The sequence below is a fragment of the Nocardioides rubriscoriae genome, assembly GCF_008087085.1.
GTDB classification, from domain to species: Bacteria; Actinomycetota; Actinomycetes; order Propionibacteriales; family Nocardioidaceae; genus Nocardioides; species Nocardioides rubriscoriae.
The window spans coordinates 111,715-337,624 of record NZ_VIYJ01000003.1 but is presented as its reverse complement, the minus strand read 5'-3'; the positions used below and the strand labels follow the sequence as shown (position 1 = coordinate 337,624).

Sequence of the window (225,910 nt, the reverse complement as noted above, 5' to 3'; positions counted from 1 at the left end):
GCGGCGATCGCGCCGGTCGCGCTCGGCTACCTCGTGGTGCTCGGCCGGCACGGTGACGGTCACTTCACCAGCGAGGGCGTCGGTCACGCGCTGCTGCTGACCACCACCGGGATCGTCACCGCGATCCCGCTGATCTGCTTCGGCGCCGCCGCCACCCGGGTCTCGATGGTCTCGCTCGGGCTGCTGCAGTACATCGCGCCGACGATGCAGTTCGCGCTCGGGCTGCTGGTGTTCTCCGAGACCATGACCGCCGGCCGGTGGCTCGGCTTCGTCCTGGTCTGGGGCGCCCTGGCCGTCTTCACCTACGAGGCCCTCCACCACCGGCGCCGCCAGCTGGTGCTGGCCGCGACGGCGAGCTCCGCCGGCTGAACGTCAGCTGCTGCGGACCGCCACGACGTCGGCGAAGTCCTCAAGGGCCGTGCGGACCGGACCCTGCGGCAGCACGTCGAGAAGGGCCTTGGCCTCCTGGGCCCGGGCCACGACATAGGCGCGGGCCTGGTCGAGGGCGGGGTGCTCGCGCAGCAGGCCGAGCGCCTCGGCGTGCAGCGCGTCGTCGCTGAGGTCGGCACGCAGGAGCTCGAGCAGACGGGCGTCGGCCGGGTCGGTGGAGGCCAGCGCCATCAGCACCGGGAGCGTGGGCACGCCCTCGCGCAGGTCGGTGCCGGGGGTCTTCCCGGACTCCTCGGAGTCGGAGACGATGTCGAGGATGTCGTCGGACAGCTGGAAGGCCGACCCGACGATCTCGCCGTATGCCGTCAGGGCCTCCTCGACCTCGGGGCTGGTGCCGCTGAAGCGGGCGCCGTAGCGCGCGGAGGTGGCGATCAGGGAGCCGGTCTTGCCGGCGACGACGTCGAGGTAGTGCTGGAGCGGGTCGCCGGTCGGCTCGACACCCTCGAGGATCTGGCCCTCCACCAGGCGGGTGAACGTGGCGGCCTGGATGCTGACCGCGTCGGCGCCGAGCCGGGCGGTGAGCTCGGAGGACTTCGCGAACAGCCAGTCGCCGGTGAGGATCGCGACGTGGTTGTCCCACCGGGAGTTGGCCGAGTCGGCACCGCGACGCAGCGCGGCCTCGTCCATCACGTCGTCGTGGTAGAGCGAGCCCACGTGGGTGATCTCGACGACGCAGGCAGCGGTGAGGACACCCTCGCAGCCGGGGTCGGCCCCGGCCTCGGCGGCCAGCAGCACGAGCAGCGGGCGGAAGCGCTTGCCCCCCGCCGAGAGCAGGTGTCGCGCCGCCTCGGTGACGTACGGGGACGGGCTGACGGCGTGGTCGAAGAGCGCTCTCTCGACCTCGGCCATCCGCCGGCTCAACCGTTCGGCGAGCTCCTCGTCGTCGATCGGCAGAGCCAGGTCGCTGGTCACCTGATGAAGTCTCCCACCTGCGCCGCGAGGTCGAGCACCGGGCCGGGAACAACGCCCAGCACCAGGGTCGCGACCGCGCAGAACGCGACGGTCACGCTGGTCAGCGGGGACGGCGTGGCGACGGTGGCGAGCACCTGGTCGGGCTCGGGCTCGGTGAAGAACATCAGGCGGATGTAGCGGATGTAGAAGTAGATCGCGATGATGCTCGACGCGATCGCGACCAGCACGACCGGCCAGGCACCTGCCGACATGGCGACGGTGAAGACGGCCCACTTGCCGATGAAGCCGGAGGTCAGCGGGATGCCGGCCATCGAGAGCAGGAAGTAGGCGAACACGCCGGCCACGACCGGCGAGCGCCGGCCCAGGCCCGTCCATCGGGCGAACGACGGCGCCTCGCCGTTGGCGTCGCGCACCATCGTCACGATGGCGAACGCACCGACGATCGCGAAGCCGTAGGTCGTGAGGTAGAAGAGCACCGCCTGCAACGAGGTCACCTGGCCGTCGGCCAGCTCGGAGGCCGCCTGGACGCCGAGGACCCCGGTGAGCAGGAAGCCGGTGTGGGCGACCGAGGAGTAGGCCAGCATCCGCTTGACGTCGCCCTGGACGCAGGCGACCACCGCACCGACGAGCATCGTGAGGATGGCGACGGCCCACATCATCGGCTGCCAGTCCCACCGGTCGGCACCGAACGCCACGTAGTAGAGACGCAGGATGGCACCGAAGGCGGCGATCTTGGTGGCGGCGGACATGAACGCCGTCACGGCGGTGGGCGCGCCCTGGTAGACGTCGGGGGTCCAGGCCTGGAACGGGGCGGCGCCGACCTTGAACAGCAGGCCGACCGACAGCATCCCGATGCCGAGAAGGAGCAGGGAGCGGTTGTCGGAGCCGTTGAGCACAGCGGTGTGGATGGCCTCGAAGCCCATGGAGCCCGCGTAGCCGTAGACCAGCGCGACGCCGTAGAGGAAGAAGCCGGAGGAGAACGCGCCGAGCAGGAAGTACTTCAGCGCGGCCTCCTGGCTGAGCAGGCGCCGGCGCCGGGCCAGCCCGCACAGCAGGTAGAGCGGCAGCGAGAGCACCTCGAGGGCCACGAACATCGTGAGCAGGTCGCCCGACGCGGGGAAGAGCATCATCCCGCCGACGGCGAACAGGACCAGCGGGTAGACCTCGGTGTGGGCCAGGCCCGCGTTGGCGGCCTCGCGCTCGCCCTCGCTGCCCGGCATCGCGGCGGCCTGGCCTGCGAAGACGGGGAGACCGGCGTCGAGCTTGCGCTCGGCGAAGAGCGCCACGCCGGCGAGGGCGAAGACGAGGATGAGGCCCCAGAGGTAGACGGCCGGCCCGTCGACGACCACGGACCCCTCGGCGCCGACGAGGCCACGGCCCGCGCCGTCACCGACCTCGTCGAGGTTGAGACCGACGAGCACGGTGGCGACGAACGCGCCGACCACGCCGGCCGCCGCGAGCGAGACCTGGACGACGTGACGTCGCGGCCGCGCGACGAACGCCTCGACGACCACGCCGAGGATCGCGGCACCGAAGATGATGAAGAGCGGGGAGAGCTCGGCGTACTCGATGGTGGGCTTGATGAAGTCCATGGTCGTCAGCTCACTCGCCGCTCTCGGTCTGGGGTGCGGGCACCGTGGGCGGGTCGTCCTGCACGCCCACCTGGACCTGCAGCAGGCGCTCCGCGTAGGGGTTGGCCAGGTCGAGCAGGGGCTGCGGGAAGAACCCGAAGAACACCAGCGCAACCATCAGCGGGGCCACGGCGAGGACCTCGCGGTGGGTGGCGTCGGGGATGACCTCGGTGCGCGCGGCGACCTGGGTGGCGGTGTCGCCGGCGCCCTGTCCGTCGTGCCCGTCGTGCCCGTCGTCGAACACGTGGGCGTCGAGGGTGCCGTGGGCGGGACCGGTGAAGATCCGCTGGTACATCCACAGGATGTAGACCGCCGCCAGGACGATGCCGGTGACGGCGAACGCGCCGACCCACCAGCCGTAGTCGAACGCGGCGAGCAGCACCAGGAACTCGGACACGAACGGGCTCAGCCCGGGCAGGCCGAGCGTCGCCAGGCCGGCGACGAGCATGAGCCCGGCGAGCACCGGCACCTTCTTCTCCAGCCCGCCCATCTCGCTGATGAGGGTCGTTCCGCGACGGCGGATGAGGTAGCCGGCCACCAGGAAGAGCGCAGCCGTGCCGATGCCGTGGTTGACCATGTAGAGGATCGCGCCCGAGGCGCCCTGCGTGCTGAACACGAAGATGCCGAGGGTGATGAAGCCGAAGTGGCTCAGCGAGGTCAGACCGATCAGCCGCAGCACGTCGTCCTGGCCGATGGCGACCAGGGCGCCGTAGATGATCGAGACGACCGCGAGGGTGACGACGACCGGGGTGGCCCACTGCGAGGCCTCGGGGAAGATCCCGAGGCAGAAGCGCAGCATGCCGAAGGTGCCGATCTTGTCGAGCACGCACACGAGCATCACCGAGACCCCGGGTGTGGCCTTCTCGGTCGTGTCGGCCAGCCACGTGTGCAACGGGAACAGGGGCGCCTTGACCGCGAACGCCACGAAGAACCCGAGGAACAGCCAGCGGCCGGCTCCGGTCGAGATGTCGAGCTGCTCGAGGTCGGTGAGCAGGTAGGAGGGCTTGCCGGCCTGCGCGGAGACGACGTAGAGGCCGATCACCGACGCGAGCAGCACCAGACCGCCGCCGAGCTGGAACATCAGGAACTTGACCGCGGCCGCGCCGCGCCCCTCCTTGCCGAAGCCGCCGACCAGGAAGTACGCCGGGATCAGCGTGGCCTCGAAGACGACGTAGAAGAGGAACACGTCGGTGGCGCAGAAGACGGCCAGCGAGAGGGCCTCGAGCGCGAGCATCCAGGCGTAGTAGGAGCGCGGGTTGTCGTCTCCCTCGTCCCACCCGGCGAGCATCACGACGGGGGTGATCACGACGGTGAGCAGCACCATGAGGATGCCGAGCCCGTCGACGCCCAGGGCGTAGTGGACGCCGAAGGACTCGATCCAGCTGACCTGCTCGGTGAGCTGGAGGGCCCGGTCGCCGGTGTCGAACATGACCGCGGCGGCGACACCGAGGCCGAGGGTGCCGGCCGAGACACCGAGCGCGATCGAGCGCGCCGACGTGGCCGGCAGGAACGCAACGAGGAGGGCGCCGACGAACGGCACGAGGATGAGGGTGGTCAGCATCTAGAGTTGCACCGCCAGCATGGCTGCGGCGACGAGGACGACGCCGATGAGTACGGACAGGGCGTAGGAGCGGACGTAGCCGGTCTGCACCTTGCGCAGGACGTCGCCGAGGGCTCCCACGGTGGCCCCGCCGCCCATGAACAGGCCGTCGGCACCCGAACGGTCGAAGACCAGGAGTCCGCTGACCAGGCGCCGACCGGGGCCGACCACGAGACCCTCGTTGATCTCGTTGCCGTAGAGCTCGGCGCGGGCGGCCCGGGTGACGAACGAGACCTCGGTGGGGGCGACCTCGGGGACCCGCTGGCGCTGGAAGAGCGCGACGGCGGTCGCGACGCCCGCTGCGACCACGAGGAGCACCAGGAGCGTGATGGCGAGGGCGGGGATCGGCAGGTCGTGCTCGGGCTCCTCGCCGACCACCGGCGTCAGCCAGTCGATGATCCAGTTGCCGAGCAGCAGGCCGCCCCCGAGCACCGAGAGCGCGGCGAGCACGATCAACGGGATCGTCATCACCTGGGGCGACTCGTGCGGGTGGACGCCCTTGCGCCAACGCTTCTGGGAGAAGAAGGTCATCAGCATCAGGCGGGTCATGTAGAAGCCGGTGACGCCGGCGCCGAGCATCGCGGCCACGCCCACCACCCAGTTGTCGGCGATGGCCGCCTCGATGATCTTGTCCTTGGACCAGAACCCGGAGAAGCCCGGGAAGCCGATGATCGCGAGGTAGCCCATCGCGAAGGTGAGGAACGTGACCGGCATGGCCTTCTGGAGCAGGCCGTAGTGGCGCATGTCGACGTCGTCGTCCATGCCGTGCATCACCGAGCCGGCTCCGAGGAACATGTTGGCCTTGAAGAACCCGTGGGTCAGCAGGTGGAAGATCGCGAACGCGTAGCCGGCGGGGCCGAGGCCGGCGCCCAGCATCATGTAGCCGATCTGGCTCATCGTCGACCCGGCCAGGGCCTTCTTGATGTCGTCCTTGGCGCACCCGATCGCGGCACCCCACAGGATGCTGACGACCGCGACCACGACGACCGCGGTCTGCGCGTCGGGGGCGCGGTCGAAGACGAAGTTGGAGCGGACGATGAGGTAGACGCCTGCCGTCACCATGGTGGCGGCGTGGATGAGGGCCGAGACCGGGGTCGGGCCCTCCATGGCGTCGAGCAGCCAGGCCTGGAGCGGGACCTGGGCGGACTTGCCGCAGGCTCCGACCAGCAGCAGGATCCCGAGGACCGTCATCGCGGTCTCGGACGCCCCACCGGCGCGCTGGCTGATCTCGGTGAAGCTCGTGGAGCCGAACAGGGTGAAGGCCAGGAAGATGGCCGTGACCATGCCCATGTCACCGACGCGGTTGATGACGAAGGCCTTCTTGGCGGCCTGCGCGGCGGAGTGCTTGTGCTGCCAGAAGCCGATCAGCAGGTAGGAGGCCAGGCCGACGCCCTCCCAGCCGAGGAACAGCCCGAGATAGTTCTCGGACAGGATCAGCATCAGCATCGCTGCGACGAAGAGGTTGAGGTAACCGAAGAACCGACGGCGCCGGGGGTCGTGCTCCATGTAGCCGATGGAGTAGACGTGGATCAGCGAGCCGACGCCGGTGATCAGCAGCAGGAACAGTGCCGCGAGCGGGTCGTAGAGCAGGTCCATGTCGACGCGCAGGCCACCGACGTGGATCCAGTCGTAGAGGTGCTTGACGACCTGGCGGTCCTCCTCGTCGCGCCCCTGCAGGTCGACGAACATCAGCAGGCTGATCACGAAGGACCCGACGGGCATGGCGGTGCCGAGCCAGTGTCCCCACCGGTCGGTGAGACGGCCGCCGAGCAGCAGGACCGCGGCGCCGAGCAGCGGCAGCGCGATCACCAACCACACGAGGCCGAGCACGCCGTCGGCACCGCTGGGCGCGACGACTGGGATCTCGGTCCCGGTCTCCAAGACGAACATGTAGGTCGGACCTTTCAGAACTTCAGCAGGCTCGCGTCGTCGACCGAGGCCGAGCGACGGGACCGGAAGATGGTCATGATGATGGCGAGCCCGACGACGACCTCGGCGGCCGCGACGACCATCACGAAGAACGCCGCCACCTGCCCCTCGAGGTTGCCGTGCTGCTTGGCGAAGGCCACGAGCGCGAGGTTGGAGGCGTTGAGCATCAGCTCGACGCACATGAACACCACGATGGCGTTGCGGCGCACGAGCACCCCCACGGCACCGATGGTGAACAGGATCGACGACAGCACGACGTACTCGGTCACGAGGTCGCTCCCTCGTCGTGCTTGCCGTGCTCGGCGGGGACGTCCTCGGTGGTCGACGCCGCGGCACCGGAGGTGCCGGTGACGCCGGGGCGGGCCGCGGTGTCGACGCCGAGCTGACGCTTGAGGTCCTCGATGTCATGGGCCATGGCGGGGGCCGACCGCACGGTGCCGCGGGCGGCGAGCACGCGCGAGACCGAGGACTCCGCAGCGGTGCCGTCGGGCAGCAGGGCGGGAGTGTCGACCGCGTTGTGGCGGGCGTAGACGCCCGGCGCCGGCAGCGGGCCGAGGTGGGCACCCTTGTCGGCGAAGTCGCGGACCCGCTTGGCGGCCAGGTCGGCCTGGGTCTGCTTGGGCGTCAGGCGCTCGCGGTGGGCCAGCACCATCGCGCCGACCGCTGCGGTGATCAGCAGGGCGCTGGTGACCTCGAAGGCGAAGACGAAGCGGGAGAACACCAGGTTGGCGAGCGCCGGGATGTTGCCGCCCTCGTTGGCGTCGTCGAGCCCGGTCGCGGTGCCGAGCGTGAGCTGGGACAGGCTGATCACCAGGATCAGGCCCAGCAGCAGCCCCCCGACGGTGGCGAGCACGCGCTGGCCCTTGATCGTCTCGACCACCGAGTCGGCCGAGTCGACGCCGACGAGCATCAGCACGAACAGGAACAGCATCAGGATCGCGCCGGTGTAGACGATGATCTGCACCGCGAAGAGGAACGGCGCGTCGAGGTCGGCGTAGAGGATCGCCAGGCTGATCATCACCACGGCGAGCAGCAGCGCCGCGTGGACGGCCTTGCGCACGAAGAGGATGCCGAGCGCGGCGAGCACCATGAGCGGGGCGAGGGTCCAGAACGCGATCACTTGGCACCTCCGGTGGAGAGTCCGCCGCGGTAGTAGTCGCCCTCGTCGAAGCCCTCGCGCATCGGGTGCGGGGGCTGCTCCATGCCCGGCAGCAGCGGGGCGAGGAGGTCGGACTTCTCGTAGATGAGGTCGGCGCGGTTGTCGTCGGCCAGCTCGTACTCGTTGGTCATCGTCAGCGCCCGGGTCGGGCAGGCCTCGATGCACAGCCCGCACAGGATGCAGCGCAGGTAGTTGATCTGGTAGACGCGGCCGTAGCGTTCACCGGGGCTGAAACGCTCGCCGCCGGCGTCGTCGTTGGAGGCTCCCTCGACGTAGATCGCGTCGGCCGGGCACGCCCAGGCACACAGCTCGCAGCCGATGCACTTCTCGAGCCCGTCGGGCCACCGGTTGAGCTGGTGGCGGCCGTGGAACCGAGGGGCGGTCGGCAGCTTCTCGAAGGGGTACTGCTCGGTCACCACCTTGCGGAACATCGTGCGGAAGGTGACGCCGAACCCGGCGACGGGGTCGATGAACTGCTCCTTGAACGACTTGTTGTCGCCCTTGTCGTCGGCCATCAGGCCTCCTCCCCCGCCACCGTGGTCATCCGGGCGGGACTGTCGAACACGAGCGGAGCAGCGGCCCCTCGGACCGCACCTCCGGCGGGCATGGGCGGGGTCGGGAACGCCCCGGGCTGCGGCTGGGCCGCGACGTAGTCGGCGACGGTCTCCTTGTCGCCGCCGCCGATGAAGAACAGGCCGATCAGCAGGACCACCACGACGCCGATCACGACCGGCACGTTGTCGCCGCTGAACCAGCCCTCGGTGCGGCCCACGCGCAGCGTGGCGACCGCGAGGGTCCAGACCAGCGCGATCGGGATGAGGAACTTCCACCCCAGGGCCATGAACTGGTCGTAACGCAGCCGCGGCAGCGAGCCGCGCAGCCAGATGAAGCCGAAGATGAAGAACAGCACCTTGCCGAAGAACCACAGCACCGGCCAGTAGCCCTCGTTGGCCCCGGCCCAGAACTCGTCGATCCAGAACGGCGCCCGCCACCCGCCGAGGAACAGCGTCGTCGCCAGGGCGGAGACGGTGACCATGTTGACGTACTCGGCCAGGAAGAACAGGGCGAACTTGATCGAGGAGTACTCGGTGTGGAACCCGCCGACGAGCTCACCCTCGGCCTCGGGGAGGTCGAACGGGGCGCGGTTGGTCTCACCGACCATCGACACGACGTAGATCAGGAACGACGGGATCAGGACCAGCCCGAACCAGAGGTCCTTCTGGGCGGCGACGATCTCGGAGGTCGACATCGACCCGGCGTAGAGGAACACCGAGACGAGCGAGAGGCCCATCGCGACCTCGTAGGAGATCATCTGGGCGCTGGAGCGCAGGCCGCCGAGCAAGGAGTAGGTCGAGCCGCTCGACCAGCCGCCGAGCACGATGCCGTAGATCCCGATGGAGGCGATGGCCATCACGAACAGCACGGCCATCGGCATGTCGGTGAGCTGCAGGGGCGTCCGCTCGCCGAACAAGCTCACCTCGGGTCCGAACGGGATCACGCTGAAGGTCACGAAGGCCGGGATCACGGCGAGGACAGGCGCGAGGACGAAGACCACCTTGTCGGCGGCCTTGGGCATGATGTCCTCCTTGAACATCAGCTTGGCGCCGTCGGCCAGCGACTGCAGCAGGCCGAAGGGCCCGTTGACGTTGGGGCCGATGCGGTGCTGCATCCGGGCCACGACCCGGCGCTCCCACCAGATGTTGAAGAGCGTGAGCAGCACCAGGGTCACGAAGATCAGCAGGACCTTGAGCCCGACGACCCACCACGGGTCCTGGCCGAAGGCCTGCAGGCCCTCGTCGACGACCATGGCGGCCGGGGCGGGGACGGCTGTCGAGAGCAGCGTGATCATCAGTTGCCTCCGGTGACGGTGACGCGGGAGCCGGGTGAGGCGAGGTCGGCCAGCAGGCCGCGACCGGTCGAGGACGCCGGCAGCCAGACGACGCCGTCGACGAGGTCGTCGGCGACCTCGCAGGGCAGCGTGACCGACCCGCGGTCACCGGTGACCGTGACGGTCGGGCCGCAGGCGTCGTGGACGGCCCGGCTGACGCGCGCGACGGCGGGCCGTGCGGTGGCGGCCAGGTGCTTGTCGCCGGCGAGCATGGTGCCGTTGTCGAGCATCTGCTTCCAGGTGGCCAGCCGCAGGCCCTGGGAGTCGGCGTCAGCGCCTGCCGCGGTCGGGGCGACCGGCGTCATGGTGGCGCGGGCGCCGTCCCACGGGCCGAGGTCCTCCATCTGCGACCACACGTCCTCGACGGTGCGGAACCCCAGCGGGGTGCCCATCTCCTCGGCGATCCCGGCGAGGACGCGCAGGTCGGGCAGCGAGGCCGGGTTGGCCAGGACGCGGTCGAAGGTGCGGACCCGCCCCTCCCAGTTGACGAACGAGCCGGCCTTGTCGGTGACCGGGGCGACGGGGAAGACCACGTCGGCGGCCCGGGTGACGTCGCTGGCGCGCAGGTCGAGGGCCACCACGAACGAGGCGGCCGCGATCGCCGCGGTCGTGGCGGCGGGGTCGGTCGTGTCGTGCGGGTCGACGCCGCCGATCACGAGCCCGCCGAGGTCGCCTGCGAGCAGGGCGGCGACGATCGCGTCACCGTCGCGCCCCGGCGTCTCGGGCAGGCTGTCGACGCCCCAGGAGGTGGCGGCGTCGACGCGTGCGGCTGCGTCGGAGACCGGTCGACCACCGGGCAGCAGCCCCGGCAGGCAACCGGTCTCGAGGGCGCCGCGGTCGCCGGCGCGCCGCGGGACCCAGGCCAGCCGGGCACCGCTCTTGGCGACCAGCTCGGCCACGGCGCTCAGTGCGCCGGGCACGGTCGCGAGGCGCTCGCCGACGAGCACGACGGCGCGCGCGTCGAGCCCGTGATCGGCGTGGCCCAGGAGCGAGGACAGCGCGGCCGGCTCGTCGCCGGGCGCCGTCGGGACCAGGGTGCCGTGCATCTTGCGCAGGCCTCGGGTGGTGAACGGCGCGATCGCGAGCACCCGGGTGCCGTGGTGGAGCGCCGCCTTGCGCAGCCGCAGGAAGATCGCCCCGGCCTCGTCCTCGGGCTCGAAGCCCACCAGCACCACGGTGGAGGCGGTCTCGAGGTCGGTGTAGGTCACCGACCCGCCCTCGGGGCCCGTCGCGACGACGTGGGCCGCGAGGAACTCGGCCTCCTCGGCGGAGTGGGGCCGGGCCCGGAAGTCGATGTCGTTGGTGCCGAGCGCGACGCGGGCGAACTTGCTGTAGGCGAAGGCGTCCTCCCCGGTCAGCCGGCCGCCGGTCAGCACCCCGACCGAGCCGGCAGCGCGCAGACCGCGGGCCGCGACGGCGAACGCCTCGGGCCACGACGCCGGGCGCAGGGACCCGTCCTCGTCACGGACCTGCGGGTAGGTCAGCCGGTCGGGCTCGACGGCGTAGGTGAAGGCGAAGCGGTCCTTGTCGGTGATCCACTCCTCGTTGACCTCCGGGTCGTTGCCGGCCAGCCGGCGCATGACCTTGCCGCGCCGGTGGTCGACGCGGATGGCCGACCCGCACGCGTCGTGCTCGGCGATCGACGGGCTCGACACGAGGTCGAAGGGGCGCGAGCGGAAGCGGTAGGACTCCGACGTGAGGGCTCCGACGGGGCAGATCTGGATCGTGTTGCCCGAGAAGTAGGACAGGAACGGCGCGTTGTCGGCGATGCCGATCTGCTGCTGGGCGCCGCGCTCGACCAGCGCGATGAACGGGTCGCCGGGGATCTGCTCGGCGAACCGCGTGCAGCGCTGGCACACGATGCAGCGCTCGCGGTCGAGCAGGACCTGGGGCGAGAGGTTGATCGGCTTGGGGAAGGTGCGCTTGACCCCACCGGCACCGGACCCGACGAAACGGGACTCGCCGCGGCCGTTGCTCATCGCCTGGTTCTGCAGGGGGCACTCGCCGCCCTTGTCGCAGACGGGGCAGTCGAGCGGGTGGTTGATGAGCAGGAACTCCATGATGCCCTGCTGCGCCTTGTCGGCGACCTCGCTGGTGGCCTGGGTGTTGACGACCATCCCCGGCGCGACCGGCAGGGTGCACGCGGCCTGCGGCTTGGGGAAGCCGCGACCGTTGCCGGCGTCGGGGACGTCGACCAGGCACTGCCGGCACGCCCCGACGGGGGCGAGCAGCGGGTGGTCGCAGAACCGCGGGATCTGGACGCCGACCTGCTCGGCGGCCCGGATCACCAGGGTGTCGGGAGCGACGTCGACCTGGATGCCGTCGATGGTGACGCTGACCAGGTCGGTCTTGTCGGGGGTCGTCGTCATGACGTGGATGCTCCGGTGAGGGCGCCGGCCCAGGCCGTCGACGCCGAGGCGTCGAAGGGGCAGCCGCCGTGGGTGAGGTGGGCGACGTACTCGTCGCGGAAGTACTGCAGCGAGCTGACGATCGGGCTGGTCGCCCCGTCGGCGAGCGCGCAGAACGAGCGGCCCAGGATGTTGTCGCACTGGTCGAGCAGCAGGTCGAGGTCGGCCTCGTTGCCCTGGCCGCGCTCGAGCGCGCCGAGGGTCTGCACCAACCACCAGGTGCCCTCTCGGCACGGCGTGCACTTGCCGCAGGACTCGTGCTTGTAGAACTCGGTCCAGCGCAGCACCGCGCGCACGACGCAGGTCGTCTGGTCGAAGACCTGCAGGGCGCGGGTGCCGAGCATCGACCCGGCACCGGCGACGCCCTCGAAGTCGAGGGGGATGTCGAGGTGCTCGGCGGTGAGCAACGGGGTGCTGGAGCCACCCGGCGTCCAGAACTTCAGCTCGTGGCCGTGCCGTACGCCGCCGGCGAGGTCGAGCAGCTCGCGCAGGGTGATGCCGAGCGGGGCCTCGTACTGCCCGGGCGTGGTGACGTGGCCCGAGAGCGAGAAGATGCCGTAGCCCTTGGACTTCTCGGTGCCCATCGAGGCGAACCAGCCGGCGCCGTTGGCCACGATGCTGGGCACCGACGCGATCGACTCGACGTTGTTGATGACGGTCGGGCAGGCGTAGAGGCCGGCCACGGCGGGGAACGGCGGGCGCAGGCGCGGTTGGCCGCGGCGGCCCTCGAGACCCTCGAGCAGGGCGGTCTCCTCGCCGCAGATGTAGGCGCCGGCACCGGCGTGCACGACGACGTCGAGGTCGTAGCCGGAGCCATGGATGTTCTTGCCGAGGTGGCCCGCGGCGTAGGCCTCGGCGACCGCGGCCTGCACGCGCCGGATGACGTGGAGGATCTCGCCGCGCACGTAGATGAAGGCGTGGTTGGCGCGGATGGCGAACGAGCTGATGATGACGCCCTCGACCAGCAGGTGGGGCGAGGCCATCATGAGCGGGGTGTCCTTGCAGGTGCCCGGCTCGGACTCGTCGGCGTTGACCACGAGGTACTTGGGCTTGGGGTTGTCCTGCGGGATGAAGGACCACTTCATGCCGGTCGGGAAGCCCGCGCCGCCGCGACCGCGCAGGCCGGAGTCCTTGACCGCGGCGACGATGTCGTCGGGGGCCATGCCCAGCGCCTTGTCGAGCGCCTGGTAGCCGCCACGGGCCGTGTAGGTCTCGAGCGTCCAGGAACGCTCGGCGTCCCAGTCCTGGGTCAGGACGGGGGTGAGGGTGTCGATGGAACCAGTCACGTCAGTCACGTCAGTCCGCCTCCTTCTTGTCCGCCGCGGTCTTGCTGGTGGGGCTGTCCTGCTCGACGGCGGCGGCCTCGGCGACGCCGTCGTCGGTCTCGGCCGCGGCCCGGGGCGCGTCCGCGGGCTCGGAGGGTACGGCGGGAGCCGCGTCGACCGCACGGGGGCTGCGCTCGCCCTCGGGCGCCGTCCAGCCGCGCTCGCGCGCGATGCCCAGGCCCACGAGCGACGCGGGTCCGGCCGCGGGGCCCTCGTCGGCGAGGCCGTCGTTGAAGCCGGCGAGCACCCGCTCGGCCTCGCGCCAGGTGCACAGGCGGGGACCACGGGTGGAGTGGACCTCGACGCCGGCACGCAGGTCGTCGACCAGCTGGACAGCCGACTGCGGGGTCTGGTTGTCCATGAACTCCCAGTTGACCATCACCACGGGGGCGTAGTCGCAGGCCGCGTTGCACTCGAGGTGCTCGAGGGTGACCTGCGCCTGGTCGCCGGGGCGCTTCTCGGACGTCTCGTCGTTGCCGACGTCGAGGTGGTCCTTGAGGCGGGCGAAGATCTCGTCGCCGCCCATGACCGCGCAGAGCGTGTTGGTGCAGACCCCGACGTGGTAGTCACCGACCGGCTTGCGCTTGTACATCGTGTAGAAGGTCGCGACGCCGCTGACGTCGGCCGGGGAGATCTCGAGGATCTCGGCGCAGGTCTCGATGCCCTCGGGGGTGATCCGCCCCTCGGCGGACTGCACGAGGTGGAGCATCGGCAGCAGGCCGGAGCGCTTCTCGGGGTAGCGCGCCGCGATCTCGAGAAGCTCGGCGCGTGTCTCGGTGGACAGTGTCATCGGTCGACACCTCCCATCACGGGGTCGATCGAGGCGATGGCGACGATGACGTCGGCGACCTGGCCGCCCTCGCTCATCACGCTGGTGGCCTGCAGGTTGGTGAACGAGGGGTCGCGGAAGTGCGTGCGGAACGGACGCGTGCCGCCGTCGGAGACGACGTGGGCGCCGAGCTCGCCGCGGGGCGACTCGATCGGAACGTAGGCCTGGCCCGGCGGGACCCGGAAACCCTCGGTGACGAGCTTGAAGTGGTGGATGAGGGCTTCCATCGACTCGCCCATGATGTGGCGGATGTGGTCGAGGCTGTTGCCCATGCCGTCGCTGCCGATCGCGAGCTGGCTGGGCCAGGCGATCTTCTTGTCGGCGACCATGACGGGTGCGCCCTCGAGCGCGGCCAGCCGCTCGGCGGCCTGCTCGACGATCTTCAGGGACTCCCACATCTCGTTGAGCCGCACCCGGAAGCGCCCGTAAGCGTCGCAGGTGTCCCAGGTCTGGACGTCGAAGTCGTAGGTCTCGTAGCCGCAGTAGGGCTCGCTCTTGCGCAGGTCCCACGGGTAGCCGGTCGCCCGCAGCGGCGGGCCGGTCAGGCCGAGCGCCAGGCAGCCGTCGAGCTCGAGGTGGCCGACGCCCTCGAGGCGGGCCTTGAAGATCGGGTTGGCGTTGCACAGGGCGGCGTACTCGGGCAGGCGCTTCTTCATCAGCGCCACGAAGCCGCGGATCTCGTCGAGGGCCCCGACGGGGAGGTCCTGGGCGACGCCGCCGGGGCGGATGAAGGCGTGGTTCATGCGCAGGCCGGTGATCAGCTCGAACAGGTCGAGCACGAGCTCACGCTCGCGGAAGCCGATCGTCATCACGGTGAGAGCACCGATCTCCATACCGCCGGTGGCGATGCAGACCAGGTGGGAGGAGATCCGGTTGAGCTCCATGAGCAGGACCCGCATGACCGAGGCCTTCTCGGGGATCTGGTCCTCGATGTCGAGCAGGCGCTCGACCCCCAGGCAGTAGGTCGCCTCGTTGAAGAACGGCGAGAGGTAGTCCATGCGGGTGACGAAGGTGGTGCCCTGCACCCAGGAGCGGAACTCCATGTTCTTCTCGATGCCGGTGTGCAGGTAGCCGATGCCGCAACGGGCCTCGGTGACCGTCTCGCCCTCGATCTCCAGGATCAGGCGCAGCACGCCGTGGGTCGAGGGGTGCTGGGGCCCCATGTTGACCACGACCCGCTCCTCGACGCCCTCGACGCCGGAGAGGCCCTCGACGATCTCGTCCCAGTCGCGGCCGGTGACGGTGAAGACCTTGCCCTCGGTCGTCTCGTTGGTGCCGGCGTAGACGTCGTTGTTGTCGGTGGTGGCCATCAGTTGTAGCTCCTCCGCTGGTCGGGCGGCGGGATGGTGCCGCCCTTGTACTCGACGGGGATGCCGCCGAGGGGGTAGTCCTTGCGCTGCGGGTGGCCCGGCCAGTCGTCGGGCATGAGGATGCGGGTCAGGGCGGGGTGGCCGTCGAAGACGATCCCGAACATGTCCCAGGTCTCGCGCTCGTGCCAGTCGGCGGTGGGGTAGACCGCGACGACCGACGGCAGGTGCGGGTCGGCGTCGGGGACGCCGACCTCGAGGCGGATGCGCCGGTTGTGGGTCATCGAGAGCAGGTGGTAGACCGCGTGGAGCTCGGCGCCGGCGTCATCGGGGTAGTGGACGCCGCTGACGCCCGTGAGGAGCTCGAAGCGCAGCCGCGGGTCGTCGCGCAGGTGTCGGGCGGTCGCCAGGAGGTCCTCGCGTCGCACGTGGAAGGTGATCTCGCCGCGGTGCACCACGACCCGGCCCAGGGACGTCACGGTCTCGAGGGCGTCGGCGACCTCGTCGAACCAGCCGCCGAAGGGCCGCTGCGCCGCCCCGGGGTAGACGATCGGGGCGACCAGGCCGCCGTAGCCGCTGGTGTCGCCGCTGCCGCGCACGCCGAACATGCCGGTGCGGGCGCCGACGGCGCGCACCTCCTCGTCGGTGGTCGCCGGGGTCTTGCCGTCAGCCTGGTCGGGGCCGGTGGTCTTGTCCTCGTCGCTCATCTCAGCGCAGCAGACCCTTCATCTCGGAGGTCGGCAGGGCCGTGAGCGCGGAGGTCTCGAGCTCGGCGATCTGGGCGGTGCGGTTGGCACCGAGCTTCATGGCCTGGACCTGGTCGTGCAGCTTGAGGATCGCGTCGATGAGCATCTCGGGCCGCGGCGGGCAGCCGGGGAGGTACATGTCGACGGGGACGACGTGGTCGACGCCCTGGACGATCGCGTAGTTGTTGAACATGCCGCCGCTGCTGGCGCACACGCCCATCGCCAGGACCCACTTGGGCTCGGGCATCTGGTCGTAGATCTGGCGCAGCACCGGGGCCATCTTCTGGCTCACCCGGCCGGCCACGATCATCAGGTCGGCCTGGCGCGGGCTGGCCCGGAAGACCTCCATGCCGAAGCGCGCCAGGTCGTACTTGGGGCCGCCGGTGGTCATCATCTCGATGGCGCAGCAGGCCAGGCCGAACGTCGCGGGCCAGAAGCTGGCCTTGCGCATGTAGCCGGCCAGCCCCTCGACGCTGGTGAGCAGCACCCCGCTCGGCAGCTTCTCTTCGATACCCATGTGCCTGTGGTCCCTCCTGCTCAGTCCCAGTCGAGTCCGCCGCGGCGCCAGACATAGGCGTACGCGACGAAGACGGTGGCGATGAAGATGACCATCTCGACCAACCCGAAGACGGCCATCGCGTCGAAGTTCACGGCCCAGGGGTAGAGGAAGATGATCTCGATGTCGAAGACGATGAAGAGCATCGCGATGATGTAGTACTTCACCGGGAAGCGGCCGCCGCCGACCGGCTGCGGCGTGGGTTCGATGCCGCACTCGTAGGAGTCGAGCTTGGCGCGGTTGTAGCGCTTGGGCCCGACCACGAACGCACTGGTCGCGATCGAGCCGACGGCGAAGATCGCGGCCAGGGCCGCCAGGACGAGGACGGGGGTGTAGAGGTCCATCCGCAAGATCCCTTCGAGGTCGGCGTACCGGGATGACGTGTGATTCTTGTGACTTTGTGAACTGAATCACGAGGTGCGCTCGGCGTCATACTGCCACTCCGAGCGTTGCACGTCACACCGGGGTCTGGAGCGGCGAAACCCGGCTCCACCGGGCCGCTTTACGTGACGACGCCATGTCCTAATTGGCCCGCGGTCACTGTGCCGCGCCGTCACCGCGACGTCATCCGCCCGTCGCAGCATCCGGGGCCCTCCCGTGGTTAAGGTGCGCCTGCGACGTACCTGCCCGTCCCACGATCGGAGGCCCGGTGGCGACCCTCACCGCTGACAAGAAAGTGCTGCATGCCGACCTGAGCGGCGACAGCGTGCGAGCCGCCCAGGGCGCGATGGTGGCCTACACGGGGGCGATCAGCTTCAAGCACGCCGGGATGGGCGGCGGCGGGGGCTTCCGCGCCGCCGTGCGCCAGCGGGTTGCCGGCGAGAGCATCACCTTGATGGAGTGCCAGGGCCAGGGCCGTGTCTACCTCGCCAAGGACGCCCTCGACGTCACCGTCGTGGTGCTCGACAACGACAAGCTGACCGTGGAGTCCGAGCACATCCTGGCCGTGACCGACGGGCTCAAGCTCGACGTGCAGTTCGCCGGGCTGCGCGGCATGACCTCCGGGCAGGGCCTCGCCACGACCAGTGTCACCGGCTCGGGCCAGTGCGCGATCATGTCCGACGGTCCGCTGATCCCGCTGGCCGTGGCGCCCGGCATGCCTCTGGTCGTCGACCCCGACGCCTACGTCGCCAGCACGGGCCAGATGCAGATGTCGCTGGTCTCCGGCGTGACCTGGCGCAGCCTCGTGGGCGAGGGCGGCGGCGAGCCGTTCAGCCTGCGCTTCGAGGGCCAGGGCACCGTCTACATCCAGCCCGCGGAGAGGTGAGCCAGCCGTGAACGGAGCAGCGTTCGAGCAAGTCAACAAGAAAGTCGTGCGCACCGACGTCTCCCCCGGCGGCGAGGTGATCGCCCGCCGCGGCGCGATGCTCGGCTACTCCGGTGGCGTCACCTTCCGCCCGATCAGCGGCCCGGGGGGCGTCGGCGGGATGGTCGGCCGGGCCATGCAGGGCGAGAGCGTCGCGATGATGGTCGCCGAGGGACAAGGCAACGCCTACTACGGCTTCCGCGGCCTCTACGTCACGCTCGTGCAGCTGCACAACGAGACGCTCACCGTCGAGGCCGACCGGCTGCTCGCCCACCACGCCCACCTGTCGACCTCGGTCGAGATGATCGGCTCGGGCGGTGTCCGCCAGGCCGTGCGCGGCGCGATGTCGGGCCAGGGCCTGTTCACGACCAAGGTCAGCGGCACGGGCTCGGTCGCGCTGCTGTCGCACGGCGGGACGTTCGAGATCCCGGTCGACGGCAGCGGCATGGTCGGCGTCGACCCCCAGGCCTACGTCGGCCACGTGGGAGCACTGCAGATCGACTTCAAGATCAGCGCCGGCGTCCGTGACGTCGTCGGTCGCGGCTCCGGCGAGGCGACCCAGCTGCACTGCACCGGCCACGGCCGGGTCTACATCCAGGCCTCGGAGGAGAAGTTCTGATGATCACCATCCCTGTCGACGGCCCCGGCGGCTCGACCGTCTACGACGCCCGGACGCTGCCGTCCAACGACAACGTCAACAGCTACTCGTTCTGCATCGACCTCGACGGCGAGTGGTTCACGGCCGCCGGCGCCATGATCGCCTACTACGGCAACGTCGACTTCTCCGGCGTGGCGGCGTTCGCGTCGCGGGCGGCCTGGGTCGCCTCCCGCTTCTCCTCCCCGCTCTACACCCAGGACTGGGTCGTGGCCTCGGGGCAGGGCAAGCTCGTCATCGGCGACCGCGGCAACGACATCAACTCCTACGACCTCGAGGTCGGCAACCTGACCATCAAGGCCAAGAACCTGTTGGCCTTCGAGACCGGCCTCGAGCTCAAGCAGTCGATCGTGCCGGGCTTCCTGACCCTGATCGGCACGGGCAAGTTCCTGGCCTCGTCGGTCGGCCCGGTCATCTTCGTCGAGCCGCCCTTCCGTGCCGACCCCGACGCCCTGCTCGGCTGGGCCGACTGCCCCTCGCCGTCGGTGCACTACGACCACAACTGGATGGCGCAGTCGTTCATGGCCGGCATCCAGGGCATGTTCGGACGCGAGTCGGGCGAGGAGCGTCAGTACGACTTCACCGGCGCCGGCACGATCCTGATGCAGTCGTCGGAGCTGCTGCGCGCCGACTCGGCGCTGCTGCGCCTGATCGAGTCGCAGACCAACCTGCTCGACGCCAACTCCGCCGGGACCCTGGGCCACAAGCTGATCGCGCGGTCGCAGCAGCAGTGACACACCGAAGCACCTGACGCCTCGAGGCTGCAGCCCGGTCGCGCTTCCGGCTGCGGTGGTCTCGACGCGCCTGTCGCTCGACCTGCGCGCGTGACGCCGAGCGCTCGTTCCTCGCGCTCGGCTACGCGCTTGCCCGGTGGAGGGCGACGATGCCGCCGGACAGGTTGCGCCACTCCGGTGAGGTCCAGCCGGCCTCGGCGATGAGCGCGGCCAGGGCGGCCTGGTCGGGCCAGGCCCGGATCGACTCGGCGAGGTAGACGTAGGCGTCGGGCGCCGACGACACCGCCCGCGCGACCGGCGGCAGGGCCTTCATGAGGTACTCGACGTAGACGGTGCGAAACGGCGCCCACGTGGGGTGGCTGAACTCGCACACGACCAGCCGGCCACCCGGCTTGGTGACGCGGCGCATCTCGACCAGGCCGGCGAGCGGGTCGACGATGTTGCGCAGGCCGAAGGAGATCGTGACGGCGTCGAAGGTCGCGTCGGCGAACGGCAGCCGGGTGCCGTCGCCGGCGGTGAACGGCAGGTGCGGGCGGGCCTTCTTGCCCACCTGGAGCATGCCGAACGAGAAGTCGCACGGCACGACGCGGGCGCCGCGCTCGGCGAACGGCTCGCTGGAGGTGCCGGTGCCGGCGGCGAGGTCGAGGACGCGCTCGCCGTACTGCGGGTCGACGGCGTCGATCACCTCGCGACGCCAGCGACGGTCCTGGCCGAGCGAGAGGACGTCGTTGGTCAGGTCGTAGCGCTTGGCCACGCCGTCGAACATGCGTTGGACGTCGGACGGGAGCTTGTCGAGATCGGCGCGGGCCACGTCAAGAGCGTAGGAGCAGCCCTGTCGTCGCAACCAAACGGCCCTGCCTCGCGTCTCCCAGGTGTACGACGAAGCACCATCCCTCCAGGCACATCCGCCCCTCTAGCAACAGGAACCGCCATGACCGCCGCCCGCCGCCTCCTCCTCGTCCTCGTCGTGGGAGCGCTCGCCGCGCTCGCCGGCCTCGGTGTCGCCTGGTCCCAGCAGGCCGACGACCAGCCGAGCGCCACGGGCACGTCACGCGAGACCGCGCCGTCCGCGGGGAGCCCGACCGCCGACCCGACCACGCCGGAGCCCACGATGGCGGACAGCCCGACGGCCGACCCGACCACGGCGTCCCCCGACCCCACGCCGACGCCGAGGCCGGCGCCCACGCCGTCGCCCGCCCCCACCGTCGCGCCCGAGCCGGAGCTCGTCCCCGGTCCGGCGCTGCTGTCGCCCGGTGACGCCGGCGACGAGGTGCGCGAGCTGCAGGCGCGGCTGCGCCAGATCGACTGGTTCAACCAGGACGTCACCGGCACCTACGGCGACGTGACCCGGGAGGCGGTCGAGGGGTTCCAGGCCAAGCGCGAGATCCCCGTGACCGGGGAGGTCGACCAGCGCACGATGGACCGGCTGCTGTCGATGACCAGCGAGCCGACCGCGGCCGAGCTCACCAACCAGCTGGCCAGCGGCAACGTGCCCGGCCCGCTCGACGCCCGGTGCCAGACCGGTCGGGCGCTGTGCGTCGACAAGACCTCACGCACGCTGCGCTGGGTCGTCGACGGCGACGTCCGGCTGACCGTCGACGTGCGCTTCGGCTCTGAGGAGCACCCCACCCGCGAGGGCGCGTTCTCGGTCTTCTCCAAGAGCCGCGACCACGTGTCGTCGCTCTACGACACCTCGATGCCGTTCGCGATGTTCTTCTCCGGCGGCCAGGCGGTGCACTACTCCCCCGACTTCGCCGCCCACGGCTACGACGGCGCGTCGCACGGCTGCGTCAACGTCCGCGACTACGACGCCGTGGCCGGCCTCTTCGACCAGGTGGCGGTCGGCGACAAGGTCATCGTCTACCGGTCCTGATCACCGGGTCGTCGGTCGACCGGGTGGCCAGTGCCCTCAGGCGTCGGCGAGGCCGTGCAGCAGCTCGACGGTCGCGTCGACGGTGAGGCCCTGCGTGGTGGCCTCGTAGGTGCGCTCGCCGGCGCCGAGCTGGCAGCGCACCGCCTGCGGCTGCTGCGCGGGGTCGATCGGCTGGCCGGCGGGCACCTGCGAGTTGTCGCCGTAGTTGACCGAGCAGACGGCGTCGTCGACCTTGACCAGCTCGGAGGAGGCGCGGGCCAGCCCGATCACCGCGGGGTCGATCGGCGGGGTGTCGGGGGTGAACAGGCCCGGGGCCCGGTCGAGGACGGTGAGCTGGGCCACCGCGGAGGCGTCGGTGGCGGCGTACAGCCGGAAGGCGCCGGGGACGCCGAACACCTTCTGCAGGCCCTCGGCGATCGAGTCCTCCTGCTTCATCAGGTCCGCGGCGGCCGGGAAGCTCTGGGCCAGCTGGGGCGGCAGAGTTCCGAGGTCGGCGGCCACCAGCATGCCGGGCAGCTCGTCGGGGAGGTCGATCGGGCCCGCGGGCGTGGCGCCGGCACCACCGGTCGACGACTCGCTCGACGAGCCGGACGACGACTGCGGGTCGTCGCCCAGCTTGGGCACCAGCACAGTGAAGACGACCACGCCTCCCAGCAGCACGACGCCCAACAGGGCGCTGACGACGGTGGTCCGGGGGTTGTCACGCATGGGTTCGATCATCGCAGCCGCCCGGGAACGGGCGGGGTCCGGGCCGCTCGGTAGGCTCGTGACGTGACCCAGGGTGCTCCCGCCGACCGGCCCGCCGTGCCCCTGGTGGTGCGCACGACCGCGCTCGACGTGACCCGGCTCGCCGCCCTGGTCGACCTGCTCCCGTCCACCGCGCCCGTCGCGTGGCTGCGCCGCGGCGAGGGCCTCGTCGGGTGGGGCCGTGCCGCCGAGGTCCGTACGACGGGCGACACCCGCTTCGCCGACGCCGACGCCTGGTGGTCGCAGACCGCAGGCCGGGCCGTCGTGCGCGACGACGTGGGCGAGCCCGGCAGCGGCCTGGTCTGCTTCGGGACGATGGCCTTCGCCGACGAGCCCGGCGACTCCAGCCTGGTGGTGCCCGAGGTGGTCGTCGGCCGCCGCGGCGACGTCGCCTGGATGACCACGATCTCCGCCGGCGGGCTCGCACCAGCCGCGCTCCCGCCCGAGCCGGCCGACCCGCCCGAGCCCCCGGTCGGGCTGACCTTCTCCGACGGCCACCGCAACGGCGACGAGTGGATGTCGGTGGTCGCCGACGCCGTCGCGCGCATCAACGCCGGCGAGCTCGAGAAGGTGGTCCTGGCGCGCGACCTGGTCGCCACCGCCGACGCCGACATCGACGTCCGCTGGCCCCTGCGCCGCCTCGCCGAGACCTACCCGACGTGCTGGACCTTCCACGTCGACGGCTTCTTCGGCGCCACCCCCGAGCTGTTGGTGCGCCGCGAGCGCGGGCTGGTGACCTCGCGCGTGCTCGCCGGCACGATCCGGCGTACCGGTGACGACGCGCGCGACCTGATGCTTGCCGCGACCCTGGCCCGCTCGTCGAAGGACCTCGAGGAGCACGAGTACGCCGTCCGCTCAGTCGCGGTCGCCTTCGCGCCCCACTGCTCGTCGATGAACGTGCCCGAGGCGCCGTTCGTCCTGCACCTGCCCAACGTGATGCACCTGGCCACCGACGTCACCGGGGTCGTGCACGACGCCGGCACCGTCTCGTCGCTGGCCCTGGCCTCCGCCCTGCACCCCTCGGCCGCGGTCGGGGGCCACCCCACCGACGTCGCCGTCGCGCTGATCGACGAGATCGAGGGCATGCCCCGGGGCCGGTACGCCGGCCCGGTGGGTTGGATGGACGCCACCGGCGACGGTGAGTGGGGTCTCGGACTGCGCTCGGGCGTGGTGTCGGGCCCGACCGTGCGGCTGTTCGCCGGGTGCGGGATCGTCGGCGACTCCGACCCCGAGTCCGAGCTGGCCGAGGCCGGCGCCAAGTTCGTGCCCGTGCGCGACGCGCTGGGTGGCTGAGGCGTCGTCAGCTCGTCGTGACCGGGCGCGGGGCGCAACCACCCACGCGACGGGTGCGGCCGACGGCCGCCACGACGCACGTCAGTCGGTGCTGGCGAGGATCAGACGGACCGCTTCGCGCGGCGCGTCCCACTGGGGGAAGTGACCGCACCGCTCGAACCAGTGCAGCACCGCATCGGGGAACATCTCCGCTGCGCGAGCGGCCTGCTTCGGCACGGTCACCAGGTCACGGCGTCCCCAGCCGATCGTGACCCGGCCGGGCACCGTGCCGGCCGGCGCGCCCTCCTGCTTGGGCCCCTTGGTCAGGGCGTCCAGGGCGGCCCCGGTCGACGGGGAGTCGGCCAACCCACGCACGTCGGGCAGGACCGTGTCGCGCGACAGCGCCCAGGGCCGCGCCGACAGCTGGGCGAGGAGCAGGGTCCGTCCCACCGGGCTGCCGAGCAGGGTCGGCAGCGCGCCTCGCAGGGCACGCACCAGGGCGATCGACGGGCGCAGGGTGGCGGAGAAGACACGGAGCTCGCGGTCGCTCCAGAACCCGCCCGGGTCCAAGGCCACGGTGTCGCCACCGATGCCGCGCCGCGCGAGCTCGAGCACCACCCGGCCGCCCATCGACTGGCCGACCGTCGAGACGCCGTCCAGGCCCTGCTCGCGGATGAAGGCCGCGACAGCGTCGGTCAGGGTCGCGACCGAGACCTCGCCGGCCAGCGGCGGCGTCTCGCCGAACCCCGGCAGGTCGACGGCGATGACCTCTCGGCTCTCGGCCAGCTGGTCGAGGATCGGCGACCAGGACCGCCACCCGGCACCCAGCCCGTGCACCAGCAACAGCGGACTGCCGCTTCCTCGCCTCACGTGGTTCAACGTCACACCCGAGACGCTAGCCTGCCACCGAAACGGCACCCCTGGCTCCGGGTCGAAGGCCCGCCCCGGCCGACCTACAGGTCCAGGTCGGCGCCGTCGGCGAGCCGGACGAAGGTGCGGCCGTCACCGAGGGCGAGGTTGTTCATGTGCGTCTCGACCATCGCCAGGCCGACCTCGCTGTGGACGCGGTCGTGGATCGCGAGGGTGCGGGGCGCGGCGACCTCGCGGACGAAGTCGACGGCCTCGCCGACCTTGAGCCAGGGCGCCGAGACCGGCGCGAGCAGCAGGTCGACCGGCTCGCCGGGCCCGGTGAGGGAGTCGCCGGGGTGGTAGACCTTGGTGCCGGCCAGGTCGAGCAGGTAGCCGGAGTTGTGGATGCGCGGGTAGTCGGGGTGGATGACGGCGTGCTTGTCACCGACCACGCGCACGGGCAGCCCGACGTCGAGGGTGTCGCCCGGCGTGACCACGTGCAGCCGGTCGACGAGGTCGGGCGCCTCCTCGCGGATGACGTCGGCCACGTCGCCGATGGTGTGGATCTGGGCGGAAGTGGCGCGCAGGTGGTCGGCGTCGTAGTGGTCGGCGTGCTGGTGGGTGATCAGCACGACGTCGGCGCCCTCGACGGCCTCGCGCCCGGTGAACGAGCCGGGGTCGAGGACGACCCTGATGCCGGCGTGGTCGACGCGCACGCACGCGTGCCCGAACTTGGTGATCCTCATGCCGCCCAACCTACGGACGTGTGTCGGCGGCCGCGAGTCACCGGCCGCTGACGCTGTCGCTGCCTATCATCGCGCCGTGACCGCTCCCCGCCTGGCGACGCCGGCCGAGGCCGAGCGGCTGGTCGACCTCCACGAGGCCTGCTGGCGCGAGGCCTACGCCGACCTGCTGAGCCCGGCGACCATCGACCGGGTGTTCGCCGACCGTCCCGCCGCCGTGGCGCGCCGGCGAACGCACCTGGCGGATGGAGCCGCCCCGACGTGGGTGGTCGAGCGCGACGGCGAGCGGGTCGGCTTCGCCACCGCGGGCCCGCCCCGCCACGACGAGCCCCCTACCGACCTCGAGCTGCGCGCGATCTACGCCCGCGCCTCGGTCTGGGGCACCGGGGTCGGCCACGACCTGCTGACGGCGGCGGTCGGCGCGCGGGCGGCGTACCTGTGGGTGCTGGCCGGCAACGAGCGGGCGATCGGCTTCTACCGCCGCCACGGCTTCGGGCTCGACGGCGCCGAGGAGGAGCACCCGGAGGGGCGGCACCTGCGGATGGTGCGAGGCTGAGCCGGTGCTCGCCCTCACCGGATCCACCGGGGCCCTCGGTGGCCTCGTCGCCCCCGCCCTCGCCAACCTGCGCCCGCGCCTGATCGTGCGCGACCCCACCCGGGCGCCGCGGCTCGGGCTGGAGGTGAGGACGGCGACGTACGCCGACGGCGCGGCCGCCACCGCAGCGCTCGAGGGCGTCGAGGTGCTGCTCATGGTGTCGGCGGCCGAGTCCGACCGGCGGCGCGAGGAGCACCGTACGTTCATCGCCGCGGCCGTGCGCGCCGGCGTGCGTCACGTCGTCTACACGTCGTTCGTGGGGGCCGCGCCCGACGCGACCTTCGCCCTGGCCCGCGACCACCACGACGCCGAGGCGGCCCTGCGCGAGGCCCACGAGAGCAGCGGGACCGCCTTCACGCTGCTGCGCGACAACTTCTACCTCGACGTGCTGCCGTCCTTCGCCGGGCCCGACGGCGCGCTGCGCGGGCCTGCGGGCGACGGGGCCGTGGCCGCGGTCGCCCGGGCCGACGTGGCCGACGTCCTGGTCGCGGTGCTGCGCGAGCCCGCGGCGCACGCGGGGGCGACGTACACCCTCACGGGGCCGGAGGCCCTCACCCTCGACGACGTCGCCGAGCGCGCGGGCGCGGTGCTCGGCCTGCGGCTGCGCTACGAGCCCGAGACCGTCGAGGAGGCCTGGGCCTCACGCCGCGCGGCCTACCCCGACGCCCCCGACTGGCAGCTCGACGCCTGGGTGAGCACCTATACCGCGATCGCCGACGGCTCCTGCGCCGCCGTCTGCGACGACGTACGCCGCCTCACCGGCCACGCCCCCCGCACCCTCGAACAAGCCCTCCGCCCCCGATAGTCGTGGACCTTCTGCACCGATGTGGCTTCAGTCCGGTTCGCGTGCAGAACGTCCACGACTATCGCGGGGTCAGGCGGTGAGGTGGTGGACGTAGCACCAGCGCCAGTCCTCGCCGGGCTCGGCGGACTGCATCACGGCGTGGCCGGTGTCGTGGAAGTGGGCGGTGGCGTGGCGGTCGGGGGAGGAGTCGCAGCAGCCGACGTGGCCGCACTCCACGCACTGGCGCAGCGCCACCCAGCGGTGGCCGATCGCGACGCAGCTGGGGCACGTGCCGTCGGTGTGGGTCTCGACCACCGGGGACGCCTCGAGGTGCTCGCACTCCTCGCCGGGGCGGCGTACGGAGGAGGTGCGCAGCTCGGCGCGGTCCTGGGTGGCGCTGTCGAGCAGCGACTCCTCGACGTCGAGCATCGCGAGGACCTCGGCGACCACGACCGACGGCGTGGTGCCCTGCGACCGGATCTCGAGCACGCGCTCGCGCTCGGCCTCGATCATCGCGAGCCGGATCCGGCTGTAGACCTCGCTGGGGGTCTCCTCGTCGGCGGTGGTGCCCAGGCGCTCCCAGGCGGCGAAGTTGCGCTGCTCGATGCGCTGCTTGATCAGCGCACCGACGCCGTGGACGTCGTCGACGTCGGTCTCCTTGAGGTAGCGGAAGCCGGCCTTGGACGCCTGCTGCAGCAGGGTCGCACGGGCCAGGGCGTCGTCCATCGGGTCGGGCGAGGGCACCTCGAGGCGGCGCGCCAGCATCGGCAGCGTGAGCCCCTGGATGATCAGGGTGCCGGCCACGACGGTGAAGGCGATCAGCAGCAGCACCTCGCGGTACTCGGTCTCCTCGGGGATGACGAAGGCGGCCGCGAGCGTCACGACCCCGCGCATGCCGGCCCAGCCGAGCAGGAACGTGTAGGCCAGCGGCGGTCGCCGCCGGATCTCGGGGTCGACGCCCGGCCGCACCAGCAGGAACCGGGCCGGGAAGACCCACACCAGCCGCAGCACGATCACCGCGACCAGGGTGAGGCCGCACACGAGCGCGATCCGGGCGCCCGACAGCATGCGCGTGTCGACGTCGGAGAACAGCGTCTCGGCCTGCAGCCCGATCAGCAGGAACACGGCGTTCTCGAGGACGAACGCGATGGTGCGCCAGTTCATCCGCTCCGCGATCCGGCTCTGCGCCGACTGCAGGACCGGCGCCCGGTGCCCGAGCAGGAGCCCGGCCACGACGACGGCGATGACGCCCGAGGCGTGGATCTCCTCGGCGACGACGTACGCCGCGAACGGGACGACCAGCGAGATGGCGGTGTCGATCAACGGGTCGTCGAGACGCTTGCGCACGTGCGCGACCACGACGTAGAGGAGCAGCCCGACCGCGACGCCCCCGCCGGCGGCGACGACGAAGTCGAGGGCCACGCTGGTCACCGTCACCTCGTCGTGGCTGGAGGCGGCCAGCCCACCAGCGGCGATCGCGGTGCGCAGCGCCACCAGCGCCGTCGCGTCGTTGAGCAGCGACTCGCCCTCGAGGATCGTGGTGATGCGGCGCGGCAGCCCGATCCGGCGTCCGACCGCGGTGGCGGCGACGGCGTCCGGCGGCGCGACGACGGCGCCGATGGCGAAGGCGGCCGCCCACTCGATGTCGGGGATCAGCGCGTGCACGACGACCGCGACCCCGGCGGCGGTGAAGATGACCAGCCCGACCGAGAGCAGCAGGATCGAGCGCCGGTTGGCGTTGAAGTCGACCAGCGACGTCTGGATGGCGGTCGCGTAGAGCAGCGGCGGCAGCAGCCCGAGCAGCACCACCTCGGCCTCGAGCCGTACGTCGGGCACACCGGGCACGTACGACGCCGCGACGCCCACCACGATCAGGACCAACGGCGCCGGCAGGTCGGCACGCTCGGCCAGCGCGGTGACCACGAGCACGCTGACGGCCAGCACGACGAGCAGCAGGGCGATCTCCACGCGGCACAGTCTCGCGCACGCCGCCAGGGCACGCGGTCACGACGGTCAGGGACGGTCAGGGACGGTCAGGGACGGTCAGGGACGGTCAGGGACGCAGGGCGCGGATCTGTTCGTCGAGCGCGCGGCGGTTGTCGCGGCGTACCGACACCTCGACCACCTCGATGCCGCCGTTGGGGCTGCGCAGCACCTGCTCGAGCTGCCCGAGGCTGTCGACCAGGGTGTGGGGTGTGCGCGTGGCCGCGCAGAGCGACCCGAGGTCGACGCCGTGCGGGGTGGCGAAGAGCGCCTCGAAGCGGTCGGCGTGGGCCGGGGCGCCCTGCTCGAGCATCGTGAAGATCGACCCGCCGTCGTCGTTGACGACCACGATCACCAGGTCGGGCCGCGGCTCGTGGGGCCCGAGCACCAGCCCGTTGCTGTCGTGCAGGAACGTCACGTCGCCCATCAGCGCCAGCGACGGCCCGTGGCGGCGGCCGAGCGCGGCGCCGATCGCGGTCGAGACGGTGCCGTCGATGCCGGCCAGGCCGCGGTTGGCGACGACCTTGCGCCGCTCCCCCACCCCGGTCGGCCGGGCCATCAGGTCGAGGTCGCGCACCGGGCTCGAGGCCCCGACGACCAGCTGCATGCCCGGCTCGAGCGCGCGGTGCACCGCCCCCGCCACCTCGTACGGCGTCAGGTCGGCCTCGCGGGCGAGCAGCTGGTCGAGCTGGCGCGAGACCGAGCGGTCGGCCGTGCGCCACGACTCCAGCCACGCCGGGTCGTCGGTCGGTGCGGTGTAGGCCGGCGCGCTGGAGGTGACGGCGTAGGGGCGGTCGCCCCACACGCCGGGCGCGGGCACCGAGTGCACCTCGACGTCGGCGCGTCCCAGGAGCCGGGTGACCGGTCGCGACAGGGTCGGGCGGCCCAGCACGACCACCCGCTCGACCTGCGCGCCGAGGCCGGTGTCGAGCAGCAAGCGGTAGCAGCGCAGCGCGTGGTCACCGGTGCGCGCCCCCGAGGACGGCTCGGCCAGCAGCGGCCAGCCCGCGGTCTCGGCGAGCCGGCGGGCGGCGGGCCCGGCGTCGTCGCCGGCGACCACCACGGTGCGCGGGCCCAGCGGCAGCTCCACGCCCGGATAGTCGTGGACCTTCTGCACCGACGACCCGCCGTGCGGAACGTCCACGACTATCGGGGTCCAGGCGTCGTCGGGCAGCAGCGGCTCGTCGAGCTGGAGGTTGAGGTGGACGGGGCCCGTGGCGGCCAGGTCGAGGGGCCGGGGCGCGTCGAGGTCGACGGTCGGCACGAGCCGGCCGAAGACGCCGACCTGGTCGGTGGTCTGGTTGGCGTCGGTGCCGCGCAGCCGCGCGGGCCGGTCGGCGGTGACGACGACCATCGGCACCCCGGCGTGCGCGGCCTCGAGCACCGCCGGGTGCAGGTTGACCACGGCGGTGCCCGAGGTGCACACGACGGCGGCGCGCGCGTGGCTGCGGGTCAGCCCGAGGGCGAGGAAACCGGCCGAGCGCTCGTCGATGCGGGTGTGCAGCCGCACGAGCCCGGCCCGCGCGGCGTCGTGGACCGCGAACGAGACGGGGGCGTTGCGGCTGCCGGGCGCCACGACGACCTCGGTGACGCCGGCGTCGAGCAGCTGCTGGACGACGTCACGGGCCAGCTGTGTGGCACTCATCGGGTGACCTCCTCGTAGCGGGACTCCCACCAGGCCACCCGGTCGGCGGCGGCGGCCAGCCGGTCGAGCGCGGCCGGGTCGAGGCGCGGCACCCCGACCGGGAGCACGCCGTCGACCGGCAGCAGGGGGGCCAGCGCGACGTCGTCGGTGAGCAGCTGCACGGTGGCCAGGCCGCACGCGAACGGCAGCTCGGGCAGGGCGGCGGCCAGGGCGAGGCCGGCGGCGATGCCGACCGAGGTCTCCAGGGCCGACGACACGACCACGGGCAGGCCGATGTCCTCGGCGATGCGCAGGCAGGCGCGCACCCCGCCGAGCGGCTGCACCTTCAGCACGGCGACGTCGGCGGCCTGGAGGTCGCGCACGCGGTAGGGGTCGGCAGCGCGGCGGATGGACTCGTCAGCGGCGACGCGGACGTCGACGCGGCGGCGTACGAGCGCGAGGTCCTCGACGCTCGCGACGGGCTGCTCGACGTACTCCAGACCACCGGCCGCGCGGTCGAGGGCGCGCACCGCGGTCACGGCGTCGTCGACCGACCAGCCGCCGTTGGCGTCGACGCGTACGGCGCCGCCGGGGCCGAGCGCGTCACGGACGGCCTCGACGCGGGCGACGTCGTCGGCGAGGGTCTGGCCGGGCTCGGCGACCTTGACCTTGGCGGTGCGGCAGCCGCCGGCGCGCACGATCGAGTGGGCCTGCTCGGGGCCGACGGCGGGCACGGTGACGTTGACCGGGATCGACGTGCGCAGCGCGGCCGGCCAGTCGCCGGCGGCGGCCTCACGGGCGCACGCCAGCCAGGGCGCGGCCTCCGCGGCGTCGTACTCGACGAAGGGGCTCCACTCACCCCAGCCCGCAGCCCCCTCGACGAGCACGACCTCGCGGGTGGTGATGCCGCGAAAGCGAGTGCGCATCGGGATCGACAGCACCCGCATCGGGCTCGTCATCGTGCGAGCTCCTGCAGGCGCAGGCGGTCGGGCTTGCCGTTGGCCAGCAGCGGGATCTCGTCGAGGACGACGACCTGGCGCGGCGCCCACGAGCGCGGGTGCGCGGCCGCGACCCACTCGCGGGCCTCGGCCTCGCCGACCAGCCCGACCACGAACGCCACCAACCGGTTGCCCCACTCGTCGTCGGGCACGCCGACCACCTCGGCGGCCTCGACCAGCGGGTGCGTGCGAAGCCGCGCGGCCACGGCCGGACCGGGCACGTTGACGCCGCCGCTGACCACCACGTCGTCGACGCGGCCGAGCACCTGCAGGCGCCCGTCGTCGTCGAACCGGCCGGCGTCGGAGGTGACGAACCAGCCGTCGACCAGGCTCTGCGCCGTCAGCGCGGGGTCGCCCTCGTAGCCGACGAACAGGGTCGGCCCGCCGATGCGGATCCGGCCGTCGTCGTCGATCTTGACCGCCACGCCGTCGAGGGGCAGCCCGTCGTAGACGCAGCCGCCGGCCGTCTCGGCCGAGCCGTACGTCGCCACGACCCGCACGCCGGCCTCGGTCGCACGCGCCCGCAGCGCGGGGTCGACCGGTCCACCGCCGAGCAGCACCGTGTGGGCGCGGCGCAGCGCCGCGAGGTCGTCGCCGCGGTCGGGGTCGTCGAGCACCCGCAGCAGCTGGGTGGCGACCAGGCTCGTGAACCACCCGTCGCCCGAGGGCCAGCCGTCGCCGGTCCAGGGCTCGTGCCCCGCGACCAGCGAGCGCGCCACGACCTGCACGCCCGCGACGTACGACGGGGGCAGCTTGAGCACCCACAGCCCCGACCCGCCCAGGCGGCGTTCGGTCGCGGCGACCGACGCCAGGACGGCCCGGCGCGGCAGCATGACCCGCTTGGGCGTGCCCGACGAGCCGGACGTCTCGACCACCAGCGGCTCCGGCTCCCCCGGAGCCTCGAGCCACGCGCGCAGGTCCACGCCCCGAGGCTACGGCCCGCCCGCGTCGAGCCGCTCCGCCCCTGCTTGAATCCGTGCGTGGCAACAGCGTCTGAGTGGGTCCAGGGAGCACGGCCGCGCACCCTTCCGGCGGCGGTCGCCCCGGTGCTCGCCGGCACCGGCGTCGCGGCGTACGACGACGGCGCGGTCGGGTGGAAGGCGCTGCTCGCGCTCGTGGTGAGCCTGGCGCTGCAGGTCGCGGTCAACTACGCCAACGACTACTCCGACGGCATCCGCGGCACCGACGACGTCCGGGTCGGACCCATGCGGCTGGTCGCGTCGAGGGCCGCGACGCCCGGCGCGGTCAAGCGCGCGGCGTTCCTGGCCTTCGGGGTCGCCGGCGTCGCCGGGCTCGCGCTCGCCGCCACCACCGCGTGGTGGCTGGTCGCCGTGGGCGCGGTCTGCGTGGTCGCCGCCTGGTACTACACCGGCGGCTCGACGCCCTACGGCTACCTCGGCCTCGGCGAGGTCATGGTCTTCGTGTTCTTCGGCCTGGTCGCCTGCGTCGGCACGACCTTCGTGCAGACGCAGGCGTGGTCGTCGGCGGCCCTCGCGGCCGGGGTCGGCATCGGCGCGCTGGCCTGCGCGATCCTCGTGGTCAACAACCTGCGCGACATCCCCACCGACCGCGAGGTCGGCAAGATGACCCTCGCCGTACGCCTCGGCGACCGGCGCACCCGCGCCCTGTACGCCGCCCTGGTCGCCGTCGCCGCCGTCGCGGTCGTCGTCGTGGCCGCCCTCGCCACGTGGTGGGTGCTGGTCGGCCTGGGCTTCCTGGCGCTCGCCGTACGCGGGTTGCGGATCGTGCTCGGCGGCGCGACCGGGCCGGGCCTGATCCCGGTGCTGCAGACCACCGGCGTGGCCGAGCTCGCCTGGGCCGTGCTGGTCAGCGCCGCGCTCGTGCTGGCCTGACCGCGTACGGTCAGGACATGAAGTTCCTCGTGCTGCTCGTGATCATCGGCGCGCTGGTCGCGGCCTACCAGTTCCGGGTGCAGATCCTGGCCAAGGTGCTCGGGCAGCCCGAGAGCCGGATCCGCCACCAGCTCGAGCGTCGCAAGAACCGCTAGCGCTGCTGGTCGTCAGCGGCTCTGGAGGCCTCGGCCTCGGCGGCGTCCGCGGCGGCGTCCTCGCGGGCCCGACGCTCCTCGATCGCGGCCGTGGCGCGGCTCGCGCGCGCCTCGACGTGGCGGGCGAGCCGCTCGCGGGGGACGGCGAGCACGAAGTAGGAGCCGATGCCGCTGATCACCAGGGCGATCAGGAACGTCAGTCCGAGGGCGGCCTTGTCGGTGATCAGCAGCCAGGCGCCGGTCACCGCGCCCCAGGTGAGCAGGAACAGCCCGAGCCTGAGCAAGGTGTAGATGACGAAGTCCTTCACCCCACCACCCTATCCGGCGACCCACGCGACCAGGGTGGCTCTACCCTGGGGGTGTGCTTCGGTTCCTGTTCGTGCTCGCCCTCTTCGCGGTGGCGATCTACCTCCTCGTACGCGTGTTCCAGGAGCGCGGCGTGCTGCCCGAGCGCCCGACCCGTCCCCACCGTCCGGCCCCCCGCAAGGCGGTGGCCCCCGACGACGACGAGGATTTCCTGCGCGACCTCGACCGCAAGCGCCTCAACCCCGAGGACCCCGGCCCGACCGACTGAGCACCGTGCCGTACGACGACCGCCACCCCACGTCGGTCGAGGAGGTTGCGCCAGCAACCGTCACGAGACCGACCAGCCGCAGGGACAGGTCGACCCGACCACGTCGGCCGCGGTCAGGCGGTCTCGTGACGCTCCCTAGCGGAAGCTCCTCGACCACCGTGAGCGGGCGCAGTACGACGCCGGTCGGGACGGACTACAGGTCGGCGGGGCCTGGTGACGCGTCGCTCGAGACGACCACCGAGTGCAGCTCGCCGCCGGCGTAGGAGTGCTGGGAGCTGGTGGAGAAGTAGTTGATGCCGATGAAGTTGAACCACAGGGTCGCCAGGCCCACGCAGGCCAGGATGGCGGCGTTGCGGCCCTTCCAGCCGGCCGTGGCGCGGGCGTGGAGGTAGGCGGCGTAGACGACCCAGGTGATGAACGCCCAGACCTCCTTGGGGTCCCAGTTCCAGTAGCGCGACCAGGCCTCGTGGGCCCAGATCGGGCCGGTGATGAGCACCGCGAAGGTCCACACCGGGAACGCGAAGGAGTGCACGCGGTAGGCGGTGCGGTCGAGGACGGCGAGCGAGGGGATCCGCGAGCCGGGAGGGGCACCGGCGTCGCCGCCGCGGCGCTGCTTGACCAGGTAGACGATCGACAGGATGCCCCCGATGGTGAAGCCGCCGGTGGCGATGACGGCCGACACGACGTGGATGACGAGCCAGTAGGAGTTGAGGGCCTCGGTGAGCGGCGCGACCGGGGCGTGCAGCCAGATGACGCCGACCATCATCGTCGTGACGACGAACGCGACGACCAGCGGCGCCATCCACTCCAGGGAGTACTTGCGCACCAGCACCAGGTAGATGAGGGCGACGATGAAGGTGCCCGAGATCGTGAACTCGTACATGTTGCCCCAGGGCACCCGGTTGGGGTCGGCGGCCATGCCGCGCCCCAGGAGCGCTACGAAGTGCACCGCGGCCGCGAGGGCGGTGAGCAGCAGGCCGAGCCGCCCGAGGAACTCCGAGCGTCGCTCCTTGGCGCCGGCGTCGACGTCGACGCCGCTGCCGTCACCGCCGGTGCGGACGGCGAGCGCCACCCCGCCACGGGCACCCTCGGTCGCGCGCGCGGTCTCGGCGACCACGACCTGTCGGTGCGTGGCCCACTCGGCGATCAGCACGATGAGGGCGAGGAAGTAGACGATGCCGGCTGCTCCGACCGCCTGGTTGCTCAGCGCCTCCCACGCGGTGTTGCTCATCGGGGCTCCTTCTGCAGTTCGGACACGATCTCGTCGAGCACGTCACTCAGGTCGGCACCGCCCGAGCGGTCGAGCAGCGCCACCTCCACCATGGTGTCACCCTCGCCGTCACCCTCATCACCCTCCCGGCGCCGGGCCCGGACCCACACGCGCCGCGGGCGCAGGAACAGCGACCCGCACAGCCCGATGAGCGCCAGCACGACGCCCGCGAGGGCGACCCGCTTGCCGGGCGACTGGCTGATCTGCACGCGCACCCAGGGCTGGACGCCGTCGAAGGTGACCGACCCGAGCCCGTCGGGCAGCTGCGCGGTCTCGCCCTCGCTGAGGTCGAGACGCAGCGGCTTGCCGTCGGGCTTGAGCACCTGCGTGGCCTTCGTGGTGTCGAGCAGGTAGACCGATTGCGGCACGCCGTCGTCGAGCCCGAGGTCGCCGGTGTAGACGCTCATCGAGATCAACGGGTTGCCGAGGGCGGGGAACAAGGTGGCGGGGGTGCGGACGGCGGTGCCGTTGTCGGCGAGGTAGAACGTCGGGTAGAGCAGGCCCTCGAGCCCGACCTGGGTCTTCGTGCCGTCGGCCGACAGACCCCCGGCGGCCTTGACCACGCCGAACGACAGGAACGACGGGTCCTGCGGCAGGAACACGGTCGGGCCGTCGTAGATCACGGTGCCCTGGCCGTCGCGCACGGTGATGCGCGGCGCGTAGCCGTGACCGATGAGGAAGACGTCGGTGTTGCCGATGCTCAGCGGGTGGTTGACCCGCAGGTCGTAGGTCTTCTCCTCGCCGTCGGTGCCCTCGCGGTAGGTCATGGCGGCCTTGAACTCGCGCGCCGTGCCCGCACCGGAGCCCTTGGTGAGCCAGGTGATGTCGAAGTCGTCGACGGTGAAGGAGAACGGGTCGAGGTCGTCGGCGCCGAACCCGCTGCCGGGGTCGAAGTCGTCGTAGGAGGCGGCGGTGTTGGAGAACGGCGGCCCGTCGACCATCACGATCACGCCGCCCTGGTAGCCGAAGACCGAGCCGTAGGCGAAGCCGACGAGCACCACGATCACCGACAGGTGGAACAGCAGGTTGCCGACCTCGCGCAGGTAGCCCTTCTCGGCGCTGACGGCGTCGTCCTGGTCGAGCCGCAGGCGGTAGCGGCGCCTGCCGAGCACGAGGCGGGCGCGGTCGAGGACCTCCTCGACCGAGGCGTCCGTGGCGTACGACGTGTGGTCGGGCAGCCGCGACAGGTTGCGCGGGGCGACCGGCGGCTCGGCCCGGATGGCGCGGACGTAGTGGAACGTGCGCGGGATGATGCAGCCCACCAGCGAGACCATCAGCAGCAGGTAGATCGCCGAGAACCACGCCGAGTCGTAGACCGAGAACAGCCCGAGCCGCTCGTAGACCGGGGTCAGCCCCGGGTGGTCGGCCTTCCACTGCGAGACCTTGAGGGCGTCGACGCCCTCCTGAGGGATGATCGAGCCCGGCACGGCGGCCAGGGCGAGCAGCAGCAGCAGCACCAGCGCGGTGCGCATCGAGGTCAGCTGGCGCCACGACCAGCGCGCGAGCTCGCGCGGGCCGAGCTCGCCGGCGCGACGGCGGTCGGCCGCGGGGGCCTCGGGGCGGTCCTGGACGTCGGTCACGCGCGCACCTTCCTCGTCGTGCGCCTGGTCATACCGGCACCTCGAAGCCGCCGACGAGACGGACCTGGACCCACTGGACCGCCTGGTCCCAGAAGCCGGTGACCAGCAGCAGCCCGACCACCACGAGCATCGCGCCACCGACCCGCATCACCGTCTGCTGGTGGCGTCGCACCCACTTCAGGGCGCCGAGCGAGCGGGCGTAGAAGACGCCGGCCAGGATGAACGGGACGCCGAGGCCCAGGGCGTAGGCCGCCGACAGCACGGCGCCGCGCGCCGCGGTGGCGTCGGTGTAGGTGAGGCCGACGATCACGCCGTACGTCGGGCCGATGCAGGGCGTCCAACCGAGGGCGAACAGCGCCCCGATGAGCGGGGCCGCCCCGAGGCCGACGGCAGGGATGGTGTGGATGCGCCACTCGCGCTGCAGCCAGGGCACGACGCCGGCGAAGACCAGGCCCAGCGCGATCAGCACGAAACCCATCACGAAGGTGATCTGGTCGCCGTACTGGCGCAGCCACAGGCCGACGCCGCCGATGGTGGTGCCGATGAGCACGAACACCGCGGCGAAGCCGAGCACGAAGAGCAGGGACCCGAGCAGCATCCGGCCGCGGCGGCGGCCGGCCTCGCCGGCGGCGAGGTCGGCGCCGGACAGGCCGGTGGCGTAGGAGAGGTAGCCGGGCAGCAGCGGGATGACGCACGGGCTGAAGAACGAGACGAGCCCGGCGATCGCCGCCACCGGGAGGGCGAGCGCGAGCGAGCCGCCCGCCGCCTGCTGACCGAACCAGTCACCCATCGGTCGGGCCCTCCCCCGCGGCCTGGGTGACGAGGTCCTCGAGCGTGACCCCCGAGGTCAGAGCACCGCTCACGACCGCGGCGACCCGGCCCTGCTTGTCGAGCACGTACGTCGACGGCGGGCTGGTCGGCGCGTACTTGCCGAGGGCCAGCACCTGGCCCTCGTCGACGACCGAGGGGTAGTCGATGCCGAACTCGCGCTCGAAGGCGGCGGCGGCGCCGAGGTTCTGGTCCTTGAAGAGCAGACCGACGAACGCCGCGTCGACCTCCTTCGAGGCCGCCTCGAGCACCGGCGCCTCGTCGCGGCACGGGTTGCACCACGACGCCCACACGTTGAGCACCACGACCCGGCCGCGCAGGTCGGTGAGGTCGATCGGCTCCTCGTCGAGCGAGGTACCCGTGAGCTCGACCGGCGCGCCGCGGTCGGCCGGGTCGATCTCGAGGATGCTGCCGTCGCCGGTGACGAAGTTGGCGCCCTCGGTGCCCTTGAGCCCGCTGCACCCGCTGAGCAGGAGGGGGACCACCAGCGCGAGCACGGCGGCAGGGACGAGACGGCGCCGGCTCATGAGGGCTTCTTCTCCTGCGGGGCACCGCCGGCGGAGAACGGGGCGTTCTTGTCGCCGACGGGGATCAGGTCGCCCGCGGGCTCGCTGTAGGAGATCTGGGTGATCCTGTCGCCGACGAAGTGCAACGACGTGATCGAGCACAGGGTGCACTGGCGGTTGCGCGGGTCGTGCAGGAAGGAGCGCTTCTCGACGTGCAGCCGGGTGGTCCAGATCGGCAGCTGGTGGGAGACCACGACGGCCTCGTGGCCCTCGGCCTGCTCGCGGGCGTCAGCGACGGCGGCGGTCATGCGTCGCACGATGTCGACGTACGGCTCCCCCCAGGAGGGCTTGAGGGGGTTCCAGAGGTAGCGCCACTGCGACGGGTGCTTGAGCGGGTTGCGCCCGCCGCCGAAGCTCTGGCCCTCGAACCTGCTCCACGACTCGATGACCCGGTCGTCGAGACGGGGCTCGAGCCCCAGGGCCAGGGCGAGGGGGGCCGCGGTCTCCTGCGCGCGCTCCAGCGGCGAGGAGACGAGGTGGACGACGTCGCGGTGCTGCAGGCTGGCGGCGGCCTTCTCGGCCATCTGGCGACCGAGGTCGGACAGGTGGAAGCCGTCGCGGCGGCCGTAGAGGACGCCCTCGGGGTTGTGGACCTCGCCGTGGCGCAGCAGGTGGACGACGGTGTCGGGGGTGCTCATGCGCCCGCCCCCTGGGACCGGGCGGCGGCCGCAGCGGCCGCGGGCAGGGCGTCGAGCACGGTCTGCACCGCGCGGTCGTCGTGGGCCGAGGACACGAACCACGCCTCGAACGCCGACGGCGGCAGGTAGACGCCCGCGTCGAGCATGGCGTGGAAGAACGCGGCGTACGCGCGCTGGTCGGTGCGCGAGGCCTCGGCGAAGTCACGCACCGGGCCGTCGCAGAGGAACACCGAGAACATGGTGCCCGCCGACTGGATGGTGTGGGCCACCCCGGCGGCGCCGAGCGCAGCGGTGGTGGCGTCCTTGAGGGTCGCGCCGACGGCGTCGAGGTGGGCGTAGACCTCGTCGGTGGCCAGGCGCAGGGTCGCGAGGCCGGCGGTGGTGGCGACGGGGTTACCGGAGAGGGTGCCGGCCTGGTAGACGGGGCCCTCGGGCGCCAGCATCGACATGACGTCGGCACGGCCGCCGAACGCCGCGGCCGGGAAGCCGCCGCCCATCACCTTGCCGAAGGTCATCAGGTCGGGCACCCAGCCCTCGGCGGCGCCGTCGATGCCCCAGTAGCCCTGCCGGCTGGCCCGGAAGCCGGTCATCACCTCGTCGCTGACGAACAGCGCGCCGTGGGCCCGGCAGGTCTCGGCGAGGAACCGGTTGAAGCCCGGCTCGGGCGGCACGACGCCCATGTTGCCGGCGGCCGCCTCGGTGAACAGGCACGCGATCCGGTCACCGTGCTCGGCGAAGGCCGCGGCCACCGCCGCGCGGTCGTTGTAGGGCAGCACGATGGTCAGCGCGGTCGACGACTCCGGCACGCCGGGGGTTCCGGGCACCGCGAAGGTCGCCAGCCCCGAGCCGGCCGAGGCCAGCAGGGCGTCGACGTGGCCGTGGTAGCACCCGGCGAACTTGACCACGACCTCGCGACCGGTGAAGCCGCGCGCCAGCCGCAGGGCCGACATCGTCGCCTCGGTGCCGGAGGAGACGAAGCGGACCCGCTCGACCGGGGTGCGCGCCACGATCTCCTCGCCGAGGGCGACCTCGGGCTCGGTGGGGGCGCCGTACGACGTGCCGCGGGCGACCGCGGCCTGCACGGCCGCCTGCACCTCGGGGTGGGCGTGGCCGACCAGCATCGGGCCCCAGGAGCAGACCAGGTCGACCAGCTCGTTGCCGTCGGCATCGGTCAGCCAGGCACCGGCCGCCGAGCGGATGAAGCGGGGCGTGCCGCCCACGGCGTTGAACGCGCGGACCGGCGAGGAGACCCCGCCGGGGATCACCGACCGGGCTCGCTCGAACAGGGCCTGCGAGGCGGGCTGGTCGGTGGGGCCGTCGGTCACTCCTTCATTGTCACCGAGGAGTGGTGGTGCTCTGGACCAGGGTCACCGCGAAGGGTGGTCGCCCACGGGCCGGACCGGGTCGGACGACCGCCCCTGAGCGCGATACGGTCCGACGACCCCCGTATGACGTGGCCATAGTCACAGGTTCGTGTGACGACCGTAACTTGCACGTGTGATCATTCGTTGGGTTCGCACAAGGCGCCGTGGGGTAGGGAGCGCGTTGTCCGAGCACCACTTCAGGGAGATGACATTGTCCGCCTCGCGATTCGGCCGGATCCAGAGGGCCGCGGCACTCGTGCCGCTGGCCCTGCTGTCGGCAGCATGGACCGCCAGCCTGACCACCGCGGTGACGCCGGCGGCCGACGTCTCGGCCGCCACCACCGACCCCGGCGGTCTGCTGCCTGACGGCTCCAGCGTCCCGGCGCAGGCGATCGAGGCCCCGGCCTCGGTGTCGGGCACCGACGACATCACCGGCACCGTCGGCGGGCCCCAGGGCGACGCCCAGCAGATCGTGGCGACCTCCTCGACCAACGGCATCCCCTCCGCGGCCCTGGCCGCCTACCAGCGCGCCGAGACCGTGATCAACGCCGCCGACCCCTCGTGCCGGCTCTCGTGGCAGCTGGTCGCGGCGATCGGACGCGTGGAGTCCAACCACGGCCGCTTCGGCGGCAGCGCCCTCGACGCTGACGGCCTGGCCCGACCCGGCATCCTCGGCCCGCCGCTCAACGGCCGGAACAACACCCAGCTGATCCGCGACACCGACGCCGGCCAGTACGACGACGACACCGTCTTCGACCGCGCCGCGGGCCCCATGCAGTTCATCCCCTCGACCTGGTCGGTCGTGGGCGTCGACGCCGACAACGACGGCGTCCGCAACCCGCAGGACATCGACGACGCCTCGCTCGCCACGGCCGTCTACCTCTGCTCCGGAGACGACGACCTGTCGACGCTCTCGGGCCAGCGCGCCAGCGTCTACCGCTACAACCACTCCGACACCTACGTCGACCTGGTCCTGTCGATCATGGACGCCTACCTCGACGGCGACTTCATGCAGGTCCCCGACGGCACCACCGCTGCCGGCTTCCTGAGCCCCGACCCGAGCTACACCCCGCCCCCGGCCCGGGGCGACGGCCCCCGCAACGGCGGCGGCGACACCACCGCCGCCCCGGTCGAGCCCCAGCAGCCCGCCGACGAGCCCACCGACGAGCCGACCAGCGAGCCGACCAAGCCCCCCACCGACGGCGGCACCCCGACGCTCCCGCTCCCCTCGCTGCCCCCGGTCACCGTCCCGCCGCTGCCCGAGACCAGCGTCGCGCCCGTCGACGACGTGCTGACGCTGGCCCAGGCCATCGTGCAGTGCACCCTCGACGGCTACGTCGACAACCTGCTGCGCAACGACGACCCGTTCGACCAGTGCGTGGAGGACTACACCACCAAGCCCTGAGCCTCACGAGGTCGACCCGTCGCGTCTACGCGACGGGTCGATCTCGTTTTGTGGGACAACCACGTCGACCCGTCGCGTCTACGCGACGGGTCGACGTCGTCCTGTGGAGAAAGGGGTCGGTCTAGAGCCAGCCGGCGACCTCGGCGGCCCAGTAGGTCAGCACGAGGTCGGCCCCGGCGCGCCGGATCGAGATGAGGGTCTCCCAGATGGCGGCCTCGCGGTCGATCCAGCCGTGGGCGGCGGCGGCCTCGACCATGGAGTACTCGCCGGAGATGTTGTAGGCCGCCACCGGCACGTCGACGGCGTCGCGCACGCGGCGCAGCACGTCGAGGTAGGCCAGGGCGGGCTTGACCATGACGATGTCGGCGCCCTCGGCGACGTCGAGGAGGGCCTCGCGCACGCCTTCGCGGCCGTTGGCGGGGTCCTGCTGGTAGGTGCGGCGGTCCCCCTGCAGCGACGAGTCGACGGCCTCGCGGAAGGGGCCGAAGAAGGCGGAGGCGTACTTCGCGGAGTAGGCCAGGACCGCGACGTCGGTGTGGCCGGCGCCGTCGAGCGCGGCGCGCACGACCGCCACCTGGCCGTCCATCATGCCGCTGGGACCGACCAGGTCGACCCCGGCGGCGGCCTGGGCACGCGCCATCTCGGCGTAGATCTCGAGGGTCGCGTCGTTGTCGACGCGGCCGTCGGCGGTCAGCACCCCGCAGTGGCCGTGGTCGGTGAACTCGTCGAGGCACAGGTCGGCCATCACCGGCAGCGCGTCGCCGACCTCGGCCACGACGTCGGCGATGACCCGGTTGAGGATGCCGTCGGGGTCGACGGCGCCGGAGCCGATGGCGTCCTTGTGCTCGGGGATCCCGAACAGCATGATCCCGGCGAGCCCGAGCTCCGCCGCCTCGGCCGCGGCCCGGCGTACGGAGTCACGGGTGTGCTGGACGACGCCCGGCATCGACGAGATCGGGTGCGGCTCGCTCAGCCCCTCGCGCACGAACACCGGCAGGATCAGCTGGCGCGCCTCGAGCGAGGTCTCGGCGACGCTGCGGCGCAGCGCCGGCGTCGTGCGCAGACGCCGGGGACGGACGACGGGCGGAACCACGGACTCGCTGCTCACACGGACCTCCTGGACGGAACTGGCACCTCTGCGACGATCCTTCGTCGCAGAGGTGGGAGATTCACCGCTTCAGCGGTGAATCTCCCACCTGGCTCAGGCCTTGGCCCGCGACGACCGGCGCGCCGCCGGCTTGCGGTCCGACGGCTTGGTGACGGGCTCACCGGACTCGACCAGCGACGCCCGGCGGGAGGCGCCGAAGTCGGCCAGGGCCTCGACGAGCACGTCGACGTCGGGCTTGGGCGCCAGGACGTCGACGCGCAGGCCGTGCTCCTCGGCGGTCTTGGCCGTCGCGGGCCCGATCACGGCGATGATGGTCGAGGGGTGCGGCTTGCCGGCGATGCCGACGAGGTTGCGCACCGTCGAGGACGAGGTGAAGACCACCGCGTCGAACTTGCCCGACTTGATCGCGTCGCGCACCGGCGCCGGCGGCGGGGTGGCCCGCACCGTGCGGTAGGCGGTGACGTCGTCGCACTCCCAGCCGAGGTCGACCAGACCGGCGACCAGGGTCTCGGTGGCGATGTCGGCGCGGGGCAGGAAGACCCGGTTGATCGGGTCGAGGACCTCGTCGTACTCGGGCCAGTCGGCGAGCAGGCCGGCGGCCGACTGCTCACCCGAGGGCACCAGGTCGGCCCGCAGGCCCCAGGCGGCGATGGCGGCGGCGGTCTTGTCGCCGACCGCGGCGATCTTGAGGCCCGAGAAGGCGCGGGCGTCGAGGCCGTACTCCTCGAACTTCTCGCGCACGGCGCGCACGGCGTTGACCGAGGTGAAGGCGATCCACTCGTAGCGGCCCTCGACGAGGCCGCGCACGGCCTTGTCCATCTGCAGCGGGTTGCGCGGCGGCTCGACCGAGATCGTCGGGACCTCCTCGGGCACGGCACCGAAGCCGCGCAGGCCCAGGGACAGCGAGGCGGCCTGGTCCTTGGTGCGCGGCACCAGCACGCGCCAGCCGAACAGCGGCTTGGTCTCGAACCACGACAGCGTCGAGCGCAGGTCGACGACCTCGCCGACGACGACGACCGCGGGCGGCGCCATCCGGGCGGCCCGGGCGTCGGCGGCGACGTGCTCGAGGGTCGAGGTGAGCGTCTGCTGCTCGGTCGTCGTGCCGACCCGGGTCATCGCGACCGGGGTCTGCGCGGAGCGGCCGGCGGCGACCAGGGCCTTGGCGATCTCGCCGATCTGACCCACCGCGGACAGCAGCACCAGCGTGCGGCCGTCGGCGTACTGGCTCCAGTCGACGCGCGAGGCGGCGTTGTCGCCGCAGGTGACGACCGCGACCTCGCGGTGGTCCTTGGTGGTCAGCGGGATGCCGGCGTACGCCGGGACCGCACCCACCGAGGAGACCCCGGGGACGATCTCGAACCCGACACCGGCCTTGGCGCAGGCCTGCGCCTCCTCGGGACCCGAGGCGTACAGGAACGGGTCGCCGGCCAGGAGCCGGACCACCCGCAGCCCTCGCTTGGCCTGCTTGAGGACGATCTTGGCGCGGTTGGCGTGGGTCAGCGGCTGGCCGTCCTCGCCGAAGCCCCCGTCGACGAGCTCGGGGCCGGGCGCCGCGGCCGTGGCCTCGTAGGTCGCCTCGTCGTCGCCGGGCTCGGCCTCGACCGGGGTCGGCAGCCCGAGGACGGTGCGGACCAGGGCCGCGTGCTCGGGCACCTCGGTGACCACGACGTCGGCCTGGCGCAGCAGGTCGACGGCGCGGACCGTCAGCAGGTCGGGATCGCCGGGTCCGCTACCGACGAACGACACCCAGGCACGGGCGATCCGGTCGGCGGCGGTGCCGGCGGTGGCAGTGGCGGTCTTGGCTCGAGTCATGGGTTCTGCACCTCTGGGGGCTCGTTCGTGGCTGGGTCCGCAGCTGATGGGTTCAGCTGTCCTGCACCGTCGGCGAGCATGTCGCTCGCCAACCGGGTCCCGACGCCCACGGCGTCGGCCGGGGCACCCGATGCGGACATCCGCACCGAGAGGGCCCCGTCGAGCGAGAGCGCCACGGCTCTCACCCACAACTCATCTCCGTCGTCGCCCTCGACGACGTCGGCCAGCGCCCCGATCGGGGCGGAGCACCCGCCCTCGAGGGTGGCCAGCACGGCGCGCTCGGCCTCGACCGCCGCACGCGAGGCGGCGTGGTCGAGGCGGGCCAGCTCGGCGGCCAGGGGGTCGTCGGAGCGGCACTCGACCGCCAGGGCACCCTGCCCCGGCGCCGGCAGCATCTGCAGGGGGTCGAGCACCTCGGTGATGTCGTCGAGGCGGTCGATGCGGGCCAGGCCGGCGCGCGCGAGCACGACCCCGTCGAGCTCACCGTCGCGGACCTTGCGGATGCGGGTGTCGACGTTGCCGCGCACGCCCACGATCTCGAGGCCCAGGCCCAGGGCGTGCAGCTGCGCGACGCGCCGCGGCGAGCCGGTGCCGACCCTGCTGCCGACCGGGAGCTCGCCGAGGGTCAGCCCGTCGCGGGCGACCACGACGTCGCGGGGGTCCTCGCGGACCGGGATCGCGGCCAGCGTGATGCCGTCGGCCGGTGCCGTCGGCAGGTCCTTCAGGGAGTGGACCGCGACGTCGACCCGCGCGTCGAACAGGGCCTCGCGCAGGGCCCCGACGAAGATGCCGGTGGCCGAGCCGGGCAGGTCGGTGACGGGGGTGCCGTCGGCCTGGCTGCGGTCGCCGTCGGTGGTGATCTCGACCAGCTCGACCTCGCGGCCCAGGTGGGTGCGGATGAGGTCGGCGACGTGGCCGGCCTGGGTGGTGGCGAGCAGGCTGCGACGGGTGCCGACCCGGACGACGCCGCTCATGCCTCGACCTGCGGGACGTTGTTGGGTCGCGTGACGGCGTCGACGGCCTCGGGGTCGAGCGCGAACAGCTCGGCGAGCGCGCGCTCGTAGGACACGGCGCCCTCGGCGTTGACGAGCTCCTTGACCCGGACGGTGGGCTCGTGGAGCAGCTTGTCGGCGACCCGGCGCACCGTGTGGCGGATCTCGGCGCGCGCCGCGTCGTCGAGCAGCGGCAGCCGGGCCTCGAGGCGCGACATCTCGGCGTCGACGACCGACGTCGCCATCGAGCGCAGGGCGATCACGGTCGGGGTGACGCTGGCCTGACGACGGGCGGTGAGGAAGGCGGCGACCTCTTCACCCACGATGCGGCGTACGTCGGCGACCTCGCCGGCCACGTCGCTGACCGCCAGGCTCTCGGAGAGCTCACGCAGGCCGATCAGGGTCACCCCGGGCAGCTCGGCGACGCTGGGCTCGACGTCGTGGGGCAGCGCGACGTCGATGACCGACATCGGGCGGGCGGGGTCGGCGAGGGATCCGCGGGCGGCGGCCAGCATCTCGCTGGTGATGAGCACGCCGGTCGCGCCGGTGCAGGTGATGACGACGTCGGCCTTCGCCAGCTCGCCGGGCAGGTCGGCCAGGGCGACGGCGTGCGCGGAGTACTCGTCGGCCAGGCGCCGGGCCCGGTCGGGGGTGCGGTTGACCACGCTGACGTGGCCCGCGCCGAGCCGGCTCACGGTGGCCGTGGCCAGTCCCGCCATCGCGCCGGCGCCCACCACCACGACGTAGCTGCCGGCCACGGCGCCGATGGCGATCGCGGAGCGCTCGAGCGCGGCACCGATGAGGGTCGGAGCGACCCGGTCGATGCCGGTCTCGGCGTGGGCGCGCTTGCCGACACGCAGCGCCTGCTGGAACAACGAGTTGAGCGCCGGGCCGATGCTGCCGACCTCCTGGCCCAGGCGGAGCGCCTCGCGCGCCTGACCGAGGATCTGGCCCTCGCCGACGGCCATCGAGTCGAGCCCGGAGGCGACCTGGAACAGGTGGGCGACCGCGCCGTCGTCGTAGTGGACGTAGAGGTGGGGAACCATCGCCTCGGCGGCGTCGCCGGCCTGGGCCAGCAGCAGCCGCGAGAGCACCTCGACGCTGCCGTGGAACCGCTCGATGTCGGCGTAGACCTCGACCCGGTTGCAGGTGGAGACGACCGCGACCTCGTTGACGTGGTCGCACGCGGCGGCGTCGGTGAGGAGCTTGTGGACCCCCTCGGAGTCGAGCGCGACGCGCTCGAGCACCGACACGGGGGCGCTGTTGTGGGAGATGCCGACGACGAGGACGCTCATGTCACGTTGGCCTTCCGCTGCTCGTGGTAGGCCAGGATCTGCAGCTCGATGGACAGGTCGACCTTGCGTACGTCGACGCCCTCGGGCACCACGATCACTGACGGTGCGAAGTTGAGGATGCTGGTGATGCCGCAGCCGACCATGCGGTCGGCGACGTCCTGGGCGGCGCCGGCCGGGGTCGCGATGACCCCGATCGCGACGCCGTGGGTCTCGACGATCTCCTCGAGGTCACCGAACGCACGGACGTCGACCCCGGCGACGACCTCGCCGTGCCGGGTCTCGTCGGCGTCGAGCAGGGCCACCACCCGGAAGCCCCGGCTGCGGAACCCGGAGTAGTTGGCCAGGGCGTGCCCGAGGTTGCCGATGCCGACGATGACCACGGGCCAGTCCTGGGTCACGCCGATCTCGCGGGCGATCTGGTAGCGCAGGTAGTCGACGTCGTAGCCGACGCCGCGGGTGCCGTAGCTGCCGAGGTAGGAGAGGTCCTTGCGGAGCTTGGCGGAGTTGACGCCCGCCGAGAGCGCGAGCTCCTCGCTGGAGCAGGTCCGGATGCCGTCGTCGGCCAGCGCGTTGAGCGCCCGCAGGTAGACGGGCAGGCGGGCGACGGTCGCCTCCGGGATGTCCCGGGCGCTCTCGCTCGAACTGCGTGCAGTCACTGCTCTGCTTCCTAGCCGCGCCCCAGAGGAGGGCCCGGCTCGATCACAGTAGGAGTTTGTGAACGCGAGAACAAATTGAGCGGGAGTGGCCTAGCACACCCTCGACCGGGTGCGTGGAAGGGGGGTGGTGCACCGGCTCGCGGTCAGGTATCGAGGGCCTTGCGCAGCCGCGTCTCGTCGACCCGCCAGAAGTCGTGCTGGCGACCGTCGACGAACGTCACCGGCACCTCGTCGTTGAAGCGACGCAGCAGCTCCGGGTCGTCGTCGACCAGGACCACGACGTAGTCCTCCCCCCGCTCGGCGCACACCCGCGCCACGGTCTCCTCAGCCACCTCGCACAGGTGGCAGCCCGCGCGCGAGTAGAGCGTGACCCGCGGCCCGCTGCGCTCGCGCGGTCGCCGTCGCAGCCTCACGCGGGACTCACTCGAGGAGCCCGAGCGCGCGCCGGCGCTCGAGGCCGCGCAGCCGGCCCTTCTGCACCTTGCCGGTGATGCTGAGGGGCAGCCGGTCGACGACCTCGATCCGGCTGGGCACCTTGAAGCGCGCCAGGCCGCGCTCGCACGCCTCGCGTACGGCGGCCGCGATCGTCGCGGGGTCGGCGCCGGGGGCCGTCACGTAGGCCACGACCGCCTCGCCGGTGATGTCGTCGGCGACCCCGATGACCGCGACGTCGGCGACGCCCTCGACCTCGGCGACGACGCGCTCGACCTCGACCGGGTAGACGTTGAACCCCGACACGATGACGAGCTCCTTGACCCGGTCGACGAGGAAGACGTCGCCCTGGTCGTCGACGTAGCCGACGTCGCCGGTCGACCACCACCCGTCGACACCGGGCCCGTCGGCGCCGTCGGGCCAGTAGCCGCTGAAGAGGTTGTCGCCGCGCACCTGGATCTCGCCGGGGTCGCCCGACTCCTGGTCCACCGCCGCGCCCCCCTCGTCGACCAGGCGCAGCGAGATGCCGTCGAGCGGAGCTCCCACCGAGCCGGGCGGGGCCGCCGCCGAGCGCAGGGTGCTGGTGACGACCGGCGCGGCCTCGGTCAGCCCGTAGCCCTGGTGCACCGGGATGCCGGTGCGCGAGACGAACTCCTCGACGACCTCGGCCGAGACCGGCGCCGAGCCCGACAGCACCAGCCGGACCGGTCCGAGACGCCCGGCGAGGTCGACGTCGCGCCAGTGGGCGAAGACCGGTGGCGCCAGGGGCAGGACGCTGCACGCCTCGTCGTCGATGAGGTCGAGGGTGCCCTGGGGGTCGAAGCGGTCGGCCAGGACGAGCTTGGCGCGGCTGCGCAGCACGGTGCCGAGCACGGCGTTGAGGCCGTAGACGTGGAAGAGCGGCAGCACGCCGAGGACCACGTCGTCGCCGTGGATCAGCGGCGGGTCGACCGCGGCGACCTGCGCGATGTTGGCGGCCAGGGCCCGGTGGCTGAGCATCGCGGCGCGCGGCAGCCCGGACGTGCCGCTGGTGTAGAGCAGCGCGGCGATCCGCTCGGGGTCGCGCAGCGCCGGGACGGGGCGGGCGCTGTCGGCGCGCAGGTGGTCGTAGGAGCGCTCCCCGGGCAGCAGGGTGGTGCCGACCACCACGACGCGGGGGCGCACCATCCGGTCGAGCACCTCGCCCGGCACGTCCTGCTCCAGGGTCGACCCGCGGCCGGCGAGCGTGTCGTCGACCAGGGCTGCTGCCGCACGCACCGTGGTGACGGAGTCACCGTCGGCGACGACCATCCGGGCCCCGCAGTCGGCGACGACCCGGGCCAGCTCGCGGGCACTGGCCCCCGGGTTGAGCGGGACGGCGACCGCCTGCGCCCGCAGGATCGCCAGGTAGGTGGTGACGAACTCCAGCCGGTTGCCGATCACGAGGATGATCCGGTAGCCCGCGACGATGCCGGCGGCGGTCAGCCCGGTGGCCACGCGTCCCACCTGGTCGTCGAGCTCGGCCCACGTCAGGCTGCGTCCCCCGGACTCGACGAGCGCCAGCTTGTCGGGGTGCTCGGCGGCCGCCTCGGCCAGCAGAGCAGCCGGCCCCGCGACGGCGTCGGCGGTCGGGGTGGGAGCAGGCATGCGGGGCAGTCTAGGCATGATCAGACGACCGCAGGATGATCCGATCCGGTCGTGCGGAGCGGCGGCACCACCCGATCGGTCGCCGGATCAATACAGTGGGGCGATGCCTCCCTCGGACAAGCCGCGCCGGCCGCTCAACCTGCGCCAGCGCTCGACGCTCGCGGGCGAGGCCGCAGCGGCCGCGGCCGAGGTCGAGGTGGCCCTCGACCACCCCGTCGACCCGACCTCGGCGGCGTTCTTCGACGTCGACAACACCGTCATGCAGGGCGCGAGCATCTTCCACCTCGCGCGCGGCCTGCACCGCCGCAAGTTCTTCACCACGCGCGACATCCTCGGAGCCGCGTGGAAGCAGGCGTACTTCCGCGTCGTCGGCGTCGAGGACCCCGACCACATCGCCGAGACCCGCAACTCCGCGCTCAGCTTCATCGCGGGCCACACCGTCACCGAGCTCGAGTCGCTCGGCGAGGAGATCTTCGACGAGGCGATGGCGCACCGGATCTGGCCCGGCACCCGCGCCCTGGCCCAGCTCCACCTCGACCAGGGGCAGCGCGTCTGGCTGGTCACCGCCGCCCCCATCGAGATCGCCCAGATCATCGCCCGCCGCCTGGGGCTCACCGGCGCGATGGGCACCGTCTCCGAGCACGTCGACGGCGTCTACACCGGCCGCCTGGTCGGCGACCTGCTCCACGGCCCGGCCAAGGCCGAGGCGATCAAGGCCCTGGCAGCGCGCGAGGGCCTGGACCTGTCGCGGTGCTCGGCCTACTCCGACTCGGTCAACGACCTGCCGATGCTGAGCCTGGTCGGCGACCCGGTGGCCATCAACCCCGACGCCCGGCTGCGCGCCCACGCCCGGGAGCAGGGATGGCGGGTCCGCGACTACCGCACCGGGCGCAAGGCGGCCCGCGCCGGCCTGCTCGTCGGTGGCGTCGCCGGGGCTGTCACCGGCACCGTGGCGGCCGGGGTCGCGCTGCGCGGCAGGCGCCGCTGACCGCGCGCCCCTGCGGCCGGTCCAGACCGGCACGTGAGCCACGTCACGTGCTGCGCCGGGGGACGCCGGGGGGATCGGTCGTTTCCTGTACACCCTGCTAGGACCTGCTCTACCCTCGCCAGGAGGGCTCTGGGGAGAGCCTCACTGCGGGAGGGCGCATCCATGCCTCAGCCGAGGCCCAACGACACGCGCGGGCTCGATGCCCTGCGCCTGGCTGTCGTGCGCCTTCTGGTCCCCGCGCCCTCGTTCGCCGGCGGCTTCCTCGCGACCGAGGCGATCGGTCTGGGCGGCGCCCTCGAGACCACGTTCGACAACGCTCTGGACAGCTCGGTCGACGGCGGTGTGGGGATCGGCGGACTGGGCGGCACCGGCTCCGGCGGCGGCTTCGGCGACGCCGAGCTGGCCACCTCCTCGGAGGAGTCCGAGGCCGACCGCACCCGCCTGATCGCCCTGGTCGAGCTCGCCCGAGGCGGCGACGCCGACGCGTTCGGCCTGCTCTACGACCACTACCAGAGCTCGGTCTACCGCTTCTTGTTCTACCGGACCCGCTCCCAGGCCCTCGCCGAGGACCTCACGTCCGAGACGTTCTTCCGCGCGCTGCGCAACATGACCAGCTTCCGCTGGCAGGGCAAGGACTTCGGCGCGTGGCTGATGACCATCGCCCGCAACCTCGCCACCGACCACTTCAAGGCCGGTCGCACCCGCCTCGAGATGACCACCGAGGACATGGGGGCCCACGACGACACGACCGAGGGCCCCGAGTCCCTGGTCCTCGCCGGGCTCACCAACGAGATGCTGCTGGAGGCTCTGACCCAGCTGCCCGACGAGCAGCGCGACTGCCTCGTCATGCGGTTCCTGCAGGGCATGAGCATCGCCGAGACCGCTGCGGTCCTCGGGCGCAGCGACGGGGCGGTCAAGCAGCTGCAGCTGCGTGGGGTGCGCAACCTCGCCAAGCTGATGCCCGAGGGGATCAGGGACTGACGACGATGCCTCCCCACGACGTGACCACCACCACCTCGCCGACCTCCGGATCAACCGGGGTCACGACCGTAACCTCGCGTGATCGGTCGTCGTTGTGGTCTGTGACAGGCCTCCACGGCACCCGTGACACCGCAGGACGTACCCGATGAACCCCGTCTTCCCGGCGCGCAAGCGCGCCGAGCAGTTCAGCTCGATGCTCGAGGACTCCTCGACCACCGGGCTGCGCGACGTGGGCTCCAACGCCGACCTGCTCCCCCTGGTCGGCATCGTCACCGCCCTGCGCACCGCGCCGGCCCCCGAGCCGCGACCCGAGTTCGTCACCGACCTGCGGACCCGGCTGATGCTCGCCGCCGAGACCGCCCTGGCCCCCGACACCGCCGCCCAGGTCGAGGCCCGACGCCAGCCCGCGCCGCGACGTACGGGTCGCGAGCGTCGTCTCGCGGTCGCGATCGGCGGCTTCGCGATCGTCAGCGCCTCGGCGTCGATGTCGGTCGCAGCGCAGACCGCCCTGCCCGGCGACACCCTCTACCCGCTCAAGCGGGCCATCGAGAACGCCCACGAGGGCGTGCTGCGTGACGCCGACGACAAGGGCGCCACGATGCTCGACAACGCCTCCGGACGTCTCGACGAGGTCGACGAGCTCAGCCGCAGCGGCGGCCCCGACGCCACCGTCATCTCCCAGACCCTCCAGGACTTCACCGAACAGGCCGTCGAGGCCTCCGACGTGCTGCTCGGCGACTACGCCGAGACCGGTCGCCTGTCGTCGATCGAGGAGCTCCGCTCGTTCACGACCTCGAGCCTCGAGGCCCTGCAGCGCCTCGAGACCCTCGTCCCGCTCGACGCCCGCAGCTCGCTGGTCGAGGCCACCCGCGCCCTCGACATGATCGACGCTCAGGCCGTCAGCGCCTGCCCCGCGTGCAGCGACCTGCCCGCCCTGGCCCAGCAGGTCACCGCCGCCGCCGACCTCGGCCCGCTCTACCAGCACCTGCTCGACACCGCCGCCGCGCTCGAGGCGCCCGCGGCCCCCAGGCCCCCGACGCCGGCCCCGAAGCCCCCGACCCGGACCGGTGGTCAGCCCGCCCCCTCGGTGGCCACGCCGAGCCCGCAGCCCGCGGGCGACGACCCGGCCCCGACGCCCGACCTGACCGCCGGTGGCGACCAGGGTGCCCCCAGTTCGCTGGAGACCCTCGTCACCGGTGTCAACAGCGTCGACCTCGGCAACCTGCTGACCGGCACGGTCGACGACGTCACCCAGGGCGTCGACGACCTGCTCGGCGGCAGGACCGGCAAGTAGCCGTACCCCCGGCGCGCTGGTCACGGCGCGGAGTGCACCGGCGGCGTCGCCGCAGGCCCGGGGCCTACTTGAAGACCGACGTCCGCTGCATCAGCAGGGAGTAGAGGGTCTGCTGGATCGTCTCGCGCACCTGGTCGGTGACGTCGAAGACGAGCATGGGGTCCTCGGCGGCACCGGGCTCGTACTCGTCGGTGCGGATCGGCTCACCGAACTCCAGCAGCCACTTCGACGGCAGGGGCACCAAGCCGAGCGGGCCGAGCAACGGGAACAGCGGCGTGATCGGGATGTAGGGGATGCCGATCAGGCGGGCCAGGGCGGGGATGTTGCCGACCAGGGGGTAGATCTCCTCGGCGCCGACGACGGCGAGCGGGACGATCGGGACGCCGGTGCGCAGCGCGGCCGAGACGAAGCCGCCGCGGCCGAAGCGCTGCAGCTTGTAGCGCTGGGAGTAGGGCTTGCCGATGCCCTTGAACCCCTCGGGCCACACCCCGACGAGCTCACCGCCGCGCAGCATCCGCTCGGCGTCCTCGTTGCAGGCCAAGGTGGCGCCGCCCTTGCGGGCGAGCTGTGAGATCACGGGCATCTTGAACACGAGGTCGGCCCCGAGCGCGCGCAGGTGGCGGCCGGTCTGGTCGTGGATGGTGACCATGGTCATCAGGCCGTCGACGGGGATGGTGCCGGAGTGGTTGGACACCACGAGGGCGCCGCCCTCGGTCGGGATGTTGTCGATCCCGCGGACCTCGATGCGGAACCACTGCTGGGCGATCGGTCGCAGGGCGGCCATGAAGAAGCGCTGGGTGATCTCGGCGTCGAAGCCGTACTCGTCGACGACGTAGTCGCCGGTGACCCGGCGGCGCAGGAAGGCCAGGAAGTGGGCCAGTCGGGGCTCCCACTGCTCGCCGAACACCTCCATCGCGGCCTGCTGGAAGGCCGACAGCCAGGCCGAGGTGGGGATGTTGCGCAGCGGGTGGCGCTCGCGGGTGGTCGCTGCGGACACGACGGGCGCGGTGGACACGACGTCGTGGCCGCCGGTCGCCGGCGCGGCCTCGACGGGGCCGGTCGCGCCGTCCGCGCCGGCAGCGGTGGCCGCGGCGGGCTCGGTGGTCGACGTGGGGGGCTTGCGGGGCGTCGTACGGGCCTTGGGCGCGAGGCCGCGGGCGGCGGACGACGGCTGCTTGCCGGTGCCGCGGCCGGGCTTGCCACGGGTACCGATCGGGATGATCTCGGCGTCACCCACGGGACTCACCTCGCCTGGTCGTCGTGCTCGGACCCGGGGACGGTGCCACGCTCAGCGCGGGGCCGGCGGCCGGGCGGTCGGGGCCCGCGGCGGTGACGGCGGGCGTGCTGGGCAGGCGGTCGGCGACCCCGGCCAGGACACGGTCGGTGCGGCCGCCCGTGGGGGGCAGGCCGGAGGCGAAGTCGGCGAACGCCTCGGCGGTGGTGAAGCGCGGCTCGAAGCCGAGCACCTGGCGCATCTGCGTGGTGTCGACGCCGCGTCCGTAGGTGAGGAAGGACTTCTGCTCGGGCGAGAAGTCGGCGACGCGGGCCGAGCGCAGGGCCGAGCCGAGGCTGCCGACGGCGAACCCGGGCAGCCTGACCGCCGGACGCTGCAGGCGGCGTACGGCCTGGCTGAGCATCAGGATGCCGTCGCCGGCGACGTTGAAGGTGCCGGGCACCTCGTGGGCGACGGCGTGCTGGATCAGCGAGCGCAGGTCGTCCTCGTGGAGGAACTGCAGGCGCGCGTCGAAGCCCAGCACGGTGGGGATCACCGGCAGGCGGAAGTAGGACATCAGCGGGCTCACCACGTGGGGCCCGATGACGTTGGCGCAGCGCAGCATCGTCACCCGGACGTCGCTGCGGCGCCGGGCGAACCCGCGCACGTAGCTCTCGATCTCGGCGACGTCCTTGGCGTAGCCCGTGCGGGGCGCGCCGCGGGGGTTCATGTCCTCGGTGAACATTGCGGGGTCGCGGCTGCTAGCGCCATAGACCGTGGTCGTCGACTTCACGACCAGGTCGGTCACGCTCGGCGCCTTCTGGCACGCCGCGAGCAGCTGCATCGTCCCGATGACGTTGAGCTCCTTCATCGTCGTCCGGCCGCCGGAGCTGCCGGGGGTGGCGATGACGCTCATGTGGACGACGGTGTCGACGTCCTCCTTGGCGATGACCTTGGCGATGACCGGGTTGCGGATGTCGGCCCGCACGAAGGAGACGTCGCCGATGTCGCCGCGCGGCGGGGTCACGTCGACCCCGATCACGCGGCGTACGGAGGGGTCCTCTGCGATGGCCCGGGCGCACCGACGACCGAGGTCACGGGAGACCCCGGTGACGAGCACGACCTTGTCGCCGCCGGCCATGGTGAGGAGCCTGCGCTACTTCCCGAGCTTGCGACGCTGCACGCGCGTCTTCTTCAGGAGCTTGCGGTGCTTCTTCTTGGCCATGCGCTTGCGACGCTTCTTGATGACGGAACCCACGGAACCCAACTCTCACAGACAGTCGCCGTCCGGAGGTGTCCGGAGGCTCGGGCCAGCCTAACGGCCGGGCCCGAGCCACCGACAATCGGTCCGCAGGACGCCGGCGCCCGGCCGGGTTGCCGGCGGCGGTAGGGGGTCTCGAGACGGTCGCGGGCGACCTCCTCGACCCGCGTGGGGTGGGGTCGAGAAGAGAGCCGACCAGCAGGACGGCGCCCGGGCCACAGACCCAGGCCGACCACAGGGCGCACGGAGCCGCAGGTCGGCCCGACGTCTCGGCGGCCGCCACCCAGACCGGCGGCAGCAGTGCCAGGCGAGGGCGGCCAGCGAGACGCAGGCCCACCGGAGGCGACCAGACCGATCAGCCCGCGTTGTAGAAGCTCTTGCGGAGGTACTCGTTGACGTCTTCCTCGGCGACCCGGAAGGAACGACCCACGCGCACGGCCGGCAGCTCACCGCCGTGCACGAGTCGGTAGACGGTCATCTTGGAGACGCGCATGAGTGCGGCGACCTCGGCGATGGTGAGGAACTTCGGGTCGGACAAGCCTCCGGAAGAGCTCGACATGGGACACCAGCTTTCTTGCGTCCGCCACCGGCTTCCCCACCGGTGTCACACGGGCGCGACGTTGAGGACAATAGGGCCTGGTGTGACGCGTGGGGAAGGATTTGTCGGGTGAAACTTCTGAGCCCCCGGCGAGCCTGTCCCGCACCGGGGTTCCCCGCGTGCTACGCCGGGCGGCGGTCGCGCCCAGCGGTCGCGCCCAGCGGGGGCGACCGGCGGGGCTGCGCGGGGGCGTTTGCGACACTGAGCGGCATGACCGGGACCCTGAGCGAGCGGCGCCCGCCGGGGCGTCTCGCGGCGGGGTTGCCGACGTCGTTCTCCGCGCTGCCGCTGTGGGCCCGGGCCGCGCTGGTCTTCGTCGCGCTGCGGGTCGTGACCTGGCTGCTGATGGCCCAGGCAGCCGACCACGCGGGCTACTACCCCGGCGTCCAGGGGCCGGCCGAGGGCCACGTCGACCTCGCCCTGAACTGGGACGCCGTCTGGTACCAGCGCATCTTCGACCACGGCTACCCCGACCAGCTGCCCGTCGGCGACGACGGCCGGGTGCAGCAGAACGAGTGGGCCTTCTACCCCGTCTACCCGTACGCCGTGCGGCTCATGGCCGCGCTGCTCGGCTCCGACTTCGCCACCGTCGCGCCGGCGCTGGCCCTGTTGGCCGGCCTCGGGGCCGCGGTCGTGATGGCGCGGCTGCTGGTCGAGACGCTCCCGGCCGCCCCCGCCCGCCCCCGGCGTACGGAGGCCCTCGCCCTGGCGGCGGTGGGGGTGTGGGCGGCCTGCCCGGTGACCCCGGTGCTGCAGATGGCCTACACCGAGTCGTTCAGCGTGCTGCTGCTCGTCACGTTCCTGCTGCTGCTGGTGCGCGAGCGCTGGTGGGCCGCGGGCGCGTGCGCGGTCGTGCTGGGGCTGACCCGCCCGATCGCGCTGCCCCTGGTCGTCGTGGTCCTGGTGGCGCTGTGGATGCGGTGGCAGGCCCGCGAGGAGCGCCCGCTCCCGACCGGCGAGCGCGTGGCGATGACCGCGGCGCTGGGGCTGACCGGCCTGTCGGGCCTGCTGTGGACCGCGATCGCCGCCGTCGGCGCCGGGCGTCGTGACGCCTACCCCGCGACGATGACCGCCTGGCGCGGTGAGGACAGGATCGCGTTCCTGGAGCCGTGGAAGCGCACGATCACCTACGCCTGGGAGACCCACGACAAGGTGTTCGTGCTGCCGGCGCTCGGCATCGCGGTGCCGCTCGTGCTGTCGCTGCTCCTGCTGGTCCCCCGCATCGGCGGCGGGCTCGACCTGCGCCTGCGGGTGTGGTCGGCGGCGTACTCGGTCTACCTGCTGGCCGTCGTCGACGGCCACACCAGCATCTTCCGCTACCTCGTCGCGCTGTTCCCGCTGGCCGTGCTGCTCGTCGGGGCGCACCGCCCCGAGCCGCGGGCGTGGCAGCTGCGCACGACGGTGTGGGTCGTGGTCGGGATCGTCGGCCAGGTCGGCTGGATCTGGTGGTTGGTGGTCTTCTCGCCGTTGCCGGGCGGCTACGGCGACTACCCGCCCTGACCCGAGGGGCCGCGGGAGGGGTGGGAGACAGTGTCGGTACGCCGTCGTAGGGTCGCCGACATGACCGACCCCGACCCGTCGCAGGCCGCCAGCACCGACCTCGCCCACCTCGCCGAGGCCTTCTGGGACCACCACCTCGAGTCCAACCCGACCGAGGCGCACCTGCTCGGCAGCTACCGCTACGCGGCGTTCTTCGAGGACGCCTCGCGCGAGGCCGAGGACCGCCGTATCGAGGCGATGCGCACCTTCGCCGCCGACGCCTGGGCCATCGACCCCGGCGGCCTGAGCGAGCAGGAGAAGATCACCCGCCTCGTGCTCGAGAGCACCGCCACCAGCACCGCCGACCGACTGCAGACCCGGCTGGCCGAGCTGCACGCCGACCCCATCTTCGGCCCCCAGGTCGAGCTGCCGATCGTCGTGCCGATGCTGAGCCTGCCCGACGCCGAGGTGGCCGAGGCCATGGTCGACAAGCTCCACGGGGCGGCCCGCTGGCTGCGCGAGCAGGGTGACCGGTTGCGCGAGGGCCTGGCGGCCGGGCGGGTCTCCCCCGCGTTCGCCGTCGACGGCGCGGTCACCCAGCTGGAGGAGCAGCTCGCGACGCCGCTGGCCGACGACGCCGTGCTGGCGGCGCTGCCGACCCCGCCCGCCGGCGTCGACGAGGCGGCCTGGCGCGCGCGCTGCGAGCAGGCCGTCGCGACCGCCCTGCGGCCCGCCATGGCCGACTACCGCGATGCCTTGGTCGCGACCCGTGGGGCGGCCCGCCCCGACGACAAGCCCGGCCTGTGCTGGCTCGACGACGGCGAGCGGTCCTACGCCGCCCTGCTGCGCTACTCCACGACGACCTCGATGACCGCGCAACAGATCCACGACCTCGGGCTCGCGACGGTGGCCAAGCTGGCCGACGAGTACCGCGCGCTCGGCCCCGAGGTCGTCGGCACCGACGACCTCGCCCGGATCTTCGAGGCCATGCGCACCGACCCGCGTCTGCACTTCGAGCGCAGCGAGCAGCTCGTCGAAGCCTCCGAGGTCGCGATGGCGCGCGCCTGGGCGGCGATGCCCGACTGGTTCGAGGTCCTGCCCCAGGCCCCCTGCGGGGTCAAGGCGACCGCGTCCGGCGCCAAGGCCTACTACTTCCCGCCCGCCGCCGACGGCTCGCGCGGCGGCACCTTCTTCATCAACACCGGCGACCCGGCCTCGTGGGGCACCTTCGAGCTCGAGTCGATGGCCTTCCACGAGGGCATCCCCGGCCACCACCTGCAGCTGACGATCGCCGCCGAGCTGCAGGGCGTCCCCGAGTTCCGCAAGCACCTCCACAACAACGCCTACGCCGAGGGCTGGGGCCTCTACACCGAGCGCCTGGCCGACGAGATGGGGCTCTACAGCTCGGCCGTCGACCGGATGGGCATGTACGCCGCCGACTCCATGCGCGCCTGCCGGCTGGTCGTCGACACCGGGCTGCACGCACTGGGCTGGAGCCGCGAGCAGGCGGTGCGCTACATGGTCGACAACTCCCCGCTCGCCGACTCGATGGTGCGTCCCGAGATCGACCGCTACATCACCAACCCCGGCCAGGCCACCGGCTACATGGTCGGCCGGGTCGAGATCGAGCGCATCCGCGCGGCGGCCGAGGCGCGGCAGGGCTCGGCGTTCGACATCCAGAAGTTCCACTCCGCGGTGCTCGACCAGGGCTCGCTGCCGCTCGAGGTGCTCGACGAGGTGGTCGCCGCCCGGCTGCCGTGACCCGCGTCGTGTGAGAGGATCCGCGCGTGCAGATGACGCGCTCGACCCAGTGGTGGTCCGCCTGACCGGCGGACCTCCCTTCTGACGCACCCTCCAGAAACGGCCGCCCTCGGGCGGCCGTTCTGCACGTGCGCGGGCGACGACTCCCGAGGGCTCCACCCCTCGACACCCCAGGAGTCCTGATGACCACCCGCACCCTGTCCCTGCTCACGCCCTCCGGCCGGCTGACGCTCGGCAGCTACTTGGGCGCGCTGCGCCCGATGCGCGAGCGCCAGGGCGACGCCTTCTACGGCATCGCCGACCTGCACGCCCTCACCACCGACCACGACCCCCGGTTGCTGCAGGCCCACGCGGCGGAGATGGCGGCCCTGTTCCTCGCGGTCGGGCTCGACGGGGCCACGCTGTTCCGCCAGAGCCACGTGCCGGCCCACGCCCAGCTGGCCTACCTGCTGGAGTGCGTGGCGACGACCGGCGAGCTCGGCCGGATGGTCCAGTTCAAGCAGAAGTCGCGCGCCGGGGAGTCCACCCGCGTCTCGTTGATGACCTACCCGGCGCTGATGGCCGCCGACATCCTGCTCTACCGCCCGCAGGCCGTACCGGTCGGCGAGGACCAGCAGCAGCACGTCGAGCTCACCCGCGACCTGGCGCTGCGCTTCAACCGGCGCTACGGCGAGGTCTTCGTGGTGCCCGAGGTGGTGACGGCCGGCGACGGCACCGGGCGGGTGATGGACCTGCTCCACCCGATCCGCAAGATGTCGAAGTCGGCCGACGCCGCGGGCTCGATCCTGCTGCTCGACCCGCCCGACGTCGTACGACGCAAGGTGGCGCGCGCGGTGACCGACAGCGACGTGGGCCACGACGCGGTGCGCCGCGACCGCGCGGCCAAGCCCGGGGTGACCAACCTGCTCGACGTGCTGGTGGCCTGCGGCGGCTCGGCCGACGGCGTGACGACGTACGGCGCGCTCAAGCGGGCGGTGACCGACGCGGTCGTGGCCGAGCTCGAGCCCGTCCGGCAGCGGTACGCCGAGCTGGCCCGGGACCCGGGCCACGTGACGGAGGTCTTCGCCCGCGGTGCGCAGCGGGCCCGGGCGGTCACCGAACCGGTCCTGGCCGCGGCCACCGCCGCGATCGGGCTGTGACGACGGCCGCCCGCTGCCGCGCGGGCACCGCGCCGCGAGGTGGCTACCCTGGCGGCTGTGCCGGACCCCGCCCCCCGACGGACCTCCAAGGCCGAGCAGACCCGGTCGGTGATCACCGCTGCGGCGCTGCGACTGTTCCGCCGTGACGGCTACGACGGCACGACGATGCGCGCGATCGCCCAGGAGGCCGGTGTCTCGGTCGGCAACGCCTACTACTACTTCTCGTCCAAGGAGCACCTGGTCCAGGCGTTCTACGACGGCATCCAGGTCGAGCACGCCGCGGCGGCGGCCGGCGTCCTGGCCCGCGAGAAGGACTTCGAGCCGCGCCTGCGCGGCGTCCTCGAGGCGTGGCTCGACGTGGCGGCGCCCCACCACGGGTTCGCCGGGCAGTTCTTCCGCAACGCCGCCGACCCCCAGAGCCCGCTGTCGCCCTTCAGCGACGAGTCGGCGCCGGCACGCGCCGCCAGCACCGACCTCTACCGTCGCGTCGTCGACGGCGCCGACGTCAAGATCGCCCCGACCCTGCGCGCCGAGCTGCCCGACCTGCTGTGGCTGCTGCAGATGGGGGTCGTGCTGTTCTGGGTGCACGACCGCTCCCCCGGCCAGGCCCGGACCCGCACCCTGGTCGCGCAGTCGACCCCGGTGGTCGACCGGCTCCTGCGACTGGCCCGGCTGCCGGTGGTGCGGGGCGTGGTCGACGACCTGGTCGGGGTCATCGCCACGATCAGGACGCCATGAACCCCGCGACCGCGCGACCGAGCTCAGCGCCCGCGTCCTCCTGGAGGAAGTGACCGGCCCCCGCGATGGTCGGGTGGTCGATGCCGGCTGTGCCCGGCACGAGCTGGCGCAGGATCGGCGCCATGGCGCCGGTGATCGGGTCGCCGTCGCTGAAGGCCACCAGGAACGGCTTGTCCCAGGCCTGCAGCACCGTCCAGGCCGCGCGGTTGGCCTCGGTCGCCGGGTCGTCGGGGCGCGTCGGCACCAGCGTCGGCATCGCACGCGGCCCGGCCTTGGCCTCCTCGGTCGGGAACGGGGCGTCGTACGCCGCACGGTCGGCGTCGGTGAGCCCGCGCAGGCACCCGGACTCCACGAAGCGACCGATGTCGAGGATCGGGGCCGACTCGACCGCGCGCCGGAACTCCCACCAGATCTCGGGCATGTCGAAGTCGCCGGTGGGCAGCCCGGTGTTGGCCGCGACGACACGGGCGAACCGGTCGGGGTGCTCGGCGACCAGGCGCAGCCCGATCAGCCCGCCCCAGTCCTGACCGACCAGGGTCACCTCGCGCAGGTCGAGGTGCTCGAGGGCGAGCTCGCGCACCCACTCGACGTGGCGCGCGTAGGTGTGGTCGCCCATCGCGAGGGGCTTGTCGGAGCGGCCGAACCCGATCAGGTCGGGCACGACGCAGCGCACGCCGGCGGCGGTCAGCTCGGCGACGACGTGGCGGTAGAGGTAGGACCAGGTCGGCTCGCCGTGCAGCAGCAGCGCGACCGGGGCCTCGAGGTCGGCCGGGGTGCCCGTGTCGACGTAGGCCATCCGCAGCGACCCGCCGTCGGGGTCGGTCACCTCGACGTAGGCCGGCTCGGGCCAGTCGACGTCGGCGAAGCGGTCCTCGGGGGTGCGGTAGACGTCCATGGGCCGAGTCTGGCACCCGGTGCCCGATCTAGGACCCGCGCCGGCCATGCGGACGACGAACGCCCCCGGTCGGCCGACCGGGGGCGTTCGTGCTGGTGCTCGTACTGGAGTTCGTGCTGGGGAGAAGGTGCAGCAGGTGCGTTGCTCAGGCCGCCGGCGGCAGGCAGATCGACTGGGCGGTGCCCTGTCCGTTGAGGGACAGGTCGACGTTGACGCACACCGAGGGGGACGCCGAGGCCGGCACAGCGGTGAGCACCAGAGCAGCGCCGCTGAGGCCGAGGAGGATGCCGAGTCGCTTCATGTGGTTGTTCTCCTTCGTCAGGTCGAAGCGGGGCCCAATCCCCGCCTCGACCTGCCCAACGACGGTCGGTGACCCGGGTCACGCCCTGACGGTAAGAAAACTGAGGAGTTGTCTTGGCGCCCCTCACGTCGTCGCGCGGGCGGTCTCCTCGGCCAGGTCGCGCAGGGTGTGGAGCTGCTTGCGCATCATCACCAGGTCGCCCCAGGCCAGGGCGTCGACGGCCGGGCGCGGCCACGTGGTGACCATCCGGCACACCAGGCGCGAGACGTCGGCGCCGGCCGGCTCCGCGGCATAGGTCACCGCCGTGGTGCCGAGCAGCCGGCGCCCGCGCTCACCGGTGACGGCGGTCCAGTGGTGGCCCTCCTCGAAGCCGGTGAGGCGGAAGACCACCGCCATCGTCTGGCCGAGCTCGAGCCGCTCGGCACCGGGGGTGAGCTCGCGGGGGCTCTGCCGCCCGAGGTTGTCGATCCAGTCGTAGGAGTAGGGGGCGACCGCGACCTGGCACAGCCAGCGCCACAGCACCGGGGCCGGCGCCGCGACCGCAACGGCGCGGGTCATCGCCCGCCCCGTCGCGGCGTCGTCGGCCGGGTAGCGCCGCGCGACCTCGGCGGGGGTCGCGCCCCAGTCCCACGGCAGGCTCACTTCTTCTGCCTGCGGCTGCCGGCGTGCCAGTCCTCCTGCGGCCCGACCTCGCCCGCGTCGACGTCGACGCCGAGGGCGCGCAGCTGGGGCAGCTCGCGCAGGCTGCGCTTGAGCTCGGCGAAGCCCGGGAACGTCGCCAGGCCGACGACGTGGTCCCACAGCCGGCCGGCGTCGTCGTCGGAGGGCAGGCGGCTGATGACCGGCCCGAAGAACGCGGCCCCCTCGGGCGGCGCGATGTGGAGGATGGGGGTGCCGACGTCCTTGCCGGTCAGGGCGAGCGCCTCGTCGGTCTCGGCCTGCACCTGGGCGTCGCGCGCGATGTCGTCGAGGTGGGCCACGAGGTCGCCGGGCAGCCCGCAGTCGTCGAGCGCCGCCCGCACCAGGTCGTCGACCGCGCCGGGTCGGGTGGCGTCGTAGGAGCCGGGGGCGCTGTCGAAGACCCGCGCGCCGATCGCCGGGTAGAGCCGGGCGACCGCCTCGGGCCCGTGGTCGTCACGCACGTGGGCGAGCACGCGGAGCATCCGCAGCCCCGCGGTGTGGCCGGCCTCGTAGCCGGGCGGGAAGTGGGCGTCGTAGTCGAGGTGGGCGTTGAGCAGTCGCAACGAGATGAAGCGCCACTCGACGTCGTAGTTGCGCTGGGCCTGCACCGTGCGCACCCACTGGCTGGTCAGCCACGCGAAGGGGCAGACCGGGTCGAACCAGAACCGGACGTCGGGCGTGGGCACCTCAGGCCTCCTCGGCCAGCTCGCGCGAGCGGTTGCGGGCGGCCTCCATGGCGGCCAGGAACGCCGCGCGCACCTTGTGGATCTCGAGCTCGCGCAGCGCCGAGGCGGTGGTGCCGCCCGGCGAGGTGACCTGCTCGCGCAGGACCGTCGGGTGGGTGCCGGTCTCGCGGAGCATCTTGGCCGAGCCCACGAGGGTCTGGATGACCAGCTCGCTGGCGGTCGACCGCGGCAGCCCGAGGTGGACGCCGGCCTCGATCATCGACTCGACGACGAAGAAGATGTAGGCCGGGCCCGAGCCGGAGATCGCGGTGACGGCGTCCTGTTGGCGCTCGGGGATCCGGACGACCCGGCCGACCGAGGCGAGCAGCGACTCGGCCTCGGCGAGGTGGTCGTCGGAGCAGTGCGACCCGGGCGAGATCGCCGCCATGCCCTCGTCGACCAGCGCCGGGGTGTTGGGCATGACCCGCACCACCGCCACGCCCTCGGGCACCCGGGACTCGATGAACGCGGTCGTGATGCCGGCGGCGAGCGAGACGACGAGCTGGCCCGGACGCAGCACCCCGGAGATCTCGTCGAGCAGGTCGCCCATGTCCTGCGGCTTGACGACCAGCGCCAGGGTGTCGGCCTTGGCGGCCGCGTCGACGTTGGAGACCACCGCGACGCCGTACCGCTCCTCGAGCTCGCGGGCGCGCTCGACGCGCTTCTCGCCGACCAGCAGCCGGTCGACCCGGCGGCCGGCCCGGACGAGGCCGGACAACAGGGTCTCGCCCATCACGCCGGCGCCGATGATGGCGGTCTGCGGGTCGGCGGCTGCGGTGCTCATGCGAGCAACCTACTTCTTCGAGATCAGCGACCTGAGGAAGAACGTCAGGTTCTGCGGGCGCTCGGCGAGGCGACGCATGAGGTAGCCGTACCACTCCTGGCCGTAGGGCACGTAGACGCGCACCGTCTCGCCGGCCGCGGCCAGGCGACGCTGCTCGTCGGGGCGGATGCCATAGAGCATCTGGTACTCGTAGGTGCCCGGTGAGCGCCCGTAGCGGCTGGCCAGCGACGCGGCGATGGACACCATCCGTGGGTCGTGGGTGGCGATCATGGGGTAGCCCGCGCCGCCGAGGAGCACCTTGAGGCAGCGCACGTAGGACTTGTCGACGTCGATCTTGTCCTGGAAGGCCACGTCGTCGGGCTCGTGGTAGGCGCCCTTGCACAGCCGCACCCGCGAGCCCTCGTGGGCCAGCGCCCGACAGTCGGCCTCGGTGCGGTGCAGGTAGGCCTGCAGCACCGCACCTGTCTCGGGGAAGTCCTTGCGCAGGTCGCGCAGCACCGCGAGCGTGCGGTCGGTCGTGGTGTGGTCCTCCATGTCGAGGGTCACCGTGGTGCCGGCGTTGCGGGCGGCCCGGCAGATGGTGCGGGCGTTCTCGAGCGCCGTCTTGTCGCCGACGTCGGGCAGCGCCTGGCCGATGGCCGACAGCTTGACCGACACCTCCGCGTGGCGCGAGAGACCCCGGTCAGACAGGCTCTTGAGCAGCTCGACGTAGGCCGCCACGGTGGCGTCGGCCTGCTCGGTGTCGAGGGTGTCCTCGCCGAGGAAGTCGAGGGTGACGGCCAGGCCGTCGGCGACCAGGCGGCCGGTCGCGTCGACCGCGGCGCTGGTGGTCTCACCGGGGACGTAGCCGGTCACGACGCCCGAGGTGACGGGCATGGTGGTGACGAGCTTCTTGACGCCGCCGCTGCGCGCGAGCAGCAGGATCGGCTGGCGGAGCAGGGACATGGCACCAGGTTACGGCGGCAGCGGTGCGAGCGGGGGCCGCGGGGCGTACGCCGCCAGGAGTACGACGCGTGCGCGACCACCGACGAGGTCACTCCCCCAGCACGACGCGGGCGACCCCCCGCGGCGGCGAGGCTCACCGACATGACCCAGACCCGCACTCCCCGCCTGGCCAGGATCCTGCAGGCCATCCACGCACACCCACGGCGCGCCCTGGTGGCCGTCTTCCTCCTCGTCGTCGTGGCGGGCGCCCTCGGCGGTCCTGTCGCCGGCGCGCTCGACACCGACGGCGGCTTCGCCCCGGCCGACGCCGCCTCGGCCCGCGCGGTCGGACGCATCGAGGCCGCGACCGGCCTCGAGGCCTCCCCCGGACTGGCCGTCCTGGTCGACGGCACCGACCCCGCCACCGTCCGGGCCGTCACCGACCGGCTCGGCGACGTCCCGGGGGTCGCCGAGGCCACCCCGGCCGGGACCGCCCGCGACGGCGGCTCCTCGCTGGTGCTCGGCACCATCGAGGCCTCGGCCGCCAGCGACGACGTCGCCTCCGCGGCGATCGACGCCTTCGCCGACGACCCGGCCGTCACCGTCGGCGGGGGCGCGGTCGCCGGCCTGCAGATCGGTGACCAGGTCGGCGAGGACCTGGGGCGCGCGGAGCTGATGGCCTTCCCGGTGCTGCTGCTGCTGTCGCTGCTGATCTTCGGAGGTCGCGCCGCCGTGCTGCCCCTGGCCGTCGGCGTCACCACCGTGCTGGGCACCTTCCTCGCCCTGGCCGGTATCAACCAGGTCCACGGGCTCAGCGTCTTCGCCCTCAACCTGGTGATCGGCCTGGGGCTGGGCCTGGCGATCGACTACACCCTGTTCCTGCTGACCCGCTACCGCGAGGAGCTCGACCGGCAGGGACCGACGTACGGCGCTGTCCTCACGACCATGGCCACGGCCGGCCGCACGATCGTCTTCTCCGCCGCCACGGTGGCCGTCGCCCTGGTCACCTTGACCGTCTTCCCGCTGGGCTTCCTGCAGTCGATGGGCATCGCCGGCGCGGTCGTCGCCGTGGTCGCCGCCGTCGCCTCCCTGGTCATCACCCCCGCCCTCCTGGGCCTGTGGGGTGCCAAGCTCGCCCGTCGCCGCAGCAAGGCCGCCGAAGGACGCTGGTACCGCCTCTCGCACGCCGTCATGCGCCGCCCCGGTGCGGTGGCCGCCGTCACCGCGGTCGTGATGGTGGCCCTCGCCGCCCCCGCCCTGCGCGCGGAGTGGACGCCGGTCGACTCCTCGGTCGTGCCGGAGAACCTCAGCGCCCGCGTCGTCTCCGACACCCTGACCGCGCAGTACGACGGCGCCGGCAGCACCCCGGTCACCGTCGCGGTCGAGACCGACGACGCCGCGGCGGCCACCGACCTGGCGCAGCGAGCAGCGGCCCTGCCCGGGGTCGTCGCGAGCACCCCGGCCCGCCGGCTGGACGCGCGCACCTGGCAGATCGACCTCACGGTCTCCGGCGACGCTGCCGGGGACGACGCCCAGCGGGTGGTCGGCGAGGTGGAAGGGCTCGCCGACGACCTCGGCACCGACGCCCTGGTCGCCGGACCCGCGGCGGAGTTCCTCGACCAGCAGGACGCGATCGGCTCGCGCCTGCCGCTGGCCGTGGGCCTACTGGTGCTGCTCACGCTGCTGGTGCTCTGGCTGATGACCGGGTCGGTGGTGCTGCCCCTCAAGGCGGTGGTCATGAACACTCTCACCGTCGGGGTCTCGCTCGGGGCGCTGACGTGGGTCTACCAGGACGGGCGGCTGACGGGCCTGCTCGGCTACACGCCCAACGGCGGGATCGAGCCGACCGACTTCCTGGTCGCCGCCGCGCTGGTCTTCGCCCTCTCGACCGACTACGGGGTCTTCCTGCTGGGCCGCATCAAGGAGGCCCGGGAGTCCGGGCTCGACGAGCGCGAGGCCGTCGCCACCGGCCTGGGCCGTACCGGCAGCGTCGTGACGGCCGCGGCGCTCCTGCTGGCCGTCGCGATCGGCGCCTTCAGTACCAGCGAGATCTCCTTCATCCAGCAGATCGGCGTCGCGACCGCGGTCGGCGTCCTGGTCGACGCGTTCGTCGTCCGCTCGCTGCTCGTGCCCGCGCTGATGGGCCTGCTGGGCAAGTGGAACTGGTGGGCGCCGATGCCGCTGCGCCGGCTGCACGACCGGATCGGGTTCCGCGAGGAGCCGGTCGTCCTGGAGGAGCGTCCTCCCACGCTCGCGAATACTCCCTGAGGACGACGCCGGGCGGGCCGTGACGCGGCTACCGTCGTCCCATGAGCCTGCCCGCGCTGCCGCCACGCGTCCTCGACGTCGTGGCGGCAGTGCTGTGCGGGGTGGCGATGCTCGTGGAGCTCGACCGCAGCACGCAGTCCGAGGTCGCCGTCGCCGCCGTCACTTCCATCGTGCTCGCCTGTCTGCCGGTGCTCGTGCGGCGCGAACGGCCGGTGATCGCCCTGACCGCGGCAATGGTCACGATCGTCGCGATCACCAGCACCTCGCAGATCTACCAGACCATCCCGATCCCCGCCGTCCTGTGCGCCTACGCCCTGGCCAGCCGGCTCGGTCGTCGGGCGGCACTGTGGGCCGCGGCCGCGACGTTCCCCGCTGTCATCGCGATCCTGCTGACCTACAGCCCCCACAGCATCACCGACTGGGACACCGCCAAGAACCTCTCCCTCGTGGCGCTCCCGCTCGCCCTCGGGGTCGCCGCCCACGACCGACGGGCCTGCACCGCGGCGCTCGTCGAGCGGGCCGAGTCGGCCGAGCGGACCCGCGAGGAGGAGGCGTTGCGCCGCGTCGGCGAGGAGCGCCTGCGCATCGCCCGCGACGTCCACGACGTCGTGGCCCACGCGATGGTCGCGATCAACGTGCAGGCCGGGGTCGGCGCCCACCTGCTCGACCGCGACCCCGAGCAGGCCCGCGCGACCCTGCGCGACATCAAGAAGGTCAGCGGCGACGCGCTCGACGACCTGCGCTCGATGCTCGGGCTTCTGCGCCCGGACGGCGAGCCCGACGACCCCCGCGGCCCCGACGCCCCCGCACCTGTGCAGCCCACGCAGGGCCTGGCCGAGATCGGCGACCTGCGCGCGGGGCTGGGCTCGGCCGGCATCGACCTCGACGTCGAGATCGACCCGGGGATCGGGCACCTCCCGGCCACCGTCGGCGCGACCGGCTACCGGATCGTGCAGGAGGCCCTCACCAACGTGATGCGCCACGCGGGGCCCACGTCAGCCCGGGTGCGGGTCACCCGTCGCGACGACGGCGTGCACGACGTGGTCGTGATCGAGGTCGAGGACGACGGCGGCACCGCCCCGACCCCACTGGGCGCCACCGGCGCCGGCCACGGCCTGCGCGGGATGCGCGAGCGCGCGGCCGCGGTCGGCGGCACCCTCGAGGCGGGTCCACGGGCCGACGGCGGGTGGCGCGTCATCGCGTCGCTGCCGGTCTCGCTGCCCGTGGGGGCCCGGTGACGATCCGCGTGCTCCTGGTCGACGACCAGCGCCTGGTGCGCGCCGGGTTCGGCGCCCTGCTGGGGTCCGAGCCCGACATCGAGGTGGTCGGGGAGGCCGTCGACGGGCTGGAGGCGATGGCGATGGCAGCCGACCTGCGCCCCGACGTCGTGCTGATGGACATCCGGATGCCGCGCGTCGACGGTCTCGAGGCCACCGCGCGGATCACCGCCGACCCCGCGCTGGCGGGCACCAAGGTCGTGGTGCTGACGACCTTCGAGCTCGACGAGTACGTCTTCGGCGCCCTGCGCGCGGGCGCGGCGGGGTTCCTGCTCAAGGACGTCGAGCCCGAGGCCCTGATCGACGCCGTCCGCGTCGTCCACGAGGGGCAGGCGCTGCTCGCGCCGCAGGTGACCAAGCGGCTGATCGAGGCCTACGTCGCCGCGACCCCCGTCCCGTCCTCGCCGGCCACGGTGGTGACGACCCCCGACCAGGCCCGGCTCGCCGACCTCACCCCGCGCGAGCGCGAGGTGCTCGCCCTGGTCGGGCGCGGCCTGTCCAACCACGAGATCGCCGCCGAGCTGGTCCTGTCGCCCTTGACCGCCAAGACCCACGTGTCGCGACTGTTCCTCAAGCTCGGTGCCCGCGACCGTGCGCAGCTGGTGGTGACGGCGTACGAGACGGGCGTCGTCGGTTCCTGAGCCGTCGGGAGCAGCGATCCGCGACGACGTCGTCGGCGCGCGCAACGTGACCGGGTGCTCGGTGCGTCTGCTCTGGTGAAGGTGGTCCACGGACCACGTACTGCTCGACCCACTCGGGAGGCTCCACCATGCACCGTCCTCACCACCGCCCCTGGTCCACCGCGGGACTCGTCGGCCTGATCGGGGTGCTGGTGCTCGCGCTCGCCCCCGTGGCCACCGCGCAGGTCACGCACGTCGACGACAAGAAGAGGGACGGGGTGCGGATCCTCGGCCAGGGCACCACAGGTCCGAGCAGCGCCGGCGACATCCGCAGGGTGCGGGTGGACCACCGCCCCCGCACGATCACGGTCAAGGTCGTCCCCTACCGCACCGAGCGGGACAACGGCGTCGCGGCGATCTACGACGTCTGGGTGGACACCACGGGGGCCGGCTTCCCCGAGTACGACATCCGGTGGAACCTGGAGACCGATCGCGTCTACGTCTACCGCGCCGGCCGGTTCACGGTCGTCGAACAGCTGTGCTCGCAGCCCTTGGGGCGGTTCGACTTCCGCACCGCGCGGCTCCGGGTGCCTCGCTCCTGCCTGGGGCGTCCGGCGCGGCTGCGCGTGAGCGTCCAGGCCAGCGACAACGACGCCACCGTGCGCTCGGACTGGGCGCCGGGCTTCCACCGCTACGGCCGGTGGACGCGGCGCGGCTGAGGCTCGCGGCGCCGGCGCCTGCGGCTGGCTCCGGTGGGTGCCGGGTCAGTGCGACGCGACCTTGAGCAGCGCCACCAGCACCCCGAGGGCGGCTCCGATCGCAGCACTCGCCACACGACCCCAGCCGCTCAGGCCGCTGCGGACCCCTGCCAGGTAGCTGTAGGTCGCGAGCCGGACCACGGTCGCCAGCAACGCCGTCCGTGCGGCCGCGGCGAGCGACGCCCCGGCGAGGTCGGTGACCACCAGCAGCAGGACGGGCAGGGCGGAGGCACCGATCGTGCTCGCGTGCAGGTGCGCCAGCCAGTAGGCGGTCACGATCCCGAGGATCACGACGCACAGGTCGCGGGTCGAGCCGACGTGCCCTGCGCTGTAGGCGATCGCGGCTGCACACACGACGGTGCCCGTCAGCAGCCCCTCGCCCCCGCTGACCAGGCCCAGGGGATCGGTACGCCGAGAGGGTGCGCCGACCTCGTCGGGCGACGCGCTGGGGCAGCGTGTGTCGCCGGCTCGGCGCCGGGCCTCATCCGCTGCGGATGAGGGCGTGCTCAGGGAGTGCCGACGGCGAAGTGCTCGCGCGCGAAGAGCAGCGACTCCCGCAGGTCGGCCTCGCGCTCGTCGCGGTTGGCGCACTTGCGGGTGTTGATCTCGACCACGATGTCGCCGGCGAACCCGGTGCGCGCGAGGTGCTGCAGGAAGGCCTGTGCGCCCATGGAGCCGCGTCCGGGCACGAGGTGCTCGTCCTTGGCCGAGCCGCTGCCGTCGGTGAGGTGGATGTGGCGCAGCCGGTCGCCGAGGCGCTCGGCCATGGCGATCACGTCGGAGTGGGCGATGGCGGCGTGACTGAGGTCGATGGTGGTGTTGGCGTAGGGCTCGGCCGACGGGTCCCACCCGGGGAGGTACATCTCGGCGCCGCGCTTCTTGGTGGCCCGCCAGGGATACATGTTCTCGACGGCGAAGCGGATGCCGGTGGAGTTCTCGAGCGCGGCGATGCCGTTGACGAAGTCGCGGGCGTAGTCCTTCTGCCAGCGGAACGGCGGGTGCACGACGACGACCTCGGCGCCGACCTCGGCCGCCATCTCGGCCGAGCGCTCGAGCTTGCCCCACGGCTCGGTGCCCCAGACCCGCTGGGTGAACAGCAGGCACGGCGCGTGGATCGCGCAGATCGGGATGCCGTGGTGCTCGACGAGCTGGCGCACGGCCGCGGTCTGCTGGCTGAGCGCGTCGATGCCGACCATCACCTCGACGGCGTCGTAGCCGATGGCGGCGGCGTAGGTGAAGGCGTGCGCCGTCGACTCGGGGTAGACCGAGGACGTCGACAGACCGATCCGGGTCATCGGGGGTGACCCGGGTGGCCGGTCGGCACGTTGGAGACACTGAACCGGTCGATGCGCTCGAGGATGACGCCCTCGCGCAGCGCCCACGGGCAGATCTCGAGCGCGGAGAGGTCGAAGATGTCCATGCAGGCCTCGGCGACCAGTGCGCCGGGCACGATCTGGTGGGTCCGGCTCGGGGAGACCCCGGGCAGCGCGGCCAGCTCGTCGGCGTCCATCGCGACGAGCTTGGGGATCCAGCTGCGCAGCGACTCGAGCGGGAGGCTGCGCGGCACCAGCGAGCCCTCGGTCGACGAGGCCGCACCGCAGATGCGGGCCAGCGAGCGGAAGGTCTTCGACGTGGCGGCGGCGCGGTGGGGGGTGCCGGCCCGCAGCAGGTTGCCGGCGTCGCGGGCGATCTCGGCGCGGATCCGCTTGCGGATCGCCTTGAGCCCGGCCTCGTCGGGCTGCTCGGCGAAGTGGGTGCGGGCCAGCCGAGCCGCGCCGAGCGGCAGGGACCAGGCGACGTCGGGGCGCTCGTCGCCGCCGCCCGCGATCTCGAGCGAGCCGCCCCCGATGTCGAAGACCGCCAGGCGTCCGGCCGACCAGCCGAACCAGCGGCGTACGGCGAGGAAGGTCAGTCGCGCCTCGTCCTCGCCGGACAGCACCCCGATCTCGACGCCGGTGCGCTCGCGCACGTGGGCCAGCACGTCGTCGCTGTTGACGCTGTCGCGCACGGCGGAGGTGGCGAAGGACAGCATGTCCTCGCAGCCCTTGTCCTCGGCGACGACCAGGGCCTCGGCGGTGAACGCCGTCAGCGCGTCGATGCCGGTCGGTGAGACCGCGCCGTCGGCGTCGAGGTGCTCGGCCAGCCGCAGCGGCTGCTTGTAGGAGAAGGCCGGCAACGGGGCGGCACCGTCGTGGGCGTCGACCACGAGGAGGTGGCCGGTGTTGGAACCGATGTCCAGGACGCCCAGCCGCATGGGCCCACGGTACTCGCGTCCCGGGCTGCGGCGTGGGTGCACCGCCCACCCGTAGGGTTGCGCCGTGCCTGAGGTCGACCCGGTGTTCCCCCGCGCGTTCGTGGAGTTCGTCAACCCCGCCGACGAGACCGAGGTGATGCGCTGCGACCTGACCTGGCTGACCAGCAGCTTCCGGTGCATCTTCGGCCAGGGCTGCCAGGGCATCTACGACTCCTCGCCCGACACCGGCTGCTGCACCCTCGGCGCCCACTTCGCCGACGCCGAGGACGAGAAGCGGGTCGCCGGCTACGTCGGGATGCTCGACGAGACGGTGTGGCAGTTCCACCCCGGACGCACGGTCAAGAAGAAGGACTGGGTCGAGACCGACGCCGACGGCGACCGCAAGACCCGGACCCACGAGGTCGACGGGCAGGCCGCCTGCGTCTTCCACAACCGCACCGACTTCCACCTGGGTGCGGGCTGCGCCCTGCACGCACTGGCGTTCACGCTCGAGAAGAACCCGCTCGAGACCAAGCCCGACGTCTGCTGGCAGCTGCCGCTGCGGCGTACGTTCCGCGAGGTCGAGCGCACCGACGGCACCACCTACACCGAGGTGTCGATCGGCGAGTACGAGCGCGGCGGCTGGGGTCCCGGCGGCCACGACCTCGACTGGTACTGCTCGGGCAACACCGAGGCGCACGTCGCCCCCGACCCGGTCTACGTCACCCACGAGCCCGAGCTGGTCGCGCTGATGGGGCGCGCGGCGTACGCCGAGCTGGTGCGTCACTGCGACGCGCACGTCCGCTCGCGCTCGGCGCTGGCGCTGCATCCGGCTGACCCGCGCTGACACACCCCCACAGGCGTGGCCGTGGCAACGCCTGATCGGACCTCTTGACGTCAAGACACCGACCCCCCGGCGTACCGGGCCGAACCGGCACTACTCACAATTGCCGGTATGCGCCTCGACCACCTCTCGTACGCTGCCGGACCCGATGGCCTGGAGGCCACGGCCCAGCGCATCGGTCACCTGCTCGGGCGCCACTTCGTCGACGGTGGCGTCCACCCGCGATTCGGCACCCGCAACCGGATCCTGCCGCTGGCCGACAACACCTACCTCGAGGTGGTCGAGGCCCTCGACCACCCCGCCTCCGACAAGGCCCCGTTCGGGCAGGCCGTCAAGGCCCGCTCGGCCGCCGGCGGTGGCTGGCTGGGGTGGGTCGTCGCGGTCGACGACATCAGCGTCGTCGAGCAGCGGCTCGGCCGCGCGGCGGTCGCCGGCAGCCGGCACCGTCCCGACGGCACCGAGCTGAAGTGGAAGCAGATCGGCGTCCACGGCCTGCTCTCCGACCCGCAGCTGCCCTTCTTCATCCAGTGGGACAGCCCGGCCGAGCTGCACCCGTCGGCGGGCTCCGACGCGACGTTCTCCCTGGCCTGCCTGGAGATCGCCGGCGACCCCCAGCGCGTCTCTGAGTGGCTCGGCGAGTCCGTCGAGGCGCCGCTGGAGGACGTCAAGGTCGAGTGGGTCGCCCCCCACGGCACCCCCGGCATCCTCGCCGCCCAGGTCATGACGCCCGGCGGTCTGGTCCGGATCTGACCGACCGGTGAGCAAGCCCCTGACCGGGGCGGTTCCCAGCCCCAACATCTGGAAGCACACCGCGACCTACGAGGTCGAGAACCGTGCCGTCGACCCCGACGGGCGGCTGTGGTCGACGCTCGAGTCGCTCGCCGGTCCTGACGGCTGGTCGGGGCGCACCCTGCTCGACCTGGGCTGCGGCACCGGCTTCCACCTGCCGCTCTTCGCCGAGCGTGCGGCGTCCGTCGTGGGCGTCGAGCCGCACCCCGACCTGCTCGCGCTCGCGCGACGTCGTACGGCGGGGCTGGGCAACGTCACGCTGCTGCCGGGCACCGCGCAGGACGTGCCCCTGCCCGACGCGTCGGTCGACGTCGTCCACGTGCGTTGGGCCTACTTCTTCGGGCCCGGCTGCGAGCCCGGCCTGGCCGAGCTCGACCGGGTGGTCCGGCGCGGCGGCACCGCCCTGGTCGTCGACAACGACGGCTCGCGATCGACGTTCGGCGCGTGGTTCCGGCGCGGCTACCCGCACCTGCCCCCACCGGCCGAGATCGAGCGCTTCTGGGCGACCCGCGGCTGGACGCGCACCTCGGTCGACATGGGGTGGCGCTTCGAGACACGCGTCGACCTCGAGGCGGTGGTGCGCATCGAGTTCAAGCCGTCGGTCGCCGAGGAGATCATCCGCCACCACGACGGGCTCGAGGTCGACTACGCGGTCAACGTGTGGTCGCGGACCTTCTGAGGGGGTGTGCACTCGCGCCAGACCGCGCCTCGGCACGACCGCACGACACGCGGCAGAGCCAGGCGGAGCCCGCTGGTCGGCCGAGTCGGGTGGATCGCTGGGAGGCAGGTGCGGGCGGTGAGTGAGCCACCCTTTCCATGCCAAGACGGGTGCGGAAGGTGGCTCACACACCGCTCGAGGGCCAGGTGGCACGGCTCGACACCGCGGCGGTGAGCCAGCCACCTTTCCGGGGGCTGTTGTCGCCGCAAAGGTGGCTGACGCACCGCTGCCGCCCACCGCACTCGAGGCGACAGAGTCGGGCGGAGCCCGGTGGGCGGCAAAGTCGGGCGGTTGACTAGGACGTGAAGTTCACCGGGTACGCAATGAGGTCTTGGGGACCAAGGCAGATGCTGCCGTTCGTGGATTCGCGGCACGGCTGATGCGTCAGGACGAGTAGCGAATCGTCGCGGCCCCAGTTGAATGTCAGCCCGGTTGGCTGCCCGGTGCGGACGTTGGACGTGGTGCCGGTTCCAGGCCTGACCTCTAGGTCCATGGGACAGGGTCCCTCGGAGGTAACGACGACTGGTGCTCCTTTCGTCATCGCGATGGGGCTAGCTGGACCAGCGAGCGAGACCTGAACCGAGGTGTCGCCTTGTGTGAGCCGGACAAAGCACTCCTCCGGTACTTCGCTGGGCTGCGCGGGGGCGGACGGGGTGTCATCGACAGAGTCCGAACAGCCCGCGCCGAGCAGAACGATGCAGGCCAAGAGCGCAAGCGAAGACGTCATCGTGCCTGATGGCGTCCTCGAAGCGTGGTCCGTACCATGCGTCGATTGGAACACGGCTGTCTAGGGTGCGCCCGACTCTCGCCATGTCCAGGCGGTTCGGCCCGTGGGAGCGACCCCCCAGCGAGGCCCGCTCCGCCGACGTCAGCTGCTGCCGCGCACCGTTAGCGTCGGGGTGAGCAGCAGCCCCTCACCGACGTACGACGGCGTGGCCAGCAGGTCCTCGAGCGAGCGCACCACGGCGATGGCGACCTCCTCGAGCGGCTGGCGCACCGACGTCAGGCCGGGGTGGACGACCTGGGCGACCTGGGAGTCGTCGAAGCCGACGACGGCGATGTCGCGCCCGGGGTGCAGCCCGCGCTCGGCCAAGGTGTGGAGCACACCCATGGCCAGGGTGTCGGAGGCGCAGACGAACGCCGACGGGTTCGCCTCGTCGAGCAGCACGGCGCTGGCCTCGCGCCCGCTCCACACGGTGTCCTCGACCCGCGAGGCCAGGCCGGTGGTCGAGTGGCCGCGCTCGCGCAGCGCGCGCGACCAGCCGGCGCGGCGGTCCTCGCCGATGAAGGAGTCCTTGCGCCAGCCGATCCAGGCGATCCGGGTGTGGCCGCGGTCGAGCAGGTGGGTCGTGGCCTGCTCCGTGCCGGCGGCACCGTCGACGTCGACCCACGGGTGCTTGGCGTCGTCGTCGCCCCAGGGACGACCGAAGGCGACGAAGGGGGCGCGGCGCTCGCGCAGCCAGGTGGCCTGCGGGTTGCCGAGGTAGGTGTCGGTGACGACGAACGCGTCGACCGCGGTCGAGCGCAACAGGTCGTCGTAGCCCTCGAGGGGGTCGGGACCCTCGCCGGAGAACAGCAGCACGTGGTAGCCGGCCTCGCGCGAGGTCCAGACCAGGGAGTGCACGAACCGGTCCATCGCGGCGTTGGCGGTGCCCTCCTGGACCGGACTCATCCGCAGGCCGATCAGGTGCGAGGCGCGGGTGCGCAGGTTGCGGGCGGCGCGGTTGGGCACGTAGCCGAGCTCGACGATCGCCGCCTGCACGCGGGCGAGGGTGTCGCCGCGCAGCAGGTCGGGGTTGTTGACGGCGTTGGAGACCGTCTGGCGCGACACCCCGGCGCGCTCGGCGACGTCGGCGAGGGTCGGCGCGACGGCGGGGTGGCGCGAGGGGGTGCGGGTGGTGCGTTCCACGTGTGACAGGCCCCTTCTGGATCGATCCAAACCCGATCGTATCGGTACGCCGCGGGCGGCGGCCTCCTTCGTGGGGGTGTCTGCGTCGTCACTGTCGGTGCCCGCGTCTAGCGTGCGGTCCATGGCGAAGACGACCGCACGACCCCCGCGCCCGCAGTACCGCTGCGCCGAGTGCGGCTGGGAGACCGGCAAGTGGGTGGGCCGCTGCGGTGAGTGCCAGGCCTGGGGCTCGGTGGCCGAGGGCAGCGCGCCGACGCTGCGCACCAGCGCCGGGCCCGTGACGACCGCCGCGGTGCCGATCGGGCAGGTCGCGGTCAACGAGGCCGCCTTCCGCGGCACCGGGGTCGCTGAGCTCGACCGCGTGCTCGGCGGCGGGCTGGTGCCCGGCGCGGCGATCCTGCTCGCGGGCGAGCCCGGGGTCGGCAAGAGCACGTTGCTGCTCGAGGTGGCCGCGCAGACGGCCCGGTCGGGGCGCCGGGTGCTCTACGTGACCGGCGAGGAGTCGGCCAGCCAGGTGCGGCTGCGCGCCGACCGCACCGGCGGGGTCCACGACGAGCTCTACCTCGCCGCCGAGACCGACCTCGGCGCCATCCTCACCCACATCGAGCAGGTGCGGCCCGACCTGCTGGTCGTCGACTCGGTGCAGACCATCGGCGTGGCCGGCGTCGAGGGCGTTCCGGGCGGGGTCACCCAGGTCAAGGAGGTCTCGGCCGCGCTGGTGCGCGTCGCCAAGACCCGCGACCTGGCCACGGTCCTGGTCGGCCACGTCACCAAGGACGGCGGCATCGCCGGCCCGCGGGTCCTGGAGCACCTCGTCGACGTCGTCCTCTACTTCGAGGGCGACCGCAACAGCCGCTTCCGCATGGTGCGCGCGGTCAAGAACCGCTTCGGTCCCGTCGACGAGGTCGGCTGCTTCGACCTGGCCGCCGACGGCATCACGGCCGTGGCCGACCCGACCGGCCTGTTCGTCGAGCACCTGCACGGTCGCGTCGCCGGCACCTGCGTCGCGGTGACGATGGAGGGCCGGCGTCCGCTGCTGGCCGAGGTGCAGGCCCTGGTGACGCCCTCCCCGCTCGAGCGTCCGCGCCGCACGGTCTCGGGGCTCGACAGCTCGCGCATCGCGATGGTGCTGGCCGTCCTGCAGCAGCACTGCGGCATCCGGCTGCACGCCCACGACGTCTTCGCCTCGACCGTCGGTGGCGCCCGGCTCTCCGAGCCGGCCAGCGACCTGGCCGTCGCGGTCGCCATCGCGTCGGCCACCTTCGTCACCCCGCCCCCGGTCGGGGTCGTGGCGATGGGCGAGATCGGGCTGGCCGGCGAGCTGCGGCGGGTGCGCGACCTCCCGCAGCGCCTGGCCGAGGCCGCCCGGCTCGGCTTCAAGATGGCGGTGGTGCCGGCCGCCGCGGCCGGCCGCGACGAGCCGACCGGCCCCCGGTCGACCCGCAGCGACCGCGTGGTCGACGGGTTGCGGGTCGTCGAGGTGCGCGACGTCCGCTCCGCGCTGCACCTGCTCCATCTCGACTCACGCACCAAGCACGCCTTGGAGGTGGTGGACGACAGATAAGGTTCCGACCATGAGCGACGGCCGCACCGAGGAGCAGGAGCAGCTGCGCGCGACCCTCGCCCAGACCGCCCCCGGCACGGCCCTGCGCGACGGCCTCGAGCGCATCCTGCGCGGCCGCACCGGTGCCCTGATCGTCATCGGCCACGACAAGACCGTCGAGTCCATCTCGACCGGGGGCTTCGCCCTCGACGTGCCCTTCACCGCCACTGGCCTGCGCGAGCTGGCCAAGATGGACGGCGGCATCATCGTCGACAAGGACCTCACCCGGATCATCCGGGCCGCGGTCCACCTGATGCCCGACCACACGATCCCGTCGGAGGAGACCGGCACCCGGCACCGCACGGCCGACCGGGTCGCCAAGCAGACCGGCTTCCCGGTGATCTCGGTGTCGCAGTCGATGCAGATCATCGCTGCCTACGTCGGCGCGACCCGCCACGTGCTCGAGGACTCCGGCAAGATCCTGTCGCGCGCCAACCAGGCCCTGGCCACCCTCGAGCGCTACAAGATGCGCCTCGACGAGGTCTCCAGCACCCTGTCGGCCCTCGAGATCGAGGACCTCGTCACCGTCCGCGACGTCGCCGTCGTCGCCCAGCGCCTCGAGATGGTCACCCGGATCGCCCGCGAGATCGAGGACTACGTGCTCGAGCTCGGCAGCGACGGGCGACTGCTGTCGCTGCAGCTCGAGGAGCTCATCACCGGCGTCGACGCCGAGCGCGAGCTCGTCATCCGCGACTACGTCCCCGGCGGGCGCCGCACCAAGAGCCCCGAGGTGCTCCTCGGTCGCCTCGAGGCTCTCTCGGCCACCGAGCTCGTCGACCCGGCCTCGGCCGCCCGTGTGCTCGGCCTCGGCACCGCCGAGCACCTCGACGGTGCGGTCGCGCCGCGCGGCTACCGCCTGCTGGCCAAGGTGCCGCGGCTGCCTGCACCGGTCGTCGACCGCCTCGTCGAGCACTTCGGCACCCTGCAGAAGCTGCTCTCGGCCGGCATCGACGACCTCCAGATCGTCGACGGCGTCGGCGAGCTGCGTGCTCGCAGCGTGCGCGAGGGGCTCTCCCGCCTGGCCGAGTCGACGATCCTCGAGCGCTACGTCTGAGGACGGACGCACGACGACGGACTGCGTGCCGCCCTCGAGGGTGGTCGAGCGTCCGGGTCGCCGACCGAGGAACGAGGTCGCGAACCGGCCTCGAGACCTGGTGAGGTCAACGGATCCGGGCCGCGGTCCAGGTGTGTCCTAGCCCGTCGCCCTGTCTTTCTTCTTGTCCTTCTTGCCGCCCGTCGCCTCCGGCACCGGCGGACCCACCGGCCCCGCGGGCTCGACGTCGGCCGGGTCGGTGAGCGTGAACGGCACCACCGCCGAGGGCTCGCCCCCGATGGCGGCCGCCTGGACGGCGTAGTCGCCGGGGGCGGCGTAGCCCATCGACACCGGGCAGTCGCGGCTCGACCGGCGGCCACTCCAGGCGAGCCGGTAGGTGGTGGTGAGGTCGCGGCGTACGACGACCACGTCGTCGGGCACCTGGCGCGGGCAGTGGCTGCTCGACCAGACGTCGTCGCCGTCGGCGGTGATCTTGTAGGCCAGGCTGGAGCTGTTGACGGTCCACGTGCAGGCCTCGGCCTCGCGGGTGCGCAGCTCGAGGGTGACCAGCACCGGCCGGCCGGCCACAGCCGGGCCCATCACCGGCGTCATGGCGACGTCGGCGTCGTCGCAGGGGCCGTCGGGCTCGGCCGGTGGGGGCGGGGGCGGGGGCGTGTAGGTCGGCACCAGCGGCGCCTGACCGCTCTTCGCACCCTCCTTGCGGCCCTTCTTGCCCCGGGGGCCGCTCGGGCGAGGACCGACGACGACCTCGTCGCCCGGGGCGGCCTGCGGAATGCCGGCGACCTGCTGGGCGGTGTCGGTGCGGGGGGCGGCGTCGTCGCCATTGACCAGGTCGACGGTGGCCACGACCAGGAGCACGGCGGTGAGCCCCACCATCGCCCGACGCCGTCGGTAGACCCCGCGCGGCAGTGGCGCGCGCGCGGGAGGCCGCGGGGGCCGGCGGGTCGACATGGCACCAGACGCTAACCAGCCACCCGCCGCTGACGGCGGTGCCACACCGCAGGGACAATCATCAGGTGCCTGAGTCGTCGCTCCACGAGCCCGTCCTGACCTGGTACGCCGAGCACCAGCGCGACCTGCCGTGGCGTCGACCCGAGGCGTCGGCCTGGTCGGTGCTCGTCTCGGAGCTGATGCTGCAGCAGACGCCCGTCGCCCGGGTCCTGCCCGTCCACGAGGCGTGGCTCGAGCGCTGGCCCACCCCCGCCGACCTGGCCGCGGAGCCGACCGGCGAGGCGGTGCGCGCCTGGGGACGCCTCGGCTACCCCCGCCGGGCCCTGCGGCTGCACGGCGCGGCCGTGGCGATCGTGGAGCGCCACGGCGGCGTGGTCCCCGACGCCTACGACGAGCTGATCGCGCTGCCCGGCGTCGGCGACTACACCGCGGCCGCGGTGGCGAGCTTCGCCTACGGCCGCCGCCACGTCGTGCTCGACACCAACGTGCGGCGGGTGCTGGCCCGCGCGGCCTCGGGGGTCGAGTTCCCCGGCACCTCGGTGACCCGCGCCGAGCGCGAGCTCGCGACCTCGCTGCTGCCCGACGACGAGGCGACCGCCGCGACCTGGGCGGTCGCGGTCATGGAGCTCGGGGCCCTGGTCTGCACCGCCACGACCCCTCGCTGCGCCGACTGCCCGCTCGCGGAGCAGTGCGCCTGGCGGGCGGCCGGGCGCCCGGCGTACGACGGCCCGCCGCGGCGCGCCCAGGCCTGGGCCGGCACCGACCGGCAGTGCCGCGGCCGGTTGCTCGCCGTGCTGCGCGACAGCGACGGACCCGTGCACCGCTCCGCGCTCGAGGCCGCCTGGGCCGACGAGCCGCAGCGCGTGCGCTGCCTGGCCGGCCTCGTCGACGACGCCCTGGTCGCGCAGGTCGGTCCCGACACCTACGCCCTGCCCTGACCTGGCCGGTTTTTGGTCTGTCGCCGACGATGTCGAGAACCGCGTGGCAGCTCCGTCCCAGGGATGAGGCGGCCAGGATGGGCCGCACCTGACGAGGAGGAGATCGACCATGGCCAAGTACCTGCTGCTCAAGCACTACCGCGGCGCACCCGCGGGCCGCAACGACGTCCCGATGGACCGGTGGACGCCCCAGGAGGTGTCCGACCACATGAGGTACATGCAGGAGTTCGCCGACCGGCTCGTGGAGACCGGTGAGTTCGTGGATGCCCAGGCGCTGGCGCCCGAGGGGCTCTGGGTGCAGTACGGCGGGCAGGGCAGGCCGCCGGTCACCGACGGCCCGTTCGCCGAGACCAAGGACCTCATCGCGGGCTGGATGGCGATCGACGTCGACACCCCCGAGCGGGCCTACGCGCTGGCCGCCGAGCTCTCGGCCGCCCCGGGCGCGAGGGGCGAGCCGATCCACGAGTGGCTCGAGGTGCGGCCGTTCATGTCCGAGCCGCCGACCATCGAGGAGTGAGGACCAGCCAGTGAGGACCGGTCGGTGAGCTCACCGGTGGACGAGGCCCTGCTGCGCACCCTGACCCCCCGGGTGCTCGGTGTCCTCGTCCGCCGCGGAGCGGAGTTCGCAGCCGCCGAGGACGCCGTCCAGGACGCCCTGGTCGAGGCGCTGCGGACCTGGCCGACCGAGCCACCCCGCGACCCCCAGGCGTGGCTGGTCACCGTCGCCTGGCGCCGGTTCGTCGACGCGACCCGGTCCGAGGCCGCGCGGCGCCGTCGCGAGGAGCGCGTCAAGGACGAGCCGGCCCCCGGACCCGTGCCGGGGACCGACGACACCCTCCAGCTCTACTTCCGCTGCGCCCACCCGTCGCTGACACCGTCGTCGGCGGTGGCGCTGACCCTGCGCGCCGTCGGCGGACTGACGACGCGTCAGGTCGCGGCCGCCTACCTGGTGCCCGAGGCGACGATGGCGCAGCGCATCAGCCGGGCCAAGCGCACCGTCTCGGCCGTGCCGCTCGACCAGCCGTGCGACGTCGCGACGGTCCTGCGGGTGCTCTACCTGGTCTTCAACGAGGGCTACTCCGGCGACGTCGACCTGGCCGCGGAGGCGATCCGGCTGACCCGCCAGCTCGCGGCGGTCGTCGACCACCCGGAGGTCGCCGGCCTGCTGGCCCTGATGCTGCTCCACCACGCCCGGCGCGCCGCGCGGACCACGCCCGACGGTGCGCTGGTGCCGCTGGCCGAGCAGGACCGCAGCCGCTGGGACACCACCGCGATCACCGAGGGGGTCGCCGTCCTGCAGGCGGCGCTGGCACGCGACCGGCTCGGTGAGTACCAGGCGCAGGCCGCGATCGCCGCGCTCCACGCCGACGCCCCGAGCACCGCCGCGACCGACTGGGTCCAGGTCGTCGAGTGGTACGACGAGCTGGTGCGGCTCACCGACAGCCCGGTCGTCCGGCTCAACCGGGCCGTCGCGGTCGGCGAGGCCGACGGCCCGCGTGCCGGCCTGGCGGCCCTCGCCGCGCTGGACCCCGCGCTCCCCCGCCACGCCGCGGTGGCGGCGTACCTCCACGAGCGCGACGGCGACCTCGCCACCGCCGCCCGCCTGTACGCCGAAGCGGCGACTCGCGCGCCGCACCTGGCCGAGCGCGACCACCTGACCCGCCAGGCCGCCCGCCTCAACACCGCCCGAGAAGCACGCTGACCCGCCTCCCGGAGGAGGCGGGTCAGCGCGAGGACCTCAGGTGGTCAGAGGGCGCCGCCGGCAGCGCCACCCTCGACCTCGCCGGGCGGGGCCTTCTTGATGTCGACCGGGCCGTCCTCGGCAGGCTTGCCGAGGTCGACACCGCCGACGTCGGCGGTCTCGAACGGAGGCAGGTCGGGCAGCTCGCCCATCTTCTGGCCCTTGAAGGTGAAGGTCGCGGCCGGACCCTCGCCGTCGACGTCGACCAGCACGATCTGACCGGGGCCGACCTCGCCGAAGAGCATCTTCTCGGCCATCGAGTCCTCGATCTCGCGCTGGACCGTGCGGCGCAGCGGACGCGCACCGAGGACGGGGTCGAAGCCCCGCTCGGCCAGCAGGTCCTTGGCCGCCTGGGTCAGCTCGATGCGCATGTCGCGGTCGCGCATGCGCAGCTCGACCGAGGCGATCATGTTGTCGACCATGTGGACGATCTGCTCCTTGGTCAACGGCGGGAAGACGACGATCTCGTCGACCCGGTTGAGGAACTCGGGCCGGAAGTGCTGCTTGAGCTCGTCTTGGACCTTGCCCTTCATCCGCTCGTAGGAGCCCGCCGCGTCACCGCTCTGGTTGAAGCCCAGGTGGATCGACTTGTTGATGTCGCGGGTGCCCAGGTTGGTCGTCATGATGATGACGGTGTTCTTGAAGTCGACGACCCGGCCCTGCGAGTCGGTCAGGCGACCTTCCTCGAGGATCTGCAGCAGCGAGTTGAAGATGTCGGGGTGGGCCTTCTCGACCTCGTCGAAGAGCACCACCGAGAACGGCTTGCGGCGCACCTTCTCGGTGAGCTGGCCGCCCTCCTCGTAGCCGACGTAGCCGGGAGGCGAGCCGAAGAGCCGCGAGACGGTGTGCTTCTCGCTGAACTCCGACATGTCGAGCTGGATGAGGGAGTCCTCGTCGCCGAACAGGAAGTCCGCCAGCGTCTTGGACAGCCACGTCTTGCCGACGCCCGAGGGCCCGGCGAAGATGAACGACCCGCCAGGGCGCTTGGGGTCCTTGAGGCCCGCACGCGTGCGCCGGATGGCGCGGGAGATGGCCTTGACGGCCTCGTCCTGGCCGATGACGCGCTTGTGCAGCTCCTCCTCCATGTTGAGCAGCCGGGTCGACTCCTCCTCGGAGAGCTTGACGATCGGGATGCCGGTGGCGACGGCGAGGACCTCGGCGATGAGCTCCTCGTCGACCTCGGCGACCTCGTCCATGTCACCGGCGCGCCACTGCTTCTCGCGCTCGGACTTGCGCAGCATGAGCTGCTTCTCCTCGTCACGCAGACGCGCGGCGGCCTCGAAGTCCTGGCCGTCGATGGCGCCCTCCTTGCGGGAGCGCACCTCGGCGATCTTGTCGTCGTACTCGCGCAGGTCGGCGGGTGCCGTCATCCGGCGGATGCGCAGCCGCGAGCCGGCCTCGTCGATGAGGTCGATGGCCTTGTCGGGCAGGAACCGGTCGGAGATGTAGCGGTCGGCCAGCGTCGCGGCGCTGACCAGCGCCTCGTCGGTGATCGTGACGCGGTGGTGCGCCTCGTAGCGGTCGCGCAGGCCCTTGAGCATCTCGATCGTGTGGGCGATCGACGGCTCGGCGACCTGGATCGGCTGGAAGCGGCGCTCGAGCGCGGCGTCCTTCTCGAGGTACTTGCGGTACTCGTCGAGGGTCGTCGCACCGATCGTCTGCAGCTCACCACGCGCCAGCATCGGCTTGAGGATCGAGGCCGCGTCGATCGCGCCCTCGGCCGCACCGGCACCGACGAGGGTGTGGATCTCGTCGATGAACAGCACGATGTCGCCGCGGGTGCGGATCTCCTTGAGCACCTTCTTCAGGCGCTCCTCGAAGTCACCGCGGTAGCGGCTGCCGGCCACGAGCGCGCCGAGGTCGAGGGTGTAGATCTGCTTGTCCTTGAGCGTCTCGGGCACGTTGCCCTTGACGATGTCCTGGGCCAGGCCCTCGACGATCGTGGTCTTGCCGACGCCGGGCTCGCCGATGAGGACGGGGTTGTTCTTCGTACGGCGCGACAGGATCTGCATGACCCGCTCGATCTCGGTCTCGCGACCGATCACGGGGTCGAGCTTGCCCTCGCGGGCGTCCTGGGTCAGGTTGCGGCCGAACTGGTCGAGCACCAGCGAGGACGACGGCGCGTCGCCGCTGCCCGACTGGGCGGCGGCCTGGGCGGTCGACTCCTTGCCCTGGAAGCCCGAGAGCAGCTGGATGACCTGCTGGCGGACCCGGTTGAGGTCGGCGCCGAGCTTCTGCAGCACCTGGGCCGCGACGCCCTCGCCCTCGCGGATCAGGCCGAGCAGGATGTGCTCGGTGCCGATGTAGGAGTGGCCGAGCTGCAGCGCCTCGCGCAGGGAGAGCTCGAGCACCTTCTTGGCGCGCGGGGTGAAGGGGATGTGGCCCGACGGCGCCTGCTGGCCCTGGCCGATGATCTCCTCGACCTGGGCGCGCACCGCCTCGAGCGAGATGTCGAGGCTCTCGAGCGCCTTGGCGGCGACGCCCTCCCCCTCGTGGATCAGCCCGAGCAGGATGTGCTCGGTGCCGATGTAGTTGTGGGAGAGCATGCGGGCCTCTTCCTGGGCCAGCACGACCACCCGGCGAGCTCGGTCAGTGAACCGCTCGAACATGCGCAACTCCTCATAAGTCCCGGTGGGGTCCCCGTCCGCTCCTGGGTGGAGAGAGGGGTACGGGATGTCCAACCCCAGCATCAGCCTACGCGTTCCGCGTATCACCCCAACGGCGTCCGCTATGAGCGAACACGCGGGTCGGCCCACGCTCGACGGCCGGGGACGTCACAGGCGCGCCACGGCCGTCGCCGGGTCCACCACCACGAGACCCGGCACGGCCTCGAAGTCGAGATCGGTCGTCACGATCTCGGTGAACCCATGGGCCAGGGCGGTGGCTGCGTGCACGGCGTCACGACCGCGGATCTGGCACGTGTCGACCAGCAGCATCGATCGGTGGAGGACGTCGACGTCGAAGCCGTGCAGGACCGCTGTGGCGCTCAGCGCCCGGCCGCTGGCCAAGGCCGCGGCACGGGTGCCGACGCGCATCCGGTGGAAGACGACCTCCTGGACCGCCTCGACACTCAGGTGCAGCGTGCAGCGTCCCTCCCCCGAGGCCCGCAGCAGTGACTGGCACGCCGGCTTGGCCGGGTGCGGCCCCCCGAGTGCGAGAAGGACGACGCTGGCGTCGAGGAACAGCGCCGTCACCGCAGGAGGCGATCCTGGTGGGCTGCGAGGTCGTCGTCCCACCTCTGCTTGTAGTCGAGCGGGCCCTCGCCCGGTGCCGCGTCGTCGCCGTCGGCGAGTGCGAGCAGGTCCTCGACCGCACCGCGTCGCAGCTGCACGCAATCGTCGAAGCGCAGGTCGATCGCCTCACGAATGACGGCAGCGACGCTGCGGCCCGACCGCGTCGCCTCGGCGGCAACCCGGTCATAGCGCTCCTGGTCGAGAAGCAGCTGCAGGCGCCGCTCCATCGTGGACATGCTCATACAGTAGCATGTGTAGCAGTGGTGTACCCGACGATTTGAGGTACCTGCCGGCGCAGGGATCAGCACATCAGCCCGCGCTCGTGGGCGAAGACCACCACCTGGACCCGATCACGCAGGGCGAGCTTGCGCAGCACCTCCGCGACGTGACTCTTGACCGTCTCGACCGAGACGACCAGGTCGCCCGCGATCTCGGCGTTGGAGCGGCCCCGCCCCAGGTGCAGCAGCACCTCGGTCTCGCGCGCCGTCAACCCGTACGCCGCCAGGTCGGTCCGCGAGGCCGGGGTGGGCACTCGCGCGAAGTCCTCGACGAGCCGCCGGGTGACGTTGGGGCCCAGGAGCATCGCACCCTCCGCCACCAGGCGGACCGCCTCGACCAGCCGCGCCGCGGTGACGTCCTTGAGCAGGAAGCCGCTGGCCCCGGCCCGCACGGCGTCGAAGACGTAGGCGTCGAGGTCGAAGGTGGTCAGGATGAGCACCCGAGTCGAGTGCGCGGCGACGACCTGCCGGGTCGCCTCGATGCCGTCGGTGCCGGGCATCCGGACGTCGACGAGGGCGACGTCGGGACGCTCACGCTCCACGAGGGCCACCAGGGCGGCACCGTCGGCCGCGGTGCCGACGACGTCGAGGTCGTCCTGGGCGTCTAGGAGGGCCGCGAACCCGTCGCGGATCACCTCCTGGTCGTCGGCCACGACGACCCGCAGCGACGTCATGGCGCCTCGGCGGGGATCGAGGCCTCGACCCTCAGCCGGCCCTCGCCCGACGAGACCGAGAGCGTGCCGCCGAGGGCCTCGACCCGCTCCCGCATGCCGGCCAGTCCGTTGCCGTCGACGACGAGCCCGTCGGCGGCCAGGGCGTCGTCCACCAGCTCGTTGTCGACGCGGACCAGCACACCACCGCCGACGGCTGTCACGTCGAGCCGGATCGTGGCTCCAGGGGCATGCCGCCGGGCGTTCGTCAGGGCCTCCTGCACAACGCGGTAAGCGACGTACCCGGGGGCGGCAGCGACACCGCTCAGGTCGGTCGGGACACACACGACGTCGTCGCCGCCGCGCCGCGCCGCCTCGACCAGGGCCGCGATGTCGGTGGCCCCCGGTTGCGGCGCCAGCTCCGCGCCGACGGTCGAGCGGCCCAGGATGCCGAGGACCCCCCGCAGCTCGTCGAGGGCACGCCGGGAGTCGTCGGCGATCTCGGACAGCAGCGCGGCCGCGCCGGGCGACAGGTCCGTCACGGTGTAGGGCGCGGTCTCGGCGCGCACCGCGATGAGCGAGACGTGGTGGGCCACGACGTCGTGCAGGTCGCGGGCCAGCCGCGCCCGTTCGCCGACGACCGCGGACTCGCGCTCGACGGCCTCGGCGCGCCCGGCGAGGGCGGACGCCGACTGTGAGGCGAGGTAGGACGCCCGCATCCACGCGCCGAGGCCCACGGCTGCCGCTGCGACGAGGGCGTAGAGCAGCAGCTGGAAGGCCAGGTTGGGCAGGCTCGCTGCTCCCCGCTCGACCTCGAAGCCGTAGCCGGTCACGATCGTGGTCCGCCCGGCCGCGTAGGTGGCCACCGGCACCATGGCCGCGCCTGCCAGTACGACGGCGGCGCGTCGGCTGCGCCAGGTAGCGGTCACCGCGCAGGCCAGCAGCGACACGAACAGCACGAGCGGCCAGGTCTTGGCGCTGTCACCGAGCGTGATGAGGAACGGCATGGCCGCGACCGTGCCCCCGACCGCAGGACGCCAGAGCGCGAGCGCCGGCGCGACTGCCCAGAGGTACATCGACACCGACGCGGCGAGGTCGGACCAGCCCGTGCCGCTGAGGGAGGTGAGACCGTCGTCCCAGGGCACCCACTGGCTGTTGAAGCCCATCACGAGCAGCAGCGCGGAAGCGGCGACCGAGAACACGAGGTAGCGCCACGGCACCGGCGGGGCCAGCCAGGTGAAGAGGGGGCGGGGCGGGGCCACAGCGGTCATGCGCCCAGCATCAGTCACCGCGACTGCGCCCCTCCACCCTCGCGCGAGGGAACTCGACGCGTCAGTGCGCGGCGTCGTAGGCCTCGCGGATCTCGGCCGGGATGCGGCCACGCTCGGGGACCTCGTGACCCTCGGAGCGTGCCCACTCGCGGATCTCGGCGGCGCTGGTGCCGCCGTTGGAGGAGCTGGCCGCCGAGGATCGGCGCGTGCCGCCCGAGCGGCGGGCCGAGGCCGGGACCTTGCGGGCATAACCGATATATCCGGCCAGGGAATCGCGCAGCGCCTGGGCGTTCTTGGTGTTGAGATCGATTTCGTACGACGTGCCGTCGAGACCGAAGGTGACGGTCTCGTTGGCCTCGGAACCATCGATGTCGTCGACGAGAATGATGTTGACCTTCTGTGCCATGGCTTTGATCCTTCTACCTGTGCATGGGGGATATCGAGAATTACCACTATGGCACAGGTGAATGTGATCTATCGATTGCGTCTGAACACCAGTTCCAGGCCTTTGAGCGTCAACCACGGATCGGCGTGCGTGAAACAGTCGCACTCGTCGATCACGAGCGGCGCAAGATATCCGGTCGCGATCACCGACACCTCGTCGGGCGCACTTCCCAATTCGTCGATCATGCGCTCGACCAGGCCCTCGACCTGCGCGGCGACCCCGAAGACCATGCCCGACTGCAGCGCCTCCACGGTGTTCTTGGCGATCACCGAGCGCGGCCGGACCAGCTCGACTTGGCGCAGCTGCGCGCCGCGCTGACCCAGCGCCTCGAGCGCTATCTCGATACCGGGACTGATCGAGCCACCGACATACTGCCCGTCGGCATTGACGACGTCGAAAGTCGTGGCGGTGCCACCGAAGTCGACCACGATGGCAGGACCGCCATAGACGGTCGCGGCCGCGAGGGAATTCACGATGCGGTCGGTGCCGACCTCGCGGGGGTTGTCCATGAGCACCGGGATTCCGGTGCGGACCCCGGGTTCGACGACCAGGTGCGGGACCTGCGAGAAATGCCGCACCAGCATGTCGCGACCGGCCTGGGTCACCGCAGGAACCGTCGAGCACACGACGATGCCGTCGATATCGTCGAGGTGACGCCCCAGGAGTCCGCGCAGCAGCACCGCCCACTCGTCGGCGGTGCGGTGCAGGTCGGTCGACACGCGCCAGTCGTGCGAGACCTCGCCGTCGTCGATCAGGCCCAGGACGGTGTGGGCGTTGCCGACGTCGACCGCGAGGAGCGGCACGGTCAGTCCTGGCCCTGCAGGTCGTCGTGCGGGTGGTCCTGCAGGTCGAGACCCAGGTCGAAGACGACCACCGAGTGGGTCAGCGCCCCGACGGAGATGAAGTCGACGCCGGTCGCGGCCACCTCGCGGGCCCGGTCGAGGGTGAGGCCGCCGGACGCCTCGAGCGAGGCCGGCGTCGGTGACGCGGCGGTGATCGCCACGGCCTCGGCCATCATCTCGGTGCTCATGTTGTCGAGCAGGATCTCGGTGCACCCGACTTCGAGGAGCGCGCGCAGCTGGTCGAGGTCGGTGACCTCGACCTCGACGGGCAGGTCGGGGTACGCCGCCCGCACGGCCCGGAAGGCCGGGACCACACCGCCGGCCGCGATGACGTGGTTGTCCTTGACCATTGCCTTGTCGGTGAGCCCGAACCGGTGGTTGACGCCGCCGCCGCAGCGCACGGCGTACTTCTGCAGGGCGCGCAGGCCGGGCAGGGTCTTGCGGGTGTCGAGGACGCGGGCGTTGGTGCCCTCGAGGGCGGCCACCCAGTGCGAGGTCGCCGTGGCGACTCCGGAGAGGTGGCAGGCGAGGTTGAGCGCGGTGCGCTCGGCGGTGAGCAGGCCGCGGGTGGGCCCGGCGACCCGCATCACGACGTCGCCGGCCTCGACGCGGCTGCCGTCGGGCAGGCGGTCGGTGACCTCGACGTCGTCACCGAGCACGACGTGGAAGACCAGTGCGGCCAGGCCCAGGCCGGCCACGACACCGCTCTCACGCGCGCCGAAGACCCCGCTGGCGCGCGCGTCGGCCGCGATGGTCGCCTGCGAGGTCGCGTCGACGGCGTCGCCGGGCAGGTCCTCGTGCAGGGCGCGGTGGACGGTGTCGAGGATCTCGTCGAAGGGCAGTCCCGCGGCCTCGATCTCGGCGCGCAGCGCGGCCGGCGGGGTGTGGAGCCTCACGACAGGCCTCCGTCGCTGGCCGGCGCCGGGTGGAAGGTCACCTCGGCGACCCCGTCGGTCATCACGGTGTCGACGTGACCGGCCCATGCCGCGTCGTCGCGCTCGGGGAAGTCGTCGCGCCAGTGCGAGCCGCGCGTCTCCTGGCGCAGGGCCGCGGCCTCGGTGAGGGCGGCCGACACCATGAGCAGGTTGGTCGTCTCCCACGCGGCGAGGTCGACCGCGGCGGCGTCCTTGCCGACGAGCTTGTCGAGCACGGCGGAGGCCTCGGCCAGTCCGGCGGCCCCGCGCAGCACGCCGACCCGCGACGTCATCACGTCCTGGAGCTCCTCGCGCACCTCGCCGGAGACCAGGCCCTCGGTGCGGGTGTCGACGGCGGGCTCGCCCCAGGGACGCAGCTCGCCGGGCAGCACCTGCGCGATGCGGCGCGAGAAGACCAGGCCCTCGAGCAGCGAGTTGGAGGCGAGGCGGTTGGCGCCGTGGACCCCGGAGCAGGCGACCTCGCCGGTGGCGTAGAGGCCGGGGACGTCGGTACGGCCGTGCAGGTCGGTCCGTACACCGCCCGAGGCGTAGTGGCAGGCCGGGGCGACGGGGATGAGCTGGGTGACCGGGTCGACGCCGTGGCTGCGGGCGGTGGCCAGGATCGTCGGGAAGCGACGCTCCCAGAACTCCGCACCGAGGTGGCGCGCGTCGAGCCACATGTGCGGGTGGCCGGTGTCGAGCATCCGCCGCATGATCGCCTTGGCGACCACGTCGCGGGGGGCGAGGTCGGCGAGCTCGTGGACGCCCTGCATGAAGCGCTCGCCCTCGAAGTCGACGAGGAAGGCCCCCTCGCCGCGCACGGCCTCGGAGATCAGCGGCTGCTGGCCGTGGGAGTCGGGCCCGAGGTACATCACCGTCGGGTGGAACTGCACGAACTCGAGGTCGCGCAGCGTCGCCCCGGCCCGCAGCGCGAGGGCCATGCCGTCACCGGTCGAGACCGAGGGGTTGGTGGTCTGGCTGAAGACCTGGCCCAGCCCGCCGCTGGCGAGCACGACCGCGCGGCAGTGGACAGCGCCGACGCCGTCGCGCTGGCCCTCGCCCATGACGTGCAGGGTCATGCCGGCGACCCCGCCGTCGGCGTCAAGCAGCAGGTCGACGGCCAGCGCCCGCTTGATGACCTCGATCTCGGGGGCGGCACCGACGGCCGCGATCAGCGCCCGCTGGATCTCGGCCCCGGTGGCGTCACCGCCGGCGTGGGCGATCCGGTCGCGGTGGTGGCCGCCCTCGCGGGTCAGGGAGATCTCGCCGTCGGCGTCGTGGTCGAAGACGGCACCCAGGGCGATCAGCTCGCGCACGGCCTCGGGGCCCTCGTCGACGAGCACGCGCACCGCCTCGGCGTCGCAGGCTCCGGCGCCCGCGACGAGGGTGTCGACCGCGTGCTCCTCGGGGGTGTCGCCGGGGCCGAGGGCGGCAGCGATGCCGCCCTGGGCCCACTGGGTCGACCCGGCGGAGAGCCGGTCCTTGGTCACGACCAGGACCTTGTCGACGCCGGCGGCCCGCAGGCGGAGTGCGGCGGTCAGGCCAGCGATGCCGGAGCCGACGACGACGACGTCGGCCCGGGTGGTCCAGCCGGGCGCGGGGGCGGTCAGCCGGCCCGGGAGGCGGCGTACGACGGTGGGCATCTGATCAGGCTAGTGCGCGTCAGCGCGCGACCACGTCCCCACGGGTGAGACCCGGGTCGCCGAACGTCTCGGCCGGGTCGAACCCGGTGGCCATGATCTTGTTGTCGGCGTCGACGAAGACGACGTGCGGCTGGTGGGCCTTGGCCTCGGCGGTGTCCATCTGGCCGTAGCCGATGAGGATCACCAGGTCGCCCGGGTGGACCAGCCGCGCGGCGGCCCCGTTGATGCCGATCACGCCGCTGCCGCGCTCGCCGGCGATCGTGTAGGTCTCGAGCCGGGCCCCGTTGGTGATGTCGACGATGTGGACCAGCTCGCCGGCCAGCAGGTCGGCCGCGTCGAGCAGGTCCTCGTCGACCGTGACCGAGCCGACGTAGTGCAGGTCGGCCTGCGTCACGGTCGCGCGGTGGATCTTGGACTTCATCATCGTGCGGAGCATCAGGGCCGTCCGATCGTGAGGGGGAGGTTGTCGATGAGTCGCGTGGAGCCGACGCGGGCGGCGATCAGGGCGCGGGCCTCGGTCCCGGCGGGGACGTCGTCCGGCAGGGGCGCGAGGTCGGGCAGCACGAGCTCGAGGTAGTCGAGGTCGACGCCCGGTGCTGCGCGCAGCTCGGCCCGGGCCGCGTCGAGCGCCGCCCCCACGCCGTACGGCGCCGCCTCGGCGGCCGCGCGCAGCGTGCGGCTCAGGGCGAGCGCGTCGCGGCGCTGCTCGGGGTCGAGGTAGCGGTTGCGGCTGGACAGGGCCAGCCCGTCGGGCTCGCGGACCGTCTCGGCGCCGACGACGTCGACCCCCAGGCACAGGTCGGCCGCCATCCGGCGGATGAGCACCAGCTGCTGGTAATCCTTCTGGCCGAAGACGGCGACGTCGGGGCGCACGAGCCCGAAGAGCTTGGCCACGACGGTGAGCACGCCGGTGAAGTGGCCCGGCCGGCTGGCGCCGTCGAGCACCGAGCCGAGCGGACCGGGGTCAACGGTGACGGCCGGTGGCCAGGTCGGGTAGACCTCGTCGACCGCCGGGGCGAACACCAGGTCGACGCCGTGGGCGGCGCAGACCTCGAGGTCGGCGTCGAGGGTGCGCGGGTAGCGGTCGAGGTCCTCACCGGGCCCGAACTGCAGCGGGTTGACGAAGACCGAGACCACCAGCGGGCCGGTGCCGACCTCGGTGCGCGCGCGGGTCATGAGGCTGGCGTGCCCCTCGTGCAGCGCCCCCATCGTCGGCACGAACCCGACCCGCTCCCCCGCGCGGCGGCGCGCGGACAGCGCGTCGGCGAGCTCGGTGCGGGTCGTGACCAGGCGGCTCACGTCGTCCAGCGGACCGGGCGGGCCGCGGCCGCGGCCTCGTCGAGCACCTCGCGCATCTTCAGCGCGCGGATCGGCACCAGGCGGCCGTCGGTCACGGCCCGGCTCAGGGTCGCGCGGGCGAGCGTCAGGTAGGACGGCAGCGTCTGCGGGGCCTCGGCGAGGATGCCGTCGAGGTGGGCCTGCACGGTGCCGACATCGCCGCGCACGATGGGGCCGGTCAGGGCGGCGTCGCCGTGCTCCAGGGCGTTGTCGAGCGCCGCGGTGAGCAGCGGGCGCAGGGTCGAGGCCGGGTCGTCGGCGCCGGCGGCCGCGAGGATCTCCATCGCCTCGGTGACCAGGGTGACCAGGTGGTTGGCACCGTGGGCGAGACCGGCGTGGTAGAGCGCACGGCGCGACTCCGGCACCCACAGGCAGCGGCCGCCGAGGTCGCTGACGAGCCGGGCGGCGAGCTCGCGCTCCTCGGGCTCGGCGGTGAGGCCGAAGACGCAGCCGCCGAGCCGGTCGAGGTCGACGGCGGTGCCGGTGAAGGTCATCGCGGGGTGCAGCGCGACCGGCCGCGCCCCGACCGCCGTCGCCGGGGCGAGCACCGCCAGGCCGTGGCGGCCGCTGGTGTGGACGACGTACTGACCCTCGCGGAGCGCACCGCTGTCGGCCAGCACGCGCACCACGTTGGCCAGCATGTCGTCGGGCACCGTCAGCAGGAGCAGGTCGCAGGCCCGGGCCACCGCGCTCGGCTTGTCGACCGGTACGCCGGGCAGCAGGTCGTCGAGGCGGCGACGGGACGCGTCGGACTCGCCGGCGGCTGCGACGATCTCGCGACCGGCGGCGCGCAGACCGCAGGCGAGGACGGCTCCGACACGGCCGGCGCCGACGACGCCGATGCGGAGTCGCTCGGCGCGTGCGGGCGTGCCCGGGAGGTGCGACATCAGGAACCTTTCGTTCCAGTCCCCGAGGGGTACCGGACGATGTGCTCGAGTTGTGTGTCAGCAGTGCAACGTCAGGCTAGTGGCAATGTTTCCGGCGCGTCTCGCGATCGTGACGTGACCCATCCGACACCCCACCCCCCTGTCCCTCGGGCCCGATCCGGCGTACAACCACGCCGACCCGTCGCGTCTACGCGACGGGTCGCCGGTCCTGGTCGTCGGAGGTGACGACGGTGCCGACCTGGAGGGGGCGGGGTGCGCGCGGCAGCCAGACCCGGGTGACGTGGTCGACGACGTGGACGCCGTCGGGCGCGACGATCTCGTGCACGCCCTCGGGCACCACGCCGTCGTTGAGGGAGTTGAAGACCTGCCACTCGCGGCGCTTGCGCTTGTTGCGATAGCTGGTGGCGAAGGACGCCGGGTCGGTCCAGTGGGCGAACTCGTCGCCGTCGAGGTACTTCAGCTCGACGCAGAGACCGTGGGGCAGCCCGATCGAGATGACCGGCTTGGGCGTCGTCCGGACCTCCCACTCGAAGGCCTTGGTGAAGACGAAGTCGGGCCCGATCGGGAAGCCCCACTCCTCGGCGTTGCGCAGCCCCAGGTCGAGCCACCCGCGCTGCGGGGAGCGCGAGTCGAGGTAGAGCCCGTGCCGGGGCACGCGGACGATCGCCTGGACGTCGCCGACCTGCCAGGCGAGGTCGGCCAGGGAGGCCTCGCCCTCGGCTGTGAGCACCATGTCGCCGTCCCACTTGAAGGAGTAGCGGGTGCCGACCTGGGCGAAGCACCAGTTGTAGAAGTAGGACAGCGAGTGCACCGACAGCTCGTGCACGGCCCGGTGCTCGGCGCCGGCACGCGCGACGGCGAAGGGGTACGCCGCCTGCGTCAGCTTGTGCGCCAGCCCGGCCGACTCGGCCGTGGCGCGAGCGACCTCGGGGGTGCCGTCGGTCGAACCGTTGTCGACGACGAGCACGTGGTCCATCGCGCGCAGCAGCGGCGGCAGCACCCACGGCAGCGACAGCGCCTCGTCCTTGACCCGCAGCACCGCGGTCGAGCCGGCCCGCAGGCCGCCGGGGCGGGTCCACGGCCAGGTGATGTCGAAGTCGGTGTGGCCCTCGAGGTTGCGGATCCCGGACACGCCGGAGTGGGCGGTCACCTCTCGCGGCCGGCCATCTTGCGCAGGCCCCGCCGCACCGACGGCGGTACAGCGGCGCGCAGGCCGTGCGGGAGCCGGTCGGCGCCGCGCGGGGTCTCGACAGGCTCGACCACCGAACCCGGCTCGACCACGGACGTCGCTGGTCGAGCTTGTCGAGACCTGAGCACGTGCTCGGCGTGGACGACCGAGGAGCGCGAGATCGCCTCGGCCTCGGCGTACAGGTCGGTGTAGGCCTCGCGGAGCTGGTCGAGGGTCGCGTGCGCGGCCGCGGTGTCGCCGCCGGGGTCGGCCAGCCCGTTGAGCTCCGACCAGGTCTCGGCGACCAGCTCGTGCAGCCGCGGCGGCAGTCCCAGGTCGTCGAGCGTCTGCGTCATCCGTCGCAGCGACGGGTCGACGAAGCGGTGTCCGTCGCGGATCTGCTCGCTGTTGGCGTGCAGCACGCTCTGCAGCTGCAGCCGCTCGCCGACGTCCATGGTGACGCGGGTCCAGTCGTCGAGCAGGTCGGCGTAGCGGACGAACACCCGGCCGTTCTCGCCGACACCCTCACCCACCGTGTCGCGGGTGCCCCGCTCGGTGTGGAGCAGCATGTTGAGCCACGAGGCGGCCAGGTGGGCCGAGCCGAGCTTGTTGGCGTAGTAGGTCTGCTTGCTGCCGACGACCTCGGCCGGCGGCCGCAGCATGGTCACGAAGACGGGCCGGGCACCGGTGCGGATCGCCGCGACCCGCCACAGACCGAGGAACCAGCTCAGCCGCGGGTCTTTGACGACCAGCTCGGGGTTGACCGCGAAGTGCTCCTCGAGCCAGGCCGCGGTGGCGATCCGCTCGGGCTCGCGAGTGCTGATCCGCCCGGTGTCGAACCACGCGTGCGGCCGGGAGTCTGAGACCTGGACGACGGCCTCGCGCAGCAGCCGGTCGTGGTGGTCGACCACCCACTGCGGCTCCCCGAAGCCCTTGGGGTTGGTCGCGTCGGCGGCGACCTCGGGCTGCGGCACGTGCAGGCCGAGGATCTTGGCGAGCCCGGCCATCGTGCTGGTGCCGGAGCGGCCGGCGCCGGCCACGAAGAGCACGGTGCGCGGGTAGTCGGCGCTGGGCTCGAGGATGGGGGCGGTCACGGTCGGTGAGCCTACTAACCTCCGCCCATGAGGTTTGGACGGCGCACGCCCCCACGGATCAGCGTCGTCGTGCCCGTCTACGACGTCGAGGCCTACCTCGCCGAGTGCCTCGACTCGGTGCTCGCCTCGACCTGGACCGACCTCGAGGTCGTCGTCGTCGACGACGGCTCGACCGACGGGTCCGGCGCGATCGCCGACGAGTACGCCGCCCGCGACCCGCGCGTGCGCGTCGTGCACACGACCAACCGGGGCCTGGGCGCGGCCCGCAACGAGGGCCTGCGGCACACCACCGGCCCGCTGATCACGTTCGCCGACTCCGACGACGCCGTCCCGGCGACGGCGTACGACGTGCTGCACCAGCAGCTGCACCGCGCGGGCTGCGACTTCGTGACCGGCTCGATCGCGTGGTGGCACCCCGAGGTCGTCGGCACCGAGCACGAGAGCACGCACGCCGAGCTCGTCGAGCCGCCCTGGATGCGCCGCCTGCACAAGTCGCGCGCGGCACTCGCGATCGACCAGAGCCCCGAGATCCTGGGCGACGTCTTCGCATGGAACAAGCTGTTCCGTCGTGACTTCTGGGACGGCACCGGCCTGACGTGGCTCGAGGGCCACCGCTACGAGGACCAGCCCACGACCACCACGGCCTACCTGCGCGCCCGCCGTATCGGCATCGTGCCCGACGTGGTCTACCACTGGCGCATCCGCAGCGACGGCACCTCGATCACCCAGCAGCGGGCCTCGCTCGACGACCTGCGCGACCGCTGGGAGACCAAGCGCCTGTCGCGCCAGAGCGTCACCGACTACGGCTCCGACAAGGTCTCGAAGGTCTTCGCCGACAGGGTGCTGCCCGGCGACCTGCACCGCTACTTCGCGCTGATCCCCGAGGCCGACGACGCGTGGTACTCGCTGCTGGAGTCGGGGGTGCGTGAGTTCTTCGGGGCCCGCTCGCTGGTCCACAGCGGCCTGCCGCCGGTGCACCGGCTGACCGGCTGGCTGGTCGAGCACGGGCGGCGCGACGACGCCGCCCTGGTCATGCGGTACGTCGCCTCGCTGGGCCCCGGCGAGCGGGTGCCCCGGGTGAGCGACGCACGCGGGCCGCGGATCGACGTACCGGGGTTGGACCCGGCGAGCGTCGACCACGCGGCCCTGGCGCTACGCGACCACGAGGTCTGATGAGATCGCGACGCGGGGAGTCAACACCCGGCGCCGAGTGACACCTGGTAGGAGATCGTGCCCTTGCGATAGCGAGTGTGCGGGCACTGGACGGCACCGCTCTCGTCGATGGGGTTGAAGGTGGTGAGATTGCCGTAGTAATCGTTCTGGCCGGACCGGTCGCACGTCCGCAGGTGGGCACGCATCTGGAACAGGTCGACACCGTCGTAGAACACGAAGACGCGCTCCTTCGACGACGCAGGCAACGTAAAGGTGTCGGTGACCGACGTGGTGGAGGTGTGCTGGTAGCGGCCCGCTAGCTCGATGCCAGCCTCGACCTCGGCCTTCGCGAAGAACGCGCCCGCCTCAGCCTTGACCTTCGCGGTGGCCTTGATTGAGGCCTCGACCACGTTCTGCTTGGTCATCGACACCGCGTGCGAGAACACGACATCGGCCGGGATGCGGCGCCGCGTGGCGTGGGTCATCTTGAACGGCTGGTGCAGCAGGTCGATGCTGCGCATGGTCTTGCCGTTGTTGATCTCGTCCGAGGTGCAGGTGTGCATCTCGCGACTGCGTGACTTAGTGGGGTCAGAGGAGGCAGCCGAGGACGACGGCGTTGTGAGGCAAGAGGCGCCAAGCGCCACGCTGGCCAGGGTGAGTCCGAGAACCCGAGAAGGTGTCATGGCGCACATCGCGTCACAGGCCCGCCCGACGACTGCTGGCGCCGACCGAGGACGCTACGTACTCCACGCACGCACACGAGGGCCGCGGATCGACGTACCGGGGTTGGACCCGGCGAGCGTCGACCACGCGGCCCTGGCGCTACGCGACTACGAGGGCTGGACTCAGATCAGGCCCTCGGACTCGAGGAAGTCGCGGGCGACGTCCTCGGGCTTCTCGCGGTCGAGGGTGACGCGACCGAGCAGCTCGTTGACGGTGTCGTTGTCGAGGGCGGCCATCAGGTCGTTGAGGGGCTGCTCGATGTCGCCGTGTGCGGCGAGGAACTCCGAGGACACGGCCGGCACGTAGTTCTGAGCCGGCTGAATGCCCTTGTCGTCGTCGAGGAGCACGAGGCCCTCGTCGTCGAGGTTGGGGTCGATCGTGCCGGTCAGGCCGAGCTGGGCCTCGCCGTCCTTGACCGCGGCGTAGGTCTCGGGCGAGGCGAAGCCGAGCGGCAGGATCTCGCTGATGTCGATGCCGTAGGTGCCGGTGAGCCCGCCCTCACAGTCGGAGCGGCCCTTGCAGTCGGGCGAGCCGGCCAGCACGACGCTCTGCCCGGTCAGGTCGGACAGCGTGCTGAGCCCGCCGTCGGCCTGCTCCTGGGTGACGAAGAACGCGTTCTGCGAGTTGGCCTCGGACAGGTCGAGCAGGGTGATGCCCTTGTCCTTGGCGAGCGGCTCGACGGCGGCGAGGGTGGCTTCGGAGTCGTTGGTCGCGACGGGGGCAGCACCCTCGCCGTTGGCGGCGGCGTTGAGGGCCTCGCCGAAAGCACCGAGGTATTCGGGGACGACGTCGACGTCGCCGGGGAAGGTGCTGAGGTAGGCGTCGCGGGTGTCGACCGCCTTGAGGTCGACGTCGTAGCCCTTGGCGGAGAGCAGCACGTCGTAGAGGGAGCCGACGAGGTTGGCCTCGGGGAAGTTCTGGGTGGCGATCGTCAGCGGCGTGTTGTCGCCACCTCCGGAGGCGGCGCCTCCGCCGTCGCCGTTGTCGTCGCCGCAGGCGACGAGCCCGGTGAGGGCGAGGGTGAGCAGGGCAGCGGTGGCGAGGGGCCGGCGAAGCGACATGGTGTGGAGACCTTCTGTGTCCCGTGACCCGGAGATGGTCACGCGTGTCCGGTGGAGCGAGCCTTGGGGCTCAGCTGTCGGTGGCGGCAGCCGGGGCCACTGTAGACGCGATCGGGGACAGGTCGCGTCCACCCCGACGGCCGGGGTCGCGCGGCACCGGGTCGGCAGCGCGCTGGGCCGAAGCGGCGAGCAGCTCGAGCACGAGCGCCACGGCGGCGACCAGGAGCGCGCCCGCGATGCCCTCGCTACGCCGGTCGACGTTGGCGAAGCCGAGCCGGATGACGTTGCCGAGGCCGGGGCCGCCGACGAGCGCCGCGATCGTGGCGGTGGCCCACACCTGCACCAGGGCCAGGCGTGCGCCGGACAGCACGAGGGGCAGCGCGAGGGGCAGCTCGACGCGCCAGAACTGCTGCGGGCCGGACATGCCCATGCCGCGGGCCGCCTCGCGGATGTCGGCCGGCACCTCCCGCATCCCGACGTAGGCCTGGGTGATGATCGGCGGCAGCGCGAAGAACAGCAGGGCCACCAGGGTCGCGAGGCCGGCGCGGCCGTAGGGACCGAACTCACCGCTGCCGGGCCACGAGAAGCGCGCCAGCAGAGCCAGCAGGGCGAAGGTCGGGACCGCCCGGCCGATGTTGGACACGTTGATGGCCAGGAACCCGAACCGGCCGAGGTGCCCGAGCCAGAGCGCGATCGGCAGCCCGACCGCGAGGGCGGCGACGAGCGCGGTGACGGACAGGAGCAGCTGCTGAACCAGCTGCTCCGAGAGCCCACCGGGCCCGGACCAGCTCGCACTGTCAAAGAGGTAGGAGAAGACGTCGCTCATGCGGTCCGCACCCGCCGGGTCCAGGGCGTCAGGCCCCGCTGGGCCAGCACGAGGACGACATCGAGCACCAGGGCCAGCAGGACGCACAGGACTGCGCCGGTCATCAGCTCGGCGTTGAACTCCGTGCTCTTGCCGTCCGCGATGAGCTTGCCGAGGCCGCCCTCGGAGACCACGGTGCCGATGGTCGTGAGTGCGACGGTCGACACGGTCGCGACGCGCAGACCCGCCATCAGCACCGGAAGCGCAAGGGGAAGCTCGACCCGCAGCAGCAGGCGGGTGCGCCCGAACCCCATCCCCGTGGCCGACTCGCGCACCTCGTCGGGCACCGAGCGCAAGCCGTCGAGCATGGCGCGCACCAGGATCGTCAGGCAGTAGAGGCCGAGGCCGATCACGACGGTGGTCTTGGTGAGACCGGTGAGCGGCACCAGGAGCGGTAGCAGCGCCAGCGACGGGATCGTGTAGACGAACGTGCTGAGGCCCAGGACCAGCGCCTCCAGCCGGGGCAGTCGCCGCGCGAGCAGGGCCAACGGGAAGGCCAGCGCCAGCCCGAGGAGCACCGCGGTGACCGTGATCTGCAGGTGGGTCGTCGTGGCCTGCTGGATCTCGTCGCTGCGGTCGCGCACGTAGTCGAGGCAGAACCAGTCGTTGACGTCCTTGGAGTAGCACTTCGGCTCTCGAGCCGCCAGGTCGGCGACGACCGCGCTGCCCGCCAGTAGGGTCACCGCATGGAACCTACCGGCTCTGAGTCGCGTGAGGCACCCGACGAGGTGATGATTCGCCTGACGGGCGTCGGCAAGACCTACCCCGACGGCACGACCGCGGTCCACGAGCTCGACCTCGAGGTCCGCCGCGGCGAGCTGGTCTGCCTGGTGGGGCCGTCCGGGTGCGGCAAGTCGACGACGCTGAAGATGATCAACCGGCTCATCGAGCCGACGACCGGGACGATCGAGATCGACGGCACCGACGTGATGCGGCAGGACCCCGTCAAGCTGCGTCGCGGGATCGGCTACGTCATCCAGGCGGTGGGGCTCTTCCCGCACCAGAAGATCGGCGCCAACGTGATGACGGTGCCACTGCTCTACGGCGAGTCGAAGACCACCGCGCGCCGCCGCGCGCACGAGCTGCTCGAGCTGGTCGGCCTCGACCCCGCGCAGTACGCCGACCGCTACCCCCACCAGCTCTCCGGGGGGCAGCGACAGCGCGTGGGCGTGGCCCGGGCCCTGGCCGCCGACCCGCCGGTGCTGCTGATGGACGAGCCCTTCGGTGCCGTCGACCCCGTGGTGCGCGTGCGGCTGCAGGACGAGTTCCTGCGCCTGCAGCGCGACCTCGGCAAGACCGTGGTGCTGGTGACCCACGACATCGACGAGGCGGTGCGCATGGGTGACCGGGTCGCTGTCTTCGCCGCCGGCGGCCACCTCGCGCAGTACGCCACGCCCGCCGAGCTGCTCGGCCACCCGGCCGACGACTTCGTCGCCGACTTCGTCGGCTCCACCCGGGGCCTGCGCCGGCTCACCGTCACCCGCCTGGAGGCCCGGCACCTCGAGCCGATGGACGGCGTCAGCGCCGGCGAGCTCGGAGCCGCGATCGACCTCGACTCCAGCCTCGAGGAGGCGCTCGCCGCCCTGATGCGCGACGACAAGCCGATGATCGGCGTCAGGGACGGGGCCCGCTTCGTCGGCGTGCTCACCCCCGCCGGGGTACACCGGGCGCTGCGGTCCAGCCTCGTCGAGCAGGACACCTGACCCTGCCCGCCGCCGTGACGGGCCCTAGTCGCCCGCCACCGGCACGTCGCGGTGCCAGCTCTCGGTGACGTACTTGGTCACCCAGCCCATCGAGGTGTAGAGCCCGTCGGCGCCGGTCGAGGAGTCGGCGTCGACCTCGAGCCCCACGCGGTCGCGGCCGCGACCGGCGGCGTCGGCGATGATCGTGCGCAGCAGGCCCTTGGCGACGCCCCGGCCTCGGGCGGCCTCGCGCACGCCGATGTAGGAGACGTAGGACCCGTCGGGCGCTGACGAGCCGGGGCCCGACTCCGAGACGGTGCCGACCAGGGCGCCGACCGGCTCGGGGACGTCGGGGTCGTCGAGCAGCTCGGCCAGCCACCAGTGGTCCCAGCGGTGGCCGGGGTCCTCGCGCAGCCGGTGGAGGAACTCGTCGAAGGTCTCCTCCCACGAGTTGAAGTGGTCGAGGAACGCCTCCTCGAGCACGTCGTGGACGGCGCGCAGGTCGGCCTCGTCGGGCAGGCCGTCGCCGGCGCGGCGTACCTGGCGGAAGCGCACGCCGCGGTCGGCCCACTCGTCGACCGAGGGCACCAGGTCGGCCTCGTCGGCCGTGACCGGGCGCGACATCTGCCACCAGGTCCGCACCCGCTCGAAGCCGGACGCCGACAGCCACCGGGCCTGGCGCTCGTCGCCTGCGAACGAGCCGGTGTCGATCTGCTGGACGTCGAGACCACGGGCGGACCCGACGGCCACCGCCTGGCCCACGGCCCACTCGACGAGCAGGTCGGAGCAGGCGCGGGCGACGCTGCCGGGCAGGTCGCGCTCGACGACGTGGACGAAGAGCATCCGTCCGCCGGCGCGGTCGTGGACGCTGCCCCAGGCCCGGATCTGGCCCGCCTCGTCGCGCACGACGACGTTCTCGCGGGTGCGCAGCCCGGACTCGGACACCTCGACGAGCACGTCGTCGACCCCGGCGCCGGCCCAGCCACGGCCGTGGCGCTCGTGGTCGCGCAGCAGGGTCGTCAGCCGGGCGAGGTCGAACCGGTCGGCCGGGTCGGGCGAGCCGAGCGTCCAGTCGTCGGGCAGCGCGGCGGGGGGCTCACCGACGATCTCCTCGGGATTGGGCTCGAATCGGTTCTCGTCGGGGATCACGACAGGCGATTGTGCCCGGTCACCTGCCGGAGCAGGCCACCACGTCTCCCGACGGGTGAACCAGGGGCGTGCGTCAGGCGTGCTTGCGGCGCAGCGCGGCGCCGGTGGACTGCCAGGCCAGCAGCTCGGCCTGCACGACGTCGAGCTCCTGCTCGAGCTCGACGACCCGGACCACGGCCGTGGCGGCGCGCTCCTCGGCGTCCTCGAGCCGGGCCGCCACGCGGCGCATCTCGTCGGCGGAGGCCTCCTGGACCGCGAGGACGCGGGCCTGCTCGGCGGCCAGGGCGTCGCGGGTCGCCGCGACCTCCGCGGCGGCGTCGGCCAGGCGCAGCTCGAGGCGGCTGATGGTGGCCTCGTGACGGGCCAGGCGGCCGCTGGTGTCGGCGACGTAGAGGGCCTGCTCGCTGGTGCGGGTCTCGGTGAGGGCGGCGTAGGCCTGGGCCTGCTCGGCCCGGTCGCGCGCCCAGGCCCGACGGGTGTCGGCGACCTCGGTGTAGGTGATCCGCGTCGCGGCGACGCCGAGGACGGCCGCGACGGCTGCCGCGAGGGTGGCCACGAGCCACGAGCCGCTGGCGGCGGCCGCGACGACACCCGCGACGGCCACGGCGAGCAGCGCCCCGGAGACGACGAGACGGGTCGAGCGCTGGCGGCGCCGAGCAGCGGGGGCAGCTGAGGCAGGGGTGGGTCGGGCCGGGCCAGACGGGGAAGTCATGCCCGCAAAACTACGGGTCGCGGTCACCGGATCGGACGCGACACGCACGCTCGAGCAGCAGCGATGCGACCACCGTCAGCAGGCCACCGAGGGCGGCGAGCCCCCCGCGCAGGATCCGGTCGTCGGCCAGTGGCGAGGCGTCACCGAGCCAGCTGAGGGCGTAGCCGAGGTAGCCGCCCCCGACGACCGCCCCCACGATCGCGCAGGCGCGCGCCAGCACGAGCCGGTTGACCGCACGGTGCGGCTCGAGGCGCTCGTGCCGGACCTGGACGGTGCGCCACGTCGACCAGGCCGTGCCGGCAACGACGGCCGAGACGAGCAGCAGGCCCAGCGGCTGGGCCCAGGTGACGATCGGGGCGGTCGTGTCGAGCCGCTCCCACACCGGTCGCACCAGCAGGCCCAGGACGAGCCCGGCGACGGCCCAGCCGGCGAGGACCGGGAGCCGGGTCGGCTGCAGCCGACCGGTCCCGGGGCCGTCGGGGCCTGCGGTCACGCGTGCGTCACTCGACGTCGAGGACGAGGTCCTCGCGCAGGATGAGGCCCTCGACCCCGATCTTGGCGAGCAGCTCGCCGATCGGGCCATGCCCGGGCAGCTCGGCGTCGGGCTCGAGGTCGAACCACGGCTTGAGCACGAAGGCCCGCTCGGCCGCGCGCGGGTGGGGCAGCTGGAGGGTCTCGGTGTCGCTGCGCCGGTCGCCGACGACGATCAGGTCGACGTCGAGGGTGCGTGGGGCGTTGGCGACGTCGGTACGCTCGCGCGCGTAGGCGTCCTCGACGGCCAGCGCACGCTCGAGCAGCCGGTTGGCGGCGAGCGTGGTGTCGAGGAGCAGCACGGCGTTGAGGAAGTTCTGCGAGCCCGGCGGGCAGTTGACCGGCTCGGTCTCGTAGACCGGGGAGACGCTGGTCACCCACACGTCGGGGGTGTCGGCGATGGCGTCGACCGCACCCTGCAGGCTCGACATCGAGTCGCCGAGGTTGGAGCCGATCGAGAGCACGACGCGCCGGATCGGGCGCATCTCACCGGTGAGGGTGTCGGCGTCGACGATGTTGGGGTTGGGGGTCTCAGTCACGGGTGACCTCGCGCTTCCTGCTGATCGTCAGCGCGACGTCGGCGAACGTCGCGTCGATGGGGGCATCGGGCTTGTGGACGGTGACCCGCGCCCATTCAACACGAGCGTCCAAGAGGCAGACGTCCGCGATCCGCTGGACGAGGGACTCGATCAGGTCGACCGGGTCGTTCTCCACGGCGGACTTCACCGAGGCCACGAGACTCCCGTAGTCGACAGTGTCGTGCAAGTCGTCCGACGCCGCCGCCGGGCGGGTGTCGAAGCCGAGGACGAGGTCGATGATGAAGGTCTGGCCCTCACGCTTCTCGAACTCGAAGACACCATGATGGCCCCAGCACTCGATGCCGAGGACAGCCAGCTCGTCGGTCACAGGTTCGCTCGTTCCTTCATCGTCGGCTCGTTCTCTCCCACACGCGCAGCACATCACGAGTGCCCCGCACGTCGTGCACCCGGACCCCCCACACGCCGCGCTGGGCCAGCACGAGGGTGAGGGCGTGGCCGGCGACCTCACGCTCGGAGACCGGTCGCGGGGCACCGTCCGGCGCGGCCAGCAGGGCGCCCAGGAACGACTTGCGGCTCGCGCCGACCAGCAGCGGGAAGCCCAGGGCGGCGACCCGGTCGAGGCCCTCGAGCAGCTGCCAGTTGTGCTCGCCGCGCTTGGCGAAGCCCAGGCCCGGGTCGAGGACCACCTTGTCGTCGGCGATGCCCGCCGCGCGCGCCGCCGCGACCCGTTCGGCGAGCTCGCGACACACGGCGTGCACGACGTCGTCGCGGCCACCGGGCGTGTCGTAGGTCGCCAGGTCGTTCATCCGGTCGCTGTGGGCCCGCCAGTGCATCGCGACGTACGTCGCCCCGCTGCCGGCCACGACCCCGAGCATCGCCGGGTCGGCCAGGCCGCCCGACACGTCGTTGACGATGCTCGCCCCGGCCGCGAGCGCGGCGGCCGCGACCTCGGCGCGCATCGTGTCGACCGACACCCGCGCACCGTCCGCGGCGAGCGCCTCGATCACGGGCACGACCCGGTCGAGCTCCTCGGAGACCAGCGGCCGGGTCGCGCCGGGACGGGTGGACTCGCCGCCGACGTCGAGGATGTCGGCCCCGTCGGCCAGCAGCCGGCGCCCGTGGGCCACCGCGGCGTCGGTGTCGGCCCACCGCCCGCCGTCGGAGAACGAGTCCGGGGTGACGTTGACGACGCCCATCACCACCACGCTGCGCAGACCCCGGGTCACCGGACGAACCTACTGCCCAAGACCCGACGAGCAGCAGGGTCAGCCGGTCACGTCGACGAACGCCCACCCGCTGAGCAGGTGGTGGTCGCTCGACGTCGGGACGACGCGCAGCCGCCGCGGCGAAGGGGTCGAGATCCGGTTGCCCGAGAAGAAGATGTAGTCGATCTTGATCTTGCCGCCGTCGATCGTGGTCCCCAGCGCCCGGCGGCAGACCTCGAGCGAGCGCGGGCAGCCGGTGGCCTCCTGGAAGAGCCCGCTGCCGTCGACGGCGTACAGCGGGTCCATGGTCCGGCTGCGGGGGGCGGCGTTGAAGTCGCCCCCGAGCACGACGAGGTCCCCGCGCCGCACCCAGCCCCGGGTCAGCCGGCGCACCTCGCGCGCCTGACGGAACTGGGTGCCGCGGCGCGAGTGGTAGCGGGAGGCGTTGACCAGGTGGGTCGAGCAGGCGTGCCGGACCACCCCCGTGGCACGCCAGGCCACGCAGACGATCCCGTCGTCGAGGCTGCGGCGGCCCGCGCCGGGCCCCTTGCGGGCCGCTTGGTGGCGAAAGACGTGGGCGCTGACCCGGCCGCGCGCCCCGCCGGTCCACACCGCGACCACGCCGGAGTCGTCACGGTCGCGGTCGGCCAGGGCGGTGAGGCTGGGGGCACGGCGGCACGTGGCGGTCTCGCGGCCACGCAGGTAGCCCACGGTCCACCGCGGGTGCTGCTCGCGGATCTGGCGTGCCTGCCACCAGCAGACCTCCTGCAGCAGCACCACGGGAGCCTTGGTCTGCGCGGCACGGCGCAGCGCCGAGGTGATCGCGGACTGCTTCAGCTCGACGTTGTGGTCGACGACGTCGAAGCGCGCCAGGCCCGCGCGTTGCTGACCGGCCCCCTCCCGGACGGCCGGGCCCCCGGCCGCAGCCGTCGCCGCGGTCGACGCGGGGCCGGGCAGCGAGACCACCAGCGAGACCACCAGGGCCGCGACCACGACCGCGACCACGACCGCGACCAGGGCCGCCGCCGTCGCCGGGGACGGGCCGGGCAGGCTCGCGCGCCCGGGGCGTCGTGACGTCATGGCTGCTCCTGGTGGGGGTCGCGTCGGCGACGAAATCTAGCGGCTCGGTGAGCCCCGCGCGGGCGCTTTGGCGCAGGAGTGACCAGGGGCACGCGGCGGCGCCGCGAGTGTGGTTCGCTGTGTCGTGTGCCTCCCATCGCGACCGCCGTGACCGCCCGTCCCGTGGAGGCCGTCGCGAGCTACGCGCGGCGGGTCGGAGACGACGTCAAGATCGTGCTCACGCTGCCCGACGACCTGCGCGACGAGGTGGGCGACGGCCTCACCCGCCGGCGCGTGTGGCTGCGGCTCGGCCGCAACGACGGCACCGGGCCGCAACGCGTGCGAGCCCTGGCCCAGGTGACGCCCGGCGCCCGCCCGCGCCTGGAGGTGCGGGTGCCCGCCGACTCGCTGACCCCGGGCACCTACAAGCTCGCCCTGCGCGTCGGCAAGGGCGGCGCGATCGTGCCGCTCGAGGCGCGCCTGCTGATGACCGACACCGACGTGCAGCCGCTGGCCCTGCTGGCCGGGCCGCGCCCGCTGACCCGGTTGCCGGAGCCTGAGCCGCGCTGAGCCGCGCGGCCGCGCCGTACGCCGTCAGACGGCGCGCAGCGGGGCCACCGCCTGCGTGACCCGGGCCCGGGCATCGGCCACGGGCAGGTCGCGCGCGGCGACCAGCTCGCCCCAGACCGGCAGGTCGAGCAGGGCCTCGGGCTGGTGGGCGCGGCGGCGGTCGAGGATCGCGGCCGGCACGTCCTGGGGGTCGGGCACGACGTAGGACTCGACGACGTCGTCGGCCGCCTCGAGCAGCGCACGGTTGGTCGGGTCGGGGTTGATCACCACGACCGTGCCGGTCGGGGCGGTGTCGACCTCGAGGCACACCAGGTCGGGGCGCAGCTCGCGCAGCGTCGCGAGGATCTTGTAGACGTCGCCGGCCCAGGCCGTGCGGCCCGACGGCACCGACCGGTCGCGCCGGGCCTCGGGCACGTCGCGCGGGAGCATGTCGTCGATGACCACCACCGAGCCCGGGTGGGTGAAGCGCTCGACGTTGACGAAGTCGCGGAAGGCGTACTCGGCCAGGTGCATGCCGTCGATGAACGCCAGGTCGATCAGCGGCTCGTCGAAGTGCGCCAGCGGGTGCTCACGGGCGAAGAACTCGTCGCTGGAGGTGCGCACCAGGTGCACGTCGCACAGGAGCTCCTGGGTGAGGGAGTAGTAGGGGTCGATCCCGATCGACCGGGTGCGTGACAGCGTCATGCTGCCCCCGACGTTGACGCCGATCTCGAGGTAGCTGCGCGGGGACAGCAACCGGTGCAGCTCGGCGAGGAGATCGTGGCGACGCATGGGCGCACCCTAACCGGATGCGGGCGCGCCCCGGCGACGGCGTGGGGAGCGGCGCGGCTACCGGACGCGGTGGATCAGCGCCATCGCCTCGGCGCGGGTGGCGGCGTCGGTGCGCATGGAGCCGCGGACGGCGGAGGTGAGGGTGCGGGCGCCGGCCTTCTTGACCCCGCGCATGGTCATGCAGAGGTGCTCGGCCTCGATCACGACGATGACGCCGCGGGCGTCGAGGATGTCCATCAGGGCGTCGGCGACCTGGGTCGTCAGCCGCTCCTGCACCTGGGGGCGCTTGGAGTAGACGTCGACCAGGCGGGCGAGCTTGGAGAGACCGGTGATCTTGCCGGTCTCGGCCGGGATGTAGCCGACGTGGGCCACGCCGGTGAACGGCACGAGGTGGTGCTCGCACATCGACCACAGCTCGATGTCGCGGACCAGGACCATCTCGTCGTGACCCAGGTCGAACGTCGTGGTGAGCACGTCCTGGGGCCGCTGGCGCAGGCCCTGGGTCAGCTCGGCGTAGGCGCGCGCCACCCGGGCCGGGGTGTCGAGCAGGCCCTCGCGGTCGGGGTCCTCACCGATCGCGAACAACAGCTCGCGGATCGCGGCCTCGGCGCGCGCGTGGTCGAAGTCGGGCACCTTGGCCGGGTCGACTGATTGTCCGCTGATGGGGTCGACCATGTCGGGCCACATCCTTCGCTAGCAGGTAGGTGCCTGCCTCGAGCAGGCTGCGCAGGTCGCGCAGGTCGTGCGGGTGGAGCGGGTGGAGCGGGTCATGCGGGTGCTCGGTGGCGGCCGCACCGGCCGCCACCGCGCGCGAGGTGGACTAGGAGCCCGGGAGCGGGGGCGTGGGCTCGCCGCCGTGGCCGCCGCCCAGGGACGGGTCGTGGACGTCGCCGCCGGGCCCCGGCGGGGTCACGACCGCCCCGCCACCGTGCTCGGGCTGCTTGGCCAGCAGGCCGTTGACTGCAACCCGGTCGCGGATCGCCTGCGGGATCTCGACCGCGGGGATCTGCGACGGCTTGCGGGTCGGCGAACCCGTCCAGGCCGGACGCTCGGGACGACGGCGCAGGGGCGCGAAGATCTCGGCGACCTGCTCCTTGTCGAGGGTCTCCTTGTCGAGCAGCGCGAGCACCAGGGCGTCGAGGACGTCACGGTTGGCCTCGAGGGCGTCGAACGCCTCCTGGTGGGCCGTGGTCAGCAGCTTGTTGACCTCGTCGTCGACGATCGCGGCGACGTCCTCGCTGTAGTTGCGCGAGTGTCCGAAGTCGCGGCCGACGAACGGCTGCTCGTTGTCGTTGCCGAGCTTGATCGCACCGAGCCGCTCGGTCATGCCGTACTGGGTGACCATCGCGCGGGCCAGGTTGGTGGCCTTCTCGATGTCGTTGCCGGCACCGGTGGTGGGGTCGTGGAAGATCATCTCCTCCGCGGCCCGGCCACCGAGCATGTAGGCCAGCTTGTCGAGCAGCTCGGAGCGCGTCTGGGAGTACTTGTCCTCGTCGGGCAGCACCATGGTGTAGCCCAGGGCCCGCCCCCGCGGCAGGATCGTGATCTTGTGCACCGGGTCGGTCTGCGGCATCGCGGCCGCGACCAGGGCGTGCCCGCCCTCGTGGTAGGCGGTGACGAGCTTCTCCTTCTCGCTCATCAGCCGGGTACGGCGCTGGGGACCCGCGATGACGCGGTCGATGGCCTCGTCGAGGGCCTCGGCGTCGATCGTCTTGCGGTTGTTGCGCGCGGTGAGCAGCGCGGCCTCGTTGAGGACGTTGGCCAGGTCGGCCCCCGAGAAGCCGGGGGTACGGCGGGCGGTGTCCTCGAGCTTGATGTCGGCCGCGAGGGGCTTGCCGCGCGCGTGGACCTGCAGGATCTTGGTGCGCCCGGCCAGGTCGGGGGCGTCGACGGAGATCTGGCGGTCGAAGCGACCGGGGCGCAGCAGCGCCGGGTCGAGGACGTCGGGCCGGTTGGTCGCGGCGATGAGGATGACGCCGCCGCGCACGTCGAAGCCGTCCATCTCGACCAGGAGCTGGTTGAGGGTCTGCTCGCGCTCGTCGTGGCCGCCGCCCATGCCGGTGCCGCGGTGGCGCCCGACCGCGTCGATCTCGTCGATGAAGACGATGGCCGGGGCGTTCTCCTTGGCCTGCTCGAAGAGGTCACGGACCCGGCTCGCGCCGACACCCACGAACATCTCGACGAAGTCGGAGCCCGAGATCGAGTAGAACGGCACGCCGGCCTCACCGGCGACGGCGCGGGCCAGCAGGGTCTTGCCCGTGCCGGGCTGGCCGTAGAGCAGCACGCCCTTGGGGATCTTGGCGCCGACGGCCTGGAACTTGGCCGGCTCCTGGAGGAACTCCTTGATCTCGCCGAGCTCCTCGATCGCCTCGTCACACCCGGCGACGTCGGCGAACGTGGTCTTGGGCATGTCCTTGGAGATGAGCTTGGCCTTGGACTTGCCGAACTGCATGACCCGGCCGCCACCGCCCTGGACGCTGTTCATCAGCCACAGGAACAGCACGATGATCAGCACGAACGGGATCAGGGTGAAGAAGATGCTGGCCAGCGTGCTCGGCTGGGGGTTCTCGGACTCGAGCTTCTCGATGGAGCCGCCGTTGGTCTCGAGCTTGGCCTCGGCCTGGGCGATCAGCCCCTGCTGCTGCCCGAGCACCCACGAGGTCGACACCTTCGACCCGCTGTCGCGGACGCCGTCCTGGAGCGTGATCTCGATCTTCTGCTCACCGTCGATGAACTTGATCTCTTTGACCTGGTCCTTGGCGATGTACTCCTGCGCCTGCGAGGTGGGGACCTCGTCGTAGCCACCTCCGGACGCGAGGAACTGCAGAGCCAGCACGACGGCGATCACCGCCACGCCGATCCAGACCCAGGGACCCTTGAAAATCCGCTTCACGACCACACTTCCGCACGTAGCACGATTGAGCCCTCGACGGTACAGGGCGCCGGGGACGCCTTCATCCTCTCAGGCGAGTGGGTGGACCGCCTCCCCCGGGCGTGAGGTCGTCCGGTGGCGTCCGTACGCCGACCGGCGGGCTCACGTCGGGCGAGGAGGTCGCGCTGGCCAGACTGACATTGAGTCACGAGACCCTCGCCCGCCGCAGGTGCAGGTCGACCCGCGTGCGTCGGTGGCGGTCGGGAGGTCTCGTGACGCTCCCTAGCGGGAGCTCCTCGACCGACCTTTGCTTGCGTCGCGTCCGCCGAACCAGGCCGGCGGCAGCCCTACAAGAGAGGAGCGGGTCCGCTGACCGAGCCCGACCGGTCCGCGCAAGCGGGCACAGGCGCCCGGGCCCCAGCGCAAGGCGACCACAGGGCGCACGTCGCGGCCGGTCGGGCCCCCGGTCAGGTCGGGCCCGCCGAACCAGGCCGGCGGCAGCCCTGCAAGAGAGGAGCGGGTCCGCTGACCGAGCCCGACCGGTCCGCGCAAGCGGGCACAGGCGCCCGGGCCCCAGCGCAAGGCGACCACAGGGCGCACGTCGCGGCCGGTCGGGCCCCCGGTCAGGTCGGGCCCGCCGAACCAGGCCGGCGGCAGCCCTGCAAGAGAGGAGCGGGTCCGCTGACCGAGCCCGACCGGTCCGCGACCAGTGTCAGGAGTAGACGTGGGGGGCGAGGGTGCCGATGTCGCGCAGGTTGCGGTAGCGCTCGCGGTAGTCGAGGCCGTAGCCGACGACGAACTCGTTGGGGATGTCCCAGCCGACGTACTTGACGTCGATCGGCATCTGCTGGGCCTCGGGCTTGCGCAGCAGGGTGCAGATCTCGACGCTCGCGGGGTTGCGCGAGCTGAGGTTGGAGGTGAGCCACGACAGGGTCAGGCCGGTGTCGATGATCTCGTCGACGATGACGACGTGGCGGCCCGAGATGTCGGTGTCGAGGTCCTTGAGGATGCGCACGACGCCGCTGGACTTGGTGCCGGAGCCGTAGGACGACACCGCCATCCAGTCCATCTCGACGTGGCGGGTCAGGGCGCGGGCCATGTCGGCCATCACCATCACCGCGCCGCGCAGGATGCCGACGATGAGGAGGTCCTGGCCCTCGTAGTCGGCCTCGATCCGGGCGGCCAGCTCCCCGACCTTCTCGTGGATCTGGGCCTCGGTGAAGAGGACGTTGACGAGGTCGTCGTCGACGTGGGCTGCGTCCATGGCGATCAGGCTAGTGGTCGGCGCCCGGGGGTGGGGCCGTGGGTCGAAAGCGCAGGAGATCGCCCTCGACGTAGGCCGTGACGTGGCCCGGGAGCTGGATCTCCCCCACCTGCCCCTCGCTCGCCACCAGCCCCAGCAGCGCCTTGACGTGCACGTGGAACAGCTCGGACGCCGGGCTGCCGGCGTCGAGGGCGGCCTGCCGGACCAGGCGCGGGCGCAGCGCGTCGGCGACGCCGTGGAAGGTGTCGACGTCGAGCCCCTCGGGACGGCGCCGCGCGGCGTACTCGGCGGCGGCGAGGTCGTCGAGGGCCTCCATGTCGGGGCGCAGCTGCTCGGCGGTGCGCGCGAGGGTCTCGACGACGCCGGGCCCCAGCTCGCGCTCGAGCATCGGCAGCACCGTCCGGCGCACCCGGGCGCGTGTGAAGCGCTGGTCGGCGTTGTGGGGGTCGGTCCAGAACTCGATGCCCTCCGCGCGGCAGGCGGCCTCGGTCTGCGCCCGTCGTACGCCGAGCAGCGGGCGCCGGAAGATCGGGTCCTGGACGGGGCTCCACTCGCGCGCCTGCCCCTCGTGCAGCATGAAGGCGGGCCGCATGCCGGCCAGCGAGCGGCCGCCGGAGCCGCGGGTCAGCCCCAGGAGCACGGTCTCGGCCTGGTCGTCGAGGGTGTGGCCGAGCAGCACCGTGGGGGCGCCGAAGTGGCGCGCCATCTGGTCGAGCACCTCGTAGCGGGCCTCACGCGCCGCCGCCTCGGGCCCCAGCCCCCCGGGGTCGACCTGCACCCGCGCCGAGACCGTCTCGTCGACCCCGAGCCGCGCCATCTGCGCGACGACGCGGGCCGTGTGGTCGGCCGAGCCGTCCTGGAGCCCGTGGTCGACGACGGCGCCGACCACGCGCACCGGGGCGCGCTTGAGCTCGAAGACCGTGGCGGCCAGCAGGGCCAGGGAGTCGGCGCCGCCCGAGCAGGCGACCAGGACGGTGTCGGTCCCCGGCACCCATGGCTCGGCCTTCGAGCCACGGACGAGCTCACGTCGTACGGCGAGGCGTACCGCCGCGACGGACGGGTCGAGCGTCATCAGCCCAGGACGCGGCTGACCCACGCGTCGGGGTCGGCCAGCTCGGCCTTGGAGGGCAGGTGCTCGGCGCGCTCCCACACGACGTTGAACTCGGTCATGCCGACCTTGTCGACGACGGAGCGGACGAAGTGGGCGCCGTCGCGGTACTGCGCCATCTTGGCGTCGAGGCCGAGCAGGCGGCGCAGCAGCCGGTCGAGGGCGCCGACGCCCTTGCGGCGCTCGGTGAAGCTGCGACGGATCTTGTCGACCGACGGGATGACGCTGGGCCCGACGCCGTCCATGACGACGTCGGCATGGCCCTCGAGCAGCGACATCATGCCGGTGACGCGGTCGAGGATCTCCTTCTGCTCGGGGGTGCTGAGCAGCTCGACGATCCCGCCCTTGCCGATGCCGCCCTTGAGACCCTCGGTGACCCGCTTGAGGACCTCCTCGAGGCCCGAGGGGCTCACGGTCGACGAGAGCGCCTGGACCTCGGAGAAGAGGTGGTCGCGCATCCACGGCACGGCGGTGAACTGCACGCGGTGGGTCTCCTCGTGCAGGCACACCCACAACCGGAAGTCGCTCGGGTCGGCGCCGATCTCGCGCTCGACGTGGACGATGTTGGGGGCGACCAGCAGCAGGCGGCCGTCGGGGGCGTGGAACGGGTCGAACTGGCCCAATACCTTGCCGGCCAGGAAGCCGAGCAGCCCGCCGACCTCGACGCCGGTGATGCGCGAGCCGACCGCGAGGGCCAGGCCGGTCGGGGGCTTCTTGCTGTGGGTGGTGATCTGGTCGACCAGCGGGGAGACCAGGTGGCGAAAGGCGTCGGCGTTGGCCTGGACCCAGCCGGCGCGGTCGACGACGAGGACCGGGGCGGTGTGGTCGGCGGCGACCAGGCCGGTGAAGTCGCGCACCAGTGCGGTCGACCGGTCGGCGCCGGCGCGCAGCTCGGCGACGGCCGACGACGCCTCGGCCGGCGACACGACAGGCCCCTGACCCGCGAGCCGGGAGGCGATCCGGACCGCGAGGTCCCAGTCGACCATCTCGTCAGCCCTCTCGACGGAGGGCGTGGGCTCGGTCGGCGTCATGCGCAGAACCTACCCGGGCGCTGGGTCGGCGTCCCCCGGCCACCGGGGCGCCAGGGGTGACCAGAGAGGTGCAAAAACGCGAAGACCCGCTCGAGGCCACGCTCCCTCCCAGAAGCGGCCGAACGGGTCAACACGTGTTTTCACAGGTTCAGCGAGACGTTCCGCGATCCCCCCAGATGCGCGGTGCCGCCAAGCTGTTGACACAACGGTAGGCAGCCGCGCGCCACGCCCCGGGCACGCGGGATCCACGGGAGCGACAGCGTTGGGTAACAACCTGCGGCCCCTAGGAGCAGGCGCACGCACCGAGGGCCGCCGCGGCGTCGTCGAGGACGACCCGGGCGACCACGCCGTTGGGGTCGGGCACCCGGTCGGCCATCAGCACGAAGACGAGCACGTTGCCGTCGAGGTCGGTGGCGAGGCCCGCCAGGGCCGTCACGTTGCTCAGCGTGCCCGTCTTGGCGCGCACCCGGCCGCGGCCGGCGGGCGGACCCTGGTCCATCCGGTCGGTCAACGACCCGGTGAACCCGGCGACCGGCAGCCCCGTGACCACCGCGCGCAGGTCGGGCCGGTCGTCGGCCGCCGCGAGACGCAGCAGCGCGACGAGGACCGACGGGTCGAGACGGTTGTCGCGCGACAGACCGCTCCCGTCGAGCAGCACGCTGTCGCCCATCCGCACGCCGGCGGTCCGCAGCAGGCGGCGTACGCCGGCGACCCCGGCGTCGATCGAGCCCTCGCCGGACGTGGCGACCCCGACGTGGCGCAGCAGCACCTCGGCGGCGTCGTTGTCGCTGACGTCGAGCAGCCGCTGGACGACCTGCGCCAGCGGGGCGCTGTCGACGGTGGCGATCGCCGAGGTGCGGGGCGCCCGCGCCGGGGCGGGGGCGCCGCGCACGGTGACGCCGGCCGCACCCAGCGCCGAGGCGAACGCGCGGGCGGCCTCGGCCCCCGGGTCGGCCTGCCGCCCGAGCTGCCCGGGCACGCGCCCCTGGTCGACCCACAGGGCCGAGGTCGGGCTGACCTCGCCGGACGAGACGTAGTCGTCCTCCCAGGCGGCGTTGACCTGCGGTCCGCTGAAGAGGGTGTCGTCGTAGGTCAGCCGGACCCGGCGCACGCCGCCGAGAGCAGCGGCGGTCTGCTCGGCGAGGGTCTCGAGGTCGGCGCGCGCCGGGTAGGGCCAGGGCTCGCCGTCGTCGAGGGGGGTGCGCTCGAGGTAGGGGTCGCCGCCGCCCACCAACGTCAGGGTCCGGCCCTGACGGCGTACCTCAGTGGTGAAGACGTGGTCGGGGCCGAGCGCGAGCAGGGCCGCGGTGCTGGTGACCACCTTGGTCGTCGAGGCCGGGATCGCGACGTCGTCGGGCCGCTGCCCGCGGGTGAGGGTCGGCGCTCCCCCGGCCAGGGGCGCGACCTCGGCCAGCACGTGCGGGCCCAGGCGCCGGTCACGCAGGTAGGGCTGCAGCGTGCGGCGTACGGCGGCCGCGTCGACGTCCCGGGTCGGCGTCGAGGCCGGCGCCACCGGAGGCGGGGCGGCGACCTCGGGCAGGTCGACGCCCGGCGGCGGGGCGAGCGTGGCCGGGTCGGTGGTCGGCGAGGCCGACGGCTCGTCACCGCCGCGCAGCCTGTCGACGAGGTCGTAGCGCCGCGCTGCCAACCCGCCCGCCACGAGGGCCAGGAGGAGCACCAGGACGAGGGTGCGGCGAGCCGCTGAGCGGTCCGCCGGTCGACCACGACCGCGGCGTACGGGCGTGCGCGCCACTCGCCCTCCTCTCCTCGGGTGCTGCCCCAGGTGCACGGGCACGGACATTGTGCGGGACACTGGACCCCGTCGCGCGGAGGCCCTCCCTGGTCACCGCCCCTGATCGCCCCGCAGGGGCAGACCGACCGGAGGATGCACGTGCTGGAGTTCGACGTACTGGTGGAGATCCCCAAGGGCGAGCGCAACAAGTACGAGGTCGACCACGAGACCGGCCGGATGCGCCTGGACCGGATGCTCTTCACCTCCACGCAGTACCCCGCCGACTACGGCTACATCGAGAACACCCTCGGCCTCGACGGCGACCCCCTCGACGCCCTGGTGCTGCTGCAGGCGCCGACGTTCCCGGGCTGCCTGATCAAGTGCCGCGCCATCGGCATGTTCCGGATGACCGACGAGGCCGGCGGCGACGACAAGGTCCTCTGCGTCCCGTCGACCGACCCGCGCCAGGAGCACATCCGCGACATCAACCACGTGCCGAAGTTCGACCGGCTCGAGATCCAGCACTTCTTCGAGGTCTACAAGGACCTCGAGCCCGGCAAGTCCGTCGAGGGCGCTGACTGGGTCGGCCGCACCGAGGCCGAGGCCGAGGTCATGGCCAGCTTCGAGCGCGCCAAGACCGAGGGCTACCACCACGCCTGACGCGCTCGTGGAGGCTGGGCGGCCGCGGCGGCGGGAGTTTCACCGCTGAAGCGGTGAAACTCCCACTGATGCGACGAACCTTTGTCCTAGAAGTGCCAGTTTTGTCGTAGAAGTCCCTGCTGGCGCGGACCGGTGCTGACCACCAACCCTCCACAGGTACGGCGGACAAGCTCGATTTCCGCAGCCGAGCCGCGACAGGTGGGTCGGCGGCGGTCCGTGGGGACCGTCGTCGGCATGATGAGACCTCCTCCACAACCCGCCATCGCAACGTTCTGCGACCCGTACGGCATCCTGCTGCGTCGCGAGGCGATCGAGCTGGGCATCGACGACAACGCACTGCGCCGACTGGTCGATTGCGGGACCCTCGTAAGGCTGCGACAGGGCGCGTACTGCCTGCGCAGCGTCTTCCTCGCGGCCGACGACGCCGAGCGCCATCGGCTGCTGGCACGTGCGGTCATGCGGCTGTACGGCGATCACGTCGCGCTGTCCCACGCGAGCAGCGTCGTGATGCAGCGCGGCCCGGACTTCGGGCTCGACCTGAGCAGCGTCCACCTCACGCACTTCGCCGGGGGCGGCCGCAAGGGCAGCCGGGTGGTGCACCACCTGGGCGAGACCCGTGTTGGCGACGTCCGGCGCCAGCACGACTTCTGGCTCACCGTGCCGGCCCGCGCGGTCGTCGAGGTGGCGTGCACCGACGGCACGGAGGCCGCGCTGGTGCAGGCCAACCATTTCCTCCACCAGGGCGCCATGACCGTCGATGAGCTCCACCTGCAGGTGGCGACGACGGACCGCTGGCCCGGCTCCTTGCATCACCATCCCCTGCTGCTTCTGGCCTCCGCGAAGAGCGAGTCTGTGGGCGAGACCCGCAGCGACCTGCTCTTCTGGCGCAACGGCCTGCCTCGACCCGAGCTCCAGTACGAGGTGACCTTCCCCGACGGCACGTTCGCCGCGCGGGTCGACTTCGCCTGGCCGGCACTGCGGGTGATCGTCGAGTTCGACGGTAGGCAGAAGTACCACCGGTTCCGCCAACCTGGCGAGTCGATCGAGCAGATGGTCGAGCGCGAGAAACGGCGCGAGGATCTCATCCGCGAGCTCACCGGGTGGACCGTCATACGGCTCGTCTGGGCCGACCTCGACCTGCCGCAGCGGACCGTTGCGCGTATCCGCCGGGCCATGCACCCGCTCGCTGCCTGAGCGGCGTACTTGTCGCTCGGAACTCACACTTCTAGGACAATCCTTTGTGATAGGAGTGGGAGATTCACCGCTCCAGCGGTGAATCTCCTGCCGGCATCATGCCTTCACACCCCGGAAGTACGCCATCGCCCCGGACCGCTCCAGGGTCGCGTCGGGCAGACCGCGCGCGCCGAGCCAGTGCAGCAGCTCGGGGCCGGTGCAGCCCGGGCCGAGCAGCCCGGCGAGGCGGCCGCCGCGGCGCATCGGCTCGTGGCGCAGACCGGAGTCGTTGAGCAGCGTGCTGCCCGTGATGACGCCGCCGGGGCGAAGCACCCGGGCCATCTCGACGACCGCGCGCGCCGGGTCGGGAAAGCAGTGCAGGCCGGTGAAGGACACCACCAGGTCGAAGGAGTCGTCGTCGAACGGCAGGTCGCCGACGTCGGCGACCTGCGTGCTCACCTGGTCGGCGACCCCGCGCTCGTGCGCGGCGCGGGTGGTGCGGTCGAGCATCGCCTGGGCGATGTCGGCGGCGACGTAGTCGACGCCCTGGCCGGGGCGCAGCCCGCGCAGGGCCACCCCACCGCCGCAGGGCACGTCGAGGACCCGCGATCCCGGCGCCAGCGCGGTGAGCTCGTCGGTGGCGGCGTAGAGGCGCTGCAAGTCGCTCTGGATGCCGATGCGCCACAGCAGGCCGCCGGCCCGCGGGTGCTCGACCGACCAGTCGTAGACGGTCGCCCAGAGCGGGTCCTCGCTCCAGCCGCCGAGTCCGGGCACCTTCACGCGCATCTGGTGAGCCTCTCGAGGAAGTCGGCGGCCGCGTCCGCGGCCCGGGCCAGGATGGCGGGGGAGACCAGGCCGTCGCCGGTGCTGCTCAGGGCGTGGTCCGCGCCCGGCAGGACGACAGCGACGCTCACCCGACGAGCTCGGGCGAGCGCAGCATCGCCACCGGTACGCCGAGCCCGTCGACGAGGTCGTCGGCCAGCGGGCGCACCCGGCGGCACAGGTCGCCGATCTCGCGGCTGATCGCCTTGCTGCGCGTCGAGGTCAGCCGCCCGTGCTCCATGAACCAGGCGCGGTCGCTTTCGATGCCGCTGAGCGCGTGCAGGTCGCAGAGCAGGCCGAGCGCGACCTTGTTGTCGCCGTCGGGCATCGCGCGCACCTTGCCGACGAAGGCCTCGAGCACGAGCCGCTCCATGTGGGCCCGGGCCGCGCCGATCACGTGGTCCTGCACGCGCGAGAACACCGTGGCGGGGTTCATCCCTTGGTCGATGCCGCGCTTGAGGCGACGCGCGACCCCGGAGATCATGTGCTCCTCGCGGAAGCGGTACATCGCCAGCTGGTAGTCGGGGTCGAGGAGTCCGGCCTCCTGGTCCCAGCCGTCGGGGCCGCCGGGCAGCACGTCCTTGAGACGCTCGAACAGCTTGTGCACGCTGGTCTTCTCGATCACCGTCTCGACGGCCAGGCCGGCCACGAAACGGACCATGTCGAACTGGTCCATCTCCTCGAACTCGCTGGAGTACGCCGTGAGCAGGCCCTTGGCCACCAGTTGCAGCAGCACGTGGTTGTCGCCCTCGAAGGTCGTGAAGACGTCGGTGTCGGCCTTGAGCGCGGCGAACCGGTTCTCGGCGAGGTAGCCCGCGCCACCGCAGGCCTCGCGGCACTCCTGGATGGTGCGCGTCGCGTGCCAGGTGCCGAGGGCCTTGGTGCCGGCGGCGCGCGACTCGAGCTCGCGGCGGGCCAGGTCGGGGTCGGCGCCGGGTTGCAGGGTGCCGGAGAAGATGTCGTGCACCTGCGCGGCCACGACCTCCTGGGCGAAGTGGAGCGCGTAGGTGCGCGCGAGCAGCGGGAACAGACGCCGCTGGTGCAGACCGTAGTCGAGGAGCAGCTCCTCCTCGGTGTCGTCGGTGGCCTCGAACTGGCGGCGGCGCAGGGCGTACTTCGTCGCGATCGTGATCGCCACCTTGGACGCGTTGATGCCGGCGCCGCCGACGCAGACGCGCCCCTGCACGAGCGTGCCGAGCATGGTGAAGAACCGCTTGTCGGGGTTGTCGATGTCGCTGACGTAGAGCCCCTCGGGCGTGACGTCGGCGAAGCGGTTGAGCAGCGCCTCGCGCGGTACGCGCACCCCGTCGAACCACAACCGCCCGTTGTCGACGCCGTTGAGCCCCATCTTGAGACCGTCGTCCTCGATGCGTACGCCGGGCGCGGGCTCGCCGTCGACGCGGATCGGCACCAGCAGCGCGTGCACGCCCTTGGACTCGCCGCCCACGACGAGCTGGGCGAACACCACGGCCATCTCGCCGTGGGCCGCCGCGTTGCCGATGTAGTCCTTCCACGCGTCGGAGCGCGTCGAGGTGACCACGAACTCCTGGGTCGCCAGGTCGTAGGTCGCCACGGTGCCGAGCGCCTGCACGTTGGAGCCGTGCCCGGTCTCGGTCATCGCGAAGCAGCCCATCAACCGGCCACTGACGATGTCGGCGAGGTACTTCTCGTGGTGGCGCTCGGTTCCCAGCTGCAGCACCGCCCCGCCGAACAGCCCGAACTGGACGCCGACCTTCACCAGCACGCTCAGGTCACCCAGCGCGAGGGTCTCGAAAGCGGCCAGGCTCGCCCCGATGTCGCCGCCCCCGCCGTAGTCGGTGGGGAAGCCCATGCCGGTCTGGCCCGTGCCCGCCATCTCGACCACGACGTCGCGCACCCGGTCGCGGAACTCGGCGCGCGTCATCTCCTCGGCGTCGACCAGCACCTGCGCGTGCGCGACCAGCTGGTCGCGCACTCTGCGGCGGACCTCGGCGTAGCGTCCGCCGAGCAGCGCCGTCAGGGCCGGGACGTCGACCGTGGGCGGCACGGAGCCGGTGGGGGTGGGGAGCACGGTGTCGGTCGCCATGCCGTCACGCTAGCGAGCGCCGCCCCCCGGCACACCCCCGCGCGCCGTGGGCCCTCAGACGCGGGCCGCGCGCTCGGCCGGCGGGGAGACGAGGGTGCCGGCGGGCTCGGTCGGCGGGCGGGGGCCCAGACTGTGCCGGTCGAAGCGCTGCCCGGTGGCCAGCCCGCCGAGGTAGAACGAGACGAGGGCGATCATGATGCCGGCGACGTCGTCGGTGAGGTAGTGCCAGCCGAAGTAGATGGTCGCGACCACGACGAGCCCGAAGTAGACCCAGAAGACCCGCTTGACCCAGGCGCTGCGCACCGTGAACTGCACCATCAGCGCCCACAGCAGGGTGATGCCGCAGTGCAGGCTGGCGAACCCGGCGACCGAGTTGACGATGCCCTCGACGCTCTGGCCGTCGTAGCTGCCGTTGAGCAGGGTGGCGCGGCTCTTGTAGAGCGCGGCGAGCAGGTCGGTCGTGCCGGTGTGGGCGAGGTCGGTGTAGCCGGGCTTGTAGTAGAACGCCGGGCCCAGCGTGGGCAGGGCGTAGTAGGACGCGGTGCCCAGCGCCCACGCGAAGCACTGCGAGGCCACGAACCAGTAGCCGAAGGAGATCCGGCGCGACCAGACGATCCAGGCCATCACCAGCAGCGGGACCATCGCGACGAAGATCAGGTAGATCGCCGAGAGCACGTGCGCGGCGACGTCGGTGCCGAGCAGGTTGTGCAGCACCGGACCCGGGCGGTGGCCGAAGAAGAGCACCCGGTCGACCAGGGTCAACTCGCGGTCGAACATCTGGTCCTGGTCCTGGAAGTCGCGCACGAACGGCAGCGCCGACTTGAGGTTGCGGTAGCCGACGTAGGTCACGTAGAAGCAGGTGACGCCCAGGACGACGAGCACGACGCGGTCGCGGGTCCAGTGGGTGGCCAGGCGCTCCTTGACGACCGGCACCATCGCGCTGCGGCGCAGCCGCGAGTGCCACAGCATCCGGGGCACGATGTCGAGCACCAGGCACAGGCTCAGCAGCAGCGGCAGCCGGATCCACGACGGGCCGAGGAAGGAGCCCTCGGGGTCGAGCAGCGGCTGGTCGTAGCGCCGCGCGATGACGAACGCGAGGAGCCCGGTGGTCGCCGCGACACCGATGCAGGTGGCGATGGCGCGGCGGTACACCCCGTCAGTCTAGGGAGCGGGTCGGCTCACCGGGCATCGGCCGCGGTCACGGCCGCGACCCGGGCGGCGTCGACCGCGAGGCCCACCTCGTCGCCCGGCCCGGCGTGGGTCCCGGGGCCGGCGACGGCGTCGAGGTCGCCGGCACCGTCGACGGCGACGACCAGGCGCAGGTGGTCGGGCGTGGCCCGCGCCGAGCGAACCACCCCCCGCAGCACCCCGGTCGGGGCGAGCGTCAGCGCCGAGCGGCGTACGGCGACCGCGGGCGCCCCGGGCAGGCCGGCGGCGTCGAGCACGAGCGCGGCGGCCCGACCCTCGAGGACGCGCGCGTAGCCCAGGAACAGCGCGGTGGCCGCGTCGGCCGGACGCGCCCAGACGTCGGCGATGTCGCCCTGCTGCACGATGCGGCCGTCGCGCATGACGACCAGCCGGTCGGCCAGCGCGAAGGCCTCCTCCTGGTCGTGGGTGACGACCAGGGTGGTGGTGCCGGCGGCGCGCAGGATGTCGTGGAGGTCGCCGGCCAGGCGCTCGCGCAGCCCGGCGTCGAGCGCCGAGAGCGGCTCGTCGAGCAGCAGCAGCCGCGGGTCGGCGGCCAGCGACCGGGCCAGCGCGACGCGCTGCCGCTCGCCGCCGGACAGCGTGGCGGGCAGCCGGTCGGCGTACCCCTCGAGGCCGACGAGCCCGAGCAACGACGCGACCCGCTCGGCGTCGGCCGCACGCCGGCGCGGGCGCCGCAGGCGTAGCGCGTAGCCGACGTTGCGGGCCACGGTGAGGTGGCCGAAGAGCTGGCCCTCCTGGAACATCAGCGCGAAGCCGCGCTTGTGGGTGGGCGTGCCCCCGAGGTCGACACCGTCCCACGAGATGGTGCCGGCGCGAGGGCGCTCGAGCCCGGCGACCGCGCGCAGCAGGGTCGACTTGCCGCAGCCCGAGGGGCCGAGCACCGCGACGACGCTGCCGTCGGGCACCTCGACGGTCGCGTCGACGACGGCGGGCACACCGTCGTAGTCGACGTCGACGTGGTCGAGGCGCAGCACGGTCACCACGCTCCCAGGGCGGGCACGCGCAGGCGTTCGACCGCCAGCATCACGAGCGCGGTCGTCGCGGCCAGGACCACCGAGGCGGCCAGGGCCGCGCCGTAGTCGCCCGCACCGGGGCGGCCGATCAGGCGGAAGATCACCACGGGCATCGTCGGGGCGTCGTCGCGCACCAGGAACGACGTCGCGCCGAACTCGCCCAACGACACGGCGAACGCGAAGCCGGCGGCGGCGAGCAGCGGCCGCCAGGTCGCCGGCAGGTCGACGGTGGCGAAGGCGCGCAACGGACCCGCGCCGAGCGAGGCCGCGGCCTGGCGCTGCCGGTCGTCGAGGCCGGCGAGCACCGGCACCAGCGTGCGCACCACGAGCGGGAGCGCGACCAGCGCCTGGGCCAGCGGCACCAGCAGCGGCGAGCTGCGCAGGTCGAGCGGTGGGGAGTCGAGGGTGATCAGGAAGCCGAACCCCAGCGTCACCGCCGACACCCCGAGCGGCAGCATGAAGAACCCGTCGAGCGCTCCGCGCAGCCGCCGCTCGGCGCGCCCGCGCGAGCGCCGGGTGACGACCACCGCGACCAGCCCGCCGAGCAGCAGCGACATCCAGGTGGCGTCGACGGCGATGCGCAGCGAGTTGAGCAGCGCCTCGGTCACCGGTACGACGAGGGTCGGGTCGCCGGGCTCGCCGCCGCGCCCGCCGAGCGCGCGGTAGGAGTCGAGGGTCCAGGCGCCGTCGCGGCGCAGGGAGCCCACGACGAGCGCGACGACCGGGGTCGCCACCGCGGCCAGCAGCACGACGGTCACGGCCACCTGGGGCAGGTCGCGGCGTCGTACGGGCTGGGCGCGGGCGGTGGAGCGCTGCACCTGCGCGTCGGGCGTACGCCGGGCGCGGCCGGCCACGACCAGCAGGGCGACCACGACGACGAGCTGCAGCACCGACAGCGCGGCCGCGGCCGGCAGGTCGAGCAGCTCGGTGGTGAGCAGGTAGATCTCGGTCTCGACCGAGGAGTAGCGCGAGCCGCCGAGCGTGAGCACGACCCCGAACGCGGTCGCGCAGAACAGGAACACCACGCTGGCCGCCGACACGACCGCCGGGCGCAGCGCCGGCAGCGTGACGGTGCGGAAGACGGTGACCGGACCGGCGCCGAGCGCGGCCGCGGCCTCGGCGGGACGCCGGTCGAGGCCCTCCCAGGTGGCGCCGACCGTGCGGATCACCACCGCCACGTTGAAGAACACCAGCGCGCAGACGATGCCGGTGGGGGTGCCGTCGAGCCCGAGGCCCCCGAGGAGCCCGCCCTCGCGCAGCAGCTGGCGGAACGCGACGCCCACCACCACGGTCGGCAGCACGAACGGCACCAGCAGCAGCCCGCGCACCAGCCCGCGCCCGGGGAAGCGCAGCCGGTGCAGGACGTAGGCCGCCGGCAGCCCGAGCGCGACACTGACCACGGTCGCGACCGACGCCGACCACAGCGTGAACCACAGCACCCGGTGGACCCGGGGCCGGGTCAGCACGTCGAGCACGGCACCGGGGTCGAAGACTCCGTCGGGCCAGACGCCGCGCCCCACCATGCCCGCGACCGGCAGCACGAAGAAGACCCCGAGCACGGCCAGCGGGAGCGCGGCCAGCCCGAGGAGCGTCGCGAGGCGCCTCATCACCGGCGGGATCACTGGCTCGTCACTGCGTCATCGGGTCGTGATGTCGGTCCACTCCTGCAGCCACTCGTCGCGCCGGTCGGCGACCTCGGCCGGGTCGACGGCCTTGGGGTCCGTCGGGCGCTGGGCGAAGGTCGCCCACGCCTCGGGCAGGGCGACGCCGTCGGCGACCGGGAAGACGTACATGCTGTCGGGCAGGGCCGCCTGCACCTCGGGGCTGACCAGCCACTCGAGGACCTTCTTGGCGCCCTCGGGGTTGGCCGCGCCGGTCAGCACGCCGGCGTACTCGACCTGCAGGAAGCAGGTGTCGAGCAGCGCGCTGGTCGTCGAGGTGTCGCTGCCCTTGGCCACGGTGAAGGCCGGGCTCGAGTCGTACGACGTCACGATCGGCTTGTCGCCGTTGCCGCCGCCCTGGGTGAAGTCGACCTGGTAGGCATCGGTCCAGCTGCTCGCGATCCGCGTGTCGTTGGCCATCAGCCGCTCCCAGTACGCCGGCCAGTCGTCGCCGTACTCGGCGATGGTGGCGAGCAGGAAGGCCAGGCCCGGGCTGCTGGCCGCGGCGGACTCGGTGACGAACAGTCCCTTGTAGGCCGGGTCGGTGAGGTCCTCGAAGGTCTGCGGCGGGTCGATGCCCTTGTCGGTGAAGTAGGTGTCGTCGACGTTGACGCACACGTTGCCGTTGTCGACCGGCACCAGCGCCCGCTCGTCGTCGCCCGCGAGCTCGTAGGCCTCGGCGCCCGCCGGCAGCGTCACGTCGGCCGGCGCGAAGACGTCGGCGTCCAGCGCCCGGCTCGCGAACGCGTTGTCGACGCCGAAGCTCACGTCGCCGATCGGGTCGCCCTGCGTCAGCACCAGCTTGTTGGTCAGCTCGCCCGCGTCACCGGACTGCCGGATCTCGAGGTCGATGTCGTTGGCCTTCTCGAACGACGCGACCAGGTCGTCGGGCAGCGCGAACGAGTCGTGCACCACCAGCACGACCTTGCCGGACCCGTCGCTGGTCGTAACGCTGGACGGCGTCGACGCGGCGCCCGAGCCCGCACCCGACCCGTCGTCCTCCCGCGCCGTCAGCGAGCACGACGTCACCGTCGCGCTCACGACCGCCGCCGTCGCGACCGCACGCCACACATGCCTCATCCTGGACTCCCTTCGCCGGTGCTAACCGGAGCAGGTTCGTAGGGTCTGCGGCTCTTCCGCACTCTCAGCACGCGTCTTCCGTGCTCCCCTGTCTTGTGCCCCGACCTTAGCGCGTCCCCGGGACGGTCCTCACCCCACCAGACCCACGGTGGTCGAGGAGGTTGCGCCAGCCGTCACGAGACCACTCAGACGCAGCAACGAGTCCAACCTCATCCACAGGCCTCCAGATCAGCCTGGTGCTCACCCCCACCAGGAGGCATCGTCCCGCCATGCCCTGGACCTACCTGCTCCGCTGCGCCGACGACGCCTACTACGTCGGCAGCACCTTCGACCTCGAACGACGTGTCGCCCAGCACCAGGCGGGGGAAGGGGCGGCCTACACCCGTCACCGGCGGCCGGTCGCGCTGGTGTGGGCCGCGGAGTTCGCGTTCATCCGCGACGCGTTCGTGTTCGAGAAGCAGGTGCAGAACTGGCGACGCAGCAAGCGTGAGGCGCTGAGCGACGGCCGCGTCGACCTCCTGCCTTCGCTCGCGAGCCGGTGCTGGTCGGCACGACAGGCCGTCGCTGACGACCCTCCACGCGCCAGCGAGAGCCAGCGTGCGGTGCCGCCGGTCATGCCCTGGGACGTCGAGCACGAGGTCGTTCACGATCCCGACGATCCGTGGGCGCCGCTGCGGCAGGTGGAGAAGGCAGCCGATCAACAGGCGGGGGCGCGTTGCACGCGGATCCTGCCGGACGGATGGTCTCGTGTCGCTCCCTAGCGGGAGCTCCTCGACCGACGTGTGGTGGCGTCGTACGACGGCCGTCACCCCCGTGGGCTCGGGCGGCGTGACAGGCTGGTGGGGTGCCGAGCCTGCTCCACTCCCTCTACGCGTACGCCGTGCCGAAGGCCCGTGGCGCCGGGGACGTCGACGTCGCGTCCGAGCGGGTGCGGATCGAGCGGTGGCACGCCCAGCCCGAGTTCTTCTTCCGCACCCTGCCCACGAGGTTGGTGCCGGGGTTCGCGCGGCGCTTCGAGGTCGGCACCCGCAGGATCCCGTTCCCGGTGCACACGATCCGACCGCGCGGCCGCACGCCGCGCACGACCGTGTACTACCTGCACGGCGGCGGGTTCGTCGCGCCGGCCGACCCCGTGCACGTGCGCTACGCGACGCGGCTGGCGCGCCACCTCGACGCCGAGGTCGTGCTGCCGTTCTACCCGCTCGCGCCCGAGCACACCTGGCGCGACAGCCACGACGCGCTGGTCGACGACCTGGCCGAGCACACGGCCCGCCGGGACCGGGTCGTCGTGGTGGGCGACTCCGCCGGCGGCGGACTGGCCCTCGCGCTGGTGCAGTCGCTGCGCGACCGCGGCGCCACGCTGCCGAGCCACCTGGTGCTGATCGCGCCGTGGGTCGACCTCACGACCAGCACCCCCGACCGCCACGCCCTCGACGCGATCGACCCGTGGCTGTCCCTCGGCAAGCTCACGTCGTACGCCGGGTGGTGGGCCGGCGACCCCGCCGACCTCGGCCGCCCCGAGGTCTCCCCCGCGCTCGGCGACCTGCAGGGCCTGCCGCCCGCACTCGTCGTGTGCGGCACGCGCGACGTGCTGGTCGCCGGGTGCCGACTCCTCGTCGACCGCGCGGCGGCCGCCGGGTGGCCGGTGACCTACCTCGAGGCCCCCGACCTGATCCACGTCTTCCCGCTGCTGCCCGGGCTGCCCGAGGCCCGCCGGGCGTGGCGCCACACGGTGGAGTTCCTGCGATGACCACGCTCGCCTTCACCGACCTGACCCCGCTGCAGGTCTACGCCGTGGCCCGGCTGCGCCAGGACGTCTTCGTCGTGGAGCAGGAGTGTCCCTACCCCGACCTCGACGGTCGCGACCTCGAGCCGGGCACCCGGCACGTGCTGCTCGACGACGACGGCGACGTGGTCGGCTACGCGCGGGTGCTCGACGACGGTGACGTGTGGCGGATCGGCCGGGTGCTGCTCGCGCGCCCCGCCCGTGGCCGGGGCCTGGCTGACACCGTCATGACCGAGGCCCTCGCCCACTGCCGCGGGCGCGACGTCGTGCTCGACGCCCAAGCCCCGCTGGCCGCCTGGTACGCCACGTTCGGGTTCGCGGTCACCGGCCCCGAGTTCCTCGAGGACGGCATCCCCCACCTGCCGATGCGCCGGGTCAGCAGGCCGTGACCACCCGGTAGACGACCCCGTCGGTCGCGACCGCGCTGTCGTCGCTGACCAGGTCGCCGCGCGCGACCAGGAGGTCGAGGTGGGCCTTGGTCTCCATCGCGGCCATCCCCCGGCTGAACCAGTCCAGGCCGTCGAAGGCGTGCAGGTGGCGGGTCCAGCCCAGCCCCCGCGCCACGTCGTACGCCGTCGAGCCGCCGTCGGCGACCAGCGCCAGGCTGTCGGCGAGCCGGGTCTCGTGGTGGGCCAGCAGCTCGTCGACGCGCTCGTGCGTCGAGGGCGTGACCGGGCCGTGCGCCGGCAGCACGCGCAGGTCGGGCAGCGCCCGCACCTTGGTCAGCGAGGCCATGAAGTCGCCCAGCGGCTGCGGGACCGGCGGCACCGTGAAGCCGATAGACGGGGTGATCGTCGGCAGCACGTGGTCGCCGGCGAAGAGCAGGCCGTCGGCACGGTCGGCGAAGACGAAGTGCCCGGGCGTGTGACCGGGCGTGTGGACGGCGTCGAGGGTGCGGGCGCCGACCGGGATCTCGTGGTCGCCGTCGAGCCAGGTGGTGGGGTACTGCCACAGCGGGCGCAGGTCCTCGTCGACGTCCTGCAGGCGCTCCCACTCCTCGGCGATCACGCCGGCCCCGGCCGAGCGGAGCACCGCGTGGAAGGGGTTCTCGGTCAGCTCGTGGCTGTTGTTGAGCAGCTCGAGCGCGGGCTGGTCGCCGAGCCCGAGGGCGACGTCGATGCCGAGCTCGCGCCCCAGGACCGTGGCCATCGTGAAGTGGTCGCGGTGCACGTGGGTGACCAGGAACCGCTTGATGTCGCCGAACCCCGAGCCGATCGAGCGCAGGCTCGCGTCGAGCAGCTCGCGGGCCACCGGGATGTGCCAGCCGCCGTCGATGAGCGTCAGTCCGTCGTCGGTCTGGATCGTGTAGACGTTGATCGCCCGCAGGCCGTCCATCGGCAGCGGCAACGGGATCCGGTGGACGCCGGGCGCCACCTCCCACGCACCCTCGGCGGTCCAGTGCTCGCCGGAGTCGGGCGAGACGGCGTGCGCGGTCGAGATGCCGGGGTCTCTGCTGGGGGGAGCCACCCTGGGACCCTAGGGCGCGAGGTCCGGGAACCCCAGGTCGAGGGTCGGTTGCTGGATGCCGCCGTCGATCTCGATCATCTTGCCGGTGACGTAACCACCGGCCTTCGACGCGAGGTAGAGCACGCCCGAGGCGATGTCCTCGGGCTCGCCGACGCGGCCGAGCGGGGTCTTGCCCTCGAGCTGCCCCATCATCGCAGGATCGCCGGCGACGAACTCCAGGGCGCTGGTCATGATCGAGCCGACGTAGATGCCGTTGACACGGATCCGCGGCGACAGGTCCTGCGCGGCCATCCGGGTCCAGTGGGCCAGCGCGGCCTTGGCCGTTCCGTAGGCGACGAAGCCGCGGTCGGCGGTGCGGCCCATCATCGAGCTGATGGTGACCACCGACTTCTGCGCGCCGTCGTCGTCGGCCAGCATCAGCGGCACCGCGGCCCGGGTCAGTGCGTGAGCAGTGCTCACGTTGAACGAGAACGACTCCTCCAGGAAGCGGGGGCTGGTCTTGAGGAACTCCCGCGGGAAGGTGCCACCGACGTTGTTGACGACCGTGTCGAGCCGGCCGAGCTCGTCGTACGCCGTCTGCGCGAGCCCGGCGACCGCATCGAGGTCGCTGAGGTCGGCGGCCACGACCACGCACCGGCGGCCGGTGGCGCGGACCTGCTCGGCGACGACGTCGAGCTGCTCGGCGGTGCGCGCCGAGATGAGGACGTCGGCGCCGGCCTCGGCCAGGGCGACGGCGGTGGCCGCCCCCAGGCCACGGCCCGCGCCGGTGACGATCGCGACGTGGTCGGTGAGGGCGAAGCGGTCGAGGATGCTCACTTCTGCTGCCCCTTGCTGCCCGCGACGAGCCCGCGGCCGGTGACCAGCGGCAGGTCGATGGCCCGCACGATGCCCGGCTTCGCCGCGACGACGGCCGGCAGGGCGTTGACGATGCGCTGGGCGGTGGTGATCATGCCGCTGACGTTGTGGTCGCCGTGCTCGCCGTGGTGGGTGAAGTCGACCTGCATCATCGGCTCGCCGGTGATCTTGACCCGGTAGCAGCCGTCGGTGCCGGCCGGCGGGGTCTCCCACTCGGGCTGGGACGAGGCGTCGGTGCGGGTGATGTGCTCGAGCACGACGCGCGGGACGCCGTCGACCTTGCCGATCAGCTGGAAGCGGACCGCACCCATCGTGCCGGCTGCGACGTCTCCGGACACCGAGGGCGTGTCGCGCTCGGCGGCACGGCGGTCGACCTCCTCGGTCAGCGGCTCGTCGAGGACGATGTCGAGCCCGGCCGCGATCTGGCGCACGACGCTGCCCCAGGCCATGGTGAGGATGCCGGGGTGCCACAGCATGCCCAGCTCGTCCATCGGCTTGCCGAAGCCGAACAGGTCGCCCATCACCACGGGCTGGTAGTAGGTCGAGTAGTCGCAGATCTCCATCACCCGCACCTCGTCGATGCGCTGGCTCAGGCTCGTCATCACCAGCGGCAGGATGTCGTTGGCGAAGCCGGGGTCGATGCCGTTGATGTGCATCGAGGCGTTGCCGGCGGCGCAGGCGTCCTCGATGCGCGCGATGAACTCCGGCGGCAGGATCTCCTCGGGCCACTGCAGCAGCACCGGCCCGCTCGAAGTGACGTTGATGCCGGCCTCGACGAACGAGATCAGGTCCTCGATGCACTCGAAGACCCGGTCGTCGGCCATCGCGGTGTGCACGATCGCGTCGGGGGCCAGCGCGATCAGCTCGTCGCGGTCGGTCGTGGCCAGGATGCCGAGCTCGCGGCCGAGGTCGGCCAGCACGCCCGCGTCCAAGCCATGCTTGTCGGGGTTGCTGACCCACACCCCGACGAGCTCGAGGTCGGGGTGGGCGTCGACGCCGGCGATGGCGTGGCGGCCGATCGTGCCGGTGGACCAGACGACGACGCGGAGGGGCTTCTCGGGGACGACCTGTGACATGGCGCTCACACTAGAACACGTTCTACTTCTGCGCCACGGATCAGCCGAACGAGGTGCCGTCGCACCGGTAGGCGGTGCCCCCGAACGGCCGCCAGGTGCGGCCGTCCAGGCGCAGGAAGCGGAAGCACTCCCCCGTGCGGTGCGGGCCGGGTCGCTGCGGCGAGTGCAGCCCGTTGGCGGTCCACGACGTCGTCGCCCGCAGCGCCGACACCAGCGAGGCCCGGGTCAGCCTCCCGCCGAGCGCGGTCGCCTTCTCCACGAACAGGCGCGCGGCCGACCAGGAGAACACCCCGAAGAACCCGGGCTCGGCGCCGGGCCGGACCTGCTCCAGGTAGCTCAGGTAGAGCGACAGCTCGGGGTTGCGCCCCGCCTCCTCGAAGGGGGTGAAGTTGGTGTAGATCACGGTGCCGTCGACGGCACTGCCCCCGGTCTCGACGTAGGTGCGGTTGTAGTCGGTCGGCTCGCGCATGTAGACGACCGGCTCGTACCCCTGCTGCTGCATGGTCTGGCGCAGCCGCACCGACATCGAGGTGGCCCCGGTGAAGAAGACCGTCTTGATGTCCTCGTCCTTGAGCTCCTGCACGTAGGGCGTGTAGTTGAACTCCGAGGTCTCGATGCCCCGCACCACCTCGAAGTCCAGGCCCCGCTTCTCGAACGCCTTCGCCTGGCGCGGCGCGTTGGCGGCCGCTGCTCCTGCGTTGACGTAGAGGAAGGCCGAGCGCTTCGCGGTGTCGCCGTACTGCTCGAGGATGAAGTCGGCCGTGGCGTTGGCGACCTCGCCGGTGCGCGTCGACTGCGCCCCGAAGCAGGTCGCGCAGTCGTTGCGCTCGGGCGTGACGTTGGCCGAGCGGATGTCGGGCAGCCCGCACTCCTCCGCCGTCTTGGCGCCCCCCGAGTTGAACGCCGACATCGAGCCGACCATGGCGAACACCTCGCCGCACGCCGCGGCGTAGGCCTGCTGGTCGGCCGCGGCGTCGGTGCGGGAGTCGTAGGTGCGCAGCACGAGGCGCCGGCCGCAGATGCCCTCGGGGTTGGCGGCGTTGAAGTAGGCGACGAAGGCGGCCGTGGCGTCCCGGCTGGCCTCGAACAACCCCGGGACCGGCCCGGAGATGTCGGAGGAGTTGCCGATGGTGATCGTGTCGTCGGTGATGCCCGGACCGTTGCGGAAGCCGGTGCAGTCGCCGGCCCGGTCCGGGTCGACGGCGGGCGGCGCCGAGGCGTCGCCGCCACCACCGGCCCCGTCGTCCGGCGCCGAGCCCGGTGCCGCCGGTGCCGCACCCGGGCCGTCCGAGCCGTCGGGGGCCACCGGAGCCGGACCACCGTCGGCGCCGTCGCCGGGCGCCGCCGGAGCCGCACCGAGCCCGTCGTCCGTGGCGTCGCCGGCTCCCCCGTCGCCGGCGGTCTGCACCCCGCCGCCGTCGAGGCCCGCGACGTCCTGCGGGTCGAGGCTCGAGCCGCACCCGGCGACCGGGCCGAGGAGCACGGCGACGAGCAGCGCCACCCGGGCGACCCGGCGGCGGCGCACACCCGCGGGCCCCACCACCGGCCCACCCACAGGCCCACCCACCGGCCCCATCACCGGCTCCCCGACCGGCCCGGCTCGACGAGCGGCGTGCCGTGGAGGTGCTCGTAGCCGGCGTCGAGCAGGGCCACCAGGTCGCTGCCGGGGTCGCTGATCCACTCGCCGAACGCCGCCACCCAGGTGGCGACGGCCGCGGCGGCGGTCACCCGGTGGGCGAACGTCGGGTGGTCGAGACCGGCGCGCTCGGCGAGCACCGCCGCGAGGGTCGCCTGCCAGGCGAGCAGCGAGTCGGCCGCCCGACCGCGCAGCGTCGGGGACGAGGCCAGGGCGGCGGCCCGCAGCTCGACGCGCTCGCGCTCGGCGAGGAAGTCCTCGGCCATCGTCCGCAGCACCCAGGCCGCAGCCGCCGCGTCGTCAAGGTCGCGCGGCAGGGCGCTGAGCCGGCTGACCAGCTCGGCCTGCCGGCGGTCCCACCCCATGTCGAGCACCTCGTCCTTGGCCGCGAAGTAGCGGAAGAACGTGCGCGGCGACACCTCGGCCTGCTCGGCGATGGCCTCGATGGTGGTGGCGTCGTAGCCGCGCTCGGCGAACAGCCGCAGCGCGGCGTCCTCGAGCGAGCGGCGCGTCGACACCTTCTGCCGCTCGCGCAGCCCGGCCACGTCTCAGTCCCCCGCGACCGCGGCGTTGAGCCGGGCCACCGTGTCGTCGTGGTCGGCCGAGCCGCCGCTGCGCAACCGCACGCGGTGCAGCGTGCCGGTGAAGGCGAACGGCGGGGTGTAGTCGTGCGAGAGGGCGAAGCCGCGGTCGCGGCCGACGAGCATGCCCGCGGCGGCCGACGAGAGGTTGGGCAGGAACATCAGCCCCAGCACCGGCTCGCGGGCCACCTCCTCCCCGTCGACGCGGACCACGGCGTGGGCGGGCCCGTCGGCGCCGGCGGCGACGTAGGCCAGCTCGAGGACGTGCGACCCCGGGGCCAGGACGTGGTCGGCGGCGATGCGGGTCTTGATGTCGAGCAGGGCGAAGACCGCGACGGGACGCCCCTCGAGCACGTAGAGACCCCAGCCGCCGTGCCGGTCGCCGGCGGCGGTGACGACGCCCTCGACGCCACCCTCGGGGACCTCGATGTCGGCGGAGAGCACGAACCCGCCGCCCGTGGTCGGCAGCTGCGGCTCCTGGATCGGGCCACCGCCGGGCGTGTAGACCGCGCTGCGCGGCGGCGGGTACTCGCCGGGGTGCAGGTGGGCCAGCGAGTCGGGGAACTCGAAGAGCGGCAGCACCTGGTTGCGTCCGGCCTCGGCCCACCAGAGGCCCTCGAGCCGCCGGACCACCCCGGGGTGGTCGTCAGCGAGATCAGTGCTCTCGGAGAAGTCGGCGGCCAGGTCGAACAGCGACCAGCGGTCGGTGTCGAAGTCGAAGCTGCCCTCGAGGTGCTCGCGCTCGCCGAACTGGTTGGCGACATGGTCGGTGACCGCCTTGTAGCCGTCGGCGTAGATCGCGCGCGAGCCCATCATCTCGAAGTACTGCAGCGTGCGGTGCTCCTCGGCGTCGGGGTCGGTCAGGCTCGCGAGGAACGACGCCCCGTCGACGGGCTGCTGGCTGACGCCGTCGACCGAGGCAGGTACGCCGACGCCCGCGGCCTCCAGCAGCGTCGGGAACAGGTCGACCACGTGCGTGAACTGGCGTCGTACGGCGCCCGGGTCGGCGATGCGACGCGGCCAGCGCACGACCAGCGGGGTGCGGACCCCGCCGAGCCAGGCGTAGCGCTTCCACAGGCGCAGCGGGGTGTTGCCGGCCCAGGCCCAGCCGAAGGGGTAGTGGTTGAACGCGTCGTGGCCACCGAGGTCGTCGATGGCGGCCAGCGAGACCGACTCGTCCTCCTGCAGCCCGAGCCAGCCGGCCGCCTCGTTGATCGTGCCCGTCGGACCGCCCTCGGCGCTCGCGCCGTTGTCGGAGAGCACCATCACGATGGTGTTGTCGGCGACGCCGCGCTCCTCGAGGCTGTCGAGCAGCCGCCCGATGTGGTGGTCGGTGTGGGTCATGAACCCGGCGAAGACCTCCATGTAGCGGGCGTAGAGCCGACGCTGGTCGGCGGTGAGGCTGTCCCACGGCGGCACCCAGGAGGGGCGCGGGGTCAGCACGGTGTCGGCGGGCACCGCGCCGGCGGCGACCTGGCGCGCGAACACCTCGTCGCGATAGGCCTCCCAGCCCTGGTCGAAGCGGCCGCGGTAGGGCTCGACCCACTCCGGTGGCACGTGGTGCGGCGCGTGGGCCGCGCCGGTCGCGAGGTAGCAGAAGAACGGCTTGCGGGACTCGGCCTGCTGCTGGTCCTGGATCATCCGGATCGCCTGGTCGACGAGGTCCTCGGTGAGGTGGTAGCCCTCCTCCGGGGTCTTCGGCGGGTCGACGTGGGTGTTGTCGCGCACCAGCTCGGGGGCCCACTGGCTCGTCTCGGCGCCGAGGAAGCCGTAGTAGCGCTCGAAGCCGAGCCCCAGCGGCCAGCGCTCGAACGGCCCGGCCGAGGAGTACTCCGTGCGTGGCGTGAGGTGCCACTTGCCGACGGCCATCGTGTTGTAGCCCTCGTCGCGCAGCAGGCGGGCCATGCTCGCGGCCGAGCGCGGGATCCGGCCGGTGTAGCCGGGGAAACCCATCGCGGCCTCCTCGGTGACGCCCATGCCGACGGCGTGGTGGTTGCGGCCGGTGAGCAGCGCCGCGCGCGTCGACGAGCAGACCGAGGTGACGTGGAAGCGCTGGTAGCGCAGACCCTCGGCCGCCAGGGCGTCGATGCGCGGGGTGTCGAACCCGGCGCCGAAGCAGCCCAGCTGGGCGAAGCCGACGTCGTCGAGCACGATCACCACGATGTTGGGGGCGTCGGGGCCGGGGACCCGGTACGGCACCGGGCGCCCGTCGGAGCCGGCGACGCGGTCGCTGATGCGCTGGGGCGGGGGGAGCTGGTCGGACATGGGCACACCTTGAGGGTCACGGGCCGAAATGACAACCCGTTGACACTTGGCAGTCGACTGACACAGAATCCGCCCATGTCGCAGCCCGGACCCCGCGCCGGGTGGCGTACCTCCCCGGTCCTGGTGCTCTTCGGGCTCAACCTGGTCGACGAGCTCGACCGGCTCGCCTTCGCGGCCTTCACCCCCGAGATCCGCGACGCCTTCGGGCTCACCGACGCGCAGGTGGTCGGGGTCGGGGCGGTGGCCGGGTTGTGCATCATGCTCGGCGCGCTGCCCCTCGGCTGGCTGGGCGACCGGACCTCCCGGGTGCGCATCGTCGTGGTCGCCGCGCTCGTCTGGAGCCTGATGTCGGTGCTGACCGGCCTGGCCTGGGCGCTGTGGGTCGTCCTGGTCGCCCGCGCCGCGTCGGGCATCGCGCGCACCTCCAACGAGGTCGTGCACCCGAGCCTGATCGCCGACTACTACGAACCACGCGACCAGCCGCGCGCCTTCCAGTGGCACCGCTCGGCCACTCCCGTCAGCACCGCCCTCGGCCTGGTCGTCGGCGGGATCGGGCTGGTGCTGGGGTGGCGCTGGACCTTCGTGGTCATCGCCGTGCCGACCTGGCTGCTGCTGGTCGCCGCGGCTCGGCTCCGGGAGCCCGCCCGTCGCGGCGCGAGCCCCTTCACGGACGCCACGGCCGCGCGCCCGACCCTGCGCGAGGCCCGGCGGCTCGTGGCCCGGCCCGCGACCATCCGCCGCTGCTGGGCGGCCGGCTTCCTGCTCGGGGCGGCGTTCTTGACCATCACCCAGCTGCTGTCGCTGTTCTTCGAGCGCGAGCACGGCTTCGACACGCTCGGTCGCGGACTCGTGCAGACGACGTACGGCGTGGGGACGGTCCTCGGGATCGTCCTGGGCGCCCGCGCGTCCGGGCGCGCCGTCGCCCGCGACCAGTGGGAGCGTCTGCCGGTCGTGATGGCCGCCGGCGTGCTCGCCACCGCGGTCGGGCTGCTGCTGCTGGCCGTGACCCCGTGGGCGGTGCCGAGCGTCGCGGCGACGGTGGTCGTCGGGGTCGGCATGGGCGCCTGGCAGCCGGCGTTCTACCCCCTGGTCGGGCGCCTGGTGCCGGCCTCGGTGCGTACCCAGGCCTACGGCTGGACGCTGCTGGTGTGCGGGCTCGGCGCGTTCTTGTCGGTGCCCGTCGCCCGGCTCGGCGAGAGCGCGGGCTACCGGCCGGCGTTCGGAGTGCTCGCCGCGGGGGTGCTGGTGTCGGCGGCGCTGCTGCGCTCGGCCAGGCGCACGGTGCCCAGCGACATCGTGCCCGAGGGCGACGGCGTGACGACGGGGCAGCGCGTGCCGGAGTAGATCGTCGGCATGCACCGGTTGCAGTGGATGCACTTGCCCGGCTGGGTGCTGCCGGCGGCGAGGCGGTTGACCAGGTCGGGCTCGCGCAGCACCGCGCGGCCCATGGCGACGAAGTCGAACCCGTCGGCCATCGCCTGCTCCATGGTCTCGCGGCGGTTGATCCCGCCGAGCAGCATCAGCGGCAGCGTGAGGGCTTCGCGGAAGCGCAGGGCGCGCTCGCGGAAGTAGGCCTCCTCGAAGTCGTAGGACTTCAGGAACGACCGACCCATCGGCGTCCTCATGCCCCACCGCACGAGCGGGGGCATGGTCGCGGCGAACTCGGCGTGCGGCACGTCGCCGCGGAAGAGGTACATCGGGTTCATCAGCGACGACCCGCCCGACAGCTGCAGGGCGTCGAGGTGGCCGTCGACCTCCAGCAGGCGGGCGACCTCGATCCCCTCGTCGGTCGTGACCCCGCCGCGGAACCCGTCGCCCAACGACACCTTCGCGGTCACCGCGCACTCGTCGCCGACCTCCTCGCGCACCGCTCGCGCGACCTGGCGCGCCAGCCGCGCGCGGTGCTCCAGCGGGCCGCCCCACCGGTCGCGCCGCTTGTTGAGGCCCGGCGCCAGGAAGGACGAGACCAGGTAGGAGTGCGCCATGTGGAGCTCGAGCACGTCGAAGCCCGCGCCGACCAGGGTGCGGGCGGTGGCGACGTAGGCGCGGGTGATGCGGGTCAGGTCCTTCTCGCTCGCCGTGCGCACCATCTGCATCGACAGCGGGCTCGGCATCCGGCTCGCCGCGAGCGCGCGCACCCCGTTGGAGCGGCCGTTGGCGACCGGGCCCGCGTGGCCCACCTGACCGGCGATCGCCGCCCCCGCGTCGTGGACGGCGTCGGCGAGCCGGGCCAGCCCGGCCGCGGTCGCGTCGCCGACGACGACCTGCTCCCGGTGGGTGCGCCCCTCGGGGGCGACCGCGAGGTAGGCGACGGTGGTCAGCCCGATGCCGCCGCGCGCCACCGCGAGGTGGTAGTCGACCAGCCCGTCGGTGACCTGACCCTCGGGGGTCCGCCCCTCGAAGGTGGCGGCCTTGACGGTGCGGTTGCGCAGCGTGACGGGGCCGAGGGTGGCGGGGGCGAAGACGTCCGGGACGACCATCCCGGAACTGTAACCTGTTCTAGTTTCGTCGGGCATCCCTAGAGTCGCGGCCATGGACCTCGTCGAGCGGCTGCGCGCCGCAGGCTGCGTGTACGCCGAGGACGAGGCGGTGCTGCTGGTCGAGGCGGCCGAAGGCGACGGTGCCGAGCTCGAGCGGCTCGTCCGCGAGCGCGTCGCGGGTCGCCCCCTCGAGCACCTGCTCGGCTGGGCCGAGCTCGACGGCCTGCGGGTCGTCGTCGCCGACGGTGTCTTCGTGCCGCGCCGGCGGACCCTGCTGCTCGTCGAGCTCGCCGACCGGCTCGCCCCCGAGGGCGGCACCGTTGTCGACCTGTGCTGCGGCAGCGGGGCGCTGCTGGCCGCACTGGTCTCCCGGCGTCCCGACCTCGACGGGCACGCCGCCGACCTCGACCCCGACGCCGTCGCCTGCGCCCGGGTCAACCTCGCGCACCTCGGGCCCGACCGGGTGCACGAGGGCGACCTCTTCGACGTGCTCCCGCACCACCTGCGGGGCCGGGTCGACGTGCTGATGGTCAACGCGCCGTACGTGCCGTCCGACGAGATCGACCAGATGCCGTCGGAGGCCCGCGACCACGAGCGCCGCCTGTCCCTCGACGGCGGCGGCGACGGGCTCGACGTCCACCGCCGGGTGGCCGCCGACGCGACGACCTGGCTGGCCCCGGGCGGCCTCTACGTCGTCGAGGTCGCCCCCATGCAGGTCGACGCGATGACGGCGGTGATGGCCGCCGCCGGCCTGGAGCCGGCCGTCGCCGAGGACCCCGATCTCGAGGCGACCGCGGTCATCGGCCGTGCCCGTGGCTGAGCCTCGGTAGGATCGACGCCGGACATGGGGTCCCTCCCTGCACGCGGGCGCCCACGACACGACCGGGAGCCGGCGAGGAGGACGAGGAGGACGAGGGTGAGCACCACCGCACACCGCTGCCTCGGCGCCCTGCTGGCCGTCGCGCTGGCCACCGTCCCGACCGCGTGCAGCGGTCGGCCCTTCGCGGCCCAGGCCCAGGAGGCGTCTGCCGGGGGCCGGGCCGCCCCCACGGTCGCCGTGTGGACCGACGGCGTCGCCGTGACCGCGGGAGGCAGCCTCGTCACCGGCCGCGTCACCACCGACCAGGGCACCCGACGGGTCCGCGTCGAGCTGCGCAACGCCTACCCGGTCGCGATCCCGGACCCCTGCGAGCAGAGCACGGTCAAGAACCTCCACTCCTACCTCGACGGCCGCACCCTGGTCTGCGAGCTCGACGGCGACACCACGGCACTGACCTTCACCGCGATCGTCGACGGCGGGGTCGCCTCGCGGGTCGGCGGCAGCGTCACGACCCGCACCGACAGCGCGACGAGCACCGGCTCCCTGCCCGAGCGGGTCGTCACGAGCGCCTCCGACCTCACCCCCGACACACGGCTGCTGTCGAGCCCCGACTTCCTCAACGCCGACGTCGGCGACCTCTCCCGGGGCCCCAACCGCTGGGACCCCAGCCGCTCGACCAACGGCACCAACGCGTCGTACGACGCGGCCCTCGGCCTGGTCCTCGACGACTGGGCCGCGCTCGACCCGGCCGCCGTGCTCGTGGCCGGCGACCTGGTCAACGGCCGCTGGGGCGCCGACGACCAGGACACCGGCACGTTCGGCCCGGTGGGCACGCTGGCCGACAAGCGGGCCGCGGTGCGCAGCGCCGCGCGCACCTACTACCCCCAGTGGCAGCAGCGCTTCGACGACCACGGCCTCGCGGTGTTCCCCTCGATCGGCGACCACGAGCTGGGCGACAACCCGTTCGGCCCCGGCAAGCGCGACCTCGCCGCGACCTTCCGCAGCGAGTTCGCCCGCCAGTTCACCACCGACGCCGACGGCACCCCGCGCTACGGCGAGCGCCCGCCCGGCCCGGCGCGAGGCACGGCCTGGGCCGCGCGCCCCTCCCCCGACGTGCAGGTCGTCTCGCTCGACGTCTTCGACGTCACCCGCGACGGCGTCCGGATCCGCCTCGACCCCCAGCAGCTGCGGTGGCTCACCCAGGTCCTGGCCAAGGCCCAGCGCGACCAGGTGACGTGGACGATCGTCGAGAGCCACGTGCCGATCGTGTTCCCGGTCCGCCACCGCGCGTCCAGCGCCCTGCACTACGAGGGCGGCACCCGGTCGGCCCTGTGGAAGGTCCTGCGTCGCTACGACGTCGACCTCTACCTCAGCGGCGAGGTGCACGACACCCAGCTCGTCGCCCGTGACGACATCGTCCAGGTCAGCCACGGCGGCGCGTTCCAGTTCGGTCTGACCACCGCCCTGGTCCTCGACTTCTACGGCGACAACCTCTACCTCACGCTGCGCGACTACGACATCCGGCGCCGCGACGTCGGCGAGCGACTCTGGGAGACCCGGCGCTCCGGGCTCTACGGCGAGCTGACCACCCAGCGGGCGCCCCTGGTGATCGGCACCGCGAGCCTGCACGACGACGGGGTCGTCGACACCAGCGGCATCCTGACCCCGGTCGACTCACGCGTGGACTGACGGGTGCGCCCGCGGTGCGGTCCGGCGTACGCTCACGTCGCATGAAGCGGGTGCACCTACCGTCCTACAAGTCGGCCGACCGCAGCGCCGGTCTCGACCCGGAGGCCGACTGCGTCGCGATCTACCGGTCGCTGCTGATGTCGGAGTTCCCGTGGGACCTCAACCAGTCCCTCAGCCTCGCGCTCTTCCGCACCTACGCCGTGCCGAGCATCGGGCGGCTCCTCGACGCGACCGGTGGGTTCACCACGGCCTGCCAGAAGCGCTACGACGACACCGTCCTACTCCTGGAGGCGCCGGTCCTGCACGGCTTCGACAGCCCCGAGGGCCGCGCGGGCATCCGACGGGTCAACCAGATGCACGCGATGTACGACATCAGCAACGACGACATGCGCTACGTGCTGTCCACCTTCGTCGTGGTGCCCAAGCGCTGGCTCGACGACTACGGCTGGCGACCGCTCAGCGAGGGCGAGCTGACCGCCTCGGTCCACTACTACCGGGCGCTCGGACGGCGGATGGCGATCAAGGACGTCCCCGAGACCTACGAGGGCTTCGCCGACCTGATGGACGCCTACGAGCGCGAGCACTTCGGCTACGACGAGGGTGGACGCCGGGTGGCCGACGCGACGCTCGACCTGATGGCGTCGTTCTACCCCCGGGCCGCCGCGGCCGGCGTCCGGCTCTTCAGCCGGGCGCTGATGGACCAGCCGCTGCTCGACTCGTTCGACTACGACGCCGCGCCGCCGCTGGTGCAGCGGGTCTCCAGCGGCGCGCTCAAGGCCCGGGCGCGAGTGGTCGGGCTGCTGCCCCCGCGTCGCCGGCTGCGGCACGCGATCGACACCCCGCGCATCCGCAGCTACACCGTCGCACCCGACCTGTCGGCCATGGGCACCTTCGCGCCGGGCTGCCCGGTCGGTCCGGGTCTGGCCCGGGCGACGGCCCACACGGCGACGGCCGTCTGACCGGGGATCGCGCCACCGGGCTCAAGGCTCGTCGCGCTCGAGCACGCCGTCCCAGGCGTCGTTGAGCGCGCGCAGGCCCTCGATGACCGACGCCGTCCGCGCGGGCCCGAGCGCGTCGAGCGCGGCGCGGATCGTGCCGGCCCGGACCAGCCCGTCGTGGCGGTAGGCCTGGGCACCGGCCGCGGTCGGGCGCACCAGCCGGCTGGCGCTCCCGGCGACGTCGTAGCGCTCGAGCCAGCCGGCGGCGATGGCCGCGTTGACCTGGCGGTTGACCGTCGACTGCTCGAGGTCGAGGTCGTGCGCCAGCTGGCGCAGCGTGCGTGGCTCACCGTCGTCGAGCACCCAGAGCAGCCGGAAGGCGGAGTTCTCGAGGACCACCCCGTCGTAGACGTGGCGGCGCCGCCGTTGCAGCCGCAGCAGCTGGTCGCCGAGCGCGGCGACCTCGGCGAGCGGGTCCGGCTCGTCTGCGGGCATGGTCTGGGATTCTTTCAGGTGAGGAGCCGATGTGTACCGTACACATCGTGGACGCCCGCGACTCCCGTGCCCTCCTGACCGTCGTCGTGCTCTGCTTCGGCGGGCTCAGCGCCTCGCTGACCCAGACCCTGGTGATCCCGATCCAGGGCCGGCTGCCCGAGCTGCTGCACACCTCGCCGTCCAACGCCGGCTGGGTCGTGACGATCACGCTGCTCGCCGCCGCGGTGACGATGCCGATCAGCGGCAAGCTCGGCGACCTGTTCGGCAAGCCCGTCGTGCTCATCTCCAGCGCCGCCATGCTCGCCGCCGGGTCCGTCGTCTGCGCGCTGTCCGACACCCTGTCCCCGATGCTGGTCGGTCGCGCGATGCAGGGCCTGGCGATGGGGTTCATCCCGGTCGCGATCGCGCTGATCCGCGAGGTCGTGCCTCCCGACATGGCCAACACCGGCATCGCCGCCATGAGCGCCACCCTCGGCGTCGGCGGGGCGATCGGCCTGCCGCTGGCCGCCTGGGTCGTGCAGACCTTCGACGTCCACGCCCTGTTCTGGATGGCCGCCGGGTTCGCGGCCCTCCTGCTCGTCGGCCTGCTCACCCTGGTCCCCCGGGTCCGCGACGCCCGGGGCGGACGCGTCGACCTCGTCGGTGCCGCCGGCCTGGCCGTCGGCCTGGTCGGCGTCCTGCTCGGTGCCTCCAAGGGCCGCGAGTGGGGCTGGCTCGACGGTCGCACCGTCGGCTCGATCGTCGTGGGCCTCGTCGTGCTCGGCGTGTGGGCCGTCTTCGAGCTCGGCCAGGACGAGCCGCTGGTCGACCTGCGGGCCACGGCCCGGCGCCCCGTGCTCCTCACCAACGTCGCCGCCGTCGCCATCGGCTTCGGCATGATGGCGCAGGCCATCGTCGTGCCCCAGCTGCTGCAGCTGCCCACGTCCACGGGCTACGGCCTGGGTCAGACGGTCCTGCAGGCCGGGCTCTGGATGGCGCCCGGCGGGCTGATGATGCTGGTGTTCGCCCCCGTCTCCAGCCGGATGATGACCACCGTCGGGCCTCGGGTCACGCTGATGACCGGCGCCGCGGTGCTCGGGGTCGGCTACCTCGTCGCCACCTTCCTCATGGACGCCCCCTGGCAGCTGCTCGTCGCCTCGATCGTGATCAGCTCCGGCGTCGGCATCGGGTACGCCGCGATGCCGGCCCTCATCATGGGTGCGACCCCGCCCCACGAGGCTGGGTCCGCGCTCGGCGTCAACGCGCTGTCGCGCTCGGTCGGCACGACCGTCGCCGCGGCCGTCATGGCCACGCTGCTCGCCGGCTCGTCGGGCCGCAGCGGTTTCGAGCTGTGCTTCGTCATCGGTGCGGCCGCCGCCTTCGTCGGCCTCGTGATCACCGCGCTGGTCCCCCACGTGCACCAGCGCGCGGGCCAGGCGGAGGCCGCGCAGACCGTCTCCGCCTGACGCGGGTCGGTCGCACCGGCTGCGGGAGTCAGGCCGACCCGGCCAGCACCGCGCGCACGGTCGGCTCGACCGCGTCGGCGATGGCGGCATAACCCGCGTCGTTGGGGTGGAACCAGTCGGCCGCCAGGCGGCCCTTCCAGGAGTCGGGACCCGAGACGCGCAGGTCGAGCATGACGACCCGGCCTGCGGCCGCGGCCCGCTCGACGTGCGTGTTGGCCTGCCCGGCGACGCCGGTCGGCTGCGGGAGGGTGGCGACCACGGTCCCGGTGGGCACGGCGTCGACGAGCTCGGCGAAGGCCGCCGGCAGCCGCTCGCGCCGACCTCGCCCGCCGAAGAGGTCGTTGGAGCCGACCATCACGGTGACCAGGTCGTCAGGTCGCGAGCCGACCTCGGCCAGGGCCGGCAGCTGCTGCTGGAGCACGTCGTCGGTGCGCGCGCCCGTCGCCGACAGGTTGAGCACCTGCAGCCCGTCGCCGGTCGCGGCCAGGCGGCGGGCCAGCTGGCCGACCCACCCCGCGTCGTACGACGAGGCCCCGACGCCCTGCGACATCGAGTCGCCGAGCACGACCCACCGGCGACCGGAACGACTCGTGTCGCTGAGGGTGGCGAGGTTGTGGGCGTGCCACGCGTCGGCGTAGGGATCGACCTGGCGCCAGACGCGGGCGACGCCCGGAAGGACGGCGCTGCCGACCCGCACGACCCGGCCGGGCGGTCGTCCGGTGCGGTTGTCGTACCTCACGAGCGCGCCGGGTCGAGCAGCTGGGCCAGGTGGAGGCTCGGCCGCTCGCGCAGGTCGGCGACCTGGGTGCGGCAGGAGAAGCCGTCGGCCAGCACGACCGAGTCGGGGGCGGCGTCGAGGGCGGGCAGCAGCTGCTGCTCGGCGACGGCCACCGAGACCTCGTAGTGGCCGATCTCGACGCCGAAGTTGCCGGCCAGGCCGCAGCAGCCCGAGACCCGCGAGACCAGCGCGCCGGTCGAGGCCAGCAGGGCGGCGTCCGCGGCCCAGCCCATCACCGCGTGGTGGTGGCAGTGCGGCTGGGCGACGACGGTCGTGCCGCTGAGGTCGGGCGGCTGGTAGGACGGGGTCTCGGCGAGCAGCTCGGCCAGGGTGCGCACCGACGCGGCGACGACGTCGGCGTCGGGGCCGGGCACCAGCTCGAGGGCGTCGCTGCGCAGGACGCCGGTGCACGACGGCTCGAGCCCCACGATCGGCACGCCGTCGCGTGCGGCCACGGCGAGCGAGGCGACGGTCCTCCCGAGGATCTTCTTGGCGGCGTCGAGCTGGCCGGTGGTGATCCAGGTCAGGCCGCAGCACAGGCGCTCGTCGGGCAGCCGCGGGGCGTAGCCGGCCGCCTCGAGCACCCGCACCGTCGCCGCCGCGACCTCGGGGTCGAAGGAGTCGCTGAACGAGTCGACCCACAGGATCACGGGCCTGCCGCCGGCCGCCGCGGGTGACGGGCCGGCGTACGAGCGACGAAAGGGGCGCCGCGCGAAGGCCGGCACCGTGCGCCGACGGTCGACCCCGGCCAGCCACAGTGCGAGCGCGCCGAGCAGCGGCAGCCGCATCATCAGGTTGGCCAGCCGCGGCACGCGGCCGGCCAGCTGCGACCACATCGGCAGCCGCCCCAGCGAGTAGTGCGAGCGCGGCCGCAGGCGGCGGCGGTAGGTCTGGTGGAGCACCTCGGACTTGTAGGTCGCCATGTCGATGCCGGTGGGGCAGTCCGACGCGCAGCCCTTGCACGACAGGCAGAGGTCCATCGCGTCGTGCACCTCGGGCGCCGACCACGCGAGCTCGCCGCGCACGACGTCCTGCAGCACGCGAGCGCGGCCGCGGGTGGAGTCCTTCTCCTCGCGGGTCGCGAGGTACGACGGGCACATCACGCCGCCGGCCGCTGCATTGTCGGCGCGGCACTTGCCGACGCCGGTGCAGCGGTGGACCGCCTGGGCCAGGTCACCGTCGTCGTGGGGGTAGGCCATCGCCAGGCGCGTGCGCCGCCCGGTCAGCTCGATCGGGAAGGACCCGGCGTAGCGCACGTCGGCGTCGACGGGGTCGGGGTCGACGAGCACGCCGGGGTTGAGCAGGTTGGTGGGGTCGAAGGCGTGCTTGATGCCGGCGAACATGGCGATCGCCTGCGCGGAGTACATGTGCGGGAGCAGCTCGGAACGGGCGCGACCGTCGCCGTGCTCACCCGACAGCGACCCGCCGTACTCGCCGACGAGCTTGGCGGCGTCGGTGAGGAACGCCCGCAGCACCTGGGTGCCGTCGGGGCGATCGAGGGGGTAGTCGAGGCGCACGTGCATGCAGCCGTCGCCGAAGTGGCCGAACGGCGCCGACGTCATGCCGTAGGACGTGACCAGCTCGTCGAAGCGGGCGAGGTAGGAGCCGAGCATGTGCGGCGGTACGGCGGCGTCCTCCCAGCCGGGCCAGGCGGGCCTGTCGACCGGCGAGCGGCCGGCCATGCCGGCGCCGTCCTCGCGGATGCGCCACAGCCGGGCCTGCGTCGCCGGGTCGGGCACGACGAGCGCGTCGACGCCCAGGCCGGCGGCGGCCAGCCGCTCCGCGCGGCCGCGCACCTCGTCGGCGTCGTCGCCGGCGAGCTCGACGAACAGCCAGGCTGCCCCCTCCGGCAGCGGCGGCACCGCACCCTCGCCGCGACGGGCGCGCAGCACGGACAGCAGCCGGGAGTCGAGGCCCTCGCAGGAGGTCGGGCCGTGGGTGACGACCGCCGGGGAGGCCTCGCCGGCCGCGACGATGTCGTCGAAGCCGAGCACGACGACCACGCGGACCGGGGCGTCGGTCACGAGCTTGACCGTGGCCTCGGTGATCACGCCGAGGGTGCCCTCGGAGCCGACGAGGGCCTGGGTGAGGTCGAAGCGCTCGGGCAGCAGGTGCTGCGCGGCGTAGCCCGACACCTGCCGGCCGAACCGGTCGAGCTCGGTGCGGGCCGTGGCGAGGTGGTGGCCCATCACGTCGCGGACGCCGGCCAGCACCGCGTCACCCCCGCTCACCGTGGGGCGGCCCGTGGCGTCGTACCCGGTGGCGACGGAGTCGCCGGCGGCGGTCAGGAAGCGCAGCGCGGCGACGTTGTCGGAGGTGCGGCCGTAGGCCAGCGACCGGGAGCCGCAGGCGTTGTTGCCGATCATCCCGCCGATCGTGCAGCGGGGGTGGGTCGACGGGTCGGGGCCGAACCGCACGCCGTGCGGCGCGACCGCCTTCTGCAGCACCGCGTGCACCGTGCCGGGCTCGACGACGGCGGTGCGCGCCTCAGGGTCGACCGACAGCACCCGGTTGAGGTGGCGGGAGAAGTCGAGCACGATGCCGCGCCCGACGGCGTTGCCCGCGACCGACGTGCCGGCGCCGCGCGAGGTCAGCGGGACGCCGGTCTCGCGCGCCACGGTGAGGGCAGCGGCGACCTCGTCGACGCTGCGCGGGCGCACGACGGCGAGCGGGGGGATGCGGTAGAGCGAGGCGTCGGTGGCGTACATCGCGCGGGTGCCGGCGTCGGACCGCACCTCCAGGCCCGCCGCCGTCAGGGCACCCACCACGTCCATCACGTCGTCCACAAGTAACATGTTACTCATGCCCGTCCTCACCCTTCCGGCCGACGCCGCCTCGCTGACCGACGCGGTCGTCGAGGCCGTGCGGATGGGGGTGCAGCAGCAGGAGCTGGTGCCCGAGGAGGTCTACTCCGTCTACCAGCTGGCCGACCTGCTCGGCGTCTCGCGCAGCCCCGTGCGCGAGGCCATGCTGCGACTGGCCGAGGTGGGGCTGGTCGAGATCGCCCGCAACCGCGGCTTCCGCATCGTCCTGCCGACCGCCCACGACGTCGAGGAGATCTTCGAGATACGCCTGGCCCTGGAGCCGGCCGCGGCCGGCCGCGCCGCCGAGCGCGGGTGCCCCGACGTCGCCACCCACCTCGACGCGATGACGCGCGCCGTCGCCGACCAGGACGAGCCGGCCTTCTGGGACGCCGACCGGGCGCTGCACCGCGCGCTCCTGGTCGCCGCCGGCAACCGCCGCGCCGCCGAGGTCGTCGAGCAGCTGCGCGCCACGACCGCCCTCCTCGGCCCACCCACCACCGCCACCGGCCGCTCGCTCGCCGAGATCCTGGCCGAGCACCAACCGATCGTCGACGCGGCCCTGGCCGGCGATGCGGCGCTCGCCGAGCAGACGATGCGCGAGCACCTCGTGCACACCCGCGACCTCCTGACGGGCTCCTGACGGGCCCCTGATAGGTCGGGCGTAACCAAGGTCACGCCAAGTTCACCCCTTGGTGTTTTGCACTGTTACCACCCCAAGTGCAGACTGCACTTTATGATTAAGAGTGCAAAGCGAGACCGTGCGGCGACGTCGCAGCACATCACGTTGTGCGCCCTGCGGCTCACCGACGAGCACGGGCTCGACGGCTTCACCATGGACGACCTCGCCGCCGCGGCCGAGGTGTCACGACGCACCCTGTTCAACTACTTCCCGGGCAAGCTCGACGCGGTCCTGGGTGAGTGGCCGACCCTCGACGACGACGACGTCGACGAGTTCCGCGCCGGCGGCCCGGCCGGTGACCTGCTGCTCGACCTGCGCACCCTCGTCCTGCCGCTGCTCGGCGACACCAGCGCCGACCGCGAGATGCTCGCGATGAGTCGCCGTGCGCTGCGCTCGAACCCCCGCCTGATGGGGGCGATCCACGAGCGCTACGAGGCGATCAGCCACGACGTCATCGACCACGTCGTGGCGCGCGAGGGCTCGGGCTTCGGCAAGGCCAACGCCAAGATCGCCGTCACGATCCTGGCGGCCCTCTTCGACGCCTCCTTCGACTCGTTCCTCGACGACCCCCGGATGCGCCCGTTCGCGCACCACTTCGACCAGAGCCTGACGACCGCTCGGTCGCTCCTCGGCGCCTGACCGCGCCGCCCACCCGACGCACCCCGCACCCACCCCACCCCCCCCCTTCCCCACACCCCTTCGCGGACCCACCAGGAGACCCTGTGGCCACCTACCTCTACCGACTCGGTCGTACGGCGTACCGCCGCTGGCCCTTCTTCATCGCCGGCTGGCTGACGCTGCTCGTCGTCGTCGCCGGCGCGGCCGCCGGGTTCGGCAAGCCGTTCAACGACGCGTTCACCATCCCGGGCATCCCCTCGGAGAAGGCCGCGACGCTGCAGTCGGAGCTGTTCCCCGGCTCCGAGGACGCCTTCGCCCGGGCCAACGTCAACGTCGTGGTCGCGGCCCCCGAGGGCGACACGCTGTCGCAGCCGAAGTACCAGGACGCGATCGCGACGCTGGTCGACGACCTGTCCGCACTGCCCCAGGTGTCGTCCGCGGAGGGGGCCAACCCGCAGCTCGGCAACCCCGTCGACCTCGCGAAGGCACAGTCCGACGCCGCGCTCACCGCGGCCGACAAGGCCGGCACCGACCCGCAGGTGGCGCAGGCCAACGCCCAGGCGCTCTCCCCGCTGTCCGCCGACGGCCGCGCCGGCATCATCGCCTTCGACCTCGACGTCGACTCCCCGACCGACGTCGAGCAGGCCACGATCGACGCCCTCGACGACGCCATGCAGACCGCGCGTGACGCCGGACTGACGGTCGAGGCCAACGGGTCCGGGTCGCAGGTGCAGGCCTTCGGTGGCGGTGCCGCCGAAGCCATCGGCATCGCGATCGCCCTGGTCGTCCTGCTGCTCACGTTCGGTTCGCTCGTCGCAGCCGGCATGCCCATCCTCACCGCCGTCTTCGGCGTGGCCATCGGGCTGACCGGTGTGACCGCGATGACGGCCCTCATGGACCTCAACTCGAGCACCACCGCACTGTCCTCGATGATCGGGCTCGCCGTCGGCATCGACTACACGCTCTTCATCCTGGCCCGCTACCGCTCGGAGCTGCGGCACACCGACGACCGCCAGCAGGCGGTCGGCATCGCGGTCGGCACGGCGGGCTCGGCGGTCGTCTTCGCCGGCCTGACCGTCCTCATCGCCCTGTCCGCCCTGTCGGTGGTGCGCATCCCGTTCCTCACGTCGATGGGCCTGGCCGCGGCCGGCACCGTGCTGATCGCCGTCCTGGTCGCCCTGACCCTGCTCCCGGCCGTGCTCGGCATGACCAAGTCCAAGGCGTTCGGCGGCCAGGTGCGCGAGTACCGCCCGGCCCACGAGGCCGACGGCCAGGTGCTCAACAACGGCGTCCGCTGGGCCCGCGTCGTCGGGAAGCGCCCCCTGGCCGCCGCCCTGCTCGTCGTGGTCGCCCTCGGCGCGCTCGCCCTTCCTCTCAAGGGTCTGCACCTGGCCTTCCCCAGCGACTCCACCGCCGCCAGCGAGACCACGCAGCGCAAGGCGTCGGACCTGATGAGCGCCGAGTTCGGCCCCGGCCGCGAGGGCCCGCTGCTCGTCGTCGTCGACGGCCGTGGGGCGACCGACCCCTCCCAGGCCTTCGCCGACGTCGCCGCCTGGGCCTCGGGTCAGGACGGTGTCGCGAACGCCCAGGTCGTCGGCACCAACGCCGACCCGAGCAACCCCGACGCCGTCGCCACCGGTGCGCTGATCCAGGTGCTGCCCGAGGCCGGACCCGACGACGAGGCCACGCAGGACCTGCTCGACTCCCTGCGCGACGGCCAGTCCGGCATCGAGCAGCAGACGGCCACCACGATCGGGGTCACCGGCCTGACCGCCATCACCACCGACGTGTCCGACCGCTTGGCCGGGGCACTGCCGATCTACCTCGCGATCGTCGTGGGGCTGGCGTTCATCCTGCTGATGATCGTCTTCCGGTCGCTCCTCGTGCCGCTCACCGCGACCGCCGGCTTCCTGCTCTCGGTGCTCGCCACCCTCGGCGCGACCGTCGCGATCTTCCAGGAGGGCACCTTCGGACTCTTCGAGCCGCAGCCCATCGTCAGCTTCATCCCGATCTTCCTGATCGGCGTGGTGTTCGGACTGGCCATGGACTACCAGGTCTTCCTGGTCACCCGGATCCGCGAGGCCCACGTGCACGGCATGAGCACCCGCGACGCCGTGGTCGACGGCTTCCGCAACAGCGCCCGTGTCGTGGCTGCCGCCGCGGCGATCATGACCGCGGTGTTCTCGGGCTTCATCCTCGAGGACGACGCGATCATCAAGTCCATGGGCTTCGCCCTGGCCGCCGCCGTCGTCTTCGACGCCTTCGTCGTGCGGATGGTGCTGATCCCCGCGCTGATGTACCTGATGGGCGAGAAGGCGTGGTACCTCCCGGCCTGGCTCGACAAGGTCCTGCCCAACGTCGACGTCGAGGGCGAGCACCTCCCCCGCCCCTACCTCACCGACCGCGAGGTCCTCGCCGACGACGGCGACCACGAGCCCGTCCTCGTCGGCTGACCCTCCCCACCCCGTCGACCCGTCGCGTACACGCGACGGGTCGACGAGCTCTTTCGCTGACCCGTCGCGTATACGCGACGGGTCAGCGAGATGTGGTGGTGACCCGTCGCGTACACGCGACGGGTCGGCTCAGGGGCGGGGCACCAGGCGGTGCAGGGCGGTGACGTGGCCCGGCTCGAGCTCGTCGAGCGATGTGACGCCCAGCAGGCGCATCGTGCGCTCGACCTGGCCGGCGAGGATCTCGATGGCGCGGTCGACGCCCTCGCGTCCGCCGGCCATGAGGCCGTAGAGGTAGGCCCGTCCGATCAGGGTGAAGTGGGCACCGTGCGCGATCGCCGCGACGACGTCCTGGCCCGACATGATGCCGGTGTCGAGGTGGACCTCGACGTCGGAGCCGATCTCCTTGACGACCTGCGGGAGCAGGTGGAACGGCACCGGCGCCCGGTCGAGCTGGCGGCCGCCATGGTTGGACAGCAGCACGGCGTCGACCCCGGCGTCGGCCAGGCGTACGGCGTCGGGCAGCGACTGCACGCCCTTGACCACGACCTTGCCCGGCCACTGGGCCCTGATCCAGGCCAGGTCGTCGTAGGTCACCGTCGGGTCGAACATGGTGTCCAGCAGGTCGGCCACGGTGCCCGACCACGCGTCGAGCGAGGCGAACGCCAGCGGCTCGGTGGTGAGGAAGTTGATCCACCACGCCGGCCGCGGGATCGCGCCGACCACCGTGCGCGGGGTCAGCGACGGCGGGATCGTCATGCCGTTGCGCACGTCGCGCAGCCGCGCCCCGGCCACCGGCACGTCGACGGTGACCAGCAGCGTGTCGTAGCCGGCCTTGGCGGCGCGGTCGACCAGCGCCATCGAGCGGTCGCGGTCCTTCCACATGTAGAGCTGGAACCAGTGCCGCCCGCCCGGGTCGGCCGCGGCGACGTCCTCGATCGAGGTCGTGCCCATCGTCGACAGCGCGAAGGGGATGCCGGCCGCGGTCGCCGCAGTCGCACCGGCGACCTCGCCCTCGGCGTGCATCATCCGCGTGAAGCCGGTCGGCGCGATGCCGAAGGGCAGCGCGACCCGCTGGCCGAGCACCTCGCGCGAGGTGTCGACGGTCGAGACGTCGCGCAGGATCGAGGGGTGGAACTCGATGTCGGCGAACGCCTGACGCGCCCGGGCGAGCCCGACCTCGCCGTCGGCAGCGCCGTCGGTGTAGTCGAAGGCCGGCTTCGGCGTACGCCGCTTGGCCACCCTGCGGAGGTCGTCGATGGTCAGCGCCTTGTCGAGCCGGCGCTTCTTGGGCGACAGCTCCGGCTTCTTGAACTGCATCAGGGGCGCAAGGTCGTGGCGCTTGGGCATCTGGCGCTTCATGGGACGACTCCATCACGGTGGGTCGGCCGAGGGGTAGGGGTGTCGGGCGGGCGCGCCTCGGCGGCGACCACCGTGACCTACGGGGCACCCGGCCCGGCCCCGCGGGACCCGTGGTCGAGAAGGTGCCCAGGTGCGGCTGGGGTGGTCTCGAGACGGTCGCGGGCGACCTCCTCGACCACCGTGCGCCCGTCACCGGACGGACAGGTCCTCGTCGAGGCCGAGCAGGGACTCGCGGTCGCCGGCGGGGACGGCGAAGCAGGTGCCGCCCGAGCGCAGCACGAGCCGCGAGCGCGGGTCCCCTTCGGTGAGGCCGACGCTCAGGCCTGCGCGGGCGGCACTGAGGCGCTGGCGACCCCGGTCGAGGTGGGGCTGCTCGGTGAGCGTCCACCCGTGGCCCTGCAGGAGCGCGACCACGGTGGCCAGGTCGGGGTCGGGGCGGGTGCCGACGATCGTGGCGGTGACGGCGTAGTCGTAGGCGGTGGTCTCGTCGGCGCGGAAGCGGCAGCCCTCGGGCCCGGCACCGAGGAGGTCGACGCGGCCGCCGAGCGCCTCGCCGATCGCCGCGGCGAGCTCGGGGACGGCGCGGCGGGCCTGGTCGCGGGACAGCAGGTAGTCGGCGTACTGGTCGGGCTCGGTGAGCGTGGCGTCGTCGGGCCGGCCGCACCCTGTGAGCAGCAGCAGCGTGAGCAGCACGGCGGGGAGCGTCCTCATCGTCGCGGGATCCCGTCGGTGTCGCCGTCGCCGTCGGTGTCGTAGAGGTCGGAGGGCGCCTGGTCCTCCGGGTCGAGGGCCGGTCCCCACCACGGGTCGTGGACCGACCCGGCGAGGGTCGGGTCGTGGCCGGCGAGGATCTCGCCGAGGTTGTGCAGCGACTCACTGTCGTTGTCGTAGTAGCCGGAGTGGTCGTCGTGGCCCGGCCCGGCGTTGGCCTGGAACCGTACGCCGCCGAAGCCGTCGTCGGCCGGGTCCTGGCCGTGGCCGAGGCCCCCGAGACCGAGGGCGCCGTTCTGGCCGAGGCCCGCGACCGCATCGTCGTGGTTCTGCCCGACGTAGAGCTGACCCCGGGGGACGTCGAGGTCGCCGACGTCGTCGATGCCCTCGCCGAGGCCGGGGCTGCCGACCGCGACCGCCCGGTCGACGTCGACGTGGTGCTCGGACAGCGCGGCCCCGAGGGCGACTGACCCGTAGGAGTGGCCGATCGGGACGATGTCGGCGTCGCTGCCACGCACGGCGCGCAGGCCGTCGATCGACTCCGCGAGCAGCGCGCCGCCGTGGTGGGCCGCACCGGCCGAGGCCGCGGTCCGCGCGGCGTCGACGCCGTCGACCTCGGCCGGGGCGTCGTAGCCGATCCAGGCGATGCTGGCGTAGTCACGGTCGGGGTCGGCGGTCGTGGCGGCCTGGTGCAGCTCCCACGCCCGGTCGGTGTAGGTGCCGATGTCGTCGGCCTCGGTCTTGATGCCCGGCACGTTGATCGCCACGGCGTCGGCGGTGTCGGGGTCACCGACCGCGACGGCGACCCGGCCGTCGACCCCGCCGTCGTCCTGCACGTAGGCGCCCGGGTCGTAGATCCACAGCAGCACCGGGACGCGGTGGCCGTGGGCGTCGACGTCGTGGGAGTGGCGGTCGAGCGCCTCCTCGACCGCCTCGGCGTTGTCGAGGGTCTCACGCTCGCGGAGGGTGAGCTGGCCGAGGTCCTCGAGGTGTCGCAGCGTGGCCAGGTCGCGGCTGAGCCGGACACGGTTGGCGGCGTCACGGTCGACCGCCGGGACGCCGTCGAGGTCGCCGATCGCGCCCGGCGCCGCCGCGACCAGGGCCAGTCGTTGCGCCCGGGTCAGGCCACGCCACCAGGCCAGCACCTCGCCCGGCCCGGCGTCGGGGCCTGGTCTGGTCGCGAGGGCCGCGTCGGCCGGGTCGGCGGCGCCGCCGTAGCGGGACTCGGCCTGCTCGACCTCGAGGACCCGGGTGAACGCGTCGATCATCGCCTGCTCCTCGGCACCGACCCGGGTCCACCAACGGTCCTGCCGGGCGTCGAGGGCGTGGACCCGGCGGGTGAGGTCGGCCGACCGGTGCCGCAGCTCGGCGAGCGCCGCGGCGCCCAGCAGCGACTCCCGGGCGTGGAACGCGCGGACGTCGTCGACCAGGACGAAGGTCTCGTCGACCAGCGCGCGATTGGCGGCACCCAGGTCGTCGAGCTCGGCGCGCAGCCGCGCCATCCGGTCGCCGTGGTCGTCGACCCGCCGGGCCACCCCGCGCAGGGCCAGCGACATCGCGTCGGCGCGGTGCCCGTACGGCGCGAGAAGGCCGCGGTAGGTCTCGGCCGCGACCCCCACCCAGTCCAGCAGCCGACCGGCGCCGCGGGCGAGCTCGCCGGTGTCGTCGAGCCGCGCCGAGGCGGCGAGCAGCCCGGTGGCGAAGTCGGCGATGGGGGACGCGTCGACGCTCAGCCGCCGCAACGGCCGCGGGAACGGCGGGAGCGGGACGGCCGTCACCGGTGCTCCTCGAGCAGGCCCTGCAGCAGCCACGACGCCACGACCGACGTCTCGTCGGAGTCGAGGTAGTCGCGCAGCGCGTCGCGCAACCCGTCGGCGCGGACCTCGGACTCCTCGCCCAGGTCGGACAGGTGCTCGGCCCACCGCAACCGGAAGAGGAGCGCGACGACCGCGACCCGCGGCGAGAACCCGAGCGGTGGGGCGTCGGCGACCTGGGTCGAGGCCGCGACGAGGTCGACGTGCTGCTCGTCCCACGCGCGGGCCGCGCGCCCGACCTGCTCGTAGCTGACGGCGAGCTCGGTCATGACCGGGCTCGCAGCCGCCGGGACTGATCGCGCGTGACCGCCAGCGGGGCCGACACGACGGTGACCACCAGCACCCCGCCGACGTACGACGCCTCGACCGCGCGCGGGCCGAGCCGGGCCTCCAGCCGCTCGACGCGGCCGGGCGTGCAGGTGAGGTCCCAGCCGTCCAGCGCCTCCGCGACCCGCGCCAGCTGGGCGGGGCCGTCGGGCCGGTCGCGCACGACCACGGTCGCGGCCGCCTCCACGGTCGAGCGCGACCGGCCGGGCCGCAGCCGTGGCCGGCCCACCGGCTCGTCGGCGCCGAGGCCCGCGCACAGCGACCGGACCAGGGCGGCGGTCTCGTCGCGAGCCCGCTCGGCGTCGGCGTCGGCGACGGGCTCACCCGCCGGCACCGGGAGGCCCGGTGGGGGCGGCGCGAGGAGGACGGGGGTCAGGCCGGGGTGGCGACGGACCACCTCGTCCCAGAACGGGTCACCGGCCTGCCCGGTACGGCGTCGGTATCTCATGGCGCCGTGCTGCCCGACGACCCCGGGCGCAAACACCGGTCCACCGAGCCTGTGGACAGCCGCCTGGATCGGCCGCGGGTTCGGCCGAGGGGTGGCAACTGGTTGGAAGTCCGACTAATCTGGTTGGAAGTCCAACCAGTTGTGTCGCCCGCCGATCAGGAGTGCCCCGTGGCCGAGCTCTACGTCCCCACCAACCCCGTCCGGCTGGTGACCGCCTCGAGCCTGTTCGACGGCCACGACGCCTCGATCAACATCATGCGGCGGATCTTCCAGAGCCAGGGCTGCGAGGTGATCCACCTCGGCCACAACCGCTCCGTGCAGGAGGTCGTCGACGCGGCGCTCGAGGAGGACGTGCAGGGCGTCGCGGTGTCGTCCTACCAGGGCGGCCACATCGAGTACTTCGAGTACCTCGTCGAGTCGCTGCGCGAGCGCGGCGCCGGTCACGTGCGGGTCGTCGGCGGTGGCGGTGGCGTGATCGTCCACGACGAGATCACCCGCCTGCGCAACAGCGGTGTCACGATCTTCAGCCCCGAGGACGGCCAGCGCATGGGCCTGGCCGGCATGATCAACTCGGTGGTCCGCGACTGCGACCTCGACCTGTGGGCCGATCCCGAGGTAGGGCGCCAGGTGAGCGCCGAGCAGGTCCTCAGCGGCGATCGTACGGCGATCGCGCGGGCGATCACCGGGGCCGAGCAGGGCCGGCTCGGCGACGACGTGCTCGCCGCGGTCCGCGCGGCCGCCGCCCGGTCGACCACCCCGGCGTTCGGCATCACCGGCACCGGCGGCTCGGGCAAGTCGTCGCTGACCGACGAGCTGGTCCGCCGCTTCCGCGTCGACCAGCACGACAAGCTGCGCATCGCGGTGGTCGCGGTCGACCCGACCCGCCGCAAGGGCGGCGGAGCCCTGCTCGGCGACCGGATCCGGATGAACTCCCTCGACGGCGACCGCGTCTACTTCCGCTCCCTGGCCACCCGCGGCGCCCACGAGCTTCCCGAGTGCCTGCCCGACGTCATCGACATCCTCAAGGCCGCCGGCTTCGACCTCGTCGTCGTCGAGACCCCCGGCATCGGCCAGGGCGACGCGGCCATCGTGCCGTTCGTCGACGCCTCCATGTACGTCATGACGCCCGAGTTCGGCGCGGCCTCCCAGCTGGAGAAGATCGACATGCTCGACTTCGCCGACGTCGTGGCCATCAACAAGTTCGAGCGCCGCGGCGCCGCCGACGCCCTGCGCGACGTCGGTCGCCAGCTGGTCCGCAACCGCGAGGCCTTCGGCCAGCAGCCCGGCGACATGCCGGTCTTCGGCACCTCCGCGGCGCGCTTCGACGACGACGGGGTGACCGCCCTCTACCAGCACCTGCGCGACCTCCTGGCCGAGCACGGCCTGCCCGTCGACGAGGGCGCGATCAAGCCCGTCGAGGGCAAGGTCTCCACCGAGATCCACCCCACGATCCCCGGCGACCGGGTCCGCTACCTCGCCGAGATCGCCGCCACCGTCCGCGCCTACCACGCGACCACCGACGAGCTCGTCGCCCAGGCGCGCCGCGTGCAGCGGCTCGAGGCCGTCGCCGCCGAGCTCGAGTCGCGCGACGAGGTCGACCGGCTCCTCGCCGAGGCCCGCGAGGCGCTCCCCCGCACCGTGCGCGACCAGCTCGACGCGTGGCCGTCGGTCGTGGAGTCCTACTCCGGCGACGAGCAGGTCGTGGTCGTGCGTGACAAGGAGATCCGCACGTCGCTGACCCGCGAGTCGCTCAGCGGCAACAAGATCCCCCGCGTCGCGCTCCCGTCGTACGACGACCACGGCGAGCTGGTCCGCTACTGGCGGCGCGAGAACCTCCCGGGCCACTTCCCCTTCACCGCCGGGGTCTTCCCGTTCAAGCGCGAGGGCGAGGACCCCGCGCGGATGTTCGCCGGCGAGGGTGACCCGGCCCGCACCAACCGCCGCTTCAAGGTGCTCTCCGCCGACGGCGAGGCGACCCGGCTCTCGACGGCGTTCGACTCGGTGACGCTCTACGGACGCGACCCCGACGAGCGCCCCGACATCTACGGAAAGGTCGGCACCTCCGGCGTCTCGGTGGCCACCCTCGACGACATGAAGATCCTCTACGACGGCTTCGACCTGCTGTCGCCGACGACGTCGGTGTCGATGACCATCAACGGCCCCGCCCCGACGGTGCTGGCGTTCTTCCTCAACACCGTGCTCGACCAGGCCCGCGAGAAGGGCGTCGACGAGGCGACCGCGCTGGCCACTGTGCGCGGCACCGTGCAGGCCGACATCCTCAAGGAGGACCAGGGCCAGAACACCTGCCTGTTCTCCACGGAGTTCTCGCTGCGGATGATGGCCGACATCCAGGAGTGGTTCATCCAGCACCAGGTGCGCAACTTCTACTCCGTCTCGATCTCCGGCTACCACATCGCCGAGGCCGGGGCCAACCCCCTGAGCCAGCTGGCGTTCACGCTCGCCAACGCGTTCACCTACGTCGAGTCCTACCTCGCCCGCGGGCTCGACATCGACGACTTCGCGCCCAACCTGTCGTTCTTCTTCTCCAACGGCATGGACCCCGAGTACACCGTGATCGGCCGCGTCGCCCGCCGCATCTGGGCGGTCACGATGCGCGACCGTTACGGCGCGGGCGAGCGCTCGCAGAAGCTGAAGTACCACGTGCAGACGTCGGGCCGCTCGCTGCACGCGCAGGAGATGGACTTCAACGACATCCGCACCACCTTGCAGGCGCTCATCGCGATCTACGACAACGCCAACAGCCTGCACACCAACGCCTACGACGAGGCCGTCACGACCCCCTCCGAGGAGTCCGTACGCCGCGCGCTCGCGATCCAGCTGATCATCAACCGCGAGTGGGGCCTGGCGATGAACGAGAACCCGCTCCAGGGCTCCTACATCGTCGACCAGCTCACCGACCTCGTCGAGGAGGCCGTGCTCACCGAGTTCGAGGCGATCAGCGAGCGCGGCGGCGTGCTCGGCGCGATGGAGACCGGCTACCAGCGCGGCCGCATCCAGGACGAGTCGATGCTCTACGAGCACCGCAAGCACGACGGCTCGCTGCCCATCGTCGGCGTCAACACGTTCCTCAAGCCCGACGCCGGTGACGGCACCCCGGCCCACGTCGAGCTGGCCCGGGCCACCGACGAGGAGAAGGCCGGTCAGCTGCAGAAGGTCCGCGCCTTCCAGGCCGAGCACGCCACCGAGGCCGAGGAGGCGCTCACGCGCCTGAAAGCCGCGGCCACGTCGGACGACAACGTGTTCGCCGTCCTCATGGACGCGGCGCGGGTCTGCAGCCTCGGGCAGGTCACCGAGGCGTTCTTCGAGGTGGGCGGGCAGTACCGGCGCAACGTCTGAGAGGAGAGGGGCCCACCCGCCCGCAGCGGTGTACGCCGCGGTGCGCGGGCCCGGCACGCTTGCGCCATGGGTCTCCTCGGTTCTCTCTCCCGACGTGGCGGCTTCCTCCTGGCCCCCCGCATCGGCACGATCGCCCCGGGCTTCACCGCCGGCTTCCTGCAGAAGGTGCTCGACGTCGCCGTCGCGGGCATCGGCCCGTTCGCGAGCGCGGCGGAGGTGGCCGACCACGCGCTCGCCGAGGCCGGGGGCGACGTCGACCGCGCCGTCGCCGTCGTCGTGCGCTCGCACACACGTCTCTCGGGCGCCCAGGGGTTCGTGACCAACATCGGCGGGCTGATCACCCTGGCCGTGTCGATCCCGGCCAACGTGGTCGGTCTGGTGCTGGTGCAGCTGCGGCTGCACGCGGCCATCGCGCGACTGCACGGCCACGACCTCACCGACCCGGGCGTGCGCGCTGCGGTGCTCGTGACGCTCCTGGGCCACGACGAGACCGAACGCCTGGTCCGCTCGCGAGACCTGCCCGGCAACGCGCTGGCTCGCCGAAGGCGGGGGCACCGGTCCGCAGACGATGCAGCGGGTGTCCGCGCAGGTCGCGGCGACGCTGGTGGGGTTCCTCGGGGGCAAGCAGCTGGCGACCGTGGTCGGCAAGCGGATCCCGCTGTTCGGTGGCGTCGTGGGGGCGGCCACCGACGCCCGGGCGACCAGACGCCTCGGTCGCGACGCCGCGCGTGACCTCACGACCAATCGGGCCAAGGGTGAGCGGGAGGCCCGTCGTACGGTCTAGGATCTCTGTCGATGGTTCGTGGTGATCGGCGATGGGGCGGTTGCTCGCACGACTTCTCTCTGTCTGCCTGTGTCCTCCACCCCTTTCCCCAAACCCCGCGCAAGGCCGGCCTGCCCGGCTTGCACGCGGTGACCACCAGGAGCACGTCGTGAGCACCGCACCCATGTCTCCCAGCGGGGACGCGACCACCGGTCCCCCGACGCCCGTCTCGTGCTGGGTAGGTGAGGCCCCCTTCGTGCGTCTCTACGACGAGACCTCGTCGCGGGTCTACGGGCTCGTACGACGCATCGTGCGTGACCCCGTGCTGGCCGAGGAGGTCACCCGCGAGGTCTTCCTCCGGGCGTGGCACGCCGTCCCCGTCGGCGACCAGGACCCGGCCGACGCGGGCTGGCTGATGGCGACGGCCCACCGCCACGCGGTGGACACCGTGCGCGCCGCGGAGACCGATCCCACCCCGGTCGTCGTACGGGACCCCGCTGTGTCGGCGCCCGCGGCCACCCCTCCCACGACACTGCCCGACACGCCCGAGGCACGACGGGTCCTGCGCGCCCTCGCGATGCTCACCCACACCCAGCGCGAGGTCCTCGAGCTCACCTACTTCGGCGGCTACACCCACGCCGAGGTGGCGGTGCTCGTCGGCGCGCGCCTCGGCACCGCTCAGGCGCTGGCCCGCGAGGGCCTGCACCGGCTGCGGGGCCTGCTGCTCGAGCCCGCCTGACCCGCGCCCGGAGCCGGACGGCTAGAACGCGCCGCGCCGCCGCAGCGGGGCCGGGCGCCCGTCGGGGTCGTGCGCCCAGAGGTAGACCGGTGCCGCGACCGCTCGCGCCGTCCGACCGAGCACCGGGGGCCGGAGCCGCCGCAGCCGGCCCGGGGGCCGCGGGCCGCGCCGCCCCTCGTCGTACCACCGGTCGAGCGCCGCGGCGCTCTCGGCGTAGACGGTGAACATCGCGTCGGGGTCGTCGCAGTCGTCCATCGGCGCGTCGGCGGCCCGGCCGAGGTGCTCGGCGGCCAACGTCAGGCGCAGCCGCCGGGCGTAGTCGCCTGCGGTGTCGACGACCACGGCGGACAGCTCGGAGTCGTGCGTCCACGAGCGTCGGTTGAAGTTGTCGGAGCCGATGGTGGCCCAGGTGTCGTCGACCATGCAGGTCTTGGCGTGCACGTAGATCGGGGTGCCGGCGTCGTTCTCGATGCCGTAGACCGCGACCCGGCCCGGCGCCGCCGCCTCCATCGAGGCCATCGCCCGCCGGCGTCCCTCCCGCTGCGCGAGCCGGTTGACCCCGCCGACGTCCGGGTACAGCGGCACCACGGCGATCACCTTGAGGTCGGGGTGGGCCTCGAGCGCCTCGACGAAGACCCCGCCGACCTGGCTGCCCCACAGGTACTGATCCTCGACGTAGACCAGGCGGCAGGCCTGCTCGACGGCCTTGGTGTAGCCGCGGGCCACGCTGCGCTCGCCGCCGCGGGCGAAGACGTAGTCGCGCCCGTTGCGCAGGTCGGGGTAGGTGCGCAGCAGCTGGACGACGTGGGTGCCGCCCTCGACCGGCGGGGGCGGCGGGTTCTGCGGCGGCAGCGGGTCGGGGGTGGTGTCGAGCCCCCGCAGCCGGTCGCGCGTGAGGATGATCGGGCTGCGGCGCAGCGTGGTCGGGTCCTCCCAGCGCTCGCGGAACACGGTCTCCACGTCGTCGACGGCCGGCCCGGTGATCGCGGCCTGGATGTCGTGCCAGGGCGGGGTGGCGCCGTACTCGTCGGGCATGTTGTCGAGGGCCTGCGGGTCGCCGCCGTGGTCGCGGTCGTCGCGGCGCGAGTGGGCCAGGTCGATGCCGCCGACGAAGGCGATGTCGCGGCTGGGGTCGTCGCCGTGCCGGATGACGAGCATCTTCTGGTGGTGCGAGCCCGCCACCCGGACCCGCATGTCGAGGATCGCCTCGACCCCGCGCTCCTGCAGCGCGCGCCCCAGGGCGAGGTTCTCGCCCGAGGTGAACCCGGCGGCGCTGCTGTGCGAGCGCCAGATCAGCCCGCGTACGTCGGCCCCGCGCTCGTCGGCCCGGGCGAGCACCTCGGCCACCTCGCTGTCGGGCGAGTCGGTCAGCCGCTGGTCGGCGTCGCCCTGCCAGTCGGTGAAGAGCACCAGGTCGCCGGGCCCCGTCGCCTCGAGCCGTTCGCGCAGCTCGGCGAAGTAGGTGGCCCCGTGCACCAGCGGGCGCACCAGGTTGCCGTACGACCAGGCCGTCTGCCCCGGGTGGTGGTCGTCGAGGCGGGTCCAGGGGTTGCCGCGCTCGCGCTGGGTGAGCAGCCACTGGGCGGGGTCGGGTGCGGGCGGGGCTGCGGGGGGCATGGGCCTCACCCTGCCACCCGTCCGACCGCCGGGCGACGGCTCAGGTCGCCGGCGTCGCCTCGAGCCCGGCCAGGTCGGGGTCGCGCAGCCCCACGCAGTCCAGCGCCCAGAACGGCTCGGCGTAGACCAGGCGCCCGGTCATCCACGGCTCGTGGGTGGCCAGCAGCCGCACCTGGAAGGCCGGGTCGGGGATCCGCGTCGACGGACGTCCGAAGCCGAGGTCGACGGCCCGCGTGAACCCGCGCGCACCGTAGTAGCGGGGAGAGCCCTCGAGGAAGAGGGCCGGCGCACCGATCGTGTCGGCGTCGGCGATGGCCGCGCCGACCAGGGCGGTGCCGATGCCCTCGCCCTGGCGAGCCGGGGTCACCGACAGCGGGCTGAGGACGAGTACGTCGAGCAGCCGCTCCCGGGCGTCGAGCCAGGAGTGGTTGAGCTGCACGTAGCCGACCACCTGGCCGTCGGCCTCGGCCACCAGGCTGCTGCGGACGTGGCCCGAGACCTCGAGGGCGGTGACGAGGTCGGCGACGCCGTGCCGCGCCCCGGGGTCGTCGTCGCCGAACGCGGCGGCGACCACCCGGCGTACGGCGGGAGCGTCGGCAGTCGTCGCAGGGCGGATCCGCAGGTCGTCCATGCCCTCCACGTTGTCACGGCCCGCGTCGACCACGCACCCGGATTGACGGCGTGGCACGATGACCGGCGTGGACCGCGCCCTGAGCTTCGGATCGGCGGCGGCGGACTACCACCGCTACCGCCCCGGCTACCCCGAGGCGCTCGTCGAGCTGGTGCTCGCCCACGTGACCGGCCCGCTGTCACGGGCGATCGAGGTCGGCGCCGGTACCGGCAAGGCCACCGCCGTCTTCACCACCCGCGTACCCGCGATCGTCGCGGTCGAGCCCGACCCGGAGATGCGAGCAGTGCTCACCCAGGAGGTCATCCGGCACGGCTGGGGCGTCGAGGTCGTCGGGTCGACGTACGAGGAGCTCGACCCGGAGCGCGTCGGCACCTTCGACCTGCTGTACGCCGCCGCCTCGTTCCACTGGACCGACCCGATCTCCCGGTGGGACCGCGCCGTGGCGCTCCTGCGTCCGGGCGGGACGCTCGCGGTCTTCGGCGCGGCGCGCGACCTGGCCGACCCGGGGCTGCGCGACGCCGTCGACGCCCTCACCGCCGACACCCTCGGCTCCGCCCCTGGTCTCGGCTGGACCACCGCCGACCTGGAGGCGCACCCCGGGCTCACCGCCGTGGTCGAGGCCTCGCTGCCCCAGCACGAGAGCCTCAGCGCCGCCGACTACCTCGCGCACCTGGCCACCGTCTCGGCCTACCGCGTGCTCGCCGACGACGCGCGCGCCGACCTGCTCGCCCGGGTGCGTGACCTGCTGCCCGACCCGGTCGAGACCCTCGTCCGGGTGCCGGTCCACCTCGCCCGTCGTACCGCCTCCCCTCACCCCAGGAGCACCCCGTGACCGCCAGCCGCTCGGCCCGCCAGCGCAAGGCCGCGTCCGAGGCCGGACCGCTCGCCACGGTCCGGATCGACCTGGGCGCCGACCAGCAGCTCGTCTACAAGATCAGCTGCACGGTGTGCAGGGCCCGCGGCGACAAGAACAGCGACAAGGCGTGGTCGGCGTACCGGCCCGGCGGCGACAACGGCTACCTGGCCGCGATGGACCGCTGGACCTTCCACCTGCACGAGAACCACCGTGGCAGCGACGCCCCCTGCCTGGCCTACCTGCCCGAGGCGCAGCAGCGGCTGCACGAGCGTCGCGAGCAGCAGGACGGCGCGCAGGACCGGGCGTAGCCTGCCGGTCGTGGCCCTCACGTTCGCCGGCACCCTCGACCGCACCACCCTGCTCCGGGCGAGCACCGCGGTCCGTGCCCTCGTCGTCGACGAGCGGGTCGCAGCCCGGTGGGACCACGACTCCGCACTGCCCGGCATGACCGTCGGCGGCCTGGCCCGACACCTGGTCAGCCAGCCCGAGTGCGCGGTGGAGTTCCTCACCGCCGAGCAGCCGGCCGACGCGGACGTGGTCTCGTTGGTCGAGTGCTACGAGCGGGCCGACTGGTTCCACGCCCCCGTCGACCACGAGGCCAACACCTCGATCAGCGCCGGCTTCAACGCCATGGCCGCCGGCGGCGCCGCTCACTCGGTGGCGGTCCTCGACGCCGCGCTCGCCTCCCTGCCCGGAGCCGTCGCCGGCGCCGTCCCCACGACGTACGTGCCCTGGCAGGACTGCGCGCTCGCGCTCGACGACTTCCTCGTCGTCCGCCTGATGGAGACCGTGGTGCACGCCGACGACCTCGCGGTCTCGGTCGGCGCCGACCCGCTCACCTTCGACGACGAGGTGCTGCACCCGGTGCTGGCGCTGCTCGCCGTGCTGGGAGCACGGCGCCACAGCGCGACCGCGGTGCTGCGCGGCCTGTCGCGCGCCGAGCGGTCGACGGGGCCGGTCGCCGCGTTCTGACGGGTCGCCTCGGAGGTCGGGAGCGCGTTCTCGGCGGCCGTCGTCCGGCGGTGTCCAGATAGATGGTCGCGAGGTAGGTTCCGGTCATGACACCGGAGCCGGCGGCCCCACTACCGGAACGCTGGTCGTTGCGGTGGACGCGGTGGCGGATGTCTGTCCCGGTCGTCGTCACCGCTGCGCTGATGGGCTGGACCCTTGCGGCGGCGTGGCAGGTCCCGTCCCCGTGGTCCGAGTTCTGTTGGGCCCTGGCGGCGCTGCTGCTCGCACCGATGGTCTACGCGGTCGACGGAGTCGTCCACCCCACCGTGGGTGTCAGCCTCGACAGCGTGGGCTTCGAGGTCCGACGCATGTATCGGTCGGGCGCCACGGTCGCCTGGGACGACGTGGCGGGGGCCGAGATCGTCAGCGTGTTCCGCGGGGGCTACCGGATGAGGGTGCACCTCAGCGGGCACGCGCGAGACCGACGAGCGGGGCACGTGACGCCGTTCGCCGCGGGAGATCTCGACGTGCCGGTCAGCGACGTCGGCCTCGACCCCGAGCAGCTCGTCAGGCTCGTGTCGCACTACGGCGACATCGACGTCAGGTCGTCCCCGACCCGGCCCTCGCCGCGCTGAGGACATGGGGTCGGAGGAGCCCACTGCGTGACAGGGTCGGGCGGACCGCTGGGCGGCAGGTGCGGCGGTGGGTGAGCCACCATTCCCATGCCGTGACTGGTGCGGGAGGTGGCTCACGCACCGCTGCCAGGGTGACGACCCGGGTTGGCAGCGTCCCTCACCGGGCCTCGAGGCTCCTCGCTGGCGCTCGTCGCACCTCGACCACCGTGGGGGCACCTCGACCACCGTGAGGGCACCTCGACCACCGTGGGGGACCCGTCAGGGCACCTCGACCTGGCCGCTCACCGTGCTGGAGTTGTCGCCGTAGTCGGTGACCGACAGGTCGATCTGGATGACCGTGCCGGGGTCGAGCGGGGTGAACTCGTAGGTGAGGTTCTCGGTGTCGGCGTACAGCCCGACGTCGGTGGTGGGGCCCCAGGTCTCGGTGCCGTCGTTGGCGAGCGTCGGCACGTTGGGCACGATCAGGCCATCGGGGTCGGGGACGAGCTCGCCGTAGGCGCCGGTCTCGGGGTCGAGCACGTAGTAGGTCTCGCTGGTGATCTCGTCCTCGAGGGTCAGCGCGAGCAGCACGTCCTGCGGGTCCGCGCGGTCGACGTCGGCGGCGGCGTAGTAGGTCAGCGGGACGGTGAGGGTGGAGACCCCGCCGTCGTCGTCGGCGTACTCGAGCGCGGTGTAGGCCAGCGCTGAGTCCTCGCCGTCGCTGATGGTCAGCGAGGTCATGTCGTAGTAGCCCACGGCGGTCGGCTCGTCCTCGACGAGGAAGCCGGTCTCCTCGCCGATGTAGGTGAGCGAGCCGTCGTCGCCGACGACCGCGTACTGCATCAGCGAGCTCGCCAGGTTGTCGGTCGCGACCGCGGCGTAGGTGCCGGTGATCGAGAAGCCCTCCCCGTCGTACTCGATGTCGGCCTCGCCGTCGGGGTTGGTGAAGCGCGGCTGCTCGGCGGCGGGAATCGCGTCGCCGGCGCTGTAGTAGGCCGACAGGAAGTCCGCCCAGGGGGCGGCGGTCGCGACGTCGCGGTAGGCCCCGTCGGCGAGGTCCTGCGCGGGCGGGAAGTAGATCGACAGGCCGGTCGCACCCTTGGTGGCCTGGCCGTCGACGCTCTGGACGACGGCGTCGTTGATGGCGCGCACGAGGCCGTCGGCCTGGTCGGAGACGTCGAGGGCCTCGACGCCGATCGTCGAGGCGAGCAGCCCGAGGTCGACCATGTGGCTGGCCTGGGTCTCGTCGGGACTGCGCGCGAAGCCCAGCGTCTGGGCCTCGACGCGACCCACGACGGGCGCCACGGTCGCGGCCCGCTCGGCCAGGGCCCCGCTGAACTCGGCCAGCGCGTCGTCGACCGCCGGCATCTGCGTGAGGTCGATCAGCGCCAGGGTGATGGTGTCCTGGGTGCCGGCCGAGCCGGCCTGGGCGGCGAAGCCGTCGACGATCGCCGCGCCGAGGGTGTCGGCGTCGGTGGCCGGGTCGTCGGCGAGCACCTGCAGCGAGCTGTAGTCCCAGCCGTGGCCGGGCTCCAGCTCCTCCGAGGCGACCAGCCGGTCGGCGTACGGCGCCACGGCGCTGGCGACCTCGTAGCTGGCCATCAGGCAGGCGTCGAAGCCGAGCAGGTCGAGCTTGTCGACCCCGGCCTGCTCGAGGCCGTCGGCGATGCCCCCGGTGATCTCGTCGAGGTCGAGCACCGAGAGTCCCGCGCCCTCGTCGGGCCCGATGCCGGGCCACGACGCCCCGTGGTCGCTGATGATCAGCGCGTAGTGCGCGGCGGGGTGGGCCTCGATCCCGTCGGCGATGAACGACGCCAGGGTGGCCGGGTCGGCGGAGTCGACGTCACCGAGGTCGTCGACCAGCTCGGTCGTGCCGGGCTCGGCGATGTCGAAGACGCGGGCCCCGACCCAGCTGCCCTGGTCGAGCACCTCGTCGTCGCCGTAGTCGGCCGAGCGGTCCATCAGCTCGCGCAGGTGCAGGTCGTCGGTCGAGCCGACCGACCCGAGCTCGTTGACGTCCTCGACCATGAACGGCTCGAGGTCGGTGTCGGCCATCGAGTAGTGCAGCACCGTCCAGCCCTCGCCCTGCGGTGCTCCGGCCGCACCGCTTCCTGCGGACGACGAGGCGTCACCGCCCGGGTCGTCGCCACCCCCGCTGCAGGCCGTCGCGAGCAGGGACAAGCACAGGACGGCGCCGAGAAGCCGCGCGGGGACAGGCGTCATGGCTCGAACCTAGGGACCCCCCGACCCCGTCGTACGCCGAACCCGCGGACACGGCCGACCGGTCTGGTCCGGGCTTGGCTAGCGTCGTCCCGTGACCTCCCTCCCCACCCTCGACCAGGTCCGGAGCCTCCCGGCCTACTACGGGATGACCGTCCCGGACGACTACATCGACCAGAACGGCCACATGAACATCAGCAGGTACTTCGAGCTCGGCGCGTGGGCGCCGTGGCGGCGCCTGGAGGAGATGGGGGCCGACGATTCCTACATCCCCGAGCGCGGGCTGTCGTTCTTCACCGTCGAGCACCACATCCGCTACCTCGCCGAGCTGCGCCTCGGCGAGGCCTTCTCGGTCCGCCCCGCCATCGTCGCCCGCACCGGCAAGGCGGTGCACGGCATCTCCTTCGTCGTCGACGAGGGCCGCGACAGGATCGTGTGCACCATGGAGCTGCTCTGGGTCCACGTCTCGATGCAGGCGCGGCGCGCGGCCCCCATCCCCGACGACGTCGCCGCGGCGCTGGACGGCGAGATCGCGCAGCGGGCGTGGGCGCGCGACGCCGCCACCGGCCTGACCCTGCGCCGTCCGGCATGATCACCGACGACCTCGGCACGCCCGTCGACCTCGCCGCGCCCGTACGCCGCGTGGTGTCGCTGGTGCCGTCGCTGACCGAGGCCCTGTTCTCCGTCGAACCCGGAGCGATCGTCGGCGCGACCGACTGGTGCACGCACCCCGCCGACCTCGACGACCTGGGTGTGACCCGCGTGCGGGGCACCAAGAACCCCGACCTGGCGGCGATCCGCGCGCTCTCCCCCGACCTGGTGGTGGTCAACAAGGAGGAGAACCGCGAGCTCGACGTACGCCGGCTGCGCGAGTCGGGGGTGCCCGTGTGGGTCACCGACATCGAGACCGTGCCGGCCTCGGTCGCCTCGATGGAGCGGCTCCTGGAGGCCCTCGGCTGGGCGCGCCCGCAGTGGCTCGTCGAGGCCCGTGAGCTCTGGTGCGGTCCGCTGCCACCGGTGACCCGCACGGTCGCCGTACCGATCTGGCGCGACCCGTGGATGGTCGTCGGCGCCCGCACCTTCACCACCGACCTGCTGCGCCGCCTCGGCTGGGCCAACGTCCACGCCGACCACGCCGACCGCTACCCGGCCGTCGACCTCGCCGACCTCGACGCTGCCGGGGCCGACGTCGTGCTGCTGCCCGACGAGCCCTACGTCTTCACCGCCGACGACGGCCCCGAGGCGTTCACGCAGACCCCCACCGAGCTCGTCAGCGGGCGGTTGCTCACCTGGTACGGGCCGTCGCTGGTCGAGGCGGCCGCGCTGCGGTCCTGACGCGAGCGTCGGGCCGCGGTCCTGGTCCACCACCTGGACCGCGATCGCAGGCCGAGGCCGGTCGTCGTCCACAAGCACCGGCGGACGGTGATTGCGCCCCCGCCCACCGGGCACGTCACCGGCATGACCGAGCACGAGCCGGAGGGCGCCGACCGCGCTCGCACCTTCGACCACGAGCACTACCGCGTGCTGATGAGCCTCGTCCAGGACGGCGTCGTGTCCCGCCGCCAGCTCGAGGAGCTCGGGGCTGCGCCGCACGACATCAAGCGGATGGTGCGACGCCACGAGCTCCACCGCAGGCTCCCGGGCATCTTCGTCGAGCACAACGGCCCCCTGACGCCACGGCAGCAGGAATGGGTGGCGGTGCTGGCGCACTGGCCCTGAGCCCTGAGCCGCGAGTCAGCCCTGCCGGTACCTGTCCCGTCGGCCGTCGTGCACGTCGCGATCGCGTCCCACCGCACCGTCACACCGGTACCGCGCGTGTGGGCGCCCCGTACGCCTGACCTCGCCAGCCGCGTCGACTGGACGAAGTCACCTCCGAGGCAGCGGATCGAACACGCACTCATCGACGTCGCATCGGCCCGGCGCCACGACCCGTTATCGGTGTTCCAGCTGCTCGCCGACGTCGTGCAGACCAAGCAGACCACCGCCGAGGAGGTGGCCGAGGTCCTGCGGTCACGCCGGGTCGTGGGCCGCACGATGATGCTGAGATGCTCGACGACCAGCAGTCGGGGGCCTGCTCGGTGCTCGAGCGCGAGTACCTCCGCAGGGTCGAACGGGCCCACGGTCTTCCCGTCGGCCGACGGCAGGCGCCGGAACCTCCGCCGGTCGACCGACACGGCGCGACGTCTCGTACGACGAGCACGCACTCCTGGTCGAGCTGGACGGTCGTGCGCTCCACGACAACGCGAGGGCCTGCGACGTCGACGCCGACCGTGACCTCGACGCCCGCGTGGACGACGACACGACGACGGTGCGGCTGACCTGCGGCCTGGTGCTCGGTTCGCCCTGCCGTACCGCGGCGCGGATCGCCCGCCTCCTGCGCAGGGGCGGATGGGCGGGGCGACCGCACGGCTGCGGGGCCGAAGGTTGCGACCTCGGCCCGTGATCCTGGTCTGGAGGACGGACCGGGATCGAGGATCGAGATCGCTGCGACCTCAGGTCGCCATGAACAGGATCATCTCGCGCTCGTACTCGCGGCCGGGGTGCTCGGCGGCGAGGTGCGACTGGGCCTTCTCGACCAGGTCGTCCTCGTCGGCACCGCGGACCTCCTCGCCGCACGGGCAGCGCAACAGGGTCTTCATGGCGACAGGCTAACGAGGCCTGCCGGGGTCGCTGACGAGGAGATGCTCGCTCGGGGCACGCGCCGAGGACAGGTCCGAGGCTGACCCACCCCTAGTGGTGGCGTGTCGGGTCGCCATCGTGGCTACGTTCGAGGCATGGCTACCAACGGCAAGCTTCGCTACACGACTCCCGGGATGGAGCAGGCCGACGCCGAGCGCGTCGTCGCCCTCCTGCAGGAGCGTCTGGACGCGACCACCGACCTCCACCTGACCCTCAAGCACGTCCACTGGAACGTCGTGGGCCCTCACTTCATCTCGGTGCACGAGATGATCGACCCGCAGGTCGACGAGGTCCGCGGCTTCAGCGACGACCTCGCCGAGCGCATCGCGACCCTCGGCGGCTCCCCGCTCGGCACGCCCGGCGGGCTCGTCGAGCGCCGCAAGTGGACCGAGTACTCCATCGGCCGGGCGACCACCCAGGAGCACCTCGGCGCCCTCGACCTCGTCTACCAGGGCGTGATCACCTCCTACCGCGAGGCGATCAAGGAGCTCGACGACCTCGACCTGGTCACCCAGGACATGCTGATCGGGCAGACCGACAAGCTCGAGCTGTTCCACTGGTTCGTGCGCGCCCACCTCGAGGACAAGGGCGGCAACCTCAGCACCACCGGCGCCACCAGCGAGGGCGCGGCCTCGGCCGCCGCCCAGCAGGACGCGACCGAGGCCGCCTCGGCCTGACGCACCCCGGCACCCCCAGCACAGCCCGTCGACCCCGGTCGGCGGGCTGTGCTGCGTCTCAGGGACGCGGGTCAGCGCCGGGTCAGTGAGACCGGCTGCCCGTCCTTGGGGAACGGCAGCGACCGGTTGTCGAGCGGGGCGACGTACGACGTCGGCACGGTCCACTCGTAGGTGCGCAGCAGCTGGTGCATGACCGCGGTGACCTCCATGCCGGCGAAGACCATGCCGAGGCACTTGTGGACGCCGCCGCCGAAGGGCTCCCACGCGAAGCGGTGGCTCTTGTCCTCGCGGCGCTCGTCGGAGAAGCGCTCGGGGTCGAACGCCGTCGGGTCGCTCCACAGCTCGGGCATGAGGTGGGAGAACTGCGCCGCGACCGTGACGAACGTGTCGGCCGGGATGCGCACCCCCTCGATGACGACGTCCTTGACGGTGCGGCGGATGACGACCGGCACCGGTGCACGCAGGCGCAGGCACTCCTTCATGACCAGGTCGAGCGAGGTGAGCGTGTCGAGCTCGGCGAGGGAGGCGCGCGCAGGTAGCGCGTCGGACTCGGCGCGGCAGCGCTGCTGCCACTCGGGGTGCTGGCCGAGGAACTGCAGCATCGTCGACAGCGTGATGGTCGAGGTGTCGTGGGCGGCCATCATCAGGAAGACCATGTGGTTGACGACGTCGTCGTCGGAGAACCGCTCCCCGGTGTCGGACTCGATGTGGCACAGCTGCGAGAACAGGTCGTCGGTCACCCGCTCGCGCCGCGACGGCAGGTAGTGGCGCAGCCACTCCTCGAGCACCTCACGACCCCGGTGGCCCCGCCCCCAGCGGGTCAGCGGCAGGTCCTTGCGCACCAGCGCGGAGGCGGCCTGCACGCAGGCGATGAAGGCCTTGTTGACGCGCTCCATCTCCTCGGGGCTGGAGTCCTCGGCGCCGCCCATGAAGATGTCGGCGGCGACGTCGAGGGTGAGCTGCTTGAGCGCCGGGTAGGTCCTGAACGAGTCGTCGCGACCCGGCCACGTCGCCAGGCCGCGCTCGATCGCCGGGTACATCCCCGCGGCGTACCCCTCGAGGCGGGGGCGGGTGAAGGCCTCCTGCATGATGCGGCGGTGCAGGTGGTGCTCCTCGTGGTCGAGGAGCATCAGCCCGCGGTCGAAGAACGGCCCGACCAGGTGGGTCCAGGCGGGCCCGTTGACGAAGGCCTTGTCGCGGTTGGTCAGCGCCGCCTGGCAGGCGTCGGGGCCCAGCAGCATCACCCAGCGGTCGCCGACGATGCGCAGCGGCGACACCGGACCGTAGTGCTCCCACTGGCGCTGGAAGAGCGCGACGGGGTCCTTGGCGTAGTCCAGCGCGCGGCCGAGGAGCGGCAGCCCGCGGTCGTCGCGACGGATCGCGGGGAGGTCACGGACGGGTGCAGCGGTGGCCGACGTCACATACTCACGGTATCCCACGGCGCCAGCCCCACGGCGTGTCTCACCGGAACGTGCGCAGGCGCAGCGAGTTGAGCACCACGAACACCGACGAGAACGCCATCGTCGCGCCGGCGATCATCGGGTTGAGCAGCCCGGCCGCCGCCAGCGGGATCGCCGCGACGTTGTAGCCGAAGGCCCAGAACAGGTTGCCCCGGATGGTGCCGAGGGTGCGGCGGGCCAGCCGGATCGCGTCGGCGGCGACGCGCAGGTCACCGCGCACGAGCACCAGGTCACCGGCCTCCATGGCGACGTCGGTGCCGGTGCCCATCGCGAGCCCCAGGTCGGCCTGGGCGAGGGCGGCGGCGTCGTTGACCCCGTCGCCGACCATGGCGACGGCGTGCCCGTCGGCCTGCCAGCGGCGTACGACGTCGGCCTTGTCGGCCGGCAGGACGCCCGCGACCACGTGGTCGGGGTCGATGCCCACCTCGGCCGCGACCGCGCGAGCGACGTCCTCGTGGTCGCCGGTCAGCAGCACCGGGGTCAGCCCGAGGTCGCGCAGCCGGGCGACCGCCTCGGTCGAGGTCGGCTTGACGGTGTCGGCGACGACGAGCACGCCGCGTGCGGCGCGGTCCCAGCCGACGGCCACGGCGGTGCCGCCGGCGGCCCGCGCCTCGTCGACGGTGCGGGCCAGCTCGTCGGTCAGCGGCAGCCCGCGCTCGGCGAGCAGGCTCGGGCGGCCCACGACGACGTCGAGGCCGTCGACGCGGCCCTCGACGCCGAGGCCCTCGAGGTTGGCGAAGCCGTCGACCGGCAGGAGGTCGTCGACGCCGGCGGCGATCGCGCGAGCGATGGGGTGCTCGGAGGCGTGCTCGAGCGCCGCCGCGAGCTCGAGGGTGCGCTCGTGGCCGTGCACCGAGCGCAGGGCCATCTCGCCGGTGGTGACGGTGCCGGTCTTGTCGAGCAGGACCACGTCGATGCGCCGGGCCTGCTCGAGCGCCTCGGGTCCCTTGACCAGGATGCCGAGCTGGGCACCGCGGCCGGTGCCGACCAGCAGCGCGGTCGGAGTGGCCAGGCCGAGGGCGCACGGGCAGGCGATGACCAGGACGGCGACGGCGGCGGTCACGGCGGACGCGGTGCCGGCACCGGTGCCGATCCAGAACCCCAGCGTGGCGGCCGAGATCGCCAGGACGGTCGGCACGAAGACCCCCGAGATGCGGTCGGCGAGCCGTTGGGCGGCGGCCTTGCCGCTCTGGGCGTCCTCGACCAGGCGGGCCATCTGCGCCAGCTGGGTCTCGGCCCCGACGCGGGTCGCGCGCACCACGAGGCGCCCGCCCACGTTGACGGTCGCGCCGACCACCGCGTCGCCCGCCCGCACCTCGATCGGGACCGACTCGCCGGTGAGCAGCGAGGTGTCGAGCGCCGAGCTGCCCTCGACGACCTCGCCGTCGGTGGCGACCTTCTCGCCGGGGCGTACGACGAAGTGGTCGCCGACCGCGAGGTCCGTCGCCGGGATGCGGGTCTCGCGCCCGTCGCGCAGGACGGCGACGTCCTTGGCCCCGAGGTCGAGCAGCGCGCGCAGCGCGGAGCCGGCCCGGCGCTTGGAGCGCGCCTCGACCCACCGGCCGAGCAGGACGAGGGTGGTGACGCCGGCGGCGGCCTCGAGGTAGATCGTGCCCGCGCCGTCGGTGCGCTCGATGACGAGCTGGAAGGGGTGGGTCATCCCGATCTCGCCGGCGGTGCCCCACAGCAGCGCGTAGAGCGACCACCCGAACGCTGCCAGCACCCCGATCGACACCAGCGTGTCCATCGTCGCGGCCCCGTGGCGCAGGTTGGCCCACGCGGCGCGGTGGAACGGCAGCGCGCCCCACACGACCACCGGGGCGGCCAGCGTCAGCGAGAGCCACTGCCAGCCGTCGACCTGCGCGGCCGGCCACATCGCCATGACGACGACCGGCAGGCTGAGCACGGCGCTGATGACCACCCGGTCGCGCAGGGTGTCGCGCTCGGGCGTCTCGGAGTCGGTCTCCGTCTCGGCGTTGGGCTCGGGCGGGAGGGTGGCGGCGTAGCCGGCGGCCTCGACCGCGGCGAGCAGGTCGGCCGGGCCGACCGGGTCGGCGTAGGAGACGCGGGCCTTCTCGGTGGCGTAGTTGACGGTCGCGTGGACGCCGTCGATCTTGTTGAGCTTGCGCTCGATGCGGTTGGCGCACGAGGCGCAGGTCATCCCGGTGATGGCGAGCTCGGTGGTGGTGAGGTCGCCCTGGTCGGTGGTGCTCATCGACTGGCCTCCGTGGTGAACGCGGCGGTGCGGACGACGCCGTCATGCTCGAAGTCGAGGTAGAGGTGGTAGCGCCCGGCGCTCGGCACCTCGGCGCCGAACTCGAGCGCGGGCCCGGCGGGTCCGTCCTCGGGGTGGACGTGGAGGTAGGCGAGGTCGCCCTCGCGCAGCGCGACCAGGTGGCCGTAGGCGCCCAGGTAGGGCTGGAGGTCGATGACCGGGCGGCCGTCCTGCGCGACGGTCAGGGTCAGCATCGAGTGCTCGCCGGCGACGAGGTCACTGCCGAGGGTCACGGTGTAGTCGTCGACGGTCGCGCTGCGCGTCGGCGGCGTGCGGGGCGCCGGGTCGGTGGGCCCGGGCACGGCGACGTCGGCCCCCAGCACGACCCCGTCGGCCCCGGCGGGCACGAAGTCGGCCAGGACCCGCCACGCACCGGGGGTGAGGTCGACCGGCACGCGCCACGTGCCGGTCGCGTCGAGCGTGGGGTGCACGTGCTGGAACCCGCTGAAGTCACGGCGTACGACGACGAGGTGGAGCAGCTTGTCGTGCTTGACGTCGTAGTCGGTAACGGGCCGGCCCGCGTCGTCCTCGACCCGGAAGGCGAGCTCGCGGGTGCCGGGGCGGTACGTCGTCTGGTCGAGCACGAGGGTGTAGCCGTCCTGGCTGGTGGCCAGGCCGCCCGGCAGCTCGTCACCGGCGGCGTGGTCGTGCGCCGCGGCGGCGTGGGCGACGTGCCGCGCGGGCTCGGCCGGACCGATCGGCCCGACCGGTCCGGTGGCGCGCCCGACGCCGACCGCGGCCGCGAAGACCGCGACCAGGCCGGCGACGAACACGCCGAGGCGGAAGACGATGCTCATGGGGTGCTCATGACAGTGAGTAGCCGGCTTCCTCGACGGCCGCGCGGACGGTCTCGTCGGGCAGCGCGTGGTCGCTGGTGACGGTGAGCGCCCCCGACGCGAGGTCGACGACGACCTCGGTGACGCCGGCGATCTCCGAGACCTCCTCGGTGACCGAGGCGACGCAGTGCTGGCAGGTCATGCCGGTGACGGTCCAGCTCTGGGTGCTCATGACTTCACCAGCCGGGCGATCGCGGCGGAGGCTTCCTTGAGCTTGGCCTCGGCCTCGGGGCCGCCGGCCTTGGCGGCGTCGAGGACGCAGTGGCCCATGTGCTCGTCGACGAGCCCCAGCGCGACGGCCTGCAGCGCCTTGGTCACCGCCGAGACCTGGGTCAGGATGTCGATGCAGTAGGTGTCGTTGTCGATCATGCGCTCGATCCCCCTCACCTGCCCCTCGATGCGCTTCATCCTCTTGAGGTAGTCGTCTTTGCGGCTTGCGTAGCCGGGTATGGCGTGGTCCATGTCAGCTACCATACCCCCCTAGGGTAGTTGAGCCGAGTGGGGGTCGCCGTACGACGCCACCACACGTCGGTCGAAAAGCTCCCGCTAGGGAGCGTCACGAGACCACTCACCGCAACCGACGTGGCCGAGCCGACCTGCGGCTGCGGGCCGTGGGTCTCGTGACGGTTGCCAGCGCAACCTCCTCGACCACCGTGGGGCCGGCCGGCGGGGTGGCCTACGACTCGTGCCGCGTGCCGTCGTCGTCGTACTCGATGCGGTTGAAGTCGATCGAGCGGCGCGCGTTGACGATCGAGGTCATCACGACCTCGCCGATCGGGCCCTCGCGGTCGAAGACGGCGGCGGTGCCGACGGCGATGCCGTCGTGCTCGACGCGGTCGAGGGTGACCAGGCCGACCTCGACGCCGTGCGGCAGGCGGGCCAGGGCGAGGGTGATGTCGGTGTTGATGTGCTGGACACCGTCGGAGCCCCAGTTGGTGACCAGGCTGGCGCCGTCGGCGGTGGCGGCGACGGCCTGGAACGGGGTGAGGGTCTCGCCCGCGACGACCGGCACGGCGGAGTTCCACGAGGTCTTGCGCGAGGCGTTCTGGTGGTCGCCGAAGCGCTGCGACCACCCTGCGTCGCTGTGCACGAACGGCACCCGCGGCTGGTCGGTCGGCGGGGCGACGTCGAGCGGCGGGGGCTGGTGGGCGGTGCGGTCCTCGGGCGACCAGGTCCGGCCCGACGCGGCGGCCGCGACGGCGAGGAACAGCACCGAGGCCCGGGCGACCCGCTCGCCGTCCTGGCGCAGGGTCACGTCGACCAGGCAGATCCGCGGCCCCTCACGGACCACCTCGGTCGTCAGGTGGAAGGGCTTCATGGCCGCCGGGCGGAACAGGTCGACCGAGTGCCGCGCCGGCCTGAGGTCGTCGCGCCCCAGCGCTGCGAGCGCCTGCTCGGCGGCGCGGGCCAGCGCGCCGCTGACGGCGACGCCGTGCACCTGCCCGGTGCTCCACGAGCTGCGGGCGAGGTCGGTCGGGAGCAGCGCGTCGTCCGGGGTGTCGGGGCCGCGGGTGAAGAACGAGACGGAGGAGAGGTCCACCCGCGCACGCTAGTCGTGTCACAAGCGGTCAAGTGGTCTGGACCCGTGGCATCACCCGCCGACCACCGGGCACGGGCGTGGTGCCGGACGGCCGTCCCCCACAGGTGGCTGGTCGGCGACTGCAGGAGCGGCCCGCCGCGGGGAGCGGCGGGCCGCTCTCCTGCCCCCGCGGCGTACGGCGCAGGATGGCCCCGTGACCCTTGCCGACCAGCTCGTCCTGACCCACGGCCCCTCGTGGCGCAACCGCTTCGCCCTCGCCCCGCTGACCAACCTGCAGAGCAACCCCGACGGCACCCTCACCGACGACGAGCGCCGCTGGCTCGTCGCCCGCGCCGAGGGCGGCTTCGGCCTGACCCTCACCTGCGCGGCGTACGTCGCCCGCGCGGGCAACGCCTGGCCGGGCCAGCTCGGCGTGGCCGACGACACCCACCTCCCCGGGCTGCGCCGACTGGCCGACGAGATCCGCGCGGCCGGCAGCGTCTCGTCGGTGCAGCTGCACCACGGCGGGATCCGCGCCAGCAGCGAGGTCTCCGGCGAGCAGCTCGTCGCGCCCTGGGACGACGAGGCCAAGGGCGCCCGCGCCCTCACGACGGCGGAGGTGCGCCGGGCCGTCGACGACTTCGTCGCCGCCGCGGTGCGCGCCGAACGGGCCGGCTTCGACGGCGTCCAGGTGCACGGCGCCCACGGCTACCTCGTCGCGCAGTTCCTCGACGCTCGCAAGAACCACCGCACCGACGAGTACGGCGGCGACCTCGCCGGCCGCTCGCGCTTCCTGTGGGAGGTCCTGCGGGGCGTGCGCGAGAGCACCGGGGCCGAGTTCCAGGTGGGCCTGCGGCTCTCGCCGGAGCGCTTCGGCATCGACCTCGGCGAGGCCGTCTCACTGACCGGCGACGTGCTCGCCTCCGGCCTGGTCGACCACCTCGACCTGTCGCTGTGGGACGTGCGCAAGGCCGTGCACGGCAGCACCGACGACGACCTGCTGCTCGCCCACTTCACGCCGCTGCCCCGCCACGGCGTGGCCGTCGGCGTCGCCGGCAAGATCCTGTCGGCCTCCGACGCGGCGTGGTGCCTGGAGCACGGCGCCGACTTCGTCACCGTCGGGACCGGCGCGATCCTCCACCACGACTTCGCCACCAAGGCGATCGCCGACGCGGGGTTCGTGAGCCTGGCCCAGCCGGTCACCCGCGAGCACCTCGCCGCCGAGCACGTCGGCCCGGCGTTCGTCGACTACCTCGCCACGAACTGGGACGACTTCGTCGTGGGGTGAGGTGGTGCCGCGACCCCCCGGGGGGTGCACCAGCCCGCTGTAACTCACCGTTACATCCACTTCCCCACCCGTAGACCGGTGGGGAAGTGCACGTAACAGTGAGTTACAGCCCGGCCGACCCACGCCGACTCATATTTGAACAAGTTCAAATAGGGCGTAGGCTCCCACCATGAAGGTCGTCATCCCGGGAGGGACCGGTCACGTCGGGGCCGTGCTGCGCCGCGCGCTCGTCGCGCAGGGCCACGAGGTGGTGGTCCTGAGCCGCAGCCCCCGGACCCTCGAGGACGGCGTACGTCACGTGGTCTGGGACGGGCAGACGCTCGGCGCCTGGTCCGACGAGGTCGACGGCGCCGACGCGGTGGTCAACCTGGCCGGGCGCAGCGTGAGCTGCCGCTACACCGACGAGCACCTGCGCGAGATGATGGACTCGCGGGTCCGGTCGACCCGCGTCGTCGGCGAGGCCGTCATGAAGGCCGAGTGCCCGCCGCGGGTGTGGCTGCAGATGAGCACCGCGACGATCTACGCCGACGCCACCCACCGCACGACCGCGCACGACGAGGCCACCGGCGAGATCGGCGGCGACGAGCCCGACGTGCCGCTCTACTGGGAGTACAGCGTGCGGATCGCCCGGCACTGGGAGGCGGCGCAGGCCGAGGCCGACCTGCCGCACACCCGCCGGGTCGCCGTGCGTACGGCGATGGTGATGAGCCCCGACCGAGGCAGCGTCCTGGACTACCTCCTGTGGCTGGCGCGGCTCGGGCTCGGCGGGGCGGTCGCCGGTGGCCGCCAGCACGTGTCGTGGATCCACGGCGACGACTTCGCCCGCGCCGTGCTGTTCCTGCTGGAGCGCGACGACCTCGAGGGCCCGGTCAACCTCGCCGCCCCGGACCCCGTCCCCCAGCGTGAGCTGATGCGCACGCTGCGCCGCGCCTGGGGGCGCCGACCCGGGCTGCCGGCCACGCGGTGGATGGCCGGACTGGGCGCGTGGGCGCTGCGCTCCGACCCCGAGCTGCTGCTCAAGAGCCGCCGCGTCGTGCCGGGGCGGCTGCTCGAGGCGGGGTTCGTCTTCGAGCACCCGACCTGGGACGGCGCTGCCGCCGACCTGGTCGCCCGGGTGCGCGCCGACCGCTGACCCGCCCCGACGTAGCCTCGTCACCATGACCGTGACCACCTCCGCCACCCTGCCGGTCACCCTCAGCCACCACTTCGCCGACGACCTGCCCGAGCTGGCGCTCGACTGGCAGGCCGAGGAGGCCCCCGACCCCCGGCTGCTCGTCCTCAACCAGCCGCTGGCGCTCGAGCTGGGCCTCGACCCCGAGTGGCTGCGCACCGACGACGGCGTGCGGTTCCTGGTCGGCAACCTGCTGCCCGAGGGCGCACGGCCGGTCGCGCAGGCCTACGCCGGCCACCAGTTCGGCGGCTACTCCCCCCGGCTCGGCGACGGGCGGGCGCTGCTGCTCGGCGAGCTCACCGATCCCGCGGGGCGCCTGCACGACCTCCACCTCAAGGGCTCGGGCCGCACCCCCTTCGCCCGCGGTGGCGACGGCCGCGCCGTCGTCGGGCCGATGCTGCGCGAGTACGTCGTCAGCGAGGCCATGCACGCGCTCGGCATCCCCACGACCCGGGCGCTGGCCGTCGTCGCGACCGGACGCACCGTGCAGCGCGAGACCGCGATGCCCGGCGCCGTGCTGGCCCGGGTCGCGGCCAGCCACCTGCGGGTCGGGTCGTTCCAGTACGCCCGCGCCCTGGCCCAGGAGGGCCCCGCCGACCTCCTGCCCCGCCTGGTCGAGCACGCCACCACCCGCCACCACCCGCAGGCGGCCGACGCCGACCACCCGGCCCTCGCCCTGTTCGAGGCCGTCGTCGCCGCCCAGGCCGACCTGGTGGCGCAGTGGATGCTCGTCGGGTTCGTGCACGGCGTGATGAACACCGACAACGTGACGATCTCGGGCCAGACCATCGACTACGGCCCGTGCGCGTTCCTCGAGGCCTTCGACCCCGCCACCACCTTCAGCTCGATCGACGAGGGCGGCCGCTACGCCTACGGCAACCAGCCGCAGATCGCCGAGTGGGACCTCGCCCGGCTCGCCGAGGCCCTGCTCCCGCTGCTCCACGACGACGAGGCCGCGGCCATCACGATGGCCACGACCGCGCTGCGCGGCTTCGCACCGCGGTACGCCGCCGCGTGGGACGCCGGCTGGCGCGCCAAGCTCGGCCTCGTCGGGGACGACCCCGCGCACGCGGCGGTCGTCGACGACTTCCTGACGATCCTGCAGACCGAGACCCCCGACCTCACGTCCTTCCTCGTCCGGCTCGCCGACGGCACGGCGCGCGACCACGTGCTCGACGTCGCCGCCTTCGACGCCTGGCACACCCGGTGGCAGGCCCTGGGCCCCGACCTCGGGCTGATGGCGCGCACCAACCCGGTGCGCATCCCGCGCAACCACCTCGTCGAGGAGGCGCTGGCCGCGGCGACCGACGGCGACCTCGGCCGGCTGGCCCCGCTGCTCGCGGCGGTCACCGCGCCGTACGGCCAGGCGCAGGGTCTAGACCGCTTCGCGCTGCCCGCGCCCGCAAGTGCCGGATCGTACGTCACCTATTGCGGTACCTAGGTACTCTGGAGGAGTTGGTCTCATCGGTGGGGCCAGCAGGAGGCGGCAGATGCCCAGCACCATGACCAGCGCCTGCGCGCTCGTCGACACCGTCGAGCGACTCTCGAGCGCTCGCACCCTCGCCCAGGTCACCCAGGTGGTGACCGAGGCCGTCCGCACCACGCTGGGCTGCGACGGCGCGACCTTCGTGCTGCGCGAGGACGGCAACTGCCACTACGCCGACGAGGACGCCGTCAGCCCCCTGTGGAAGGGCAGCCGCTTCCCGCCGGGCTCCTGCGTCAGCGGCTGGGCGATGGGGCACCGCCAGACCGTGGTGATCCCCGACATCTACGTCGACGACCGGGTCCCGCACGACGCCTACCGCCCGACCTTCGTCAAGAGCCTGGCGATGGCGCCGATCCGCGACACCGACCCGATCGGCGCCCTCGGCGCCTACTGGGGCAGCGGTCACGCGGCGGACGCCGAGGAGGTCCGGCTGCTGCAGGTGATCGCCAACAGCGCCGCGGTCGCCATCGAGAACCTCGAGCTGCGCGGCGCCATCGAGCGCCGCAGCGCCGAGCGCGACTCGCTGAGCGAGCGCGCCGACGAGCTCGAGGCGGCGATCCACACCCTCGCCCACGACCTGCGCAGCCCGCTCGGCGCGATGCTGGGCTACGCCGAGCTCCTCGAGGACGCCGTCGACGACGGCCGCGAGGAGTCCGAGAAGGCCCGCGTCTTCGCCCGCACGATCGGCACGTCCGGGCGCCGGATGGCCGAGCAGATCGACACCATGCTCGCCCTCTACCGGATCACGCAGCGCGTCATCGAGCCGTCGTACGTCGACCTGAGCGCCGTGGCCCGACGCGTGGCCAACGACCTGGTCGCCCACCGCACGGGCCCGGCCGCGACCCGCGACGTCGACATCGACGTCCAGGACGACCTCATCGCCGTCGTCGACCCGGTCCTCGCGGGGCTCATGCTCGAGAACCTGCTCGGCAACGCGGTCAAGTACACCGGCAACAAGGCACAGGCCCGGATCTGGCTCGGCAGCGTCGACCTGCCCCACATCGGCCCGAGCGGCCCGTTCACCACGTTCGTGGTCCGCGACAACGGCGACGGGTTCTCCCCCGAGGACGCCGACCGGCTCTTCCGGCCGATGTCGCGCCTGCACTCCGCCGACGAGTTCCCCGGCACCGGGCTGGGCCTGGCCTCGGTCGCCCGCATCGTGGAGATGCACGGCGGCCAGGTGCGCGCCGAGGGCGAGAAGTCCGTCGGCGCGTCGTTCTACTTCTCCCTGCCCACCGCGGTCTGAGACCGGCCGAGCCGGTCGAGCCGCACGAGCACCTCGTAGTGCCCGGTGTGGGGGAACATGTCGAGGACGCGCGCCTCGCGCGGGGTCCACGTGGTCAGCTCGGCCAGGTCGCGCGCGAGCGACCCGCTGTGGCAGCTCGAGTAGAGCAGGGTGGTCGCCGGTGACGCCTCGAGCGTCGCGCACAGCTGGGGTCCCAGGCCGCGCCGCGGCGGGTTGACCACGACCAGCTCGGCGTCGCCCAGGGCTGCGGTCGCGTCGCCGACCTCGAAGGTCGCGTCCAGCCCGAGCTCTGCGGCCGTGGTCCGGGCGCTCGCGACCGCCTGGTCGCTGACCTCGACACCGTGGACGCGGCGACCCGGGCCCGCGAGGTGCAGGGCGAAGCCACCGACCCCGCAGTAGAGGTCGAGCACGGTCGCCGGAGCGGCCTGGTCGGCCCAGGCCCGCGCCTGCCGGTACAGCGCAGCCGCCACCGCGGTGTTGGTCTGGAAGAAGCTGCGCGGCCCCAGGTGCAGGCCGATGCCGTCGACGTCGACCGTGAGGGTCTCGCGCTCGGTGAGCACGACCTCGTCGGGTCCCTCGAGCACCGCCTTGTGCTCGGGCTGCACGTTGGCGCTGACGACCACGACCTCCGGGTGCTCGGCCAGGAGCGCCGGCAGGTGCTTGCGCAGCCGCGGCAGCGGCTCGGTCGACCGCAGCACCCAGCGCACGAGGAACTCGCCGCCCGGCGACTCGGTCACCAGGACGTGCTTGAGCTCGCCGCGACGCGCGGGGACGTCGTACGGCGTGAGCGCGGCGTGGGTGACCAGGCGCGCCAGCGCCGGCAGCAGGGCGTGCATCGCGGGCGAGTAGAGCCCGCACGCACGCAGGTCGACCCCGCGGCCGTCGGTGTCGAGGATGCCGAGCGTCGGCGCCTCGACCGACCCCCCGACCACCATCTTGGCCTTGTTGCGGAACCCCGCTTCGGCGCTGGCCACCGGCGGCAGCCAGACGAGCGCGTCGCTGTCGGGCAGGCCGGCCAGCGCGGCGCGGGCGTGGGCGTCCTTGGCGGCCAGCTGGTCGTCGTACGGCGTCAGCAGCTGGGTGCAGGAGCCGCAGAGTCCTGCGTCGAAGTAGCCACACTGCACCTGGCCCAGCGTAGGCCGGACGACCGAGGGCCGGGAAAACTAGAACGTGTTCTTGACGCGCGTCAATTGATGCGTAGGCTCGTGGCTCGTGACCCAGACCACACGAACTCCGACCGTCGCCGTCATCGGTGCCGGCATCAGCGGGCTCACCTCCGCCAAGATGCTCGCCGACTACGGCGTGCCGTTCACGGTCTTCGAGACCTCCGACCGGGTCGGCGGCAACTGGGCGTTCGGCAACCCCAACGGCCACAGCAGCGCCTACCGCTCGCTGCACATCGACACCTCCAAGCACCGGTTGTCCTTCAAGGACTTCCCGATGCCCGAGGACTACCCAGACTTCCCGCACCACACCCAGATCAAGGCCTACCTCGACTCCTACTGCGACGCGTTCGGGCTGCGCGAGCACATCGAGTTCGAGAACGGCGTCCAGCACGCGGCCAAGGACCCCGCGGGCGGGTGGGACATCACCGACCAGCGCGGAGCCACACGCCACTTCGACCTGCTCGTCGTCGCCAACGGCCACCACTGGGACCCCCGCACGGCGCAGTTCCCCGGCGAGTTCACCGGCACGTCGTTCCACTCCCACCACTACATCGACCCGCAGACCCCGCACGACCTCAGCGGCAAGCGGATCCTGGTCGTCGGCCTCGGCAACAGCGCCGCCGACATCGCCGTCGAGCTGTCGAGCAAGTCGCTGCAGAACGAGGTGACCCTCTCCACGCGCAGCAGCGCCTGGATCGTGCCCAAGTACGTCTACGGCCTGCCGGCCGACAAGTACTTCGTCACCTCGCCCCACGTCCCACTGCACTGGCAGCGCTGGGTGATCCAGAAGATGCAGTTCATGACCGGCTCCAACCCCGAGCTCTACGGCCTGCCCAAGGCCAACCACAAGTTCTTCGAGGCCCACCCCACGCAGTCGGTCGAGCTGCCGCTGCGCCTCGGCTCCGGCGACATCACCCCCAAGGGCAACGTCGCCCGCCTCGACGGGCGCACCGTCCACTTCGAGGACGGCACGTCCGGCGAGTTCGACGTCATCGTCTACGCCACCGGCTACAACATCACGTTCCCGTTCTTCGACCCTGGCTTCATCAGCGCTCCGGGCAACCACATCCGTCTGTTCAAGCGCATGTTCAAGCCCGACGTCGACGACCTGGTCTTCATGGGCTTCGCCCAGGCCACGCCCACGCTGTTCCCGTTCGTCGAGGCCCAGGCCCGGCTACTCGCGGCCTACGCCGTGGGTCGCTACACGCTGCCCGACCCGGCCGAGATGGAGCGCGTGATCGACGCCGACCAGCAGCTCTACACCGGCCACGTGCTCGACCGTCCCCGGCACACCCAGCAGCTCGACTACTTCGTTTACGAGCACGACCTGCGGGTCAAGGAGCTCCCCGCCGGGGTCGCGCGCACCGGCCGCCGGGCGGTCCACGCGTGAGCGCACACACCAAGGGCGACGCCCGGCGTACGGCGCTGCTCGAGGCCCTCGACCTGCAGCTGCAGGAGTCGAGCCTGGAGTCGATCACCATCGCCGACATCTCGCGTCGCGCCGGGGTGACCCGCTCGGCGTTCTACTTCTACTTCGAGAACAAGGCGCAGGCGACCGCCGCGCTGATGGAGGAGATGTACGACGAGTCGATCGCCGCGGCCGCCTTCCTCGACGGCGACGGCGAGCCGGCCGAGCGCGTCGAGGCGATGGTGCGCGGCCTGTTCGGCGCCTGGGAGCGCCACCAGCACCTGTTCCGCGCGATGCTCGACGCGCGCGCCACCAGCACCAGCGTGCGCGAGCTGTGGGACGCCGACCGTCAGTCGTTCGTGCCCCACCTGGCCACGGTCATCGAGGCCGCCGGCGGCCACGACAACCCGGCCGCGCTGGCCTCGGTGCTGCTCGAGCTCAACGACCGCATGCTCGAGCGCCTCGCGCTCGGCGGCGACCTCACCCGCGACGAGCTGGTCGACACCGTCGTGTCGATCTGGCTCCGCTCGATCTACGGAGTCCACGCATGAGCCCCACGACCACGACCTTCCTCTCCGGCGGCGACACGATCGACGCCTGGCACTTCGCCGGCGCACCCGACCGGCCGGTCGTCGTGATGGCCCACGGCCTCGCCGGCACCAAGGACTCCGGCCTGGCCGCGTTCGCCGCACCGCTGGCGGCGGCCGGCTACCACGTGCTCGCCTTCGACTACCGCGGCTTCGGCGCCTCGGGCGGCACCCCCCGCCAGACCGTCTCGGTCGCATCCCAGCAGGACGACTACCGCGCCGCCGTCGACGCCGCCCGCAAGCTGCCCGGCGTCGACCCCACGCGGGTCGTGCTCTGGGGCGTGTCGCTCGCCGGCGGGCACGTGCTCGCGGTGGCGGCCGGCCGTGACGACATCGCCGCCGTCGTGGCCCTCACCCCGCTCGTCGACGGCGTGGCCGCCGGCCGCCTCGCGCTGCAGCACCACCCGCTCCGGTCGATCGCCCGCACCACCGCGCTCGGCGTCCGCAGCAAGGTCGGGAGCACTCGGATGATCCCTGTCGTGGCCCGCCCCGGCGAGCTCGGGGCACTGACCCTCGACGGCTGCCTCGAGGACTACCTCGCCATCGCCGGGCCCACGTGGGTCAACGAGATCGACGCGACCGTCGGGCTCGAGCTCGGCAAGCACCGCCCGGCCAAGGTCGCCTGCGACGTCGTCGCACCGGCGCTGGTGCAGGTCGCCGACTTCGACCGCAGCGCTCCCCCGCAGTCGTCGATGAAGGCCGCCTTCGCCGCCCGGGCGCTGGTCCGCCACTACCCCGGCGACCACTTCGACGTCTACGCCGGCAAGCCCTGCCACGACGCCGTCGTGCGGCACCAGGTGGAGTTCCTGGACCGCACCTTCCCGCCGGGCAGCTAGCGGCTGCACGGACGGCTACTGGGCGTGTCTCACCTCCATCTCCGCCAGGGTGCCTCCGTGGTCGCTCAGTCGCAGACCGTCGACGTCGCGGTTCCAACCCTCGACGGTGTGCGTCAGCGTCCGGTCCGCGCCGGGCGACGCACAGACGTGGTCGATCGGGGGGTGGTCGAGCTCCCCGTCGCCGAACGAGCCCGTCCCCGTGAGACACACCAGACCTGCGCTTCGCAGGCCTGAGCGGAGGATCTCGCGACAGGCCTTCGAGCCGTAGTAGTGCTGGCCCCGCAGGTCCTGGTTGAGGTCACCGGCGACCACCAGCAGGGCGTCGGGGAACCCCTCTCGCAGCGCGCGTCACTCGGCAGCCTGGACCGGGGTCACACGCGCGAACTCCGACCAACCGCGTGCCGGACGGTCCGGGTCCGGTCCTGCATCGCCGAGCCACGGCAGCACCGTCCCGTAGACCACGACGTCCGACGACCCACCGTCGAGGCGAACAGCGACGCAGCGATGGGGGTCCCCGACGTCGAGCGTCTCCAGCACGGGCCAGGACGACCAGATCGTCGTCCACCGCCCGCCGGCCCGGGTGTACCGCTGCGACGAGTGCACGGGCCGGTGGGTCGAGGAGAGATCGAGCTCGTCGTGGGTCTCGGTCAGGACCCACACGTCAGCGCGACGCGACTCGAGCAACGCCCTGCGGTGCGCGTTGCGCTCGACCCCACGTGCGTACTGGACGTTCCAGGTGCCGACCCGAATCCTCACGACACGAAGGTAGAGCGGCGGATCGACCGCCGCGCAGGCTCGCACCCGGCGTGGGTGAGGTGGGCCGGTCCCCACCCTGGCACGCTCGACCCCATGAGCACCGCGCCCGGCCTGCCCGACACCGACGCCGTCGTCGTCGGCTCCGGCCCCAACGGCCTGGCCGCGGCCGTCCGCCTCGCGCAGGCCGGGCACCGCGTGACGGTGCTCGAGGCCGCGGCCACGATCGGCGGCGGCACCCGCACCGAGGAGCTCACGCTGCCCGGGCTGCTCCACGACGTCTGCTCCGCGGTCCACCCGTTCGCCCTCGCGTCGCCGTACCTCGCCTCGCTGCCGCTGGCCGACCACGGGCTCGTGTGGCGGTGGCCCGAGATCGACCTCGCCCACCCCCTCGACGACGGCACGGCGGGGGTGCTGGTGCGCGACCTCGACGAGACGTGCCGGGGGCTCGGGCGTGACGGCGCGGCCTGGAAGGGGGTGTTCGGACCGTTGATGCGCCACTTCGACGCGCTGGCCGACGACATCCTCGGGCCGGTCGTGCGCGTGCCCGACCACCCGGTCTCGATGGCGCGCTTCGGGCTGCGCGCCGCCCTGCCCGCGACGGTGCTGGCGCGCCGGTTCCGCACCCCGCAGGCCCAGGCGCTGTTCGCCGGCTCGGCCGCCCACGCGTTTCGCCCGCTCTCGCGGCCGGTCACGGCCTCGGTCGGGGTCATGCTCACCGCGGCGGGCCACCGGCACGGCTGGCCGGTGCCCGAGGGCGGCTCGGCTGCGATCTCGCGGGCGCTCGCGTCGCTGCTGACCGAGCTCGGCGGCGAGATCGTGACCGGGCACGCGGTGCGCACGTCAGCCGACCTGCCGAAGGCCCGGATCACGATGCTCGACACGGGTCCCCAGGCCGCCGCCGAGATCCTCGGCGACCGGCTGCCGGTACGCCGGCAGAGGACCTACCGCCGCTGGCGCTACGGGCCCGGGGCCTTCAAGGTCGACCTGGCGGTGCGCGGTGGCGTGCCCTGGACCGCCGAGCCGGCGCGTCGCGCCGGCACCGTCCACGTCGGAGGCACCCTCGAGCAGATCGCGTCGGCCGAGGCGGCGGTGTGCCGCGGCGAGATGCCCGAGGCGCCGTTCATCCTCGTCGCGCAGCAGCACCTGGCCGACCCGACCCGCTCGGTCGGCGACGTCCACCCGGTGTGGGCCTACGCCCACGTGCCGGCGCGCTGGGAGGGTGACGGCGAGAAGGTCATCCTCGACCAGCTCGAGCGCTTCGCTCCCGGCCTGCGCGAGCTCGTCGTCGCCACCGCCGTCCGCACCCCGGCCGACCACGAGGCCGACAACGCCAACTACGTCGGCGGCGACATCGCCGGTGGCGCCAACGACCTGCTCCAGCTCGTCGGGCGACCGCGCCTGTCCCCCGACCCCTACGCCACCGGCGCACCCGGGGTCTGGCTCTGCTCCTCGGCCACCCCGCCCGGCGCCGGCGTCCACGGCATGTGCGGCTTCCGTGCCGCCGAGCGCGCCCTCGCCACCACGCAGCCGCCGAGATAGTCCCTGACGAAGATCAACGATCCAGGGCCGATCTCCTTGATTTTCGTCAGGGACTATCCCGCCGCGGACGCAGGACCGGACACCTGTCCAGGGTCACCCCCGACGTGGTCCAATGGTGGGGTGACCTACGACACCATCATCGAGGGCGGCCGCTGGTTCGACGGCACCGGCGCCCCGTCCGCCGTGCGACACCTCGGCATCCGCGACGGAGTCGTCGTCACGGTCTCGGCGACCCCGCTCGAGCCCGGTCCCGACACCCGGGTCGTCGACGCCCGCGGCCGCTGGGTGATGCCGGGCATGGTCGACATCCACACTCACTACGACGTGGAGGTGCTCGAGGGCCCCGCCCTCGACGAGTCGGTCCGCCACGGCGTGACGACGGTGCTGCTCGGCTCGTGCTCGCTGTCGACGGTCCACGTCGGCGGCGTCGACGCCGGCGACCTCTTCGGCCGCGTCGAGGCGATCCCGCGCGAGCACGTCATCGCCGCGGTCGACAAGCACCAGGACTGGAAGACCCCTACGCAGTACGTCGCCGCGCTCGAGCGCCTCCCGCTCGGCCCCCACCTGGCAGCGTTCATCGGCCACTCCGACATGCGTACGGCGACCATGGGCCTCGACCGAGCCACCCGCCCCGAAGTGCGCCCGACGGCCGCCGAGCAGGCCCGGATGGAGACCATGCTCACCGACGCGCTCGATGCCGGGTTCGTCGGGATGTCGGCCCAGCAGCTGCTCTTCGACAAGCTCGACGGCGAGACCTGCCGCTCGCGCACCCTGCCCTCGACCTACGCCAAGGCCAAGGAGATGCGCCGGCTCAACGGCATCCTGCGGCGCCGCGGCCGCGCGCTCCAGGCCGGACCCGACGCCAGCCACCCGCACACCATCCTCACCCAGGCGTTCGCCTCGATCGGCGTGCCCGGGACCCGCCGCAAGCCGCTCAAGACCAGCCTGCTGTCGGCCGCCGACATCAAGGCGATCCCCTTCGTCATCCACCTGATGAACGGCCTGGGCGGCGCGGTCAACAAGCTGGGCGCCGACTTCCGCTGGCAGCACCTGCCGGTGCCGTTCGAGGTCTACGCCGACGGCATCGACCTGGTCATCTTCGAGGAGTTCGGCTCGGGAGCGGCCGCGCTGCACCTCAACGAGAAGGTCGCTCGCGACGACCTGCTGCGCGACCCCGACTACCGCACCCGGTTCCGCAAGGACTACGAGACCAAGTACGGCCCCCGGGTCTGGCACCGCGACCTGTTCGACGCCGAGATCGTCGAGTGCCCCGACGCCTCGGTGATCGGCAAGTCCTTCGGCCAGGTCGGCGTCGAGCGCGGCACGCGCGGCAACCCGGTGCACCCCGTCGACGCGTTCCTCGACCTCGTCCTCGAGCACGGCACCGACATCCGCTGGCGCACGACCATCAGCAACCACCGCCCGAAGGTGCTGAAGAAGATGGCGCAGAGCCCGCACGTGCAGATGGGCTTCTCCGACGCCGGCGCCCACCTGCGCAACATGGCCTTCTACAACTTCGGCCTGCGCCTGCTGCGCCACGTGCGCGACGCCGACCTGGCGGGCCGGCCGTTCTTGTCGGTCGAGCAGGCCGTGCACCGCCTGACCGGCGAGCTCGCCGACTGGTACGGCATCGACGCCGGTCACCTGCGCGAGGGCGACCGCGCCGACCTCGTGGTCGTCGACCCCGCCCACCTCGACGCCTCACTCGAGCAGTACGCCGAGTCGCCCGTCGCGCAGTACGACGGGCTGCCGCGCATGGTCAACCGCAACGACGCCGCCGTGCCGCTGGTGATGATCAGCGGTCGCGTCGTCGTCGAGGACGGCGTCCCGACCGACGTGCTCGGTCGAGAGCGCACCGGCTCGTTCCTGCGCGTGGGCCAGCGGGTCGCCCCCGCCACGGCGACCACCGAGGTGCCCCAGCCGGTCTGAGGCTCCCCCCGGCGGACGAGTCCCGGTCGACGGCGGCGCTGCTACAACGGACCATGCCCCACGACGTCTTCACCCCCCACCCCCTCGTCCGCCTGCTCGGCAAGCCGTCGGCCGCGTTCACCTGCGCCGACCTGGTCGAGGCGGTCGCGCAGCTCGAGCTGCAGCAGGTCAACCTGCGCTACCTCGGCGGCGACGGCCGCCTCAAGACGCTCGCGTTCCCGGTCGACTCGCGTGAGCACCTCGTCGAGGTGCTCGCGCGCGGTGAGCGGGTCGACGGCTCGAGCATCTTCGAGGGCACCGGGGCCGCGACCAGCGACGTCTACGTCGTCCCGCGCCACCGCACCGCGTTCGTCAACCCGTTCGGCGAGCGACCCTCGCTCGACGTGTTGTGCTCCTTCTACGACGAGGACGGCGCGCCCCTGGCCTACGCCGGCGAGCAGGTCGTACGCCGGGCCGCCGAGTCGCTGACCCGCGAGACCGGGATGGTGCTCGAGGCCTTCGGCGAGCTCGAGTACTACCTGGTGGGCGACGTCGACGCGCTGTTCCCGGTGGAGCAGGAGCGCGGCTACCAGGAGTCCACGCCGTTCTCGAAGGGCCAGCGGGTGCGTGAGCAGGTGCTGGGTCACCTGACCGCGATGGGCGTCAGGCTCAAGTACGCGCACGGCGAGGTCGGCAACATCAAGGAGCCCGACCGTCAGCTGGTGCAGCACGAGATCGAGCTCTGGCCGGTCCCCGTGGAGGAGGCCGCGGACGCCCTCGTGCTGGCCAAGTGGGTGGTGCGCGAGGTCGCCCACGCCCACGGTCTCGAGGCCACCTTCGCCCCCTCCGTCAGCAGCGACGGGGCCGGCAGCGGCCTGCACGTCCACAGCCGCCTGGTGCGCGACGGCGCCAGTGCCATCGTCGACCCCGACGCCGAGGCGATCAACGACACCGCCCGCCGCCTGGTGGCGGGCTACCTCGCGACGTCGCGGGCGCTGACCGCCTTCGGCAACACCGTGGCCACGTCCTACCTCCGCTTCGCCGAGGGAGACGAGTCACCCGAGGGCATCTGCTGGGGCGAGACCGACCGCACCGGCCTGGTGCGGGTGCCGCTGGCCTGGCTCGGCGGCGTGGTGGAGGGCATGGCCACCCACGCCAACCCCGGCACGGACAACCCGGTCCCGGCACCGGCGATCCATCCGCAGACCGTCGAGCTGCGGCTGGCCGACGGCTCGGCCGACGTCCACCTGCTGCTGGCCGGGATGGCCGTCGCCGCCCGCCACGGGCTCACCGACCCCGACAGCCTCGAGCTCGCTGAGCGGCTGCGCACCGACGACCACGACGACTTCGAGCAGCTGCCCCGCTCGTGCGCCGAGTCCGCCGACGCCCTGGAGGCGCAGCGCACCCTGTTCGAGGCCGACGGCGTCTTCCCCGCCGAGGTCGTCGACGCGGTGCTGGCCCGGCTGCGCTCCGACGAGGACGCGGCACTGGTCAAGAAGATGGTCAGGAGCGACGACGCCCGTGCCGAGCTCGTGCGTCGCCACTGGCACGTGGGCTAGGGGCTAGGACGGCGTCACCGTCGGCGGTCCCTGCTGGGTCAGCGACCCGACGAACTGGCACACCGGCCGGTTCTGCCGGGTGTCGCGGGTCGCGTACATCGCGAACGTGTAGACTACGCCGGCCTCGGAGACGACCCACTGCGCCTGCAGGGTCCCGTGGGTGCCGCCGTTCGCGGTCGTCGACTGTGGCGCGGCGGGGCTGTTGGTGACGTCGAGGGGGGCGCTGGTGCTGTTGACGGTCGAGGACTCGTTGTAGAGCGTCCTGGTCGTCGTCCCATGTACCTCGTCGGCCCCGAAGAGGACGACGTCGACCTGGGACGAGCCGATCCGGTTGGTGCCGCACTCCAGGGAGATCTCCATGCCGCCGAGTGCGGGGAGGTCGTGCGAGTCGGCGCTGGTCGCGGCGTACGACACGTTGACCGGGGTCGACGCCAGGGCCCCGGGCGGACCGGCCGGACCGGTCGCACCGGTCGCGCCGGTCGCGCCCATCGCCCCGCGAGGGCCCCGGGCCGCCCAGGCGACCTTCTTCTCGGTGGCCTTGCAGACCGGCTTGGCCAGCCGCAGCTGGCCGGTCCTCTTGCTGGCGCACGCCTGGATCGTCGAGAGCGCGACCTTGGGCTCGTCGGCGACCGCGACGACGGTCATGGTGCCCGCGGCGACGATGCCTGCGGTCGCGAGGGTGAGCCATCTCCACACTGGTGCCTGGGTCATGCTCCGAACCTGGCGTGCCCGACGCCTGCGGCACATGGCCCGTTCGGGCCTAGCGCGAGGTCGACGAAGGCGCCTCGGTCCGCGGGCAGACGGTGCAGGCCAGGCGGACGGGTGAGTCGGCGAGCAGCGGGGCACGACCGTCGCGAGCGGCGCTGTGCGCGCCGGCGTCGAGCACGGGGACGAGCTTCTCGCCGCAGCGAGGACAGGTGTCGGGGTCGGTCGGGTTCATCGATCGCAGTCCTGGGGTGGGGGTGGACATGACGTCGAAGGGAGCACCCTTAGTAGACCGCTGCCCCGGGCCAGTTCCATCACCCCGGAAGGCGACGCGCGCTCGCGCGCCGGTCAGGGCCCGGTCACCGCGGGGCCGAGGAAGTCGAGCACGTGGGCGGCGACCACCTCGGGCTGCTCGACGGTCATGAAGTGCCCGGCGTCCTCGACCAGCACCGCCCGGTGCGCGCCGGTGAGCCGCGCGGCGGCCAGGTCGAGGAACCGGCGGTCGAGGCAGCCGTCCTGCGCGCCGTGGAGGTAGAGGGTGGGCACCAGCGGCGGGCCGTGCCGCAGCGACCGCAGCCCGCGCGGGCGGGCGGCGGCGCGGTAGTAGGACACGACCGCCCGGGCCCGGACGCGGTCGGACACCGACTCGAGCAGGTAGGCCAGGTCGGAGCGGGCGTCGTGGCCCGGCGACCAGTCGTGCCACAGCCGGCTGGCCAGCCGCGCGAAGACCCGCTCCGAGAGCCCGGGCACCTGGTTGGCCAGGATGTACCAGCTGTTGCGCGGTTGTCGTGCGACGCCGCCGAGCCACGGCCCCCACAGCCCGCGCCCGGGGCTCATCGTCGGCAGCGGCGGCACCGCCATCGCGACGACCCTGGCGAACGGCGAGGAGGGGGCGGCGCCCAGGCCGTTGACCGTGATCGCGCCCCAGTCGTGCCCGACGAGCACCGCGCGCTCGTCACCGCCGAGCGCGGCGTGCAGCGCGACCGTGTCGGCCATCAGCGCGCCGACCGTGTAGTCGCCGTCGCTGGGGATGCCCGAGGGCCCGTAGCCGCGCAGGAACGGCGCCACCACCCGCCAGCCCTCCGCGGCCAGCAACGGACCGAGGGACCGGTAGGTGTGGGCGGTGTCGGGGAAGCCGTGCAGCGCCAGGAGCAGCGGCCCGTCGGCGGGACCCCACGTCAGGGCGTGGACGTCGTGGGTCGGCAGCGTCGCGACGAGCGTCACCGGACCGGCGCCTCGGGGTTGACCTCGATCAGGTTGACGTGGACGCCGCGGGGCGCGCCGACGACGAACGCGATCGCGTCGGCGAGGGCCTGGGGCTTCATGAAGTGCGGGTGGCGGGCCAGGCCGAAGCGCTCCCACTCGGTGATGACGTGGGCCGCCGCGTCGGCGTCCCAGTCGGTGCCCATCTCGCTCCAGGTCGGACCCGGGCGCACGATCGAGGCACGCACCCCGGTGCCCTCGAGCTCCATCTGCATGGCGTGGGCCATCCCCTCCAGGCCCCACTTGCCGGCGGCGTACGCCGACATGAAGGGTCGGGCGCGGACCGCGACGTCGGAGGAGACGAAGACGACGTCACCGCGGCGGCGCTCGACCATGGCGGGCACGAACGCGCGCACCAGCCGGTGCGCGCCGGTGATGGCCAGGTCGACCTCGCGGGCGAAGCGGTCGGAGCCGACCTCGTGGATGGTGCCGGGGGCCACGGCACCGGCGTTGGAGACGACGGTCTCGATGTCGCCGAGCGCCGCGGTCACCTCGGCGGCGAACGCCGTGACCGAGTCGGCGTCGGTGACGTCGAGGGAGGAGACGACGACCTCGCCGCCGCTCTCGCGGATGGAGTCGGCGAGGTCGGCGAGCCGGTCGACGCGGCGGGCGCCGAGCGCCACGGGGTAGCCGGTGGCGGCCAGGGTGAGGGCGGTCGCGGCCCCGATCCCCGACGACGCCCCGGCGACGACGGTCGGGCGGCGGTCGGGTCGGTCGTAGGTCGCCATCAGGTGTTGCCGCGCAGGATCGTGACCACGACCTCGTCGAGCCGCTCGCCCAGGTCGGCGTAGGTGATGACGCCCATCCCGGCCTGCAGCAGGGCGCCGGAGAAGGCGAGCACCAGGGCGTCGACCAGGGCAGGGGTGCTCTGCTCGCCGAGTGCTGCCTCGAAGCGCCGGACGAACACCGCACCGATGCGCACCCGCAGCTGGGCGACGTCGGGGTCGGAGCTCAGCAGCGCCGGCGTCGCCGCGGCGGCGAGCTCGGGCGCGGCCGCGAGCAGCTCGGCCATCCGCCGGGTCACGCTCTGCACGCGTGCGGTCGGGGTGGGGCCCGAGGGCTCGTGGGCGTCGTCGTCGACGAGGTAGCCCAGGAAGAGCTCGGCGAACAGATGGTTCTTGGAGGCCAGGTAGGTGTAGGCCGTCGCCGGGGACACCCCCGCGCGTGCGGCCACCGTGCGGACCGTGAGAGCCTCGTGCCCGACGGCCCGCAGCTCCTCGTCGCCCGCCGTGAGCAGCTTGGTCAGGGTCTCGGCCTGTCGGCTCCGCAGACCCGACCGCGACGACTTGAACACCTGACTGGACATGTGTCCAGCCTAGGTGGTCGTCCCGGCCGGGGGCAAGCGCCGGTCCGGGACCTACGACGCCTCGCCACCGCGAGCGCGGCCCAGGGCCCGGACCGCCAGCACGACCACGAGCGGGACCACGCTGACCGCGGCGGCGGCGACGTCCCAGACGTACTGGTCGCCGGCGGTGCTGGACACCGCGAGCGCCGGGTCGTTCGCGATGCCGGGGGCCATCATCACGACGAACCCGACACCGGCACAGGCGGTGAAGATCGACAGGCCGAGGCTGGCGCCGGCCCGGGTCTCGGGCGACGCGAACGAGAAGCAACCGGCGAGGACGAGGTCGATGACGCCCACGACGACCGCGGCGGCCACCAGGAACAGCACCATCAGTCCGTACAGCGGGTCCAGGTCGGGTGCGCCGTCGGAGAGGACGAAGAAGCTGTGGACCTGCAGCCAGCACGTCGCGGCGACGGCGGGCAGGGGCAGCCAGAGCAGGAGACGAGAAGCAGCGGGACCGGCGGACGAGCCCTGGCGGGCGGGGCCGGGGCCCAGGGTGGCGGGGTCGACGTAGGGGCTGGGGTACGGGCTCGTGGTCATGCGGCGACCCTGCCCGCGCCCACCGTGCCGGGGGAGGGTGCAGATACTCAGACGTCCTAGTGTTCAGGCATGGCACCCGAGGACGAGACGTCGGTCGAGATCACCGAGAACCCGGCGGAGCACCGCTTCGAGATCCGCTACGGCGACCGGCTCGCCGGGTTCACCGTCTACGAGGTGGAGGACGCCGGCTACGCCTTCATGCACACCGAGATCGAGCCCGACCTCGAGGGCCACGGGCTCGCCTCGCGCCTGGTGCGGGTGGCGATGGACGCGATGACCGAGCGCGGGGTCGCGGTGCTGCCGTTCTGCCCCTACGTGGCCTCGTGGCTGACCAAGCACCCCGACCACCTCGACCTGGTGCCGGCCGACCGGCGCGCCGGGTTCGGACTGCCGACCGGCTAAGCCGACCGGCCCGGCCGACCGCGTCGTCAGGCGTAGGAGCGCCCGCGCTCCTCGCGCGTCCACAGCACGCCGTTGCCGGCGGTCGGCCCCTGCGCGGCGAGCTCGCGCTTGATCACCTTGTTGGTGGCGGTCGAGGGCAGCGACGGGGCGATTCGGACGTAGCGCGGCCAGGCCTTGGGCGACAGGTCGGCCTGGTCGGCGAGGAACGCCTCGAGCTCGACCGGGGTGAGCTCGGCGTGGTCGGCGAGCACCAGCGCCGCCATCACCTGGTCGCCGACGTGGGCGTCGGGGACGGCGTACACCGCGACCTGGGAGACGACGGGCAGGCGCATCAGGACCCGCTCGATCGGGGCGGCGGCGAGGTTCTCACCGTCGACGCGCATCCAGTCGGCGGTGCGGCCGGCCAGGTAGATCCAGCCGTCGGCGTCCTTGTAGGCGAGGTCGCCGGACCAGTACATGCCGTGGCGCATGCGCTCGTCGTTGGCCTGGTCGTCGTTGTAGTAGCCCTGGAAGTAGCCCGCACCCTGGGTGTTGACCAGCTCGCCGATCGCGACGTCGGCATTGACGAGAGCACCGCTCTCGTCGAACTCGGCCGGAGGGCACTCGGTGACCGTCTCGCTGTCGTAGATCGCGACGCCGTCGAGGCCGACGCCGATCGAGCCCGGCGGCGTGCCCTCGGCGCGCGTGACGATGACGGCGAGCTCGGTGGAGCCGAAGCCGTCCATCACCTGGCACCCGAAGCGGCGTGAGAACTCCGCGATGTCGCGGTCGCTGGCCTCGTTGCCGAAGGCCTGGCGCAGGGTGTTGTCGGCGTCGTCGGGCTGCTCGGGGGTCGCCAGCACGTAGGCCAGCGGCTTGCCGACGTAGTTCATGTACGTCGCGCCGTAGCGTCGCACGTCGGCCAGGAAGCCGGACGCCGAGAACCGGGCCGGCACCATCGCGGCGCCAGCACCGACCGCGACGGCCCAGCCGGCCACGACGGCGTTGGAGTGGAACAGCGGCATCGAGAGGTAGCAGACGTCGTCGGCGGTGACCGAGAAGCGCTCGACGAGGTTGAGCCCGGAGAAGAGCACCATCAGGTGGGCCACCTGGACCGCCTTGGGCTCGCCGCTGGTGCCCGAGGTGAAGATCATCATGAAGGTGTCCATCGCCTCGACCTCGCGGTGCGCGACGAGGTCCTCGACGGTCGTGGCGGACGCGGCGAGCAGGTCGGCCCACTCCGGCGAGCCGGTGTCGAGCACCCGGACCCCGGTGAGGTCGAGGCCGTCGACGAGCTCGCGGTGCTCGGCGTTGACGACCAGCACCTGGCAGTCGGAGCGGCGTACGTCGGCCAGCAGCGCCTCGCCACGACGGGTCGTGTTGAGGCCGCACAGCACGTAGCCGCCGAGCGCGGCGGCCGCCATCGCCCGCAGCATCGCGGGGGTGTTGCCCAGCAGCACGCCGACGTGGAGCGGGCGCACGGGGTCGGCCAGGCCGATCACGGCCGCCGCCTCCGTGGCCGCCTCGTCGAGGTGCTCGCGCCAGGTCTGCACGACGTCGTCGTGCATCAGACCGACGCGGTCTGCGTGCGGGCCGCCCGCCAGCTCGCGCAGCAGCTGCTGGACGTCGTCGGCCACGTCAGGCCCCCAGCCCGAGCCGCGCGGCGAGGCGGTCGAGGTAGGCGACGACCTCGTCGGCGGGCTTGTCGGGCACCCCCCAGATCAGGTCGGTGGCGCCCGCCGCGGCCCAGGAGGCGACGTCCTCGGGCGAGGGCTTGGCCGCGATGAGGACGTGGATCTCGGGGTCACCCGTGCGCCCGGCGTCCTTCCAGGCGGCGCGGAGCGCGTCGGCCTTGTCGCCGATGCCCTGCTCGACCGGGGTGGTCATCCAGCCGTCGGCTGTGCGGGCGATCCACTCGAAGGTCTTGGGGCCGCCGCCGGCGCCGATCACGACGGGGATGTGGGGCTGCACCGGCTTGGGGTAGGCCCACGACTTGCCGAACGAGACGAACTCGCCGTCGTAGGACGCCTCCTCGTCGGTCCACAGCGAGCGCATCGCCTCGACGTACTCGCGCAGGACCGTGCGCCGCTTGGCCGGGGGGACGTGGTGGTCCTCGAGCTCGTCGGTGTTCCACCCGAACCCGGCGCCGAGGGTGACCCGACCGCCGGAGAGGTGGTCGAGGGTCGCGATCTGCTTCGCCAGGGTGATCGGGTCGGACTCGACCGGCAGCGCCACCGCGGTCGCGAGCCGGATCCGCGAGGTGACCGCGGCCGCGGTGGCCAGGGAGATCCACGGGTCGAGGGTGCGGGTGTAGCGGTCGTCGGGCAGCGACTCGCCCCCGGTCGGGTGGGCGGCGTCGCGCCGCACGGGGATGTGGGTGTGCTCCGGCACGTAGATCGCGTCGAACCCCCGCTCCTCGGCCGCGACGGCGAGCTGGGCGGGGGTGATGCCGCGATCGGACGAGAACAGGACGAGACCGTTGCGCATGACCGGAATTGGAACAGGTTCTAGTTCTGTTCGTCCAGTGTCGGGTCGATCGGCGGGTCGACGAGGGTCTGGATGGAGTCGCCGTAGAGCACCACCAGCTGGTCCAGCGACGCCTCGGTGATGCGCGCGTCCCCGAGCACGGCGACCGCGTCGAGCAGGCCCGAGATCTGCGCCGCGACCAGCCGGGCGCGCAGCTCGGCGTGCGGGCCCACCAGGCGCGGGGCCAGCGGCACGATGAACATCTGCTCCATCGCGGTGACGAGCCGCTCGCGCACCAGGTCACTGTCGGAGGCGCGCAGCATGGAGCGCCAGATGCTGAAGGTCAGCTCGGGCGCCTCGGTCAGCAACGACGTGACCAGGCGCCGACCCAGGCCCTCGAGCGGGCCGTGCGTGACGTGGTCGAAGCGGCCCTCGACCGGCATCGTCTCGAGGAACAGCCGCTCCTTGGAGCCGAAGTAGCGGATCACCAGGGCCGGGTCGGCGCCGGCCTCGGCGGCGATCTGGCGCACCGACGTGGCGGCGTACCCCTGGCGGTTGAAGAGCCGGCGCGCGGCCCGGCCGATCGCCTCGCGGGTCGCCGAGGCCGACGCGGCCCGCGCCGACACGACCTCGCTCACCTGGCGCTCCTCACGGCTCGGACGGTAGCCCACCCGGATCGTGACCGTTGACACACCGCGCGCTGCGGACGTAGCGTCCCCCGCGTGTCAACACTGTTGACCGAAAGGTCTCGAAGGGCCACCGCCGGGGGGCTGGCCGGGCTGGTCTGCATGCTCGCGGGCGGGTGCGGCTCGCAGCTCGACCCCTATCAGGTGGCCGCGGCCCGGGAGGGCGGGGCGGCGCAGGTCGCCGGTGCCGCCGCGGCGCCACCGGCCGGGGGCGAGGTCGCGGCGCAGCCCGGCGACGCGCCCGGCGCGGGTGCCGGGACCCCTCCGGCCGCCGACGCCCCGCAGGACGCCACCGGGCTCGGGGCCCCCGCCGACCCCGGCGCCCCCGACGCCCCCGCCGCCTCCGGTGGTGGCGACGTTCCCGCCGACGTGCCGGAGGCCAACGCCCCGGTCGGCGACGGGCCGCAGGGCACGTGCGAGGGGTTCGCCAACGGTCCCGGCATCACCGACTCGACCATCACCATCGCCAACGCCTCCGACATCACCGGGCCGGTGCCGGGGCTCTTCCTCGCCGCACGTCAGGGCACCGAGGCGTTCGCCGCCTACTACAACGCCACCGAGAAGCTCTGCGGGCGCTCCCTGAAGGTGCTCGAGCTCGACAGCTCGGCCGACGCCGGCGCCGACCAGCAGGCCTACACCCGGGCGTGCAACGAGGCGTTCGCCGCCGTGGGCTCGGTGTCGTCGGCCGACGCCGGTGGAGCCGCGACCGCCGCGGGCTGCGGGCTGCCCGACGTGCGTGCCTTCACGGTCACGCCCCAGCGGCAGGGGTGCGGGACGTGCTTCGCGTCGTACTCGGTCGACTCGTCGCAGATCGCGGCCTCGCAGCCGCAGTACTGGTTGAAGAAGGAGCCCCAGGCCAGCCAGCACGTCGGGATCTTCTACGTCGACGTGGCCGCGGCCAAGACCAACGCCGAGTCGTTCGGACGCGGTTTCGAGAAGGCCGGCATGAACGTCGACGTCGTCCAGGGCATCCAGACCTCAGAGTTCAACTACGTGCCCTACGTCGAGACGATGAAGCGCGAGGACCTCGACTTCATCATGTACTTCGGGCCCTACCAGTTCGCGATCAGGCTGCAGAAGGCCATGCAGCAGCAGGGGTTCAGGCCCACGGTCTACCTCCAGGACCCGACGATCTACGACGCCGGCTACGTCGCGCAGGCCGGCGGGGCCGGCGAGGGGTCCTACGTCTACTCGACCAACGAGCTCTTCGACAGCCAGGCGGCGGAGATGAAGCTCTACCGCGCCTACCTCGACCAGGTCGCGCCCGGGGCGACGCCCAACTACTACGGCCTCTACGCGTGGTCGGCGACACGGCTGTTCGTCGAGCAGGCCACGGCTCTCGGCGGCCGGCTCGACCGCGCGTCGCTGGTCGCCGCGCTGCGCAAGGTCAAGGGCTGGACCGGCAACGGGCTGCACGCGCCGATGAGCGTCGGCACCGGCGACACCTCACCGTGCATCAGGATCATCCGGCTCACCGGCTCCACCTGGAAGCAGGTGTCGCCCGGCGACTACGTGTGCGGGGGGCTGATCGGCACGTGAGCGCAGCGGTCAGCTGGCGGGCTCGGCGGCGAAGCCGTGCTGCAGGCACCACACGACGGCCTGCGAGCGACTGGTTACGCCGATACGCCGGTAGGCGCTGCGGATGTAGGTCTTGACCGAGTTGATCGACAGGTAGCTCTGCTCGGCGATCTCCTGGTTGCTCAGGCCCTGGGTGATCAGGGTCAGCACGTCGATCTCGCGCGGGGTGAGGCCGACGTCGTGGCCGAGCCGGTGCTCGACGGCCTGGTCGCGCGTCGTGACGACGACGCTGCCGTCGTCCTCGGCCAGGCTGGTCGCCGACAGCACGGCGCGCAGCAGCTGCTCGTCGTCGACGCCCAGGGAGAAGAACCCGTCGGCGCCACGGGCCAGCGCCCGCGAGGCGAGGTCGGGACGCAGGTCCTGCGACACGACCAGCACCGCGGCGCTGGTGTCCTTGACGAAGGTCTCGAGGTCGGAGCCGTCACCCTCGTGCAGGCCGATGGCGTCGTAGAGGATGACGTCGGGGTCGTCGGCGCCGAACCCGGCCGGCAACCCGACCACCCGGACCTGGTCGGGATGGTGGTCGAGCATGGCCGCGAGCCCGGTGGCCACGATGTCGAGAGGACTCACGATGGCCACCCGACTGAGGGATTCAGTCATGGTCTCGTTGTAGTCGATCCGGCTCCCGAGTGGCACCATCCTCACCCGCGCGGGTGACGACGTGGGAGGCCCCGGTGACGGGCGCCTCACGCGGCGATGGCGCTCGGGAACCCGTTCTGGACGCACCACACGACAGCCTGCGCCCTGCTGGTGACGCCGATGCGGCGGTAGGCGCTGCGGATGTAGGTCTTGACCGAGTTGATCGACAGGTAGCTCTGCTCGGCGATCTCCTGGTTGCTCAGGCCCTGGGTGATTTGCGACAGGACGTCCACCTCGCGCGGGGTGAGGCCGACGTGGTGGCCCAGGCGCAGCGGCACCACCCTGGTGGCGCGCGACTCGCGACCGTCCCGAGCGGCGTCGACGACGGCCCGCACGAGGCCGGCGCGGTCGATGGTCACGTCGACCGAGGCGTGGGCGCCGCGAGCCACGGCCTCGGCACCGAGGGCGGGGCGCAGGTCGTGGCGCAGGGCGACGACGACGGAGGTGGTGACGGCCAACCAGCGGTCGAGGTCGGCACCGTCTCCGAGGGTCAGGGCGTGGGTGTCGTAGAGGACGACGTCGGGGTCGCGGCGCGTGCTGCCGGGGCCGGGGACGCGCAGGTCGACCACCTCGATGTCGTGGTGGCCCGCGAGCATCCCGGTGAGGCCGTGCTCGACCGCTGGGATCGGGCTGACGACGGCAACGGTGAGAGGAGAGGTGTTCACGCTTCCGACCCTCGTCGCCACGGCGCCCGCACTGCCCACCCCCGCAGGTGGCCGGGTGTCGCCCCAGGGGTGAGAGAACGGGTCGTCGGCCGGGGCCAAGGGTGCAGTCGGACCCGCTCACCTCGACGGAGGTGCGGGAGTCACTACGCTGGCCCCATGTCCTCCGGTCCCGTGCGCGTCGCGATCGTCAACGACTACGACATCGTCGTCGCCGGGACGGCCGCCGTGCTCGAGCCCTTCGCCGACCGGGTGCAGGTCGTCGAGCTCGACAGCCGGATGCCGGTCGTCAGCGACGTCGACGTGGTCCTCTACGACTCCTTCGGTCAGGTCCAGGGCGACTCGATCGACGTCAAGGACCTGGTGCGCCACGGCGACGGCAAGGTCCTGGTCTTCAGCTGGAACACCGACGAGGAACTGGTGACCCGGGCGATGAAGGCCGGAGCCGCGGGCTACCTGCACAAGGGGGTCTCCGCCGAGGAGCTGGTCGCGGCGATCGAGGCGGTCCACCGGGGCGAGCAGGTGCTGCCCGTCGGTCAGGACGCCGACACCTTCGGACGCTGGCCCGGTGACGAGCACGGCCTGAGCGCCCGTGAGTCCGAGGTGCTGGCACTGATCTGCCAGGGCCTGAGCAACCAGGACATCGCCGAGCGGGCCTTCCTGGGCATCAACACCGTCAAGACCTACATCCGCACGGCCTACCGCAAGATCGGCGCCGGCAGCCGCACCCAGGCGGTGCTCTGGGGGATGCAGCACGGTTTCGAGCCCGACCGGCGCCGGGTCGTCGTCGACGACTGAGGCTCGCTCAGCCGACCAGCGAGCCCGTGCGCCGCAGGTGCTCGGCCAGCGCTGCCGGTGAGTCGTACGCCGCCACCGCGCCTGCGTCGCGCAGCTCGGCCTCGCCCACCCCACCGGTGAGCAGGGCGACGCAGGGGACGCCGGCGTCGCGGGCCGCGGCCACGTCCCAGACGGAGTCACCGACCACCACGGCCCGGCCGGCGTCGACGTTCTCGAGCGCGACCGCGACCAGCTCGCCCGACGGCTTGCTCTGCTCGGCATCGGAGCCGGTGACCAGGTCGCCGAGCAGGTGGCGGACCTCCCCGAGCACGTCGAGGAGCCGGTCGGTGAGGTCGGCGTCGCTCGAGCTGGCCAGCACCAGCGTGCAGCCACGCTCGCGCAGCGTCTCGAGCAGCTCGGCTGCGCCCTCGGTGGGGACGATCCGGCCGAACAGCCCGTCGAGCTGCTGAGGGTGTCGGGCCCGCAGCTCGTCGCCCAGGGCGTGCTCGACCGCGTCGCCGGCTGCCGCAGCGACGAGGCGGTCACCGCCCATCCCGATCAGGCCGTGCAGACGGTGCGAGGGCACGTGCAGGCCGACGTCGCGGAACGCGGCCTGCCAGGCCAGCACGTGCACCGGCACGGAGTCGACCAGGGTGCCGTCGAGGTCGAGGACCACGGTGTCGGGGGCGGGCGGCGTGTCAGGCACGGGCGACCCCCGTGAGGTCGGCGAGCTCGACCTCGAAGCGGTCGAGGTCGCGCAGGGTGAGCGTCGCGCCGGGGTGCGTGATGCGACGCGTCGGGTCGATCGCGGGGACCGGCTGGTGGAAGGTGAGGCAGACCGCCTGGTCGCCGTTGGTCGCGAAGGTCACCCCGCGGTCGGCGAACGACAGGTGGGGCGGTCCGGCGGTCTTGAGGAAGGCGAAGTCTCCGGTGCGGTGCACGGCGGCGACGTTGGCCAGCGGCGTACGCAGCCGCCACAGCCCGAAGCGGACCGTCAGGGCGTCGGGGCCGAGCTCGGCCCAGGCGGTCGAGCCGGTGATGCCGAGCAACAGCGCGGGGACCCGGTAGGACGGGGCGAACGCGAAGTCGAAGCGGTCGGGTCGCGGCGAGGTCACGGGGCGGCCGCCCGCAGCCTGTCGAGCAGGGGGCCGGCGGCCTCGTCGAGGAAGCGCTGCTGCCAGCGGTCGCCGACCTGCACCAGGGCGACGTCGGTGAAGCCCGCCTCCCAGAACGCCGACACCGACTCGACGACGGCGTCGAGGTCGGGTCCGCAGGGGATCGACCCCGCCACGTCGTCGGGCGTGACGAACTGCGTGGCCCCGGCGAACCCGGCCGGGGTGGGCAGGTCGGCGTTGACCGCCCAGCCGCCGGCGAACCAGCGGAACTGCTCGTGGGCCAGTGCCGCGGCCTCGTCGGCGTCCGGGCCCCAGCAGATCGGGATCTGCCCGACGGCACGGGCCGGGCCGCCGCCGCCGATGCGGGGTGCGCCGTCGACGGCGTTCCACGTCGTCACGAGCGAGGCGTCGGGCTCGACGGCGACGAGGTGGTCGGCCAGCGGTGCGAAGCGCTCGATGCTGCGCTCGCCCGAGACGGCCACGGCGAGCTCGACCGGCTCGTCGGGCAGGTCCCACAGGCGGGCCGACTCGACGCGGAAGTGCTCGCCGTCGTGGTCGACGAGGTCGCCTGTGTGGAGCGCGCGGATCACCTCGATGGCCTCGGCCAGCATCGACTGGCGCCGGGCGACCCCCGGCCACGACTGCCCGACCACGTGCTCGTTGAGGCTCTCGCCGCTGCCCAGGCCCAGGGTGAAGCGGCCCTCGGCCAGGATCTGCAGGGTCGCCGCCTTCTGGGCGACCACGGCCGGGTGGTAGCGCATCGTCGGGCAGGTCACGTAGGTCATCAGGTCGACCCGCTGGGTGGCCTGGGCCACGGCGCCGAGCACCGTCCAGGCGTAGGGCGCGTGGCCCTGCTCGGTCAGCCAGGGCGAGTAGTGGTCGCTGGAGACCTCGAAGTCGAAGCCCACGCGCTCGGCGTGCTGCGCGTAGGAGACGAGGTCGCGGGGCCCGCTCTGCTCGGTCATCAGCGTGTAGCCGAAGCGTGTCGTCATGTCGTCGACGCTGCCACCCTGGCCCGGACCGGTCCTCACCCGAGGGCGTGAGCCCGGCAGGGCTCGCCGGCACCGGGCGTGTGTGGGAAAACGGTCCGCGGCCGCCCTCGTTCTGGGAGGGTTCTCGCTCGTGAGCAGTGCACCCCGGGACGGCACGCGACCACCGCGACCACTCCGCATCGCGATCGCCAACGACTACGAGATCGTCGTCGCCGGCATCGCCGCCGTGCTGGAGCCGTACGCCGACCGCGTCGAGGTCGTCGAGCTGGTCGCGGGCCTGTCCCCGATCAGCGACGTCGACGTCCTGCTCTACGACACCTTCGCGCAGCGCCAGGGCGAGTCGGTGCCGGTCGCCGACCTGGTCGGCGACCCGGCGCGGCTCGTGGTCTTCAGCTGGAACGGTGACGCCGCCCTGGTCGCGGCCTCGCTGGCGGCCGGCGCGTCCGGCTACGTCTCGAAGGGCGCCACCGCCGGCGAGCTGGTCGACGCCCTCGAGCGCGTCCACGCCGGCGAGCAGGTCGTGCCCGTCGACATGGCGGTCGCGCACGGCGACGTCGTACCGGCCGACCCCGACCACGGGATCGACCAGGAGCAGGAGCTGGGTCGCTGGCCGGGAGACGAGCACGGGCTGAGCGCGCGGGAGTCGGAGGTCCTCGCGCTCATCTGCCGCGGCCTGAGCAACGACGAGATCACCCGTCAGGCCTTCATCGGCATCAACACCGTCAAGACCCACATCCGCACGCTCTACCGCAAGATCGGGGTCGAGCGGCGCACCCAGGCGGTGCTGTGGGGGCAGGCCCACGGCTTCGCCCCCGACCGGGTGCGCGACCTGACCTGACCGACCTGAACCGACCTGACCTGCCCTGAGGAGGGCCGGCGGTCAGGCGGACAGGTGCTCGAGCGACTCCTGCAGGCTCTCGGCCACGAAGTCGCCCAGGCGGCGCATCGACGGCAGGTCGACCGGGGCGGGGCCGACCCGGCGGCGGAAGCGGGCCTCGTAGGTCACCTGGCTGCCGCCGGCCGGCGTGGGCTCGAGGGTGAAGGTGTCGACGACCTCCAGGCCCGTGGCGTCACCGCGCAACCGCAGCCGGCGTCCCTCGACGTAGTCGGTCACGACGTAGTCGACCTCGGTACGACGTCCGCGGAACTTGGCGACGCTGTGGTAGGTCGTCCCCACGCCGCCGTCGCCGCTGATGCGCTCGGTGGACACCGTCGGCGGGTCCCACTCCTCGGTGGTGGTGAAGTCCGCGAGGAACCGCCACACGGTCTCGGGTGACTGGTCGACGGTGATCGTGCGTTCCACGACGGGCACGTGGACGCTCCCTCCTCACACAGGTACTGCGTTTCGACTGGTCCCTACGACCCTTGCTGGCGGCGTCGGCGACGAAAGCACCCGCAGGGGTGGCCGGGGGTCAGGCGGCTGCGGACGCGCCCTGGTCGCCCGGAGCCGCCACGGGCTCGAGGGCCCCGCGGACGACGTCGAGCACGTCGGCCACGACGTGCACGGTGAGCGCGTCGAGCACCTCGGCCGGGACGTCGTCGAGGTCGGGCTCGTTGCGCAGCGGCACGAACACCTCGGTCAGGCCTGCGCGCCGGGCGGCGAGCAGCTTCTGCTTGAGCCCCCCGATCGGCAGCACCCGGCCGTTGAGGGTGACCTCGCCGGTCATGCCGACCTCGGGACGCACCGGGCGGCCGGTGGCCAGCGACGTGAGCGCGGTGACCATCGTGATGCCCGCGGAAGGGCCGTCCTTGGGGGTCGCCCCGGCCGGCACGTGCACGTGGACGGCCCGGTCGAAGAAGGCCGGGTCGACGCCGAGCTCGGCCGCGTGCGCGTGCACGAAGGTCAGCGCGATCCGGGCCGACTCCTTCATCACGTCGCCGAGCTGGCCGGTCAGGGTCAGCCCGCCCCGACCACCGTCGCCGGTGTCGTGGGCGCTGGCCTCGATGAAGAGCACGTCGCCGCCCAGGCCCGTGACCGCCAGCCCGGTCGCGACGCCGGGCACCGCCGTACGCTCGGCGCTCTCGGGGGTGAAGCGGGGCCGTCCGACGAGGTCCTGGAGGTCGGCGACGTCGACGTCGACACGCTCCTGCTGGCCGGTGGCCAGGCGGGTGGCCGCCTTGCGCAGCGTCCGGGCCAGCAGCCGCTCCATCTGGCGTACGCCGGCCTCGCGGGTGTGGTGGGCCGCGAGCTCGCGCAGCGCGTCGTCGGTGATCGAGAACTCGTCGTCGGTCACGGCCGCCCGCTCGAGCTGTCGGGGCAGCAGGAAGTCGCGGGCGATGGCGACCTTGTCGTCCTCGGTGTAGCCGTCGATGGTGACCAGCTCCATGCGGTCGAGCAGGGCCGCGGGGATCTGCTCGACGACGTTGGCGGTGGCGATGAACAGCACGTCGGACAGGTCGAGGTCGAGCTCGAGGTAGTGGTCGCGGAAGGTGTGGTTCTGGGCGGGGTCGAGCACCTCGAGCAGCGCGGCCGCGGGGTCTCCGCGGCGGTCGGAGCCGACCTTGTCGACCTCGTCGAGGAGCACGACGGGGTTCATCGAGCCGGCCTCCTTGATCGCGCGCACGACCCGGCCGGGCAGGGCGCCGACGTAGGTGCGGCGGTGGCCGCGGATCTCGGCCTCGTCGCTGACCCCGCCGAGCGCGACCCGCACGAACCGGCGGCCCAGCGCGCGGGCGACCGACTCGCCGAGGCTGGTCTTGCCGACCCCGGGAGGTCCGGCGAGCAGGACGACGGCGCCCGAGCCGCGACCGCCCACGACCTGCAGGCCGCGCTCGGCGCGGCGCGCGCGGACGGCGAGGTGCTCGATGATGCGGTCCTTGACGTCCTCGAGGCCGTGGTGGTCGGCGTCGAGCACCGCGCGGGCGGCGACGACGTCGGTGTGGTCGTCGGTGGTGGTGCCCCAGGGCAGGTCGAGCACGGTGTCGAGCCAGGTGCGCAGGTAGCCGGCCTCGGGGTTCTGCTCGCTGGAGCGCTCCAGCTTGTCGACCTCCTTCAGCGCCGCCGCGCGCACGGCGTCGGGCAGGCCCTCGTGGGCCTCGACGCGGGCGCGGTAGTCGTCGGCGCCCCCCGGCCCGTCCGTCTCGCCCTCGCCGAGCTCCTTGCGGATGGCGGCGAGCTGCTGGCGCAGGAGGTACTCGCGCTGCTGCTTCTCCATGCCCTCGCGCACGTCCTCGCCGATCTTGTCGGTCAGCTCGACCTCGGCGAGGTGCTCGCGGGTCCAGGTCGTGAGGAGCTCGAGGCGCTGCTCGACGTCAGGGGTCTCAAGGACCTCCCGCTTGCGCTCGTCGGAGAGGTACGGCGCCCAGCCGGCCGCGTCGGCCAGCGCGCTCGGGTCGCTCATGCGCTGCACGGTGTCGACGACCTGCCACGCCTCGCGGCGCTGCAGCACCGCGACCACGAGCCGGCGGTAGTCGTCGGCCAGCTCGCGGGCGCGCTCGGAGACCGGGGCGTCGTCGTCGACCGGCTCGACGTCGACCCACAGGGCCGCGCCCGGGCCCGTCGTACCGCTGCCGATGCGGGCGCGCCGACCGGCGCGCAGCACGGCGGCCGGGCCGCCGGAGCTCAGGCGCCCGGTGCGCTCGACGGTGGCGAGCACGCCGTACGACGCGTAGCGGTCGCCGAGGCGCGGCGCGAGCAGGAGGGTGCCGTCGCTGCCGGCACCGGCCGCGTCGATGGCGGCGCGGGCGGCGTCGTCGAGCTCGACGGGCACGACCATGCCGGGCAGGACGACCAGGTCGGTGACGAAGAGGATCGGGAGTGCCGTGTGGGTCATGTCGCCTCAACGGCGGGGATGTGACGACCTGTTCCGGTGTTCGTCGTGGGCGAACGCGGGGTGGGTCGCGGGCGCTAGCCGAGCCGGCGGACCAGCTCACGCCCCAGCGCCGACCCCGACACCCACGCCGTCTCGACCTTCGACGTCGGGCCCCAGCCGTCGCCGCAGGCGGCGACGAGCCGGTCGCCGGCCTCCTCGAGCAGGTAGGGGTCCTCGCGCTCGCCGGTGGGGCGGGCGATGCTCCACCGGTGCAGGTAGGTCTCGACGGGCTCGTCGAGACCCAGCAGGTCGCGCAGGGCCGCGGTCATCGGGTCCGCCGCGGCCTGCGGGTCGTCGAGGTGGGGCTGCGCGAAGGCAGGCGTCGAGTGCGCCACCAGCACCGGGGCGTCGTCGCCGCGGCGGCGACCGTCGTCGGCGACCCAGGCGATCGTGTCGTCGCCGTTGACGAACGCGCCGTCGAGGTCCCACGTGCGACCGGGCCAACGGGCCGACAGCGCCAGGACGGGCTCGTAGTCCCTGTCGAGGCGGCGGCGTACGGCGGCGAAGGAGGGATCGTCGGGCAGCAGCCGCACGGCCTGCGGGTCGGGCATCGCGAGCACCACGGTCGGCGCGTCGGGCAGGGCCTCGACGTGGGAGCCGAGCTCGACCTCGAGGCCGTCGGCGAGGTCCTCGACCAGCGAGCGCAGCCCGCCGGGGGCGCCCCAGCGCACCGGTCCGGTCTTGGTCTCGGGGGCCGCGCCGGCCTCGAGGACGGTGAAGGTGTCGGTCCACGGGGTCGCGAGCCCGCGGCGCTGCCAGTCGGTCACCACGGCGCCGAAGCCGTCGTCGGTGACGGTGAAGTACGACGCCCCGAGGTCGACCGGGCGCCCGTCGAGGCGCCGCGAGGCCATCCGCCCCCCGACGCGCCGGCCGCGGTCGACCAGCCGCACCGCGACCCCCGCTGCCGCCAGTTCGCGCGCGCACGCCACGCCCGACAACCCCGCACCCACCACGACCACCGACGGCTCCATGACCGCGATCCTGTCAGCCCGCCGGCACCCACCGGGGTGACCCGTCGCGTCTACGCGACGGGTCGGCGCAATTCCTCGTCGACCCGTCGCGTCTACGCGACGGGTCGGCTCAGAGGAGGGCGCAGGCTGCGGCCAGCGCGCCCACGACCGCGCCGGCGCAGCGGACGCGGTCGACGACCAGGAGCCGGGCGCGCAGGTCGTCGGTGTCGGCGCGCAGCCGGCCGTGCAGCGGGGCGGCGGCGACCGCCGTCGTGGCGAGCGCGACCGCCACGCCCGCCAGGCCGACCCAGCCGAGCACGCCGGGCCCGTGGACGACGAGCGCGACCCCGGTCGCGACGAGCCCGGCGTACAGGACGGCGACGAGGGGGACGATGCGGCGCGAGTGGTGGGCGTGGGCGACGTCCCACGCGGCGGGGCCGACCTCGACCAATGCGGGGTAGACGAGCGCGGTGACGGTTGCCTGGAAGCCCGCGTGGGCGGCCGCGACGAGCGCGAAGGCGACCTCGGGGCTCATCGCCGCCTCACGACAGCGCCGCGACGACGGCGGCCGCGGCCCGGCGTCCGCTCACCATCGCGCCCTGGATCGAGCCGGTGTCGCGGTGGTCGCCGCACACGTAGTGGCCGGCGCCGAGGGCAACCGGCCGGGTCGCGGAGTACGGCGCGGGCTGGGCGGGCAGGGCGTGCGGCACCTCGTGGCGGGCGACGACCTCCCAGGAGGTGGCGTCGAGCCCGAGGAGGTCGGCGGCGTGGCGGCGCACGGTCGTCTCGGAGGTCTCGCGTCCCGGCCCGAGCAGGGCCGAGGCCTGGACCAGGTGACGACCGTGGGGCGCGTAGGTGGGCGCTGCCTCGGACACGACCGCACAGTTGACCACGGGGCCCGTGGCCCGCGTGCGGCCGTCGACGTGGAGGAGCCGGCCGCGGTCGGGCACGTCCTCGACCGACCACCAGGTCGTCACGACGCCCTTGGTGGGGGGCGCGTCGACGCCCACGAGGTGGGTGGCCTCGGGGCCGCCGGTGGCCACGACCACCGCCCGCGCGTCGTACGTCGCCCCGCCGGCGTGCACGGTGCGCCCGGTCACGGCCTCGGCCGGCGTCTCGAGCAGCACCGGGCGCGCGAGCCGGCCCGCGAGCTGCTCGGGCAGGGCTTGCATGCCCTCGCGGGGCAGGCCGGGCACGCCGGTGGCGAACATCCAGAGCAGCAGCATCACGTAGTCGTCGGCCGTCGAGCCGTCGTCCTCGAGCAGCACCCCGGCCAGGAACCGGTCGAGCACGCGCCGCAGCAGCCCGTCGACCCCGGCCCGGTCGAGCGCCTCGCCGCGAGAGCGCTGCTCCCGGTTCGCCAGCACCTGCGACAGGGGGCGACGCCGTCGCGGCACCGCCAGCGGGCGCACCCACCGCGCGACCTCGGCCAGCTCGCGTGGTCGTCGTACGGCGGCCGCGAGGCTCGACGGGATCAGCCCGGGGGCACGCAGGGGGTGGCCCAGCCGGACCCGCGACCCGTCGTCGGTCGTGGCGACCACACCCGCGGCGAAGGACTGCAGGCCCAGCGCGTCGACGTCGACGACCCGGGCGACCTCGGGGTAGGCGGGGTTGAGCAGCTGGAAGCCCCGGTCGACCCTGAACCCGTCGACGACGTCGGTGCGGATCCGGCCGCCGACCGCGTCGCCGGCCTCGACGACGACCACCTCGAGCCCGGCGTCCTGCAGCGCGACCGCGCACCTCAGGCCGGCGAGCCCGGCTCCGACCACGACCACGTCCGCATCCACGGCATGCACCCTCTCAGTCGGCCCCTCGCGGGTGCCTCACCCCCCGGCGAGCACCTGCTGGCAGTCCGGGCAGGTGCCGAACAGCTCGACGGTGTGGCTGACGTCGGCGTAGCCGTGCTCGTCGGCCTGCGCGGCGGCCCACCGCTCGACGGCGGGCCCGGCGATCTCGACGGTGCGCCCGCAGTGGCGGCACACGAGGTGGTGGTGGTGGCTCTGGCTGCAACGGCGGTAGACCGCCTCGCCGCCGTCGGTCTTGACCATGTCGACCTCGCCGAGGTCGACCAGCGTCTGCAGGGTGCGGTAGACGGTGGCGAGCCCGACCGACTCGCCCTCGCGGCGCAGGCCGTCGTGGATCTCCTGGGCGGTGCGGAAGTCGTCGGTGGCCGTCAGCGCGGCCTCGACCGCGCGCTTCTGCCGGGTCGAGCGCGTGCCGGAGGCGGCACGGGCGACGCTCTGGTCGTTCACAACGGGTCCTTCGGATCGACGGTCCACCCACGGTACCGGCCGGTCGGGTCGTCCCCCGGCCACGCACCGCCGCGCACCACCGGGGTGAGCCGTCGACCCGGACCCGGGCGGATGCTGTGGTCCAGGTCACATTTCCCTCAGGAGGTCCCATGTCGGTCAGCAGCCAGTCCCCCGACGGCACCAGCGGCGAGGTCGTCGACTGGGCCGACCTCGGCCAGAAGATGTGGTCGTTCCTGACCGGTCGTCAGGCGGCGATCCACTACACGTTCAAGGACATGCGCGTCGAGGTCCCCCGCGACACCGGCGTCAACGCCCCGCGTGCCACGTGGAAGCTCGACGGCACGCTGACGGTCACCACCGACGACAACGCCTCGAGCTGAGCCCGCGGTGGCGACCTACGTCGACGCCGACCTGCGCTTCGAGCTCGACCGGCCCGGCTCCGAGCCGGTCCGCGGGCACCTGACGGGCAGCCGCAACCGGCTCGTGCTCGAGGTCGACGACCCCGGCGCGTTCGCCGGTCCGCAAGACGCACCCGTCGTGCGCTCGGTCGCCGCCGTCCTCGCCTCGCGCGGGATGACGGTCGAGGTCCGCCACGACGACCTGCTGCTCATCACCCTGGGCCGGGTCCGCGTCCCGTGGTGGCAGCGCCGCGTCACCGGCTCGCGCCACATCCGGCTCGGCGGGCTGCGAGGCGCCTGGACCGCGGCCCGCTCCCGCACCCGCGGCGTGGGGCCGGCGCTGCCGACGTCCGACCTGCTGCCCCCGCTCACCCTGTGGCCGATCGCGCCGACCTTCGCCCGTCGCGACCGGCGCCCCAAGACGACCACCCACGGCGGCGGCGGCGCTCCCCGGCTCGTGCTCGAGAAGGAGCACCTGTGGGCCGGCGAGCGGATGCCGATCTACTGGCTCGACGACGAGACCACCATCGGCTCGGGCCCCACGTGCGACGTACGCCTGCCGGGCCTTGCCCACCTGCACGCCGTCGTGCGCCACGACCCGGACGACGACGAGTACGTCGTGGAGCCTCGTGACGGGGGCGCACGCGTGCACGGCGCGGCCGTCGGTGGCCGGGTCGTGCTGCGCACCGGCGCCCGCCTCGAGGTGGGCGACCACGTGCTGGCCTACTTCCGCGAGGAGTTCGCCGACCACGGCCGCCCGCACGGCGGCCGGCTCGGCGGCGAGCTCGGCACCCAGCTGCCCCAGGAGCCTCGTCCCGGGCGCCAGGGGCGCGACTGGTAGGACCGCCGCTCACGTGCCGGGCCGGACGGCGCGGTCAGGGCTGGAAGACCACCTTGACCATGCCGTCCTGCTTGTCGCGGAACGACTTGTACGCCGCCGGGGCCTCCTCCAGCGGCAGGCGGTGCGTGGCGAAGTCCTCGACACCGAGCACGTCCTCGTCACGCTGCAGCAGCTCGAGGATGTCGTCGCTCCACCGGTGCACGTTGGCCTGTCCCTGACGGATCACCAGCTGCTTGTCGAACAGCTGCAGCATCGGCATGGGCGACGCGGCCCCGCCGTAGACGCCCGAGATCGAGACGGTGCCGCCGCGTCGTACGGACTCGAAGGCGGTGTAGAGGGCGTCGAGGCGGTCGGAACCGGTGTGCTGCATGGCGAGCTCCTGCAGCTTCTTGGGCAGGAAGCGCAGCGCCTTCTGGGCGGTCTCGGCCACGGGCGAGCCGTGGGCCTCCATGCCGACGGCGTCGATGACGGAGTCGGAGCCTCGGCCGTCGGTCAGGTCGCGGACGCGGTCGGGCACGTCGTCGGGGTCGATCTCGGTGGTGTCGATGGTCTCGCCACCGCGGGCCGTGATGCGGGCGAGCCGCTCGGGGACCAAGTCGACGACGATCACCCGGAGCCCGCGGTGCTTGGCGATCCGGGCACACATGTCGCCGATCGGCCCGGCGCCCATGACCAGCAGGGTGCCGCCGTCGGGGGTGTCGGCGTACTCGACGGCCTGCCAGGCCGTCGGGATGACGTCGGACAGGTAGAGGAAGCGGTCGTCGGACGGGCCGTGGGGGATCTTGATCGGCAGCGTGTTGCCGAACGGCACGCGCAGCGCCTCGGCCTGGCCACCGGGCACGGCGCCGTAGAGCTTGGAGTAGCCGAAGAGCGACGCGCCCGTGCCCTGGTCGCGGTTCTGCGTGGTCTCGCACTGGCTGTGCAGCCCGCGCTCGCAGGTCCAGCAGGTGCCGCAGGAGATGTTGAACGGGACGACGACCCGGTCGCCCGGCGCGACCGCGGTCACGTCGGCGCCGACGGCGTCCACGACGCCCATCGGCTCGTGACCCACGATGTCGCCGGGGGTCATGAAGGGGGTGAGCGGGTCGTACAAGTGGAGGTCGGACCCGCACAGGCCGGTCGAGGTGATCCGGACGACGACGTCGGTCGGCTCCTCGATGCGCGGGTCGGGGACGTCGATGACCTGCATGTCGGTGCGGCCCTGCCAGGTGACGGCTCTCATGGGTCCTCCTCGGGTTCGGCGGGTGATCGGTCCCGCCCGGTACCCACCGCGACGCCGGGGACGTTCACCCGTCCGGGCGCACCTTGACCCACTGGTCGCCGTCGCGCCGGACCAGGCCGCGCGCCTCGAAGTCGCGCAGCCACCCGAGCATCGGCCACTCCCCCCACCGCTGGTGGTAGGTGCGGCCATTGCGCAGGATCGCGTCGAGGTGCTCCACCGGGGGCGAGCTCACGCGGTGGTGCTGGTGGTAGGCGCGCGCCGACCCCAGCCACCACGACCGCACCCCGGCCGCCTCGGCCCGGCGCGCCAGGTCGGTGTCCTCGCCCCCGTAGCCGACGTAGGCCTCGTCGAAGCCGCCGATGCGCTCCCAGGTCGTGGGGGTGACGGCGAAGGACAGCGACCAGAACAGCTCGGGCCGCGTCGACTCCTCGACCTGCCCGGGCCTCGGCGCCGGGCGGGCCGGGTGCGGGGCGTCGTGCGCCGCGAGCTCGGCGGGGTGGCTGACGAACACGTCGGGTGGGAGGTAGGTGACCGGGCCCGACCAGAGCCGGTCGGGGTGGGCGCACGCTGCGTCGGCGTACGCCGAGACGAGGGAGAAGCCGGCCAGGCAGTCGACGTCGAGCAGGACGACGACGTCGGCGCCGCGGTCGACGAGGTGCTCGACGCCGCGGTTGCGCGCCGTGGCGAGCGGGAGCCCGTCGGCCGGCACGTCGACGTGGACGACGTCGCGGTGCAGACCGCGGTCGTCGGACTCGCGGATCAGCGGGTCGCCCATGGCCACGACCGTGTAGAGGTCGGGCCGGCGGCGGCCGAGGGCCAGGGTCAGGTGCTGTGCGGCGAGCCGGTCACGGCGTCCGTGGGCCAGCGTGAGCACCCCGATGGTGGTCGTCGACCCGGTCATCGCGCCGCCACCTCGCAGACCACGGCGGCGTAACGCTCGACGGCACGGCCGTCGCACCAGCCGGACCAGCCGGACCCGTCGAGGGCCACGGCCTGCTCGAGCGGCCCGTCGTCGCGCGGCCACGCGTCGAGCACGACGGCCGGCCAGTCGCCGTCGCGCAGCACGGCGGCCGTGGCGAGCTGCTCGTCGTGGGGGCGCACCTGGGGCACGACGACCACGGGGCGGCGGGAGGCGGCCGCCTCGGCGAGCGCGTTCTGGCCGGCGTGGGTGACCACGACGTCGGCCTCGTGCAGCAGGCGCGCGGGGTCGTCGACCCAGCCGCCGTCGCCGCCGAGGGTGGTCCAGTGCCAGTCGCCGTCGGGGACGGCGGGGTCGGCGTGGCCACCGGCGCCGAGCAGCAGCACGGCGTGGCGACCGGCCCGTCGGCCGGTGGTCGGCGCCGGCGAGGCGTGCACCGGGAAGCGCGAGAGCGCCCCGACGCACCGCAGCCGGTCGCGGGTCTCGGGCGCGACACCGAGCAGCATGCCGTGGGCCTCGGCCGGCCAGAACGCGACCAGGGCGTCGGCGGCGTCGAAGCCGAGCAGGTGGGCGGGGTCGTCGCGGCGCCCGGGCTGCACCACCGAGACCACGGGCACGCCGTGCAGCCGGGCCAGCAGCACCACCTCGACCGAGACGTCGACGACGACGGCGTCCGGGCGCGCCGACTCGATCCAGGCCGAGACCTGCGCGGTCCGCGTGCGCAGGCCGTCGTGGTGCCGGGGCGCCCAGTGCAGCCGGCCGCGGGCGGTGGGCTCGCGGGTCTCGCCAGTGTCGTCGCGGGCCAGCTCGACCCAGTCCCCGGGCCAGTCGTGCGGCCGCGGGAGCGAGGAGAGCCCGGTCAGCGAGGGACCCCCGGTCGCGGCCAGGTGGCGGGCCAGCGCGGTGGCGCGGTGCTGGTGCCCGCGGCCCACGTGGTGGACGTAGTAGCCGACGGTGGCGCTCATGCGGCGACCGACTCGTCGACGAGCGCGGCGTAGAGGTCCTCGTAGGCGTCGACCATCCGCTCCAGCGAGCACGTCAGCTCGGCGTGGCGGCGTACGGCGGCGCGGTCGAGGCGGCGGGCCGAGCGCACCGCCGCGGCCAGGGCGACGACGTCGCCCCCCTGGACCAGGACCCCACCGGTGGCGCCGACGACCTCGGGCAGCGCGCCACGGGCGTAGCCGGCGACGGGGGTGCCCGACGCCATCGCCTCGGAGGCGACCAGGCCGTAGGGCTCGTCCCAGCCGGGGGTCACCACGGCCACCGACGCGGCACGCAGCAGGTGCGTGAGCTCGCGGTGGTCGAGGTGGCCGCGGTACTCGACCCCACGGCCGAGACGTGGCTCGACCTCGTCGCGGTAGTAGCGGCGGTCGTGGACCGGACCGACCAGCACCAGGGGCACGCCCGCCAGGCGGCAGGCGTCGATGGCCTCGTGCGGGGCCTTCTCCGGCACCAGCCGGCCCGACCACACCGCCGGGCCCCCGCCGAGCCCGAAGCGCCAGCGGGCCAGGTCGATGCCGTTGTGGATCACCGAGCTGCCCACGACGTGCGACCAGGCGTCGGCGGTGAAGGCGCTGACCGCGACGAAGGCCGACGCGACCTCCTCGAGGTGGATGGCCGACTCGACGAACGGCAGCGGCGGCGTGTGCAGGGTCGTCAGCAGCGGCAGGCTCAGCGTCGAGGCCATCGCCACCGGCAGGTGGTGCAGGCTGTTGTTGTGCACGACGTCGAACTCGTCGGCACCGGTGCGCGACAGGCGCAGCATCAGCCCGAGGTAGGCGTGGTGCTCGGCCAACCAGGTCGCGCTCGGGGCGTGGGCGTCGGCCAGCGCCGCCGCGCTCGGGGTGAACGTGTCGGGCGCGAGCAGCTCGACCGGCAGCGCGGGGTCGGAGCCGGGCGCAGCGAACAGCGTCACGTCGTGGCCGCGCTCCAGCAGGGCCGTCGCGAGCACGTGCGTCATCGACTCCAGCCCACCGGCGAAGGGCTCGCTGATCGGGAAGCGGCTCGAGGCCACCAGGCAGATCCGCACGTCAGGCCCGCCCGGCCGTCGTCGTGTCCGCCGTCGTCGACAGCAGCGAGCGGTAGAGCCGGTCGTGCGCGTCGGCGACGTCCTGGCGCTGGCGGCGCCGGTCGGCGACCGTGGTGCCGAGGTCGGGCCGCTCCGCGTGCGCCCGGCGTACGGCGGCGGCGAGCGTCGCGGGGTCGTAGCCGTCCTCGTCGAGGCGGTAGCCCAGCACCGGGCCCTGGTCGGCGTAGTAGCCGCAGCTCGGGGCGACCACGGTCGTGCCGAGGTCGCGGCACGTCTCGAGCCAGCCCGAGTGCGTCCCGAAGCGGTAGGGCAGCACGGAGACGTCGAGCCGGGCGAGGTAGGAGAACAGGGCGGCGTCGGAGAGGTAGTCGTGCACCTCGAGCTCGAGGCGCCCGGCGTCGAGGTAGCCACGCAGCAGGCGCGCCAGGCCCGCGTCGTGGCGGGCCCCGGCGGGGTCGAGGACGTCGCGGTGCGCGTTGACCTGGAGCACGGCGTCGGGCAGGTCCGCGACGGTGTCGACCAGCGTCGGCAGCACCGCGACCGGGTCCATCGAGGCGCGCAGGCTCTTGAGGTGGAGACCGACCCGGAAAGGGCGGTCCGCGCGGACGTCACGGGCCTCGCGCACCTCACGCATCGTGTCGAACGGCACCACGTGCGGGTGCGGCACGACCAGGGCGTCGCGGCCCCAGCGTCGGGCGATCTCGTCGGCGGCCCCCGGGGTGAGGGTGACCAGAGCGTCGGCGGCCGGCACCAGCACGTCGAGCAGCGCGTCGTGCGCGGCGCGGTCGGGGTGGTGCGGGTTGCGCAGGTCGTGGACGGTGTAGACCAGTGGGGTCGCGGTGCGGCGCAGCGCCGCGACGATCCGCTCGAGGTCGCGCGAAGCCAGGGCGTCGAACCCGAAGTGCAGGTGGAAGACGTCGAGCCCGTGGCCGTGGGTGTCGACCCAGCCGGGGTCGAGCATCGCCGGCGGCCACCACTGCCCGCTGGGGGCACGGCGTACGCCGAGGGGCGGCGGGTCGACGAGGCGAACGGGCCCGTCGCCGGACTCGGGAGCGAGGTGGCGGACGTAGACGTGCCCGGCGGGCACGGAGGCGACGACGACCCGGCGCGGGGTCGTGTCGGGAACGGCGAGGGAGGTCACGCCAGCCGGTACCCACGATCAGCGCCCGTGCACTCACTCGGACGGGTGACGCCCGGGCTCGCTCAGGTGGTGCGCAGCGCCTCGATCAACTCGGCCTTGGTCATCGACGAGCGGCCCTCGACGCCGAGCTCGGCGGCCCGCTTGCGGAGCTCGGCCACGGTCCAGTCGTCGTAGGACCCGGCTTGGCCGCCGCGGCGCCCGACCGCCTCAGCGCCGTCGCGGGCCTTGGCGTTGGCGATGCGGGCCGACTTCTGCTTGCTGTTGCCCTCACGACGCAAGGCCTCGTAGGTCTCGTCGTCCTTCACGCTGGGTCCGGGCTTGTCGGCTGCAGGCATCGCTGGTCCTCTCGTCACTTCCCATCGTGGGCGCGCGCAACCCGGTGCGACAGACACCGTCGGGTGAGAAGGGTCCGGGCCCCCACCCGTGGCGGTCGTGGCCCCTCCGGCTGTGGCGGGGGTCACCGCGCCGAGAGCGACCAAGTCCCCGGGTGCGGGTACCGGGCAGCACGAGCACCACACGTGTCCCGCCACCCGATGCTCGCGGGACTGGCACCGCCGGGGCCGCACCAGAGGACGGAAGATCACATGACCGACAACCACCTGAACGACCACCACCTGACCGACAACGGCCGGCGCATCAGCACCGAGACCAAGTCGTCGACCAAGACGACAGAGCTCTACGCCTACGTGGCCGCGGTCCTCGCCGTCATCGTGACCGCGGTCGTCATCGGCGACAACGGCGACGCCCCGGGCGGGGACTCCTTCGGGGGCTCCGAGGCCATGCGCTACATCACCTACCTGACCATCGGCTACATGATCGCCCGGGGCCTGGCGAAGGCCGGGAGCCGCGACTTCTTCGACGCCGACCGGCACGACGCCGCGGGCGTGCGCACCACCCGCTGAGCCACTCCCGCCCGTCGAGGGCGGGACGACGTACGACGACCCCGTCAGGTTCTTCCTGGCGGGGTCGTCTGCACGATGGATCCGTGCGGTGGATCCGTGCGGGCCTGCGCCGCAGGTCAGTGCGGGTCGACGGTGCGGCGGCGCGCCGGCTGCGGCACGGGTCCCGGGCTGAGGGGCGACGACACGTCGTCACCAGGGTCCCCGGCACGGTCTGCGGTGACCGACCCCACCGGTTGCGGGAACCGCGGCGCCGGGCTGCCGGGTCCGCGGTCCGGGGCCAGCAGCAGGGCGACGACGAAGGCGGCCACCGGTCCGGCCCACAGCAGCACGTGGCCGGACCGGGCGCCCGGCTCGACCGAGGCGGTCGTCCCCGGCGCCCGCACGCGGTCGCGCTCAGTCACCCAGTCCGGTCCGGTCCACCGAGCGGTGGAAGCGCATGCCGAGCACGCCACCGAGGAGGGCGCCGACGAGGCTGGCAGCGGCGACGGCGCCGAGGGCCACCAGGCCGCCGGTGGTCACGTCACCCGCGTCGAGCGGGATCCGGGGGAAGCTGTTGAGCTGGGAGAGCACGTCGTACCTCGAGCCGGCGACCGCCGCGACGACCGCGACCACCACCGCGACCAGGACGGCCCAGAGCCAGACCGCGAGACCCTGGCGCAGCCCGTCGAACCGAGCCATCCGCCCGGCCACGTAGCCGCCGCAGACGTAGGCGAGGAAGACCACCACGAGCAGGGCGATGCCTCCGACCAGCCCGATCGTGTCCACCTGGTCGGAGGCGCTGTCGGTGACCTGGTCGAGGTCGTCCACCGCGGCCAGGCCGATGGCGGTCCCGGCGGCGACCAGGACGGCGGTGAGCAGGACAGCGATGCCGGTGGCAGTCACCCAGCCGAAGAACGCGGAGCCGACCTTGACCCCGCCGTGCTCCTGCTTCTCCCGGTCCACGACCTCGCGCCGGCCCTGTGTTGTGATGGCGGTCGGGGGCACGGGCTCGCTGACGGCGGGCTGGTGCGTGGTGCGGTCGGATCCGGTCGGGGTGGTGCTCATGGGTCGTGTCCTCACGTGGAGACGGGTCGGGGGTGGGACGGCGCAGGGGCTCCCGTCGACCAGGTCGACGGGAGCCCCGCGTGTCAGATGTGGCGTGCGTCGGTCATGGGGCCACCTCGCTCCCCACCGAGGCAGCCGAGGACCGCCCCTCGTCCTTGACGGTGCCCACGGCGTCGGTACCGACGTCCTTGACCTGCTGGGCCGAGGAGGCGGCGCTGTCCTTGAGGTCCGCACCGAGCTCGGTCGCCGCCTGCTTGGCGTCGTCCACGAGCGGCTGGGCCTTGTCCTGCACGGCGTCCTTGACCTGGACGGCGGCACGGGACTCGGCCTCGCTGGCCGGCACGAGCGCCGCGACGACCATGCCGAGCCCGAAGGCGGCCAGACCGGCGGCCAGGGGCGCGCCCTGGAACTGCTGCCTGGCGGTGTCGGCCGCGTCGGACGCCGACGGCGTGGCGTCGTTGGCCGAGCGCGCGGTGCCGAGGGCCTTCTCCCTCAGGCCCCCGACCTTGGCGCGGGCGGCCTGCTTGCGCCGATCGACGATGGCCGCCGGGCTGACCTTGTCCTGCAGCTCGTCGAGGTGGGTGCTCATCCGGTCGCGGGTGTCCGCGATGTCGGTGGTCAGCTGGTCTGTGTCTTGGCCCATCGTGCGTCCTCCTGGAGTGTCTGCTGCGTCTTCGGCAGCTGCGGGTTGGCGTTCTTGAGGTGCTTGCGACCGAGCACGGCCAGCGTCGCGGCCACGGCACCCCAGAGCAGGGCGACGATGAACGCCGCGAGCTCGAGCATGAGGAAGTCGTCGAGGAGCCACATCAGCGCCAGCGACAGGAAGACGAGCAGCATCAGGCCGCCGAGGGCGGCGCCGACGAGCATGCCGGCGCCCTTGCCCGCCTTGGTCGCCTCCTGCTTGAGCTCGACCTTGGCGAGCTCGAGCTCCTGCTTCATCAGCGTGCTGAGGTCGTCGGTGACCTCGCCGACGATCTCGCCGAGGCTGCGGGTGCCGGCGGAGACGTCGGGATCGTGCGTCGCGCCGACGGCCTGGCTGCCGGCGTACGGGTCGGCCGCGCTCACGCAGGCGACCCGGGCTGGGTGCCGAAGCCGTCCGCCTGACCACCGGCGTACGCCGGCGGGGTCGCGAAGGCGGGGGCGGCGGCGGGCGGCGGGAAGCCCGGCTCGGAGGTCACCGCAGGGCTGACCGGCGGCGTGGTGCCGAAGGTCGGTGCGGGCACCTGCGGCTGCGCTGGGCTGGACGGCGACGAGGTGGGGCCGGCGTCCTTGACGCCGCGCGCCAGCCGACCGGCGACGACGCCGGCGGCCAGGGCCCCGAGCAGGAAGGTGCCCGGACGGCGACGCGCGAAGTCGCGCACGTCCTCGAGCAGGTCCCCCGGCTCGCGGCCGTCGAGGTAGGAGGTCAGGGACCGGGCGTGCCCGGCGACCTCGCGGGCCACGTCGGCGGCCAGGCCGCCGTTGCCGCGCTCGGCCATCTGGTCGAGGTCGTCGCCCAGGGAGCCGAGCGTGCCGACGAGCTTGTCGCGCTGTACGCGGGTCTGGTCGGCGACCTGCTCGGCGACCTGGGTCGTGGCCTCGCCGGCCAGCGACCGGGCCTGGGCGGCGGCCTCGCCGACGACCTTGGTGGCCTCGCCCTGGGCGACGCCGGCGACGTGCTTGCCCTCGTCGGCCGCGGTGGCCGCGGCGGCCCGGGTGTGGTCGGTCATGGTGGTGTCAGTCATGGGGCATCCCTTCGGTTGACGTGGGGTCCCGGTGCCCAGCGCCGAAGGGCTGACCCTCACCTGCGCAGGTGACTGCGGTGGTGCAGCAGCGCGGCCCGCGCCGCGTTGGCCCCGGGTGCGCCGTGCACGCCGCCACCGGGGTGGGCCGAGGCCGAGCCGAGGTAGAGCCGTCGTACGCCGGTCTCGGGCCGTCCCCACAGGGCGGGGACGGGGCGCAGGACGAGCTCCTGGTGCAGCTGGGCCGTGCCGCCGTTGAGCGAGCCGCCGATGAGGTTGGCGTCGCGCGCCTCGAGCTCGCGGGGTCCGAGCACCCGGCGTCCCACGAGGCGGGAGCCGAACCCGGGAGCCAGGCGCTCGATGCGGGCCTGGATGCGGTCGCCGAAGCGCTCGCAGTCGTCGCGGTCCCAGCGTCCGGTGATCTCGCCGAGCTCGTCGGTGACGGGGGCGTCCGACTGCGGCACGTGGGTGTAGGCCCAGAAGGACTCGGTGCCGGCGGGCGAGCGGGTGGGATCGCTGGTCGTCATCTGACCGGTGAGCAAGAACGGGTCGGCCGGGATGGTGTGGGAGGCCACCTGGGCGAGCGCTCGTCCCATCTGGTCGACGGAGTCGGCGACGTGCACGGTCCCCGGGGCGTACGGCGGCGGGCTGGCCCACGGCACCGGGCCGCTGAGGGCCCAGTCGACCTTGACGGTGCCCGGGTCGAGCTCGAAGGACCTCATGCCGCGGACGACCCGGGGCGGCACGTCGCCGGGGGCCAGGAGCCGGTTGAACAGCCGCAGCGCGGACACGTCGGCGACGACGGCCCGTCGTGCGTCGTGTCGGACGCCGTGCTCGGTGAGCACTGCTCTCGCTGTGCGGTCCTGGACGAGGATCGAGGTGACCTCGGCCCCGGTGACCACCTCCCCGCCGCGCGACTCGAGCCGCCGACGCAGTGCGGCCGACAGCTCGCCCGCGCCGCCGACGGGCACCGGGAAGCCCACGGTCTGCCCGAGCATCGTCAGCAGCAGACCGAAGAGTCCTGAGCCGGGCGAGCCGATGGGGATGTCGGCGTGCCCCGCGTTGCCGCTGAGGAGCAGGCCCGCGGCGTCGCCGCCGAAGCGGTGCTCGCCGAGCGCGGTCGCCGGGGTGAGCAGGGTGCGCACGAGGTCGAGGCCTCCGGCCGAGCGCAACCGCGCGAGCATCCGCAGTCCGGCCCGGACCGGCGGGAACGGGCCCGTCAGGCCGGCCACGACCGGGTCGCCGATCCGGTCCCACAGCGCGCACAGCTCGTGCCAGGCCTCGCCGTCGCCGGGGTGCTGCTCGTCCATCAGTCCCGCGGTGATCTCACGGTCGCGGTGCAGGACCGCCCAGCGCCCGTCGGGCAGCGGGTGGCCGAGCACGGCGGGTGCGTGCGACCAGGCCAGGCCGTGCTCCTCGAGCCGCAGCGGTGCGAGGGCCGCCGACGCGGGCGACAGCGGGTAGAACGCGCTGAACGTGTCCTGCACGAAGTCGGGGTGCAGCTCGCGGTCGCTGCGGACCGCTCCCCCGACCTCGTCCTGCGCCTCGACGACGAGCACGGACCAGCCGGCGTCGACCAGGTGGTTGGCCGCGACCAGACCGTTGGGCCCGGCGCCGACGACGACGGCGTCGTGGGAGGTCATCGCAGCGAGTCGGCGCGGTTCTCCGCGATGAAGGCGAGCCGTTGCAGGGTCTCGACGTTGCGCAGCCCGATCGCCAGGTCGCGGGCGGGCTTGGGGAGCAGCCGGCCCGGGCCGCTGACGGCGTCCTCGGTGATCGAGACCTCGCTGCCCTGGTCGTGGGCCTCGATCCGGACGTCGACCTGGGCCTCGCCCAGCGGCCACCCCCGCGCCCGCAGACGCAGGTGGGCCGGCGGGCGTGACAGCAGCACCTCGGTGTTGTCGTCGATCATGGCCGGCCAGACCCCCACGGAGTGGTGGAGCCTGGCGCCGGCGACGGGCCAGTGGTCCTCGACCTCGCGCATGCGGGAGGCCCCGACGACCCAGACGGGGTAGAGCCACCCGTCGGCGAGCACGTCCCAGACCTGCTGCGGGGTGGCGTGGACGATCCTGCGGCGGGTGCTCATTCTTCGAGTCAACCGCGGCTCGCGTGCTCGTACCCTCACCTGCCGAGGGGAACGACGACCGGTGACGTCGGCGTCGGCGCTACGTGACCGTGCGGCTCCGGTCGGGACGGAACCCGTGCTCGAGGCCCCAGAGGACGGCCTTGGTGCGGGTGTCGACGTCGATCTTGCGGTAGCACGTGCGGATGTAGGTCTTGACGGTGTTGACCGTGACGAAGAGGCGCTCGGCGATCTCGTCGTTGCTCAGGCCCTGGCAGATCAGCGCGAGCACCTCGGACTCGCGCCCGCTGAGCCCGACGTCGGCCCCGGGCCACGCGCCGACGTCGTCGCGTGCCGGCGGGTCGGGCTCGGGGGCCACCCGCTCGCCGGCGTGCACCCGCAGCAGCGCGTCGACCAGGCCCTGCGGGGTCACGCCCTTCGAGACGTAGCCGTGGACGCCGGCGTCGAACGTCTGCCGCACCAGGTCCGGCGAGGTGTTCCAGCTGAAGACCACCACCTTGGCCGGGCCCCCGCCGACGAGGTCGTCGAGGTCGATGTCGGGGCCCTGCACCTGCGCGAACGAGTCGTAGAGCACCACGTCGACGTCGGAGATCACCGGCACGTTGCTGTCGAGCTCGACGACCTCGACCCGGTCGGCGAACGGCGACAGCAGTGCCGCCAGCCCCGCGACCACGATCTCGTAGTCGTCGACGATCGCCACCCGGACGCGAGACCCTGCCACGGCGCCATCCTAGGGACGAGCGACCGACGGCGGGTGAGCGTCCCCACGCTCCCGGGGGTCCCACGGGGTGGTCCCGGGCGGTCGGGCCTGCGGTGACAGTGGAGGCATGTCCTCCTCGTCCTCCCAGACCACCGCCCCCGTCGTCGTCGTCACCGGGGGCACCGCCGGCATCGGACGGGCCTCGGTGCGCGAGTTCGCCGAGGCCGGCTACGACGTGGCGGTGCTGGCCCGCGGGCAGGCCGGCCTGGACGGTGCGCGCGCCGAGGTGGAGGCGCTCGGACGCCGCTGCCTGGCGCTGGCGGTCGACGTCGCCGACACCGCGGCGGTCGAGCGTGCAGCCCACCGGGTCGAGGCCGAGCTCGGCGCGATCGACGTCTGGGTCAACAACGCGTTCGTCGGCGCGCTGAGCTACTTCTGGGACACCTCCGTCGAGGAGTTCGACCGCATCACCGCGGTCACCTACGGCGGCCAGGTCAACGGCGTACGCGCGGCGCTGTCGGTGATGCGACCTCGCGACCGGGGCGCGATCGTCAACGTGTCCTCGTCGTTGGCCCACCGGTCGATCCCGCTGCAGTCGGCCTACTGTGGCGCCAAGCACGCGACCAAGGGCCTCACCGAGTCGGTGCGGACCGAGCTGCGGGCGACCGGCAGCGCGGTCACCGTCGACCTGGTCACGCTCCCCGGGGTCAACACCCCACAGTTCACCTGGAACCTCAACAAGATGCCCGGGCACCCGATGCCGGTGCCGCCGCTGGTGCAACCCGAGGTGTGCGCCCGCGCCATCCGATTCGCCGCCGAGCACCCCCGTCGCAACTCGTGGGTCGGCGTCGCCACGGTCTACACGGTGCTCGGCAACCGGGTCGCCCCGTGGTTCCTCGACCGCTACCTGGCCCGGACCGGGGTGGACGGGCAGCAGACCGACCAGGTCACCCACCCGACCGACGCGCACAACCTGTTCGACCCGCTGGACGCCGAGCACGACGCCGGCGCCCACGGACCCTTCGACGACGACGCCTCCTCGCACGACCCGGTCTCGGCGCTGGCCCGGGTGGTCACCCGCGCGA

At 73.0% G+C, this 225,910-nt stretch carries 227 protein-coding genes, 1 pseudogene and 1 riboswitch (2 of these 229 running past the window's edge); of the genes and pseudogenes, 76 read left to right on the top strand and 152 right to left on the bottom strand.

Annotation, left to right across the window (positions count from 1 at the left end; all coding sequences use genetic code 11):
- Positions 1-369: the final stretch of an EamA family transporter RarD gene (rarD, locus tag FZC61_RS08235; protein ID WP_148613665.1), read on the top strand. It extends 543 nt beyond the left edge of the window; only the last 369 of its 912 coding nucleotides appear in the window; its start codon lies beyond the left edge, outside the window; it ends in the stop codon at positions 367-369.
- 3 nt (positions 370-372) lie between these two features.
- Here the strand turns inward: rarD and FZC61_RS08230 are convergent, their stop codons facing one another.
- The 15 genes from FZC61_RS08230 to FZC61_RS08160 are packed head-to-tail and all read right to left on the bottom strand — an operon-like array spanning position 373 to position 17,084.
- Complete coding sequence (locus tag FZC61_RS08230; RefSeq protein WP_148613917.1) at positions 373-1,299, bottom strand: polyprenyl synthetase family protein; 927 nt, start codon at positions 1,297-1,299, stop codon at positions 373-375.
- Positions 1,300-1,358: 59 nt separating this feature from the next.
- A complete protein-coding gene (nuoN, locus tag FZC61_RS08225) occupies positions 1,359-2,954 on the bottom strand; it encodes an NADH-quinone oxidoreductase subunit NuoN (RefSeq protein ID WP_148613664.1) in 1,596 nt (531 codons plus the stop codon).
- A 10-nt stretch (positions 2,955-2,964) separates the two neighbouring features.
- The gene (locus FZC61_RS08220; RefSeq protein WP_148613663.1) at positions 2,965-4,554 is read right to left on the bottom strand and encodes an NADH-quinone oxidoreductase subunit M; all 1,590 of its coding nucleotides are present in this window, start codon (positions 4,552-4,554) and stop codon (positions 2,965-2,967) included.
- Complete coding sequence (nuoL, locus tag FZC61_RS08215) at positions 4,555-6,483, bottom strand: NADH-quinone oxidoreductase subunit L (protein WP_148613662.1); 1,929 nt, start codon at positions 6,481-6,483, stop codon at positions 4,555-4,557. It abuts the gene before it with no gap.
- Positions 6,484-6,497: 14 nt separating this feature from the next.
- Positions 6,498-6,791 (bottom strand): NADH-quinone oxidoreductase subunit NuoK, encoded by a 294-nt coding sequence (nuoK, locus tag FZC61_RS08210; protein WP_140011381.1) that lies wholly within the window; start codon positions 6,789-6,791, stop codon positions 6,498-6,500.
- Positions 6,788-7,642, bottom strand: a complete 855-nt coding sequence (locus FZC61_RS08205; RefSeq protein ID WP_148613661.1) for an NADH-quinone oxidoreductase subunit J — start codon at positions 7,640-7,642, stop codon at positions 6,788-6,790. Before FZC61_RS08205 ends, nuoK begins: the two co-directional genes overlap by 4 nt.
- A complete protein-coding gene (nuoI, locus tag FZC61_RS08200; protein ID WP_148613660.1) occupies positions 7,639-8,196 on the bottom strand; it encodes an NADH-quinone oxidoreductase subunit NuoI in 558 nt (185 codons plus the stop codon). The genes FZC61_RS08205 and nuoI overlap by 4 nt, the downstream gene beginning before the upstream one ends.
- Positions 8,196-9,488, bottom strand: a complete 1,293-nt coding sequence (gene nuoH, locus FZC61_RS08195; protein WP_148613916.1) for an NADH-quinone oxidoreductase subunit NuoH — start codon at positions 9,486-9,488, stop codon at positions 8,196-8,198. The genes nuoI and nuoH overlap by 1 nt, the downstream gene beginning before the upstream one ends.
- A 41-nt stretch (positions 9,489-9,529) precedes the next feature.
- Positions 9,530-11,938, bottom strand: coding sequence for an NADH-quinone oxidoreductase subunit G (locus tag FZC61_RS08190; RefSeq protein ID WP_148613659.1), 2,409 nt, complete (start codon positions 11,936-11,938; stop codon positions 9,530-9,532).
- Positions 11,935-13,263 (bottom strand): NADH-quinone oxidoreductase subunit NuoF, encoded by a 1,329-nt coding sequence (gene nuoF / locus FZC61_RS08185; RefSeq protein ID WP_281289807.1) that lies wholly within the window; start codon positions 13,261-13,263, stop codon positions 11,935-11,937. The genes FZC61_RS08190 and nuoF overlap by 4 nt, the downstream gene beginning before the upstream one ends.
- Before the next feature lie 10 nt (positions 13,264-13,273).
- Positions 13,274-14,092, bottom strand: coding sequence for an NADH-quinone oxidoreductase subunit NuoE (gene nuoE / locus FZC61_RS08180; protein WP_148613658.1), 819 nt, complete (start codon positions 14,090-14,092; stop codon positions 13,274-13,276).
- Entirely contained in the window at positions 14,089-15,441 is a 1,353-nt protein-coding gene (locus tag FZC61_RS08175; protein ID WP_148613657.1) for an NADH-quinone oxidoreductase subunit D, read from the bottom strand. Before FZC61_RS08175 ends, nuoE begins: the two co-directional genes overlap by 4 nt.
- Positions 15,441-16,145, bottom strand: a complete 705-nt coding sequence (locus FZC61_RS08170) for an NADH-quinone oxidoreductase subunit C (protein ID WP_148613656.1) — start codon at positions 16,143-16,145, stop codon at positions 15,441-15,443. The genes FZC61_RS08175 and FZC61_RS08170 overlap by 1 nt, the downstream gene beginning before the upstream one ends.
- Position 16,146: 1 nt before the next feature.
- Positions 16,147-16,701, bottom strand: coding sequence for a NuoB/complex I 20 kDa subunit family protein (locus tag FZC61_RS08165; protein WP_148613655.1), 555 nt, complete (start codon positions 16,699-16,701; stop codon positions 16,147-16,149).
- A 20-nt stretch (positions 16,702-16,721) separates the two neighbouring features.
- The gene (locus FZC61_RS08160) at positions 16,722-17,084 is read right to left on the bottom strand and encodes an NADH-quinone oxidoreductase subunit A (RefSeq protein ID WP_148613654.1); all 363 of its coding nucleotides are present in this window, start codon (positions 17,082-17,084) and stop codon (positions 16,722-16,724) included.
- A gap of 305 nt (positions 17,085-17,389) precedes the next feature.
- Here FZC61_RS08160 and FZC61_RS08155 point away from each other — a divergent pair, with 305 nt between their 5' ends.
- Genes FZC61_RS08155 through FZC61_RS08145 form a run of 3 tightly spaced genes read left to right on the top strand, consistent with a single transcriptional unit; the run spans position 17,390 to position 19,435 of the window.
- Positions 17,390-18,007, top strand: coding sequence for an AIM24 family protein (locus FZC61_RS08155; RefSeq protein ID WP_148613653.1), 618 nt, complete (start codon positions 17,390-17,392; stop codon positions 18,005-18,007).
- Between the two features lie 7 nt (positions 18,008-18,014).
- Positions 18,015-18,665, top strand: a complete 651-nt coding sequence (locus tag FZC61_RS08150; RefSeq protein WP_148613652.1) for an AIM24 family protein — start codon at positions 18,015-18,017, stop codon at positions 18,663-18,665.
- On the top strand, positions 18,665-19,435 hold the full coding sequence (locus FZC61_RS08145) for an AIM24 family protein (protein ID WP_148613651.1): 771 nt from the start codon (positions 18,665-18,667) through the stop codon (positions 19,433-19,435). Before FZC61_RS08150 ends, FZC61_RS08145 begins: the two co-directional genes overlap by 1 nt.
- Before the next feature lie 121 nt (positions 19,436-19,556).
- On the opposite strand, the gene FZC61_RS08140 is transcribed toward FZC61_RS08145, so the two are convergent.
- Positions 19,557-20,246 carry a demethylmenaquinone methyltransferase gene (locus tag FZC61_RS08140; protein ID WP_148613650.1) on the bottom strand — a complete coding sequence of 230 codons (690 nt, stop codon included), beginning with the start codon at positions 20,244-20,246 and terminating at the stop codon, positions 19,557-19,559.
- Between the two features lie 120 nt (positions 20,247-20,366).
- On the opposite strand from FZC61_RS08140, the gene FZC61_RS08135 reads away from it, so the two are divergent.
- On the top strand, positions 20,367-21,308 hold the full coding sequence (locus tag FZC61_RS08135; protein ID WP_148613649.1) for a L,D-transpeptidase family protein: 942 nt from the start codon (positions 20,367-20,369) through the stop codon (positions 21,306-21,308).
- 36 nt (positions 21,309-21,344) lie between these two features.
- Here the strand turns inward: FZC61_RS08135 and FZC61_RS08130 are convergent, their stop codons facing one another.
- Positions 21,345-22,016 (bottom strand): hypothetical protein, encoded by a 672-nt coding sequence (locus FZC61_RS08130; RefSeq protein WP_148613648.1) that lies wholly within the window; start codon positions 22,014-22,016, stop codon positions 21,345-21,347.
- A gap of 63 nt (positions 22,017-22,079) precedes the next feature.
- On the opposite strand from FZC61_RS08130, the gene FZC61_RS08125 reads away from it, so the two are divergent.
- The gene (locus FZC61_RS08125) at positions 22,080-23,348 is read left to right on the top strand and encodes an isochorismate synthase (RefSeq protein WP_148613647.1); all 1,269 of its coding nucleotides are present in this window, start codon (positions 22,080-22,082) and stop codon (positions 23,346-23,348) included.
- An 81-nt stretch (positions 23,349-23,429) separates the two neighbouring features.
- On the opposite strand, the gene FZC61_RS08120 is transcribed toward FZC61_RS08125, so the two are convergent.
- Both FZC61_RS08120 and FZC61_RS08115 read right to left on the bottom strand, forming a co-directional pair.
- The gene (locus FZC61_RS08120) at positions 23,430-24,197 is read right to left on the bottom strand and encodes an alpha/beta fold hydrolase (protein ID WP_211357162.1); all 768 of its coding nucleotides are present in this window, start codon (positions 24,195-24,197) and stop codon (positions 23,430-23,432) included.
- A gap of 83 nt (positions 24,198-24,280) precedes the next feature.
- Complete coding sequence (locus tag FZC61_RS08115) at positions 24,281-24,922, bottom strand: MBL fold metallo-hydrolase (protein WP_148613645.1); 642 nt, start codon at positions 24,920-24,922, stop codon at positions 24,281-24,283.
- Positions 24,923-24,998: 76 nt separating this feature from the next.
- On the opposite strand from FZC61_RS08115, the gene FZC61_RS08110 reads away from it, so the two are divergent.
- The gene (locus tag FZC61_RS08110; protein WP_211357161.1) at positions 24,999-25,475 is read left to right on the top strand and encodes a GNAT family N-acetyltransferase; all 477 of its coding nucleotides are present in this window, start codon (positions 24,999-25,001) and stop codon (positions 25,473-25,475) included.
- Positions 25,476-25,479: 4 nt separating this feature from the next.
- The gene (locus FZC61_RS08105) at positions 25,480-26,319 is read left to right on the top strand and encodes an NAD(P)H-binding protein (RefSeq protein WP_148613643.1); all 840 of its coding nucleotides are present in this window, start codon (positions 25,480-25,482) and stop codon (positions 26,317-26,319) included.
- Between the two features lie 69 nt (positions 26,320-26,388).
- Here FZC61_RS08105 and FZC61_RS08100 read toward each other — a convergent pair whose 3' ends face one another.
- From FZC61_RS08100 to FZC61_RS08085, 4 genes are all read right to left on the bottom strand, one after another.
- Positions 26,389-28,266 (bottom strand): Na+/H+ antiporter, encoded by a 1,878-nt coding sequence (locus FZC61_RS08100; RefSeq protein ID WP_148613642.1) that lies wholly within the window; start codon positions 28,264-28,266, stop codon positions 26,389-26,391.
- 85 nt (positions 28,267-28,351) lie between these two features.
- Positions 28,352-29,926, bottom strand: coding sequence for a 2-succinyl-5-enolpyruvyl-6-hydroxy-3-cyclohexene-1-carboxylic-acid synthase (menD, locus tag FZC61_RS08095; RefSeq protein WP_148613641.1), 1,575 nt, complete (start codon positions 29,924-29,926; stop codon positions 28,352-28,354).
- Complete coding sequence (locus FZC61_RS08090) at positions 29,923-30,864, bottom strand: o-succinylbenzoate synthase (RefSeq protein WP_246142596.1); 942 nt, start codon at positions 30,862-30,864, stop codon at positions 29,923-29,925. Before FZC61_RS08090 ends, menD begins: the two co-directional genes overlap by 4 nt.
- Positions 30,861-31,826 carry an AMP-binding protein gene (locus FZC61_RS08085; RefSeq protein ID WP_246142595.1) on the bottom strand — a complete coding sequence of 322 codons (966 nt, stop codon included), beginning with the start codon at positions 31,824-31,826 and terminating at the stop codon, positions 30,861-30,863. The genes FZC61_RS08090 and FZC61_RS08085 overlap by 4 nt, the downstream gene beginning before the upstream one ends.
- Positions 31,827-31,883: 57 nt before the next feature.
- On the opposite strand from FZC61_RS08085, the gene FZC61_RS08080 reads away from it, so the two are divergent.
- Positions 31,884-32,756, top strand: coding sequence for a 1,4-dihydroxy-2-naphthoate polyprenyltransferase (locus FZC61_RS08080; protein WP_148613640.1), 873 nt, complete (start codon positions 31,884-31,886; stop codon positions 32,754-32,756).
- 17 nt (positions 32,757-32,773) lie between these two features.
- Positions 32,774-32,911: a hypothetical protein gene (locus FZC61_RS22990; protein WP_170286026.1), complete on the top strand. Its 138-nt coding sequence runs from the start codon at positions 32,774-32,776 to the stop codon at positions 32,909-32,911.
- Here FZC61_RS22990 and FZC61_RS08075 read toward each other — a convergent pair.
- Complete coding sequence (locus tag FZC61_RS08075; protein ID WP_148613639.1) at positions 32,908-33,219, bottom strand: DUF4229 domain-containing protein; 312 nt, start codon at positions 33,217-33,219, stop codon at positions 32,908-32,910. The genes FZC61_RS22990 and FZC61_RS08075 overlap by 4 nt on opposite strands.
- A gap of 53 nt (positions 33,220-33,272) precedes the next feature.
- Here FZC61_RS08075 and FZC61_RS08070 point away from each other — a divergent pair, with 53 nt between their 5' ends.
- Positions 33,273-33,485 carry a hypothetical protein gene (locus FZC61_RS08070; protein ID WP_211357160.1) on the top strand — a complete coding sequence of 71 codons (213 nt, stop codon included), beginning with the start codon at positions 33,273-33,275 and terminating at the stop codon, positions 33,483-33,485.
- A gap of 193 nt (positions 33,486-33,678) precedes the next feature.
- Here the strand turns inward: FZC61_RS08070 and ccsB are convergent, their stop codons facing one another.
- From ccsB to hemL, 6 genes are read right to left on the bottom strand one after another with little or no spacing between them, the layout of a single operon-like run.
- A complete protein-coding gene (ccsB, locus tag FZC61_RS08065; protein WP_148613638.1) occupies positions 33,679-34,716 on the bottom strand; it encodes a c-type cytochrome biogenesis protein CcsB in 1,038 nt (345 codons plus the stop codon).
- Positions 34,713-36,335, bottom strand: coding sequence for a cytochrome c biogenesis protein ResB (gene resB, locus FZC61_RS08060; RefSeq protein ID WP_246142594.1), 1,623 nt, complete (start codon positions 36,333-36,335; stop codon positions 34,713-34,715). Before resB ends, ccsB begins: the two co-directional genes overlap by 4 nt.
- 28 nt (positions 36,336-36,363) lie before the next feature.
- On the bottom strand, positions 36,364-37,125 hold the full coding sequence (locus tag FZC61_RS08055; RefSeq protein WP_148613637.1) for a cytochrome c biogenesis CcdA family protein: 762 nt from the start codon (positions 37,123-37,125) through the stop codon (positions 36,364-36,366).
- Complete coding sequence (locus FZC61_RS08050) at positions 37,118-37,690, bottom strand: TlpA family protein disulfide reductase (RefSeq protein WP_148613636.1); 573 nt, start codon at positions 37,688-37,690, stop codon at positions 37,118-37,120. The genes FZC61_RS08055 and FZC61_RS08050 overlap by 8 nt, the downstream gene beginning before the upstream one ends.
- Positions 37,687-38,367: a histidine phosphatase family protein gene (locus tag FZC61_RS08045; RefSeq protein ID WP_148613635.1), complete on the bottom strand. Its 681-nt coding sequence runs from the start codon at positions 38,365-38,367 to the stop codon at positions 37,687-37,689. The genes FZC61_RS08050 and FZC61_RS08045 overlap by 4 nt, the downstream gene beginning before the upstream one ends.
- Positions 38,364-39,692, bottom strand: a complete 1,329-nt coding sequence (hemL, locus tag FZC61_RS08040; RefSeq protein ID WP_148613634.1) for a glutamate-1-semialdehyde 2,1-aminomutase — start codon at positions 39,690-39,692, stop codon at positions 38,364-38,366. The genes FZC61_RS08045 and hemL overlap by 4 nt, the downstream gene beginning before the upstream one ends.
- Before the next feature lie 244 nt (positions 39,693-39,936).
- On the opposite strand from hemL, the gene FZC61_RS08035 reads away from it, so the two are divergent.
- Positions 39,937-41,136, top strand: a complete 1,200-nt coding sequence (locus tag FZC61_RS08035; protein ID WP_148613633.1) for a lytic transglycosylase domain-containing protein — start codon at positions 39,937-39,939, stop codon at positions 41,134-41,136.
- Positions 41,137-41,257: 121 nt separating this feature from the next.
- Here FZC61_RS08035 and hemB read toward each other — a convergent pair whose 3' ends face one another.
- From hemB to FZC61_RS08000, 7 genes are all read right to left on the bottom strand, one after another.
- Positions 41,258-42,244 (bottom strand): porphobilinogen synthase, encoded by a 987-nt coding sequence (gene hemB / locus FZC61_RS08030; protein WP_246142593.1) that lies wholly within the window; start codon positions 42,242-42,244, stop codon positions 41,258-41,260.
- A gap of 93 nt (positions 42,245-42,337) precedes the next feature.
- Positions 42,338-44,056, bottom strand: a complete 1,719-nt coding sequence (locus FZC61_RS08025) for a bifunctional uroporphyrinogen-III C-methyltransferase/uroporphyrinogen-III synthase (protein WP_148613632.1) — start codon at positions 44,054-44,056, stop codon at positions 42,338-42,340.
- On the bottom strand, positions 44,053-45,030 hold the full coding sequence (gene hemC, locus FZC61_RS08020; RefSeq protein ID WP_148613631.1) for a hydroxymethylbilane synthase: 978 nt from the start codon (positions 45,028-45,030) through the stop codon (positions 44,053-44,055). The genes FZC61_RS08025 and hemC overlap by 4 nt, the downstream gene beginning before the upstream one ends.
- Positions 45,027-46,343, bottom strand: a complete 1,317-nt coding sequence (locus tag FZC61_RS08015) for a glutamyl-tRNA reductase (RefSeq protein ID WP_148613630.1) — start codon at positions 46,341-46,343, stop codon at positions 45,027-45,029. Before FZC61_RS08015 ends, hemC begins: the two co-directional genes overlap by 4 nt.
- A complete protein-coding gene (locus tag FZC61_RS08010) occupies positions 46,340-46,999 on the bottom strand; it encodes a redox-sensing transcriptional repressor Rex (RefSeq protein ID WP_148613629.1) in 660 nt (219 codons plus the stop codon). Before FZC61_RS08010 ends, FZC61_RS08015 begins: the two co-directional genes overlap by 4 nt.
- A 143-nt stretch (positions 47,000-47,142) precedes the next feature.
- Positions 47,143-47,412: a glutaredoxin family protein gene (locus FZC61_RS08005; RefSeq protein WP_246142592.1), complete on the bottom strand. Its 270-nt coding sequence runs from the start codon at positions 47,410-47,412 to the stop codon at positions 47,143-47,145.
- Between the two features lie 7 nt (positions 47,413-47,419).
- On the bottom strand, positions 47,420-49,057 hold the full coding sequence (locus FZC61_RS08000; RefSeq protein ID WP_170286025.1) for a class I adenylate-forming enzyme family protein: 1,638 nt from the start codon (positions 49,055-49,057) through the stop codon (positions 47,420-47,422).
- Positions 49,058-49,160: 103 nt separating this feature from the next.
- On the opposite strand from FZC61_RS08000, the gene FZC61_RS07995 reads away from it, so the two are divergent.
- From FZC61_RS07995 to FZC61_RS07985, 3 genes are all read left to right on the top strand, one after another.
- A complete protein-coding gene (locus tag FZC61_RS07995; protein WP_148613627.1) occupies positions 49,161-50,045 on the top strand; it encodes an HAD family hydrolase in 885 nt (294 codons plus the stop codon).
- Between the two features lie 162 nt (positions 50,046-50,207).
- Positions 50,208-51,026, top strand: a complete 819-nt coding sequence (locus tag FZC61_RS07990) for a sigma-70 family RNA polymerase sigma factor (protein ID WP_148613626.1) — start codon at positions 50,208-50,210, stop codon at positions 51,024-51,026.
- Positions 51,027-51,171: 145 nt separating this feature from the next.
- Complete coding sequence (locus FZC61_RS07985; RefSeq protein WP_148613625.1) at positions 51,172-52,320, top strand: DUF5667 domain-containing protein; 1,149 nt, start codon at positions 51,172-51,174, stop codon at positions 52,318-52,320.
- Positions 52,321-52,384: 64 nt separating this feature from the next.
- Here the strand turns inward: FZC61_RS07985 and FZC61_RS07980 are convergent, their stop codons facing one another.
- From FZC61_RS07980 to FZC61_RS07965, 4 genes are all read right to left on the bottom strand, one after another.
- A complete protein-coding gene (locus FZC61_RS07980; protein WP_148613624.1) occupies positions 52,385-53,557 on the bottom strand; it encodes a lysophospholipid acyltransferase family protein in 1,173 nt (390 codons plus the stop codon).
- Positions 53,550-54,674 carry an NAD-dependent epimerase/dehydratase family protein gene (locus tag FZC61_RS07975; RefSeq protein WP_148613623.1) on the bottom strand — a complete coding sequence of 375 codons (1,125 nt, stop codon included), beginning with the start codon at positions 54,672-54,674 and terminating at the stop codon, positions 53,550-53,552. The genes FZC61_RS07980 and FZC61_RS07975 overlap by 8 nt, the downstream gene beginning before the upstream one ends.
- Before the next feature lie 15 nt (positions 54,675-54,689).
- Positions 54,690-54,791, bottom strand: a complete 102-nt coding sequence (locus FZC61_RS07970; RefSeq protein ID WP_008356322.1) for a 30S ribosomal protein bS22 — start codon at positions 54,789-54,791, stop codon at positions 54,690-54,692.
- Between the two features lie 358 nt (positions 54,792-55,149).
- On the bottom strand, positions 55,150-55,353 hold the full coding sequence (locus FZC61_RS07965; RefSeq protein WP_148613622.1) for a helix-turn-helix domain-containing protein: 204 nt from the start codon (positions 55,351-55,353) through the stop codon (positions 55,150-55,152).
- 249 nt (positions 55,354-55,602) lie between these two features.
- On the opposite strand from FZC61_RS07965, the gene FZC61_RS07960 reads away from it, so the two are divergent.
- The 4 genes from FZC61_RS07960 to FZC61_RS07945 all read left to right on the top strand — a co-directional run bounded on the left by FZC61_RS07960 (position 55,603) and on the right by FZC61_RS07945 (position 60,509).
- Entirely contained in the window at positions 55,603-56,892 is a 1,290-nt protein-coding gene (locus FZC61_RS07960) for a hypothetical protein (protein ID WP_148613621.1), read from the top strand.
- A gap of 60 nt (positions 56,893-56,952) precedes the next feature.
- Positions 56,953-58,632, top strand: a complete 1,680-nt coding sequence (locus tag FZC61_RS07955; protein WP_148613620.1) for a DUF885 domain-containing protein — start codon at positions 56,953-56,955, stop codon at positions 58,630-58,632.
- Positions 58,633-58,814: 182 nt separating this feature from the next.
- On the top strand, positions 58,815-59,771 hold the full coding sequence (trpS, locus tag FZC61_RS07950; RefSeq protein WP_148613619.1) for a tryptophan--tRNA ligase: 957 nt from the start codon (positions 58,815-58,817) through the stop codon (positions 59,769-59,771).
- A gap of 57 nt (positions 59,772-59,828) precedes the next feature.
- Positions 59,829-60,509: a TetR/AcrR family transcriptional regulator gene (locus tag FZC61_RS07945; RefSeq protein WP_148613618.1), complete on the top strand. Its 681-nt coding sequence runs from the start codon at positions 59,829-59,831 to the stop codon at positions 60,507-60,509.
- Here the strand turns inward: FZC61_RS07945 and FZC61_RS07940 are convergent.
- From FZC61_RS07940 to FZC61_RS07920, 6 genes are all read right to left on the bottom strand, one after another.
- The gene (locus FZC61_RS07940) at positions 60,496-61,404 is read right to left on the bottom strand and encodes a haloalkane dehalogenase (RefSeq protein WP_148613617.1); all 909 of its coding nucleotides are present in this window, start codon (positions 61,402-61,404) and stop codon (positions 60,496-60,498) included. The genes FZC61_RS07945 and FZC61_RS07940 overlap by 14 nt on opposite strands.
- Positions 61,405-61,549: 145 nt before the next feature.
- Positions 61,550-61,705, bottom strand: coding sequence for a hypothetical protein (locus FZC61_RS22985; RefSeq protein ID WP_170286023.1), 156 nt, complete (start codon positions 61,703-61,705; stop codon positions 61,550-61,552).
- Positions 61,706-61,828: 123 nt separating this feature from the next.
- Complete coding sequence (locus FZC61_RS07935) at positions 61,829-62,347, bottom strand: hypothetical protein (RefSeq protein WP_148613616.1); 519 nt, start codon at positions 62,345-62,347, stop codon at positions 61,829-61,831.
- The gene (locus tag FZC61_RS07930; RefSeq protein ID WP_148613615.1) at positions 62,344-63,072 is read right to left on the bottom strand and encodes a mycothiol-dependent nitroreductase Rv2466c family protein; all 729 of its coding nucleotides are present in this window, start codon (positions 63,070-63,072) and stop codon (positions 62,344-62,346) included. The genes FZC61_RS07935 and FZC61_RS07930 overlap by 4 nt, the downstream gene beginning before the upstream one ends.
- Position 63,073: 1 nt before the next feature.
- Positions 63,074-63,895: a pyrroline-5-carboxylate reductase gene (gene proC / locus FZC61_RS07925; RefSeq protein WP_148613614.1), complete on the bottom strand. Its 822-nt coding sequence runs from the start codon at positions 63,893-63,895 to the stop codon at positions 63,074-63,076.
- A 9-nt stretch (positions 63,896-63,904) separates the two neighbouring features.
- The gene (locus FZC61_RS07920) at positions 63,905-64,840 is read right to left on the bottom strand and encodes a proline dehydrogenase family protein (RefSeq protein ID WP_246142591.1); all 936 of its coding nucleotides are present in this window, start codon (positions 64,838-64,840) and stop codon (positions 63,905-63,907) included.
- A 141-nt stretch (positions 64,841-64,981) separates the two neighbouring features.
- Between FZC61_RS07920 and FZC61_RS07915 the strand changes: the two genes are divergently transcribed.
- From FZC61_RS07915 to FZC61_RS07900, 4 genes are all read left to right on the top strand, one after another.
- Positions 64,982-67,087: an MMPL family transporter gene (locus tag FZC61_RS07915; RefSeq protein WP_148613613.1), complete on the top strand. Its 2,106-nt coding sequence runs from the start codon at positions 64,982-64,984 to the stop codon at positions 67,085-67,087.
- A gap of 41 nt (positions 67,088-67,128) precedes the next feature.
- Positions 67,129-68,325: a sensor histidine kinase gene (locus FZC61_RS07910; RefSeq protein WP_148613612.1), complete on the top strand. Its 1,197-nt coding sequence runs from the start codon at positions 67,129-67,131 to the stop codon at positions 68,323-68,325.
- Complete coding sequence (locus tag FZC61_RS07905) at positions 68,322-69,005, top strand: response regulator (RefSeq protein ID WP_246142590.1); 684 nt, start codon at positions 68,322-68,324, stop codon at positions 69,003-69,005. The genes FZC61_RS07910 and FZC61_RS07905 overlap by 4 nt, the downstream gene beginning before the upstream one ends.
- A gap of 128 nt (positions 69,006-69,133) precedes the next feature.
- The gene (locus tag FZC61_RS07900) at positions 69,134-69,703 is read left to right on the top strand and encodes a hypothetical protein (protein ID WP_148613611.1); all 570 of its coding nucleotides are present in this window, start codon (positions 69,134-69,136) and stop codon (positions 69,701-69,703) included.
- Between the two features lie 45 nt (positions 69,704-69,748).
- Here FZC61_RS07900 and FZC61_RS07895 read toward each other — a convergent pair whose 3' ends face one another.
- The 3 genes from FZC61_RS07895 to FZC61_RS07885 form a co-directional block, all read right to left on the bottom strand.
- Positions 69,749-70,096 carry a hypothetical protein gene (locus FZC61_RS07895; RefSeq protein ID WP_148613610.1) on the bottom strand — a complete coding sequence of 116 codons (348 nt, stop codon included), beginning with the start codon at positions 70,094-70,096 and terminating at the stop codon, positions 69,749-69,751.
- 152 nt (positions 70,097-70,248) lie between these two features.
- A complete protein-coding gene (locus tag FZC61_RS07890) occupies positions 70,249-71,037 on the bottom strand; it encodes a sugar phosphate isomerase/epimerase family protein (RefSeq protein WP_148613609.1) in 789 nt (262 codons plus the stop codon).
- Positions 71,034-71,996 carry a Ppx/GppA family phosphatase gene (locus tag FZC61_RS07885; protein WP_148613608.1) on the bottom strand — a complete coding sequence of 321 codons (963 nt, stop codon included), beginning with the start codon at positions 71,994-71,996 and terminating at the stop codon, positions 71,034-71,036. The genes FZC61_RS07890 and FZC61_RS07885 overlap by 4 nt, the downstream gene beginning before the upstream one ends.
- A gap of 64 nt (positions 71,997-72,060) precedes the next feature.
- Here FZC61_RS07885 and FZC61_RS07880 point away from each other — a divergent pair, with 64 nt between their 5' ends.
- From FZC61_RS07880 to FZC61_RS07870, 3 genes are all read left to right on the top strand, one after another.
- A complete protein-coding gene (locus FZC61_RS07880; RefSeq protein WP_148613607.1) occupies positions 72,061-72,822 on the top strand; it encodes a DUF3109 family protein in 762 nt (253 codons plus the stop codon).
- A 108-nt stretch (positions 72,823-72,930) separates the two neighbouring features.
- Positions 72,931-73,569 (top strand): VOC family protein, encoded by a 639-nt coding sequence (locus tag FZC61_RS07875; RefSeq protein WP_148613606.1) that lies wholly within the window; start codon positions 72,931-72,933, stop codon positions 73,567-73,569.
- A 7-nt stretch (positions 73,570-73,576) separates the two neighbouring features.
- Positions 73,577-74,287 (top strand): class I SAM-dependent methyltransferase, encoded by a 711-nt coding sequence (locus tag FZC61_RS07870; RefSeq protein WP_148613605.1) that lies wholly within the window; start codon positions 73,577-73,579, stop codon positions 74,285-74,287.
- Positions 74,288-75,194: 907 nt separating this feature from the next.
- Here the strand turns inward: FZC61_RS07870 and FZC61_RS07865 are convergent.
- The gene (locus FZC61_RS07865; RefSeq protein WP_246142589.1) at positions 75,195-76,235 is read right to left on the bottom strand and encodes a LacI family DNA-binding transcriptional regulator; all 1,041 of its coding nucleotides are present in this window, start codon (positions 76,233-76,235) and stop codon (positions 75,195-75,197) included.
- Positions 76,236-76,356: 121 nt separating this feature from the next.
- Between FZC61_RS07865 and radA the strand changes: the two genes are divergently transcribed.
- Positions 76,357-77,799: a DNA repair protein RadA gene (radA, locus tag FZC61_RS07860; protein ID WP_148613603.1), complete on the top strand. Its 1,443-nt coding sequence runs from the start codon at positions 76,357-76,359 to the stop codon at positions 77,797-77,799.
- A 10-nt stretch (positions 77,800-77,809) separates the two neighbouring features.
- Positions 77,810-78,892, top strand: a complete 1,083-nt coding sequence (disA, locus tag FZC61_RS07855; RefSeq protein WP_148613602.1) for a DNA integrity scanning diadenylate cyclase DisA — start codon at positions 77,810-77,812, stop codon at positions 78,890-78,892.
- A gap of 138 nt (positions 78,893-79,030) precedes the next feature.
- On the opposite strand, the gene FZC61_RS07850 is transcribed toward disA, so the two are convergent.
- Positions 79,031-79,843 (bottom strand): hypothetical protein, encoded by an 813-nt coding sequence (locus tag FZC61_RS07850; protein WP_170286008.1) that lies wholly within the window; start codon positions 79,841-79,843, stop codon positions 79,031-79,033.
- A gap of 65 nt (positions 79,844-79,908) precedes the next feature.
- On the opposite strand from FZC61_RS07850, the gene FZC61_RS07845 reads away from it, so the two are divergent.
- From FZC61_RS07845 to FZC61_RS07835, 3 genes are all read left to right on the top strand, one after another.
- A complete protein-coding gene (locus tag FZC61_RS07845) occupies positions 79,909-80,781 on the top strand; it encodes an HhH-GPD family protein (protein ID WP_246142588.1) in 873 nt (290 codons plus the stop codon).
- Positions 80,782-80,890: 109 nt separating this feature from the next.
- A complete protein-coding gene (locus tag FZC61_RS07840) occupies positions 80,891-81,298 on the top strand; it encodes a YciI family protein (RefSeq protein WP_148613600.1) in 408 nt (135 codons plus the stop codon).
- Positions 81,299-81,322: 24 nt separating this feature from the next.
- Positions 81,323-82,483, top strand: a complete 1,161-nt coding sequence (locus FZC61_RS07835) for an RNA polymerase sigma factor (protein ID WP_211357159.1) — start codon at positions 81,323-81,325, stop codon at positions 82,481-82,483.
- A gap of 44 nt (positions 82,484-82,527) precedes the next feature.
- Here the strand turns inward: FZC61_RS07835 and FZC61_RS07830 are convergent, their stop codons facing one another.
- The 14 genes from FZC61_RS07830 to FZC61_RS07765 form a co-directional block, all read right to left on the bottom strand.
- A complete protein-coding gene (locus FZC61_RS07830; RefSeq protein ID WP_148613599.1) occupies positions 82,528-85,131 on the bottom strand; it encodes an ATP-dependent Clp protease ATP-binding subunit in 2,604 nt (867 codons plus the stop codon).
- A 165-nt stretch (positions 85,132-85,296) separates the two neighbouring features.
- A complete protein-coding gene (locus tag FZC61_RS07825; protein WP_148613598.1) occupies positions 85,297-85,716 on the bottom strand; it encodes a type II toxin-antitoxin system VapC family toxin in 420 nt (139 codons plus the stop codon).
- A complete protein-coding gene (locus FZC61_RS07820; RefSeq protein WP_148613597.1) occupies positions 85,713-85,982 on the bottom strand; it encodes an antitoxin in 270 nt (89 codons plus the stop codon). The genes FZC61_RS07825 and FZC61_RS07820 overlap by 4 nt, the downstream gene beginning before the upstream one ends.
- A 74-nt stretch (positions 85,983-86,056) precedes the next feature.
- Entirely contained in the window at positions 86,057-86,707 is a 651-nt protein-coding gene (locus tag FZC61_RS07815) for a response regulator (RefSeq protein ID WP_148613596.1), read from the bottom strand.
- Positions 86,704-87,954: a sensor histidine kinase gene (locus FZC61_RS07810; RefSeq protein WP_148613595.1), complete on the bottom strand. Its 1,251-nt coding sequence runs from the start codon at positions 87,952-87,954 to the stop codon at positions 86,704-86,706. The genes FZC61_RS07815 and FZC61_RS07810 overlap by 4 nt, the downstream gene beginning before the upstream one ends.
- A gap of 61 nt (positions 87,955-88,015) precedes the next feature.
- Positions 88,016-88,360: a histone-like nucleoid-structuring protein Lsr2 gene (locus FZC61_RS07805; protein ID WP_148613594.1), complete on the bottom strand. Its 345-nt coding sequence runs from the start codon at positions 88,358-88,360 to the stop codon at positions 88,016-88,018.
- A gap of 68 nt (positions 88,361-88,428) precedes the next feature.
- Complete coding sequence (locus tag FZC61_RS07800) at positions 88,429-89,202, bottom strand: type III pantothenate kinase (RefSeq protein WP_148613593.1); 774 nt, start codon at positions 89,200-89,202, stop codon at positions 88,429-88,431.
- Between the two features lie 2 nt (positions 89,203-89,204).
- Complete coding sequence (gene nadC, locus FZC61_RS07795) at positions 89,205-90,137, bottom strand: carboxylating nicotinate-nucleotide diphosphorylase (protein WP_246142587.1); 933 nt, start codon at positions 90,135-90,137, stop codon at positions 89,205-89,207.
- Complete coding sequence (locus FZC61_RS07790; protein ID WP_148613591.1) at positions 90,134-91,798, bottom strand: L-aspartate oxidase; 1,665 nt, start codon at positions 91,796-91,798, stop codon at positions 90,134-90,136. Before FZC61_RS07790 ends, nadC begins: the two co-directional genes overlap by 4 nt.
- A gap of 19 nt (positions 91,799-91,817) precedes the next feature.
- Positions 91,818-92,234, bottom strand: coding sequence for an aspartate 1-decarboxylase (panD, locus tag FZC61_RS07785; protein ID WP_148613590.1), 417 nt, complete (start codon positions 92,232-92,234; stop codon positions 91,818-91,820).
- A complete protein-coding gene (panC, locus tag FZC61_RS07780; protein ID WP_148613589.1) occupies positions 92,234-93,097 on the bottom strand; it encodes a pantoate--beta-alanine ligase in 864 nt (287 codons plus the stop codon). Before panC ends, panD begins: the two co-directional genes overlap by 1 nt.
- Entirely contained in the window at positions 93,094-94,023 is a 930-nt protein-coding gene (locus tag FZC61_RS07775; protein WP_148613588.1) for a Rossmann-like and DUF2520 domain-containing protein, read from the bottom strand. Before FZC61_RS07775 ends, panC begins: the two co-directional genes overlap by 4 nt.
- Before the next feature lie 187 nt (positions 94,024-94,210).
- Positions 94,211-95,173 (bottom strand): glycosyltransferase, encoded by a 963-nt coding sequence (locus FZC61_RS07770; protein ID WP_148613587.1) that lies wholly within the window; start codon positions 95,171-95,173, stop codon positions 94,211-94,213.
- Positions 95,170-96,285, bottom strand: a complete 1,116-nt coding sequence (locus tag FZC61_RS07765) for a sulfotransferase family protein (protein ID WP_148613586.1) — start codon at positions 96,283-96,285, stop codon at positions 95,170-95,172. Before FZC61_RS07765 ends, FZC61_RS07770 begins: the two co-directional genes overlap by 4 nt.
- Positions 96,286-96,312: 27 nt before the next feature.
- On the opposite strand from FZC61_RS07765, the gene FZC61_RS07760 reads away from it, so the two are divergent.
- Positions 96,313-97,458: a glycosyltransferase family 2 protein gene (locus FZC61_RS07760; RefSeq protein ID WP_148613585.1), complete on the top strand. Its 1,146-nt coding sequence runs from the start codon at positions 96,313-96,315 to the stop codon at positions 97,456-97,458.
- Between the two features lie 20 nt (positions 97,459-97,478).
- Here FZC61_RS07760 and FZC61_RS07755 read toward each other — a convergent pair whose 3' ends face one another.
- From FZC61_RS07755 to FZC61_RS07740, 4 genes are all read right to left on the bottom strand, one after another.
- Positions 97,479-98,000: a hypothetical protein gene (locus tag FZC61_RS07755; protein ID WP_148613584.1), complete on the bottom strand. Its 522-nt coding sequence runs from the start codon at positions 97,998-98,000 to the stop codon at positions 97,479-97,481.
- Positions 98,001-98,282: 282 nt separating this feature from the next.
- Positions 98,283-99,221 carry a glycine betaine ABC transporter substrate-binding protein gene (locus tag FZC61_RS07750; protein ID WP_148613583.1) on the bottom strand — a complete coding sequence of 313 codons (939 nt, stop codon included), beginning with the start codon at positions 99,219-99,221 and terminating at the stop codon, positions 98,283-98,285.
- A gap of 70 nt (positions 99,222-99,291) precedes the next feature.
- Positions 99,292-100,047 carry an ABC transporter permease gene (locus FZC61_RS07745; RefSeq protein WP_148613582.1) on the bottom strand — a complete coding sequence of 252 codons (756 nt, stop codon included), beginning with the start codon at positions 100,045-100,047 and terminating at the stop codon, positions 99,292-99,294.
- A complete protein-coding gene (locus tag FZC61_RS07740; protein ID WP_148613581.1) occupies positions 100,044-100,769 on the bottom strand; it encodes an ABC transporter permease in 726 nt (241 codons plus the stop codon). The genes FZC61_RS07745 and FZC61_RS07740 overlap by 4 nt, the downstream gene beginning before the upstream one ends.
- A 3-nt stretch (positions 100,770-100,772) precedes the next feature.
- Here FZC61_RS07740 and FZC61_RS07735 point away from each other — a divergent pair, with 3 nt between their 5' ends.
- Positions 100,773-101,789, top strand: coding sequence for an ABC transporter ATP-binding protein (locus FZC61_RS07735; protein ID WP_425465812.1), 1,017 nt, complete (start codon positions 100,773-100,775; stop codon positions 101,787-101,789).
- A gap of 24 nt (positions 101,790-101,813) precedes the next feature.
- Here the strand turns inward: FZC61_RS07735 and FZC61_RS07730 are convergent, their stop codons facing one another.
- From FZC61_RS07730 to FZC61_RS07700, 7 genes are all read right to left on the bottom strand, one after another.
- Complete coding sequence (locus tag FZC61_RS07730; RefSeq protein ID WP_211357158.1) at positions 101,814-102,917, bottom strand: GNAT family N-acetyltransferase; 1,104 nt, start codon at positions 102,915-102,917, stop codon at positions 101,814-101,816.
- 73 nt (positions 102,918-102,990) lie between these two features.
- On the bottom strand, positions 102,991-103,629 hold the full coding sequence (locus FZC61_RS07725) for a hypothetical protein (RefSeq protein ID WP_148613580.1): 639 nt from the start codon (positions 103,627-103,629) through the stop codon (positions 102,991-102,993).
- Positions 103,630-103,639: 10 nt separating this feature from the next.
- Entirely contained in the window at positions 103,640-104,122 is a 483-nt protein-coding gene (locus FZC61_RS07720) for a DUF3180 domain-containing protein (RefSeq protein ID WP_246142586.1), read from the bottom strand.
- Positions 104,123-104,129: 7 nt separating this feature from the next.
- Positions 104,130-104,699: a 2-amino-4-hydroxy-6-hydroxymethyldihydropteridine diphosphokinase gene (gene folK / locus FZC61_RS07715; RefSeq protein ID WP_211357157.1), complete on the bottom strand. Its 570-nt coding sequence runs from the start codon at positions 104,697-104,699 to the stop codon at positions 104,130-104,132.
- Complete coding sequence (gene folB, locus FZC61_RS07710) at positions 104,692-105,066, bottom strand: dihydroneopterin aldolase (protein WP_246142585.1); 375 nt, start codon at positions 105,064-105,066, stop codon at positions 104,692-104,694. The genes folK and folB overlap by 8 nt, the downstream gene beginning before the upstream one ends.
- 16 nt (positions 105,067-105,082) lie before the next feature.
- Entirely contained in the window at positions 105,083-105,925 is an 843-nt protein-coding gene (gene folP, locus FZC61_RS07705) for a dihydropteroate synthase (RefSeq protein ID WP_148613578.1), read from the bottom strand.
- Between the two features lie 39 nt (positions 105,926-105,964).
- Positions 105,965-106,984 carry an endonuclease/exonuclease/phosphatase family protein gene (locus FZC61_RS07700; protein ID WP_148613577.1) on the bottom strand — a complete coding sequence of 340 codons (1,020 nt, stop codon included), beginning with the start codon at positions 106,982-106,984 and terminating at the stop codon, positions 105,965-105,967.
- A 126-nt stretch (positions 106,985-107,110) separates the two neighbouring features.
- Here FZC61_RS07700 and FZC61_RS07695 point away from each other — a divergent pair, with 126 nt between their 5' ends.
- The gene (locus FZC61_RS07695; protein ID WP_170286021.1) at positions 107,111-107,533 is read left to right on the top strand and encodes a hypothetical protein; all 423 of its coding nucleotides are present in this window, start codon (positions 107,111-107,113) and stop codon (positions 107,531-107,533) included.
- A gap of 24 nt (positions 107,534-107,557) precedes the next feature.
- Here the strand turns inward: FZC61_RS07695 and FZC61_RS07690 are convergent, their stop codons facing one another.
- From FZC61_RS07690 to dacB, 7 genes are all read right to left on the bottom strand, one after another.
- Complete coding sequence (locus tag FZC61_RS07690) at positions 107,558-108,304, bottom strand: class I SAM-dependent methyltransferase (RefSeq protein WP_211357156.1); 747 nt, start codon at positions 108,302-108,304, stop codon at positions 107,558-107,560.
- A 57-nt stretch (positions 108,305-108,361) separates the two neighbouring features.
- Positions 108,362-108,979: a GTP cyclohydrolase I FolE gene (gene folE / locus FZC61_RS07685; RefSeq protein ID WP_148613575.1), complete on the bottom strand. Its 618-nt coding sequence runs from the start codon at positions 108,977-108,979 to the stop codon at positions 108,362-108,364.
- 145 nt (positions 108,980-109,124) lie between these two features.
- A complete protein-coding gene (gene ftsH / locus FZC61_RS07680; protein WP_148613574.1) occupies positions 109,125-111,203 on the bottom strand; it encodes an ATP-dependent zinc metalloprotease FtsH in 2,079 nt (692 codons plus the stop codon).
- A 685-nt stretch (positions 111,204-111,888) separates the two neighbouring features.
- Positions 111,889-112,440 (bottom strand): hypoxanthine phosphoribosyltransferase, encoded by a 552-nt coding sequence (gene hpt, locus FZC61_RS07675; RefSeq protein ID WP_148613573.1) that lies wholly within the window; start codon positions 112,438-112,440, stop codon positions 111,889-111,891.
- 10 nt (positions 112,441-112,450) lie between these two features.
- Positions 112,451-113,512 (bottom strand): tRNA lysidine(34) synthetase TilS, encoded by a 1,062-nt coding sequence (gene tilS, locus FZC61_RS07670; protein ID WP_148613572.1) that lies wholly within the window; start codon positions 113,510-113,512, stop codon positions 112,451-112,453.
- A complete protein-coding gene (locus tag FZC61_RS07665; protein ID WP_246142584.1) occupies positions 113,512-114,579 on the bottom strand; it encodes a zinc-dependent metalloprotease in 1,068 nt (355 codons plus the stop codon). Before FZC61_RS07665 ends, tilS begins: the two co-directional genes overlap by 1 nt.
- A gap of 283 nt (positions 114,580-114,862) precedes the next feature.
- Positions 114,863-116,257: a D-alanyl-D-alanine carboxypeptidase/D-alanyl-D-alanine endopeptidase gene (gene dacB / locus FZC61_RS07660; protein ID WP_170286020.1), complete on the bottom strand. Its 1,395-nt coding sequence runs from the start codon at positions 116,255-116,257 to the stop codon at positions 114,863-114,865.
- A gap of 216 nt (positions 116,258-116,473) precedes the next feature.
- Between dacB and FZC61_RS07655 the strand changes: the two genes are divergently transcribed.
- Positions 116,474-116,971 carry an inorganic diphosphatase gene (locus FZC61_RS07655; RefSeq protein ID WP_148613898.1) on the top strand — a complete coding sequence of 166 codons (498 nt, stop codon included), beginning with the start codon at positions 116,474-116,476 and terminating at the stop codon, positions 116,969-116,971.
- Positions 116,972-117,187: 216 nt separating this feature from the next.
- Positions 117,188-118,165, top strand: a complete 978-nt coding sequence (locus tag FZC61_RS07650) for a type IV toxin-antitoxin system AbiEi family antitoxin domain-containing protein (protein ID WP_148613570.1) — start codon at positions 117,188-117,190, stop codon at positions 118,163-118,165.
- Positions 118,166-118,261: 96 nt separating this feature from the next.
- On the opposite strand, the gene FZC61_RS07645 is transcribed toward FZC61_RS07650, so the two are convergent.
- Genes FZC61_RS07645 through FZC61_RS07620 form a run of 7 tightly spaced genes read right to left on the bottom strand, consistent with a single transcriptional unit; the run spans position 118,262 to position 125,955 of the window.
- Complete coding sequence (locus tag FZC61_RS07645; protein WP_148613569.1) at positions 118,262-118,930, bottom strand: class I SAM-dependent methyltransferase; 669 nt, start codon at positions 118,928-118,930, stop codon at positions 118,262-118,264.
- On the bottom strand, positions 118,921-119,058 hold the full coding sequence (locus tag FZC61_RS22980) for a hypothetical protein (RefSeq protein WP_170286019.1): 138 nt from the start codon (positions 119,056-119,058) through the stop codon (positions 118,921-118,923). The genes FZC61_RS07645 and FZC61_RS22980 overlap by 10 nt, the downstream gene beginning before the upstream one ends.
- On the bottom strand, positions 119,055-121,031 hold the full coding sequence (locus FZC61_RS07640) for an acyl-CoA dehydrogenase family protein (protein ID WP_148613568.1): 1,977 nt from the start codon (positions 121,029-121,031) through the stop codon (positions 119,055-119,057). Before FZC61_RS07640 ends, FZC61_RS22980 begins: the two co-directional genes overlap by 4 nt.
- A gap of 54 nt (positions 121,032-121,085) precedes the next feature.
- Positions 121,086-122,183: a phosphatase PAP2 family protein gene (locus FZC61_RS07635; RefSeq protein WP_148613567.1), complete on the bottom strand. Its 1,098-nt coding sequence runs from the start codon at positions 122,181-122,183 to the stop codon at positions 121,086-121,088.
- Positions 122,184-122,209: 26 nt separating this feature from the next.
- The gene (locus tag FZC61_RS07630) at positions 122,210-123,214 is read right to left on the bottom strand and encodes an ABC transporter ATP-binding protein (RefSeq protein ID WP_148613566.1); all 1,005 of its coding nucleotides are present in this window, start codon (positions 123,212-123,214) and stop codon (positions 122,210-122,212) included.
- 2 nt (positions 123,215-123,216) lie between these two features.
- Positions 123,217-124,860, bottom strand: a complete 1,644-nt coding sequence (locus FZC61_RS07625; protein WP_148613565.1) for an ABC transporter permease — start codon at positions 124,858-124,860, stop codon at positions 123,217-123,219.
- 30 nt (positions 124,861-124,890) lie between these two features.
- Complete coding sequence (locus tag FZC61_RS07620) at positions 124,891-125,955, bottom strand: thiamine ABC transporter substrate-binding protein (protein ID WP_246142583.1); 1,065 nt, start codon at positions 125,953-125,955, stop codon at positions 124,891-124,893.
- A 29-nt stretch (positions 125,956-125,984) separates the two neighbouring features.
- Positions 125,985-126,094, bottom strand: a riboswitch (TPP riboswitch).
- A 169-nt stretch (positions 126,095-126,263) separates the two neighbouring features.
- Here FZC61_RS07620 and FZC61_RS07615 point away from each other — a divergent pair.
- The 3 genes from FZC61_RS07615 to FZC61_RS07605 all read left to right on the top strand — a co-directional run bounded on the left by FZC61_RS07615 (position 126,264) and on the right by FZC61_RS07605 (position 128,169).
- Positions 126,264-126,755, top strand: a complete 492-nt coding sequence (locus FZC61_RS07615; RefSeq protein ID WP_148613563.1) for a GIY-YIG nuclease family protein — start codon at positions 126,264-126,266, stop codon at positions 126,753-126,755.
- Between the two features lie 83 nt (positions 126,756-126,838).
- Positions 126,839-127,744: an alpha/beta hydrolase gene (locus FZC61_RS07610; RefSeq protein ID WP_148613562.1), complete on the top strand. Its 906-nt coding sequence runs from the start codon at positions 126,839-126,841 to the stop codon at positions 127,742-127,744.
- Positions 127,741-128,169, top strand: coding sequence for a GNAT family N-acetyltransferase (locus FZC61_RS07605; protein WP_148613561.1), 429 nt, complete (start codon positions 127,741-127,743; stop codon positions 128,167-128,169). The genes FZC61_RS07610 and FZC61_RS07605 overlap by 4 nt, the downstream gene beginning before the upstream one ends.
- Here the strand turns inward: FZC61_RS07605 and FZC61_RS07600 are convergent.
- Genes FZC61_RS07600 through FZC61_RS07575 form a run of 6 tightly spaced genes read right to left on the bottom strand, consistent with a single transcriptional unit; the run spans position 128,156 to position 135,660 of the window.
- Positions 128,156-129,247 carry an MBL fold metallo-hydrolase gene (locus FZC61_RS07600; protein WP_148613560.1) on the bottom strand — a complete coding sequence of 364 codons (1,092 nt, stop codon included), beginning with the start codon at positions 129,245-129,247 and terminating at the stop codon, positions 128,156-128,158. The genes FZC61_RS07605 and FZC61_RS07600 overlap by 14 nt on opposite strands.
- 9 nt (positions 129,248-129,256) lie before the next feature.
- Positions 129,257-130,063 carry an SDR family oxidoreductase gene (locus FZC61_RS07595; protein WP_148613559.1) on the bottom strand — a complete coding sequence of 269 codons (807 nt, stop codon included), beginning with the start codon at positions 130,061-130,063 and terminating at the stop codon, positions 129,257-129,259.
- Positions 130,060-131,178, bottom strand: a complete 1,119-nt coding sequence (locus FZC61_RS07590; RefSeq protein ID WP_148613558.1) for an NAD(P)H-dependent amine dehydrogenase family protein — start codon at positions 131,176-131,178, stop codon at positions 130,060-130,062. The genes FZC61_RS07595 and FZC61_RS07590 overlap by 4 nt, the downstream gene beginning before the upstream one ends.
- A 40-nt stretch (positions 131,179-131,218) precedes the next feature.
- The gene (locus FZC61_RS07585; protein ID WP_148613557.1) at positions 131,219-132,721 is read right to left on the bottom strand and encodes an ABC transporter substrate-binding protein; all 1,503 of its coding nucleotides are present in this window, start codon (positions 132,719-132,721) and stop codon (positions 131,219-131,221) included.
- A gap of 32 nt (positions 132,722-132,753) precedes the next feature.
- A complete protein-coding gene (locus FZC61_RS22975; RefSeq protein ID WP_170286018.1) occupies positions 132,754-133,359 on the bottom strand; it encodes a TetR family transcriptional regulator in 606 nt (201 codons plus the stop codon).
- A gap of 3 nt (positions 133,360-133,362) precedes the next feature.
- Positions 133,363-135,660 carry an arylsulfatase gene (locus tag FZC61_RS07575; protein ID WP_148613556.1) on the bottom strand — a complete coding sequence of 766 codons (2,298 nt, stop codon included), beginning with the start codon at positions 135,658-135,660 and terminating at the stop codon, positions 133,363-133,365.
- A 75-nt stretch (positions 135,661-135,735) separates the two neighbouring features.
- Between FZC61_RS07575 and FZC61_RS23645 the strand changes: the two are divergent.
- Positions 135,736-136,899, top strand: a pseudogene (locus FZC61_RS23645) (MFS transporter); the annotation flags it as partial.
- Here FZC61_RS23645 and FZC61_RS07565 read toward each other — a convergent pair.
- A complete protein-coding gene (locus tag FZC61_RS07565; RefSeq protein WP_148613554.1) occupies positions 136,866-138,140 on the bottom strand; it encodes an oxidoreductase in 1,275 nt (424 codons plus the stop codon). The pseudogene FZC61_RS23645 and the gene FZC61_RS07565 overlap by 34 nt on opposite strands.
- A gap of 52 nt (positions 138,141-138,192) precedes the next feature.
- Here FZC61_RS07565 and FZC61_RS07560 point away from each other — a divergent pair, with 52 nt between their 5' ends.
- The 3 genes from FZC61_RS07560 to FZC61_RS07550 all read left to right on the top strand — a co-directional run bounded on the left by FZC61_RS07560 (position 138,193) and on the right by FZC61_RS07550 (position 141,608).
- Positions 138,193-138,960: a putative protein N(5)-glutamine methyltransferase gene (locus FZC61_RS07560; protein WP_148613553.1), complete on the top strand. Its 768-nt coding sequence runs from the start codon at positions 138,193-138,195 to the stop codon at positions 138,958-138,960.
- A gap of 96 nt (positions 138,961-139,056) precedes the next feature.
- A complete protein-coding gene (locus tag FZC61_RS07555; RefSeq protein WP_170286017.1) occupies positions 139,057-140,649 on the top strand; it encodes a metallophosphoesterase family protein in 1,593 nt (530 codons plus the stop codon).
- 41 nt (positions 140,650-140,690) lie between these two features.
- Positions 140,691-141,608: an oxygenase MpaB family protein gene (locus FZC61_RS07550; RefSeq protein WP_148613551.1), complete on the top strand. Its 918-nt coding sequence runs from the start codon at positions 140,691-140,693 to the stop codon at positions 141,606-141,608.
- Between the two features lie 21 nt (positions 141,609-141,629).
- On the opposite strand, the gene FZC61_RS07545 is transcribed toward FZC61_RS07550, so the two are convergent.
- Positions 141,630-142,082: a MarR family winged helix-turn-helix transcriptional regulator gene (locus FZC61_RS07545; RefSeq protein ID WP_148613550.1), complete on the bottom strand. Its 453-nt coding sequence runs from the start codon at positions 142,080-142,082 to the stop codon at positions 141,630-141,632.
- A 47-nt stretch (positions 142,083-142,129) separates the two neighbouring features.
- Here FZC61_RS07545 and FZC61_RS07540 point away from each other — a divergent pair, with 47 nt between their 5' ends.
- Entirely contained in the window at positions 142,130-143,527 is a 1,398-nt protein-coding gene (locus FZC61_RS07540) for an MFS transporter (protein WP_211357155.1), read from the top strand.
- A 28-nt stretch (positions 143,528-143,555) separates the two neighbouring features.
- Here FZC61_RS07540 and FZC61_RS07535 read toward each other — a convergent pair whose 3' ends face one another.
- Both FZC61_RS07535 and FZC61_RS07530 read right to left on the bottom strand, forming a co-directional pair.
- The gene (locus tag FZC61_RS07535) at positions 143,556-144,266 is read right to left on the bottom strand and encodes an SGNH/GDSL hydrolase family protein (protein ID WP_148613548.1); all 711 of its coding nucleotides are present in this window, start codon (positions 144,264-144,266) and stop codon (positions 143,556-143,558) included.
- Complete coding sequence (locus FZC61_RS07530; RefSeq protein WP_425465811.1) at positions 144,263-147,100, bottom strand: FAD-binding and (Fe-S)-binding domain-containing protein; 2,838 nt, start codon at positions 147,098-147,100, stop codon at positions 144,263-144,265. Before FZC61_RS07530 ends, FZC61_RS07535 begins: the two co-directional genes overlap by 4 nt.
- Positions 147,101-147,107: 7 nt before the next feature.
- Between FZC61_RS07530 and FZC61_RS07525 the strand changes: the two genes are divergently transcribed.
- The 3 genes from FZC61_RS07525 to FZC61_RS07515 all read left to right on the top strand — a co-directional run bounded on the left by FZC61_RS07525 (position 147,108) and on the right by FZC61_RS07515 (position 150,859).
- Positions 147,108-147,749: a GntR family transcriptional regulator gene (locus FZC61_RS07525; protein WP_148613546.1), complete on the top strand. Its 642-nt coding sequence runs from the start codon at positions 147,108-147,110 to the stop codon at positions 147,747-147,749.
- A gap of 93 nt (positions 147,750-147,842) precedes the next feature.
- Positions 147,843-148,427 (top strand): TetR/AcrR family transcriptional regulator, encoded by a 585-nt coding sequence (locus FZC61_RS07520; RefSeq protein ID WP_148613545.1) that lies wholly within the window; start codon positions 147,843-147,845, stop codon positions 148,425-148,427.
- An 83-nt stretch (positions 148,428-148,510) separates the two neighbouring features.
- Positions 148,511-150,859, top strand: coding sequence for an MMPL family transporter (locus FZC61_RS07515; RefSeq protein ID WP_148613544.1), 2,349 nt, complete (start codon positions 148,511-148,513; stop codon positions 150,857-150,859).
- A 129-nt stretch (positions 150,860-150,988) separates the two neighbouring features.
- On the opposite strand, the gene FZC61_RS07510 is transcribed toward FZC61_RS07515, so the two are convergent.
- The 5 genes from FZC61_RS07510 to FZC61_RS07490 all read right to left on the bottom strand — a co-directional run bounded on the left by FZC61_RS07510 (position 150,989) and on the right by FZC61_RS07490 (position 155,518).
- Entirely contained in the window at positions 150,989-152,218 is a 1,230-nt protein-coding gene (locus tag FZC61_RS07510; protein WP_148613543.1) for an alpha-hydroxy acid oxidase, read from the bottom strand.
- Positions 152,219-152,407: 189 nt separating this feature from the next.
- Entirely contained in the window at positions 152,408-152,929 is a 522-nt protein-coding gene (locus tag FZC61_RS07505; RefSeq protein ID WP_148613542.1) for a hypothetical protein, read from the bottom strand.
- Positions 152,926-154,707, bottom strand: coding sequence for an alpha/beta hydrolase (locus FZC61_RS07500; RefSeq protein WP_148613541.1), 1,782 nt, complete (start codon positions 154,705-154,707; stop codon positions 152,926-152,928). Before FZC61_RS07500 ends, FZC61_RS07505 begins: the two co-directional genes overlap by 4 nt.
- A complete protein-coding gene (locus FZC61_RS07495) occupies positions 154,704-155,012 on the bottom strand; it encodes a hypothetical protein (protein WP_148613540.1) in 309 nt (102 codons plus the stop codon). The genes FZC61_RS07500 and FZC61_RS07495 overlap by 4 nt, the downstream gene beginning before the upstream one ends.
- A complete protein-coding gene (locus FZC61_RS07490; protein ID WP_148613539.1) occupies positions 155,009-155,518 on the bottom strand; it encodes a hypothetical protein in 510 nt (169 codons plus the stop codon). Before FZC61_RS07490 ends, FZC61_RS07495 begins: the two co-directional genes overlap by 4 nt.
- A 168-nt stretch (positions 155,519-155,686) precedes the next feature.
- Between FZC61_RS07490 and icmF the strand changes: the two genes are divergently transcribed.
- The 3 genes from icmF to FZC61_RS07475 all read left to right on the top strand — a co-directional run bounded on the left by icmF (position 155,687) and on the right by FZC61_RS07475 (position 160,377).
- Positions 155,687-158,875: a fused isobutyryl-CoA mutase/GTPase IcmF gene (gene icmF, locus FZC61_RS07485; protein WP_148613538.1), complete on the top strand. Its 3,189-nt coding sequence runs from the start codon at positions 155,687-155,689 to the stop codon at positions 158,873-158,875.
- A 66-nt stretch (positions 158,876-158,941) separates the two neighbouring features.
- On the top strand, positions 158,942-159,607 hold the full coding sequence (locus FZC61_RS07480; RefSeq protein ID WP_148613537.1) for a hypothetical protein: 666 nt from the start codon (positions 158,942-158,944) through the stop codon (positions 159,605-159,607).
- Between the two features lie 200 nt (positions 159,608-159,807).
- Positions 159,808-160,377 carry a sigma-70 family RNA polymerase sigma factor gene (locus tag FZC61_RS07475; RefSeq protein WP_170286016.1) on the top strand — a complete coding sequence of 190 codons (570 nt, stop codon included), beginning with the start codon at positions 159,808-159,810 and terminating at the stop codon, positions 160,375-160,377.
- A gap of 21 nt (positions 160,378-160,398) precedes the next feature.
- Here the strand turns inward: FZC61_RS07475 and FZC61_RS07470 are convergent, their stop codons facing one another.
- Both FZC61_RS07470 and FZC61_RS07465 read right to left on the bottom strand, forming a co-directional pair.
- Positions 160,399-161,994: a phospholipase D family protein gene (locus FZC61_RS07470; protein ID WP_148613535.1), complete on the bottom strand. Its 1,596-nt coding sequence runs from the start codon at positions 161,992-161,994 to the stop codon at positions 160,399-160,401.
- A gap of 40 nt (positions 161,995-162,034) precedes the next feature.
- Positions 162,035-162,625 (bottom strand): GNAT family N-acetyltransferase, encoded by a 591-nt coding sequence (locus FZC61_RS07465; protein WP_148613534.1) that lies wholly within the window; start codon positions 162,623-162,625, stop codon positions 162,035-162,037.
- A 67-nt stretch (positions 162,626-162,692) separates the two neighbouring features.
- On the opposite strand from FZC61_RS07465, the gene FZC61_RS07460 reads away from it, so the two are divergent.
- The 4 genes from FZC61_RS07460 to FZC61_RS07445 all read left to right on the top strand — a co-directional run bounded on the left by FZC61_RS07460 (position 162,693) and on the right by FZC61_RS07445 (position 165,067).
- Positions 162,693-163,457, top strand: coding sequence for a class I SAM-dependent methyltransferase (locus FZC61_RS07460; RefSeq protein ID WP_170286015.1), 765 nt, complete (start codon positions 162,693-162,695; stop codon positions 163,455-163,457).
- Positions 163,454-163,789, top strand: a complete 336-nt coding sequence (locus FZC61_RS07455; RefSeq protein WP_148613532.1) for a hypothetical protein — start codon at positions 163,454-163,456, stop codon at positions 163,787-163,789. Before FZC61_RS07460 ends, FZC61_RS07455 begins: the two co-directional genes overlap by 4 nt.
- Before the next feature lie 10 nt (positions 163,790-163,799).
- The gene (locus FZC61_RS07450) at positions 163,800-164,453 is read left to right on the top strand and encodes a maleylpyruvate isomerase N-terminal domain-containing protein (RefSeq protein WP_170286014.1); all 654 of its coding nucleotides are present in this window, start codon (positions 163,800-163,802) and stop codon (positions 164,451-164,453) included.
- 149 nt (positions 164,454-164,602) lie between these two features.
- A complete protein-coding gene (locus FZC61_RS07445) occupies positions 164,603-165,067 on the top strand; it encodes a hypothetical protein (protein ID WP_148613530.1) in 465 nt (154 codons plus the stop codon).
- A 258-nt stretch (positions 165,068-165,325) separates the two neighbouring features.
- On the opposite strand, the gene FZC61_RS07440 is transcribed toward FZC61_RS07445, so the two are convergent.
- Entirely contained in the window at positions 165,326-167,269 is a 1,944-nt protein-coding gene (locus FZC61_RS07440; RefSeq protein ID WP_148613529.1) for a clostripain-related cysteine peptidase, read from the bottom strand.
- Between the two features lie 91 nt (positions 167,270-167,360).
- Here FZC61_RS07440 and FZC61_RS07435 point away from each other — a divergent pair, with 91 nt between their 5' ends.
- From FZC61_RS07435 to FZC61_RS23400, 3 genes are all read left to right on the top strand, one after another.
- Positions 167,361-167,858, top strand: coding sequence for a thioesterase family protein (locus tag FZC61_RS07435; RefSeq protein WP_148613528.1), 498 nt, complete (start codon positions 167,361-167,363; stop codon positions 167,856-167,858).
- A complete protein-coding gene (locus FZC61_RS07430) occupies positions 167,855-168,601 on the top strand; it encodes a helical backbone metal receptor (RefSeq protein ID WP_148613527.1) in 747 nt (248 codons plus the stop codon). Before FZC61_RS07435 ends, FZC61_RS07430 begins: the two co-directional genes overlap by 4 nt.
- Before the next feature lie 123 nt (positions 168,602-168,724).
- Positions 168,725-168,985 (top strand): type IV toxin-antitoxin system AbiEi family antitoxin domain-containing protein, encoded by a 261-nt coding sequence (locus tag FZC61_RS23400; RefSeq protein ID WP_211357154.1) that lies wholly within the window; start codon positions 168,725-168,727, stop codon positions 168,983-168,985.
- A 773-nt stretch (positions 168,986-169,758) separates the two neighbouring features.
- Here FZC61_RS23400 and FZC61_RS07420 read toward each other — a convergent pair.
- Positions 169,759-169,905, bottom strand: coding sequence for a DUF1059 domain-containing protein (locus FZC61_RS07420; RefSeq protein ID WP_148613526.1), 147 nt, complete (start codon positions 169,903-169,905; stop codon positions 169,759-169,761).
- Between the two features lie 135 nt (positions 169,906-170,040).
- On the opposite strand from FZC61_RS07420, the gene FZC61_RS07415 reads away from it, so the two are divergent.
- Positions 170,041-170,622 (top strand): Dps family protein, encoded by a 582-nt coding sequence (locus tag FZC61_RS07415; protein WP_148613525.1) that lies wholly within the window; start codon positions 170,041-170,043, stop codon positions 170,620-170,622.
- A 71-nt stretch (positions 170,623-170,693) separates the two neighbouring features.
- On the opposite strand, the gene FZC61_RS07410 is transcribed toward FZC61_RS07415, so the two are convergent.
- From FZC61_RS07410 to FZC61_RS07385, 6 genes are all read right to left on the bottom strand, one after another.
- Positions 170,694-172,043: a cytochrome P450 gene (locus FZC61_RS07410; RefSeq protein WP_148613524.1), complete on the bottom strand. Its 1,350-nt coding sequence runs from the start codon at positions 172,041-172,043 to the stop codon at positions 170,694-170,696.
- Between the two features lie 40 nt (positions 172,044-172,083).
- Positions 172,084-174,297, bottom strand: a complete 2,214-nt coding sequence (locus tag FZC61_RS07405; RefSeq protein ID WP_148613523.1) for a heavy metal translocating P-type ATPase — start codon at positions 174,295-174,297, stop codon at positions 172,084-172,086.
- A complete protein-coding gene (locus tag FZC61_RS07400) occupies positions 174,294-175,154 on the bottom strand; it encodes a hypothetical protein (protein ID WP_148613522.1) in 861 nt (286 codons plus the stop codon). Before FZC61_RS07400 ends, FZC61_RS07405 begins: the two co-directional genes overlap by 4 nt.
- 7 nt (positions 175,155-175,161) lie before the next feature.
- Positions 175,162-175,365: a heavy-metal-associated domain-containing protein gene (locus tag FZC61_RS07395; protein WP_148613521.1), complete on the bottom strand. Its 204-nt coding sequence runs from the start codon at positions 175,363-175,365 to the stop codon at positions 175,162-175,164.
- On the bottom strand, positions 175,362-175,655 hold the full coding sequence (locus FZC61_RS07390) for a metal-sensitive transcriptional regulator (protein WP_211357153.1): 294 nt from the start codon (positions 175,653-175,655) through the stop codon (positions 175,362-175,364). Before FZC61_RS07390 ends, FZC61_RS07395 begins: the two co-directional genes overlap by 4 nt.
- A 214-nt stretch (positions 175,656-175,869) precedes the next feature.
- The gene (locus tag FZC61_RS07385) at positions 175,870-176,733 is read right to left on the bottom strand and encodes an acyl-CoA thioesterase domain-containing protein (protein ID WP_148613519.1); all 864 of its coding nucleotides are present in this window, start codon (positions 176,731-176,733) and stop codon (positions 175,870-175,872) included.
- Positions 176,734-176,926: 193 nt separating this feature from the next.
- Here FZC61_RS07385 and FZC61_RS07380 point away from each other — a divergent pair, with 193 nt between their 5' ends.
- From FZC61_RS07380 to FZC61_RS07365, 4 genes are all read left to right on the top strand, one after another.
- A complete protein-coding gene (locus tag FZC61_RS07380) occupies positions 176,927-178,000 on the top strand; it encodes an NADH:flavin oxidoreductase (RefSeq protein ID WP_148613518.1) in 1,074 nt (357 codons plus the stop codon).
- 169 nt (positions 178,001-178,169) lie between these two features.
- On the top strand, positions 178,170-179,132 hold the full coding sequence (locus FZC61_RS07375) for a TIGR01777 family oxidoreductase (RefSeq protein ID WP_148613517.1): 963 nt from the start codon (positions 178,170-178,172) through the stop codon (positions 179,130-179,132).
- A 25-nt stretch (positions 179,133-179,157) separates the two neighbouring features.
- Positions 179,158-180,612 (top strand): protein adenylyltransferase SelO, encoded by a 1,455-nt coding sequence (locus FZC61_RS07370; RefSeq protein ID WP_148613516.1) that lies wholly within the window; start codon positions 179,158-179,160, stop codon positions 180,610-180,612.
- Positions 180,613-180,661: 49 nt separating this feature from the next.
- Positions 180,662-181,903: a GAF domain-containing sensor histidine kinase gene (locus FZC61_RS07365; protein WP_148613515.1), complete on the top strand. Its 1,242-nt coding sequence runs from the start codon at positions 180,662-180,664 to the stop codon at positions 181,901-181,903.
- Here FZC61_RS07365 and FZC61_RS07360 read toward each other — a convergent pair.
- Positions 181,876-183,027 (bottom strand): methyltransferase domain-containing protein, encoded by a 1,152-nt coding sequence (locus tag FZC61_RS07360; protein WP_148613514.1) that lies wholly within the window; start codon positions 183,025-183,027, stop codon positions 181,876-181,878. The two genes, FZC61_RS07365 and FZC61_RS07360, sit on opposite strands and share 28 nt — an antisense overlap.
- An 88-nt stretch (positions 183,028-183,115) precedes the next feature.
- Here FZC61_RS07360 and FZC61_RS07355 point away from each other — a divergent pair, with 88 nt between their 5' ends.
- From FZC61_RS07355 to FZC61_RS07345, 3 genes are read left to right on the top strand one after another with little or no spacing between them, the layout of a single operon-like run.
- The gene (locus FZC61_RS07355; RefSeq protein ID WP_148613513.1) at positions 183,116-184,459 is read left to right on the top strand and encodes a flavin-containing monooxygenase; all 1,344 of its coding nucleotides are present in this window, start codon (positions 183,116-183,118) and stop codon (positions 184,457-184,459) included.
- Positions 184,456-185,028, top strand: a complete 573-nt coding sequence (locus FZC61_RS07350) for a TetR/AcrR family transcriptional regulator (RefSeq protein ID WP_148613512.1) — start codon at positions 184,456-184,458, stop codon at positions 185,026-185,028. The genes FZC61_RS07355 and FZC61_RS07350 overlap by 4 nt, the downstream gene beginning before the upstream one ends.
- Positions 185,025-185,900: an alpha/beta hydrolase gene (locus tag FZC61_RS07345; RefSeq protein WP_148613511.1), complete on the top strand. Its 876-nt coding sequence runs from the start codon at positions 185,025-185,027 to the stop codon at positions 185,898-185,900. The genes FZC61_RS07350 and FZC61_RS07345 overlap by 4 nt, the downstream gene beginning before the upstream one ends.
- Positions 185,901-186,248: 348 nt before the next feature.
- Here the strand turns inward: FZC61_RS07345 and FZC61_RS07340 are convergent, their stop codons facing one another.
- Complete coding sequence (locus FZC61_RS07340; RefSeq protein ID WP_148613510.1) at positions 186,249-186,656, bottom strand: endonuclease/exonuclease/phosphatase family protein; 408 nt, start codon at positions 186,654-186,656, stop codon at positions 186,249-186,251.
- A gap of 93 nt (positions 186,657-186,749) precedes the next feature.
- Here FZC61_RS07340 and FZC61_RS07335 point away from each other — a divergent pair, with 93 nt between their 5' ends.
- The 3 genes from FZC61_RS07335 (at position 186,750) to FZC61_RS07325 (ending at position 191,662) form a co-directional block, all read left to right on the top strand.
- Positions 186,750-188,195 (top strand): phytoene desaturase family protein, encoded by a 1,446-nt coding sequence (locus FZC61_RS07335; protein ID WP_148613509.1) that lies wholly within the window; start codon positions 186,750-186,752, stop codon positions 188,193-188,195.
- 120 nt (positions 188,196-188,315) lie between these two features.
- Positions 188,316-190,124: an N-acyl-D-amino-acid deacylase family protein gene (locus FZC61_RS07330; RefSeq protein WP_148613508.1), complete on the top strand. Its 1,809-nt coding sequence runs from the start codon at positions 188,316-188,318 to the stop codon at positions 190,122-190,124.
- 53 nt (positions 190,125-190,177) lie between these two features.
- A complete protein-coding gene (locus FZC61_RS07325) occupies positions 190,178-191,662 on the top strand; it encodes a glutamine synthetase beta-grasp domain-containing protein (RefSeq protein ID WP_148613507.1) in 1,485 nt (494 codons plus the stop codon).
- 3 nt (positions 191,663-191,665) lie between these two features.
- Here the strand turns inward: FZC61_RS07325 and FZC61_RS07320 are convergent, their stop codons facing one another.
- From FZC61_RS07320 to FZC61_RS07295, 6 genes are all read right to left on the bottom strand, one after another.
- The gene (locus FZC61_RS07320; RefSeq protein WP_148613506.1) at positions 191,666-192,373 is read right to left on the bottom strand and encodes a hypothetical protein; all 708 of its coding nucleotides are present in this window, start codon (positions 192,371-192,373) and stop codon (positions 191,666-191,668) included.
- Between the two features lie 49 nt (positions 192,374-192,422).
- A complete protein-coding gene (locus tag FZC61_RS07315; RefSeq protein ID WP_148613505.1) occupies positions 192,423-192,602 on the bottom strand; it encodes a hypothetical protein in 180 nt (59 codons plus the stop codon).
- 113 nt (positions 192,603-192,715) lie between these two features.
- Positions 192,716-193,591, bottom strand: a complete 876-nt coding sequence (locus FZC61_RS07310) for an alpha/beta fold hydrolase (protein WP_148613504.1) — start codon at positions 193,589-193,591, stop codon at positions 192,716-192,718.
- Entirely contained in the window at positions 193,588-194,358 is a 771-nt protein-coding gene (locus tag FZC61_RS07305; RefSeq protein WP_148613503.1) for an SDR family oxidoreductase, read from the bottom strand. Before FZC61_RS07305 ends, FZC61_RS07310 begins: the two co-directional genes overlap by 4 nt.
- Entirely contained in the window at positions 194,358-194,936 is a 579-nt protein-coding gene (locus FZC61_RS07300; RefSeq protein ID WP_148613502.1) for a TetR/AcrR family transcriptional regulator, read from the bottom strand. Before FZC61_RS07300 ends, FZC61_RS07305 begins: the two co-directional genes overlap by 1 nt.
- A 51-nt stretch (positions 194,937-194,987) precedes the next feature.
- On the bottom strand, positions 194,988-195,515 hold the full coding sequence (locus tag FZC61_RS07295) for a hypothetical protein (protein WP_148613501.1): 528 nt from the start codon (positions 195,513-195,515) through the stop codon (positions 194,988-194,990).
- 69 nt (positions 195,516-195,584) lie between these two features.
- Between FZC61_RS07295 and FZC61_RS07290 the strand changes: the two genes are divergently transcribed.
- Positions 195,585-195,917, top strand: a complete 333-nt coding sequence (locus FZC61_RS07290) for a GNAT family N-acetyltransferase (protein WP_148613500.1) — start codon at positions 195,585-195,587, stop codon at positions 195,915-195,917.
- Between the two features lie 26 nt (positions 195,918-195,943).
- Here the strand turns inward: FZC61_RS07290 and fadD1 are convergent, their stop codons facing one another.
- The 3 genes from fadD1 to FZC61_RS07275 are packed head-to-tail and all read right to left on the bottom strand — an operon-like array spanning position 195,944 to position 199,000.
- Positions 195,944-197,533, bottom strand: coding sequence for a fatty-acid--CoA ligase FadD1 (fadD1, locus tag FZC61_RS07285; RefSeq protein WP_148613499.1), 1,590 nt, complete (start codon positions 197,531-197,533; stop codon positions 195,944-195,946).
- Position 197,534: 1 nt separating this feature from the next.
- Positions 197,535-198,383, bottom strand: coding sequence for an LLM class F420-dependent oxidoreductase (locus FZC61_RS07280; RefSeq protein WP_148613498.1), 849 nt, complete (start codon positions 198,381-198,383; stop codon positions 197,535-197,537).
- A gap of 20 nt (positions 198,384-198,403) precedes the next feature.
- A complete protein-coding gene (locus FZC61_RS07275; protein ID WP_148613497.1) occupies positions 198,404-199,000 on the bottom strand; it encodes a TetR/AcrR family transcriptional regulator in 597 nt (198 codons plus the stop codon).
- Positions 199,001-199,084: 84 nt separating this feature from the next.
- Between FZC61_RS07275 and FZC61_RS07270 the strand changes: the two genes are divergently transcribed.
- Positions 199,085-200,587 carry an ABC transporter substrate-binding protein gene (locus FZC61_RS07270; protein WP_148613496.1) on the top strand — a complete coding sequence of 501 codons (1,503 nt, stop codon included), beginning with the start codon at positions 199,085-199,087 and terminating at the stop codon, positions 200,585-200,587.
- Positions 200,588-200,596: 9 nt separating this feature from the next.
- On the opposite strand, the gene FZC61_RS07265 is transcribed toward FZC61_RS07270, so the two are convergent.
- Positions 200,597-201,226, bottom strand: a complete 630-nt coding sequence (locus FZC61_RS07265) for a response regulator transcription factor (RefSeq protein ID WP_246142581.1) — start codon at positions 201,224-201,226, stop codon at positions 200,597-200,599.
- An 86-nt stretch (positions 201,227-201,312) separates the two neighbouring features.
- Entirely contained in the window at positions 201,313-201,930 is a 618-nt protein-coding gene (locus FZC61_RS07260; RefSeq protein ID WP_246142580.1) for a helix-turn-helix transcriptional regulator, read from the bottom strand.
- Positions 201,931-202,086: 156 nt separating this feature from the next.
- On the opposite strand from FZC61_RS07260, the gene FZC61_RS07255 reads away from it, so the two are divergent.
- Complete coding sequence (locus tag FZC61_RS07255; RefSeq protein ID WP_148613495.1) at positions 202,087-202,725, top strand: response regulator transcription factor; 639 nt, start codon at positions 202,087-202,089, stop codon at positions 202,723-202,725.
- Between the two features lie 7 nt (positions 202,726-202,732).
- On the opposite strand, the gene FZC61_RS07250 is transcribed toward FZC61_RS07255, so the two are convergent.
- From FZC61_RS07250 to FZC61_RS07240, 3 genes are read right to left on the bottom strand one after another with little or no spacing between them, the layout of a single operon-like run.
- The gene (locus tag FZC61_RS07250; RefSeq protein WP_148613494.1) at positions 202,733-203,410 is read right to left on the bottom strand and encodes an HAD family hydrolase; all 678 of its coding nucleotides are present in this window, start codon (positions 203,408-203,410) and stop codon (positions 202,733-202,735) included.
- Complete coding sequence (locus FZC61_RS07245; protein ID WP_148613493.1) at positions 203,403-203,819, bottom strand: hypothetical protein; 417 nt, start codon at positions 203,817-203,819, stop codon at positions 203,403-203,405. The genes FZC61_RS07250 and FZC61_RS07245 overlap by 8 nt, the downstream gene beginning before the upstream one ends.
- Positions 203,816-204,811: a TIGR03557 family F420-dependent LLM class oxidoreductase gene (locus tag FZC61_RS07240; RefSeq protein WP_148613492.1), complete on the bottom strand. Its 996-nt coding sequence runs from the start codon at positions 204,809-204,811 to the stop codon at positions 203,816-203,818. Before FZC61_RS07240 ends, FZC61_RS07245 begins: the two co-directional genes overlap by 4 nt.
- Before the next feature lie 130 nt (positions 204,812-204,941).
- Between FZC61_RS07240 and FZC61_RS07235 the strand changes: the two genes are divergently transcribed.
- Positions 204,942-205,649, top strand: coding sequence for a response regulator transcription factor (locus tag FZC61_RS07235; RefSeq protein ID WP_246142579.1), 708 nt, complete (start codon positions 204,942-204,944; stop codon positions 205,647-205,649).
- 42 nt (positions 205,650-205,691) lie between these two features.
- On the opposite strand, the gene FZC61_RS07230 is transcribed toward FZC61_RS07235, so the two are convergent.
- The 6 genes from FZC61_RS07230 to FZC61_RS07205 all read right to left on the bottom strand — a co-directional run bounded on the left by FZC61_RS07230 (position 205,692) and on the right by FZC61_RS07205 (position 211,825).
- The gene (locus FZC61_RS07230) at positions 205,692-206,123 is read right to left on the bottom strand and encodes an SRPBCC family protein (RefSeq protein ID WP_148613490.1); all 432 of its coding nucleotides are present in this window, start codon (positions 206,121-206,123) and stop codon (positions 205,692-205,694) included.
- 100 nt (positions 206,124-206,223) lie between these two features.
- Positions 206,224-208,584 (bottom strand): endopeptidase La, encoded by a 2,361-nt coding sequence (gene lon, locus FZC61_RS07225; protein WP_148613489.1) that lies wholly within the window; start codon positions 208,582-208,584, stop codon positions 206,224-206,226.
- 74 nt (positions 208,585-208,658) lie between these two features.
- Positions 208,659-209,594: an NAD(P)/FAD-dependent oxidoreductase gene (locus tag FZC61_RS07220; RefSeq protein WP_148613488.1), complete on the bottom strand. Its 936-nt coding sequence runs from the start codon at positions 209,592-209,594 to the stop codon at positions 208,659-208,661.
- A 109-nt stretch (positions 209,595-209,703) separates the two neighbouring features.
- The gene (locus FZC61_RS07215; protein ID WP_148613487.1) at positions 209,704-210,108 is read right to left on the bottom strand and encodes a hypothetical protein; all 405 of its coding nucleotides are present in this window, start codon (positions 210,106-210,108) and stop codon (positions 209,704-209,706) included.
- A gap of 7 nt (positions 210,109-210,115) precedes the next feature.
- Positions 210,116-211,360 carry an FAD-dependent oxidoreductase gene (locus tag FZC61_RS07210; protein ID WP_211357152.1) on the bottom strand — a complete coding sequence of 415 codons (1,245 nt, stop codon included), beginning with the start codon at positions 211,358-211,360 and terminating at the stop codon, positions 210,116-210,118.
- A 36-nt stretch (positions 211,361-211,396) separates the two neighbouring features.
- On the bottom strand, positions 211,397-211,825 hold the full coding sequence (locus tag FZC61_RS07205) for a Fur family transcriptional regulator (protein ID WP_148613485.1): 429 nt from the start codon (positions 211,823-211,825) through the stop codon (positions 211,397-211,399).
- Between the two features lie 149 nt (positions 211,826-211,974).
- On the opposite strand from FZC61_RS07205, the gene FZC61_RS07200 reads away from it, so the two are divergent.
- Positions 211,975-212,205, top strand: coding sequence for a hypothetical protein (locus tag FZC61_RS07200; protein ID WP_148613484.1), 231 nt, complete (start codon positions 211,975-211,977; stop codon positions 212,203-212,205).
- A 7-nt stretch (positions 212,206-212,212) separates the two neighbouring features.
- The gene (locus FZC61_RS07195; RefSeq protein WP_148613483.1) at positions 212,213-213,064 is read left to right on the top strand and encodes an FHA domain-containing protein; all 852 of its coding nucleotides are present in this window, start codon (positions 212,213-212,215) and stop codon (positions 213,062-213,064) included.
- A gap of 34 nt (positions 213,065-213,098) precedes the next feature.
- Here FZC61_RS07195 and FZC61_RS07190 read toward each other — a convergent pair whose 3' ends face one another.
- The 6 genes from FZC61_RS07190 to FZC61_RS07165 form a co-directional block, all read right to left on the bottom strand.
- Positions 213,099-214,286 carry an alcohol dehydrogenase catalytic domain-containing protein gene (locus FZC61_RS07190; RefSeq protein WP_148613482.1) on the bottom strand — a complete coding sequence of 396 codons (1,188 nt, stop codon included), beginning with the start codon at positions 214,284-214,286 and terminating at the stop codon, positions 213,099-213,101.
- Positions 214,287-214,350: 64 nt separating this feature from the next.
- Positions 214,351-215,187 (bottom strand): glycosyltransferase family 2 protein, encoded by an 837-nt coding sequence (locus FZC61_RS07185; protein WP_148613481.1) that lies wholly within the window; start codon positions 215,185-215,187, stop codon positions 214,351-214,353.
- Positions 215,184-216,170 carry a glycosyltransferase gene (locus FZC61_RS07180; protein ID WP_148613480.1) on the bottom strand — a complete coding sequence of 329 codons (987 nt, stop codon included), beginning with the start codon at positions 216,168-216,170 and terminating at the stop codon, positions 215,184-215,186. The genes FZC61_RS07185 and FZC61_RS07180 overlap by 4 nt, the downstream gene beginning before the upstream one ends.
- The gene (locus FZC61_RS07175; protein WP_211357151.1) at positions 216,167-217,219 is read right to left on the bottom strand and encodes a glycosyltransferase; all 1,053 of its coding nucleotides are present in this window, start codon (positions 217,217-217,219) and stop codon (positions 216,167-216,169) included. Before FZC61_RS07175 ends, FZC61_RS07180 begins: the two co-directional genes overlap by 4 nt.
- A 16-nt stretch (positions 217,220-217,235) precedes the next feature.
- Positions 217,236-218,375, bottom strand: a complete 1,140-nt coding sequence (locus tag FZC61_RS07170) for a glycosyltransferase family protein (protein ID WP_148613479.1) — start codon at positions 218,373-218,375, stop codon at positions 217,236-217,238.
- A 62-nt stretch (positions 218,376-218,437) separates the two neighbouring features.
- Positions 218,438-218,710 carry a DUF7218 family protein gene (locus FZC61_RS07165; protein WP_148613478.1) on the bottom strand — a complete coding sequence of 91 codons (273 nt, stop codon included), beginning with the start codon at positions 218,708-218,710 and terminating at the stop codon, positions 218,438-218,440.
- Between the two features lie 249 nt (positions 218,711-218,959).
- Between FZC61_RS07165 and FZC61_RS07160 the strand changes: the two genes are divergently transcribed.
- Complete coding sequence (locus FZC61_RS07160; RefSeq protein ID WP_148613477.1) at positions 218,960-219,277, top strand: hypothetical protein; 318 nt, start codon at positions 218,960-218,962, stop codon at positions 219,275-219,277.
- Between the two features lie 116 nt (positions 219,278-219,393).
- Here the strand turns inward: FZC61_RS07160 and FZC61_RS07155 are convergent, their stop codons facing one another.
- The 8 genes from FZC61_RS07155 to FZC61_RS07120 all read right to left on the bottom strand — a co-directional run bounded on the left by FZC61_RS07155 (position 219,394) and on the right by FZC61_RS07120 (position 224,846).
- A complete protein-coding gene (locus FZC61_RS07155; RefSeq protein ID WP_148613476.1) occupies positions 219,394-219,678 on the bottom strand; it encodes a hypothetical protein in 285 nt (94 codons plus the stop codon).
- Positions 219,671-220,321 (bottom strand): hypothetical protein, encoded by a 651-nt coding sequence (locus FZC61_RS07150; protein ID WP_211357150.1) that lies wholly within the window; start codon positions 220,319-220,321, stop codon positions 219,671-219,673. The genes FZC61_RS07155 and FZC61_RS07150 overlap by 8 nt, the downstream gene beginning before the upstream one ends.
- A gap of 103 nt (positions 220,322-220,424) precedes the next feature.
- Complete coding sequence (locus FZC61_RS07145; RefSeq protein ID WP_148613475.1) at positions 220,425-220,964, bottom strand: DUF3618 domain-containing protein; 540 nt, start codon at positions 220,962-220,964, stop codon at positions 220,425-220,427.
- Complete coding sequence (locus tag FZC61_RS07140; protein WP_211357149.1) at positions 220,940-221,386, bottom strand: phage holin family protein; 447 nt, start codon at positions 221,384-221,386, stop codon at positions 220,940-220,942. Before FZC61_RS07140 ends, FZC61_RS07145 begins: the two co-directional genes overlap by 25 nt.
- Entirely contained in the window at positions 221,383-222,045 is a 663-nt protein-coding gene (locus tag FZC61_RS07135) for a hypothetical protein (protein WP_148613474.1), read from the bottom strand. Before FZC61_RS07135 ends, FZC61_RS07140 begins: the two co-directional genes overlap by 4 nt.
- Before the next feature lie 56 nt (positions 222,046-222,101).
- Complete coding sequence (locus tag FZC61_RS07130) at positions 222,102-223,685, bottom strand: phytoene desaturase family protein (protein ID WP_148613473.1); 1,584 nt, start codon at positions 223,683-223,685, stop codon at positions 222,102-222,104.
- A complete protein-coding gene (locus FZC61_RS07125; protein WP_148613472.1) occupies positions 223,682-224,128 on the bottom strand; it encodes an SRPBCC family protein in 447 nt (148 codons plus the stop codon). Before FZC61_RS07125 ends, FZC61_RS07130 begins: the two co-directional genes overlap by 4 nt.
- Positions 224,129-224,207: 79 nt before the next feature.
- A complete protein-coding gene (locus FZC61_RS07120) occupies positions 224,208-224,846 on the bottom strand; it encodes a response regulator transcription factor (RefSeq protein ID WP_148613471.1) in 639 nt (212 codons plus the stop codon).
- A 106-nt stretch (positions 224,847-224,952) separates the two neighbouring features.
- On the opposite strand from FZC61_RS07120, the gene FZC61_RS07115 reads away from it, so the two are divergent.
- A protein-coding gene (locus tag FZC61_RS07115) for an SDR family oxidoreductase (protein WP_148613470.1) crosses the window boundary here: on the top strand, positions 224,953-225,910 show its 5' portion. The gene runs 38 nt beyond the window's last position; 958 of the gene's 996 nt are visible here — the first part of the coding sequence; the start codon lies at positions 224,953-224,955; its stop codon lies off the right edge, out of view.

Coding starts and splice junctions, on each gene's coding strand:
- FZC61_RS08230 (WP_148613917.1), bottom strand. CDS start 1,299: ATGGCCGAGGTCGAGAGAGCGCTCTTCGACCACGCCGTCAGCCCGTCC.
- nuoN (WP_148613664.1), bottom strand. CDS start 2,954: ATGGACTTCATCAAGCCCACCATCGAGTACGCCGAGCTCTCCCCGCTC.
- FZC61_RS08220 (WP_148613663.1), bottom strand. CDS start 4,554: ATGCTGACCACCCTCATCCTCGTGCCGTTCGTCGGCGCCCTCCTCGTT.
- nuoL (WP_148613662.1), bottom strand. CDS start 6,483: ATGTTCGTCTTGGAGACCGGGACCGAGATCCCAGTCGTCGCGCCCAGC.
- nuoI (WP_148613660.1), bottom strand. CDS start 8,196: ATGGCCGACGACAAGGGCGACAACAAGTCGTTCAAGGAGCAGTTCATC.
- nuoH (WP_148613916.1), bottom strand. CDS start 9,488: ATGGTCGTCGACGAGGGCCTGCAGGCCTTCGGCCAGGACCCGTGGTGG.
- FZC61_RS08190 (WP_148613659.1), bottom strand. CDS start 11,938: ATGACGACGACCCCCGACAAGACCGACCTGGTCAGCGTCACCATCGAC.
- nuoE (WP_148613658.1), bottom strand. CDS start 14,092: ATGACACTGTCCACCGAGACACGCGCCGAGCTTCTCGAGATCGCGGCG.
- FZC61_RS08175 (WP_148613657.1), bottom strand. CDS start 15,441: ATGGCCACCACCGACAACAACGACGTCTACGCCGGCACCAACGAGACG.
- FZC61_RS08170 (WP_148613656.1), bottom strand. CDS start 16,145: ATGAGCGACGAGGACAAGACCACCGGCCCCGACCAGGCTGACGGCAAG.
- FZC61_RS08165 (WP_148613655.1), bottom strand. CDS start 16,701: ATGGGTATCGAAGAGAAGCTGCCGAGCGGGGTGCTGCTCACCAGCGTC.
- FZC61_RS08160 (WP_148613654.1), bottom strand. CDS start 17,084: ATGGACCTCTACACCCCCGTCCTCGTCCTGGCGGCCCTGGCCGCGATC.
- FZC61_RS08145 (WP_148613651.1), top strand. CDS start 18,665: ATGATCACCATCCCTGTCGACGGCCCCGGCGGCTCGACCGTCTACGAC.
- FZC61_RS08135 (WP_148613649.1), top strand. CDS start 20,367: ATGACCGCCGCCCGCCGCCTCCTCCTCGTCCTCGTCGTGGGAGCGCTC.
- FZC61_RS08130 (WP_148613648.1), bottom strand. CDS start 22,016: ATGCGTGACAACCCCCGGACCACCGTCGTCAGCGCCCTGTTGGGCGTC.
- FZC61_RS08115 (WP_148613645.1), bottom strand. CDS start 24,922: ATGAGGATCACCAAGTTCGGGCACGCGTGCGTGCGCGTCGACCACGCC.
- menD (WP_148613641.1), bottom strand. CDS start 29,926: ATGAGTGCCACACAGCTGGCCCGTGACGTCGTCCAGCAGCTGCTCGAC.
- FZC61_RS08090 (WP_246142596.1), bottom strand. CDS start 30,864: ATGACGAGCCCGATGCGGGTGCTGTCGATCCCGATGCGCACTCGCTTT.
- FZC61_RS22990 (WP_170286026.1), top strand. CDS start 32,774: ATGAAGTTCCTCGTGCTGCTCGTGATCATCGGCGCGCTGGTCGCGGCC.
- ccsB (WP_148613638.1), bottom strand. CDS start 34,716: ATGAGCAACACCGCGTGGGAGGCGCTGAGCAACCAGGCGGTCGGAGCA.
- FZC61_RS08055 (WP_148613637.1), bottom strand. CDS start 37,125: ATGGGTGACTGGTTCGGTCAGCAGGCGGCGGGCGGCTCGCTCGCGCTC.
- FZC61_RS08050 (WP_148613636.1), bottom strand. CDS start 37,690: ATGAGCCGGCGCCGTCTCGTCCCTGCCGCCGTGCTCGCGCTGGTGGTC.
- FZC61_RS08045 (WP_148613635.1), bottom strand. CDS start 38,367: ATGAGCACCCCCGACACCGTCGTCCACCTGCTGCGCCACGGCGAGGTC.
- FZC61_RS08035 (WP_148613633.1), top strand. CDS start 39,937: ATGACATTGTCCGCCTCGCGATTCGGCCGGATCCAGAGGGCCGCGGCA.
- FZC61_RS08025 (WP_148613632.1), bottom strand. CDS start 44,056: ATGACTCGAGCCAAGACCGCCACTGCCACCGCCGGCACCGCCGCCGAC.
- hemC (WP_148613631.1), bottom strand. CDS start 45,030: ATGAGCGGCGTCGTCCGGGTCGGCACCCGTCGCAGCCTGCTCGCCACC.
- FZC61_RS08015 (WP_148613630.1), bottom strand. CDS start 46,343: ATGAGCGTCCTCGTCGTCGGCATCTCCCACAACAGCGCCCCCGTGTCG.
- FZC61_RS08000 (WP_170286025.1), bottom strand. CDS start 49,057: ATGCCTGCTCCCACCCCGACCGCCGACGCCGTCGCGGGGCCGGCTGCT.
- FZC61_RS07995 (WP_148613627.1), top strand. CDS start 49,161: ATGCCTCCCTCGGACAAGCCGCGCCGGCCGCTCAACCTGCGCCAGCGC.
- FZC61_RS07990 (WP_148613626.1), top strand. CDS start 50,208: ATGCCTCAGCCGAGGCCCAACGACACGCGCGGGCTCGATGCCCTGCGC.
- FZC61_RS07985 (WP_148613625.1), top strand. CDS start 51,172: ATGAACCCCGTCTTCCCGGCGCGCAAGCGCGCCGAGCAGTTCAGCTCG.
- FZC61_RS07975 (WP_148613623.1), bottom strand. CDS start 54,674: ATGGCCGGCGGCGACAAGGTCGTGCTCGTCACCGGGGTCTCCCGTGAC.
- FZC61_RS07965 (WP_148613622.1), bottom strand. CDS start 55,353: ATGTCGAGCTCTTCCGGAGGCTTGTCCGACCCGAAGTTCCTCACCATC.
- FZC61_RS07960 (WP_148613621.1), top strand. CDS start 55,603: ATGACCGGGACCCTGAGCGAGCGGCGCCCGCCGGGGCGTCTCGCGGCG.
- FZC61_RS07955 (WP_148613620.1), top strand. CDS start 56,953: ATGACCGACCCCGACCCGTCGCAGGCCGCCAGCACCGACCTCGCCCAC.
- trpS (WP_148613619.1), top strand. CDS start 58,815: ATGACCACCCGCACCCTGTCCCTGCTCACGCCCTCCGGCCGGCTGACG.
- FZC61_RS07940 (WP_148613617.1), bottom strand. CDS start 61,404: ATGGACGTCTACCGCACCCCCGAGGACCGCTTCGCCGACGTCGACTGG.
- FZC61_RS22985 (WP_170286023.1), bottom strand. CDS start 61,705: ATGAAGCGACTCGGCATCCTCCTCGGCCTCAGCGGCGCTGCTCTGGTG.
- proC (WP_148613614.1), bottom strand. CDS start 63,895: ATGAGCACCGCAGCCGCCGACCCGCAGACCGCCATCATCGGCGCCGGC.
- FZC61_RS07920 (WP_246142591.1), bottom strand. CDS start 64,840: ATGTCCCTGCTCCGCCAGCCGATCCTGCTGCTCGCGCGCAGCGGCGGC.
- FZC61_RS07915 (WP_148613613.1), top strand. CDS start 64,982: ATGACCCAGACCCGCACTCCCCGCCTGGCCAGGATCCTGCAGGCCATC.
- FZC61_RS07910 (WP_148613612.1), top strand. CDS start 67,129: ATGAGCCTGCCCGCGCTGCCGCCACGCGTCCTCGACGTCGTGGCGGCA.
- FZC61_RS07900 (WP_148613611.1), top strand. CDS start 69,134: ATGCACCGTCCTCACCACCGCCCCTGGTCCACCGCGGGACTCGTCGGC.
- FZC61_RS07890 (WP_148613609.1), bottom strand. CDS start 71,037: ATGACCCGGATCGGTCTGTCGACGTCCTCGGTCTACCCCGAGTCGACG.
- FZC61_RS07885 (WP_148613608.1), bottom strand. CDS start 71,996: ATGCGGCTGGGCGTCCTGGACATCGGTTCCAACACCGGCCACCTCCTC.
- FZC61_RS07875 (WP_148613606.1), top strand. CDS start 72,931: ATGCGCCTCGACCACCTCTCGTACGCTGCCGGACCCGATGGCCTGGAG.
- radA (WP_148613603.1), top strand. CDS start 76,357: ATGGCGAAGACGACCGCACGACCCCCGCGCCCGCAGTACCGCTGCGCC.
- disA (WP_148613602.1), top strand. CDS start 77,810: ATGAGCGACGGCCGCACCGAGGAGCAGGAGCAGCTGCGCGCGACCCTC.
- FZC61_RS07850 (WP_170286008.1), bottom strand. CDS start 79,843: ATGTCGACCCGCCGGCCCCCGCGGCCTCCCGCGCGCGCGCCACTGCCG.
- FZC61_RS07840 (WP_148613600.1), top strand. CDS start 80,891: ATGGCCAAGTACCTGCTGCTCAAGCACTACCGCGGCGCACCCGCGGGC.
- FZC61_RS07830 (WP_148613599.1), bottom strand. CDS start 85,131: ATGTTCGAGCGGTTCACTGACCGAGCTCGCCGGGTGGTCGTGCTGGCC.
- FZC61_RS07820 (WP_148613597.1), bottom strand. CDS start 85,982: ATGGAGCGGCGCCTGCAGCTGCTTCTCGACCAGGAGCGCTATGACCGG.
- FZC61_RS07815 (WP_148613596.1), bottom strand. CDS start 86,707: ATGACGTCGCTGCGGGTCGTCGTGGCCGACGACCAGGAGGTGATCCGC.
- FZC61_RS07810 (WP_148613595.1), bottom strand. CDS start 87,954: ATGACCGCTGTGGCCCCGCCCCGCCCCCTCTTCACCTGGCTGGCCCCG.
- FZC61_RS07805 (WP_148613594.1), bottom strand. CDS start 88,360: ATGGCACAGAAGGTCAACATCATTCTCGTCGACGACATCGATGGTTCC.
- FZC61_RS07790 (WP_148613591.1), bottom strand. CDS start 91,798: ATGCCCACCGTCGTACGCCGCCTCCCGGGCCGGCTGACCGCCCCCGCG.
- panD (WP_148613590.1), bottom strand. CDS start 92,234: ATGCTCCGCACGATGATGAAGTCCAAGATCCACCGCGCGACCGTGACG.
- FZC61_RS07775 (WP_148613588.1), bottom strand. CDS start 94,023: ATGTCGCACCTCCCGGGCACGCCCGCACGCGCCGAGCGACTCCGCATC.
- FZC61_RS07760 (WP_148613585.1), top strand. CDS start 96,313: ATGAGGTTTGGACGGCGCACGCCCCCACGGATCAGCGTCGTCGTGCCC.
- FZC61_RS07755 (WP_148613584.1), bottom strand. CDS start 98,000: ATGCACACCTGCACCTCGGACGAGATCAACAACGGCAAGACCATGCGC.
- FZC61_RS07750 (WP_148613583.1), bottom strand. CDS start 99,221: ATGTCGCTTCGCCGGCCCCTCGCCACCGCTGCCCTGCTCACCCTCGCC.
- FZC61_RS07745 (WP_148613582.1), bottom strand. CDS start 100,047: ATGAGCGACGTCTTCTCCTACCTCTTTGACAGTGCGAGCTGGTCCGGG.
- FZC61_RS07735 (WP_425465812.1), top strand. CDS start 100,773: ATGGAACCTACCGGCTCTGAGTCGCGTGAGGCACCCGACGAGGTGATG.
- FZC61_RS07725 (WP_148613580.1), bottom strand. CDS start 103,629: ATGACTTCCCCGTCTGGCCCGGCCCGACCCACCCCTGCCTCAGCTGCC.
- FZC61_RS07700 (WP_148613577.1), bottom strand. CDS start 106,984: ATGACGTCACGACGCCCCGGGCGCGCGAGCCTGCCCGGCCCGTCCCCG.
- FZC61_RS07690 (WP_211357156.1), bottom strand. CDS start 108,304: ATGCGTCGCCACGATCTCCTCGCCGAGCTGCACCGGTTGCTGTCCCCG.
- folE (WP_148613575.1), bottom strand. CDS start 108,979: ATGGTCGACCCCATCAGCGGACAATCAGTCGACCCGGCCAAGGTGCCC.
- hpt (WP_148613573.1), bottom strand. CDS start 112,440: ATGGACGCAGCCCACGTCGACGACGACCTCGTCAACGTCCTCTTCACC.
- tilS (WP_148613572.1), bottom strand. CDS start 113,512: ATGACGCTCGACCCGTCCGTCGCGGCGGTACGCCTCGCCGTACGACGT.
- FZC61_RS07665 (WP_246142584.1), bottom strand. CDS start 114,579: ATGACGCCGACCGAGCCCACGCCCTCCGTCGAGAGGGCTGACGAGATG.
- FZC61_RS07645 (WP_148613569.1), bottom strand. CDS start 118,930: ATGCGCGTGAAGGTGCCCGGACTCGGCGGCTGGAGCGAGGACCCGCTC.
- FZC61_RS07640 (WP_148613568.1), bottom strand. CDS start 121,031: ATGGCGACCGACACCGTGCTCCCCACCCCCACCGGCTCCGTGCCGCCC.
- FZC61_RS07625 (WP_148613565.1), bottom strand. CDS start 124,860: ATGAGGCGCCTCGCGACGCTCCTCGGGCTGGCCGCGCTCCCGCTGGCC.
- FZC61_RS07615 (WP_148613563.1), top strand. CDS start 126,264: ATGCCCTGGACCTACCTGCTCCGCTGCGCCGACGACGCCTACTACGTC.
- FZC61_RS07605 (WP_148613561.1), top strand. CDS start 127,741: ATGACCACGCTCGCCTTCACCGACCTGACCCCGCTGCAGGTCTACGCC.
- FZC61_RS07590 (WP_148613558.1), bottom strand. CDS start 131,178: ATGTCACAGGTCGTCCCCGAGAAGCCCCTCCGCGTCGTCGTCTGGTCC.
- FZC61_RS07575 (WP_148613556.1), bottom strand. CDS start 135,660: ATGTCCGACCAGCTCCCCCCGCCCCAGCGCATCAGCGACCGCGTCGCC.
- FZC61_RS07565 (WP_148613554.1), bottom strand. CDS start 138,140: ATGGTCGTCCCGGACGTCTTCGCCCCCGCCACCCTCGGCCCCGTCACG.
- FZC61_RS07560 (WP_148613553.1), top strand. CDS start 138,193: ATGGACCTCGTCGAGCGGCTGCGCGCCGCAGGCTGCGTGTACGCCGAG.
- FZC61_RS07550 (WP_148613551.1), top strand. CDS start 140,691: ATGAAGCGGGTGCACCTACCGTCCTACAAGTCGGCCGACCGCAGCGCC.
- FZC61_RS07545 (WP_148613550.1), bottom strand. CDS start 142,082: ATGCCCGCAGACGAGCCGGACCCGCTCGCCGAGGTCGCCGCGCTCGGC.
- FZC61_RS07530 (WP_425465811.1), bottom strand. CDS start 147,100: ATGTTACTTGTGGACGACGTGATGGACGTGGTGGGTGCCCTGACGGCG.
- FZC61_RS07525 (WP_148613546.1), top strand. CDS start 147,108: ATGCCCGTCCTCACCCTTCCGGCCGACGCCGCCTCGCTGACCGACGCG.
- FZC61_RS07520 (WP_148613545.1), top strand. CDS start 147,843: ATGATTAAGAGTGCAAAGCGAGACCGTGCGGCGACGTCGCAGCACATC.
- FZC61_RS07510 (WP_148613543.1), bottom strand. CDS start 152,218: ATGAAGCGCCAGATGCCCAAGCGCCACGACCTTGCGCCCCTGATGCAG.
- FZC61_RS07505 (WP_148613542.1), bottom strand. CDS start 152,929: ATGAGGACGCTCCCCGCCGTGCTGCTCACGCTGCTGCTGCTCACAGGG.
- FZC61_RS07495 (WP_148613540.1), bottom strand. CDS start 155,012: ATGACCGAGCTCGCCGTCAGCTACGAGCAGGTCGGGCGCGCGGCCCGC.
- FZC61_RS07490 (WP_148613539.1), bottom strand. CDS start 155,518: ATGAGATACCGACGCCGTACCGGGCAGGCCGGTGACCCGTTCTGGGAC.
- FZC61_RS07480 (WP_148613537.1), top strand. CDS start 158,942: ATGGGTCTCCTCGGTTCTCTCTCCCGACGTGGCGGCTTCCTCCTGGCC.
- FZC61_RS07470 (WP_148613535.1), bottom strand. CDS start 161,994: ATGCCCCCCGCAGCCCCGCCCGCACCCGACCCCGCCCAGTGGCTGCTC.
- FZC61_RS07465 (WP_148613534.1), bottom strand. CDS start 162,625: ATGGACGACCTGCGGATCCGCCCTGCGACGACTGCCGACGCTCCCGCC.
- FZC61_RS07445 (WP_148613530.1), top strand. CDS start 164,603: ATGTCTGTCCCGGTCGTCGTCACCGCTGCGCTGATGGGCTGGACCCTT.
- FZC61_RS07440 (WP_148613529.1), bottom strand. CDS start 167,269: ATGACGCCTGTCCCCGCGCGGCTTCTCGGCGCCGTCCTGTGCTTGTCC.
- FZC61_RS07430 (WP_148613527.1), top strand. CDS start 167,855: ATGATCACCGACGACCTCGGCACGCCCGTCGACCTCGCCGCGCCCGTA.
- FZC61_RS23400 (WP_211357154.1), top strand. CDS start 168,725: ATGACCGAGCACGAGCCGGAGGGCGCCGACCGCGCTCGCACCTTCGAC.
- FZC61_RS07420 (WP_148613526.1), bottom strand. CDS start 169,905: ATGAAGACCCTGTTGCGCTGCCCGTGCGGCGAGGAGGTCCGCGGTGCC.
- FZC61_RS07415 (WP_148613525.1), top strand. CDS start 170,041: ATGGCTACCAACGGCAAGCTTCGCTACACGACTCCCGGGATGGAGCAG.
- FZC61_RS07405 (WP_148613523.1), bottom strand. CDS start 174,297: ATGAGCACCACCGACCAGGGCGACCTCACCACCACCGAGCTCGCCATC.
- FZC61_RS07400 (WP_148613522.1), bottom strand. CDS start 175,154: ATGAGCATCGTCTTCCGCCTCGGCGTGTTCGTCGCCGGCCTGGTCGCG.
- FZC61_RS07395 (WP_148613521.1), bottom strand. CDS start 175,365: ATGAGCACCCAGAGCTGGACCGTCACCGGCATGACCTGCCAGCACTGC.
- FZC61_RS07390 (WP_211357153.1), bottom strand. CDS start 175,655: ATGGACCACGCCATACCCGGCTACGCAAGCCGCAAAGACGACTACCTC.
- FZC61_RS07375 (WP_148613517.1), top strand. CDS start 178,170: ATGAAGGTCGTCATCCCGGGAGGGACCGGTCACGTCGGGGCCGTGCTG.
- FZC61_RS07370 (WP_148613516.1), top strand. CDS start 179,158: ATGACCGTGACCACCTCCGCCACCCTGCCGGTCACCCTCAGCCACCAC.
- FZC61_RS07365 (WP_148613515.1), top strand. CDS start 180,662: ATGCCCAGCACCATGACCAGCGCCTGCGCGCTCGTCGACACCGTCGAG.
- FZC61_RS07345 (WP_148613511.1), top strand. CDS start 185,025: ATGAGCCCCACGACCACGACCTTCCTCTCCGGCGGCGACACGATCGAC.
- FZC61_RS07335 (WP_148613509.1), top strand. CDS start 186,750: ATGAGCACCGCGCCCGGCCTGCCCGACACCGACGCCGTCGTCGTCGGC.
- FZC61_RS07325 (WP_148613507.1), top strand. CDS start 190,178: ATGCCCCACGACGTCTTCACCCCCCACCCCCTCGTCCGCCTGCTCGGC.
- FZC61_RS07320 (WP_148613506.1), bottom strand. CDS start 192,373: ATGACCCAGGCACCAGTGTGGAGATGGCTCACCCTCGCGACCGCAGGC.
- FZC61_RS07315 (WP_148613505.1), bottom strand. CDS start 192,602: ATGAACCCGACCGACCCCGACACCTGTCCTCGCTGCGGCGAGAAGCTC.
- FZC61_RS07305 (WP_148613503.1), bottom strand. CDS start 194,358: ATGGCGACCTACGACCGACCCGACCGCCGCCCGACCGTCGTCGCCGGG.
- FZC61_RS07300 (WP_148613502.1), bottom strand. CDS start 194,936: ATGTCCAGTCAGGTGTTCAAGTCGTCGCGGTCGGGTCTGCGGAGCCGA.
- FZC61_RS07295 (WP_148613501.1), bottom strand. CDS start 195,515: ATGACCACGAGCCCGTACCCCAGCCCCTACGTCGACCCCGCCACCCTG.
- FZC61_RS07290 (WP_148613500.1), top strand. CDS start 195,585: ATGGCACCCGAGGACGAGACGTCGGTCGAGATCACCGAGAACCCGGCG.
- FZC61_RS07280 (WP_148613498.1), bottom strand. CDS start 198,383: ATGCGCAACGGTCTCGTCCTGTTCTCGTCCGATCGCGGCATCACCCCC.
- FZC61_RS07265 (WP_246142581.1), bottom strand. CDS start 201,226: ATGACTGAATCCCTCAGTCGGGTGGCCATCGTGAGTCCTCTCGACATC.
- FZC61_RS07255 (WP_148613495.1), top strand. CDS start 202,087: ATGTCCTCCGGTCCCGTGCGCGTCGCGATCGTCAACGACTACGACATC.
- FZC61_RS07240 (WP_148613492.1), bottom strand. CDS start 204,811: ATGACGACACGCTTCGGCTACACGCTGATGACCGAGCAGAGCGGGCCC.
- lon (WP_148613489.1), bottom strand. CDS start 208,584: ATGACCCACACGGCACTCCCGATCCTCTTCGTCACCGACCTGGTCGTC.
- FZC61_RS07220 (WP_148613488.1), bottom strand. CDS start 209,594: ATGGAGCCGTCGGTGGTCGTGGTGGGTGCGGGGTTGTCGGGCGTGGCG.
- FZC61_RS07215 (WP_148613487.1), bottom strand. CDS start 210,108: ATGAGCCCCGAGGTCGCCTTCGCGCTCGTCGCGGCCGCCCACGCGGGC.
- FZC61_RS07200 (WP_148613484.1), top strand. CDS start 211,975: ATGTCGGTCAGCAGCCAGTCCCCCGACGGCACCAGCGGCGAGGTCGTC.
- FZC61_RS07190 (WP_148613482.1), bottom strand. CDS start 214,286: ATGAGAGCCGTCACCTGGCAGGGCCGCACCGACATGCAGGTCATCGAC.
- FZC61_RS07185 (WP_148613481.1), bottom strand. CDS start 215,187: ATGACCGGGTCGACGACCACCATCGGGGTGCTCACGCTGGCCCACGGA.
- FZC61_RS07180 (WP_148613480.1), bottom strand. CDS start 216,170: ATGAGCGCCACCGTCGGCTACTACGTCCACCACGTGGGCCGCGGGCAC.
- FZC61_RS07165 (WP_148613478.1), bottom strand. CDS start 218,710: ATGCCTGCAGCCGACAAGCCCGGACCCAGCGTGAAGGACGACGAGACC.
- FZC61_RS07160 (WP_148613477.1), top strand. CDS start 218,960: ATGACCGACAACCACCTGAACGACCACCACCTGACCGACAACGGCCGG.
- FZC61_RS07150 (WP_211357150.1), bottom strand. CDS start 220,321: ATGAGCACCACCCCGACCGGATCCGACCGCACCACGCACCAGCCCGCC.
- FZC61_RS07145 (WP_148613475.1), bottom strand. CDS start 220,964: ATGGGCCAAGACACAGACCAGCTGACCACCGACATCGCGGACACCCGC.
- FZC61_RS07135 (WP_148613474.1), bottom strand. CDS start 222,045: ATGACTGACACCACCATGACCGACCACACCCGGGCCGCCGCGGCCACC.
- FZC61_RS07130 (WP_148613473.1), bottom strand. CDS start 223,685: ATGACCTCCCACGACGCCGTCGTCGTCGGCGCCGGGCCCAACGGTCTG.
- FZC61_RS07125 (WP_148613472.1), bottom strand. CDS start 224,128: ATGAGCACCCGCCGCAGGATCGTCCACGCCACCCCGCAGCAGGTCTGG.